The sequence below is a fragment of the Nitrosomonas marina genome (assembly GCF_900110145.1).
Taxonomy (GTDB): Bacteria; Pseudomonadota; Gammaproteobacteria; order Burkholderiales; family Nitrosomonadaceae; genus Nitrosomonas; species Nitrosomonas marina.
Genome location: NZ_FOCP01000004.1, coordinates 1 through 201062, shown reverse-complemented (window position 1 = coordinate 201062; position 201062 = coordinate 1). Strand labels below are relative to the sequence as shown.

Here is a 201062-nt window from a genome sequence, read left to right as displayed (position 1 = left end):
TTCCTCTTTTTATTGGTTGATCTGCCGAGATCTATACCAACAGGTTACACCGCTTTCTCTTCCCTTGTCATACACCAGAAATAATCATAGCTCCCACTTGATTCCGGCACGTCAATGTCTGTTTATCCTTTTACACAAACAACCTGTTTTAAGGTGTGCACAATTTCAACCAGGTCAGATTGCGCCGCCATCACTTTGTCGATGTCTTTGTATGCAGCCGGTGTTTCATCAATTACACTTTTGTCCTTGCGGCATTCAACGCCCTCAGTCGCAGTCAGATGTTCTTCCATCGTTACGCGGCGCTTGGCTTCTTCACGCGACATCACCCGGCCGGCGCCGTGACTGCAGCTGCAAAAACTTTCGGCATTACCAAGACCACGCACGATAAACGACTTTGCTCCCATGCTGCCGGGAATGATTCCCATCTCGCCCAGTCTGGCAGAAACCGCGCCCTTGCGCGTTACCCATACATCGCTTCCGAAATGGTGCTCGCGGTTGATATAGTTATGGTGGCAATTAACCGCTTCCTGTTCCGCAGAGAAGGGTTTATCTATGATTTTTTGTAAAGCAGTCAGTGTACGGTTCATCATCACATGGCGGTTTATCCGGGCGAAACTCTGCGCCCAGGAAACTGCAGCGATATAATCGTCAAAATGCTCGCTCCCTTCGGGAATATAGGCCAGATCTTTGTCCGGTAAATGAACAAACCACCGTTCCATGTCTTTTTTAGCTTTGGCAATAAACTCGGAACCGATACGATTGCCGACACCGCGCGATCCGCTATGTAGCATCACCCAGACACTATCTGATTCATCCAGGCATAATTCGATAAAATGATTTCCGGTCCCGAGCGTCCCCAGGTGCTGTATGTTATTGGTGTTCTTCAACACAGGGTGCTTCGCGCACAAATGGTCAAAATCGTCGCTCAACGGCAACCAGGCCTGCATAACATCGTCAGGCAGATTGCCCCAGCTGCCTTTGTCCCGTCCACGCTTTATATTCGCTGATCGTCCGTGTGGCACATTTTTTTCTATTTCATGGCGCAGATGTGTCAATGAATCCGGCAAGTCGTTTGCATCGAGATTTGTTTTGACAGCCATCATTCCGCAGCCCAGATCCACTCCGACAGCTGCAGGAATAATTGCACCTATTGACGGGATGACGCTGCCTATGGTCGCGCCTTTACCCAAATGCACGTCAGGCATAATCGCGATATGTTTATGGATGAAAGGCATGCTTGCGAGATTTCGCACCTGCTCGCGGGCGTTATCGTCAAATGTTACGCCACGTGTCCAAGATTTGACCACTGCGCGATTTTGTTCGGCAATGACTTCGTATGTTGTATTCATTCTGTCTCCTTCTACACTTTGAACCGAGTAGCAGTTTCCATTCCCTGTGACTGATTGCCGGACTATCTGTTCCAGTTAATCAGGGACACCCTGTTGCTGTTTTTATGTGCAATTACTGTGCCAGAATGAAGACAACAATTTGTTTTGACGAATAAAATATAGATATCCCAAAATTAAAATGATTGCTACCGTAATAATTTTATAAAATTAACCATTATTTTAGTTTAGATTGGCGATGATTATTTTGAATAATGTAGTAATCGGTAATTTAGGATCGCAAGCTTTCGCCGGGTATGCAAGTCAATTTATTTGCTGTTGATGATGATCATGTATGCTTGGCGAATCATGTATATTACTTTGCCACAATCTGAACAAGACTGGAGTGCCTATTACGACTTGCGATGGCGCGTGTTGCGGGCACCTTGGCGGCAGCCAAAAGGTAGCGAACGTGATGAGCTGGAGCAAATTGCATATCATGTGATGGTCAAAACTGCAACCGATAGAACCATTGGAGTAGGGCGTATTCATCCTGCTTCGGTGGAAAAATGGCAGATACGGTATATGGCAGTTGAAAAAAACTTTCGCGACCAAGGTATTGGTAAAATGCTTCTTTTGGAACTGGAACGCCATGCCAGAACACAAAGAGCCACGCGAATAGTGTTGAACGCCAGGAATTCAGCCACGGCATTTTACTTGAAGCATGATTTTAAAATTTTCGGTGAGGCACCAACGTTGTATGGTGTAATCAAACACCAGTGTATGCAAAAAATTTTGCCGGCTTAATCGTCAAATTGTTTGGATTGAAAGGGTACAATCATAGTGTCTTGCGTTTAGTTTTGCTGTTTCTGCTTGCGTTGCGCTTCCCACAATAGCAAAGTCCTGCATATTGGTAGTCATGATTTTAAAGGCGTGTCTATTCTTTCCGAGTGGTTTTGCAAGCCCGATTGATTTGTCATAGTTCATAACCCTGCAATCGGGTCTCTTGAGAAATTCTCTTTTCGCTGCTATTGGACAATAAATGAAACTACAAAGGCGGGAATCGAACCCGAGTTAATTCTCAATAAATCAGTCATTTAATATTTGCCTATGTCATTTTAGTGTCAATTTGATATATTCTATAATCACTTTTTGTGAATTTGAATCCAAAAAAACTACGTACACACACATAGTAACAATTTTTGAGATATTCTTTAAAATTTTTTATCAACGAAAATGCAATTAAAGTTATTCTGTATAGATAATGAGTTTTTATAGATGGCAATAATTAATTTGTTTTCGAAAAGACAAAAAGAGCTGCGAGGTGAAATTCCAGATGTTTATACATATGAAGACTTGCCGCGGGGTCTTCGTGTACAAATTTGTCATATATGGGAAGATACATTAGGAAATCATTCTGAATTTCGCAATAATAATAAGGTTAGATCAGCATATCAGCTTATAGTAGATTCTCTTTGTCGTGAATATGGTTTATTTCAACTACCTGCTGCTAATAAATATGCAGATGGGATGTATCAGAACGAACTTATAGATTCTTTTCTACAAGAAAGTGACATAGAAAAACAGTTGGATATTGTTGAGCTTAGCTTTAATGTTATAAATACATATACAAGAAACTATGAATATTTATATCGACCAAATTTTTTAGAAATAGCAAATAATGCAATTGAGGAGCTAAACTGTAGATTTAAAGAGCATGGGATTGGATTTCAATTTATTGAAAATGAAATTGTTAGGGTGGATTCAGAATTAATCCATGTTGAAGCCGTTAAACCTGCATTGAGGTTACTAAATGATAAAAAATACAATGGCCCACAACAAGAATTTCTCAGTGCTTATGAACATTACCGTCACGGTAGACACAAAGAAGCTCTTAATGATTGTTTAAAGTCATTTGAAAGCACCATGAGAGCTATCTGTGATAAGCAGAATTGGTCCTATTCACCGAACGCAACAGCTAAAGACTTAATACAGGTTTGTTTTACAAACAATTTGATTCCCAAATTTTGGCAGCAGCAATTCGCCTCATTGCGTAGCACGTTAGAAAGTGGGATCCCTACAGGAAGAAATAAATTAAGCGGTCATGGCCAAGGAACAACGCCAACAGTGGTGCCAGATTATCTTGTTGCATACATGCTTCATATGACTGCATCAACCCTACTATTTTTGATTTTAGCAGAGAAAAAAATTAAATAAAGTTATTGTATTCGGTAACTTTAAAACAAAATAGGCTCGAGACCGTCAGTGTTAACGGTTTGCCGCGCTTCCTATAGATCATAATGATCTTGCATTAATAGCCAGCTTTCAGGTGATCGTCCTAGTACTTTGGAGAGCCTGATAGCCATTTCTGGAGAAATATCTGAAACACCGTTGATCATACGATTAAAAGTGCTAACGGCTACACCCAGGCGTTTGGCGATTTGATTACCAGAAATATCATCGAACGGATCAATATAAGTTCTTTTAATCAGCACACCTGGGTGTGGTGGGTTATATTGTTGAATAGTCATTAGTGATAATCCTCATAATTGACAACATATGCATCACCGTCTTTGAAATGGAAAACGATACGCCAGTTTTTGCTTACATCAATAGCCCAGTGTCCTTTCAGTTTGCCTTTTAGCTCGTACACTAAGCTGTTTATGCCGGGTGCGTTTCAACAGGTTGCTTTATCAGAGATTCAGCAGGAATACCCAACTCCTGATGCAATTTCCTGATCATTGGAAGCGTCAGTGACCGTTTACGGTTTAATACTTCATAAACGCGGTTGCTTTTTCCGATCATCGGTTCAAGGTCTTTGACGGTTAGACCTTTCTGTTCCATTTCAAATTTTATGGCTTCAACAGGATCAGGTAATTCAAGCAAAAAGTGTTTGCGTTCATAGGCTTCGATCAGCGTTACCAGGATATCCAGTTTTTCACCTTCGGGCGTATTCGGTTCGGCTGACATCAATGATTCCACTTCTTGAAGTGCTGCGCGGTAGTCGGCGTCAGTTTTGATCGGTTTTATTTCCACGATTAGTACCTGTATTAAATAGTTTGTGCGTCAATCTGGTCATACTGGGCATGTGTGCCTATAAAACGGATATACACGACACCATAAGCATAGTTTATCCATACGATAATCCGGTATTTATTGCCTGCTATGTTAAAAACGGCTCTGCCATCTTTGAGAATGCTGGCATTTCTGAAATCTGCTTTAACTTCTGCGGGTGATTTCCAGTCAGCCTTTAATACATGCCTGTACCATGCTAGCGTGGGTTGAATTGCATCGGTGAAAGATGGGTCATTCTCCCAGAATGCTTTCAAGGTCGACAATGCAATGACTCTCATCTATGAAATGATAGTCCCATTATGGGACTTTGGCAACTATTGCAACTATTTTGGTTGAGGAATCCACCGCCCGTAAACTTTAATAATCATGCTCCAATCCTTATGTCCCATTTGCTGAGCAACGAACATAGGGTTTTCACCTCTTGAAAGCAGCATGGAAGCGAAAGTGTGGCGGGTCTGGTACGGATTACGGTATTTGATGCCTGCTCTTTTTAATGCGGGTGTCCAGATGATTTTGCGGATGGCCTGATCGTCTTTCCATGGCTGGTTTGTGCGCGAGTCATGAAAAACAATATCGTTTTGTTCGCCAGTCAATACCTGCTGGTTGAGCAGGGCGTCTCTGGCCTGCGGTTGCAGGGTAACGTCCCGTTTTCCTGATTTGGTTTTGGTACATTTCAAATGGCCGCGAACTTTAGCTGTTCGGACGAAAACACAATTCTTGTTAAAATCAACATCCTGCCAGCGCAGGGCGATCAGTTCGGAAGTTCTGAGGCCGGAATAAAAGGCAAACTGAATCAGGTTTTTTTCCTGTCCTTTGAGTTGCCGCAGGATTCTGGAAATTTCATCGGTATTGAACGGCTCCGGCTCTCTTGTGCTGACTGGGAGGTTTTTTACCCGTTCAAGCGGGTTTTTATCGATAATCTCGTCATGGTAGAGTTCATCGAATACCCGACGAAGCGGAATCAGTATATTGCTTTTTCTTTTGTTGGAAAGGTCCACATCCGCGAGAAAGGTTTTGACCTTGATTGCGGTCAGTTCTGAAATTGCCAGTTCGCCAAAGACTGGAATGAGGTGATGATAAATGGCGCTGGAATAATCGCGGATCGTACTAGGCTGGCATCTGGATTGGTTACGCTGTAACCAGTTTTTCAGGGCCTCTCCGATGGTGTATTGGTCTGGCCGGGTTTTTCGGAATTCTTTTGCTTTTTTGCTGTTGGGAAAGTGTTTGCAATAGTCGAAAGTTCCGGTGCTGATTTCGTATAAAATCATTTGCCGCTTGAGAACCAGTTCCTTTTGTGCGGCTTTGGTCGGCGGCATAGGGATAGTTTCGCGACATCGTACACCCTGATAGGTGAAAGCGATTTGGGCGCTATTGCCACGAATGGTTATGCCCCGGTGCCCTCGATCCATGCGTAAGCAGCTTTTGTGTTGATGAAGATGCGACCGTTTGGCGCTTTATACCAATGAATTTTATATTTCCATTGTCCTTTCTTCATATATTGTCGAATGGCGTTTTCAGTTAAACCGGTCAGTTCTGCAAATTTTTTTACAGTTACTTTGATATGTTCGGAGTGAGTCATTTCTTTTCCTCCTGACCAATTTTGTCTACCGCCTGATTAACTTCGTCTTTGTTGGCAATCATGCCTTTTTCGGGGACTTTGCGTTTACCCATCACAACGGCCCAGAAGCTGCCGAGTTTTTCGGTTATTGCGTAACCGATGCTTTTTTTCTTACCCATTTCAGTGATTTCAGGGCATACGTTCTTGAACTCAATGCCGAGGGCCTTTTCATAGCGTCGGTAAGTGGCCGGGTTGTGAAGCAACTTCAAAACGCGCCAGCCGAAATACTGGCCCAGAATCAATGCACCCAAAGCACTTTCCAAAGTGGTGCCAATACCTCTGAACTCGCGCATTTGCTGTAATATGATTTGTTCGGATTCTTCATCCAGAACCAATAATTTTTTAGGATTGTCTGTCATAGTAAATAGTAACTTTGGTAATTAGTAGTAACTATGATGATATACTATTTACTCTGATAGTCAAATATTTTTAATTCTCGTATAAAAGTACCTCGTTATTAAATTCTTCTTTGGTGAATTGTCTTAGCTCATCATGAAACTTGATAACGATCTCAATCTGGTCATTCATGGTCAGAACGCCGCATATATGGCCGATCTGGGTAATATCCGGTTTTGTATCGGCTGTTGCGTTTTTCTTCAGAATGGCGAGCCGGTAGATTAAGGACACGGCTTCCTCAAGGATGAATTCATTCATGATGTTATTTGCCTTTAAATTTTCAGTGAATAATTTTGTGTTCATGGTGTGATTTCTCATGATGAATTGTGACTGGTACAGTTATTGATACAGGTCCAAGGGAAACAGCTGCGGCATGACATGACGCGCGCGCGGCTGGCGCCTCGCTTCGTGATGTCATGTCCTCGCTGTCGCCAGTTAAGACCCTCCAAAAATGTTTTCTTGCATCGATACGCTTTCCATTTAATACAACGCCAACAGCCCGTTTACTTGCTATGTCTTCATAGCGGTTGTGCTGGACAGATATAATTTCCCCGGTGTTAGGATTGAGTATTCGGCTATGGTCGTAATAGGGCTTCACTGGTTGCTGCCGTACCGGAAAATCCGGGCCGCCCATTGCCAGCATGAACGCGGCCCAATCGCTGGCGGTTGCTAATTTGCGTATAGGTTCCAGTTCCTTGTTATCGGTATGGCCCAGTTTTCGTAATTGACGCCATACCGTAACACTGGGGCCGCCGATTTGCTGAAACTGGCGTATTCCCCAGATATTCGCCCATGCGGTGATCCGTTCAGCAGCTTTCTGTGCATCATTGCCGTATAAATCCTTATCAAGCGCATGGCCGTCTATATTTTTGGCAATGTATTTAGCAATATACCCAACGGCTGAGCCTTTCTCTGGATCAATGGCTTCGGCTTTGAACCGGTGTTTTAAAGCGCCGGGTTCGTCGCCGTTGTCCAGCAGGGCATAGTACTGCATGACTTCGCGAACGGTTTTACAGTGTTTCTTCGGCATGAAAAACAGGAAATGCCAATGCGGTGTGCCGTCATGGTGCGGTTCGACGACACGGAAACCATAAGGCCGTATATTGCGCCGGTGCAGTTCAGCGCGAATCAACGACCATAGATGTGTTAGATATTCCTGTGCTTGCAGGGTAGTCGTGCCGTCATAGCGCGGATTGGGTGCGCCACTGTGCAGGCTGGCGTGCATGCGTGATGGTGTTGTCAGTGTATAGAATTCACCCACATGGCGCAGATGATCAGCGACCATTTCAAAACCTTTGGCGCGAACCATCAATTCAGCGCGGCGGTTCGCAGGATTGGATACCGAACGGTCAGACAATTCCTGTAAAGAGAACTGTTCGCCAACTTCGTTACAAATGAAGGTTGACTCCAGGTATTCGCGGTTTTTCTCTTTTTGTTTGCGTTTGATGTTAACGGCATAATCGCTGACATAAGCTGAACGGTAACGCGTGACCAGTTCAATATTGCGGGATATGGTTTCAATCGTTCGCAAACGCAAAACCTGAATCCTGCGGTGCCACCAGATCGGGCAACACATGCGATTCAATGCAGGTTCTAGATTTTCTGTTTTACTTTCTGGTGGGGTGATTCGGTAGTGCTGAACAATTCGGGTACAGGCTTGGTAGGCATCTTCGCTGGCTTTGTGGCGTTGCCGTACATTCCTGCATTTTTTGGCAAGCCGTTTGGCGGCTTCAAAAAGTTCGTTACCTTCAGCGCAAAGATTCAGATCGTTGATACACAGGCTGTCATGAATGCTTAATAGTTCATGATTGGCTTGTTCATAATCATGCTGTTCGGCAATTCTGGCATAACGCAACGCCAGATCGCCTGCGATAGGGGACAGGGCAGTGAATACATGCCGTCTGAATTGTTTGCAGCTCGGTGTGCCAAAGCTGGAAGTCAGTTCATCAGCCTTAACGACTTGTGGCAAATTTGTGTCAAATTTGTGCCACAATCGAGGCCAATGAGAACCAACCGAGACTGATTGGTGATTTTCCGGAAGGCAACTAAGCCCCTGTTTGTTAAGGGTCTTAGTTGGTCTGGAGTGGTCTGGATTAGACCGCTGTTTGGTGGAGACGGCGGGAATCGAACCCGCGTCCGCAAGCCCTCTACAGGCAGTTCTACATACTTAGCCATGTTTTTTGATTTAACCTGACATCCACCAACTGGCAGGCTGATGGCAGGCGAGTTACCTATTATTTAACACCTTGCAAAGTAACCCTGCAATGCGCGATCCTCGTTAGTGACTCTGCTGTCTGTTGCCAGACCCGGCGTTGAGGCCCACCGGTGCAGAGGCTAGCCTAATTAAGCGGCTAAAGCGTAATTTTCGTCGTTTGCGACTATTGTTTTCAGATGGATTTACGAGGTTATCTGATCCTCGGTATGCCCTACACTGCTTTGCAACCCACGTCGAAGCCAGATCGTCCCCGAATTCTTTGTGGTACTGATAAGATAAGAATGGTTGTTAAAAGTTCCTTTTCCCGAAAGCTATTGGCAGTATTCTATCACTGGTGCTCGATATAGGCGAGCAAGTCCTGGGGTTTGTTTATGATATGGTGTGCGCCCCAGGATTCGGGCGGCAGACCGTCTCCAAGATAACCGTAGCGCGCAATGACCGGCACCATTCCAGCGGCAAGGCTGGCCGTGACATCGCGAAGATCATCACCGAGATATATACAGTCAGCCGGTAATACACTGATTTTGTTGCAGGCAACCAGTAGCGGTTCAGGGTGTGGTTTGGCATGGGGCGTTTCGTCGCCACAGACGACACAGGCAACACGTTGTTGTATCCCCAGTTCCATAATGAGTGGGTGAGTGAAACGCGCGGGTTTGTTGGTGACGATTCCCCAGGGTAATCCGAGTATGTCCAACTGGTCCAGTAAAGTATCTATGCCAGGAAAAAGGCATGTGTCGTGACACAGGCGCTGCGAATAGAATTCAAGTAATTCGCTGCGCATTTCTGAATATACGTGATCATCCGGACCGATATTAAAGCCGAGTTTGAGCAAGCCGCGCGCACCTGCAGACGCGTACGTTCGAATGCTCTTGATTGGTAACGGATCTAGTCCTCTGTGCGTGCGCTGACGGTTGAGCGCGTGACCGAGATCCGGTGCGGTATCGGCAAGCGTGCCGTCAAAATCGAAGAAAACTGCTTTGATTTGCACTGGTTGAAATTGCTGAAAATCAGGACCGGCAGGCCATGATATAGTTTACGTCTGTGTCTGCTTCAAGTGCATAAACTTTTGTAAACGGGTTATAGGTCATGCCGATCAGTCTTTCCTCAGCAAGTCCTGCATTTCGGGCCATTCGCGCCAGTTCAGAAGGTTTGATAAAGCTGGCGTATTCATGCGTGCCACGAGGCAGCAGTTGAAGAATGTATTCCGCCCCAATAATGGCGAATAAATAGGATTTGGGATTACGGTTAAGGGTGGAGAAAAACACCCAGCCACCGGGTTTTGCCAGTTTTGCACAGGAGCGCACGATGCTCATGGGGTCGGGCACGTGTTCCAGCATTTCCATGCAGGTCACGATATCGAAGTGGTGAGGCTGTTCCTTGGCGAGTGATTCCGTTGTTATTTTGCGGTACTCAACCTGATGACCGCTTTCCAGCAAGTGAAGGCGGGCGACTTTCAGGGCTTTTTCACTCAGGTCGATTCCTGTAACAGTTGCACCGCGTGATGCCATGCCCTCGGATAAAATGCCGCCTCCGCAGCCAACATCCAGTACCGTTTTTCCCTCCAGTCCCGCAAGTTCCTCAATATAATTCATGCGCAATGGATTGATGTCATGCAATGGTTTGAATTCGCTGTTAGGATCCCACCAGCGGTGTGCCAACTGGCTGAATTTTTCAAGCTCTAAAGGGTCTGCATTGATACCGTCGTTTTCCATTTCGATTCCTCGGCCGTAATTTGACAGTTATTACCTGTGATAGATGCGTCAAAACGCATTGTCGTAGCGTGCCAGGCTTATATGGATGATTTGATGCATTCTTCCCAATATAAGGCCCGGCGACGTAGATCAGCTTCGTCAAGTGTCGTCAATTGTTTATTCTCAAGCAGTATTTTACCATTTACCCAGACATGACTCACCTGTTCCCGTCCGGCCGCATAGACAAGATGTGAAACGGGGTCGTAGCACGGTGACAGGTGCAAGTCCGAAAAGTCAATTGCAGTTATATCGGCTGCCTTGCCTGATGCAAGGCTGCCGGTAATAGCATCAATTCCAAGTGCGCGGGCGCCGTTGATCGTGGCCATTTCAAGCGCATGGTAGGCAGGCAGGGTGTCAGCGCGTTTGCTAGTGGCTTTGGCGAGTAGCGCGGCCAATCGGATTTCTTCAAATAAATCCAGCCTGTTGTTACTGGCGGCACCATCAGTGCCCAGTGTGACATTGACAGCCTGGTCAAAGAGTAGTGGGGTGGGCGCAAAACCGTTCGCGAGCTTGAGGTTGGATGACGGACAATGTACAACGTGGCACCCGTGCTGTTGTAGCAGCTGAATTTCAGTTTCATTCAGATGCACCATATGCACAGCAATCAAATTGGGCCCCAGCATGCCAAGCTGATGCAGGCGTTCTATCGGCCGCATGCCGTGTGATTTTATGCTGATATCGATTTCGTCTGTGGTTTCATGAAGATGAATATGAATGGGTACTTCAAGCTGTTCGGCGTATGTCAGGATTTGTGTAAGCGTTTGATCGCTGACGGTATATGGTGCGTGCGGTGCAAAACAAAATGACAGCAGCGGATTGGGTTGTAGTTTGTCGCGAAGCGCCATACCTTTAGCCAGATAATCATCAGCGTCGTTTGCATATGGCGTTGGAAAATCAATGGCGATCATACCGATCGAGGCGCGCATTCCGGTATCTAAAGCGCCTTGCGCGATAGCTTCAGGAAAAAAATACATGTCGTTGAAACAGGTGATGCCACCTCTGAGCATCTCGGCACAGGCATGACGAGTGCCGTCGAACACAAAGGTGTCATCGACATGACGACTCTCGGTCGGCCAGATAAATTTGTTTAGCCAGGTCATTAACGGCAAATCATCCGCCAGGCCGCGCATCAGAATCATTGCTGCATGAGTATGTGTATTGATGAGTCCCGGGATTAACGCATGATTTTTCAAATCAACATTTTCTTTAGCGTTATATTTGGCTTGCGCGACATGAGCAGGGAGAATGTCGACTATGTTACCTTGATGGATGGCGATTGCGTGGTTGTCAAGAACAGACTGTCGTGCATCGACCGGTATAACCCAGCGGGCTCCAATCAGTGTGTCAATTTCGTTAGTATCAGACATTAAATCGGTTATAAAAAAGCCCTGTATTTTATGCAGGGCTTTTTTATTCCAGTTATTGGTGTGCCTTGTTCAGGCCATGTGTTTATCGTGTGCCGGCAACTTCGACTTCAACACGACGATCCGGTCTCAGACATTCTTTGAGTGCAGCGCCTGCCTTGCCATCGCAGGTGGTACCGGTAACAGGCTGCGTTTCACCCTTGCCGTCGGTAAAGACGCGGTTTTCAGGTATGCCTTTCGACACCAGATAGGATTTAACAGACTCTGCACGGCGTACTGACAGTTTCTGGTTGTAGTCCGGGTTGCCGATTCTGTCAGCATGTCCAACTGCAACAATTACGTCATAATTAATACCTTCGAGACCGTGGACAAATTCATCCAGTGCGACTTTTCCGTTTGGCTTCAGGACGGCACTGTCAAAATCGAATAGTGCGTCAGCTGAAAAAGTCAGTTTCTCAGGTGGTGCCACCGGCGCAGGAGCAGGTTCTGGTTCCGGTGCCGCTTCAGCAACCTTTTCATAACCATCGCAACCTTCCACAACAGCCAAGGATTCATCCCAGTATCCTGTGCGCCAGCAGTGGTTGCCCAGGTCAGATGAACTGCGCCAGACTACGCCATTTTCATCTTCTACCGCATAACCTACGGCTTTTTCGGTTTCGCTTTCATATCGATCAATCGGATCTGCCTGCGCTGCGACCGTGCCGGTGAAGAACGCTGGCAATAAAACCATTCCGATCAGTTTTTTCTTGGCTGACAATTTATTCATGCTGTTATCCCTTTTAAGTGAAAACTTCAGATTTAATTATTTGTTACTGGTGCCCCCAATAACAAAAGGCCGTCCCACCATTGTTTTCGTTTCACGTATGATGTGCTGACGGGATTATGAATTTATATACAGATACTTGTCAAATACGGGTGTCTCTTTTGCGCAACAATAAAGTTAGTGCATTGAAATTTAATAAGATTGTTTAATTGATATAGTGCACGTGCAAAGCGGTTCCCATGCTGGCTCCGTGCTATTGTGTCGTAATAATCATACAGTACTATGTTTAGTCGCAGGTATATTTGCAATAAAGCTGAAAATCTAGACACAGCCAGCGGTTGTGGGGCAGTTGTGATCGCTTGAGTAAGTATTCGGTGTTTTAACAATGGTCGTCTACAGGTTTGTTATGCGTTTATCGATTAAATCATGAATTTTTACTATAGAATTAGATTAGGAGGCAGAGGAAACGTGTCGTAACATTCAGCGTATCAATTTCAACGAAAACCAATTATTCAATCATTCAATTGCAAACCGTTTTGTTTGATTGCCTTTTACTGTTTTACTTTGGGAGAGTATGCCAATGGCAGAAGAACGCGAGTGCCTGACGCTTTCGGCGCAACATATTCAGCGGTTCTACGGTACGCGGGCAGTCGTTCGGGATTTAACGTTACAGCTTAGAAAAGGTGAGGTGCTGGGATTGCTAGGGCCAAATGGAGCCGGCAAAACGACGACGTTGCGGATGATTACAGGTAATCTTGCTCCAAGCGGTGGAAGTATTGAAGTTTGTGGCGTTGATTTGCTGGATGAGCCTCAAAAAGCCAAGGCGCATATCGGGTATTTGCCTGAGATGCCTCCATTGTATTTTGATATGACGGTGAATGAATATCTGCGCTTTGCCGCGCGTCTTCACCGTATAGAAAAACAGTGCATTGCGCAGGCGGTTGAAGAGGCTAAAAAACGTTGTGGTTTGACTGACCGGAGTAGATATCTGATAGGTAATTTGTCAAAAGGATTGCAGCAACGAGTGGGTATCGCGCAGGCGATTATCCACGAGCCGGACATCATTATTCTTGACGAGCCGACGGTTGGGCTCGATCCTAATCAAATGCGAGAAATGCGCACATTAATCCGGGATCTTGGTGAATCGCGCAGCGTGATTCTTTCAACGCATATTTTGTCTGAAGTTGAAAGTGTTTGCGACCGGGTGCAGATCATGCATGAAGGACGCATGGTTCTGAATGAAATGTTGGCAGATTTCAAGCAGAAAGGCGCTGATCTGGAAGCGGAATTTACCCGTTTGACGCAAAATACGCTAACAACAACTCACTGAATTCATAACGGTATGATTTTTACTATAGCGCGTAAAGAGTTGTACATGATGTTTTGTTCGCCGTTGGCCTGGCTGTTGCTGACATCTGTGCAATTACTGTTTGCCTGGTTCTTTTTGGGGCGTCTGGATGCTTTTTTGCAACTACAGCCCCAGTTAATGCAAATTGCCAATCCACCGGGTTTTACTGAGATAATCGTCACGCCTGTTTTTGCGTTATCTGCCGTTGTACTGCTATTGATGGTACCTTTATTGACGATGCGGCAGTTCGCAGAAGAACGAAAAAATAATACACTCACATTGCTGCTTTCAGCACCTGTGTCAATCACTGAAATCGTTTTAGGAAAGTTTCTAGGGCTTACTGTTTTTTTTCTGGGTGTTGTCAGCTTGATCGTATCGATGTTTCTTACGCTGCTTGCAGGCGGAACATTGGATTGGGGTCTGCTAATCAGTGGAGCATTGGGGCTGTTTTTGTTAATTTGCTGTTTTGTCGCGCTGGGGCTCTATATTTCCAGCCTGACCATACAACCAGTGGTTGCCGCTATCGGCATGCTGGCTGTAATGCTGGGTTTCTGGATGGTAGATCTCGTTATCAGCGATCATGAAGGCTGGATCTACTATTTTTCGATTTTCAAGCAATTCGAACTGTTTAATAATGGGTTGGTGGATACCTACAGTCTGGTATATTGTACATTGTTTACCGTGTTTTTCCTGGTGCTGACCATTCGACGCATGGATGGTGAGCGATTGCATGGATAATGGGATACCTGATCACAAGCAAGTAACCGAAAACGACGGCCACGATAGCCATTTTGATTTGCAACATTGATGCGCACAAATAAATCCTTACGTTTTCAATTAAAAATACAGCACGGCGTTTTTGTGTTTTTGCTGCTGCTGTTGTTTATTTTGCTGGGTTTTCTGGCAACGGAGATACGCTCGCAGTGGGATGTCAGTCAGAATGGCCGTAATACATTGAGCCAGACCAGCATTGGAATTCTTGAAAAAATGACTGCGCCTGTGCATATAACTGCATACGTTACAGAGCAGCATGTGGAATTTGGCGATGTGCGGGAAATTATTCATAACTTTATACAGCTATATCAGCGTATCAAACCTGATATTTCATTGACGTTTATAGACCCGGCCGAACATCCGGATTTAGCCAGAGAGGCCGGTGTGCAAGTCAATGGAGAGTTGGTCATTGAATATCAGAACAAGCAGGCGCGTTTGACAACAATCAATGAGCAGGTATTCACGCAGACGCTTCTGAGACTGTCACGCCCGCAGGAAAAGCTCATTCTGGCGCTAACTGGTCATGGGGAACGTGGTCTGGACGGCATGGCCAACTATGACTTGGGTGAGTTTGGGCGGCAACTGCAAGTGAATGGGTTTGTCAGCGAGACGCTGAATCTTACGGTGACACCTGATATTCCGATTGATACCGATATGTTGCTGATTGCTTCGCCACAGACTGAATTGCTGCCTGGTGAGGTAGACAAGCTGCTCGAATATATTGATAACGGCGGAAATTTATTGTGGCTGATTGATCGCGAATCATTGCGGGGACTAATGCCATTGGCCGAAAAACTGCATTTGATTTTGACGCCGGGCGTGGTTATCGACCCGCAGGCTGAGCAGCTAAAGGCGCCCGTTACGTTTGCGCTGGGAACCGGTTATGGAAAACATGCGATCACACATGGATTTAATTACATAACAGTTTTTCCTTTCGCGCGACAGATCAATTTTGTTGAGAACGAAAAATGGCGCGTTGTTCCACTTGTCGATGTAGCCCATAATGGCTGGGTAAAACATGGTTCTGATGATGACTATACGTTCAACCCGCAGGAAGACGCGGCTGGTCCGGTAACGATCGCGGTTGCGCTGTCGCGTTTTGCCAATGACCGGGAGCAACGGGTGATCGTCGTGGGCAGTGGTCATTTTCTGGCCAACATGTATCTGGGTAACGGAAATAATCTGGATTTTGGGATTAATCTTTTCAACTGGCTGTCGGGCGATGAAGAAATGATCACCATTCAACCGCGCGCGACGCTGGATAGTCATCTGATATTGACCGATTTCGAACTGACTGTGATTGTTGTTTTCTTTTTGCTTGTCCTCCCTTTTGTATTTTTGCTATGCGGCGTCATCATCTGGTGGCGCAGGAAAAAAATGACGTAACAGTCAACAAATACTATGACGTATCATTCACAGATTAACCTGATTATGCTGGCGACCATTGTGGGACTGGCATTTTTTCTTTATTTGACACCGCAATTTCAGTCCGAAAATGATGAAACGTTCCAGGTTTCCATACGTACATCTGAATCCGTGCAATCAATTCGTATTGTGCGGCAAGAACAGGAAATCGAACTTAAGCGAATGGTGGATGGCTGGCATATGGTGGCACCGGTTTTTGCCCGGGCAGATGTCACAGCTATAGAGAAGCTTTTGAATGTGTTGACTGCAAACAGTCGGCAACGCTTTCCATTAAAAGACGTTGAGCGCTTCAACCTGGATCAACCTGTAATCGAATTGTATATAGATGACGATTACTTTGCTTTTGGTGGGTTTGCACCAGTTACGAATGAGCAGTATCTGGCTATCAATGACGATGTGTATCTGGTGTCTCCGCGGTACGCTATATGGATACCCCTGAATCCGTTGGAATTGATTAATTCAACGCTGATGTCAGATGATGAACTGCCGGTCAGGTTTGAATTGAATGGTATGTCGGTTAACTATCAAAACGGTACCTGGCAGATTGATCCCGCAGAAGCAATCGATCAGAATGATGAAACACTCGAACGCTGGGTTCAACTATGGCACGATAGCCGGGCTATCGAATTGATGGTTAAGCCGCATGATTCTGATGACAAGGTGGTTGCAAAAATTGATTTTAAGGATGGACGAAACGTTGTCATCACAGCAGTCGATTATGATGCCGGAGTGGTATTTTACCGCGCAAACGAACAGATTGGTTATTTGTTTCCAGATTCAGTAAGCCGGCAATTGCTAAATCCTGCTGGTATCGGGCAGGAGTAATCCGGAAGAAAATGCAGAACCTGTAACAGGCAATTTATTATGCCAGAATTACCCGAAGTTGAGGTTACGCGTATGGGTATAGCGCCATATCTGGAGGGACGGCGTATTTCACAAGTCATTATCCGGCAGCCAAAGCTGCGCTGGCCGATTCCCAAAGAATTGCCGTATCAACTGCAAGGCCGGGAAGTGGTTACAGTAAAAAGACGAGCGAAATATCTTTTGCTTAATTTTGACATGGGCACTTTGATTATTCATCTGGGTATGTCTGGCAGTTTAAGGATGCTGCAAGCCGATAATCAAACGCTAGAAGAAGTAACAGAAGCTTCGGCGAAATTAGAAAGAATGGAATACGGATATTCTCCAGGCAAACATGATCATTTTGATTTGATTCTGGTAGGCGGCAGCGTACTGCGGTTCAAAGATCCGCGTCGATTTGGTGCTATTTTGTGGCAACCAGACTGTGTTGATCAACATCCATTATTAAGTCATCTGGGGCCTGAGCCGCTCGGCGACCATTTCAGCGCAGTATATCTATACCAGTTATCGCGAGGTCGTAAAACAACTATTAAAGCATTATTAATGAATAATCAGGTGGTTGTTGGCGTGGGAAACATCTATGCCAATGAAGCGCTATTTCATGCGAAGATAAATCCGCGAACGGCTGCTGGCAGAATAGGACTTTCACGATACGAGAAACTTGTGCAAAATGTGAAATCCGTATTGCATAAAGCGATAGAGGCTGGCGGCAGCAGTTTGCGCGATTTTGTCAATAGTGATGGAACTCCGGGTTACTTTCAGCAGCAGTATTGGGTATATGGTCGTACGGGAATGCCCTGCAGACACTGTGGCGAGCAGATAAAGCAGATTAAGCAGGTGCAACGATCCAGTTTTTACTGCCCGGTTTGTCAAAAGTCGTAGAACGTATTCTACCGCTGTTTTAAAAAGATCAAGCGTACAACTCTTTTTAACTTTTACGAAAACGGATAATGAAAATAACATTTATTGGTGGCGGTAATATGGCGTCCGCCTTGATTAGCGGACTGTTGAAACAGGATTTTTCCACTGAACAGATCGATGTGATTGAGATTAATGAAGAAGTCCGTGCCAGAATACAAGCTACGTTTGGCATTGCAGCTGTAGCAGATATGATCGATGGTCTTGCATCAGATACGCAAAACAGTGACTCTCATGTAATTGTGCTTGCGGTTAAACCGCAGCAGTTGCAGGAGTTGGCTCAACGAATGAAAGGATTGCTGGATCGGCAATTGGTGATATCAATAGCGGCGGGTATTCGCAGTTCGGATTTAATAAGATGGCTGGGTGGTTATCAGCGGGTTGTGCGCGCCATGCCCAATACACCTTCTCTCGTCGGAGCCGGTGTAACCGGACTGTATGCTGCGTCAGAAGTCAATGATCAGGATAAACGCACTGCCGAGTCTATCATGCATTCAGTTGGTACGACGTTATGGGTGGATGACGAGGACATGTTGCATACCATCACGGCGATTTCCGGTAGCGGGCCGGCATATGTGTTTTATTTTATTGAATCCATGCAGACAGCAGGGATAAAATTAGGATTAAGTAAGGAAGAGGCACGAAAGCTTTCATTGTTGACATTTCAGGGAGCTATCAAACTTGCAAACGCAGGAGATGATGATGTGGCTGCATTGCGGGCACGGGTTACATCGAAAGGTGGAACCACGGAACAGGCAATAGCAACAATGGATGCAGACGATCTAAAAAACAGAATTATTGCTGCAGTTTTTGCTGCCAATACACGTTCACGCGAGATGAGTGATGAATTCGGTAAACAATAGCTTGATATCAGATAAATAATGAGAGCAGTGTGTATGCAACCGCAAATAACAATTAAAGGGAACGAATGATGACTAACCAGATTATAATTTTCCTGATAGATACGATTTTAGGTCTTTTCTCCCTGGCGTTATTGCTTCGTTTTTATTTTCAGTTGTTACGGGTTCCATATTACAACAATATTGTGCAGTTTTTGATAGCGGTAACAGATTTTATTGTACGGCCTGCTCGTCGTATGATACCCGGCTGGAAAGGACTGGACTTGTCTACACTGGTTCTGGCGTGGTTGTTAGAGTGCATTATTATCTCAACCGTGTATTTGTATCAGGGATTTGAATTCGGCTCAAATATGATTTCTGCGGGAACCGTGATGGGTTTGCTGGGAATGGTCGAAATTATCAAGATGACGCTCTATATTGTGCTGTTCATGATAATAGCCCAGGCGATTATTTCATGGGTCAACCCCTATAGTCCGATTGCGCCTTTGCTTAATACATTCACGCAACCATTTTTATCTGTCTTTCGACGTCGTATTCCCCCAATTGCCAATGTGGACCTTTCGCCATTATTTGTGCTGATTGTTATCCAATTGTTACTGATGGTGGTGGCCGGCGTTCACATGGAAATCAGGTCAATACTTGATTAAAACACTGTCAGTTCATCATGGCCAGATTAATAGTGTGATTAATAACTTGTATGACCTGGTATCAGTATGAAAGCAAGCAATACTGTACTTTAACTTTGTATATACAGCCTGGAGCGAAACGGACTGAGGTTTCTGGGTTGCACGGTGATGCGTTAAAAATAAAGATAGCGGCTGCACCGACTGAAGGCAAAGCAAATGCTGCGCTGGTGAAATATCTTGCAAAATGTTTCGGTGTACCGCGAAATCAGGTCGTGCTAAAGCATGGGGCAACATCCAGACGAAAGGTTGTGCTAGTTTTGCGGCCCAGATATTCTCCTGATACGGCGCTTCAGGTTCAGCAACAGTAAGCGTTTGTTTATAATTTGGTGCGGTAATTGAACGAGTAGGAGGGCACGGAGCAGGCAACAAAGAGTGCAGTTTGGGTTACTAATGACGCTCCCAATGGTGTTCGTGTCTTATCAGTCTTTATTTGAGGACTTTAAAGAACAGCAATCGCATTGTGTGATGATTGGGATATTGTGTGAACGCTGGGGTCAGGTGAAAGTCTAAATCCTAAATCTTTTGTTGCTTACTCTTACTGTTAACTGAACCTGTGGTAGAGATGTTTTTTTTCACACCTGCTCACAGCTTTGTTTCTGAGTATGTGAAGGACTTTTTTGCTTGCCGATGCTGCTGATAAGATGCCGTAGTCAATTTGATGTCACGATTGATATTATTTAACAAGCCATATGGGGTAGTTAGTCAGTTTACCGCGGTTTCTGGCCACTGTTCGCTAAAGGATTTCATATCCCTGTCGGGTTTTTATGCAGCTGGTCGTTTGGACGCTGACAGTGAAGGTTTGTTGTTATTAACTGATGATGGGAGTCTGCAAAACCGGATCAGCCACCCGAAATACAAGTTGCCCAAAACATATTGGGCTCAGGTGGAAGGTATTCCAAACAAAAGCGCTTTAAAGCAACTGCGTCGTGGGGTGATGATTAAGGATTATAAAACGCAACCGGCTACGGCTGAGCTGATGAGTGTGCCTGAAAATCTGTGGCCAAGAACACCGTCAGTACGTTTTCGCAAACATATTCCTACGGCCTGGATAAAACTCGTCATACACGAAGGAAAAAACCGTCAGGTACGGCGAATGACCGCTGCAGTTGGGCACCCGACATTGAGATTGATTCGGTTTGCGATCGGTGATTATTCGTTGAATGATCTGGCAACCGGCAGTTGGCGTTTATGCCATATTTAATAATTGTCAGTGCTTTATGATTCTGTTTTGCAGATCGAATTGTTAGTGACTTGGTTAAATTATAGGTTCGCTTTTACCATGGATTGGATTTAGAATACGTTAAATTCATGTGACAAATTTTGACAGTCGCTGTCATTAAAGTGTTAAGATGTGGAGTGCTAAATATCAATCTGTCAATCAGTTTGACAGAAGAAATGTGGTTTTTAATTAAAATTAAATACGCTTACAGGTATTGAAGATTAAGAAAGAATACTTGTTGACAACTGGATTTGTATAATTTGAATTGCCATGCTTGTGCTGTAATTCATGTTTCAGAAAAAACCAGCAGGTGTCTGGACAAGTAAGTTTTTTCATTATAATAATTCTATTATCAACTTGTTTACAGGATTCAGGTTTTAAGAAGGACGGTCTTTTATGATTTCAGATTTTCTCAATTTAATTTCAGGTGTTGTAGATATGCCTTGGTGGGGATATGTTGTGGTTACACTTGTTGTAACGCATATTACAATTGCCAGTATTACTATTTATTTACATCGCCATTCAGCCCATAGGGCGCTGGATATTCATCCTATCCCCAGCCATTTTTTTCGTTTCTGGCTCTGGTTGACTACTGGTATGGTGACAAAAGAATGGACAGCGATTCATCGTAAACACCATGCCAAATGCGAGACTTCGGATGATCCGCACAGTCCAATGATATACGGTATCAAAAAAGTTCTGACTGAAGGTGCAGAACTATATCGGATTGAATCGAAAAATAAAGAAACATTGGAACGCTACGGTTATGGTACGCCGGATGACTGGGTTGAACGGAATATTTACAGTAAACACAGCGCAAAAGGTATTGTATTGATGTTGATTATCAATGTGATACTGTTTGGTCCGATTGGGTTAACCATCTGGGCTATTCAAATGATGTGGACGCCGGTTTTTGCTGCTGGTGTAATTAATGGTATAGGACACTACTGGGGGTATCGTAATTTTCAGGCGGAAGATGCCAGTCGCAATATTGTGCCATGGGGTATTCTGATCGGTGGTGAAGAGCTGCATAACAATCACCATGCGTATGCAACGTCTGCCCGGTTGTCAAATAAGTGGTATGAGTTTGATATTGGATGGCTGTATATACGGCTACTGGAAATGATGGGGCTGGCGAAAGTTAAAAAAGTTGCGCCCAAGTTAAGATTTAACAGAGAGAAAACACAATGTGATCTGGATACACTGCAGGCAGTAATTTCTCATCGCTATGAAGTTCTGGCCAAATATTCAAAATCACTGAAGGTTGCCTTTGCAGAAGAGATTGTTCATCTGAAAGAGTCAATTTCGCATTACGATATTGATAAATCAACACTAAAACGCTGGCTCCTGGCTGATGCAAAAACACTACAGGCGCATGAACGCGAAACTCTCAGTCAAGTTCTTAGTAAAACCAAAACTCTCGATACAATTTACAATATGAGAGAAGAATTGATCGAGATTTGGCAACGCTCTACAGCATCCAAAGATGAACTGGTCAAACAGTTGGAAGACTGGTGTAAGCGTGCCGAAGAAAGCGGTATAGAAGTATTAAGATCTTTTTCTCAACGTTTGCGTTGTTACGCCTAAAGTAATCCAATAACGCTATTTATTGATTGTTTAAATTACAAAAGTAATGGACAAAGATTCAAGAAGAACGATCTGTAATTTTGTGAATTAAACTGGAAAAAGTATAATCACCGAAAACAAAAAAACCCGTATCAGACGGGTTTTTTTGTATCTATAGTTTGTGCGCGATAATAATGATTAATACGTATTTTAAGTGGATCAATTTTTATATTTTTCATCTGAAACAATCTTAAGAATCATTGAATAATCAATAGCTGTCAAGCAAATCAATCCGTTCAAATTCCCGTTTTTTATTTTTTATTGAGAATTTAATCAATGCTGCATACTAACCAGCGATCTGTGCGGTTGCCCATTGCGGCTTTAATATTTGGTGCTTTTATATGGGGTCTGGTCTGGTACCCAATTCGCGAATTGGAACAAGCCGGGATAAACGGCGTGGTTGTAACAACATTTACTTACCTGATCGCCCTGGTCCTGGGTGTGGTTCTGTTTTATAAAAATATTCGAAATGCCAATATTTTCAATGAAAATGCTCATTTATTGTTTTGGATATGTTTTTTTGCTGGATGGGCGAATGTCGCATATATTCTCGCCATTATTCATGGAGAAATTGTCCGCGTACTTCTATTATTTTATTTAGCGCCATTATGGACAGCTGTTTTTGCCAGAATACTGCTGAACGAACAACTGAGTACGCAAGGGTTCGCTGTTATGGCGCTTTCAGTTGTCGGGGCAATAGTCATGCTTTGGCAGCCGGAAACACTTGTTCCTTTACCTGATTCTTACGGTGACTGGATGGGGTTACTCGGCGGCATGATGTATGCATTGGTTAATGTGCTCATTCGTAAGGATCAGTCGCATTCAATCCAGATTAAATCAATTGCTATCTGGCTTGGTGCGACTGTAATAGGGTTTGGCTGCAGTTTTATTTTAGCGCTGCCGCCCGTTATTTCAGAAATTAATTTGCAAAGCTGGATGGTTTTGCTGTCAGTTGGCATTTTGATGTTTGTCTTAAGTATTGTAGTTCAGTATGGGCTGACATACGTGCCGGCAAATCGGGCAATTATCGTTTTGATGTTTGAACTGGTTGTAGCTGCAATAGCATCCTATGTGCTTGCGGGTGAAACGCTAACATGGAAGGAAATTGTGGGAGGTAGCATGATAGTCTCTAGCGGTCTGTTTTCTGCAAAACTGAACCCGGCTTCTTCACAAGGTGTTGCAAAACCATATCGTTAACGGGCTATTCAGATTGTATTCAGGCACGTAGTTTTACAATTATTCTTACAACCCAAGTGAGGCTCGGAAAGTATTCAGTAAACAGGGGATCGTGACTCACAACAATATATTAAGTGTGGCTTGTAGGCAAACTGTTGTAATATCGGGTCGGACCGGCCGGTGATCGGCCTGGCAGTTGCACCGGTGCTGCGTTTAATCATCAATAAAACTCGTACCTTTTTTATTTTTCCTGTGATACTAAAAGTACCTGATACCAACAATGCCAAGCTACTGTAGCAGTCTCTGTTAAGTTTCTAAATGATTTGCCGATAAATGGGTAAATGAACATGCGCTTTGTCGATTTTGATTCATGGATAAACGTAAATTGTTTGAACCTGAGTTTAATTGGAGTACAGAATGCCAGATAAAAATTTAAAATTCTTGGTTGTAGATGATTTTTCAACAATGCGTAGAATTGTACGTAATCTGTTGAAGGAACTTGGTTTTATTAATGTAGATGAAGCGGAAGATGGCGCTGTTGCATTGCGTAAACTTCAAGATGGTAATTACGATTTTGTAGTATCTGATTGGAATATGCCCAATATGGATGGACTTACAATGCTGCAGACTGTGCGCGCTGATGAGAGGTTGAGCAAAATTCCTGTACTCATGGTAACTGCGGAAGCAAAAAAAGAAAACATTATTGCTGCAGCTCAGGCTGGCGCTAGCGGCTATATTGTGAAACCTTTCACAGCCGCAGTACTTGATGAAAAACTAAACAAAATTTTTCAGAATATGGAAAACAAGGTATCTGCCTGAGGAGATACTGATATCAAGTTTACAAATATACCAAAGAGTCCAGACATGAATACGAATACATATATTCGGGAGGAAACAGGCATGCTATCCTCTAATAACATGCACGAAATATCTGAATCTGCGCAAATGGGCACGCCTGCTGAAACGGATTCAGCAACTATAGAAGATAATCTACAGTCATGTTCTGGTGATAACAATTCCAGTAATAAACATTCGAATTGTGCACCATCAGCTCAAACAACTGAATCGATAATACCGCCGGAGATAGAAAACAATACAGGTGCATCTGAACATGTTGTTCCGGAAACGATATTGATGCAAGCAGTCGATGAAATGTCACATCCAGTCAATACAAGTCCTCTTCAACAAATTGTCGATTCTAAATCTTCCGGCGTGTCAGCGAAACCAAATGAAGAGGATAGGAATATACTTGACCAGGTTGGCTGCCTGACACGTAATCTGCATAATAGTTTGCGTGAACTTGGTTATGATAAACGTATAGAGTCACTTGTATCAGAGGTACCTGAAGCTCAGGATAAACTGGCGTATGTGGCCACTAAAACAGAACAGGCGGCAGAACGGGTTCTGAATGCAACCGAGACTACCATGCCTATTCAAGAGAAACTCTCATTGGAAGCGATCCAGCTTTCTGAAAAGTGGAAGCTCGCGTTCGAAGAGCAACGATTACAGCCAAATACAGAAAAATTCAAACAGTTATTGATCGAAACACTCAGTTTTATTGACAGAGTACCCGAACAGACTGATGCAACAAATGCACAGTTAATGGAGATCATGATGGCCCAGGATTTTCAAGATTTGACGGGCCAGGTGATAAAAAAAATCACGCATACGGTACAACGACTGGAACATGATCTTGTTCAACTTCTGTTGGCAAATGTGCCACCTGCAAATAAGCAGAAAATAACCAATGACGGACTACTGAATGGTCCTGTGACAAACCCTGAGAAATCATCTGAAGCAGTGACTAATCAGGATCAAGTTGATGACTTATTGGCAAGCCTGGGATTTTAGTTATTTTAAAATTCGTGAGTATGACTGGTTGTCAAACTGGTTATACTCATGACTGCTACATAATAATTACATCATATTGTTCCTGAGAATAAGTTTCTTCCACTTGAAGACTGATAGGTTTAGCAATAAAATCAACAAGTTGTGCAAGGCTTTGGGACTCTTCATCAAGGAATAAATCTATAACCTGCTGGGATGCGAGTATGCGGAATTCATTGGCATCAAATTGCCGCGATTCCCGCAATAGTTCCCGCAGAATCTCGTAACAAACCGTTTGTGCAGTTCTAATTTCTCCGCGTCCACTACAGGTTGGGCATGGCTCGCAGAGAATATGAGATAGGCTTTCACGCATGCGTTTGCGTGTCATTTCGACGAGACCAAGTGGGCTGAAATCGTTAACAGTCATGCGTGTCCGATCTTTTGAAAGCGCTTTCTTGAATTCAGTCAAGACTGCTCTTTTATGCTCTTCTGAATCCATGTCGATGAAATCGATAACAATAATGCCGCCAATATTGCGTAAACGCAGTTGCCTGGCAATCACTTGGGCGGCTTCCAGATTGGTTTTAAAAATTGTGTCATCAAAGTTGCGTACTCCAATAAACCCACCTGTGTTGACATCCATGGTGGTTAACGCTTCAGTTTGATCTATGATGAGATACCCTCCGGATTTCAGATTGACACGTTTTGCTAAAGATTTTTGAATTTCGTCATCGACACCATAAAGATCAAACAAGGGACGCTCGCCGGTATATAACGAAATTCGATCGGCTATGTTTGGCATATAGCAACGAGCAAATGCAATCAGGCGCTGGTAATTTTCTCGTGAATCGATCTGTATGCATGATGTATTCTCATTAACAAAATCGCGCAGAACTCTATGGCTCAAATCCAAATCTTGGTAGAGTAGTACAGGAGAAGAAGCGGTTATGGCGGTTTCTTGAATGTTGCTCCAGAGTTTATGCAGATAGTCGATATCTGCTCTGAGATCATTTTCATCTGCAGTTTCAGCCATTGTGCGTATTATATAGCCACCGGACTCTTCCTGCGGCAGCACCTGCATTAATTTTTTACGTAAAAACTCACGATCGACATCATCCTCAATACGTTGCGATACGCCGATATGGGTTTCCTGAGGTAAATAAACAAGCATACGCCCTGCCAGACTGATTTGTGTGGACAGGCGTGCACCTTTCATGCCTATTGCGTCTTTAATAACCTGAACCAGGATATAGTTTCCTTCGAATAATAATTTTTCGATGGGCTGAGTCAATCGACCGTTGTGGCTGGGTTCCCAAATGTCGGCAACATGCAGGAAAGCCGCACGCTCAAGTCCAATATCGATAAAAGCGGACTGCATACCCGGTAAAACACGGCTAACACGTCCGTGATAAATATTTCCGACAATGCCGCAATTGCTGGTGCGTTCAATATGTAGCTCCTGGGTAACAGCTTGCTCCAGGATGGCAACACGGGTTTCCTGAGGTGTAATGTTGATTAGAATTTCATTATCCATAGAAAGAGACAGGCAAATCAAACAACAATAATATAATGCTATGAATGGATTAAAACAAAGATCACTATGCTACATAGCTGTAATTATTTGAAAATTTCTATCCCCACCTCTTCCAGCAATTGTGATGTTTCAAACAGCGGTAGTCCTTTGACGCCACTGTAACTTCCATTGATATCAGCAATAAAAACTGCAGCTAACCCCTGAATTGCATAGGCCCCGGCTTTGTCATATACATTGTCATAATCAATACAGTAGCGGATTTCCTGTGGCGTGATATCACGAAAACGGACAGTTGTAGTCGACAGCTTTATTTGTGTTTTATTTTTAAAGACAATGCCAATAGCAGTCAGTACCTGATGAGACCGGCCCGAAAGAGCGGTTAGCATTTCTTCAGCATGCGCCTGATTCTTTGGTTTTCCAAGAATACAACCATCCAATGAAACTACGGTATCTGCCACCAATACAGGTAGTAATGGTAATTGCCTCTGAGTCAGTCGCAACCAGCTTGCTTCTGCTTTTGTGCTGGTAATGCGATAGACGTAATCATTCGGTGATTCATCTTTTAATGGTGTCTCGTCGATGTCACTGGGGCGGCTTAAAGTCTCTCGCATAAGTAAAATTTTAAATTTAACACCAATCTGCTTAAGCAGTTCTCGTCTGCGCAAACTGCGTGATGCGAGATAAATCTTATTTTCCGGGAACGCCATAATGATAAATATTTCAAAATATAAATTTTAACAACCAATTCTTAAAGTCGTGATTATATGCGATGATAGGGATGGTTCTTAATCAGTGAAACAGCGCGATAAAGTTGCTCAATGAGCATCACGCGAACAAGGCCATGCGGAAAAGTTAGTTTGGACAGAGCCAGGGAGTGCTGAGCGTTTGATTTAATCTCGTCATGTAATCCATCTGCGCCACCAATAACAAATGCATAATCACTGCCTTCAAACATCCATCGCTTTATAGTATTGGCAAGCTGAACGGTCGTCCATTGCTCGCCATGTTCGTCAAGTGCTATGATGCGACATCCTGCAGGTATTGCCGCTTCAATACGCTGCCATTCAGCCTGTAGTACCTGCTCTTTATGCTTGCCGCTGGTTCGTTTTTCAGGCTTTATTTCGAACAAGTGTACTTTTATTTCCTGGCAAAGACGTTTAGCATATTCTGAAAAAGCGGAGTTTATCCAATCAGGCATTTTGTTACCTACGGCAAAGATATAGAGCTTCATGTATAACAATCAAAAAAGTTTTCGGCAGACCGTCTTTGGGCCACACAGGTATCCTGTATCATAAATGGATTATAGAGCTAAAACGGCTTCAATGGATAACATCCTGGTTCCACTTGGGTGCGGAAATTTGATTTTCCAGGAAGTCAAAAAATAAGAATACTATATGTTGGAGTCAGGTGAGGATAAGATAACCGTTTTAAAATATGTAAATTTATTGTTGTTGGCGGCTCTTTTCAATGATCGCTGAAGTCAGTTTGTATAAATTCAAATTTTTTTCCGTATCGACGATTATTTGAAATGGTAGTTCATCTTCGTGTACGGGTTCAGCTGTGCGCAGTTGCTGCTCAAGAACAAAAATATCGGCATCTGAGACACCTTTTGGTCTTGCTTGTATGCGTTGGCGTAGCGTATCGGGAGATGCAATCAACGATAGCATGACGAAAGGTATATTTCGGTTTTGAGCCAGTTTCAAAAAGCTACGCCGTTTATTGTATTTGAGAAAAGCTGCATCGACAATCACAGAAAAGCCGGATGCGAGTGCATCATCGGCCAACTTGTAAAGTTGAGTATAAGTCTCGTCGCTGGCTTTTTGCGAATAAATATGTGTAAATTTCTCAGTTCGGTTATGTGTGAGACCGGTATTCGAATCGCTGTTTATCGTGCCTGTAGTATCGAGAAGACCAAACATTCGTTTTCGCTCTACATCTGAGCGTATGCGAATTGCGCCGATATGCTCGAGCACTATTTCTGATAGCGTGCTTTTCCCTGAAGCAGATAGGCCGTGTACAATGATCAGAACCGGATTGTTGGGGCTGGTGTATGACTGTGCAAGCGTCAGATAGGCATGGCAATCTTTTACAGCTTTGTGTCTTTTCTCAAGTGCGGTGTCTGTTTCTTCAGCACTGATTGCATTCACCATCGCGCGGATGACTGCGCGGTAGACCAGATAGAAGCGAAATACCTGTAGACCGGAGTAGTCACCGCAACACTCCATATAGGTATTCAGGAAGTGATAAGCCAGTTGCGGATGTTGTCTGTCCTGCAAATCCATGACTAGAAATGCAATATCGGAGAGTGTGTCTATCCAGCGTAAATTAGGATCAAATTCAAGACAATCGAAAGCGAGTGGTTTGCCATTTAACCAAAGCAGGTTGCGTAAATGCAGATCGCCGTGGCATTCCCGAATAAAACCGTCATGTTTTCTATTTTCAAACAGGTGTTTATGAGTCGAAAAAAAGGACTCGGCCCAATTTTCCAATTCTGCCAGGTGTCTACTGTGTTGCTGTACTTGGGTGCATAAGCGGATTTTTTCAAATGTCCGTGCAACAGGCTGATAAACATGTTCAGGGTTGCCAAAACAGGTATCTGCACTGGCCGTTTCGGTATTTTGGTGGAATTCCGCCAGCAGGTGCGCGAATGCATCAATATGCTTATTACCAAGTTTACCATCAGCGAGCATGACATCGAGTTGAGCTTCTTGAGGAAACTGAGCCATCTTAACTGCATATTCAATGGTTTCTCCAGGCCCCTGTAAAACTGGGTGCGTAACGCTGCCCGATATGGCAACAATGTCGAGATAAACGGAGGCGGCAAGCCGCTTATTCAGGCGCAGTTCTTCAAGGCAAAACTGCCTGCGTTGCGACAAGGAGGAAAAATCGAGAAACCCAAGGTTGTAGGGTTTTTTTATCTTATAGGCATAAGTGCCAGTCAAGATAACCCAGGAAATATGCGTTTCAATGAGTTTAATGGATTCTACGGGATGATCGTATATTTCAGCCCGCATCATTGAATGAATAAGTGTGTTGGAAGGGTTGCTGTTTGTATGCATAAGCGGCTCACACGCTGGAAACGATCCATTATAATTGGGTCGGTAAGAAACAACGCGTTTATTAGTCTATCGAGCGGATGACAAATCGTCACAGCTGATTCGCAGCTCTCTAATGTAAACTTTACCATTGACGTTCTCAAATAACAAAAAGGAAATTTTATGGAACACAGCCTGATTCTGATAACAACAATTGCGGCCGGCTTTGGCCTTGCTTTGATGCTTGGTTTTATTGCAGAGAAGTTGAGAGTTCCCGCACTTGTTGGTTATTTGCTGGCCGGAATTGCCATTGGTCCTTATACGCCCGGCTTTGTTGCAGACACGCAGATTGCGTCTGAGTTGGCTGAAATCGGTGTAATGTTATTGATGTTTGGTGTCGGTCTGCATTTTTCCCTAGGTGATTTACTTGCAGTTAAACGCATAGCAGTGCCTGGGGCAATTGTTCAAATGACAGTCGCAACCGTGCTTGGCATGATGCTGGCCGCATCGTGGGGCTGGGATATGCCAGCAGGCCTGGTGCTTGGTTTATCGCTGTCATGTGCCAGTACGGTTGTATTGCTCAAGGCCCTTGAGGCGCGCGGTTTGCTGGAAACCATGAACGGCCGTATTGCAGTTGGCTGGCTGATTGTCGAGGATCTGGTTACGGTTTTAATACTGGTGTTGTTACCTTCATTTGCGCATTTGCTGGGGGATTCTGGAGAATCTTCTGCCGATACCACAGTGTCATTATGGCAGACTGTGGCCTATACACTGTTGCAGGTATCTGTTTTTATCGCACTGATGTTGATTGTCGGTCGCCGACTGCTGCCCTGGTTGTTGTGGCATGTTGCCGAAACAGGATCACGTGAATTGTTTACACTGGCTGTTGTTGCTTTTGCCATCAGTATTGCCTATGGTGCAGCGGAATTATTCGGCGTATCGTTTGCTTTGGGCGCGTTTTTTGCCGGAATGGTGATGCGTGAATCAAAATTCAGTCAACGTGCTGCTGAAGAGTCGCTTCCATTACGAGATGCATTTGCTGTGCTCTTTTTTGTTTCGGTCGGAATGTTGTTCGATCCGTTCGTGCTGATAAAAGAACCTTTGCATGTGCTGGGTGTTGCGGCCATTATAATTGTTGGAAAATCCATTGCCGCATTGTCTTTGGTGCTGGTATTCCGTTATCCGTTGAATACGGCGCTGGTGGTTGCGGCTAGCCTGGGGCAGATTGGTGAATTTTCATTTATTCTGGCTGGTCTTGGCTTGTCTCTTAACCTGTTACCTGCTGAAGGAATGAGTCTGGTGCTTGCCGGTGCCTTGATTTCGATTGCCTTTAATCCGATCGCTTTCGCGGTCATTACGCCTGTCAGCGGGTTGATTACTCGTTATTCAGAATTCGCACGCCGCCTGGCTACTCGCGACGATCCGTATGCCGAACTGCCTATGAGTACTGAGCGCAAATATCTTGAAAAACAAGTTGTTATTGTCGGTTATGGGCAAGTTGGCAAGCGTATTGCCCGTGTTTTGAGTCAGCGGGATATACCATATATTGTGGTCGATCAAATACGTGAACGTGTACAGGATTTACGCAATCAGGAGCTGGCGGCCGTTTCCGGTGATGCATCGGAACCATCAGTGCTGATCCAGGCGCACATAGCAGAAGCTTCGATGCTTGTTGTTGCAGTGCCTGATCCGATCAATGTGCGTCAAATGGTGAAAACTGCGCGTACGCTAAATCCGGACATCGAGGTCGTAATACGAACCAATAATGAAGATGAATCAGAACTGTTGCGCAGTGATAATCTCGGTACAGTCTTTTATGGCAAAGAGGAGCTTGCGAAAAATATGACACAGCATGTGTTGAAACGCTTTGACCGTGAAATTACGGAAAAATAAGCCGGTTTTTTCGGAACTGTCTGATAAGTGCGTTTGCTGTGAATACGTGTTATTACACGATACAACAGTGAAGCTGTGATAGAGCGGATAAAATTTATCGCTGTAGGTTTTCTATCAGACGGGTAAGTGCCTTGCCCCGGTGGCTGATTGTGTTTTTGACATCTGAGCGCAGTTCAGCTGCCGTTTTCTTCAACTCCGGGATGTAAAAGTAAGGATCATAGCCAAATCCGCCATCGCCGCGTGGAGTCAAGATAATGTTGCCGTGCCACAATCCTTCTGAAATGATGGGTTGTGGGTCGTCAGCGTGTCGCAACAGCACGATAACACAATAATAATAAGCGCTGCGGTCAGGTGTCTGACTGAGTGTGTCGACCAGCTTCTGGTTGTTTCGCTGATCCGATTTCGGTTCACCAGCGAAACGTGCCGACAGAACGCCAGGTGCGCCATTTAAGGCGTTAACACAGATGCCGGAATCGTCGGCCAACGCAGGTAAACCGGTATGGCGGCTGGCGTGCCTGGCTTTGATGAGTGCATTTTCAATAAACGTGGGATGCGGCTCATCAATTTCTGCAATTTCAAATGCTGATTGCGGCAACAGCTCTAAACCGAATGGATCAAGCAGTGCGCTGAATTCGCGCAATTTACCCGGGTTGCCGCTGGCTATCACCAGTTTTTTTATATCATTTATCAAATCAGTGTGCCCCTAAAGCGGATTTCTGTATTGATATCAGTTCCTGAATGCCGGTTTCTGCCAGATCAAGCATTTGATCGAGTTCGTTACGCGTGAAAGCTGTTCCTTCAGCTGTGCCCTGTATTTCCACAATGCCGGAGCTTCCTGTCATGATCACATTCATGTCAGTATCACACGCTGAGTCTTCCTGATAATCCAGATCGAGTACTGCCGCACCCTGGTAAATACCCACTGAAACTGCCGCAACATGATCCAGAATCGGAGATGTTTCGATAAGCTGCTGGTACAACAGACGTTCTACAGCATCGTGCAAAGCGACGAATGCACCGGTAATACTGGCTGTCCGTGTGCCGCCGTCAGCCTGAATTACGTCGCAGTCGATCTGGATGGTTCGTTCTCCAAGCATATTCAGATCAATGATTGCGCGCAATGAGCGACCGATCAGTCGCTGAATTTCCATAGTGCGCCCAGATTGTTTTCCGCGCGCGGCTTCACGTTGAATGCGCTCATGAGTCGAGCAAGGAAGCATGCCATATTCTGCTGTCAGCCACCCCTGATTTTTGTCCTTGAGAAAAGGAGGCACCTTTTCACTGACACTGGCGTTGCAGATGACTTTTGTATGCCCGTATTCAATCAGCACGGAGCCGTCGGCGTGTTTGATATAGTTCCGGTTAATTTTAACAGGGCGAATCTGTGCGTTGGTGCGGTTATGGCTGCGGGTTATCATGTGAATGGTTGATAATCAAAAACGGTAGGTAGGTTTGAGCGTCGCGCCCTTAGAGACAGTCAGAACTTCATGTCCATCCTCGGTTACCAGTACGGTATGTTCCCATTGAGCAGACAAACTGCCATCTTTAGTGGTCACTGTCCAACCATCGGGCAAGTAACGGATTGCAGCCTTTCCTGTGTTAATCATCGGCTCTATGGTAAACGTCATGCCCGGTTTGAGTTCAAGTCCTGTTCCTGCTTTTCCGTAGTGCAGTACCTGCGGATCTTCGTGAAATTTTTTGCCGATACCATGACCACAAAACTCTCTAACGACGCTATAACCAACCCCTTCGGCGAGTTTTTGAATAGCATGGCCTATATCTCCAAGATGGCTGCCTGGTTTGACCATGTCTATTCCGCGCCACATGGCTTCCAAGGTTACTTCACAAAGCCGTCTGGCCTGAATGGACGGTTCCCCAACATAAAACATACGGCTGGTATCGCCATGATAACCCTGGCTGATGACGGTGACATCAATGTTGACGATATCACCGTTTTTGAGCTTTTTCTGGCCTGGAATGCCGTGGCAAATCTGATTGTTGACCGAGGTGCAGATGGATTTGGGGTAGGGTTTATGGCCCTTTGGGGCATAATTTAAAGGTGCAGGTATGGTCTTTTGCACGTCAACCATATAATGGTGACATAACGAATCCAGTTCTTCAGTTGTTATGCCGGGTTTTACGAATGGTGAGATGTAGTCCAGAACCTCGGAGGCCAGCTTGCCTGCAACACGCATTTTTTCGATTTCTTGTGGTGTTTTTATGGTTACTTGCATAAGTGATTCAATGATATTTCAAGCAAAACGAGTTTAATTTGATTTGTGAAATATTATAAGCGTTCACAGGTGGTCTGTGTCAGCTTGCTGTCCGGAAATTGCTCAATCAACGACTGTAATGCAATATTCTTGCTGGTATCTGCTTCAAAAATTGAAATTTTTTTTTGTTTGATTAGATACTTACTGATAATTGTGCCCGTTATTTCCTGAAGGTTGAGTTTTTTTTGCAGCTTTTGTGCCGATAACTCGTCAGCAAACTCACCAAAGGAAATCGAATTAAACCAGGTGCCCTGTTCCAGTATGCGAAAGCTGCTGATACCAGAATTTCGAAATTTGTTAATTTCTCTATCAGCAGCCTGCTGATCTTCAAACGGAACAGTGTGAACTCGATACTGTGTCAGTGGTGCGGCTGAGGTTACTCGGTAGGGTGTGTTCAGATCTAGCGCCTGCAGGGCTGTCTCAGCGGATTCTATTTCTGTAAGCGAAAAATTTCCCCACACAATGCAGCTTACCTCAGCTGGCAATAAAATGATTTTTTCTGAATTTACAACATGAGTATCGGAATTATTATCCCTTGTCTGCATTACCGGTTGGGAGACTTGCAATGCTAACAGCAGAATATTTGCAGCCAGAAGCAGGAAAAAAATTATTTTCATTCAGTGACTCAATAGAGGCGGACACTTTCAATGAATCTTGTTGTGAACAATGCTATGCCTTGATAAAATAACATGTTATTCCAGGAATTAAGAGTTATCCTTAAAAATAACAGAATTTTAATGGCATAAAAATACGGAATACATGAAATTATGAAAATTTTGAAAAATAGCTTTGTCGTGGCAAGCACTCTGGTTATCGCATTATCGTCACCGGCTTTTGCTGCAGGTGATGTTGCCAGAGGCCAGGAGATCGCGGCGGGTGTCTGTGCAGGATGCCATAATCCAGATGGTAATAGCATTATACCGATCAACCCCAGTCTGGCTGGTCAGCACGCCGAGTATATTACTAAACAGTTAATGGATTTTAAAGCCGAAGAAGGTGAAAAACCCAATCGAAACAGCCCTGTGATGGCATCTATGGTTGCGCCACTTTCACAGCAGGATATGGAAGATGTTGCTGCCTATTATGCTGCCCAGACACCAGAGCCGGCCGGAAACATCAGCAGTGATGAAGATCTCCTCGAAATGGGAAAAATTATGTATCACGGCGGTAATATAGAAAATGGCGTGCCTGCCTGTGCAAGCTGCCACGGACCAACCGGTACGGGAATTCCACCGCATTACCCCGCGTTAGCAGCCCAACATGCCGAATATACATACACACAGCTGGATCTGTTTAACAAGGCCGAGCGTGGAAACGATAACGGTGTTATGCAAAAGGTGCTCACACGAATGAGTGGGGCGGAAAAACGTGCAGTTGCCGAGTATATCCAAAGTATGGATGTGCAGTAATCCTGTTTGTTATATTCCCTGGTTGCGCGTCAGTCGGCTGACGGTTTTGCAGCCCTGGTGGTGAAAGCGGCAAAAAGTGTGTGGTACAGGATATAGATGTTGTGCAGTTGTAGTTTGTCGTGATTTTAATTATTTCAAGCCAATAAAGCGTCAGGCGTATCAGTATCATCAAAAGGTTGATAGCAGGCGCCTGCCGCTTTTTTTGTGTTCTGCCAGTTTTACCAGGCTGCAAAAATATTCTCTGCAGCGCTTAATGTTTCGTTAATTTCCTTGCTGCCATGCGTGGTAGAGACAAAACCGGCTTCAAAAGCTGAAGGTGCAAAATATATCCCTTTATCCAGCATTGCATGAAAAAACCGGTTAAAGGCGTTTTTATCACAGGCCATCACTTCAGCAAAGCTGGCCGGAATATTTTTGCTGAAATAAAGCCCAAACATGCCGCCGATTGATTGCGCGCAAAAATCAATTCCGTGTTTTTGCGCGCAGGTGGTCAAACCGTCTGTTAACTGGCGCGTTGTATCAGAAAGATTGTCATAAAATCCTGGTTTCTGAATCAGTTTCAGCGTTGTCAATCCAGCTGCGACGGCAACAGGATTGCCTGATAATGTACCCGCCTGATACACAGCACCGACAGGTGCCAGACATTGCATGATATCCTGACGACCACCAAAAGCCGCCATTGGCATGCCGCCACCAATCACTTTGCCAAGTGTTGTTAGATCGGGTTGAATTTGATAGACACCCTGTGCACACTCAAGACCGACACGAAATCCCGTCATGACTTCATCAAAAATCAACACGCTGCCATGTTGAGTACATAATGTACGAAGGGTTTCAAGGAATCCAGGTTTGGGCGTGATCAGATTCATATTGCCAGCAACCGGCTCAACAATAACCGCCGCGATCTCTTTACCGATTTGTTTAAACGTTTCTTCTACACCGGCGACATCGTTAAAATCCAGTACAATTGTGTGGCCTGCGATTTCCTGCGGTACACCCGCTGAACTTGGATTGCCGAACGTTAATGCGCCAGAACCGGCTTTAACCAGCAGAGAATCATCGTGCCCATGATAGCAACCCTCAAATTTAATGATTTTGTTGCGACCGGTAAAGCCACGTGCCAGGCGGATGGCACTCATACCTGCTTCAGTGCCTGAACTGACCAGCCTTACCTGCTCGATAGATGGGACCAGTTTACAGATCAATTCAGCAATTTCCAGTTCCGCCTCGGTTGGTGCTCCAAAGGTGAGGCCATTTTCTGATGTCTTCTGGACGGCTTTGACGACATCCGGATGTGCATGACCTAAAATCAATGGTCCCCAGGATCCGACATAATCAATGTAAGACTTGCCGTCGACATCCCATACGTGCGCTCCTTGTCCCCGTTGAAAGAAAACGGGATTGCCGCCAACAGATTTGAACGCGCGTACTGGTGAATTGACACCGCCGGGAATAATTTTTTGTGATAGTTCAAATAATTGTTGATTTCGTGAAGTCATTGAATTGCTCTCAAGAAAAATAAAAAATAAAAAAATTAAACTGAATGAAATCAGCTAAACAACTTTGAAATCGTAGCAGCTGATTCTCGTCCGTCCCCCGTCTGATATATCGCCTGGCATACAGCTAGTGCATCAGCACCGTTTGCGATTAAAGACCGCGCATTGTGCGAGTTAATGCCGCCAATACAGATCACCGGTATATCGAGAACACTTTTGGCGTGCCGCACAATATCAATTGATGCATCAACTGTATCATGTTTGGTGGACGTGGGAAAAAATGCGCCAAAAGCGACATAATCGGCGCTTTTAGCAACTGCTTGTACAGCAAGTTCTATGCGGTTATAACAGGAAGCGCCGATGATTTTATCCAACCCCAGCTGCTTTCGAGCCAAGGCAATGTCCATATCCTTCGTGCCAAGATGAACGCCATCGGCATCAACCTGTAACGCGAGCTCCACATTATCGTTGATTAGTAGGGGAACATCATATTTTCGACAAAGCTGCAGAAGCGTCTCTGCCTGATGCAAGCACAGTGTTTTGTCGGCAGATTTGTTCCGGAATTGTATTAGTCTGGCACCGCCCTCAAGTATTTGACGGGTTTTTTCGAGCAGAATGTCGGTGTCTGCCAAGTCGGGTGTTATTCCGTACAGTCCGGATATTTTATTGTTCTTCAATGTTTTGCTGAGTACAGGTAGTTTGTTCTTTAATGCTATTCCGGAAATGGCGATCGGGAATGTATTGTCCAAGTCCAGGTTGGAAACCAGCGCTTAATGCCCCCCATGTATACGATTGCGCTGCAATAACACTGTCGATTATCGTTTGCCCGGAAGCAATAGACGCGGCAATAGCAGATGCGAGCGTACATCCAGAGCCATGGTAGCTGTGAGGTAACCGTTTCCAGTTATCAGTGCGTATGAGCCTGCCGCGTGTGTATAGCGAATTGGTAACCTGGGCAGTGTGTTCATGTGTGCCAGTAATCAGGACAAAGTCACATCCTGTATCAAGAAGCCTGGAAGCGCACGCATCAAGTGAGTGACTGTGTGATGAAGCAGTGTCGACTTCGTCTGCAAAAGCCAGTCGCCTTGCTTCCAGGCTATTGGGTGTCAGTAGCGTGACCCGTGGTAACAGTAATTTGCGAATTGATTTAATCATGATTTCAGTGGTTAATTCGTCACCACGACCGGAAGCCAGCACTGGATCCATGACGACAGGTATGTCGGGATAATCCAACAAAATTTCAGCAATGACGTTTATGATCGCGTCGCTTCCAAGCAGGCCGAGTTTGAATGCGTGCACAGGTATGTCATTCAGAATGGTTCTGGTTTGACGCTCTACCCAGTCCGGTTCAAGTGGGAGCAGATCATGAACACCCGAGGTGTCCTGAACAGTTAGCGCTGTGATAACTGAAAGCGGATGGCATCCCATGCTCGCAATAGTCATTATGTCTGCCTGGCTGCCAGCACCGCAGCTTGAGTCGCTGGAAGCAAACGAAAGTACATTTGGGGGTGGCTGTGACATGCATTAATACCGTAAAATACCATTTTAACCCAAATGAGAATGACGATCTATTATGTCTACTGAGGAAAATCAAAACTATAATCGGTACATGTGTCTAATCTGCGGCTATATTTATGATGAAGAAAAGGGAGCGCCGGAAGAAGGCATACCTCCGGGTACACGCTGGGAAGATGTTCCAATCAATTGGACATGTCCTGAATGCGGTGCACGTAAGGAAGATTTTGAAATGGTGAAAATGTAATGCGAATTCTGCATACGATGCTGCGAGTCGGTGACCTTGAGAAATCACTGGAATTTTATACCCAAGTGTTGGGTATGCGCTTGCTGCGGCGCAAGGATTATCCGGATGGTCGATTCACATTGGCATTTGTCGGTTACCAGGATGAAGCCGATGGAACTGTTTTGGAATTGACGCATAACTGGGATACTGATCGGTATGAGCTTGGTGAAGGTTTCGGTCATATAGCGATAGAGGTCGACGATGCCTACGCTGCCTGTGAAGAAACCCGAAAGCGGGGTGGTAAAGTAACGCGGGAGGCAGGGCCGATGAAGCATGGCACTACTGTGATTGCGTTTGTAGAAGATCCAGACGGTTATAAAATCGAATTCATTCAGAAAAAAAACCAGTAGTAGCTCACCGGTTGGCATGCAATAAAAAAATGGCGGGTATTTTTTGGAAATCCGGTTGCTTCAGCTTCCACTGTTTGATTGATCGAGTAATGACACGCTCTTCCACGGAAGTCAACTGCATTGCGAGGCACAAATCTGTATCATCACGGCAGGTCTTTACGAGCAAATCAAAGAGATTTTGATTCCGGTACGGAGTTTCAATAAAAATCTGTGTTTGATCCTGTTTGCCGGATTGTTTTTCCAACACAGTGATTGCCTGTATGCGTGCATTTCTATCAATTGGCAGATAACCGTGAAAACAGAACCGCTGTCCATTGAGCCCTGACGCCATTAATGCCAGCAGTATTGATGAAGGACCGGTGAGAGGGATGATTTTGATTTGTTTGTGGTGCGCGAGACGAACCAGGTTGCTACCCGGATCGGCGATAGCCGGACAGCCGGCTTCAGATAACAAACCCATGTCATGACCAGCCAGTAAAGGCTGCATCAGGGTCTCGAGTTCATTTGTGCGGGTGTGTACGTTGAGAACTCCCATGTGAATGTCCTGCAGCGGGTATTTGCATTCAATCTGCTTCAAAAATCGTCGAGCTGTTTTTGGCTGCTCGACGATAAAATATCGAAGTTGTTGAATGGATTGTTTTACCGCGGCAGGTATTATCCAGTCCAGATTGCAGTCGCTTAAAGGTGTTGGAATCAGATACAGTTTTCCTGTCATATCAGTTAGTTTGAATGTTGACCGATTTGCCGGACAAACCGATGTATTGTTTTAGGACGGAGTGTAGAAAGACCTGCAGAGAAAGTAAAGTGCAGAAACTGCATCAGATTCTGCGCTTTTGATATCAGTACATTATCCCAATCTTGTATCGGCTGGCGTTAATTTTAAATGTATGGTTGCTATGCGGCGTTATAATACGCCACTTATTTTTCTGACTTTTTAAGATTATTATATTTTGCTATGAAAATTTCTGCTTTTGAGGTTCGTGTCGGCAATCTGATCGAATACCAGAATAAACTCTGGAGGGTTAATAAAAAGAATCATGTCAAACCGGGTAAAGGCGGAGCCTTCGTTCAACTGGAAATGAAAGCTGTTGTTGACGGTACCAAACTCAATGAACGGTTTCGTTCAGAGGACAAGGTAGAAAAGGCACATGTTGAGCCGCGTCAGATGCAGTTTCTTTATGCTGAGGGCGATTCTTATGTTTTTATGGATAATGAATCATATGAACAGCTGACCTTGCCGACAGATGAACTTGCAGAGCAGGCGCCGTATTTGCTACCCAATACAGACGTTTTGATCAATTTTCATAATGAAAATCCGATTGGGCTCGAACTGCCAACGAGTGTAATATTAGAAGTGACTGAAACCGAGGTCATGATGAAGGGACAGACTGCGGCCAGCGGAGGCAAACCAGCCGTTTTGGAAACCGGTCTTAAGGTCTCTGTGCCTCAGTTTGTCAATATTGGCGATAAAATTAAAGTTAATACGGACACAGGCGAGTATATCGAACGAGCGTGAGTGGAATCGTGGATCATGACAAAAACGAATTGATTGGCTGCCACCCGTTCGCCAATACAGTTCAATTAGTATAGAAATGATCTTGTTATTGAATCGAGACCAGTTCTGTATTTTCAATAATTTGTCGTGAATTAAATCTCCCATACGCCTATAACAGTAAACGGAGTTCCGGTGGAAGTCTGTGACGGAGTCCATCAGGGACTGTTGCCTAAACTGTCAATCACATGCCTTCAGGAGTTTATGTACATTGCTACAAATTATTTTGGAGGAGCATTGATTGAAGCGTTTAATTGCGAAATGTCACATACTGATTATTCCAGTATTGTTCTTTGTCATCCACGCTGACAATGTCAAAGGGAAATTATCTGAAGAAAACGCCATTAAAAATCTCAAAATTGAGAGCGTGTCGAATCGAGAACTTAAATTTACTGTGGATTATGCCTATAACGGTAAATCTGGTATAAGCAATGTTTACATCCATGCCATACCGGTTGAAAGGGACGGTGTTTTTGATCCGCGTACAGTTGATTATGTTGAGGTGCCACTTAAGCGTGGTGTGAACAGTGAGACTCTTCGCATTACTAAGCGAGCACATGGCAGAAACTTCACCAGCGAAACTATTAGAGTCTGTATGTCTACACAAAAAGAAGCTATTTTGTGTAAGGACTTTCCATACATTAAAAAATGGTCAGAAGGTAACTTATGTAAAGTAACACTGATCACACCTGATGACAATGGCACATTGAACCAGCAGAGACTTTCAGATGGGAGGGTTGAGACGGCCTGGAGATTTTCATGGTCGGAATGCCCCGGTGCAACTAAGTACCATTTGTATGTTGTTGGTCCAGAAACCATGAATCCGTTAGTAGATATTAATATACTTGAAGCTCCAATGTATCTTGCAAGATCAACTCATTACGGAATAACATCTTTGAAAGGGTGGACATGGAAAGTAAGGGCCTATGTAAATGGTAAGTGGGGAGACTGGAGTGAGTCGCGAGCCTTCAATGTGAGCCCTGTTGGAATCCCCGAGTCAACAAACACATGTGCTATATCGGGTCAGTTAACAGGTAAGTTGCAAGACCATGGTTTTGCAGTTACTCATGTTGGCGTTTTTGTGCCGGGAGAGTCGAAACCGAAATCTGTGGCAGAACTGGACAATCGCAGGCGCTATATCTTTCAGAAATTGCCTGGAAACGTGGAATACAGAATTGCGCCGTTTGGGAGAAGTGCTGCGGGTTGGCGATTTGATCGACAAAAAGCACACGTGTTGTGCCAGGCAGGAGGTTCTCATACGGTAAATATCCATGTGCAGGGAGTGTTGATGGACTAAGGGCAGGGGACTTTTTCTTGCAAGGATTAAAATAACCACCTGGAGGGGCGTCACAGCAAGCGATATCAGTTTAAAGTGGCGATATGCAATGAGTGGATTAAGCTAACCTGATAATACCAATACCACAGTTTGTATTTTTCTCCTCAGAATGTATGATCAGATACATCAACCAGATTCGATGGCTTGCCAACAGATCGGACAATTTTCTTGAAAATCCCTGTGTGATTGTAAATGGCCGCGCAGTATGTGAAAAGAATTTGATTGAGAGTCCTGGACGTGATTTCACTATAATGCCGTAATGAATCTAGGAGGTTCATATGGAATTGGAGAAGTTTGTAGCGATTGTATCGGGGGCGGTAGCAACGATAGCAACGATTGCTGGTGGTGCCTGGGGATATTATCGATTTCGCAAATCGCGAACTTTCGAGCCACGTCTGACTCTTGGCGTAAAAGCCGATCTCATTCACAGCATGTCCGACAATAGCCTGCTTTGTACATTTGATGTGAAGAACGTTGGTGAATCAAAAGTAGACATTGAAAAAGCTTATATAAGATTAGGTATTATACAAAGCAACGGCAAACGTAAGCATCTGACTACACGGAAGGTACTTCTGGCGCATTCCTGGTTGGAGCCTGGAACGACATTGAAAGAGCAAGAACTGATCTCTTGTCCTGTGTTCCACGGAGCTGTAAAAATTGAATTTAGATTGGTGGCCGTGGGTACTGCCTATAAGACAACACATATTCTTCAATTACCAGGGGTCGATGCGTGTTTAAAGCAAGACGGTTCAAGGTCGGCTGTCCAGTTTACGAAAGGAGATATGAACTCATGATGAGTCAGAGTAATATGTATCGGCCGGTAAGTTCTCTTGTTTTCGTACCTTTTTTACGATTGGAGGAGGAGTATCCCGAGGAAACACAGATTTATGAAATCGAGTCAGAAATAGATGACGCACATAGAGTAGATCGTCCAGTTAAAGATCTGGTTCAAAAGCGTCAACAAATTATCGATTCCTGGGTAAGACGTGTTGAAAACGAACTGTCGACTGAATTCAGCGACGAGCGCAAAAAAGAACTTGAGCGGGAGCTTAATCGAGCAAGGCAATACGAAAACGAAATTATCGCTGATCATTGAGGTCAGCAGCGATTGGTAACGTCACTGATTAACTGTTTCAATACCGCGCATTATGTACTGTTGACATCTATACATACGTTCTATGTGCCTGGTTTTATATTGGGCCAACATCAATCAAAAAACTGGCTGTCCGGTCAAAGTTCAAATCTTTAGAAATGGTTTCTCGGAGTCAAATTTGTAAATAATCTGATTTTCCGTTAATGAACCGCTTGCGTATGGTGCATGATTACCGGTCTTGTCGGTGGACTCGCACTTTTTTTGTGCGGCATGCGCAAGATGACCGAAGCATTAAAAACTGGGGCGGTGGCGGTATGAAAAACGTTCTGGCCCGCTTCACCCCGAAACGTTTAAGCGCGGTCACTGCGGCGCTCTTGTCACTGCTGTCATTCGGTCTTTTTCGGTTACCACTGTAATGGTGGTCAGTTTTGTCAGTGCCGGCGTGATGACCTTCAGTCAATCCATCGGCTTTATTCTTGGCGCAAATATCGGCACAACGATAACCGCGCAAATCATTGACTTCAAGATTACCAAATACGCGCTCGCCATGATTGCTGCCGGTTTTCTAATAGAGACACTGCCAAACGAAGGAAAACGCGATATTACGGAACCATGCTGATGGGGCTTGGGTTGCTGTTTTTTGACATGGTGCTTATGAGCAACGCAGCATTGCCGTTGCGCACCTATCAGCCATTTATTGAGGTGATGCAGGAAATGCGCATCATGTGCTGAAAACCAAGAAAAAACTGAATCGGAATGCCGAGGCGCTTCTACTGCGGCTGGGGCGCGACTTTGCTGTGGGGAAACAGACAGATCTTGGAACTTATAGACTCACCATGGATCATGTTGAGAACCTGAAACGCATTCATGCCTTTGTCAGGCGTGTGGCCCGTCTGGTTCTGAAAACGCTGGAGGCAGAAAATTCAGTCAATCTAAAATAAGATGGATACACCGGAACAATAGTGGCTGCATGTTAATCAGTGTTCAATTTTGACGGATTGTCCTGATAGATCGCTGTAAAATGAAGATAAGGATATTTTGTTAATGCAGAACGCGCGGCACTGTTAACATAAATTCGGGAATAGGAACGTCAAAATGAACGCCATCTTCGGCGGCCATCTGGTAACTGCCCTTCATCGAACCGACTGCGGCGGAGATGACAGTGCCGCTGGTATATTCAAACGTGTCTCCGGGTTTGAGTAATGGTTGTTCACCAACGACCCCCAGACCGCGAACCTCATGTACAGTCCCGTCACCGTTAGTAATGATCCAGTGCCGGCTGATCAACTGTGAGGCAACCGTGCCCTTATTGGCAATGGTGATGGTATAGGCAAATACATGTTGATCGGATTCTTCGTCTGATTGATCCGGTAAATATGCGGTTCGGACACTGACGTTGATTTCATATTTTTTTTCTTCTGACATAAAGCTAAAATTCCACACTATTTTCTTAATTGTATCACGTACAAATTTTGGTGAATCCGTAAATCATTTTGTTTCTCATTAACGCGATAAGATCATTTGCGGTTAAAATAGCGTATTTGATTTTTGAGAGGCAGTTGTATGTATCGTATAGCACCCAGTATTTTATCAGCAAACTTTGCCAAACTCGGTCAGGAGATTACAGACGTGATCGACTCTGGCGCCGATATAATTCATTTTGATGTCATGGATAATCATTACGTACCGAATCTGACCATTGGTCCACTGGTCTGCGAGGCAATCAGACCTTTGACTGATGCAATGATTGATGTGCATCTCATGGTTGAGCCTGTGGATCGGATCGTTCCTGACTTTGCCAAGGCCGGTGCCAATATTATTTCGTTTCATCCCGAGGCATCTTCACATATCGACCGCACCATCGGCCTGATCAAGGATCAGGGTTGTCTGGCCGGACTGGTGTTCAATCCGGCTACTCCGTTGCATTATCTTGATCATGTGCTGGATAAACTCGATCTGGTGCTGATTATGTCGGTTAATCCGGGATTCGGCGGTCAGAAATTCATTCCAGAGGCGCTTAATAAGCTCAAAGCCGTGCGTAAACGGATTGATGAAAGCGGTAAATCAGTCATGCTGGAAATCGACGGCGGCGTTAAAAGCGATAATATTGCAGAAATTGCCCGTGCGGGTGCCGATACGTTTGTGGCAGGTTCAGCGATCTTTAATGCGGGTAAAGACAGTGATCCGCATCGCTATGACACTATTGTGTCTGAGCTACGCGCAGAACTGGGCAAGGTATGACTTGCATGCAGAATATCAACAAACCGGACGTATTCGCTATTTTCTGCTATTGATATGAATAAAGAACTTTTTTCGTATGCTAAAAGTACGGTTGATAGATTGCATTTTCCATTGCCCGTCAAAGTCGTAATGATTGATCTGGATGGTACCCTGCTCGATACAGCTGAAGATCTGGCGCTGGCGGCCAATCTGATGTTACGAGAATTGGGCAGGCCAGAGCACTCGGTTGCAACGATCAAATCCTATATCGGGAAAGGTATACAGAGACTGGTTAAGCGTGCATTGACAGGTGATTTGAATGCCGAGCCGGAGCCGCAGTTGCTTGAAGTTGCGTTGCCGATTTACAAGAAGCATTATGCTGAAAACGTACATGTACATACCAAACCTTTTCCGGGTGTAAAAGAAGGCGTTGAGTTGCTGCACAAGGCAGGATTTCGCCTGGCATGTATAACCAACAAGTCGGAAAGTTTCACGCTGCCATTGTTGCGTGCGACCGGATTCCACGATTATTTTGAAATCATTCTGTCTGGCGACAGTCTGCCGAAAAGAAAACCGGATCCAATGCCATTAACGCACATTTGTAAGTATTTTAATGTGCAACCACATGAAGCGGTTCTGATGGGCGACTCCCTGAATGATGCAACCGCCGCCCGCGCAGCGGGCTGCCATGTTTTCTGCGTTCCCTACGGGTATAACGAAGGACGCGATGTACGTGAGCTGGACTGTGATGCAATAGTGCCTTCACTGGTAGAAGCGTCACAGCTCATTGTCAAAACTCCGTCGCAGTCATGATACATTTGCACATTCTGCGTCTGACAGTTGCATCAATACTTTCCCGTATTTTATTTGCAATAATGCATGTTTTACCTACAGAGCTGTTAAATGACTGAGAGCGAATTTAATCGACTCGCACGTCAGGGCTATAACCGTATTCCTGTGATACTGGATACCTTTGCCGATTTGGACACTCCGCTTTCCGTGTACCTTAAATTGGCAAACAGGCCTTATTCCTACTTGCTCGAATCAGTGCATGGCGGAGAGCGTTTCGGTCGTTATTCATTTGTAGGTTTGCCTGCAAGCACACGTATTGAGGCGCGTGGCAATCATATCAGAGTGGTGAGCGGGGAGCATGTCGAGGAGAAGGAGACCGACGATACACTCGCGTTTATAAATCAGTATATTGCACGGTTCAAAGCCGCACCGTATGAAGGTCTGCCGCGGTTCAGCGGTGGTCTGGCGGGTTATTTTGCATATGATACGGTCCGCTACATTGAGCATAAGCTGGCCGGACACGCGCTGCCGGACACCCTTGATACGCCGGATGTACTGTTGCTATTGTCGGAAGAGCTGGCTGTACTTGATAATCTTGCCGGTAAACTTTATCTGATCACTTATGTCGATCCGTGTACCGATAGTGCTTATCATACGGGTAAAAAGCGTCTTGAAGAGCTGTTAACATTGTTGCGGCAACCGGTAGAAATTCCTGCCGAACGTGCTATCAGTAAAGGTGAAACGGTTTCCGAATTCAAGGAGAGTGATTTTCTGTCAGCCGTGGAACGGGCAAAACGGTATATATATGACGGTGACATCATGCAGGTTGTGTTGTCGCAACGTACCAGTAAACCGTACCAGGCATCTCCGCTTGCGTTGTATCGCGCTTTACGCAGCCTTAATCCCTCGCCTTATATGTTTTACTATCATTTCGATGATTTTCATGTCGTTGGGGCTTCGCCAGAAATTCTGGTACGACTTGAAGACGATCTTGTGACAGTGCGACCCATTGCAGGCACACGTCCGCGTGGAAAAACGCCGCAGGAAGATACGGAACTGGCAGCTGATCTGCTGTCCGATCCCAAGGAGCGCGCCGAGCATGTCATGCTAATGGATCTGGGGCGTAATGATATTGGACGAGTGGCGCAAACCGGCAGCGTCAAAGTTACCGAGAATATGCAGATTGAAAATTATTCTCATGTCATGCACATTGTATCCAATGTGGAAGGCAAGCTGAAACCCGGACTCAACGCTATGGATGTATTGCGCGCAACATTCCCGGCCGGAACTGTCAGTGGCGCGCCGAAAGTTCGCGCAATGGAGATTATTGACGAACTTGAAATCTCCAAGCGCGGAGTTTATGCCGGTGCAGTTGGTTATCTGGGTTTTAACGGCGATATGGATCTGGCAATCGCAATACGCACCGGTGTGATCAAGGACGGTAAATTACATGTTCAGGCCGGTGCTGGAATTGTCGCCGACTCGGTACCGAAAAATGAATGGGTTGAAACTCAGAATAAGGCCAAAGCGATATTGCGTGCAGCCGAAATTGCTGAAGAAGGACTGGATTATAAATTTGAATGAACGCGTAATATAAAATATACAGCCGGTCAGTCCGGAAAATGAAATTCCGGACCGACCATTTTTTTTGGAATTTATTATATTTAATAGGGACGATCGTAGGGATCTGCCTGCGGTGGTGGCGGTGGCGTTTGTTGTGGCGCCGGTTCATAAACGAATACTTCAACGCGACGGTTCATGGCCCTGCCGGCCGGCGTATCATTCGATGCGATCGGTTCATATTCACCACGCCCGTCGATTTGGATACGATGGTAAGGCACGCCACGTTGAACCAGATAATCCCGGGTGCTTGCTGCGCGATTGACCGATAGTGGATTGTTAATAGCATCCGATCCGGAACTGTCTGTATGTCCGATAATTGTCACCTGGGCAGTAGAATTCTGCATCAGACTGGCTGCGAAACTGTCAAGTATCGGTTTCATATTCGGTTTGATTTGCGCCCGCCCGGTATCAAAGGTGATATCACTCGGAATATCCAGCTTGAGTCGATTGTCAGCTGTCTGCGATACTTGAACGCCGGTACCTTGAGTGACTGCCTGCATTTGTCTTTTTTGCTCCTCCATACGTTTCGACCATAAATATCCGCCAGCGGCACCTGCGGCCGCGCCGGCTGCGGCACCAATTGCAGCGCCCTTGCCATCACCGGCCAGTCCGCCAATCAATGCGCCTGCAGCAGCACCTGCCAGCGATCCCTGGGCTGTGCCGCGCTGTGTATCAGACATGCCTGCACAACCGCCGAGAATCAGGGCTGCCGCAATTGTAATCAATAGATAACGTTGCATTATTTTTCCTCCAGAAAGGATTGCTTGAATCTAACAGAATATCCGCGCATAGTATCGAAGTTATGCGCAGCTCTCATTTACGCTGCTACTTTTTTTCGCTTATATTATAGGCTTGGCACGTTACGAAAGGAATAATGATTGTGGAGAAGAATGTGATCGCATGTGAACTGCATGACTACGTCGAGGTGGCATGTATGTATGGGTACCAGCTTAAGCTGACTTTAAAGGATGGGCAGTTATTGGAAGGCAAAGCGGTTGATATTGTCCAATCCGCTGATCAACGTGAAATGCTGGTGATCGACAGTGGAGAACAACAGCACATTGATCTTATGGCATTATCCAAGATGCAGGTATTAACGCCCAATGCAAAATTTGTTGAAGTTGTGTTTTGATGAAGCTGTTTTGAAACAAATCGTCTAATTTAATTGTATGCAACGCTTTTTTCTGTTTGCGTTGGTATCTATTGCAGTACTGGCATGTGTGGTAAGCATACTGATAATGTCGATATTTTTTGTGCCGAATAATTTCAAGCCGCTATTTGAACAATGGGCTAGGATTGGCAGTCAGCGAACATTAACAATTGGTGGTGACGTACGAGTGGATTTTAATAATTCGCAAGTTATCATTCAAGTCAACGATGTGACACTCAGTGAATTTCAGCAGGATACGCCGTTTGTTACCATAGAGGAGGCGCAGTTGTCACTGGCGCCCGGGCAACTGTGGAATCAGCGGATCATTGTCGACAATGTCGCAATTAAAGGTTTGCGGGCTCAACTGATACGCGATCGAAATGGTCGTCTTAATATCGAAGATCTGTTAAGGCAGTCTGAAAACCCTTTGCCATTTGTTCTCGAAATTGTAAGGACCGAAATGACGGGAAGCGATTTTGTTCTCCGGGACGAGGTTACACATCATCAAATTGAATTCAATCATATGAATTTGACAACAAGCCAAGTCACCGCGGCCTTTGTAGAAACACTTGCCTTAACAGTTCCACTGATTGAGGTCGGTCAGGTTGTATTCAAGAACAATGGCGCTTCTATGGAAAACAAATTAGACAGGGCCCTGGCAATGCAGCTGGATGTGAAACAGCTTGAATTCAATGAGGCTGGAGTAGGTAACGGGTCAGCCGTTTTTTTCCTGCGGGACATTGCAACTGACAGTTATATGAATGTTCAATTATCAATACTCGAGACCGATCAATCTGCGCAGACAAACGGACTGCTGGGGAATGTCCGCATGGATGCTGAAATGGCAATGCAGTATGGCTTGCAGACTGTGCACCTATTTCTGGGTACGGTATTTACTGTTGGTAAGAGCGGCAAACAGTGGGTATTTACCGATATCGAATCAGAATTTTCAGATTTCCATCCAGAACTGATACGCAATCCGGTTCATGGTCAATTTGGCGGCAACCTGAAACTTGATATGTCGGCAGAACACGTGCAAACTGAATTGCAAGGCATGCTGGCTGGCAGCAGGTTTATCGTAACCTCGTCGATACAGGATTTTACCAATCCCGTGGCAACATTTGATATTGAACTTGATGCACTGGATCTGGATGCGCTGGTTGCCATGGATAAGCTTAAATCGCCGCAAAATAATACCGATTCGAACGATCTGCCAGATTTTTCGTTCCTGAATGACTTGAAGCTGAACGGTGAAATCACGATTGGATTGCTAACGGCTGGTGGCGCCCGATTCTCTGGCCTGCGGTTTGTCATGACGCCCGATGAGCAAAGCCTGCTAAATTCGATCACGTTCGGGCATTGAATGAGTAAAAAAATACATTATATTGCCGACCAGTTGATACCATGGCAAAAAACAAGCGGTCGTCATGACCTGCCTTGGCAGCAAAGATACGACGCGTATGCCGTATGGTTATCTGAAGTTATGCTGCAACAGACACAGGTAGGTACCGTTATTCCATATTTTCAACGTTTTATTAGCAAATTTCCTGATATTGAAAGTCTGGCACAGGCTTCGATTGATGATGTTCTTGCTTGCTGGAGCGGATTAGGATACTACTCTCGTGCGAGAAACCTGCATCGAACCGCGCGTATGATTATGCAAGACTTTCATGGCGTATTTCCGCAATCCCGTGAAGCATTGCAACAACTACCCGGTATTGGTCGTTCCACCGCGGCTGCTATCGCTGTGTTTGCTTTTGGACAACGAGATGCGATCCTTGATGGAAATGTAAAACGGATTTTTGCGCGCTTTTTTGGTATCGATCGTTATTCGGGGCAATCCAAAACGTTGACAATAATGTGGCGGCTGGCTGAAGAATCGCTGCCACAGCATGGCAGTCCTGAAGAACTGAAGGTTTATACGCAGGCACTTATGGATCTGGGAGCTACAGTCTGCGTTCGCAACAGACCGCTCTGTAGCCAGTGTCCACTACGAACACGATGTGTCGCCTATATACAGGACCGCGTTGCGCAATTGCCGGTATCAAGACCCAGGAGCCAGATGCCAGAAAAAGAGACCGTTTTTATGATTTACCGGCACGAAAATAAGCTGTTGCTGGAAAAAAGACCTGACAACGGGATCTGGGGAGGGTTATGGTGCTTCCCTGAAGATGAGCCAAATCAGAATAAACTGAAACTAAAGAAGAAATCGAGCTCATTAGCGTTGCCGCAATTACGGCATTCCTTTACTCATTTCAAATTATTGATACGACCATCTCTTCAGGATGTGATCGCAAATAATGAAGTTTCAGCCGCATTTGTCTGGAAAAGTCCGGAGGATGCGTTGATGCTGGCGATTCCGGTACCCGTTAAAAAACTTATTCAGCAGCATTTTATTTCATGATTATCATTTCACAATTTCCGCAATCGCTATCAATGACGTGTTTATTGATAGCTCAAACTATCAGACGCATGCCATGAAAGACTGGAAAGCCTGGCGAAAACGCGAGCGTGAACGCATCATAGCAGAACGCTTGGCCATCGCATCGGCACATAATCAGCGGTGGAGTACAGCGATTTCCAGCTTGTTGCAACAAGGATTTCCAAATTTGCGCAAAAAAAAAATAGGCCTGTACTGGCCATTTCGCGGTGAATACGATCCACGTCCTGCAGCGCATGATTTTATGGCGGCGGGCGCGGTACTCGCTCTGCCGGAGGTCGTGGGGAAAAATAAACCAATGCATTTTCGGGAGTGGTGGCCGGATGCACCTATGTGCCTGGGCGCCTACGATATCCCTGTGCCACATGAAACGCGGTGTATCCAGCCGGATGTTCTGATTGTTCCAATGGTCGGATTTGATCAAAAGGGCTATCGATTAGGGTACGGTAGCGGCTACTATGACCGCACGCTGGCAACGTTCTCAGTGTGTCCGATGACCATTGGTGTCGCATTTGAAATGCAGCGACTGGAGAACGTTCATCCTCAGCTCCACGATATTGCAATGCATTATGTAATCACTGAAATGGGTATTTTTCAGGCGGGGCGAGAACTGCTGCAGCAGATTCCGGCCGAGTTGTGTGCGAAGAACAATGCCGTCGTCTGAAAATTAAAAAAAGAATATTATCTGTGTACTATCAGGCGTCCAAACAGCGCCTGGAGCGCTGATAGTATATTGTGTCTGTAGTATTGAGATTACATACTGAAGATAACCATATCTGCTGTAATATCGTTGATATTGACGCCGACGAGGTCAATCCATGCAGCATCTGAACCAAAATGAACGGTCACACCATCATCCCTTTGATCAATATCACTGATGAGCCCAACCAGCGTTCCGATATTATCAATTCCGGTTTTCTCCGCATCGAAAAATAACAGATCTTCGCCTGGAACAAAATCATTGACGCGATAAAATCCCAGATCATAAAAACCGAAAATGTCATTACCTGGCTCACCGCCGATGACACTTCCATCCAGATTGCGAGGGTCTCCCTGTAATTGGTCGCGGTTCAGTTGTGGATTATCCCCCGCGCCACCCGCAAGCAGAATATCATCACCGAGGCCGCCAAATAGTTTGTCGGTACCACCTTGGCCATCCAGAGTGTCGTTGCCGGAATCACCATCGATTATATCGTTGCCGTCACCGCCAAGTAATTCATCATTACCGTCGTTTCCCTCAAGTTCGTCGTTTCCAGGGCCGGCCTGAATGAAATTATCCAGTTCATCACCAATATAAAGAAAATCATCATCACCAAATCCGCCGGAGCCGAAACCTTCGAATTCAAAACCGTCAATAATCTCAATTAAACCCGAAGAACCGATATTCGGGCGATTAATAATATCCACTGCCATACGTGCCTCCTTTCCTCCAATAGAATAAATATTGTTTACAATTATGTGATTGCGGATCAATCTATCGCTGCTGAATTGTAAATCTTTTATAATAAAACAAATAATAATAGGATTGATTCTCAATATTATCAAATTAAAACTATATTTCAAGCATATCAATCAGAGTAATGAAAAAAATTACATTGAATAAAATGGACAGTGAGGCCCTGCTGCAGTCAAAACAAAACATTGAAGCGGGTCGCCTTGAAGAAGCGGGTGACTTGCTAAATGTGTTGAAAAAGAAACTGCCTTTGCATGCAGATGTGGCACGGCTGTGGTGTGCTTGGGCATTGCGTACAGACCGTGCGCAGGAAGTTCCGGTATATGCCAGGCAACTTTTTCTAGCAGCCGGAAACGAAGCAGAGAAAGCACATTGGGCGCACTTGTTAGGTACATCTTATTTCTATACCCTGGATCTGCAGCGATCGCTGGAATATTTTGGCAAGGCCCTGGATCAACTGTCAGAGTTGACGCGTTCAGGGAAAGTGCCGGCACCGAAGAAAAAAAAGAAACCACGGGTTGCTGGTGAAAGTATTTTCGCCTCGGGGCATGCCGAGCAGTTGTTATGGTCGACCTGCGCCATGCTTTCCGGGGAAGGGATTCCTGCATTCCCATATGCCGGAACTTTGCTGGGGCTGGAGCGAGAAGGCAAGCTGCTCGATTTCGACAAGGATATCGATATAGCGGTTTGGTTGCCATTGTTTGAACAATGTTGTGCAGTGCTGGAAAAACATGGCTGGTCAGCAGTGCCACTGCGTATCGGGTACCAGAATTATCGCGACTTTATACATCAGGAATCCGGCATCACCCTGGATGTTTGCGGTCTGGAGAAATGTAATAATCAACAGATTGTCGGCGGTTTTATGTTGCCAAACTATTCAGAAGATTATCAGAGGGTTACGGTTTTTCCGAATTTTGATCTGACACAACGTACTACACCTTTAGGAAAAATCTGGTATCCCGAGCAGCCGGAGAAAATATTAACATCGTTTTACGGAGACTGGCGTACACCGAATCCGTTCTGGGATACGGTGATTTCATCTCTCAATCTAAAGAAATTTACGTCACTGGTACGTTGTTATGGCTATCATCGTCTGGTCAAAAGCTGGTTGTCGGGTGATTTGATCAAGGCATGGAGTTATGCATACCAGATTGCCATCAAAGATCCGGACGATGTACAGGTACTGCGTGCAAGGCAATGGCTCGAACGTATTATAACGCGAACCGGGCAGGTATTACCGCATTGGCCTCAGAACAGGCCGCAGCAAAGAGTTTATACGCGTATGGTGGCTGATCTGTTTCATGTAGGTCATATTAATTTTTTACGGGCCGCAAAATCGCTGGGTACACATTTGACAGTATGCGTCGTTTCGGATCAACGTGTTCTGGAGAACAAAGGTAAATTACCGGTGATGACGCAGACGGAGCGGGCGGCTGCTGTTGCCGCCTGCAGACATGTAGATACCGTAATCACAGAAAGCCCCGTAAATGCGACAATCGAATTTATGCAGCAACATGGTTTCGATATGTATACGTTTGCCTGCGCCGATGAGCGGGAGCGTTCAGATAAATATCGCCAATGCAGTATGCTGCCGAAAACCATGATTAGGGAACTTGACTATACACCAGGTATTTCATCGACAGAAATTGTGCGTCGCATTCTAAAAAATGTGGAAGATAAGCAATGACCGTATAAATTAGCGCAGTTTAGTAAAAACACCTTTAAATACTGCATACTGATTTTGTCTGGCCTTCAATACGTAATATAATGAGCAGTTATCTTTATTCCGATGACGGGAAATTGTTGCATATCAAAACCGGGTGGTAACTCGGTAGAATTGCTAGCAAGCATCTGGTCAACCGATGATAAATTTTGTGAACATGCGATCAATAACAAAATCCAGCAAATTAGCCAATGTCTGCTATGACATTCGTGGTCCTGTACTAGAACGTGCCCGACGGATGGAAGAGGACGGCCATCATATTATCAAGCTTAACATTGGCAATCCGGCCACGTTTGGCTTTGAAGTGCCCGAAGAAATTCTACAGGATGTAATTCATAATCTATCGGCAGCTTCCGGGTATTGCGATTCCAAGGGTTTATTTGCGGCGCGCAAAGCGATCATGCATTATTCTCAGGAGAAAAAAATACCCAACGTCCAGATGGACGACATTTTTATTGGCAACGGCGTTTCAGAGTTGGTGGTGCTGGCAATGCAGGCGCTGTTGAATAATGGCGACGAAGTTCTGATTCCAATGCCGGACTATCCATTGTGGACGGCAGCAGTCGTGCTGTCCGGAGGTGTCGCAAGACATTACGTCTGCGATGAAGAAGCCGGCTGGCTGCCGGATCTGGATGATATTCGATCTAAAATCAATGATCGTACACGCGCCCTTGTCCTCATAAACCCCAATAATCCGACGGGTGCGCTTTATCCCAAGGCGCTCTTGCTCGAACTGATAGAAATTGCGCGTCAGCATCAACTGATCATTTACTCAGACGAGATATACGACAAGATCCTTTATGATGACGCAACGCATACTTCTATAGCATCTCTGGCTGATGACATTCTGTTTATTACTTTTAATGGTCTGTCCAAGAATTACCGTGCAGCCGGATTTCGTTCCGGCTGGGCGATTGTCTCGGGAGAAAAAAATCACGCCGAGGATTATATTGCCGGCCTGAATATGTTGGCGTCCATGCGGTTGTGTGCGAATGTGCCGTCACAGTTCGGCATACAAACAGCACTTGGCGGTTATCAAAGTATTTATGATCTGACACTGCCAACCGGTCGCCTTAAACGTCAGCGCGACGTCGCCTGGGAATTGCTTGCCGATATTCCGGGAGTCAGTTGCTATAAACCTCAAGCAGCAATGTACCTGTTTCCAAAACTGGACCCCAAAATTTATCCGGTTATGGATGATCAGCAATTGATACTCGACTTATTATTAGAGGAAAAAGTATTGGTTGTGCAGGGCAGTGGATTCAACTGGATGAATCCTGATCATTTTCGCGTGGTTTTCCTGCCAAATATAGATGATTTGAAAGAAGCCGTCAGTCGTATTGCCCATTTTCTGCACCGCTATCGTAAGCGGCATGCAACCTGATGCAAATCATGCATTTTTACTGAATGTCATGCATGGGACTTAATTTTTAATTCAATAGGATTGTTCTAGAACTGAAATGATGAAACCGATAAGAGTTGGCATACTTGGTGTTGGTACCGTGGGAGGTGGCACGTACACCGTGTTAAAACGTAATCAGGAAGAAATTGCGCGTCGTGCAGGTCGGGGTATCGTCGTGACCATGATTGCAGACAAGGACCTGGACCGCGCCCGTGGCATTGCCGAAGGAGGTGTAACGGTCACTGATAATGCGCAGGATGTTGTAAACAATCCAGAAATTGATATCATCGTCGAATTGATCGGGGGAACAACCATAGCCAAAGACCTGATACTGGCGGCTATTGCGCAAGGTAAACATGTGGTGACCGCTAATAAAGCGCTACTGGCCAATCATGGTACTGAAATTTTTGCTGCAGCACGTGAAAAAAGCGTCATGGTTGCGTTTGAGGCTGCTGTAGCTGGTGGCATTCCAATTATCAAGGCGTTACGTGAAAGCCTGACAGCCAACCGGATTGAATGGATAGCAGGAATTATCAATGGAACTGCAAATTTCATTTTGTCCGAGATGCGCGCAAATTCACTGCCGTTCACGCCGGTGCTGGAGCAGGCGCAAAAGCTGGGTTATGCTGAGGCTGATCCGACCTATGATATTGAAGGTATTGATGCTGCGCATAAAATTACCATTATGTCTGCAATTGCCTTTGGTATTCCAGTACAGTTTGATAAAGTTTATATAGAAGGGATAACCAAACTGACACAGGAAGACATCAGCTATGCCGAGGAACTGGGTTACCGCATTAAATTACTGGGCATCACACGGCGCGTTGAGCAGGGTATTGAGTTACGCGTTCATCCGGCGCTGGTGCCCGCAAGCCGTTTGATCGCCAATGTGGAAGGCGTCATGAATGCCGTTGTCGTCAAGGGGGATGCCGTTGGGACAACATTGTATTACGGTGCGGGCGCTGGTGCTGAACCGACAGCCAGTTCAGTGATTGCGGACCTGATTGATGTCACACGTATGCAGACAGCCGATCCGATGCACCGTGTGCCGACACTTTCGTTTCAACCGGATTTGCTGTCAGACACGCCTGTGTTGCCAATGGATGCAGTTGAATCAGCTTGCTATCTGAGATTACAGGTCATCGATAAACCCGGTGTTCTGGCCGAAATCACCCGTTTACTGGCGGAATGCGATATATCCATCAGCGCTTTTATTCAGAAGGAAAGTGTTGATGAAGGAAAACTGGTAAACGTTATTATGCTGACCCACAAAACCACAGAAAAGAATACCAATTCAGCGATTCAGTCAATAGAAGCCTTGCCGGTGGTGACGGGAAAAGTGACGCGTATTCGTATTGAAGAATTAAACAACTGATTAAATATATAACCAATCTGCGATTGCTGACGTATCATAATTGCAGTGTTTTAACTTTTTGAATTAATTCAAGATGCGCTATATTTCAACACGTGGTGGTATGCCGCCCAAATCTTTTTCAGAAATTTTACTCAGCGGTCTGTCACCAGATGGCGGACTTGCGATTCCGGAAGCCTACCCAAAAATAGGCGCTGATGAGTTGGAAAGCTGGCGTGGCATGACCTATCAATCGCTGGCCTTTGAGATTCTGTCACGCTTTGCCGATGATATTCCTGCAGATGATCTGCAGGCGATAATCGCTCGTACCTATACGGCGGAGATCTTTGGTAATGACGATATTACACCACTCAAGACGCTGGAACCCGGTTTTCATATCCTTGCGCTGTCAAATGGACCCACTTTGGCATTCAAGGATATCGCCATGCAATTGCTTGGTAATTTGTTTGAATATACGCTTGGTAAAAGCGGCGAAACGCTTAATATTCTGGGTGCGACATCGGGCGATACCGGTTCAAGTGCAGAATACGCAATGCGTGGAAAACAGGGAATTCGTGTTTTTATGTTATCGCCGCATGGAAAAATGAGCCGTTTTCAGACTGCCCAGATGTTTTCTTTGCAGGAAAAAAATATTTTCAACATCGCCATTCGTGGTGTTTTTGATGACTGCCAGGATATAGTCAAGGCGGTGAGCAACGATCATGCATTTAAACAGGCCCAACGCATTGGTACGGTGAATTCGATTAACTGGGCGCGTGTCGTGGCGCAGATTGTGTATTATTTCAAGGGTTATTTTGCAGCGACGCAATCTAATGAGGAAGAAGTGTCGTTTGCAGTTCCCTCTGGAAACTTCGGTAATATTTGTGCGGGCCATGTCGCGCGCATGATGGGGTTGCCAATCCGTCAGCTGATTCTGGCGACAAATGAGAATGATGTGCTGGATGAATTTTTTAAAACAGGTATTTACCGACCACGTACAACACGTGAGACAAAACATACCAGCAGTCCGTCAATGGACATTTCCAAGGCCTCCAATTTCGAACGTTTTGTTTATGATCTGACCGACAGGGACGCAGAAAAGGTTACCGAGCTATGGTCTGCTGTTGACAAGGGGCAGGCTTTTGATTTGTCTAATTCGTCAATGTTTAAAAAAATCAAAGATTTCGGTTTTGTTTCCGGAAACAGTAACCATGCGGCCCGTATCGCTACGATACGAGAGATCTACGATAAATATCAAGTGCTTGTAGATACGCATACCGCGGATGGATTAAGGGTCGGTCAGGCATTGCGCGAGCAGGAAGTGCCGCTTATTTGTATGGAAACTGCGCAGCCAGCCAAATTTTCTGAAAGTATACAAGAAGCCATCGAACAGGAACCACCGCGGCCTGCGGGTTATGAAAACCTGGAAAACTTGCCGCAGCGATATGCAATCAAAGACGTAGACGTGGAAGTTATAAAAGCTTATATCGCTGAACATTCAAAAGATTAAATATCGAATGTAAGCATATGTGCGATCAGGATTTGAATATGCGCTAGACCTGTTGAAATTGCAATAAAGTAATTGATTGAGTGGCCCCGGCGGAATGCTGCAGGGTCAAGCGATATAACGTAACAACGTCACTTTGACGGATGGTTTCAATTTTGTTTGATTTTTCTTGATTGATGCTACCTGAGTAGAGCAAGCATCATCTCGGGGCTCGAGTTTGCCTGTGCGAGGATAGCTGTGGCTGCCTGCTGCATGATTCGTGTTTTTGTCATCGTAGCAGTTTCTATCGCAAAATCAGCGTCCTGAATGCGGGACCGACTTGCTGTCATAGATTCCGAACTGGTCTGGTTATTGGTAATAGTTGATTCCAGGCGATTGAGCTGTGCTCCTATTCTGGCTCTTTCTTTATTGATATGGTCCAATGCAAGATCCATTTTAAAGGTTGCAAAGCCGGCATTATTGATAAGATCAATATCGCTGATACTCATTGCCGCAGTATTGACTGCACCAAATGATACATCAAGTGTTTCATTTTTATTGGCACCTACCTGTAAGGTTTTTTCATTACCTGGTACATTGAGTGCAATATTTTCCCATACTTCATTGAATCCGCTTAATGGATTCGTTCCACCTCTGGAACTGCTGTTTTGTATGACGCTCTCCGCTGTCCTGACGGCGCCGCCATCCACATTAGCACCACCAATTGCGCCGGTATCTTCATCACTCAGATTTAAACCGGCAATATAAGCGGCTCCATTGGCTACGAAATCCGCATTAAATGCATCAGCACTGGCCCATAATCCGCCAGAAGCGGCATTGATGGCGTCGTTAAGCGTTGCGTTTTGATTTTGATTGAGATGGATCATGACATCTTTTATGCCTGAACCCCCATTTGCTTTGATCTGCTGATGCATATAACCGACAGCTGCATAGGCAGCTGAATACTCATCTGAACTGCCACCCCATGCGCCGCCAGCAGAACCAAAATTACCCGCCAGGGCCATGACACCACCAATCCCGATGCTATTTATTGAGGATTGCAGTCTTTCGTCAGCCCCATGAATAAATTCGGCGGTACCCTCAAGAAACCATTCTTGATCTACCGCCGGGTCGAACATTGAGGCGATGTTCATACTGCGGTACATAACCGCATGGACCATTTCATGCGCTATGATCCTGTCATTGTAGATTGGTGCGGTGCCTCCATTCGGTAAATTGGGCGGCGTAAAGTCGCTCATATCAATTTGCAGTTTGACGTCGGTTGCTTTTCCGGTAAAACTGCCGGGTATCATGCCCACAACCTGAGCAGCTACACCACCGGCTCCGTCCGTGAACGTAGTCAATTCGATATCAATGTCAGCGCCATCGGCTGTGATTCCGTAGTATTGCTGAATTAAACTTTCAGCCTGCTCCAGCCAGCCGTTTTGCAAACCGTACATAACGGCGAGCTGGCTGGAATCACCCAGAACGCTGCCTCCCGTGTGATCAAATACTTTTTCGCTGTTAAATGCAGTTGTTGATGAAACTCTTTCTATTTCCTGAATCAACTGGTTGGCTTCTTCCTGCAGTGCTTTTTTGTCGCTGAGGCTGTTGGTAGCGTTTGCTGCCTGAATAGAAAGTTCACGAACACGTTGTATTGAGTCTGATATTGAAGCCAGTGCGCCATCTGCAGTCTGCAACATGGAAACGCCATCGTTGGCGTTTCGTGTCGCCTGATTTAAGCCGCGTATCTGAGAAGTCATTCGCTCAGATATCGCCAGACCGGCAGCATCGTCGCGAGCACTATTAATACGCAATCCCGATGACAGCCGTTCCAGCGCACGATTCAGGTGCGTTTCTGTCGCAGATAAATGGCGCGTACTATTTAATGCACCAATATTTGTGTGGATTGATAGGCTCATTAATTGAGAGAAATTAACTTAATAGTGATTGTGGTTGTATCAACGGAAAACTGGAAGATTTATTTAGCCACAAATGATATCCGCAGTGTGTACTTGAGGATTGATCGGGTTTCGAGAATCTATAGTTGTGAATGAGATGATTTAAAAGATATAAATCATGAGCCTGAGGGCTTCAAAAATTGAATGTTTTCATTACGCAAATGCAGAGTTTATTCAATATCCAGCGGCTGTTGACTGCTATTTAGATACATTCTTCTTTTACCACAGAAGTATAAATTGCAGAATCGGATCTGTAATAGCGATTGGTAAGAACGCTATTGGATTACCGACAGCAAAAAATTGCAGTTGAATATCGAACCTTCTCAGCTTGAATCACTTTCTGGAAAAAATGAAAAATCAGTCAGTTAAATATTGTTTATATCAGGGTGGTTATCGTTAAAAAATTGATATACAGTTTTACTCAAAGTAAAATCCATCAATTGGGTTCGGTGAGATCTTCATTATTGTATGTGAATTGAGCGCACATTTTGATTTGCCTGGACCCGTTTTGTTTATGTAATTATTGGTTAGCTTTACTGATGGCTCCCTGCTAACCATCCTTTTGAACGACTCTTTATCGATATCATAACGGCCAGCCCTAATTTGTCAGGAAATTGTATGGACAGACACATTAAGATTTTAATCGTGGAAGATGAGCAAATTGTTGCACTCGACTTGAAAAGACGTTTGACTAAACTGGGATACGATGTAATAGGTACTGCGGCAAGTGGGGACAAGGCTTTTGCCTTGATCAGTCAGGAATTACCGAGTGTGGTTCTCATGGACATACATATTCAGGGAGAAATGGATGGCGTTGAAGTAGCTGCTAAACTGCAGGAAAAACACAGTATTCCGGTTATTTATCTGACAGCTTATTCCGAAGAAAAAACGCTGAGCAGAGCGAGAGCCACCATGCCTTATGGATATTTGTTAAAACCGTTTTCCGACCGTGAATTGCATGTCATGATTCAAGTCAGCATGGAGCGCTTTGAGAATGATACAAAAATTGCCAAGAGCGAAGAACATTTTCGACTAGCGCTTGAAGCAGCCCGCTTGGGAACGTGGGAAGCAACAGAAGAAAAAAATGAAATTTTTATGAGTAAAAGCCAGAATGGCAATCTTGAACCAATATCTGACTGGAAAAATTTCGATCTGTCAATCGATAAACGTGACAAGCATAAAGTGTCTGACTTTATTCAGAAACTGCGTCTTAATAAAGGTGCTGCTGAAGAAATAGAGTTCCGAGTAAATTCAGATTCAGGCAAGGATTATTGGTATAAATTATACGGAAAATCTTTTATCAATACCAATCCGTATAAAAATCAGGTTATCGGAGTTCTTCAGGAGACGACCGAAATCCGACATGTACAAAACCGCCTGGCACAGGCTGCGACTGTTTTCGAGTGCGCAACGGAAGGAATTATCTTATTGAAAAACAGAAAGTTCCATTGCGCCAATAAGGCTTTTTATGCAATAACCGAGTTCGAGGAAAACGATATTCTCGATAAAGAGTTGATTTTCCTTACAGAAAGCTTTCTGGGTCAAAGCGCTTACAATCGTTTATGGCGATCAGTTGAAGAAAGCGGCCACTGGCAGGGTGAAATAAAGACATATAAAAAAAATAAAGAAGTAATGTATGTCTGGATAAATATCGGCCGGATACCTGTTAAAAATGGTGATGTTGACCAGTCGGTTGTAATGATATCGGATATTACGACCGTGCGGAAAACACAGGAGCAGTTAACCCGAATTGCTTTCTATGACTGCCTGACCAGTTTGCCTAATCGCTTGCTGGTGATGGACCGGTTGAAATTCGCACTTGAAAAAGCAAAGCGGGAATCGTTGATACTTGGAGTCCTGTTTATTGATCTCGATAATTTCAAGCGTATCAACGATACACTCGGACACAAGGCCGGCGATAGTATGTTGCGTCTTATCTCTCAAAAAATACAGTCAGAGTTGCGAAAAAGCGACACGCTTGGTCGGTTGGGCGGCGATGAATTCATTGTGATTGTATCAGATGTTGATTCTAAAGACGCACTGACCAGGATCGCGGAAAAAATTCTGAATTGTCTATCTGCGCCGGTGATTGTCGAAGGTATGGAAATCATACCGTCTTGCAGCATCGGTATCAGCGTGTATCCGGAACATTCCGATCACCACGACGCACTTGTGCAAATGGCCGATACTGCAATGTACCAGGCCAAAAGCAGTGGCCGGAATATGTATGCATACTACCACCCTTGTCTTACCCAAAGGGCAAGTCATTTTTTGATGCGAGAGCGTGAGTTGTATCAGGCTCTTGAGAGAAATGAATTTATTCTTCATTATCAGCCACAATTTTCTTCATCTGGCCGAAAAGTTACAAGTGTTGAGGCATTAATTCGCTGGCAGCATCCTGATAAGGGATTGCTGTTTCCGGCAGAGATTATTCCCGTAGCGGAATCAAGCAAGTTGATGGTAGAAATTGGAAACTGGGTATTGGCCGAAGCATGCCGCCAGCTCAATGTATGGCGGTCGGAAGGACTTTCTGATCTGGGTATTGCTGTCAATATGTCGATACGCCAGTTCTCAGACACAAGGTTAACAAAATTAATCGATCATTTGCTGCATCAATATGAGCTTCCGGCGCACTTACTGGAGTTAGAGATAACAGAATCCTGCCTGCAAGATGATTTGGTTGATAATGCGCATTTGAAGGAACTCGAAAATTCGGGTGTATCAATTTCGATTGACGATTTTGGTACCGGCTATTCTTGCATGAGTTCACTGAAAAATTTGCCAATTCATAAACTGAAAATTGATCGCAGCTTTATAAAGGATATCCCGCATGACAAGAATGACTGCGCCATAGCTGCGGCGATCCTGGCACTCGGCAAGGAACTGAATCTAAAAGTCGTTGCAGAAGGTATCGAGTTCCCGGAACAAGTAGATTATCTGGATACGCACGGATGCGACGAATTCCAGGGATTCCTGTTCAGCAAGCCGGTTCTCCCGGGCAGAATTACCGAATTGATCAAAAATCAAGCGAATTATCATTAAAGGCGACTGCAATAAGTTTCAGGCGTGCAGTTTTATTTTTGAGAGTGAGCGAATGAAAGGAGAGAATATGTCAGCGGTGACTCGATTCAGCGAAGTCAATAATACTTCAGAAATGATGCGTCTGGCAGTGGAGGCTTCTCCAAACGGTATGGTAATGACGAATCAAGAGGGTCATATCATCATGGTAAATTCGGCAACAGAAAAGCTGTTTGGTTATTCGAGAGAGGAATTGATCGGACATCCGATCGAAAAGTTGATACCCCAGCGCTTTCGCCAACACCATCCCGAATATCGCGAAGTCTATATTGAAGAATTGAAATCGCGCCCAATGGGTCATGGATCTGATCTTTTTGGTTTGCGTAAAGATGGAAAGGAATTTCCTGTTGAAGTGGGGTTAAATCCGGTTAAAACTGAACAGGGTATTCTGGTGCTGGCCGCAATTGTCGATCTGACCGATCGAAAACAGGCTGAAGAAATGATACATCTGGCTGTGGAAGCTTCTCCCAATGGCATGATCATGACCAATCAGACCGGCACTATCGTTATGGTGAATTCCGCAACTGAATCGTTATTTGGCTATAGCCGTGATGAACTGATCGGCCAACCGATAGAAATCCTGATACCGGAACCACACCGTTCGATTCATCCGGAATTAAGAACAAAATTCATGGAGCAGCCGACTACGCGTGCGATGGGCCATGGAAGAGATCTCTTTGGCTTGCATAAAAATGGCAGGGAGTTTCCGGTCGAAGTAGGGTTGAATCCAATCAAGGCGCTGCAGGGAGCTATGGTGCTGGCGTCGGTAATTGATATTACAGAGAGAAAGAATCAGGAACAGCAATTAAAAGCCGCATTGAAAGAAAAGGACTTGTTGCTGGCAGAAATTCACCATAGAGTGAAAAACAACCTGCAGATAATCGACAGTTTGCTCGGCATGCAGTCAGATATGATTTTTGATAATTCGGTGATATCCGTGTTGCGAGAAAGTCAGAACAGGGTAAAATCCATGGCCCTCATTCATCAGATACTGTATGAGTCTTCGGATTTTTCTCGAGTGGATTTTGCCGGTGTCATCGTTTCACTCATGAATACGCTGTCATATTCGTATGCTTTGGATACCACTAAATTTCAGGTGAATGTTAATACCGATCATGTATATCTATCGATTGACGTCAGCATACCACTCGGACTGATCGTCAACGAGCTTTGTTCTAATGCCATGAAATATGCTTTTCCAGGACGTGAATCCGGACACATTGATGTAAGCCTGAAGTATCTGGATTCATGCAGATTGCAGTTACGAGTTGCGGATGATGGCGTTGGCATACCGGAAGAATTCGATATTGATCAAGCTTCGACACTCGGTTTGCAATTGGTACAGTTATTAAGTGAGCAAATTTCAGCGGAATTAAGCATTCAGCGAAAAAATCCGACGAGTTTTTCTCTGATTCTTCCTTATTCGACTGAAACAAGTTGATCGGAATTTTCGCAGCGAACGAGATGGACCAGCGTTATGACGCATGACGTTGAAAACGAAGCTAATCAACAATGTCGCTCAATATGCTGCTCCTCGTGCTTCATTACAATTTTATCCGATGAGTCAGAATACGATCTGTATATATCGGTTTGAGTTGAATTTTATCGACTGACTGGGTACTGTGGTCTTCTTTTTACATTATACTGATTCAGTTTGTATCGATATCTGAGGGTGATACCTTGAAAACTTTTAGGTGTGCTTGCGGGAATATTCTGTATTTTGAGAACAGCCAATGTCTGGCATGTGGCCGGATGGTTGGGTATTTGCCTGATCAACGGACATTAAGCACCTTGGAACCTTTAGATAAAGATACCTGGCTGGCCATATCAAATCATCAGCCTTATCGCCAGTGTGAAAACAGCATTGATTACAATGTTTGCAACTGGATGGTCCCGGAACGAGATTCACATATGCTGTGTGACTCCTGCCGCCTGAATCAACTCATCCCGAATCTCACCGAGGCGAAGAATGTGATGATGTGGTACCGTGTAGAGCAGGCAAAGCGCAGGTTGCTTTACACTTTATACAATTTGAATCTCCCTGTAATCGACCGTCAACAGGATCCGGATGGTGGGCTCTGCTTTGAATTTTTGCAGGATATGAACGGGCATGGGGAATTTAATAATGTAGTAACCACCAGCCAAAGCATTGTCACCGGTCATCATTCGGGAAAAATAACCATCAATCTGCGCGAGGCGGATCACAGTGCGCGTATCGAAATGCGTGATAAGATGAACGAGCGTTACCGTACGCTGCTCGGTCATTTTCGGCATGAATCGGGTCATTATTACTGGGGATATCTGATTGAGGGCACGGATAAAATCACTGATTTTCGCAACTTGTTTGGTGACGAACGAAAAAATTATCAACAGGCGTTGGTCGATTATTATCAGCATGGGGCGCCGCCGTCATGGCAGCAGAGCTGGATCAGCGCTTATGCCAGTGCACATCCCTGGGAAGACTGGGCCGAGACCTGGGCGCACTACCTGCATATGATGGATACTGTTGAAACTGCACATGATTACGGCTTCAGAATTCAAGGCAGCAATATTTCGCAACCCGGTGCAGGTGCTCATATGAACGATGATCATTTTGAAGCCGCTGTCTTTGATACGTTGTTAGATGACTGGTGCCGGTTGTCCGTTGCTTTGAACGCGCTAAATCGCAGCATGGGATTGGATGATGCTTATCCTTTTGTAATCACTGATGTGACGCTGGCCAAGCTGCGGTTTATACATAACATTGTAATGAATGCCAGTCTGCGCTCATTACCGGCGACTACTCCCAGTCAAAGCGTGGTAACCGGCTGAAAGCATCGCGTAAACCGTTATTCCATTGTTTCTGGAGAGATTTGTACATCGGAGAATTCAGCGTCAGTTTCATACGGACTGGCTCGTGAAGTTCGTTGATTGTATGGATCGCCAGTTCCAGAGGCGGCCCAACGGAAATATTGCTGCGTATCGTTGATTCCAGTGAAACCAGTGCACACCTCGCAGCATCTTCAAGGGACGTGGTCGGTGTGATAATCCGGTCCAGAATGGGTTTTCCATATTTGTTTTCACCGATCTGTAAAAAGGGTGTTTCCGGTGAGGCACTGATGTAATTCCCTTGTGGGTAGATCAAATAAATTTCCGGTGCCAGTCCGGCAATTTGTCCGCCGAGAATGAAACTGGCCTCTGCGCTGCTGTTACCGCTTTTTTCCAGCGCTTCGGCATGCTCCCGTTGTTCCGCCTGGCTGAGCTGTCCCACATAGTGTGCGACTTCATACAGGTATTTTCCTTTGCGCAGATTCATGCCGGAACCCTGTGCAGCGAGTCCGGTTTTGATGTTGTTAACAACTGCCTGGGATGTGGCAAGATTCCCGGCGGTCAGTAATACACAGATGCGTTCGCCGGGCCAAACAAAGGAATGCATTTTGCTGTATGTCGTTACATAATCAACACCGGCATTGGTTCTTGAGTCGGAAGCAAAAATAAGACCTTTATTAACGCTGATCGCCAGACAATAAGTCATAAGATAATGAGTCGTAAGCTAAATGCGGATCAAAGGCTCGGTTGTCAAAGTATCAATACCGCATGTTAAAATTGAAAATATTATAGTGATTTATGGTGATTTTTAAAATCGCGCATGTGAAAGAAGTGCTGGTTTTTTTCGATATCCACGAAATAAATAATTCTTATGGCAATTCGTTGGGGAAGTTATAAAGTAAGAAATCTGTATGACGAACTGCTTCGTGCAACCGGTCGTCCGCGCTCAGCTGCTCAGGCGTTGTGTAGTTATCTGCGTACGCTCAAAGATAGCGAAATTGAAGAGTATAAAGTCGCGGCTGAGTCTGCCATTCATGTAATGGGCATCACATTTACTGTTTATAATGAAGAGGAAGGGTCTATTGATCGCGCCTGGCCATTTGACATGATTCCGCGCATTATAGATAAGCGTGAGTGGTTGCAGGTTGAAGCCGGTCTTGAGCAACGTGTCCAGGCGCTCAATCTGTTCATCGACGATTTGTATCACCAGCAGCGTATCATTAAGGATGGCGTGTTCCCCGCTGAGTTACTTCAGGACTCTAAAAATTTCAGACCCGAGTGTGTCGGTGTTCAGGCACCGCTTGGTATCTGGGCACATATTTGCGGGTCTGATCTGGTGCGGGACAAGGATGGCACTTTTTATGTGCTCGAGGATAATTTGCGCGTGCCTTCGGGCGTTTCCTATATGCTCGAGAACCGACTGGTGATGAAGCGGTTGTTTCCGGAAATGTTCGAACAGAATAATATTCTGCCGGTTGATGATTATCCATCGCAGCTCTATGACACGCTGGCCGCCTTATCACCACGACCGGGCGATCAGCCGGAGATTGTTGTATTGACGCCGGGTATCTTTAATTCAGCTTATTTCGAACATGCTTACCTGGCGCAACAGATGGGAGCTGAACTGGTCGAAGGTAGTGATCTGACAGTGGAAAATGATATTGTATACATGCGCACAATTGAAGGGCTGACGCGCGTAGATGTCATTTATCGTCGTATTGATGATTTGTTCCTCGATCCGGAAGTGTTCAATCCGGACTCCTTGCTCGGCGTGCCTGGGCTGATGCGTGCCTGGAAATGCGGTAAGGTCGCGCTGGCCAACGCGCCTGGCGCCGGTGTTGCCGATGATAAGGTTGTCTATGCGTTTGTACCCGAGATTATTAAATATTACCTTGACCAGGATGCGATATTGCCCAATGTGCCAACCTATAAATGCATCAATAAACTTGAGCGGCAACACGTCATCGAGAATATTCATACAATGGTTGTGAAACCCGCGAACGAATCCGGCGGTTACGGCATGCTGATCGGGCCACAGGCCAGTAAAAGCGAGCGCGAGAAATTCGTCCGCCTGATCCGTCGGGATCCCCGAAATTATGTTGCACAACCGATGTTGACATTGTCCACTGCGCCCACGCTTGTCGACCATCATGTGGAGCCGCGCCACCTGGATTTACGTCCATTTATTTTGAGTGGTGAAAGAATTAACGTGACCAACGGCGGTCTGACACGCGTCGCTTTACGTAAAGGATCGACGGTGGTGAATTCTTCGCAGGGAGGTGGCAGCAAAGATACATGGGTTGTAGACATGGAGGCGATATGACGATGCTATCGAGCGTTGCCAACCGAATATACTGGATGGCACGCTACCTGGAACGGGCTGAGAACACGGCCAGACTGATTAACGTCAATACGCACCTGCTGCTTGATCTGCCAAAACGCGTGCGGCTGGGCTGGGAACCGATCGTGGATATCTCAAGTCGTCGCGATTACTTTTACAATCTGTATGATGAGGCGGATGAACGCAGTGTGATCCGTTTTATGGTGTCTGATACCCGTAATCCCGATTCGATTCTCAGCGCGTTGAACATGGCACGCGAGAATACACGGACAATCCGCGATATTATTCCGCGTGAAGCCTGGGAACAGGTCAATACCCTGCATTTGAATTCCAAGGTTAACGCTCGAAGCGTTGTCACACAACGACATCGATACGATTATTTGCGTTCGGTTATTCTGGGTGTGCAGACTGTCAGCGGTATGCTGGCCGGAACCATGACGCATGACGAGGGGTATGATTTTCTGCGTATGGGGCGCAATCTTGAACGCGCCGATATGACAACACGTATTATTGATGTGCGTTCCGCCACGCTGCTGCCGGATATGTCAGAAGATTTGACACCGTTCGAAAATCTGCAATGGTTGAGTGTGCTCAAGTCGTTGACAGCATACCAGATGTATCGACGCAACGTGCATCAACGTATTCGCAGAACTGATGTATTAAAGTTCCTGTTGCTGCAGGAAAATTTTCCGCGATCATTTAACCACGCGTTATGCCAGGTTGGAAACTGTTTGAGTAACCTGCCGCGCAAGGAAAAAGTATTAAAGATCCTTGTTCAGTTACAAAAAAAACTGTTGCAGGCCAGGATTCAGGAATTCGATCAGGAAAAACTGCATGCATTTATCGACGAGCTCCAGCTTGGCGTCATCAAAATCAACGATAGCATCAGTAAAAATTATTTTTAGCAGAATCTAACCGCATACTGTTAAAAATAGTGTGATAGTGCTTCCATGTCCTGCTAACTAAATTATCCATACCATGTATGTATGAGCCTGTATCGTATTGCATGCAGCTTCAGCCGGAACCGGTGATAGAAAAAAACACAAAACCTGAGTGAATCCGGGTCTTTGTATCGTCGTTTCCAGTTACAGGTCAGAATCGATCAAAGTGTGGTCGGGAATATTAGAACAACTTCACTCAATAGGGAAACATACGCAATGATAGAACTGGAGAATCCACCGGGCGAAACTGCAAAAATCTCATTGGATCAGATATTCGCATTGCTGCAAGAGCAGGAATATGAACAATTACGTACTTTGCTGGAAGTAATACATCCCGGGCAACTGGCTGACATACTTGAAGCCATGCCACCAAAAAAACGGGTGCAGCTATGGATGCTGGTACCTGAATCGCAAGAAGCTGAAACACTGTCATTTCTGCATGATGAGGTCAGAAACAGTTTGATCATCACCATGAAACCCGACGAGCTGGTTGCGGCTGTAGAGCAGATGGATGCAAACGATCTGGCGTATATTTTCGAAGAATTTCCGGAGCATGTTCGTCAGTCCATAGAAGAAAAACTACCCGATGAAATTCTTGAAAGGCTTGAAACCAATCTTTCATTCGAGGAGGGTACGGCAGGGCGTTTGATGAGTCAGGATGTCATTACTGTCAGAAATGATGTCACCCTTGAAGTCGTACTGCGTTATCTGCAATTACACGAAGAGCTGCCCGATTATACGGACGGATTGATGGTAATAGACCGATCTGGATTTTACCAGGGAAAACTGTTGCTCAACAAAGTGCTGACACATAACAGGGAAATACTCGTTAAAGATGTGATGGAAAAGCAGCAGGCAATTCTCGCAACCGATGATGAACATGCGGTAACACTTTTTTTTGAACAATTTCACCTGGTTTCAGCAGCGGTTGTGGACCAGAACAATCGGCTGATTGGCCGCATCACGATGGATGACGCCATGGAAATTCTGCGTGCCGAAACAGACCGTGCGCTTTTGGGGCGTGATGGTTTGGATGAAGAAGAAGATTTGTTTGCGCCGGTTATCAGCAGCACCAAGCGTCGAACTGTCTGGCTTGGTATCAATCTGATCACGGCTTTTCTGGCAGCGTGGGTGATTGGAATATACACCGATACACTGGACAAGATTGTTGCGCTGGCTGTACTGATGCCGGTCGTGGCCAGTATGGGTGGAATCGCCGGCAGTCAGACACTGACATTGACCATAAGAGGGCTTGCGCTCGATCAGATTACCAGTGGCAATAGATTCTGGCTGGCTCGAAAGGAGATACTCATTGGCATTCTGAACGGATTATTATGGGCAGTAGTAATAGCGGTAATGGCCTGGTTGTGGTTTCAGAATATCGGAATCAGTATGGTGATTGCAGCAGCCATCATTATCAATCTGGTTGCTGCTGCAGCGTCCGGAATTGCCATTCCACTGATTCTGCAGCGTATGCATATTGATCCGGCGCTCTCCGGAGCGGTTATTTTAACGACTGTTACAGACGTGGTTGGTTTTATGAGTTTTCTGGGTCTGGCCACTTATTATCTTCTGTGAACGGGTCTGAAAACTGATGTTAAGTTGATTACCGGTGTTCGATTAAATTTTTTTAATCCAACGACGAAAATCAGTAGAATGTGCCCATCTTGAAATCTTGAGCAGCACGCGGTTGTTCCAAAACACCGCATCAATTCCAAGAGCCTGGATGATAGGTTTTCAACGCGACGAGGTAGAAATGCACGAAGAAACACACATGCACGGTTTAAAAGCCAAGGGACTGCAAAAAGGGTCAGTGTCCAGATGGGCAGCGGTAACCATTGGTCTTGCAGCGACTGCACCGGCTTATTCACTGGCTGGTGCGTTGGGCTATGGCGCTGCCGGCAGTGGTTACCAACTGCCAGTCGTATTTGTTTTGTCTGTGATTCCAATGTTCTTTGTTGCATTGTCGTATAAATATCTTACGGCCGCTGCGCCCGATGCCGGTACCATTTTTACCTGGGGAACAAAGGCAATCGGACCCAAAGTCGGATGGTTTGGCGGATGGGCGTTATTACTGGGCAGTATACTGGCGGGCGTTGCTGCCACTCAGATCACCGTCATCTCAGTCGCTGTTATTTTTAACATGAGTGATACGCCTGTCTGGTTTCACCTGGGTGTGGCTTTAGTTTTTATTTTCAGCACGACCTACTTAACAGCGTTGGGCGCCCGTGAATCGTCGCGAACCACCATGATTTTAACTTTTGCGCAATATGGCATCCTGATTTTACTGGCAGTTATATTGTTTACACGTGTTCAGCAGGGTGAGGCCCTGGAAAGTGCAGAACCGTTCTCATGGGAATGGTTTAACCCGTTTGCAATTCCATCATTCGATGTATTTCTCAAGGGTTTTATGATTGCATTATTTATTTTCTGGGGGTTCGATGCGTCGCTGGCCATGTCAGAGGAAACTGACGGCAGTCCCGAGCAAGCAGGGCGCAGTGGTGTCATTGCAATGAGTATTACAATTTTTACGTATGTTGTCTTTTCGATTGCAGCGCTATCTTATGCCGGAATTGATACAAATGATGAATCCAGCCTGACGCATGCCAACAATATTGATTCCAGCATTACGACACTGGCTACAAATATTATCGGGCCGAATGGTGCTCTGGTTGCTGCGGTAATTATCTGTGTATCCGCATTCTCGGCAACGATGTCTACTATCATGCCTTCAGCGAGGATTGCGCTGGCCATGGCGACGTATCGGGCGATTCCATCGCATTTTGCATCAGTCAATGAAGTGACACATACGCCAAAATTTGCAACCTGGACGATCGGTTTGATGACGTTGATTATTTACACAACGTTGAGTCTGATCAGTGAATCGATAGTAGAAGACACGATTCTCAGTGTCAGTATAGCCGTGTGTACTTTTTATATTGTGGCAGCATCTTCCTGTGCACTTTATTTTTTCCGAACGGCTTTCAACCACTGGCATACGGCGTTACTGCAAGTCATTTTGCCTGCAATTGCTGCCGTAATTCTGTTTGCCGTGGCAGTGCTTCAGGCATGGAACATGATGGACCCCGGTTACGGTTCCAGTGGCTCGATTGCTGGTGTGGGAGCCGTATTTATTATTGGTGTGGTTACGCTGCTGTTTGGTGTGGTCATAATGCTGCTGTGGAATCTGTATGAGCCCAGGTTTTTCCGTGGTGAGACATTACCACTTGAAAGGGCCCATATGGTTCTGGATAGCGAAGATAAGCGTATTGCCGGTCGTGTAATCGCTAAAAACAGGTATTGATTTAAGTAGTCAAAACTGTGAAAGTTTTGCTGATAATTTTCAGCACATCGATGCAGTCAGCAACTGGAACTGGATTAAATTCCTGTCAATTTTTTTCAGTCTGAAATGTTGGCACACATTGCTTTTTTTGCAGGAAAAAAAGATCCAAAAATGGCCAGTAGCCATTTATTCAGATCACGTGCGCAAGCAGCCATCAGCGCACCTGTCGATTGCATATAATGAATGGAAAATGCATCATCAAACCCATATGCTTGGGTATCTCTAAGGCAAGTCGTAACAATAGATCGGCTGGATCACGCTGTAGCAACAAGTCTGTGTCAAACAGATTCGGTTGGTGGGCAAAACTGCCCGGTGTAAGCATCCATAAATCACCCTTTCGACCAGAAAGCATGTAATTATTTTAATATTATCGGTCGATTCAAACAGAAAAAATACAGCTATTTATATGTAATATCAATTATTTGGGTATATTTTCAGGACTGACTGTTTATATAAAATTACTGCAGCAAAAATATCATCTATATTCCGTACCTTATTTTCAATCGTCGAATTATCAAATTTCAACATTCCAGGATTAGCTTCCACATAAAAACCAACTTTTTCAGTTTTCCCAGCCTCTCCAAAATAATCGTTGAACTCGTCAAATACGAATTGAAGGGATAAAACCGCATGCTACAATAATTTTTCCGCTCCACTGTCAGATCCTGTTCAGCAAAGCCAAGTACTGTAAACAGTAAAGTAGTTTCTCACTGTTGCAATTCCTTGTTTCAATACTTCATTATTATTAAATTGTTCGAATTTTTTATCTTTTTAACAATACGTGTTAATACGTATATGCACTGTTTTAAGATAATGATATCTTTCAAATATTGGTAAATTTGATTTTGACGCCTTACGGTTCATACCTATGTAAGGTGCAATACGCACATACCTGCTGCTAACAAAATATTCAAAGTTTTTCACTTCAGCTAATCAGAATATTTTTGAAGAGAGGTTAAAATGACGGTCGATGCAGATTGTAAAAAAATTCAGTTATCCTTTACAGAACGCCGGGCAATAGTAGAAAAAAAAGCGACTTGCCCATTCATAGGAGCTGTAGTAGCGACAGGTGATCTTCCCGTTCGCAATAGCATAACCGAACCGCTTGCAAGTGTTGATGATGTTACACATCTTGGTAATTCAGGCGGTGGTGATTTGGGTGAGGTTCTAAAAATTTTCGCAAAAGGGAACCACGCACGTATGTTCGATGATTCTGGAAAACCGAGTGCGCTTTTACCCGTTGGACTTTTTAGTTTGGATTTTCCAGGTTCACAAGGCTCACATCCAGGACATAGTGGTATTTTGCAAGGCAACCCTGCAAAAAGGGGTTCAGGAAGATTCAGTCAAAGCGACTTTGATCGATTGGTTAATTATGTAACGGACGGCTTTATCAAACAATCCGACGTGGCTGCATTTATTGCTGAAAACTTAGCCAGAGACCCTGATTCGAAAGTCAATAGTAAAGAAGCCGCAAAATTAGTGCTTCAAGATATAAGTGATGTGCACTCACAAGGATGGGACCTTGTAAAAGAGAAATTAAAAAGTTTTTTTACAAATGAGCCCAGCACCGAACAGTCTGATCAAAAAAGAGAATTCGCTGAAACGCTGACAAAAGTTGCAGGAGAAAATAACCTGGTGGGGGCTGCTGGAGAATTTGGACTACTGTTTGCATTTTTTGCTAATAAACCTGATGCAAAGACTATAGACTCGGAACCAACACTGACCGTTGCGGATTTGACTTTGATGTTCAAAGAAAAAAAACTCCCCAAGGGTTGGGATACCTGGGAAAAAACAAAAATTGACTGGATTAAAAACACTGCCCAACTTTTGATCTCAGCTGCTAGAGCATTCGACGATATCAAAAATGGTAATTCCTAATTGAGTTTTGCAAGAGAATCTAATGCAAAAAAATAATCAAAAATTTTTTTTCCCAATAGATGCGGAGGAACCGCTATGTTGTTCGTTACCAACCGAGAGCCACAAGGGTCTATACGTACAAAAGTAAATCGCACGTTCAAGTTTGACTTGAAGATAAACGCGCCATCCAATTCGATATATTGTTGCGAGAGAATTGGTAAGGATAGCTACATTGAGTTGGGTTCTAAAGAATGGCTAGCCAGGCTTAGGGACAGCGATGCAAAGCAAATATTGTTTTTTATTCATGGTTTTTCGAATCTACCTGAACCACATATATTTCCACGAACACAAAAACTTCAAAAATTCTTTGACGTCAAAGAAGAAAATCTGGTTAAGGTGGTCCCTGTAGTATGGCCTTGCGATGATGACCCAGGAATCGTAAAGGACTATTGGGACGATCAGAAATCTGCAGATATGAGCGCATTTTCATTTGCCCGTGCGTTACAGTTTTTTATGAAATGGAGGGATGAAGAACCAGAGGATAACCCTTGCCTCAAACGCATAAATATACTTGCTCATTCGATGGGGAACAGAGTATTTAGAGAGACTCTTTCAGCATGGAATAAATATGACCTGGCAAACGGTGTGCCGCTTCTATTTAGAAATACTATTTTAATGGCTGCTGATATTGTTAATGAATCCCTGGAAGAGGGACAGGATGGTCGTTTAATAAGCCAGTCATCAAGAAACGTATCTGTGTATTATGCAACCGACGACCTTGCGTTAAGATCAAGCAAGATATCGAATTCGAAAAACAAAGTGGCCTCAAGAAGGCTCGGTCATACCGGTCCAGAGAACATGCAAAAAACACAATCCAATGTTTATGAAATTGACTGTGATAATTTTAATAATAGATATGATAAGCCTAAAGGCCATTCATATTTCCTGGGCGATGAAAAGGGGAATATAGGCGTTGTATTTGATCACATCTTCAATTCAATAAAGACTGGCAGAGTGAAAGTTGATGACGAGCAAAACCGTCGACACATATTGTAGGCCATAATACGGTTCTATCACAGCAAGTGTTTTTTATCCAGCTCGCTCATAGAAGTGGATCCGGTTACCTGAACACTGGAATGGGTATGTATCCGGATTCACTTCTGTTACAGTCAACTATAATAAGTTAAATATAATACATTCATCAAACTTTTTAAAAGTTATCAAGGATGTAATTGGAACACCTATGAAATTTCTTGTTTTTCTTGGTACGGTACGAGATAGCACGCCGCCCAATCCTCCACGACTTGGCCTAAGAGTAGCAAAGGCTTGTGTGTCGAATTACAAAGAAGAGCCTTCTGCAGAGCTGATTGATCCATTGGATTTTGATATTGAACCAATATTCAAACCCTATTTTTCCTACTCTCGAACAAAGGCACCGTCCTGCCTGCAATCTTTGGCAGAAAAAATTAAAGCTGCTGACGGATATGTCATGGTGAGCCCTGAGTACAATCATTTCATGAGTCCGGCTTTATCCCATTTACTCAATCATTTCGGAAGCTCTATTTTTTCTTACAAGCCCAGCGCGATTGTTACCTATTCAGCTGGGCAATGGGGTGGGGCAAGAGCTGCGGTTGGAATGCGTACTTTTCTATCGGAGCTTGGTTGTTTACCGGTTTCGGCTATGATTCATATTCCCAAAGCACATGAAGTACTAGCTGATGACGGTTCCTTTCTTGAAAATGTGGATTCTGAAGAATGGGCTAACTATTTTGGCAGAACGTTCATGCAACTCAAGTGGTGGGCATCAGCAGCCAGAAACCATAGGCACGAAATCGATCCCCATACACTAATAAAATCATTCAAAAGAGACCCATCACAAAGAAATACTCCTTCGAATCTCTAGATTAAAAACTTTAGCAACAGAGATATGCACACGGATACATCCCATGGAACTGTATGATCAGTAATGAGTGCAAGGGCTTTGGGATAAACTGCCGACTGTTAATCCGCAGGTCCCAGGTTCGAGCCCTGGTCGGGGAGCCATGCTGAACGGTGACAGATTACTAATTTCTCGTTGCAAACATTGGGGTCGTTTACACGTTCAACGAGACAGAAATACGTCAATTATGGGTAAAATAAAATAAAATAAAATAAAACAAAACAAAACAAAACAAAACAGTACTGCGCGTAATTACTGGATCACTTGCCAGAGCAATAATGCAATCAACAGAATGACGACATAGATGAGGAGGCGGTTTTGTCGCTTTTCTTCTGTAATCAACTTTTGTAATTTTTCTTCAAGACCCTGATTCCGGTTTTCGGCCAGCAAATGATGAAGCAGGCGCGGAAACTGCGGAAAAATGACTGCCCAGTTAGGTGCTTCTTTTTGTATGCGGCCAGACAGGCCGCGCAATCCGATCTGTTCTGACATCCAGTTTTCAAGGAAAGGCTTGGCCGTTTTCCATAAATCGAGATTGGGATCCAGATCGCGGCCTAATCCTTCAATGTTGAGCAGTGTTTTTTGTAATAAAACCAGCTGCGGTTGTATTTCTACGTTGAACTGACGTGAAGTCTGAAACAGCTGGAACAATACACGCCCGAAAGAGATTTCTTTGAGTGGCTTATCAAATATTGGTTCGCATACGGCGCGAATGGCTGTTTCAAATTCATCAACGCGGGTCTCTTTGGGTGCCCAGCCGGCCTCTACATGCGCCTGCGCAACCCGGGCATAGTCACGTCTGAAAAAAGCCAGGAAGTTTTGTGCCAGATAATTTTTGTCTTCATCGCTGAGTGTTCCCATAATGCCAAAATCAACAGCAATATACCGACCGTCGTCGCCGACAAATATGTTACCGGGATGCATATCTGCATGGAAATAACCGTCACGGAATACCTGTGTAAAGAAAATCTCGACACCCATTCGCGCCAGATATGGAATATCAATATGATTTGCGATTAATTCATCGACATGACTGATCGGCACGCCGGATACGCGTTCCATAACCATAACGTTGTTGCGGCAGTAGTCCCAGTAAACCTCTGGAACCAGTAACAAAGGCGAATTCAGAAAATTACGGCGTAGTTGACTGCAGTTCGAAGCCTCGCGCATTAAGTCAAGTTCATCGTCAAGATGTCGGGCAAACTCTGATACTACTTGCCTGAGTTTCAGGCGCCGTCCGTCAGGCCACAGTTTCTCAACCAGCCATGCCCCTGTATCCATCAAATCAATATCATGAGTGATAATAGGAGCAATCCCAGGCCGCAGTATCTTGACTGCTACTTCGGTACCATCGTGCAATACCGCTAAATGCACTTGTGCAACTGAAGCGCTGGCAATAGGGTCTTTATGAAATTTCAGAAAAACCTCATCGACTTTATTTTCGTAGGTTTTATCAAGTATGCTCAGTGCGATATCCGAAGAAAAGGGCGGGACCCGGTCTTGCAGCTTTGCCAGTTCATCGGCAATATCATGCGGTATGAGATCGCGTCGGGTTGACAGCATTTGACCGAATTTGACAAAAATTGGGCCTAGTGCCTCAAGCGCTAAACGCAATCGTTCACCGCGCGGCTTGTCCAGTTTGCGCCAGAAAGTCAACCATCTGATCGGTTTGTTTAAAAAACGCAACGGACCGTGAGTTGTGAAAAATTCATCCAGCCCATAACGAAATGCTACAGATTGTATTTTAAGGAGACGAAATATGCGCATTAAAATGTGTGTGAAATATAACCTATCCGGACACTGGTTATCTTTAGCATAACCGGATTGAACGGTTTTCTGGAGGTTAAGTGGCTTTCATAACATGGCCTAAATAATCATCATTAGACTTGGTCCGCGTTTGCTGCTTGAATAATTCGATTGATTCTGGCTTTCAAACGATCAGTGTCCTGTTGTAATAATTTTATTTGTTCTGAAGTTTTTCTGGCAGCGCCGGATTTTACTAATAACGGTTGTTCCTCCTGCCAATACTCGCCCATTGCTTCTGTCAGATTTCTGGTCAAATTAATATGCCATTGAAAAATGTCATTGCCGGCCTGCACGACCCGGTGTGCGGGAATGTCTCCTATGATTTTGCCGAGGTTCTGCTCAATGCCTGGTCTGATATGTTTGCCGATAGCGATCAATTCATTTTCGAAACCAGAATCACCCGAAATATCAATATTGTCGTAAACCGATTCGTCGCGTGCAATCAATCCTGGCAATAGGGCAGGCATGATCAAAAGCGTGACATCGGCTTCAGGTTGATCATGGCTCTGTAATAACTCACCGTTCTCCTGAATAATCAGTCTTAAATCAAGTATCGGTGGTAATCGAAAATGGATTGTTTTCCCTTTAAATGGTTGTAACCGTTTAAGCGGCCAGTCTTCCCGGCGCAAAATATGATTAAACTGATCTACTGTGAATACTGTTAACATAATCAATATTCAGGTGGTTTTCGATCGATAAAAGAGTACATCCCATCGGGATCCGTAGGTTTTTTAGCAGACTGGATATTATAGAACCTGAACCGGTAATGGCAATTCATTATGCAGACCGTAAATGAATAGTAATTCAATCCTGTGATTCAGCGTTTGTCATCCCGATATTGTATCGCTAATTTGAAGGTTGGATTGAAAAATTCGTCCCGAAAGCAGCCTCAATGAATTTAATAACGACCCAATCGATAAAGGTATACATGAAAAAGTGTGAAACCTGTTCAATTTCCAGATTGGGCCGTCGAAGAAGCTGTCGCAGTATTATCGAATAAAATGAATTTATTCGATACCACGAAACCTGAGTGGGGCTGAATGGTTTATCCGGGTAAGCAACACCGACACGGATTGTATATAAGCTATATAAGCATTTCTATGCTGAGTTTACAAAAAATTTTCAGGGCCTGTAATTAACAGGCAATTACTTGTATATCGGGTTCGATTGTTCTCAGCATATGTTCAATGCCTCTCAAAGTACCGGTAATAGAGCTTGGGCAGGTCCCGCAGGCGCCTTGGTAGTGAATTCTGAGTATGTTGCCTTCCAACCCCAGTATATGCAAATCACCACCATCATGCTGGAGATAAGGGCGCACCTCCTCATCAAGCATTATATTGATTCTCTCAAGGCGTTTTTGATCTTCGGGGCTAAGCTGATCGAGCAGATCGTTAGCAGATGCAACCGCTTCTTCAGTTTGTTTACTTGCAGCGGGTGCTGCACGTATCGGATCGGCAATTTCTCGTGCCAGGTCCTGCCAGTTGGCTTCACCATCCTGTGTAACTGTTATCCAGTGATCAATATAAAATACGTTTGTTACATGGTCGATTTCAAACAGCGAAGAGGCCAATGGATCATCTTTGGCGGCATCTGCGTTGTCAAATGAACGCGCAACGCCCCAGGTCAACGGTTCCTTGAGAATAAATTTTAGTGCGTTTTTATTAGGCGTACCTTCGATATCAGCTATTTTCGGCATAATTTCTTATTGTACTGTTGAACTTTAATTCGCGACGATTCGTAATATGGAACGATGTTTCATTCCGATTAACGTGGTTGGTAGGCTATACGCTATCGGACGCATTTTCTGAAATGTTTTGGACCGGATCATTTGCCGCCTCTGTTGAAACATCGGTCAAATCATTCAATGCAGCATGCAAAGTGTGCCAAGGCAGGATTGCACATTTGACCCGTGTTGGCAGATCCCGTATTCCGGAAAAAACAGTAAGGCGTCCGAGGTGATGCGGACCTTCTAAATCAAGCTCACCCAAAGTCATTTCGCGAAATTCCTGAATAAGGGTTTCTGCGTCAGAACGGGTTTTGCCTTTGACCGCTGTCGTCATCATAGAAGCCGAGGCCTTGCAGATGGCGCAGGACTCACCATGAAATGCAATCTGTTTGATGTGATCTTCCTCAAGCTGTAGTGTAATGTCGAGGTGGTCACCGCATAGAGGGTTATGGCCGACTGCTTTGTGGTTGGCATGGTCTAGCGTTCCGTAATTGCGGGGTTTGCGGTTATGATCGAGAATAACTTCCTGGTAAAGTGATTTTGTACTCATTATAGAAAAATCTTTTGCACGTTCTGAATGCCTTCAATCAAGGCATCCACTTCAGATATGTCGTTGTAGAAAGCAAACGATGCGCGCGATGTTGCGGGAACGTTATACCGTTGCATAACAGGTTGTGCGCAGTGATGTCCAGTACGCACGGCAATGCCATCCTGACTCAGGATGGTGCCGATATCATGCGGATGAACGCCATCAAGTACAAAAGATATGACAGCTGTTTTTTCTGCGGCAGTCCCGAGAATTCTTGCGCCCTTGATTGCATCAATGCGTTCCGTTGCATAATGCAGCAATTTTGTCTCGTGTGCGGCGATCTGGTCCATGCCGATAGAACACAGATAATCAATTGCCGCACCAAAACCGATAGCTGCAGCGATTGGCGGTGTGCCGGCCTCAAACTTGTGAGGGATATCGGCATAGGTTGTCTTTTCGAAAGTGACCGAAGCTATCATGTCGCCGCCGCCTTTGAAGGGTTGCATGGCTTCAAGTAACGACGCCTTGCCGTAGAGCATCCCAACACCGGTTGGGCCGCACAGCTTGTGTGCAGAGAAAGCATAAAAATCACAGTCAAGCGCTTGTACATCTATCGGGATATGTGGAGCGGCCTGAGCACCGTCAATTAATACGGGAACATTATGTTGGTGTGCATAATCGATCATCTGTTTAACCGGGTTGATCGTCCCGAGCGCATTGGAAACATGGATAAGGCCGACAAATTTGGTGCGTTCATTAAACAGGTTTTCATACGCATCGATGTCGAGCTCGCCGGCGTCATTGATGGGTACGACACGAATTACGGCGCCTTTTTCCTTGGCAAGCATTTGCCAGGGTACGATATTGGAATGGTGTTCAAGTGTCGTTAGAATGATCTCATCACCAGCCTGGATAAACCGGCGGCCATAGCCGTGCATCACCAGATTGATCGAATCCGTGGTGCCACTGGTAAAGATAATTTCTCGTTGTTCACGAGCATTCAAAAATTGCTGTATCTTGTGACGGGCTTTCTCATATTCATCTGTAGCCACTTCTGAAAGATAGTGCACAGCACGATTGATATTGGCGTGTTGGGCGGTCTGGTAGTGCACCAGACGATCGATAACCTGCTGCGGCATTTGACTGGAGGCGGCATTGTCAAGATACACCAGCGGGTTGCCTCCAACATCAATGCTCAGAATTGGGAAATCCGCACGGATTCTATTCACGTCGAATTCTGCGCTTGTATCCAGCGCTGCTAATACATTATTTTGGGCCATAATCTAACAGCTTTGAGTTTGGTTAAGTACAATCTGCTCGAGTGTGTGCTTAAGCGAAGCTACAGGAACACTGTCCAGAATTTCAGCGCCGAATGCATATGTGAGGAGATTGCGGGCTGTTAATTCTGATAGGCCGCGGCTTTTCAAATAAAAAATTTCTTCTTTATCCAATTGACCCACGGTTGCACCATGTGCACATTTGACGTCGTCGGCAAAAATCTCGAGTTGGGGTTTTGTATCAATTTGGGCTTTATCGCTAAGCAACAGGTTGCGGCTTGACTGGGAAGAATTCGTTTTCTGGGCATGGGGCCGAACAATGATTTTTCCATTAAAAACCGCGTGTGCATTACCGTCAGCGATACATTTATGTTTCTGATGGCTGGTGCAGTTTGGTTTCAAATGATCAATGCAGGTATGCGTATCAGCCAGTTGTTGATCTGTAATTAACGCTAAACCGTCAATAATGGATTCGGCAGTTTCTGCTTCTAGCCGGACATCCAGATTGTAGCGTGAAATTTTTGCACCCAAGGAAACGCTAACTGCCTGATAGCGACTGGCATGGTCAAGAGATACAGCACAGTTTGCCAGATGAAAAGCGTTCTGGTTTTCACGTTGTAAACGAACATGTTGGATCTGCGCATTGGCAGCAAGTTTGAATTCAGCAACAGAATTAGTGATATATGCATCTTCGGCGTTCTTCTGAAGAGCGACATAATCTTCAATTACAGTTGTTTTGCTGTTGGCCTCTCCGACAATCAGGCAACGCGGATAATGAGTCGTTTCCACCTGCGTGGAGATGAACAATAAATGGACAGGCAGGTCGACAACGTTGTTTTGTGGCACGACAATGACTGCACCATCATGTAAAAACGCAGTGTTCAATGCTGCGAACAGATTTTTCTGGTGCTGAACATGCTGGCCCAAATGCGGCATGATGGTACTGGCATGTTGCGTTGCTAACGCTGCCAGGTTGCCGATAAGCATTTGGCTTTCAGATGCAATACTGGAAAGTTCCGGTGCAAAAAAACCGTCGACGAATACCAGGCGATTGACTGCTTCCTTGATCAAATAGGGCTGAATGTCTGATAAGGCTGGTATTCGTCCAGGCTGTGCCGGTTTGAAAGGCAGTTTGGCTAATGAAGAAATATCAGTAAAACGCCATTCCTCATCCTTTGTTGTGGGCCATTTAAGCTGTCCAGCATTTTCAATTGCCTGTGCACGTAATTGTTTTAACCATGATTGTGGGTTCTCAGGCGATGTGCCCGCGTTCACGCTGTCATCAGTTTTTGCATCCAGCGACTTGAACAGGCATGAAAGATAATCCACATTTGCCGGTTCACTCATGCTGATACTCCTACATTGTTGTGACGGTCATCATGAAGCCAGTCATAACCGTGTTTTTCCAATTCCAGCGCCAGTTCTTTTCCACCTGTTTTAACGATGCGACCTGCTTCCATGACATGGACGTAGTCCGGCACAATATGATCCAGCAAACGTTGGTAATGGGTAATCAGGATCATGGCATTCTGCGAATTACTGAGATGATTGACGCCTTTTGCAACTATTTTAAGCGCGTCAATATCCAGGCCGGAGTCGGTTTCGTCAAGAATTCCGAGTGTTGGTTCAAGCAGCGCCATTTGCAAAATTTCATTGCGTTTCTTTTCGCCACCCGAGAATCCTTCGTTGACACTGCGATCAAGAAAGTCAGGATTCATTTCCAGCAGTTTCATTTTTTCACGAACAAAATCGTCGAATTCTAGCGGGTCAAGCTCGTCATTGCCCCGTTTTGACTGAATGGTATTGTAAGCGAGGCGCAGAAACTGACTGTTGGCTACACCGGGGATTTCAATAGGGTATTGAAACGCCAGAAATATACCTGCCTGTGCACGTTCTTCCGGGGACAGAGCCAGTAAATCCTGTTGCTCGAATTGAATATTGCCCTGTGTAGCCGTATAGTCCGGATGTCCAGCTAATACCTTGGCAAAGGTGCTCTTGCCTGAACCATTCAATCCCATGATGGCATGTATCTCACCGGGTTTAACTGTCAGATTTATTCCTTTGAGGATTTCTGTCGATTGCGTGTTTGCATGCAAATTCTGTACATCAAGAATTGTTTTGTTGTTCTGATTCTTCATCCTACACTGCCCTCAAGTTTGAAACTCAGCAATTTCGTAGCTTCTACAGCAAATTCCATAGGAAGCTGTTGAAACACTTCTTTACAAAAACCATTTACGATCATTGAAACGGCTTCTTCTGAATCGATACCGCGCTGCGCAAAATAAAACAGTTGATCCTCGCCAATTTTCGATGTAGATGCTTCATGCTCAACTTTTGCACTGCTGTTCTGTACCTGTATGTAAGGGAAAGTATGTGCGCCGCACTGATCTCCCACCAGCATGGAGTCGCATTGTGAAAAATTACGCGCATTCGAGGCATTGGGTGTGATACGCACAAGTCCACGATAGCTGCTGTTTGATTTGCCAGCTGAAATGCCTTTGCTGATGATGGTGCTGCGAGTATTTTTCCCAAGATGTATCATTTTGGTGCCGGTATCAGCCTGCTGGAGATTATTGGTGAGTGCGACAGAATAAAATTCACCGATTGAGTTATCACCACGTAAAATACACGAAGGATATTTCCAAGTAATTGCTGATCCGGTTTCAACCTGTGTCCATGAGATTCTTGAATTGACGCCTTTGGCAAGTCCCCGTTTTGTGACAAAATTGTAAATGCCGCCAACGCCGTTTTCATCGCCGGCATACCAGTTTTGTACGGTTGAATATTTGATGTCCGCGTTATCAAGGGCAACCAGTTCAACAACTGCGGCATGCAATTGATTGGTATCAAATTGCGGTGCGGTACAGCCCTCCAGATAGGATACGGAAGCACCTTCCTCGGCAATCACTAGGGTGCGTTCAAACTGACCGGACCCTTCGGTATTAATACGGAAATACGTAGACAGATCCATCGGACACTTAACACCTTTGGGTATATAACAGAAAGATCCATCTGTGAATACCGCAGAATTCAGTGCTGCAAAAAAATTATCGCCGACAGGCACAACTGTACCGAGATATTGCCTGATCAGATCCGGGTGCTTTTGAACTGCTTCTGAAATTGAGCAGAAAATAATACCGACCTCGGCAAGTTTTTCTTTGTAGGTAGTGGCAACAGAAACACTGTCAAAAACAACATCAACCGCTACGCCGGCAAGCGCTGCTCTTTCATGCATTGGCACACCCAGTTTTTCAAAAGTGCGCAACAACTCGGGATCAACTTCATCCATGCTGGACAGCTTTTCCTTCGGTTTCGGTGCCGCATAGTAGCTGATTGCCTGAAAGTCAATTTTTGAATAATGAACGTTCTGCCAGTCAGGTTCTGACATGGTAAGCCATTTCTGATAGGCTTTCAGACGGAAATCCAAAAGCCATTCAGGCTCATTCTTTTTTGCTGAAATTAATCGTATCGTTTCTTCTGTGAGTCCTTTTGGTGCAATTTCCGACTCGATATTCGTGACGAAGCCATGTTTGTATGGTTGGTTAACCAAATTTTGTAATACAGCACTCATAGAGTTTATTCCTTTGTCAATTTGTCTATTAGCTTAGGCTATCTAGAATGTAATTTGCTGTAGTAACAGAATATTATTTTTTATATTAGAATTTATTGATTTTATTATGTGAATTATCTTTCTTCGACCGGTTCATTTAAACTGAAACTTTCGCCACAGCCACATGTGTTGTCGATATTGGGATTACTGAGCTTGTAAAAGCTGTTTAGGCCCTCTTGAACAAAATCAATTTTTGAACCGTTAAGGAAAGGCAAATCATTGGTATTGACAACAATGTTTGTGTCTTCAGATATAAATAATCGATCATCCTCTTTAATTTCATCGGCAAGATCGTACGTATAGGAATATCCGGAGCAACCCGATTTCTGTATACCGATACGCAAGGCAATACCGTGACCATGTTTGGCAATTTGTTGCTTGATGTGCTTAGCAGCATTTTCAGTTAAAGTAAGAGACATAATATATTTAGATTTTCCTTTTATCTATCATTAAACATTGCATCGTGCAGCCCAGAAAATACGTTTAGATCATTTGACAGCTGTGTTGATTGCTTCAAAGTCTGGCCGAGGCTCAAACCTGATTTGTTTATGACATAATTTAACTCTAACCGTTCTGAAATATCCACCAATCCTTTTATCTGGCCGCGGGCAATTGCTGAAAATGCCGTTGAGCTTGTTATACTGAATTGCGCCCGTTCAAGCAGCTGTTGACCTGCGCATATCAAACAGGGGAACAATTTCCCGATCTTTCCTGATGATCGACGAGTTCTTTCAGCGTAACAGCGCCCAGATAATCAAATATCAGATCGTTGAGTTTTGCCCATAAGTCATGGGTCATGCATTTACTGTCGTTATGGCAGTTTTCTTTGCCGCCGCATTGAGTGGCATCAATTGGCTCATCGACAGCCAGGATGATATCGGCAACAGAAACTTGTTCCAGTTCTTTAGCAAGACAGTAGCCGCCACCAGGGCCGCGAACACTGTCAACAAGTTCGGACTGGCGAAGCTTGGCAAATAACTGTTCGAGATAGGACAGTGAAATTTTCTGGCGCTGACTGATGTCAGCCAGCGTTACCGGATTGCTGCTTTGTTGCATAGCAAGATCTAAAAGTGCCGTTACTGCAAATCTGCCTTTTGTAGTCAATCTCATATCTAAACACTCCTTGGTGATTTGTAATTAACAATAAAAAAGCACTACTTCAAATAAGGAATACTTGATTATTTTAGTCAACTATACAATTCCTGATTGAATTAGTCAACTATAATTTTGAACAAGGGTCTGGAGTGTGAAGACAGCGTATCGGAGTTGTTGCCAGAATCCGGTTCAAGTCAAATATGAGGCGAGCAAAACACAAGAAATGAAACGTCAACATATTGTTTTGTATAGAAAGAATAAATTATGGGCTAATTTTTTTCGCCCCAGCGGGGCATCAGCCGATGTTCTATTCTCAGGTGGTCCAGTATGCGTGCTACGATAAAATCGATTACGTCCTGGGTTGTTTGGGGGTGATGATAAAAACCAGGGTTGGCCGGTAAAATGACTGCTCCAGAGTTTGAAAGCTTGAGCATGTTTTCTAGATGCAATGCAGAGAATGGCGTTTCCCGGGGTACCAGTATCAATTGCCGTTTTTCCTTTAACATGACATCAGCCGCTCGTTCAATCAGATTCTGACTCAAGCCTGAAGCAATAGCAGCTAGAGTTCCCATGGTACATGGGCAGATGACCATTGCATCGGCTGGATTGGTGCCGGAGGCAACAGGTGAGAACCAGGCTTCGCGACCAAATATTTCTAATTGGCCTGATGCGGGGCTAAGTAGCTGTTTGAAAAAGGTCTCAGCTTCTCGGGGTTGGGAGGGGAGCGTCATATTCATCTCCTGTTGGGCAACAATTTGCGCAACTTTGGAGTAGAGCAGGTAAACATGTTGCCCACTTTGCAGCAGCAATTCCAGCAAACGAATGCCATAGGCCATACCAGAAGCGCCGGTCAGTGCAAGTGTAACGGTGCGGGGCGTGGACATTTTATGGTTTTCCGGTCAGGTGTATCAACTCGAATTCGCTGTTCTGATTGTTATACTGATAGGTTGCTGGTTATCGGCAACGACAGAAGTTTTCCGCTATTGCTTATTCTGATTTTCAGGTGAATTGGCCATTTTCTGTTCGTGGCGTTCGATAAAATCCTTAGTGCTGTCTATGCCGCGTAATTGCAGAACATAATTGCGTACTGCCGCTTCGACAAGTACAGCAAGATTGCGGCCTGCTGCCACTGGTATTATGACCTTTGGAATATCCACATTCATGATTGTTTCGTTCAGATTACTAATCGGTAATCTTTCCAGCTGGTATGTTTCAGAACCGGTTGTGTTTTGTAAATGTACAATCAGTTTCATGTTCTTGTGGCGGCGAACAGCAGTTTCACCGAAAATGGTGCGAATATTCAACATGCCAAGGCCGCGAACTTCCAAATAGTCACGGAGAATTTCCGGGCATCTTCCTTCCAGTGTCTCCGGCGCGATTCTGCGTAGCTCAACTACATCATCGGCGACAAGTCCGTGTCCTCTGCTGATAAGCTCAAGCGCCAGCTCGCTTTTGCCGACACCGCTTTCACCGGTGATCAATACACCCATGCCGAGAACATCCAGGAGAACGCCGTGTAGACAGCACGAAGGCGCAAGAACACGGCCAAGGTAAGAACGCAGTAACCAGATGACTTCCACACTGGGAAAGGGTGACCTAAGTAACGGGATATGGACTGCATCAGCCATCTGGCACATCGAATCCGGTGCATTTGCACCGTCGGCGACGATTATGCAGGCGAGACGGCTTTGTTTCAGCAAATCAAGTTTTTTGTGAAGGTTTTGGACATCCAGTTTATTGATGTAGTCGACTTCGTTGCGACTGAGAACCTGTATCCAATTCGGGTGGATAAAATTCAAATGACCAATCAAACCCTGGTTGGATTGTGCGATCCAGTCATCACTGAGTATCTTATTCTTGGCAGCCATTCCAGCTACCCAGATCAGTTTCAACTTCTCTTGTTTGTTTTCGTAAAGATCAGATATGCTAATTTGAGACATGAGGCGTCCAATCTGCAATCAGTTGATGAATTTCAGCAGCATCCTTGCTGTGTAGAATTTTTTCACGAAATTTTTTGTCGCTGAACATTTGGGCCAGTTCGCTCAAAATCTGAAGATGGGTGTCGGTTGCTTTTTCAGGTACCAAAAGTATACAGGCGATACTGACGGGTTGCCCGTCAGGCGCATCAAAGGGAATGGCTTCTTTCATTGTGACTAAAGCTGCCACAGCTTCACGCAGCCCTTTTATGCGTCCATGTGGAATTGCTACACCTTGCCCAAGACCGGTAGAACCAAGTTTTTCCCGCGCGAACAAGCTGTCAAAAACCTGGCTTCGGGCAATCTGGATCGTATTTTCAAATAATAAGCCCGCCTGCTCAAATACACGCTTTTTGCTTGCCACATCCAGATCGATAATAACATTCGATTCGGGTAATAATTGTGAAATTAGATTCATGGATTTCCAGTGTTAGATGAAATCTTAAGTCGCAAGGGTTAGCGACCGCATCAATCAAACTCTTGATCTTTCAATGTTTGGTGATTTCTTTTTTCAAGGTTCTTTTCTTTGTGTTTGAGGACCTGGCGGTCGAGTTTGTCTACCAGGCTGTCGATAGATGCATACATATCAGTGCTGTCAGCTTCAACAAATATATCCTTGCCGCGGATATGCAAATTCGCTTCGGCTTTTTGTTTATGTTTTTCAACAGACAGAATAACGCTGACATCGATGACATGATCGAAATGACGAGTAACTTTGCTGATTTTGGTATTGACATAATCGCGCAGAGCTGGAGTTATTTCAACATGATTGCCTGTTAGTTTCAAATTCATAGTTTTTCCTTTTAATGATTAAAATGTCTTGCGTAGATTTGCGGGAAGGATCTGCATGGATTCCCTGTATTTGGCTATTGTTCTGCGAGCAACTACAATACCTTGTTCTTCAAGGATACCTGCTATCTTATTGTCACTCAGGGGTTTTTTCGGGTTTTCCTTTTGTATGAGCTGTTTGATTAATGCCCGTATGGCTGTGGCCGAACAGGAACCGCCCGTGTCTGTGGTGACATGACTGCCAAAAAAATATTTAAGTTCAAAAATACCGCGAGGTGTATGCATGAATTTCTGAGTCGTAACACGCGAAACGGTCGATTCATGAAGCTCCAGAGACTCTGCAATTTCACGGAGGATTAGCGGCCTCATAGCAATCTCACCATGCTCAAAAAATTGTTGCTGTCTTTCAACGATTGCATTTGATACTTTGAGTATGGTACTGGAACGCTGTTCCAGATTCTTAATCAGCCACTTTGCTTCATTTAACTGATTTGACAGGATTTTTGAAGACTCGTCGTGCTTTTGTCTAAGAATATTCGCGTAATAATGATTAATGTTTAATTTCGGAAGGGCGTTGATATTCTGATTGGCAATCCAAACGCCATTAACTTTGCTAACAATAATGTCGGGTATGATATAGCGCGTATCTGTCGAATTAAAATCCGAGCCTGGCCTTGGATTCAAATTAACGATCAGTTTCTGGATTGCACGTAAACTCTGGTCGTCGCATTTTAATAATTTTTTTATTAATGCATAATCATGAGAGGCCAGCATGTCCAGGTGCTGCGTTACTACGCGGATAGCCTGTTTTTTGTGTGCAGTATTCTCAGGCAGGCTTTCCAGTTGTAATAAGAGGCATTCCTGTAAATTTCTCGCACCAACACCTGGGGGATCCAGATGTTGAAGACAGGTGAGTGCCTGATTCAAGTCTTCAATTTCAATACCTAGTTCGTCGGGCAGAATGGATAATAATTCATCGAGATCCTGTGTCAAATAACCGTCATCATTCAAACTGTCCACCAACAGGCCGGCAATTTTTTTTTCTCGATCCGGCACCTGGCTGAGCGATAATTGCTGTGTCAGGTAATTTCTGAGAGTAGTCGGTTCGGCAGCCAGCTGGGGTATTTCATAATCTTCATTCTGGGTAAAATTCGATGTTGAACTGCTTTCAAGCCATTCAGTATCCTGCTCGGTTTGTGTCGTATTTTTTTCGTCGAGATCATGATCAGGGTGAGTATCATTTTCAGCTTTCTGGGTTTCAAATGGCTTGGTGTCCCAGTTTTCATTTAATTCTAATAATGGATTCTCTTGAATGATGCGCTCAAGCTCCTGATTTAATTCGAGCGTGGATAACTGCAGTAATCGAATTGATTGCTGTAATTGAGGGGTGAGATTTAACTGTTGCGATAGTTTTAGCTGGAGCGTGGGCTTCATAATTCCAAGATACAGATAGGCGTTTATCAAACTATAAATATTGTATGAGGCTTGTCACAACTGAAAATGCTCACCTAAATAAACCTTCCTGACATGCTCATTATAAATGATTTCATCTGGCGCACCTTGTGCCAACACTTTTCCATCATTGATGATATAGGCACGGTCACAAATACCCAGTGTCTCGCGAACGTTGTGATCGGTGATCAAAACTCCGATATCACGTTCCTTCAGAAAATTAATGACTTTTTGGATATCCATGACAGCAATGGGGTCGACGCCCGCGAATGGTTCGTCCAGTAAGATAAATCTTGGTCGAGAAGCCAGTGCGCGTGCTATCTCTACACGTCTTCGTTCACCACCAGATAGACTCATCGCAGTATTGTTGCGAATATGACTAATGTGCAAGTCATGTAATAATTCATCAAGTTGTTGCTGTAACTGGTCGTCATTCAGGCGGTGTAATTCCAGGATGGCTAAAATGTTTTCTTCAACTGTCAGTCGTCTGAATATTGAGGCTTCCTGAGGCAGGTAACTCAATCCCAGGCGTGCCCTTTCATGCACTGGAAGCTGAGTTAAACCGCGGTCATCAAGAAAAATGTCACCGTGATCGTGCGGAACAAGCCCCACAATCATGTAAAAGCAGGTTGTTTTTCCTGCGCCGTTGGGGCCTAACAGGCCAATGACTTCTCCACTATTCAAGGAGAAAGAGACATCATGAACGACTGTACGTGATTTGTAGCGTTTCTTTAAATTTTGGGCTCTTAATATACTCATGGGCGCCTATTACACAGTATTTAAACGCTTATTCTGAACTGGATTCGGCGGATTTGTTTTTGGGCTGAATGATGATGCGTACACGGTTATCGGTGTCTGTTTGCTCCCCGCGCTCGTGGCTGCCGATGACCTGAAAAAATTCGCTATTCATGTTGTATGAAATATAATCGCCATTCACTTCGTCTTCTCCACGCCTGAGGCGCGCCTGTTTAAATAATTCAATTTTGTCTATTTTGTTATCATATTCGACACGTTTGCTCCAACCTTCAACATATTCGTCAACACCATCCCGTTTCTGGCGGAAACTGACCAGATTGCCCGTTGCTGTTGCATGGCGAAATCCATTGATATCTTCTTTGATGACTACTTTGTCGGCGCTGATGCGTAATGTGCCCTGTGTCAGAATAACATTGCCGGTGAAAATACTCACACGTGTGGAATCTTTGCGATTAATGTCTTCAACTGTTGCACGGTCGGCTTCGAGATAAATTGGTTTGTCACGATCAGAACGTTCGGCAAAGACGCTGAAAGAAATGATAAAAAATAGCAGAAAAACAAAGGAATGATTCTTCATGAATGCTCGCGTCATCGGTCGACCGCGCGTACGCGGGACAAAAGTTCGATTTTGTTGGTATTGTTATTAAATTCCAGGCCTGTTCCATGAACGGTCGTGTTAAGCCGTGTGATTACGACTTGCTGGTCTGTTTGAACAAGCTCTCTACCCGGAATAAGATGAAGTGTTGTTGTTTCCATGATTATTTTTTTATCGTCATCATCATTTCCGCGTATAACGTTAACGTTGCCTGCTAAGTAAATATCCTCACCATTGTTATGAATTTCGGCTTGATTGGCAGACACTCGAAATGGAGGCGTGTCCGGTTTGAGGTGCATGAAATGAATATCACTGAGTTTTGTAAAATCATGATTTATAAAGTGTAACATTTTTTGTGCATGAAATACGTGCTGGATTGATTGCGCGTGTTCCATGCGCAATCCGGATATGTTTTCAACGATGTAGTCTGGTTGCTGGTATGGCTCGTCATCAGCGCCCGGTGAGAGTGGCTCAGTAATATTGTCAAGCCATAACGCCAGTGCTGCCAGACCAATTAATGCGATAAAAGAAAAATTGAAGTTTGAACGCCGAAACATGAATTTAAACTCGAATGACAATTGGTGTCATAAATCTCATAGAAGATTCACATAGTTAAATGCAAATTCAGATGTGCTAATTTGTGCGGGTGAGTATTCGCTGAGTTACCATGCTTAATTGATAGTAAATTATATCAGAACTATCCGTAGTAATAGCATGTCATTATGTTTAGAAGCGCTAACACATACTGTTTTATGTTGCACAGACAAGACGTCTGTAATGGTCTGTGCTGTTGTGTGTCTTGATTTTGTATTTGTCTCGTGCAAGTATCATGCTATGGTTCCAAGATGAATCGGTCTGGTTTGTTATTTAAGGACTATTATACCGGCGCGGGAATTTCGTTTATCTGTATATTAATGCAGTTATTTTTTATTAATTAATTAGAAAAAAAGAATAAATTTGTATGCGGGCAGAAGCGATAGAATTTGAAAATTTCGATCACATGCAGGATGAGGCATGTGCGCAGCGTATAGAAACTGCAAAAAAGACTTTGGGCAAACAGGTCGTTTTGCTGGCACATCATTACCAGCGGGCGGATGTATATCGTCATGCTGATTTGACTGGCGATTCGTTGAAATTGGCCTACCAGGCTGCTCAAACGGATGCAGATTACCTGGTTTTTTGTGGCGTACATTTCATGGCAGAAGTGGCGGATATCCTGTCGAGTGATGAGCAGACCGTGATTTTGCCGGATATGGCTGCAGGCTGTTCGATGGCCGACATGGCAAGCTTGACAAAGGTAGAGCGTGCGTGGCGGGAGCTTGCAGAAGTTTTGTCACCCGATGAGACGGTAACGCCGGTCACATACATTAACTCTGCCGCTGACCTGAAAGCCTTTTGCGGAGAGCATGGCGGTATCGTCTGTACCTCCAGCAATGCAGGTAAGATTCTTGAGTGGTCTTTTCAGCAGCGTGAAAAAGTTTTGTTTTTTCCTGATCAGCACTTAGGGCGCTGGAGCGGCTATCAGCTTGGCATACCGCTGGATGAAATGGCCGTATGGGATTTTGATGAGCCAATGGGCGGTCTGACACCTGAGCAGATCAAGCGAGCCAAGATTTTATTATGGAAAGGGCACTGTTCAGTGCATCAAATGTTCCAGCCACAGCATATTCTCCGTTTTCGTAACCAACATCCGGACGGTATTGTCATATCCCATCCCGAATGCAGTTTTGAAGTGTGCAGCGCATCTGATTACGTCGGGTCAACTGAATACATTATCAAAACGATTGCAGCGGCGGAAGAGGGTACGCGCTGGCTGGTGGGTACAGAGCTGAATCTGGTTAGCAGAATTGCTGAAGAATTTAAATCCCAAAATAAAATCGTACAATTTATGTCACCTCTGGTTTGCATGTGTTCGACAATGGCGCGTATCGATCCACAACATTTGACATGGGCATTGGAGAACCTGGCCAATGGAACTGTTGTAAACCGTATACAGGTACCACAAGCCGAAGCCGTGCTTGCGAAACTGGCGCTGGAACGGATGCTTGCCATCTCATGATCATGAAATACAGTTTCATGGTATTTTTGCCACTTATACATATTGGCCGTATGTATATCAACATTTTCGGTTATCGCGGTGGTTGATTCTGTATCGCCAGTATTGTCATCAATTGAGGCGCGTGTGCTGGGCGTATTGGTTGAGAAGCAGCATACCGTACCAGACAGCTATCCGCTTTCAATAAATGCGCTGATTTCAGGTTGTAATCAAAAGTCCAACCGGTTTCCGGTGATGCATGTTTCCCAAACGGATGTTCTCGAAGCAATTGAAAAACTGGAACAAATGTCTCTGGTTACAGAATCAAGTGGTGGGCGTGTAACACGCTATGCGCATCATTTCGAGGAGGTGTTTAATATACCGATACAATCTGTTGCGTTGATTGCCATGCTCATATTGAGGGGGCCACAAACTGCTGGGGAACTTCGCATCCATTGTGAACGGCTGCACAAATTTGCTGATATCTCGTCGGTCGAAGCTTTTCTTGAAGAGATGGCTGTGCGTACGGGTGAAAGTCTGGTAGTGAAGCTGCCGCGAAAACCGGGTGCCCGGGAAAATCGCTGGTTTCATTTACTTTCAGAAGATTCAGACAGTGAGGATTCTATCGATACATTTTCTCTGCCTGACAGACATGACGCTGTGTCGTTTGACGATTTTTATGCGCTTAAGTCCGATTTTATCAAACTCGAAGCCGAGGTGGCGGTTTTGCGCAAAGCCGTTGATCAGTTGAAGGCTCAAATCCTGTTACAGGAAAAACACATGGAAGAATAAAACTGAACTGTATTAACAGCTTCAGAATAACGTCCGATAAAACAAAAAAACCCGTACTAAACGGGTTTTTTATATTTCAAATACTTTAAGAAACTTATACTTATTTTAATTTGGTTTCTTTGTATTTAACATGTTTGCGTGCGACCGGATCAAATTTCATAATTTCCAGCTTTTCAGGATTTGCACGTTTATTTTTTGTTGTTGTATAAAAATGCCCAGTGCCCGCCGAAGACTCAAGCTTGATTTTATCACGCATTGGTAGTTTCCTTTTTATTCATAGCTTCAGATTAAATGTTTTTACCGAGCGAGCGCATTTCGGCAACAACTACGTCAATTCCTTTCTTATCGATTGTTCGTAATGCTGCATTTGATAATCGCATGCTGATCCAGCGTTTTTCACTTTCCAGCCAAAATTTACGTCTTTGTAAATTTGGCAAGAAACGCCTTTTAGTCTTGTTGTTTGCGTGAGACACATTGTTCCCGGTCAGCGGTTTCTTTCCAGTAACTTCGCATACTCGTGCCATATCTGTACACCCCAAAATTGCAAAACGTAGATTATATCTCTTTTTTTATTTTTTCATCAAATATATAACAACTCAACAGAATCGCCTGCTGTTGATTTGAAACAGCTTCTTGCTTGATCGTCTGAAAAATATTGTTACTGTGTTGGTTTGTTTGGTTTCGATGATGCTTACAACAGATGATGTTCTGCGAATGACAGCACTTCATTTTTACCGACGATAAAGTGATCGAGCACCTTGACATCAATTAGATCAAGCGCTTTTTTTAGTGTAAGTGTCAGCAGTTTGTCGGCCTGGCTTGGTTCGGCGCTGCCGGAGGGGTGATTGTGGGCGAAAATAATAGCAGCCGCATTGTGATATAAGGCACGTTTAACGACTTCACGTGGATAAACGCTGGCCTGTGTGAGCGTTCCAGTGAATAGTTCATCTGTTGCAATCATATGGTGTTTTGCATCCAGAAAAATAGCCATAAAAATTTCGTGTTGTTTATTCGCGAGACTCAGATTCAGGAAATCCCGGACGAGTTGGGGTGTGTTCATCACATGGCCGAATTCGAGTTGTTCGCTTAGTGTACGGCGTGACATTTCAAGAATTGCCTGCAGTTGTGCATATTTTGCTGTTCCAACACCATGAAAATCACAAAGGGTTGTTTTATCCGCAGAAAAAAGATTGCTGAGACTGCCAAAATGGTTTAATAGATTTCTGGCAAGTTCAACGGCACTTTTGCCTGTAGTGCCTGTGCGCAGAAAAATGGCAAGTAATTCCGTGTCAGACAGATTCCTGGCACCAAATCTCAGTAGTTTCTCGCGCGGGCGTTCATAGACAGGCCAGTCTGTAATTGTCATAGATATCAAATGTTCGGTGAATTTTTATTTGATACGGCATCGGAATGAATACAATTGAGTTAAAATTCAACTGGTCCGCGATTATGCTTCATGTGGTTATAAAAAGGTTTTGAATGTGATTTTCGGTTTTGCATGGTCAACACATACACAGAATTATCCCTGACAGGCAAACGCCTGTTGCTTGGAGTGACAGGGGGAGTGGCGGCCTACAAAGCTGCTGAACTTGCGCGCCTGTTAACGCAGGCCGGATGCCTGGTGCAGCCCGTGATGACTGAATCAGCGTGCCGGTTTGTCGGCCCTGTTACTTTCCAGTCATTGACCGGCCAATCTGTATTTACCGATTTGTGGGAAGCAGACAAATCAAACTCAATGGCGCATATTGATCTGTCGAGAAATGCTGATTTAATCGTGATCGCGCCGGCAAGCGCTGACTTTATTGCAAAATTGGCATGTGGTATGGCTAATGATTTGCTGTCGACGCTTTGTCTGGCGCGCGATTGTCGATTACTGATCGCGCCAGCGATGAATCGAAAAATGTGGGAGAATCCGGCCACGCAACGGAATATCACACGCCTGCAGGAAGATGGTGTCGTCATAGCAGGCCCCGATACCGGGGAACAGGCGTGTGGAGAAATTGGGGTGGGACGTATGCTGGCAGTCGATACGTTGCTGGCTGTTGTGCAGCAAAACCTGTGTGACGGTGTGATGCGGGGCATAGACGTGCTGATAACTGCGGGACCGACATATGAGGCGATTGATGCTGTGCGCGGTATTACCAATATCAGCTCTGGTAAAATGGGATATGCGCTTGCGCAGGCTGCGCTGAATGCCGGCGCGACAGTGACGCTGGTTACCGGTCCAAGCTGTCAGCCCGTACCCGTGGTAAACAGACTGATCAGAGTGATGAGTGCGCGAGAGATGCTGAGCGCTGTAGAGGAAGTCATTGACAGAAAAAAACCCGATATTTTTATTAGCGTTGCGGCTGTGGCTGATTACCATGCAATAAATGCTGAACCGGGGAAAATCAAGAAAACAGACCAGAAGCTGGTTCTTGAACTGGCGCCGAATCCGGATATTTTGTCAAAAGTCGCGCATTTGGCGAAAGCGCCTTTTTGCGTTGGTTTTGCCGCGGAAACAGATCATCTCGAAAAAAATGCATTACGCAAGCGCCGCCAGAAAAAATTGCCTTTGCTGGTTGCCAATTGGGTCCAGGAGGCCATGGGTTCTGATCAGACTGCACTGATTTTATACGATGATGCAGGTAAGCATATCCTTGAAAAAGCGTCAAAACAGATACAGGCAGAGCGGTTGATTGGACACATTGCACAGTTATATGCTCGACAACTACACGATAATAGTCCGGACACGACATGACACAAATTGACATGAAAATTCTTGATGAACGCCTGTACGAATGTATTCCGTCGTATGCCACGCCGGGTTCAGCAGGTCTTGATTTACGGGCATGTATTGATCAGCGTGAAATAATAGACGCAGGTCAGGCAATTTTGGTTCCAACCGGGATCGCCATTCATATTGCCGATTCAAGTCTTGCGGCCATGATATTGCCTCGCTCCGGACTTGGTCACAAACATGGGATCGTACTAGGGAATCTGGTCGGTCTCATTGATTCGGACTATCAGGGGCAGATATTTGTATCCTGCTGGAATCGTGGCCAAACATCATTCGAGTTGAACCCGATGGATCGCATTGCACAACTGGTTGTTTTTCCCGTCGTCCAGGTCGGTTTCAATGTTGTTAAAGAGTTCGACACCAGCCAGCGTGGAGAAAATGGTTTTGGCAGTACCGGGAAATACTGACTATGCGATTCATGTCACTTGTCTGTAGTGGTTGTCTGTTTCTGCTGACATTCAGTCAGACGGTTGCCTCCACCAATCTGCAGTATGTCTCGCTGCAGATAGCAGGTCACACATTGTCAGCGGAAGTTGCCGATACGCATGCTTCCCGTGCGCGAGGGCTGATGTTTCGTGAATCTCTGGATGCTAATACCGGTATGTTATTTGTATTTCCAAAAAATGCATATCTGAGTATGTGGATGAAGAACACAGTGATACCGTTAAGCGTAGCCTTCATCGATGATGAAGGAATTATCATCAATATTGCTGACATGCAGCCCAATACGCATACTGCACACTATTCAACCAACTTAGCGAAATATGCTCTTGAGATGAATATCGGCTGGTTTTCTCGCAGAAAAATAGATACGGGCGATCGGGTGATCGGGCTCGAGCTGATTTCGGCAACAAACTGAAGTGCATTGCAACTTATGTGTCAGAATTGAAACTAACGCATACGTGGAAGCATCCCCTTCAAACCACGCATCATTTTTGACATGCCGCCTTTGTTCATCATTTTCATCATTTTCTTTGCCTGATCGAATTGTGATAACAAACGGTTGACCTCCTGAACGGACACACCCGAGCCTGCTGCGATACGTCTTTTACGCGAAGCCTTGAGAATTTCAGGCTTTACGCGTTCCTGCGGCGTCATTGAGTTGATAATGGCTTCTGTTCGGCCGATTACTTTGTCATCCACATTGACGTTCTGCGCAGCCTGACTTAATTGAGCAGGCAGCTTGTCGAGCATGGCGCTCATACCACCCATTTTTTTCATTTGTTGAAACTGAGACTTGAAGTCATTTAAATCAAATCCTTTGCCTGACTTGACTTTTTTTAACAGTTTTTTTGCTTCGCGCTCATCGGTGCTGCGTTGTGCTTCTTCAATTAATCCCAGAACATCACCCATGCCGAGAATGCGCGAGGCCATGCGGTCAGGGTAAAAAGCCTCTATACCGGTCAGTTTCTCCGCTATGCCGGTAAACTTAATGGGCTTTCCGGTTACATGTTTGACCGATAATGCGGCACCGCCGCGTGCATCACCGTCCAGTTTGGTCAAGACGACACCTGTCAACGGCAACGCTTCTGAGAAAGCTTTTGCCGTATTGACAGCATCCTGTCCCTGCATTGCATCGACGACAAACAGCGTTTCAATTGGATTCAGCAATCGTTCAAGTTCACTGATCTCATGCATCATTGCTTCATCGATACCTAATCGACCTGCCGTATCAACAATCATTACGTCATGGTGATGTTTGCGTGCAAAATCCAGTGCCGCAGTTCCGATTTCGCCTGGTTTTTGACCATTCTGAACAGGAAAAAAATCTGCACCTGTTTGATTGGCCAGTAACTCCAGCTGGTGGATGGCGGCGGGACGGTAGATGTCGCAGGAAACCAAAAGAACCTTTTTCTTTTTATGCTCCATGAGCCATTTTGCGAGCTTGCCGCTGCTGGTTGTTTTGCCGGCCCCTTGCAGGCCTGCCATTAATATGACGGCTGGCGGAGTCGTCGAAAGATTCAGATCCGCCTTGTCACCACCCATGATCGTGATAAGTTCCTGCTGGACAACGCCTACCAATGCCTGGCCTGGCGTCAAGCTGCTCATGACTTCGTGTCCGACCGCTTTTTCCTTAACACGCGCGATGAATTCTTTTACGACGGGTAAGGCAACATCCGCTTCGAGCAATGCCAGCCGGACTTCCCGTAGCGCCTTCTGGATATTGTTTTCTGTGAGCCTCGCTTCGCCTTTCAGTGTTTTAATAACATCAGAAAGTCGGCCTGTTAGATTTTCAAACATACAAAAACCTCAGTGAATAAATAGATATAGGAAATGCTGTTGTGTAAAATTCATGTATTGTGCAGGCTTGCACTATGAATTTCTCAGAGTGCCATGTAGACTAAATAACTGTTTGTGTATTTAAATTAATTAACGATCGCACCAATGATTGACATTTTAACTTATCTTGCAGCTTTTTTGCTTTATTGTCTGTCTGGCTGGCTGATCTGGCGCAATTTATATGGGCGTTCCACATCGCCCGCAAAGCATGACGAGGAAAGCGCGCCTGCGACTTTCAGTTACATCCATTATGTTATGCTTTTGCCGTTGATGCTTCACGCACTGTTGCTTTACAGGACGATATTCGCTGGTACAGGACTGAATCTAGGCGTAAGCAGTGCTGTTTCATTAATAGTCTGGCTGACTGCTTTTATATACTGGTTTTCTGGGTTTTTCAGCCGGTATCAGGGAATGCGCACTTTGCTTGCGCCGATAGCGGCCGCCGCGGCTATTGCTGTTGTCCTGCCGCTTGTTTTCCCTTCGTTGAAGCCATTACAGAATACCGAATTACCTGCATTTAAGGCACACCTGGTTGTGGCTATGTCTGCGTACAGCCTGCTGACAATTGCGGCATTGCACGCTGTTCTGATGACAGTCGTTGAATATCAGCTACATCATCCGGCGCAACATCCATTGTTTACCAATTTGCCGCCATTGCTGGCAATGGAAAAGCTGTTGTTTGCTGTAATCTGGATCGGGTTTATATTACTGACACTGACGTTGCTAAGCGGTGTTGTTTTTTCAAAAGAAGTTTTTGGTCAGCCTCTGACATTTACACATAAGACATTATTTGGTTTTATTTCCTGGGGTACGTTTGCGGCCTTGCTGATTGGCCGACAGTTTTATGGTTGGCGCGGCAGGATAGCCATACGCTGGACATTGGTCGGTTTTGTCATGCTGTTATTGGCTTATATTGGCAGTAAATTCGTCCTGGAAATTGTATTGAATCGTTAAAAGAGGTGGTTTGCATCGAATTCGCCTGATGCCTGGCCCGCATGGACTGCGCGTTGATATTGAAAATCTTTAAACCCGGTGAATTACTGAACTCTGATAAATACAGAGAAAATAGAAAAATTCAAGCAAATATAAATTGTACCGATTCTAATTTGCAAGAACTTCATGTTGAAATCATTTATATCCGCAAATATGCTAATTCAATTGCAAATGTCAGATCGGGTTCAATCCGCGTTTTCAGCCCTCTTTTTATCGGGTATTTTTTTATCTGGATGCGCCATGATAAATGAACCTGCCAAGATCGAGTTTTCGCATTATGAGGAACAGATGCCTGTTAGGGTCCATCAGCAGGAACTCGAGAGTATGAAAATAAAAATTGAATACTTGGAAAAGCAGTTGGCTGATAAAGACGCGCAAATCAAACGCATTTCAACACGCGAACTTGATCAAGCGCAGGTGGTAAAAGCTTCGAGTAAAGAAATAGCGCGGACCCAGGTCAGGCTGTACAGGCTGGCAACAAAACCGAGCACTGCGTCGCTGATTTCGGAAGCCGAGGTTGCCATGGAGTATCTCAAGATGCAGTTGACTGCGCAGGCTGATATTGAACTCCTCAGGGAAGCAGAGTTGTTGCTGGATGCTGCAGCTGTGAAATTTGCAGAAGGTGATTACGCAAATGCAACATATTATGCTTCGCAAGCGCTTGAATTTATAAACATGGTTTCTGATAAGGAAAGGGAGCTTCCTAACCGGCCAACGGTAAGATTTAATACGCCAATAATCATGCAAACTACAATCGATGCGAATCTGCGACGTGAGCCGGGTAGAAATACATTTGTTGTCAGTGTGCTGAATGCGGGTACAGTTTTGACAGCGAATGCCTATCAGGGGAATTGGCTAATGGTACAAACAGATGCAAATTTACAAGGCTGGGTGTTCAATTCATTAATTAGTGTAGTCGCTAACGAATCACATTAGACGAAATTTTTTTCAATCTCAAGATCAAGCAAACTAACAGGGTGAAGACCGTCTACGATATCAAGACAGAAACAGGTTGAACCGCGTATGCCTGATTTCTGCCCGCATGTTTGGCTTTGTATAGCGCATGATCAGCGCGGGAAATGATGGTTGTGGGAGATTTGTCATCCGGTTCGGACTGGATTATACCAATACTAAGTGTTACCTTGATGTTGGTGTCTGTCGATTTGCACTTTATTTCTGAAGTTCTTGAGCGTATGCGTTCGGCAGTAATACTGGCTTCTCGAACGTTGGTTTCAGTCAAAATGATGATAAATTCATCTCCTCCGTATCGGGCGGCGAAATCGATATTGCGTATGGATTGTGATAAATTTCTGGCAACTGCGGCCAGAATTTCGTCGCCGGCAACATGACCCAGTTTGTCATTAAGCTCCTTAAAAAAATCGACGTCAATCATGAGTACAGAAAAAGGCCGTTTATTTCGCTGATATCTGTGCAGTTGTTCCTTGATAATCAGGGTAAGCTTGTTACGATTATATAACCCGGTTAATCCATCTGTAATCGATAATTTTTCCAGTAACTGGTTTTTTTCATGCATGGCCTTGTTGGCGGCTAATATTCTGGACTGACTATGACGTAATTTTTCCGTCATCAGATTAAACATGTGCGCCAGTTTTCCAACCTCGTCTTTTTGAGTTACATCCGTTATTGGAATGTCCAAATTACCTTTCACAATTTGTCCGGTTGCGTCAATGAGCCGGTGTAATGGTATTACAATTGAGTGACCCAGATAGATTGCAATTACCGCTACTATAAAAATGGATATTCCAACCAGAATAATGAACAGGTTGCGCTGCTCCAGCCATGCTGCATAAACATCACGGTGATTCTTTTCGGCAATGACTGTAATTGGCAGCGTTTTTGCTGAATAGGCGAGCGCGATAACATGTTCCTTAAGAAAATTCTGGAAGGTCATGAATTCGCCCGGATGCTTGTACAGATAGTCAAAAACGGAAGGTGCAATAACCGTCGGATGTGTGATATCGCTGTTGCTGGCAAGCAGTATATGACCATCCGAATCAACCAGAAGTATTTCTCCACGCGGTGATTTGATTGTGCTTTTCAATACAGATTTGACATTATTCAAGTCATACGTGATTGCCAGCTGACCCAGAATATAATCATCGTAAGAAACAACAGGTAAAATAATACTTACCGTAACGGTCTCAAAATAATCATGTAGTTGTGGTGGAGAAATGACGGGTTTGTGCGTTATTTTTTTCTCTAGCCAGTCGCTCTGAAATGGCTCTTTTGGAACATATCGGGATGAACTGCTGGCAACAACATGCCTGTTTGTATCGAGTACTGTAAGCTCCAGTATTGTATCTAGCTTATTTTGTACAGAAACAAGATACTGTGTCAGGATTTCCGGCGAGTTTTTCAGTTGATTGCTCTGCTGATTGGCAGCACTGGATAACGAATCAATGATGATTTTAGCCGAGGTCAGTGAATTGGCTTCGTGAACATTTAGATTGATCCAGGCATCGACCTCCCGGCTCGCATGACTGGCTAAAATCCGCAGTTCCCGTTTGACATTATCGTTGATGAGTTCTTCGTTCTGGCGAAATGAAAGGAGCCCCAGCACAAGCGAGGGCACCAGTGTCGATAATAAAGCGAAAAAAAAGATTTTGCTTTTGATGCTTTTCAATAGATTTCTCTGTTATGTGAAAACTTTTTTAAACATAATAACTTTAAATCTTAAGTTTGAATTTTCAATCCAGAAAAAAGCGGAAATAAATCGCTCTGTTCTTTCGTTAATTATTTCTATTCACACAGCACCCAGTTCGACCACCTGTTTGTCAGGATAATGACTCATTTGATACCCTTGCCAAAGCCGGTTTGCAATAAATGTCGCGATCATGTTGGCGTGCTGTTCTAAACCGGTATTGCCCAATTCCTTTGTCGTTTGCTTGAACAGCGCGAGCCAGCGTTCAAACAGGTTGGCAGATAGCTCGGGCAAAGCGATATGCTTTGGCATTGGTGCGCCACGAAAACGACTTGTCCCGCGTAATTGAGCGGACCAGAAATTGGTCATCTGGACAAAATGAGCATCCCAGTCGATAACATGCTCTTCAAATATTGGCCCAAGTAGTGGGTCTTTTCGTGCCTTGGCATAGAATTCGTGAACAAGTCTTGAAATTTCATCCTCTGTATACAAATCAGGGTTGGGCGTAGGAAAAGGTGATTGTCTCATACTTGAAATCCTATATTAGTTAATAAGATATAAAATTAAACTCAATATTGTTACAACTGCATATAGCCTGTAAAAAACAACAGGCTACTTAAGGATAAGCTTTCAGCGCTCTAAAAACTTCCTGGGGTATCGTGCATTATTTTGACAGTTAGATTGATTATACTGTGTTCGCATAATTTCCGCATGTTCGCATCCTTCATTGTAAAGGGCTTGGATGGACATGCAGTATCGAGTGTAAAATACATGTTTAGTTCAATATCAAGCAGATCGGGTCGCCCAGCATGATGGACTGATCAGGACCATGCAGACCCTCGACTGTACAAGCTCCAGGTATCCTTGGTTGTTCGCAGGGGTTGTGTATGAAAACGCTTGATGAGTTACGGTTTCCAACAGAATAGGCGGCTTCTTAATAATATACATCCATATAATAAAACTCTGACGGAATAAGTGTATTTCCTTCTTCAGGGCGATCATCAAATCGATCAATACAGAGGTAGGCATCATGAAAAATTTATTTGGAAAAGCACTGCTGGATGATCCGGCCTGTACCAAATCAACCGCATTTACGCGCGAAGAACGTAAACAGTATGGCTTACGTGGATTGTTACCCTATGACGTGGCGAGTATCGGCAAACAAAAGGAGCGTGCGCTTGAAAACATGCGACGTAAAAACAGCGCTATTGAAAAATATATTTTTTTAAGTGCTTTGCTGGATCGTAATCAGCGTCTGTTCTATCGTCTCATGATTGACCATATGGAAGAAATCATGCCGCTGGTCTATACGCCAACAGTCGGTGAAGCCTGTAAGGAATTCGCACATATATTCAGGCGGCCTCAAGGGCTTTATGTCACGCCGGAAGACCGTGGTGAAATAGAATCGGTTCTTGGTAACTGGCCGGAACGAGATGTGCAGATCATTGTAGTAACTGATGGAGAGCGTGTGCTGGGTTTGGGTGATCTGGGTGCAAACGGAATGGGAATATCTATAGGGAAAATATCACTGTATGTCGCCTGTGCGGGCATTTATCCGGCGCGTTGCATGCCCGTGATGCTTGATGTAGGGACAAACAACCAAACTTTACGTGAAGATCCGTTATATCTGGGCTATCCATATGCCCGACTGCAAGGTGATGCGTATTTATCCATGGTCGATGAATTTGTCAATGCAGTGCAAAAACGATTTCCAAAAGCCTTGATTCAGTTTGAGGATTTTTCGACACCCAATGCATTTGAATTTCTGGAGCGATATGGTGACAAGGTTTGTTGCTTTAATGACGACATACAGGGCACAGCTGCGGTTACGCTGGCGGGTGTTTACACTTCATGCCGAATCACAAAAAAGAAATTTTCCGATTTGACAATTATGTTTCTTGGAACGGGATCCGCTGCAGGCGGGACAGCAGAGTTAATGGTGGCTGCATTTGGTGCAGCAGGTCTTGGTTTGCAACAGGCTCGTGAGAGGTTATGGTTTGTGGACCGGAAAGGGTTGGTGGTATCCACCAACGAAACTGTCAAGCCACGTATCAAGCCATTTGCACACAACCATTCTCCCTGTGATTTCGTCGGTGCGATCGCAGATATCAAGCCTGATGTGCTCATTGGTGCCACAGGTGTGCCCAATACATTTACAGAATCAGTTGTGCGACAAATGGCCGCAGTCAATGACAGACCGGTAATAATTGCGTTGTCGAATCCAACATCACATACGGAATGTACGGCGGAAGAAGCTTACAGGTGGAGCGACGGGCGTGTTGTTTTTGCCAGTGGCAGTCCGTTCGAACCGGTTCAGTTCCGGGATAAACGTTTCGAGCCGGGGCAGGGTAATAACGCCTACATTTTTCCAGGAATCGGTCTGGGTATTACGGCCTGCTCGGCGCATCGTATTACACAAACAATGTTTTTGGCTGCAGCGAAAACTTTATCAGAACGCGTGACCGACGATGAAATCGCTAAGGGCGCGGTGTATCCATCGCTCAATCGTGTGCGCGAGGTATCCCGTTCAATAGCGGTATCAGTTTGTCAGGCGGCGGCGCATGACAGACTGGCGCAAGGAGAGGTACCTGAAAACGTGGATGAGCATGTTCAGTCTCTCATGTACGATCCCTTGTATTAGTCATACATTAATCATACGAATTTACCGATTAAACAGATTGATGACACCGTCCAGCCCGACATGGTTAAGCGAAAAGGTTGCCTGTTGCTGTACCACAGGTTTGGCGTGGTAGGCGATGCTGATCCCGGCAGCAGCAAGCATGTCCAGATCATTGGCACCATCACCGATGGCAATGACCTGGTTACGGGAAATTCCTAATTTGTCGCAGACATTACTTAACGCTTCAGCCTTGCCCTCCCGTCCAAGTATCTTCCCCAGTACTTTGCCGGTGAGTCTGTTTTCCTGAACCTCAAAAGTGTTTGCGGTTGCAAAATCCAGTTGGAGCTTTTCCTTGATACGATCTGTAAAAAAGGTGAACCCGCCTGAAATGACCATCGTTTTCAGGCCGGCAGTTTTTGCTTTCTTAAGCATGATCTCGGCGCCCGGACTCAGCCGCATACGTTCTTCATAAACCTTTTGCAAGGCGTCTATATGTACACCGCGAAGCAACGCGGTACGCTGCGTCAGGCTCTCCTCGAAGCTGATTTCTCCGCGCATGGTTTTGAGGGTGATTTCTGCGACCTGCTGTTTGGTGTGATGGATGTCTGCTATCTCATCGATAGACTCAATTGCAAGCAGCGTTGAGTCCATATCCATCGCAATTAATTTGAAATCTGTTAGATTTAAATCGTGCCCGACTACCGCATAGTCAAGTTTAGCCTCTTCGCAATAGTCGCTGATACCGTCCTGTTGCTGAATATTTTTCAATCTGAATGCCTGGCCGGAAACTTTTTCAATTTCATCAGCGCCTGCCAGTTTTGCAAGCGCTCTCAAGTCATAATTTCCAACGTCAAGACCTTGAATAATAAGATGCATAAAGTAATGGTTGTTGTTTTGATTGATATGATTACGTGTTTTGCCATTCAACGATTTGGTTGCGTCCTTCACTTTTTGCCGTGTACAGTGCGGAATCAGCAGCTTTTATAAGATCTGCCGGTTGTTTGAACAGGCTGATGTCCTGCAAGTAGGATGCAACACCAATTGAAGCCGTTATGTTAATCGTTGAACTATTTTCAGAATGATACGAAATGGCTGCAATTGCTTCTTTCAGGCGGTGTGTAACTTGTCGCGAAACGGCCAGTGTCGTGCCGGGCAATATCAGCGCAAACTCCTCTCCACCGTAACGGCAAAGTGTATCATCCTGGCGTATCTGCCCCAGGATTGTTCTTGTAACGGTCACCAGTATGCCGTCGCCAGCAATATGCCCATAAGTATCGTTTATTCTTTTAAAATGATCAAGGTCAATCATGACGATAGTGAGTGGCAACTGATGTTGAAGGGATAATTCAAATTCCCGTTTGAGCGATTCGTCAAAGAATCCTCTGTTATATGCTCCCGTCAAACCATCCCGGTACGATTTTTCCTTCAGTTCCTTGACTTTAGACAGAGAATGAACAGTCAGCAGTTCCTTGGCCGCGGTGAGAATCTCTGATACCTCGGAAGGCTGATGAATGGTTACATCAAACAGATCCTCAACTGCGTGCAGACCCTCCTTCATGATGTCGATTACGTCTATCAGGATTGTCTCATCAATGTCCAGCCATAAACGGGCTGCCTGTGACAGTTGCGCGAGTTTTTCAGGTGCATGCGGATTTAGAATATAATCTGCCAGATACCGCGATGTTGCGGCACATGCCTGCAATGTGGGTTCGAGTGCTTTGGGTTCGGGCTGACCATGGCTGGACAAACAGACCATTGCTATGTAATCAGGAATATGACATTGCTTGAGCAGCGTATAACCCAGTTCGTCATGTCCGGCCCCGAATATTTCACGTTCTCTCATCAACAGTGTGTCGTGGTCATTTGTCGATGAGAAGACGGGCGCATATTCTTCCGGCATAACGGTACAAAAAACAAGAATACCGATTTCCTGCAGTAATCCGACCAAAAACAAATCATCCAGGTAGGATTTTTTTAATTTTTCTCCTAATGCCCGGCAAGCCAGGGCTGTTGCAATTGAACGGCGCCAGAACAGGTGACTGTCAAGTACAGGAAGATTGTCGGATTTTTTTACCAGCGAATCCGTCAGAGAAAAAGACAGTGAGACAACAATGATCGTGTGTGTGCCCAGTAGGCTGACCGCTTGCCGAATATTGGTGGCAGACCGGCGGGATTTGTATAACGGTGAATTGGCTATTTTGAGAATTTTTGCTGAAAGTGCCGCGTCATAGGCGATATATTCGCACAATGTGTTGAGATCAGTGTCGGGGTCGTTCGCCAGTTCTATAATTTTTAAAGCAATAGCCGGGAGACTGGGGAGTGTAGTACAGAAGCGTATGCGTTTGGCTAAATCAGCATTCACAGAGTAATCTCTTTTGGTTCAGATTCTTGCTTTAAACGGAGCTGTTTGAATATGTTTCACTATATGACAGTAAAAAGCCTGGTAGTTCGAACTTACTGCTTGGATATTGCATTATTCATCCTTACACTGGCAAACGCCATGTTATATTAACTGATAAGCGGAGAATTTGATATAAAGCAAGCATAATTATTGTTAAAAAACGTCTTAGCATTTATGTTTAACAACTGTAAAGATATAAAGGAGTAGGATGTGGAATTTGGAATCAAAGTAGCAACTACAGATAAACAGCGAGGTGCCTGCGTAGTAGTGGGTATTTTTGAATCAAAAAAAATGACAGAAGCTGCAAAAGAGCTGGATCGCTCATCAAATGGTTATATCAAGGAAATTATTGATCAGGGTGATTTGGAAGGAAAAGCGAATACTGCGCTGTTGCTGCATAAAATTCCTAACCTGCAATGCAAACGCGTGCTTCTTGTCGGTCTGGGCAAGGAAGACGGGTTTAATGGCAGTGCTTTTATAGCCGCTGTTCAGACAACATTCCGTACGCTACAGAATACCGGGACTACAGACTGTGCACTTTTTTTATCGGATTTGCCGGTTCAGAAGCGGGACTCTGCCTGGAAGGTAATGCAGATTGCAAAGCTTGCAGTTGAAAGCAATTACCGTTTCGATCAGCTCAAAAGCAAGCCGGAGACAACTAAAAGAACATTGCGGAAAATCACCATTTGTATTGGAGACCGTGCTGATCTTGCTGCTGGTGAAGAAGCGCTTAACCAGGGAGCTGCAATAGCGCACGGTATGAGCCTGACCAAAGACCTGGGAAATCTGGCTCCCAATATCTGTACGCCCACCTATCTTGCAGAACAGGCAAAAGAACTGGCCAAGGCATACAAACTCAAGGTAACCATCCTCGACAAGAAAGATATGGAAAAGCAGGGTATGGGCGCCCTGCTGGCGGTGGCACGCGGCAGTCACCAGCCGGCAAAGCTGATCGTGCTGGAATACCAGGGGAAGGGCAAGAAAGAAAAACCAATCGTGCTTGTAGGTAAAGGCGTGACGTTTGATACCGGCGGCATTTCATTGAAACCGGCTCCTGAAATGGATGAAATGAAATACGATATGAGTGGTGCAGCCAGTGTACTTGGCACACTTAAGGCTGTTGCCGAAATTAATTTGCCGGTTAATGTCGTCGGGATCATACCGGCAACAGAAAATATGCCGGGCGGTAGTGCAACCAAACCCGGTGATGTGGTGACCAGCATGTCCGGACAGACGATTGAGGTTTTGAATACTGATGCGGAGGGACGTCTGATTCTTTGTGACGCATTAACGTATGCGGAACGCTACAATCCGAAGGCTGTGATTGATATTGCGACACTAACAGGTGCTTGTGTCATTGCACTGGGTCATGTGGCGACAGGTTTGTTAAGTAATAATGATGCATTGGCGCAGGCGTTGACCAAGGCTGGCGAGCAGGCTGCTGATCAGGTCTGGCAACTGCCCTTATGGGAAGATTATCAGGAATTATTAAAAAGTAACTTTGCGGACATGGCTAATATTGGAGGCAGGGCAGCCGGGACAGTAACCGCTGCATGCTTTTTATCCAGATTCACCCAAAAATACCACTGGGCGCATTTGGATATCGCGGGTACGGCCTGGAAATCCGGTAAGGAAAAAGGCTCTACTGGTAGACCGGTGCCATTGCTGACCAATTATTTGATTGCGCAGGCTGGGACCACAAGCTAGCGGATTTGTAGAAACAGAATCAGGTGCGGCATGACTGACATCTATTTTTATTCTGGTGCTGAGGATAAATTGCTGGTGGCCTGTAGGCTATGCGCCAAGGCATTAAGTCAGAATGCGCGAATAGTCGTTTTTACCTCGAATCAAAGCATGCTGGAGAAACTCGACAAGATGCTCTGGACATTTCAGCCAACGAGCTTTCTTCCCCATTGTTTTATACATGACGAAACGGCGCTGGTCAGATCAACTCCCATTGTTTTGAGTAACTGCGTGACCCAGGAAAACGGCAGCAGCATATTGTTGAATCTGCACGATCAATGTCCGCCTGATTTTTCGAAATTCGAACGTGTAGTTGAAATCGCGAGCCTGTCGCCCGACGACAGGTCCTCGGCGCGTAAACGTTATCGATTTTACCAGCAGGCTGGATGTGCATTGCATCATCATCAGCTTCAGCCTAACTAGGTTATTTACAGCATATAAACACTATGAACGATACAGTCGAAACAGAAGTGGATGCGGATAATGACAGAATCCTGAAGAAATTTGATTTTCTGATTGACAAATATCACCACAGTGCCAGAACGGTGGTTACTCCTGAGAACATCGAAGACATTGACAAAGTTCCTGTTCTTACCGAATGTGTGGCTTTGCGATCCAAACACATGCAGCCCCAGTTTGATGAATTGTCTCCTTTACGCCTGTTGCTGGACGCAGCGCTAATCGACGCCAGAATAGAGCTTAATCAGGCTGACAGGCAAGCTCTGGTGCACGCTCTGGAGAATCGTATTATCGTTCAGGAGAAGGCGTTGCTGGAGCAGCAAGACTGATGACAGCGTTCAAGCTGTTCTGCATAGATGCGTGCAGCTTGTTGTAAATATCAATTACCTGCCCGGACTTAGCATCGTACTTGAATATCCAGTATGCAAATGCGCAATTCAACGACTCTTACATTATAATAAAAAGATTTTATTTCCTTTCAAAATATACTAACCATCTACAAATTTCATGGAGCTTGAGAAAAGTTTTGATCCCAGACTGATAGAGAATCAATGGTATTCAGTGTGGGAGTCCGCCGGGTATTTCAAACCAGATCATGCAGACAATACAGCTGCCTACTGTATTATGCTGCCGCCGCCGAATGTAACCGGCACGTTGCATATGGGTCATGCTTTTCAGCATACCTTGATGGATGCGCTGACGCGCTATCACCGTATGAAAGGCGATAATACCCTCTGGCAACCGGGAACCGATCATGCCGGAATCGCAACACAAATTGTCGTTGAACGGCAACTTGATCAGCAAAATATCGACCGGCGCGATCTCGGCCGGGAAGCCTTTTTAGCGCGTGTGTGGCAATGGAAAGAAGAATCGGGTTCAACAATTACCCGCCAGATGCGGCGTTTGGGTACATCGTGTGACTGGACGCGCGAACGGTTTACCATGGATGCTGAGCTTTCTCGCGCCGTGACTGAAGTGTTTGTCCGTCTTTATCGTGAAGGGCTGATATATCGTGGCAAGCGGCTGGTGAACTGGGACCCTGTTTTACAGACTGCGGTGTCCGATCTAGAGGTGATTTCGACAGAAGAGAACGGTTTTCTATGGCATGTCCGTTATCCTCTCGAACAGCCCGACGGCAGTCTTTCTGCCGATGAAGCGGTGATTGTTGCGACCACTCGACCGGAAACCATGCTTGGTGATGTTGCGGTTGCTGTGCATCCGGAAGATACACGCTATCAGCATCTGATCGGAAGACATGTGCGCCTGCCCTTGTGCGAACGCAGCATTCCGGTCATTGCAGACAGCTATGTTGATCCGGAATTCGGCACAGGCTGCGTCAAAATTACGCCGGCACATGATTTCAATGACTATCAGATGGGGCAGCGGCATCAACTGGTGCCGATCAGCATATTTACACTGGACGGCAGAATCAGTGAGCTGGCGCCGACCCAATATCAGGGCATGGATCGTTTCGAAGCAAGAAAGAAAATTGTATCCGATCTTGAAAGCCATGGTTATCTGATTGAAACAAAACCGCACAAGTTGATGGCGCCTCGCGGTGACCGGACCAATACAATCATCGAACCCATGCTGACAGATCAGTGGTATGTGTCCATGGAAGGAATGGCCAAGCAAGGTTTGGAGGTCGTTGCGAATGGCGATGTCAGATTTACGCCCGACAACTGGGCACATGTTTATAACCAATGGCTGGAGAATATTCAGGACTGGTGTATTTCACGTCAACTCTGGTGGGGGCATCGCATACCTGCCTGGTATGATGAAGACGGCAATATTACAGTCGCCCATAACCTTGAAGAGGCGCAACAGCTCTCAGGTAAAACCGAACTCAGGCAGGATGATGACGTACTGGATACCTGGTTTTCCTCAGCATTATGGCCTTTTTCGACATTGGGCTGGCCGGAGGATACCCGGGAGTTAAATACGTTTTTGCCGACTTCGGTGCTGATTACCGGGTTTGATATTATTTTTTTCTGGGTCGCGCGAATGGTAATGATGTCACTGCACTTTACCGGTAAAGTACCATTCAGGGAGGTATATATCACCGGACTGATCCGCGATGCTGAAGGCCAGAAAATGAGCAAGTCCAAAGGCAATGTATTGGATCCTCTGGACCTGATCGACGGCATTTCACTGGACGATCTCATTGCCAAACGAACAGCGGGATTGATGAATCCAAAAACCGCACCGACAATCGAGAAAAATACCCGTAAGCATTTTCCCAAGGGAATTCCGGCTTTCGGCACTGATGCCTTGCGATTTACCTTTGCCAGCCTGGCTTCGCATGGACGGGATATTAAATTCGATTTGCAGCGCTGCGAGGGCTATCGTAATTTCTGTAATAAGCTGTGGAATGCCACTCGCTATGTATTGATGAATTGCGAGGGCAGGGATACCGGTCTGGATACGCAGCAGGCATATATATATTCGGATGCGGACCGATGGATTGTCAGTCGTTTGCAGCAGGCCGAGAGGGCAATTGAGAAATATTTCGCCAGTTATCGTTTCGACCTGGCTGCAAAAGAAATTTATGAACTGGTGTGGGATGAATATTGCGACTGGTACGTTGAACTGGCAAAAGTACGTTTGAACAGTTCCGATGAATCCGAACAACGGGCAACACGCCGAACGCTTGTTCGTGTACTCGAGGCAATGCTGCGTCTGGCGCACCCGATCATTCCGTTTATTACCGAAGAGCTTTGGCAGAAAGTAGCGCCGCTTGCTGGAAAAAATGGTGCCAGTATCATGTGTCAGCCGTACCCGGTCGCCGATCTGAAAAAAATTGACCAGAAATCGATAGCAACAATACGGTTGCTCAAGGAAATGATCAACGCCTGTCGCACACTGCGTGGCGAAATGAATATATCTCCGGCACAGAAAGTGCCGCTGCAGGCTGTGGGCGATCTGGCGGTGTTGACTGACAACAGGGACTATCTGATGGCTTTGGCCAAATTGTCCGAAGTAGAAATTCTGGATCAACTGCCTGATGCTGATGCACCGGTTTCCATCGTGGGTGATTTCAGGCTGATGTTGAAAATCGAGGTCGATGTTATTGCCGAACGTGAACGGCTGAATAAGGAAATAACTCGTATTGCGGCAGAAATATCCAAAGCGGAAACAAAACTGGCTAATCCTAATTTTGTAGAACGCGCGCCGGCTACTGTGGTGGCGCAGGAAAAAGACCGTCTGGCCGGATTTAATGCACGGCTGGAAAGTTTGAACGAACAGCTGCAAAAATTGCGTTAATCAGCATTGAAATATCCGCATCGCCATTATGATCGGCAGTTGCCGCTGCCACATTGGCGATGCGGATAATTGATTGGTGTTCCAGCTAAATCGTATATTCGATTCCAGTAGTTGATAACCCGACCAGATCGATGTTTGCCGCGTTTAAATCGGTTTCCGCAGCCAGCACACCCAGTTCCCCGGTTGTCATACCGCTATTGAGCGCATCAATAAAGGGCTGTGCCTGTTCCGTTGTCGGCGGTGATCCAACGACGTTGGTCCAAAGCCGTGTAACAATTGCCTGCGAGGTGTCAAGACCGGCTGCCTGGATCGCCAGTTCTGCCAGTTCCTCATAAGTCATCCCGTCATCGGCCGATTCCAGGCCGATACCGACAATGCCGGAATTGCGGACATGGGCTGCGCCGAACACCGCGCCTATCAATCTTGCCACCTGGCCAGCGCTGCTGTCCAGATCAAACGCAATTCCAATATCGGAGAACTGTAAACGTTCGATACTGGTAAGTGTGTCCTGGCCATCATCGTTGACTGTGTCTGAAATTTCAATATTGCCGCCACTGCGTGTGAATATATAGTTAGCGCTTGGATAGGAGAAGACCGCCGTGTCTGAACCACCTTGACCGTTAATAATGTCATTACCCTGTTTTCCTTCAAAGACATTAACGCCGTCATCACCGTCAAAAAGGTCATTACCGGTTGAACCGACCAGTGTGGCGGCACCTGCAATAAATTGCTCAATGCTACTGAATGTACCACCAACCGATTGAGTCTCGGTAACGAAGTCAATTGCCAGATCTGTGTCAGAACCGTTCTCTGCCTCAGCTGAGTTGAGAACGACATTCAGCGCAAGGTCCTCGGTTGAATTCGAGAATGTCGCATCCGCCTCCAGGACATCCTGCGGCGTGAATTCAATTCCGTTTGAAGTGCGTGGTGCAGTCCCCGAATCGCTTTTCCAGACAGGTTTGTCGAATTCAAGTTCGGCTTCGTATGTGCCCGAAGACGTATCGATCCGAATGGTTCCTTTCAGTGTGCCGAAATCGAGCGTATCGATACCATCGCCACCATCAATCGTCATATCACCCAGACCTATGACAAAGCGGTCGTCGCCCATGCCGCCGTTGGCTGTGTCATTACCGTCCAGTACCAATACATCATTGCCTCCACGTCCTTCGAGCAGATCATCGCCTGCACCGCCTGCCAGCATATTATCGGAGTTATCGCCGCGGAGGGTATCATCGCCGTCGCCACCAATGATATTTTCAATATTGACCAATGTATTATTCTCCTGGCCGCCGGAAAATAATCTGAATACCGCGTTGCCCGAATCCAGATCGGCTTCCAGGTGGCCGAAGCTGCTGCTTTCGACCTCGCCTTTCTGCGGGCCTGGTGCCGCAAATGCCCATGATGCTGTATCGACCCCGCTGCCACCGTCTATGACATCGCTGCCGGCGCCACCATGCAACAGATCATCGTCATCGCCACCAAACAGATTATCGTTTCCTGGGCCACCGTACAGCGAATCCTGCCCGCCGCGACCGCGTAGGGTATCGTTGCCCCCGCCGCCGATGAATCGTTCTCCGATGTTGCTGCCCTGCAGTAAATCGGGGTATTCATTGGCGCCGATGAGCTCTTCGACATTATTGACGGTACCGGAGAATCGTTCTCTGTCGTCAAATGTTCGAATTGTTCCAGACTGCAGATCGACATCGAGCCCGGCAAAAATACTGCGCTGGTTAGCGGACAGGACATCCCGACCCGCGCCGCCATCGATACTGACATCGCCACTCCGCAAAATGAAAATATCATCGCCTTCATCACCCGAGGCCTGCACGATTTGACTTAGGCCGGCGTCGATTTCGATCGTGTCGTCGCCGTCTCCGCCAGAAGCAAGCCCGGCTTCCTTGATTACAATTTCATCATCGCCGGACTCGCCGTACAGTTCAAACGATGGGTTGTTGCTTCCCCCGTTGTTACCCAATACGTAATCATTGCCGTCACCTGCATGAATGGTAATTAGGCCGCGATCTCTGATATCAAAGTAATCGTCCAGATCGCCACCGTAGTAAACGTCAAAATTCTCTACGTTGCCTGATGCGATTACTGAAGGACCGCTTTCATTTTGCAGACTGCCGCCCGGCGTGGCAAGTTCATTGCCCTCGAGTGCATTGAATACGCGCAGCGAGGAGCCGAGAGAACCGTCAATACGAACCAGCCAGCGAACATCCGGAATTTCTGTCAGGTACAGCGTATCGAAACCGCCACCACCGTCATATCTGGCGCCGCCTGTGCCTGCATAGACGGTATCGTCGCCTTCACCACCGCCGACGTAGCGTCCTGCCTGCTCGCCGTATAACGTATCATTGCCCCCTCCACCGTGTATTTCAGTGTAACTGCCAGAGCCACCGTACAGTGTGTCATTAAAGTCAGAGCCTGAAAATTGCTCGATATTGACTGCGGTGTCTGTAACGATAACGGTGTTGCCGTCCGCGGATAGTCGTTCGATTTTACCTGTTTCAGCGAATATGCGTACCGGGCCCGAGGCTTCCTGAGATCGGGCTTTTAAGCGGATGCCATCATTAATATATTCCCGCTGCAGGACGTCGCGAATGTCGGATGCGTACGTCAAGGCATCAAAATCGCCTTCGCCGCCGTCATAGAAATTGGAACTTCCTGGCGTAGTCAGGTCCCCCGCAACCAGAGTATCGTTTCCTTCACCACCGAACAACGCGTCACTTCCAGGGCCACCGATCAGGATATCCTGACCGCCGCCGCCATCGAGATAATCGTTTCCGGCACGGCCGTCGAGCACATCCCGGTCGCTCGAGGCGACCAGACGGTTGGCTGCCGCATCTCCAAATTGAAAGGACTGGCGATGGTCTTCAACTACAATATTTTCTATGGAAGAAAGAGTAGAAGTATTATTACTGCCCGCAAAGATTGTGCCGCGCTCGATATCGGCGTCGATGGTAGAGTTGCCGGATTCATTGTTAATCGGGAATCGCCAGGTATCGCTTCCGGAACCGCCGGAGAACGTGTCCTCACCGCCAGTGAATACAAGCAGATCATCGCCGGCGCCGCCATTCAGAAAATCCCCGCTGGCAGGACTGCCGGCCAGCATGTCATTGCCGCCGAATGCATTAATGGTGATGGCCGTAGAACCACCAAACAGAATATCCCGGTTGTCAGTGCCATCCAGTACGTTTTGTCCTGTTATTGCCCTGAATACGCTGTTCAGAAGGATGTCAGGCGTCAGAGCGATATCGGCAAATACATACAATTCGATGTTTTGAGTTTCATCTGTGCCGTCGATAAGGTTCGGGTTGACAGGATACAGATGATTGAAGGTTATCGATTCGCCATCTTCGGACTGGGAATAGTTGTATTCCAGGAAGCTGCCACGAAAAACAGCGATATCGGTGCCGGTACCGCCAGCCAGGAAATCGTTGCCTGCAGCGCCGACCAGAATATCGGTACCCGCTTCCCCAACGAGCGTGTCGTCACCCTCGCCACCATACAGCAGATTATGGTCGCCGGTGCCTGTCAGCGGGTCATTCAGAGGTGTGCCGATGCCGATCGGGCCGGTCTGTGCGTCGCCTACGGGTTCAGCGACTTTCTGGTTCAGTTCGTCCAGCCAGTTCGAGACACCGAGATAGTCGTCCAGTTGACCCAGCGGATCGATTTCCAAAAATGCAGTGTCAAAATCTTCCAGTATATTGTCGAAAATACCGGGATCAGGCAGCAGTTTATTGATTTTTTCGGAAACCGAGTTGATGACACGATTGATGCCAAGGGTTTCCATAATGTAATCGATAATCGGCTCGATCGTTACCTTGAAAATAAATCCGACTGCATCGAGTATGCCCTCGACCGGTTTGAGCACTTTTGAAACCGCGTTGAGCGGGCCGCGTAAGAAACTCAGTGAAGATGAGATGCCGTCAAATGCAATCCGTACGCTGAGCACCGGCAGGAACGTTGCGCTGGGCACTGCATTATCCAGAATCTGCGTTTTTTCCTTGACTTCGGCAAAAAGCGTATTAATGGCTGCTACGGCATCATTCGGAGGTGCTACCAAAGTGTCGGCGCCTGCTGCGGCAGGCGCAGCGGGGTCGCCGTCCGGATCGAATTCGTCAATTTTGTCCAGTGCATCAATCAGCTGGTCAACAGCAGTGATATTTTTGAGCAGTAGATTTTGCGTGCCGACAAGCTTCAGATCATAGTTTTCCAGTTTTTCCTGGGCCGCGTCGAGTTTATCTTCCAGCTTGCTGTCGTCAATTTTTTTGGCCAGTTGTTTGGCCTTGTCCCGCACTTTGTTGGTGACGTTCTGTACGCTGTCGAGTACTTTACCAGCTACTTTGGCCAGAAATTTCAAAGGACCGGCCTTGTCCATCAGTTTCAGATTGAGTTTCAGTTTGGATATGGTGTCGCTGAATTCATCAGCCTTTTGCTCGACGGCATCCACGGCATCTATGGCCATTTCAACCCTGTCGATTTTTTCGTCAATATTATCAATTAAGCCGCGTATATCGCGGACATTCGTATTGGCCTGTGTTAAGTTGCTGCTGTATGAGCGCAGCTCCGGACCTGCAGACATGTCTTTATCTCCGTATGTTAATACGGCGCACCCATTAGACTGAACCGGTTGTGGTGATGTTGAATGGACGTGCTAACGCGCTGTATTTTATTGTTATTTATATTGTTATCAATATGTGGTGCATGGAATGTGGTGATGTAACCGCATTGACGACCACTTTCTTATCGTTATCTTTACAATGAAAGCAAAATATATGCCAGAAATATAATAGAATGAATTATAGTTAATTTTATGTGACTGATATACGTTCAGGCAATGCAGTGTAAAATAATTTTACACTTTCGGGCCGCTCGGAAGCTGTTCAATACGCGATGCTGTCATTGTTCTGCCGGTCAGGGTGACACGAGTGTAGATTTTATGAACAGCGGGGTGAAGTGTATTTCTTTGTTATCTTCCGGTAGATTTTTTCCATGACCGCATTATTGTGCGCCTGCACGATAACCTGTGATCTGAACAGTGCGTACAGTTCAATGACACTGACAAGCACCATGATCAGAATACCGATCAGGGCAAGCGGTGTAAACAGCATAAATATCCCGGTGACAAATATACTGATATTCAACAGTCCGCGAATCCATTTGCCCAGATAGAAATGGTGCAGGCCGGCGATAAAGATATAGTTCAGCGTTGCATAGGTGTCGGGATCCTTCAGTTGTTTTTCCGTTTGCTGGTGAAAGGCAAGGCGTTTGTCGTCAGGCAGGTCGCGGACGCATTTGCGCAGACGTTCTTCTTCGTCAAGGACGTCCTGTTCGGATAGTTTAACTGTCATGATTGAACAGTTTCAGCGGCCGAGCGTAATGATCACGGCCTCGCGTTTCCAGAATAGCATGAAGCGTTTTTGTTCTACGAGTTGAAATACCAGCTGCCAGCCATCCGTGGCTTCTTTATTGAGAACCGATTCCAGTTTTTTGAGCGGTAAACCCGAGGCGCCCAAAATGATCGTACCCAGTCCACCTTCGGCAATATGCAGTATTTTATATTCCGAGAAAGCCATACAATGATCTTCCTTTTTCAGTTATTCATGCGATAGCGCTGAGAACAGCGCAGTAGAATGCAACAATCCAGAAATCAGGCAGTGTAATTATAGAACCGGAAAACATGGTCTGGCGAACTACTCGCGGACGTTACAACAATCGAATCAATCCGGCTGCTTCGCTGCCCAATAATCAGCGATTGTAATATATTCTTCAACGGTCAGGTTTTCCGCACGCAGAACGGGATCAATCTCCATGTGTCTAAAATCTTCAACGGTAAGATAGCCGGACAACGTGTTGCGCAGCGTTTTGCGCCGCTGTGAAAACGCGGCTGCGACAATACGGAAAAGTGCCGCTTCAATGGGCAAGGCCAGTGCCGGTTGTCCGGTCGGGCGCATGCGAACGATTGCCGATTCGACTTTGGGCGCCGGTCGAAAGGACGCGGCTGAGATGGTCAGCAGGTAATCCATTTCAAACCGGTATTGCAGCATGACCGACAAACGGCCATAGTCTGCAGTGGAAGGCAATGCAACCATGCGTCTGACTACTTCCTTTTGCAGCATAAAGTGCATGTCTTGAATCGATTCTGAAAATCGGGCAAGGTGAAACAGCAGCGGTGTCGAGATGTTATAGGGAAGGTTGCCAACGATGCGCAGCTTCCTGCCCAACGAGAAAAAATCAAACTTCAGCGCATCGGCAGAATGAATCGTCAGTTTATCCTGAGGGTGATCGTGCCTGAGTCTCTCGACAATATCCCGGTCCAGTTCTATGACAGTCAGGTGCTTCAGCGTTTGCAACAGCGGAATAGTCAATGCACCGAGTCCGGGGCCTATTTCGACCATGCGGTCATTTGGCTGCGGCCCAATGCATTCGATAATTTCCGAGATAACCTGGGGATTGACCAGAAAATTCTGACCAAAACGTTTGCGCGCCCTGTGAGCCGTATGCGCCATCTGTTTCATGGCGTTTGTACGGCTTGTTTGCCTGTCGCTGCTTTTGTGTTATTCGACAGTTCAATCGCCAGTTCAATAGCGGCAAGCAGACTGCCGGGATTGGCTTTGCCAGTTCCGGCAAGGTCCAGTGCAGTGCCGTGATCTACCGACGTGCGTATAATTGGCAATCCCAGCGTTACATTCACACCTGTACCGAAACTTGCATGCTTGAGTACGGGCAGTCCCTGATCATGATACATGGTAAAAATACAGTCGTAATTGGCCAGCTGAACCGGGTTAAACAGCGTGTCTGCAGGCAATGGTCCGTCAAGCAGTAACCCTTCCTGGCGCAATGTGTCCAGCGCCGGAATAATTGTGTCAATCTCTTCCGTGCCCAGATAACCTGATTCACCTGCGTGCGGATTCAGGCCTGCGACGGCGATGCGCGGACGGGAAATATTGAATCGATTGACCAAATCAAGCTGAATGATTCGCAGCTGGACCTCCAGGCTTTGCCGCGTGATTGCCGCCGGTACGTCTTTAAGCGGCAGATGGGTTGTCGCCAGCGTGATACGCATACCGCCGCCGACGAGCATCATGACGGTTCGGCTGCGCGTTAATTCCGCCAGGAATTCGGTATGCCCGGTAAATGCAATTCCTGCATCATTAATCACCCCTTTGTGAACGGGTGCGGTGACCATGGCGGTGTACAGTCCGTCGCAACAACCGGAAACGGCATGCTGCAGCGTATCCAGAACATAAGCTGCATTCGCGGGATACAATACGCCAGTCTGGACGGATTGTTGAAGCGGCCGGTGGAAAACCTGCAGGCAACCTTTACGATGCGGTGCGGGCGGGGCAGCGGTGATATCAGTAAGTTCGACAGCTATGCCGAGTTGCTGCGCGCGCGCTGCCAGTAAATCATGGTCGGCGATGATCACCAGTTTGCAGGATAACGGGTGCTGCGCCATTTGCAGGCAGATATCCGGTCCGATGCCGGCCGGCTCACCAGCTGTCAGTGCAATGGACGGTAGCGGTTCAGCAGTCATCAGATATCATCTGCACGGTATTCGACATAGGCCTGATCGCGAAGCTGGCGAAGCATTTCCTGGACGACGACTTCTGCTTTACGGGACCGGATCGCCTGCCGTGCATTTTCGCGCTGATGCTCGTCGCTGACATCCTTTTCGCGACGCTCGATGACCTGAATCAAATGCCAGCCAAACTGGGTTTTTACAGGGTCGCTGATTTGTCCGGGTAGCAGTTGATTCATCGCTTTTTCAAATGGCGGCACAGTATTGCCCGGAGACAACCAGCCAAGATCACCGCCCGATGAAGCGCTGCCGTCTTCGGAATGCAGTTTGGCCATTTCAGCAAAATTGGCACCCTGTTCGATACGCGATTTCAACTGCAGGATTTCTTCTCTGGCATCGCTGTCCGAGGTTAATTCATTGACTTTGATCAGAATATGACGGGCATGGATCTGGTCGATCACAACGGCACTATTTTCCTGCTCGCGCCGGTCGATGAGTTTGAAAATGTGAAATCCGTTCGGGCTCTGCACGACGGGTGTGATTTCACCGGAGTCGAGCGGCGAGAGCAGTTGCGCAAATGTCGGTCCCATTTGTGTGATGGGCCGCCAGTCAAGCATGCCGCCGTTCATGGCATCCGGTGCATCGGAAAATTCGGCAGCGACGTGTGCAAAATCAGCGCCTTCCTGAATTTTTTTCAGCGCCTGCTCAGCGCGCAGACTGCGATCGTGGATTTGCGCGGGGTCCATGTGTTCGGTAACGGAAATCAGAATATGCGCTAGCAGGAATTCTTCATTGCCGGCAGCCGAAGCTTCCTGCGTGCGCAGGAAATTGTCGATTTCGCCATCGGTGACATTGACCTGGCTGTTAATCTGCCGTTCTCTCAAACGGGCAAGAATAATTTCGTCTCGGATTTCCTTGCGGAATTTATTGAAACTGATGCCGTCCTGTTCAAGTACCGAGTAAAATTCCTGTAGCGACAGTTTGTTTTCATCGGCAATGCGGCGGATGGTTTCGTCAAGTTCGCTATCACTGACGGACATGCCGATTTCCCTGGCATGCTGCAGTTGTATCGATTTAATCACCAGCGTTTCCAGTACCTGACTCTGCATTGAACTCAGTTCCGGCGGTTCAATGCCTTGCTGCTTAAGATTTCGGGTTGCGGTGACAACCGCGTTGTCAAGCTCCCGTTGCGTGATGACATCTTCGTTCACAATTGCCGCGATACGGTCAAGCAGGTTGCTATCGGCTGCGAGACTGCTGGATGAATCGTCTGATTCGGATTCAGGGTCGACAGATGTCTCGTCGTCACCGATAAGCGGCATATCAATCGATAAATTATCAGTAGACAGGCTGATATCATCGGTTTCGGCTGCCGTTAGCAACGGCGACAAAATCATTAAACCAATAATAAGTGTAGACAATATTTTTTTTGGCATAAGCATCTATGAATCACACTGGGTTCAAAATTAATACTGACGGGTTTTCTCAATAAATACTTGCATAACCCGGAATGCTTTGTTCCAGTACACGTAACGGATTGGAACCGATATTCATCAATCCGTTCAATTCAAGCTGTACGAACACTGCCGTCGTGCTTCGGCTTGTTGTCGTTGTCAATTTTTGGACCACGACACGGAATTTATAGCAGCAGGAGATATATTCAAATCCGGCCAGACCGGCAAGCAGCCGGTCGTCGCGCAACGAATAGTTCACGCGGGCGACAGTATGCCAGTTGGAAAAGAACGGCCATTGAATCGAGGTGTCCACCTGCTTGATCGCGGTATTGAGCTGATTGTCCGGTATATCGAGACGCTCCTGTACATCACGCGTATACCGGTAGCCCAGGTTAATGACCTTGCCCAGTTCAGGCCGGTAACTGATACCAGCGCGTATTTTTTCCGTACGCAGCGACTTCTGGTCAAGCTGAATATTGACGTCCGTGCTGATTTCGCGGGTAATGCGACCGGCCAGCGCCGCAATAAAATCGGCCCTGCGGCTGGTGACCTGCGATGAATCAAGAATAACGCGGCGGTCGATGAAACGGAACTGCTGACCGACCGCGGCTCTGAGCCGTTCGATTCCGGTCGATGGTTCCAGCAGTCGGGAGGTCAGTGCCAGCGTGATCTGATTGGCATCGTTGATACGGTCATGACCGCTGAAACGGTTTTCCGTGAGCATTTGCGCAAAACTGAAGTCCGATTCCGCTGAATCGAAATTGGGCAGAAAGCTTTGGTCCTTGAAAGGGGCGTAAACATAAAACGCACGCGGTTCCAGCGTCTGAATATAGTTATTGCCGCCGATGGATACATTGCGGTCGAATATCACGCCGCTGTCGAGACTGACGATCGGTATTACCCGGTCGGTATTGCTGCCGACCGTGCCGACATTTTCGGACAATGCGTATTGAGTGTAGTGCAATCCGAATTTGGGTGTGATGAAACCGTAGGAATTACGAAACGGGACACTGACTGTAGGGTAAAGCGTCAACCGTCTGCCTTCAGTACGGTCCGCGCTTGAATGCGCGAAATTGGTCCAGGTTGCGTTCAAACCGAAATCCATGCCGGCAACATTACGTTTGATGGCGTTCATCGTCAGTTGCGGCAAACGCTTGTAGGGCGAGATGATCAGCAGGTTGGAATTCTGCGGCAGAAACGGGTCCTGCAATGTCTGGAAGCGTTGCGCTATTGCGGAAAAACTGACCGTGCCGTCAAGCCCCAGATCGCCATGGTAAAACAGACCGGCCTGTTGCAGCAGGTTTGTACGGCTGGTTTGCGACAGATTATTGGACAAATCGCGCAAAAAACGGTCGTCCGATACCCGGTTATAGTCCAGCTGGCCGCGCCAGCCGTGTCCCAGGTATTGTCCATGCTGAAAGGAGATTCCGTAACGTGTTTTGTGTGTGTCGAAATCGTCGGGCAGTACGTCGGCCTGAACGCGGCCATGCACGCCATGGCCGATGTAACGCGCTTCATTACTGAGCATGAATCCGCGTTCCGACATGACGCGCGGTGCGATGGTCGCGTCCATGTTCGGAGCGATGTTGAAGTAATATGGTATTGCCAGATCGGCGCCACTGCGTTTTGTATGGCCGACAACCGGCGCCAGAAAACCGCTTTTGCGCTGGCCGGTGTATGAAAAATCCAGCCAGGGGGTATACAGGATGGGCACACCTTTGAAAACAACACTGACGTTGCGTGCTACTCCGACTTCTTTTTCGCTGTCGATCTTCAGATCGCTTGCCCGAATATACCAGTCTTCGTCGTCGACGGGGCAGGTGGTGTATTCGCCTTTTTTCAGGCGATACTGGTTTTTGCCTTCAAAAAAAAGCCGCTCCCCTGTGCCGCGCCCGTCGCCTTCTTTCATGGTATAGCGGGGTTCGGTTAGAAAGCCGACCTGGGTGTCGAGATTCAGTTTGAGATAGTCGCCTTCGATAAAATCATTTTTCCTGTCCAGATGTAGATTACCGGTGACTTCGGCATCCTTGGACTGCGGAAAATACTTCATACGGTCGGCTGTCAGCGTCATGTCCGCATGGCACAGCGTGGCATTCCCGATTGCTTCCATTTCCTGCTCATAAATGCCTTCCACGCGGTCGGCCTTGATCGTCACGGTGTCCGGTCCGGTTTTGGCGGCTGTGTCATTGCCTGCTGGAACTGTTGCCGATGATGCGGGTTTCTGACGGGGTTTGACGATGGTGTCTTCTGCCAGCAAAGCCGAGGACAGGCAGCAACTGAAGACCAGGTAAAGGATTGAACGGATAGCGTGTTTTTTTTCTTTTTTCATGCTTGTGTTTTCAACACCGGCTGCTGCGCGTCTGCCTATATCAGGTATATCAGATCAACACGCTTTTGAACGATTGACAGTATCATAGCGATTCCAGGTGAATTCCAGCCTGTCGTGCCATACAGTGAATCATGCGAATCTGAGCCTTTTCTTTTAATTGTCTCAGCGTTGCGTACAGTTTCTCCTGCGTCCTGCCAAAGCCTCGCTGTCCCTTTATTGCCGTTTGGTTTATGGTGATTCCGGTTGATGAAGGCATCAAAGCCCAACGCCTGTTAATTCAAACACGCAATTATATGATAAAGCCGGTGAATAACACAGATATGCAGTGAAATTAACGATGAATCAGGGTGCGGTCATGTTTTTTGCCTATATGAAAACTGTGATTGTTGCGAATGTAGAATGATTGGGCATGGGTTTATAAGCATCAATGCTGAATTATAATCGCGCGTATGCTTTATCGTAGATATCGTATTTCATTCAATTGTCATCATACCGGTTTATTATCGATGGATTTGTGTGTACGCTATTGCCCAGGGGCAGGGTAGACAGTTACCGTGTGAATGTTAAACAGTACATTTTGACAGGATACGTTGAAAACCAGTTGAGGTTGCCATGTTAAATCCCAGAGAAGTCAAAACCATTGAGGACGCGCGGCAGATTGTTAATGAACGCAATCTGTCGCATGTCAAAATCGGCATCTTCGATATCGACGGTGTGATGCGCGGTAAATATCTCAGTGCGGACAAGTTTCTCGCGTCGCTGGAAGACGGGCTTGCGTTCTGCGACGTGGTGCTGGGCTGGGACTCAAAGGACCAGCTCTACGACAACACTGCCTATACGGGCTGGCACACCGGTTACCCCGATGCGCCGGTGCGTATTGTCGTTGACAGCTGCCGAGAGATTCCGTTTGAAGAAAACACGTTGTTGTTTATCTGTGAATTTGCAGGGGAGGCAGCGTCGATCTGCCCGCGCAATCTGCTTAAACGCGTCATTCAGCGTGCAAGCGACATGGGGTTTGATGCGTTTGCCGCGTTTGAATATGAATTTTTCATGTTCAGGGAAACATCCGAGAGCGTACGCGAAAAAAATTTCAGAAATCTGCAACCGTTGACGCAGGGGTGGTTTGGGTATTCGGTGTTGCGCAGTTCGGTCTATGCCGGCTTTATGGAACAGGTTCTGTATATGGCAGAGACGATGGACTTTCCGATTGAAGGACTGCACGATGAAACCGGCCCGGGTGTGCTCGAGGCGGCATTGGCGGTGGACAGTGCCGGCGATGCGGCGGACAAGGCGGCGCTGTTTAAGACATTCATGAAAGTGCTGGCACAGCGAAATGATCTGATGGCAACCTTCATGGCCAAATGGTCGCCGGACTGTCCCGGCCAGAGCGGCCATATCCACTTGTCGCTACGACATCGCAAAGACGGTTGTTCGGCGTTTTATGACGCGAACCAGGCGCATCATATGAGCGCAACCCAGCGTCAATTTCTCGCCGGTCAGCAGCGCCTGATGCCCGAGTTTCTGGCCATGATCGCACCAACGGTGAACAGTTATACACGGTTGGTTCCGGGCGCCTGGGCGCCGACCGGTGCGACCTGTGGTGTGGAAAACCGTACTACGGCCCTGCGGGTGATTCCCGGCAGCGACAAGTCGCAGCGTATCGAATATCGTATCGGCGCGGCTGACGGCAATCCGTATATAGCGCTGGCCGCGGCGCTGGCTTCCGGTCTGTACGGCGTCATGCACCAGTGGGAGCACGATCCGTTTGTCAAAGGCGATGCGTATCAGCATCCGTTACCGTCGCATCTGGCGCTGCCTGCGACTTTATGGGACGCAGCGCAGCGGCTCAGGCAGTCCACCGCCGCGCGCGAGCTGTTTGGCGATGCGTTTGTCGACCACTTTGCGGCGACGCGCGAATGGGAAGAGCGCCAGTTCCGCAAACATATTACCGAGTGGGAGCTGGAGCGGTATTTCGAAATCATCTGAGACTATGACAAAGACACAACAAACGATCAGTCCCATCGACGGTTCCGTATATGTCGAGCGCAGACTGGCAAGTAACGAACAGGTCCATGCAGCACTGGCAAAGGCGAAACATGCGCAAACAGGCTGGCATGATACGCCGCTGGAACAACGCAAGGCGATATGCAGCCGTGCTGTCGAAGCAGTTGTCGCCAATAAAGCGGCGATTGCCGAGGAGCTGTGCTGGCAGATGGGAAGACCGATCCGTTATGCCGCTAACGAAGTTGCCAGTTTTGCAGAACGGTCACGCTATATGATCTCCATTGCGGATGGCGCGCTCGCACCAGTACAGACCAGCGACAAACCCGGTTTCATCCGCTACATCAGCCGCGGGCCCGTGGGTACTGTACTGGTAATCGCACCGTGGAACTACCCGCTGCACACGCCCATTAATTCGATTATTCCGGCATTGCTGGCGGGAAATGCGGTCATACTCAAGCATTCCGCGCAAACACCGCTATGCGCCGAGCGGATTTTTGAGGCGTTTCAGCAGGCCGGTATTCCGGAAGGAGTTTTTCAGTATTTACATATGTCGCATGCGGCTGCAGAAGATGTCATTCAGTCGGGGCAGGTTGATTTCATCGCTTTTACCGGTTCGGTATCGGTCGGCGCGCGGATTGAACAACTGGCTGCAGGGCGTTTCATCGGCGTCGGACTGGAGCTGGGCGGCAAGGACCCGAGTTATATCCGCGCAGATGCAGACCTGGATGATGCCGTAGAGAATACCGTCGACGGCGCTTTTTTCAATTCCGGCCAGTCCTGCTGCGGGATCGAGCGTATTTATGTACATGCATCTGTGTATGAGTCTTATGTCGGGAAATTCGTGAATCTGGTACAACAATACCGGCTGGGCCGTCCCGACGACCCTGAAACCACGCTGGGACCGCTCGTCAGTGCCCGGGCGGCTGCACTCGTGCGCGACCAGGTCAACGAGGCCGTTGCGCAGGGTGCCGTGGCGCACATCAATTCACTGGATTTTCCGCTGGACAGAATTGATACGCCGTATATGGCGCCACAGGTGCTTACAGAAGTGAATCACAGCATGCGTGTGATGACCGAGGAGACTTTCGGACCGGTCGTCGGAATAATGAAAGTGGATTCCGATGCGCAGGCGGTAAAGCTGATGAACGATAGTCCTTACGGGCTGACTGCATCGGTTTTTACACGGGATATCGAAGCGGCCGAGGCACTGGGGCGACAGATCGAGACCGGCACCTTTTTTGCCAATCGCTGCGATTATCTCGACCCTGAGCTTGCCTGGACCGGCGTTAAAAATACCGGGCGCGGCTGTACGCTGTCGAAACTGGGTTTTAACGCGTTTACCCGCCCCAAATCTTTTCATATCAAAATCATACCGTAAGAGGCGCATCATGCCTGATTTTCATGCCAACTGGAATTACCCCACAGCAATCAGTCTGGGCAGCGGCCGTATTGGTGTGTTACCCGAAGCCTGTAAGCAGCAGGGCATGGTCGCGCCGCTGCTGGTTACCGATCCGGGTCTGGCGGCGTTACCGTTTGTTCAGGGAATTGTCGACCGCTGCCATACAGCCGGTGTATGCTGCGCAATATTCAGCGGCATTCGTGGAAATCCGACAGGCCAGAATGTCACCGATGGTGTGGCTGCTTATCATGCAGGCGGTCACGACGGGGTTATTGCGCTGGGTGGCGGTTCGGCGCTCGATGCCGGCAAAGCGGTCGCATTGATGACCGGACAGCAGCGTCCGTTGTGGGATTTTGAAGATTGTGGCGATAACTGGCAGCGCGTGGACGAAGCGGGCATGGCGCCCGTGATTGCCGTACCCACCACCGCCGGGACCGGTTCCGAAGTGGGGCGCGCGTCCGTGATCACCGATACCGAACAGCAACGCAAACGCATCATTTTTCACCCAAGAATGCTGCCCATTCAGGTGATTCTCGATCCGGAGCTGACTGTGTCGCTGCCCGCCAGCATAACTGCCGCAACCGGCATGGACGCGTTGTCGCATAATCTGGAAGCGTATTGTGCGCCATTTTACCATCCGATGGCGGACGGCATTGCCATGGAAGGCATGCGTATGGTAAAGCAATACCTGCCGACCGCTTTTGCGAACGGACAGGACCTGGAAGCACGCACGCACATGCTGTCCGCGTCAATGATGGGCGCGACCGCTTTTCAAAAAGGACTGGGCGGCATGCACGCCATCGCGCATTCATTGGGCGCCTTATACGATGCGCACCACGGGCTGCTCAACGCCATTCTGATGCCGTACATTCTAAAAGCGAATGAGGCGGCAATCGAAAACCGGATCGTACGCTTAGCCCGTTTTTTAGCGCTCGATACGAATTCTTTTAACGGTTTTATGGAGTGGGTGCTGGCATTACGCGACCAGTTGGGCATACCGCACAACCTGTCCATGATTGGCATCGATACGTCACAGGCTGAACGGATTGGAGAAATGGCTGTTGCCGATCCATCTGCAGGCGGTAATCCGGTCGACCTTAGTGCTGAACATTACAGCGCTATTTTTGTCGATGCCGTCAATGGCAGGCTTTAGTGTTGGTTGTTAATTTGAATACAATACGCTATCGAGTATGAAAGTAGGTATTTTGCAGTGTGACCATGTGCGCGAGGAGTTGCAACCGAGATTCGGCGATTATCCGCAGATGATTGCCAATCTGTTTGACGGTGTAGCGCCGGACTGCAGGTTCCGGGTGTTTCGCGTGCAGGCGTTCGAGTATCCCGACAGTCTGGATGAATGCGATGCCTATATCACTACCGGCAGTCGTCACGGCGTCAACGACGGTCATCCGTGGATTCTGCGTCTGGAAGATTTTGTTCGTCAGCTGCACCAGGCGAAAAAGCGGTATGTGGGTATCTGCTTCGGTCACCAGCTAATGATCAAGGCGCTTGGCGGTGAAGTCAGAAAGTCCGACAAAGGCTGGGGAATCGGTGTAACGGTCAATCAGTTGCTGCACACCAGACCCTGGATGCAGCCGGCGCAACCGGCGCTGAATCTGATAGCCAGTCATCAGGACCAGGTCGTCTCGCTGCCGCCGACTGTCGATATCGACGTGCTCGCCGGCAGTTCGTTCTGCCCCTATTACATGCTGGCCTGTGGCGATCATTTTTTCAGCGTTCAGGGGCACCCGGAGTTTATCAAGGCGTACTCCAATGCACTGATGGAAATCCGCCGCGCCATCATTCCGGCAGAGCGCATCGAGCAGGGGATTGCATCGCTGCAGAAAACGCTTGATGATCAGTTGTTCGCGCGCTGGGCGGTCAACTTTTTCAATGCGCCCAGTCGCTGATGCCTGTAACTTTATACAAATACTGCTTGTTCGACCGGCCGGCTTTGCCGGTCGGGTTAATCCATGAATAACACTGGAGGTGTTGTATGCAGAATCCTGTTGGTTGGTTTGAAATTTATGTGGACGATATGGCAAAAGCAAAATCCTTTTATGAAGCGGTGTTTGAATGCGAACTGGAGCAGCTGAGTAGTCCGGACGTCGAGTTATGGTGTTTTTCCGGCGATCAGAATGCATACGGCGCCATGGGCGCGCTGGTCAAAATGGAGGGCTGTACGGCGGGAGGTAACAGCACGATCGTGTACTTTGCCTGCGACGACTGCGCAATCCAGCAGGCCCGCTCAGCCGAACACGGCGGCAAGGTGCTTAAGGAAAAATTTTCAATCGGCGAATACGGTTTTATTGCCCTGGTGGCAGACACCGAAGGCAACATGATCGGTCTGCACTCGATGAAGTGATGCGGGTATACTGGTGTACATCAACCTGTCAAAAAAGTGAATGGAATGCAGTTGCCAAAATTATTCCATCGATATTACAAATAGTTATGTTGTGATGAAGTTTGTAAATGCTTTGTTGTGCCGTCATCAGCTGACCAGTTGCTGATAGATTAACGGCAGCACCTGGGACAGGCGGTCGGGCCGGTTTACGATGGTGTATCCGCCCTTGCCGAACAGATAGGGAAAGTAATCCTGCGCTTTGCGGTCGACGGTGATGCCGAATACGGACAGTCCCGACTGACGCACCTCGAGAATGGCGTGCCGGGTATCTTCAATACCATACCGGCCCTCATAATAGTCCAGATCGTTGGGCTTGCCGTCACTGAGCAGCAGCATCAGGCGATTGCGTTCGGGGCGACTGTTTAGTAATTGTTGTGTGTGCCGCAGAGCGGCACCCATGCGAGTGTAATAACCGGGACGCAATGAGGCGATGCGGCGCAGCGTTTTGTCGTTGTAGGCTTCGTTGAAATCCTTGACGGCGGCAATGCGCACGAAATCTCTTTTGCGCGAGGTGAAGGTATAGATGGCAAATGTGTCTCGGCAGGCCGACAGTCCGGTTGCCAGTGTAACCAGCGCCTCTTTTTCAACATCGAGAATGCGCCTGCCGCCGATCCAGCTATCGGTGGATAGGGAGACATCCACCAGGATGGCGACAGCAAGATCGCGGGCCTGCCGCTGCGATTTCATGTAGATCTGGTCCGAGCAGTTGCCGTTGGCAAGCAGATCGCTTTGCGAGCGCACCAGCGCGTCCATGTCCAGTTCGACGCCATCCAGCTGGTTGCGTAAAATCTCGCGTCTGGGACGGATCGCTTCAAATTGACGACGAACTTTGCGAAAGCGCCGTCTTGTCTGGAGATCCGGCGTCCACGTTTCTCCTTTTTCTTCGGCCTGCTGAAAAATGATCCGGCATTGGCTGGCATGATAGCTGGCGCGTCGGTAGTCCCATTCCGGGTAGGTTAATTCATCAATCAATAACAATGGGTTAACATCGCCAGGCGCCAGATCGAGATCGAATTTCAGTCTGGTTGCGGCTGGGCGCTGATGCGTGCTGAGCGCGATTTCTTCCATGTCTTTGGCGGCGTTTTGCGCGCTATCCGCATCGTCGTCCTGGACGGCGCGATTGATATTGAGCATTTCGGACCAGCTGAAGAGTTTCTCAAACCGGTTTAACAGCAGCGGATCATCACGCTCGCTTTGTTCGAACCGCTCCCTGCGGCCTTTTTTTCTCTGATTGTCATGCATGTCCTGACTGCCGCCGTCCTGGTCGGCATGATCCTTTTCTGTAGCAGGTGACAGGACGGATGAACGGATTTTTCCCCAGAGCGGGACTGGCAGAAATGGCTGGTAGTGTTTTGCTGCTTGCCAGTGGCTGAAATCGGGTGTGGACTGTTGGACTGTCTGTAACATCGCATGCGCTAACGGATCGTTACACGGCTTCCCCAACAGCGTTCGAACCACATTCTCGACAGCCTGTTCCTGCCCGGGCAGCGGGCGCCGTGGCCGCTGTGCGATTAATGCGTCGCAAAGATGCTGATAATCGCTGGCAAGAACGGGAAACCGTTCGCTGATTTGAGCACAGGTACGGTAAGCGTGGTGCAGATAAGCGAGATCGGCCTGCAACGGATCATGCGGTTCAGTAAAGGCCGGTTGTCTGGATACGGCGAAATAGCCAGCCAGCCAGAAATAAAGACGCCGGTTCAGCTCGCGGGTAGGAAAGTATGCTACCGTTTCAGGCAGTAAAATTCTTTCCGAATCGCCTTCGATGAGCGACATGGATTCTTTCTCGATACCCAGGCGCTGTGTCAGTTTAAGACGGTGTCCTGACGATTGCCGGGCGGCAACAGCAAATGTAATGCCGGGTGCGCCACCCAGTCCACGGAAATAAACACTGAGCGGTGTGCGGATCGAATCGAGCGAGACGGCGGCGTCCGCATAGTCCGGGTAGCTGCCGGCCTTGCCGACAAGCCGATGCCAGCAGCGGCCGACCAGTTCCTCCAGTTCAAGAAAATCCCAGTGACTCACGTGCGCTAGCCGTATGTCGCGCGTACCAGTTCAAGCAACCCCTGTTTGACATCCTGATCATCACAAAGCGGTTCGATCAGCGCGGTTTCGGCTGCCTGGCAGGGGGGCAGTCCGTTTTTTATCAGTATCGCGCAATAGACCAGCAAACGCGTTGACACGACTTCTTCCAGATCTATTTCCTTTAGTTCGCGTAGTTGTCTGGCGAGATTGACCAAAGGAACACACTGTTCATCGGGGAGACCGCTTTCGCAGGCGATAATACCGGTTTCGATTTCCGGCGGTGGAAAATCAAAGCTCAGGGAAATGAAGCGCTGGCGCGTGCTTGGCTTTAATGATTTGAGAATATTCTGGTATCCCGGGTTGTAGGATATGACCAGCATGAACGTGTCGGGCGCGTGCAGTATCTCTCCGGTTCTTTCCAGCGGCAGTATGCGCCTGTCGTCTGTTAGAGGATGCAGGACCACGGTGACGTCCTTGCGTGCCTCGACCACTTCATCGAGATAACAGATGCTCCCTTCGCGCACGGCGCGAGTAAGCGGGCCGTCCATCCACGCCGTCTCGCCTCCTTTGAGCAGATAGCGCCCGGTCAGGTCCGCCGCTGTCAGGTCATCGTGGCAGGAAACGGTATGCAGATTACGGCCCAGCCGGGCGGCCATGTGGGCGATAAAACGGGTTTTACCACAGCCGGTGGGACCCTTGACCAGTAATGGTAGCCGTTGCCGGTATGCCATTTCAAACACCGTACATTCATGACCGACCGGCTTGTAAAACGGCAAGGCATTCTGTGTTGACAGACTGTGTATATCCTGCGGTTGCGTTCGGTTCATACGCAGTTGTTACGACCGGCGTGCAACTGCAGCCTGCTCCCGGACAGATCCGAATGCAGAATAGATATACAGCATTGCGCCAATCAGGAAAAACAGGCCCGATCCTAGACGGAACCAGTAAAACAGTTCGATCTGCGACTGGATTTCCATAAAGCCCATTGCCAGAACGCGCTGCAGATGTGTCTGCAATACGCCTGCAAAGGCCAGCGTGAATGTCATGATCGTCATTGAACCGGTCATCAGCCAGAAACTCCACATATTCATAACCTGATTATAAGGCTGCAGTTTTCGCAAAGCGGGCAGGGCATAGGTGAAAAACGCGAGATTCAGCATGACATAAGCGCCATAAAAGGCAAGATGGCCATGGGCCGCGGTGAGCTGGGTGCCGTGTGTGTAAAAATTAATCGACGGAAAACTGTGCAGAAGACCGAGCACGCCAGCGCCAAAAAAAGCCATCACCGGGCAGCCAAGGCTCCACAGCATGGCCGCCTTGTTGGGATGTTCACGTCCGCTTTGATATACCAGATAAAAAGCCCATAGAACCATGGCGAAGAAGGGGACCACCTCAAGAATCGAGAACAGCGCACCGATCCAGTGCCAGTACTGGGGCGTGCCGATCCAGTAGTAGTGGTGGCCTGTTCCCAGCAGCCCGCTGAACAGGGAGAAGCCAACGATGACATACAGCCATTTTTCGATGATTTCGCGATCGACGCCGGTCAGTTTGATTAACAGAAATGCCAGCATGGCGGCCATGATCAATTCCCATACACCTTCAACCCAGACATGTACGACCCACCACCAGTAAAGTTTGTCGAGCGCTAGATTGTCCGGGTTGTAGAATGCAAACAGGAAGAACAGCAGCGCGCCCCACAGTCCCAGCAGCAGAACAATGGAAACCACCGTCTTGCGCCCCTTCAGCACGGTCAGGGTTATATTATAGATAAATACGATAAAGGCTATGGCCATCAGAATTTTGACCCATAATGGCTGTTCCAGAAACTCACGACCCTCGTGTATGCCGAAAAGATACGAAACGACCGCCGCCAGCGCGGCGAACACAAACAGACCAAGCTGCAGCCAGGCCAGTTTGGGACTGTGAATGTCACGTTCGCATTCTTCAGGAATCAGAAAGTAGCTGGCACCAAAATAGCCTAACAGCAGCCATACCAGCAGCGCATTGGTATGAATCATCCGAATGATATGAAACGGGACGGTTTCAGATAAAAAATTGGGAAAAACGTATACGGTGCCGGCCAGCACGCCTGCAAGTACCTGAACGAGAAACAATGCAAGTGCGGCAATAAAATAGGGGTAGGCAAGCGCCTGAGTATGATATTTCATGTATGCATCTCCTCAGTGAAATCAGCGGTGAGCGGTTGTGGTGTGGAGTACCCTTTGGCCATCAGCCGGCATCATTGGGCGGCCATCCCAACGTGTCGATACGACTTGTCCATTCGAGAAAATCTATCAGGTCATCCAGTTCCTGTTCAGTCAGATTAAACTGGGGCATTTGACGTCGTCCCGGCACACCGGTCGGTTGCGCGCGCATCCACGCCTTTAAGCCCATGCGTGCGCCTTCAGCGCTTTCACGACCGCCATAGCGCACCCATACGTTCCCTAATTCCGGTGCAAAATAGGCGCCTTCACCCAGCAGTGTGTGGCAGTTAATACAGGAGTGACGCTCCCATACATGCTTGCCGCGTGCTACTGACTCGGTGAGCGTGGATTCATCCGTTGAAACATTCTGAATATAGTAATGACTGTGCAGCGTGAGAATCGTGAAAAGCACCAGAAAAAAAATTGTGCCGCCGTAGAAAATATTGCGTGCCGCCGATTTGGTCAAATACTCTGCCATACTTCCCCCTTTTGTTTACAAATGGTTAGCAAACGTACAACAGAAGATGTCTTCAATTGCCATAATAATCAGGTGGATATATGGTATTCTTGAAGATATATATGGATTCTAGCGCATCTTGCCCTGTTTGAGAAGGGTGCTGGTGATTCGCACCGGAGAAACAGCGTTGACAAGTAATATCGGGCCAATGAACAGAATTGTCGCATACACAGGTTTATTTTAAATTGTCTGTACAGTATGGGTTATGAACAATCCATGGTTGCTTGAAATAAGATTAATCAGTCAACAGGAACATTTTGCGCAACAACAGAAACTCATGAATGTGCTGATCATAGAAGACAACCAGGACATTGCCGCCAGTATTTATGATTATCTGGAGTCGCTCGGGTATACAGTCGACGCGGCAGGTGATGGCGTAACAGGACTGCACCTGGCAATCACAAAAAACTACGATGTTATTATTCTGGATCTGGGTTTGCCTGGAATAGACGGGATCGAGCTGTGCCAGCGGCTTCGTCAGGACGCGCATCGAACAGTACCTGTAATCATGCTTACTGCAAGAGATACACTGGACAATAAACTGGAAGGTTTTCAATCGGGTACGGATGATTATCTGATAAAACCGTTTGCCCTGAAAGAGCTGGCAGCACGGGTAAAGGTTCTTTCGGAACGCGCCAGGCACGCGACGGTTTCCAAGTTGCAGGTTGGGGATTTGTGCCTGGATCTGGAAACACACGAAGTGTCACGGGCCGGCAAGTATATATCGCTGAATCCAACGTTGTTCCGGTTACTTGCGTTTCTGATGCAGAACCCGCATCGGGTGATTAAACGGGAAGAATTGGAGCACGCTGTCTGGCACGAAAATCCACCGGACAGTGATGCTTTGCGCACACATTTGTCGAATTTGCGCCAGATGATCGACAAACCGTTTGGTTACTCGCTCATACACACAGTGCGCGGTTTTGGTTACAGGCTAACGGACCGGTATGCAGAAGACTAAGCGACTCAGGCATCGCATCATGTTTGCTTTTTTATTTTTTGGCGCGACCATAACGCTGATGTTCGGTGTGAGTCTGGTGATTGCCCTGAAATCTGTCGAAACGAATGTGCTCGACGATATATTGTATTCCGAATATTTCGGCTTTCGACAGCAAACTGATAGCAGCGAACATGTATCCGATTCATTTCGCTCGCACTCAACAATTATGATTCATACAGTGTCACGGGATGATCATCTGTCTGGTATGCCGGCGCATGTGCGCGGTCTACCGCCAGGTATACATGACGTCACCTACAACAACAGAGATTACCGGGTTTTGATCGCGCATGCTGATAACCTGCGCTATATCGTGCAATTCGACGATACCAGTATCCATCAACGCGAGCGGGATTTTATTCGACTGGTATGGTTGTGTGCTTTGATCACATTGATCATTGCGTTTGTGATAGGGCTGGGAGTCGCCAATCATGTGTTCCAGCCTATCAAGAAGCTTGCTTATCAGGTGATGGCGTTCAAAAATCAACCCGGCGAGTCTTTGGATATGACTGAGTTTGGAGATGACGAAGTCGGTGTGCTGGCGCGCAAGCTGCAGCATTATCATGAACAATTGCAGCAATTGCTGGTTCGGGAGAAAGAGTTTGCGAGCAACGTCAGTCACGAATTGAGAACACCCATTACCAGTATCAGCATGGCGGCAGAAGTACTGGCCAGTAAAACAGGATTGTCGGCACCGGAAAATGCCAGAATTCAACGGATCCAGCGCGCTGTCGGCGAAATTTCAGAATTGATCGATACGTTTCTGATACTTGCACAAATCAATGATGACTCGACAAAATCGCACATCAGCTGTGACATGGCCCCGATAGTTGACAAGGTAATTGAACAACAACGCGTTTGGCTGGGAAATAAACCGGTAGATGTCATCGTGAAAGCGAAGGAAGCATTGAATGTGGTGGCGCATCCGGGGATTCTTAGCGTGCTGGTGGCCAATCTGGTACGGAACGCATTTCGTTATACCGATCAGGGTATGATAGAAGTGGTATTGACAAAAAAACAGCTTACAGTCAGCGATACCGGTGTTGGCATCGACTTGCCTACGCAAGCGCAAATTTTCAAGGGACGGGTAATAAGCAATACAGGAAAGACTGACAGAATCGGATTAGGGCTGGCGATTGTACAGCGTATCTGTGAACGTTATAATTGGCGCGTTTCCTTTCAAAGCAAGAAAAACCAGGGTTCTCAGTTCACGGTCACTTTCTCAGATTGAGAAGCCGTCCAGTCTCCTTTGAGACTGGTGGAGTGGATTATATACGGAGCACAAATCGCGTCTGGTTTTTTTATGTAGACTGGGGACGCACCAGAAGTATGGATGCGCTGACTTTGGCAACAAGCTGTTCTGCGACAGAACCCACAAAAAAGCGTTCCAGTCCGCGACGATTGGCTGTACCGACGACCAGTAAATCCGCTTCCCAGTCGGCTGCAGCATCGGCAATAGCTTCGGCAATGCCATTCAAACCATATTCAATATTAGCTTGTACCAGACGGGTTTCTATTTTCTGTGCGCCAGCTGATGATTTGGCTTTTTCAAGGATGTCTGTACCGGTTTGTTTGTCCGCTTCCGTATCTCCCTGGACTGCATGGGCAATACAAAGTATAGCATCATACGTATTGGCAATATTTTCTGCTTCTGTCAGCGCCTGACTGGCCGTTTCACTGCCGTCGACTGCTACCATAACTTTTTTGTACATATCTGAACTCCTAAACGCGAAATGAAATCACCGAAATCTAAGCTATCAAAAATTTACGTGCAAAACAATAACCGGTAATGGATAATGGAGGAAAAAAAAGACTATGTCAGCAGTTTGCAGTTGAATCGGAATTGGGGATTGTTAACCGATGGGCTGATCAGGCAATTTTAACTGAGTATCTGCGTATTCTTATAATTTTGGTACGCTTTCTCACAGTGCATTGTACTGGTCAGTTCCACCGGTCAGGAGTAAACAACAGCTACATATGACATAGTCTGGAAAGAGTGCAGCAACTTCTATTGCAGGTTGCTGCTGTCATTCTTCAGGTTATCAAAATAACGTTTGACAACCGCTCTGCCTGGCATCTTGTCATGCTTGGTATAGACCATGAAATGAACGCCGCCATGGACAGCCATAGCGATCAGCAGACCTTCGAAAATACCCACCAGATATACCAGCCCTGCGGTAATAAACGAAAGCATTAACGCGTATGGACCATAATGCGTGACATGGGCCAGCCCGGCTACCATTTTGTACCCGGTAAACATCATGATCGCTGCAAGCGCGAATTTAGGTAGAAAATCCAGGTACTGCGTATTGAATGTAAAAAAGCACACCACAAAACCAATAACCAGCACAGAAAATTTCGTCATGGCGCCAGCCAGTTTATTGGTTGTGCTTTTTGCCAAACCGTCCAGATTGGTCATGCCATGAAAAAAGCTGGAACCCATATTCGCGATCCATATAGCAAGCAGGCTGTTGTTACTATTGGTTTTGCGATTGAGCGGATCAATTTTTTCGATTGCAGCATTGCTCATTACCTGTTCGATGACGTCAACGATGGCCAGCATCGCGCAAAATAAAAACATCATGATCAACAGCGTTATCGTGACGTCCGATTCAGGCAGTGGCAGCTTGATATGCAGATCGATATCTTCTACGAATATCATCGGTACATTGACAAACTGGGCCAGCAACACGCCGCCGATAATCAATACAAAGTAAGGAATTGCCGGTTGGGTATCCTTGAATTTTGAGAAGAGATACAGGAACAGACCCAATCCAACAGCTGAAATCATGACCATCTGAATTCGCGCACCATTCCAGAATTCCGCTGCAACAGCTTCTTCGGGTATTTCGTAGGTGAATTCAGAAAACTTCAACAGGATTTTCAAACCCACGCCGGCCAGTAAGCCTTCAACCAGGTAAACGGGTACGGCAATAAGCAGATATCGCTGCCAGTTGAATTTCCAGATAATGGCCTGCATGAAGGCCGTCAGGAAAATACAGAATGCCATGTTTTCCCAGCCAAAAGTTGCAACACCCAACGCCAGTACGGGTGCCAGGCCGGCTGCGATTCCGGGAGCGCCGATAAAATTCCCTGGTTTGAACCATGCATTGATCCAGCCAACAAGGCAGGCAAAGGCGACGGTCGCCAGGCCAACCTTGATCGGATAATCGGACATGATGGCAATACCGATAGACAGTGGTATTGCCATGGCGCCGGTAATCAGACCGGCGGCGGTATCGCGCAGAAAATATTGTGCTTGAAAAGCAGCTGAACCTTTTGATGTTACAGGTGCAGCCTCAGGTACTTGTTGGCCACTCGCAGATGGCCTGCTTTCAGTTTGCGTATTCATTTTTGACTCTTTCTCCAGTTTGGTAAAGATTGAAAATTGCTTTATTCAAGCAATCAACTTTTAACCAACTATTAACATAGATAACGTTAAGGCAATGCAAACTGAATGTTAACGTTTTGTTAAACCTGTTAATTATCAATCGATTATATTTGCATAAAATTCGATATTTATGAGCTTGTGGAGCCAGTCGCGAGCTCGAATTACAGTCGGAAAAATCACGGTGACACGGGATGTTTTTCGTGTCTTTAACCGCAATTCATTCTACCGGATATCGGGTTGCAATGCCGTTTTATCAGTCCGGTATCTTGAACATTCACCCCCCCAGTACTGATGGTTCGGCACGCGCAATATGCATCAGATTTGTTTTTACGGGTATGTTAGTGCCTTGGCCGGCATATAACTCCTGAAAATAAATTCATAAGCTGTTCAGGCTGTTTATTGCTGAATCAGCAAGGGCAGGAGAGCGTGTATTGATGAGAGATTTCGGTTACAGACCAGCGGTACGGCAATTTTTGTTGCGATACCACTGGTTGCGGCTAAGTGCACAGGTTTGCGCGGTTCATCTTCCGCAATTTAGCAGTTACGAAAGGCATGCGTTTTCAGTGCATTAAACGTTTTCTTCCTTTGTTTTTCTTTTTCCCAGCGCGATCATTCTGATAAATAACGGCGCACAGACTAGACCGAATAGCAAGCCAATGAGTGACATCCCTGAAAGCGGAACGTTATCGTTGTAAAAATCGGTAACCTGTTTTGTAAAGGAATCTTTCTTTTTGCCATTATCCTCGTCCGAGACTTGAGGCAAATCTTCCGCTTCGTACTTGTCGTTGATGATATAAGGTGTCAGCCCGGGAATACTTGGTATATCCTCTCCGCCTTTTCCGACGACGAGTTGCGCTTTCATGCCTTTTTCCATGTGCTGTGCGATGTCGCAATGCACCAGGTAGGTTTCATCCGCTGCGGGCACAATCATGGTGCCAGAGACTTTTCTTGGCCCTGTATTTTCTAGGTGAAACATACCAAGCGGGTATAGATACCGGGGCAACCCGTGCATCATGAACTGATGGCGGATATTGTCTTCGTTGACAAAATGCCAGGTGATCTTGGAGCAGGGTTCGACGTGCCATTCCTGCTGGTCGAAAGCGAATGCGGTTCCCGGGAATTTCTTGGCATATTTGGTTCCTGCACGCACGGTAATTTCGATTTCTTCCGAAATGCTGGTACAACTGCTGGGCAATTTGTCAAAATTCTGCCCCATAATATGGGTGCCTTCATGGTCCATGATATGGCCGTCATGATGGTGGTGATGGTCGCCGTGATGTCCCCCATGTCCGTCACCTTCGCCATGAAGCTCCGAATGGTCGCCGGGAGCATCCATCATATGATCATCCCCATGCGTCATGCCGCTATGGTCTCCCATGTGATCGTGCCCGCCGTGATCATGTGCACTGTGATCCATGTCATGACCACTGTGATCCTGGGCGCTATGGTCATGAGCGCTATGGTCCATTTCATCATGGTCGCTGTGATCGTGTTCGTGAGCGCTATGGTCCATTTCATCATGATCGCTGTGATCGTGTTCATGAGCACTATGGTCCATTTCTTGATCGCTGTGACCACTGTGATCATTCTGTTGCTCATGTTCATGCTGACTGTGATCGGTTTCATCCTGCTGTGCATACGCGTGAGAAGAGAACGCAATCATACAGGCTAGTATGGTAAGAAACTGCTTATTCATTGGTTTTACTCCCTTTAGAGCCTTTTAGCTTCGATACGATAGCTGCTGCGGCTCCTTTGATGTGTTGCTTTCTGGCTAAGGCTGTATAAATCAACAGTCCAATAATGAATCCAATTATCAGGTTTGTGACGGTCTCCTGTGTGTCGGCATCAATACCTGAACGTACGCCGGGTGCGCCCAGGCTGCCTGCTTCATCTAGATCCTGCCAGATAGGAAGTCTCCTCTCGTAATATTCCTTGGTAAAGAAAACTGATAAATCGATCCCGTGTGCGACTTTGGGCAATCCGGTGTCGTCAAGATAGGATTTGTATGCAATCATACTCATGCTGCCGCCTTCGCTCATGCCGTCGGTTGTAATGCCTTTTTCACGATGATCGTGAAAAAGCCATGCACCGGCACCGTAACTGTGCAGTCCGTCGTTCGTTGTGTTCAGTAGCAGATCAAGGCGCTGGGCGGGTGCCATGTCAAAAACATCGCGTGTTATCCGGGCTGCCGGATTCTGCTCGATGCCATCATAGTGGGTGATGGTTGCTTTGTGCCCATGCGTATGTACCGCCATGAATTCGCCGCCGCTATTGAGCATGCGCAGCTTGATTTTCTGATCGGGTTCGACAACGATCATTGATTCACGCAAGGTATACGGAAAAGACAGCCCGTTCAGTGTGTAGTAGTCCTCGCTAGAGTCGGTCAGATCATAGCGTCTGTTCATTTCGCGCGCTATCAGCCGGGGATCGTTATATTTTTGAATAATGCTGGTCAATTCCTTATCCATGGCATGGTAATGCAAGTCATATTCTATATCGTATTGCTCTTTCACAGCCACGGATGGATGTCTTACATGGCCTCCGCCGACATTCAGCGTTTGCAGCCAGTTATTCGGTCGATTCTCCTCTACGATAATCATGCCGGCCAGTCCCATGGCCAGGTGCGTATGGGTTTGAACATGACAATGGTAGAACATTGTGCCGGCCTGGCGCGGCTGAAATTCATAAACTCGCCTTTCGCCGGGCATCAGATTGATTTCGCTGGTTTGCGTTACACCGTCATTGCCCTGTTTGCCGCTGCCGTATTCATGGTGGGAGAACGGGTGGTCCACGCCATGCAGATGAATAGTATGTGGGAAATAGTGCGTATTCTCCAAAACAATTTGAACGATATCGCCAACTTCGACGCGTATCACCGGAGAGGGCAGCCGCAGCAACGAATTGGCTCTGATGCTTTCAAAATTTTCCGTTGACATACCGCTGGTCTTGGGAGCGAACACCCAGGCGCCCGGCTGAATGCCCGGTGCAATATCGAATGTTGGGATGACGCCTTCAAAATCAGGCGTGCGCCCGTTCAACTCAATTACTTCGAGTTTGATAATAATACGGTCCGGGTCTCCGTCGCCATCGATGTCATCGGTTTTAATGATCGTGTCGGGTGATAAACCGGTTTCCATTAATGTGGCCATGGAAATATTGTTGGTTCCCTTGACAGCCGCCGCAATCAGATGTGGATTGTCCGGACTGCAAATTTCAGAGGCCTCGATTTTGACGCCCTCTATGACCTGTGCCTTGCGCCAGGACGGTGAAATTTTCGGGTCGCACATGGGTTCTGCATTCAATGCTGCAGGGTTGACTTTTATGGTTTCAGGCAACTTCAGTGAAGCCAGCACATTCATCGGTAAAACGATGCAGCAGGCTGCCAGAACGGCCATCAAATTACGGATTGGCATTTTTTTAAGCACCTTTTCTTTTGAATTGATTTTATCTAACAAGCGTATTACGTTTATTGAAACTTTCAATCTGCCTCGTCCCGAATTTAACGCGGCACAATTTTTGTTGATAGTTGTCGCGATGTTTTACCGGGACTTACCGATTGATTAAAATTTCCCCATACTTCCTTATAATTAATTTTAGATACCTTATTCGTCAAAAGGTTTTTTAAGAATTATTTTGAATTGTGATTTATGTTTAATTTGTTTTATTCAGTTTGCTGCAGAAATTTGATATTGTGTGCATCCGTGCATGCAAGAGAAGCGTCCCTGCCGATGCAAATTTTTTAATTATACAGTACCAGTACCCATTCGGCCATGTAAGCTTTTCTTGGAATGCCATTTGCCACTGATAGACTCTTGTCGCTAATTCGGCGTGCCAATTCAGAATCAGCTTTTAAGATGTATTGATCAAACAAGAATTGAACAATAAAATATTGATAATGAGAATTGTTTTTGTTTCTTTAATTGTGGCGACTGTATCGCTGTTATTTTCTGCCTGCAGTAGTGATACCGCCGATCCTGAATCATCCTCTGAGCCCCTGGCAGTCGGGGTGTTGCATATGCAGCCAGTCAATATGCGTTTGAGTGCAGAAACAATCGCCCAGACGGAAGGTGCAAAAGAGATTGAAATTCGCCCCAGAGTCGGCGGTATTGTACTTAAACGCCACTACCATGAAGGAGCTGCGGTTAGAGCTAATGAGCCGTTGTACTTGATCGATCCGGATCCGTTCCGAAAAAACCTGGCCGAGGTACAAGCGGAATTTCTTGAACAGAGTATTCGAGCCATGAAAGCCAAAACCGAAAAGGAGCGGCAGGAAAAGCTGGTTGCCGAAAATTTTGTCAGTGAGCGGTCGTACGATAATGCGGTAGCCGACCTGATGATTACCGAAGCCGCACTGCACGCGCTGAAGGCACGTGTGCAGCAGGCTGAGCTGGATTTGTCATATACTACGGTCAAAGCGCCTATTGACGGTATTACAGGGCGCTCCCTGATTTCCGAGGGGGCGCTGGTGGCTGCAAACAGCAGTGTGCTGACAACGATGACGCAGATATCACCGATATGGGTGCGATTCAGTTTTTCCGATAATGAGCTTGCCCGCTTTAACGGCCGACTTAGCGAAGATAATGTTGAGGAAGTGATTTTAATCTTGCCTGATGGTACCGAATATCCCATTAGCGGTGCTATCAATTTTGCCGCGAGTGAAATCGATCCGTTGATTGGGACGCAGCAGCTCAGGGCAACATTTGAAAACCCGGACCGTCGGCTATTGCCAGGCCAGTTTGTCCGTGTTCGCGTCATTTCGGGAAAAACAGACGACGTATTTCTGTTGCCCCAAATGGCGGTTATGACATCCGATCTGGGGCGGTACGTTTACGTGATCGGCAATGACAATGTCGTCGCTGCGCGCCAGATAACCGTTGGCGAATGGATTGGCAAAGACTGGATCATTTTGGATGGTTTGTATGCAGGTGATCAGGTTGTCGTCAACAATCTGATACGGCTGAGTCCGGGGATGGTTGTCAGCCCCGAGCGGCTCGACGCCTCAAAGGTGTTGTCTTCCGGGCGCTATTGAAAGCAGCTACCTGGTATGTACGCATAAACGATCTTAAGACAAAATGACCAAGTTTTTTATAACACGTCCCATTTTTGCGTCTGTGCTGTCGATAATTATCGTACTTGCCGGTATCGCAGCAGCATTTCAATTGCCCATCGCACAATATCCTCAGATTACACCGCCCGTTGTTCAGGTAACAGCGAGATTTCCCGGTGCCAGCGCAGAGACGCTGATAAAAACAGTTGCCGCACCGATAGAGGAACAGCTGAGTGGTGTCGATGACTTGCTGTATTTCAATTCGAGCGCTGATTCGAGTGGTCAGTTGACCATCACTGTAACGTTTGAGATCGGGACAGATATTGATCTTGCGACTTTCAACATCAGCAACCGGGTCAATATCGCGTTGCCACGCCTGCCCGATGAAGTCAGGCGGTCAGGTATCACTATTCAGAAGCGCGCCAATGATTTACTGCTCGTATTTGCAGTTACCTCGACTGACGAAGCCCATACACCGCTGTTTTTGAGTAACTATATCACCAATCATTTTCTTGATGAGCTCAAACGTACAGCTGGCGTCGGCGAAGCGCGAATTTTTGGATCGCAGGACTACTCTATGCGCATCTGGTTGCAACCGGACAAAATGGCGCAACTGGGGATCACCACCAGCGATATTGCAGCAGCGATTCGTACCCAAAACGCGCAATATGCAGCGGGTAAAATCGGCCAGGAGCCAGCTCTTGCAGATCAGCAGCTGGTTTATACTGTGACCGCTAAAGGCAGACTTTTAGAAACGGAGGAATTCGGCAATATTATTCTGCGTGCAGACGGGCAGCGTGGTATTTTGTTCCTTAAGGATGTTGCGCGCATCGAACTGGGTGCGCAGGAGTACAACATTCAAAATCTGTTAAATGGCAAGCCGGGCGTCGGTATCGGTATTTTTTTACAAACCGGCTCAAATGCGCTGGATACGGCTGCCGCGATCAAGGCCAAAATGGCAGCGCTACAGCCGACGTTCCCGGAAGGCATGCACTATGTTTTGCCGTATGACACCAGCGAATTCGTCAAGGCGTCGATATGGGAAGTTGTCAAAACACTGCTGGAAGCGATGGTGCTGGTTGTGCTGGTTGTCTACATCTTTTTGCAAAGCTGGCGTGCGACGATCATTCCGATCATAGCCGTACCGATTTCTCTTATCGGGACGTTTGCTGGATTATGGCTGTTGGGTTATTCAATTAACACCATGACGCTGTTTGCCATGGTGCTGTCTATCGGTATTGTCGTGGATGATGCGATCGTGGTCCTGGAGAATATTGAGCGGCTGATTTCCGAGGAAAAACTCGCGCCGATAAATGCTGCCATCAAGGCCATGCAGCAGGTGTCCAGCGCCGTGGTTGCAATGACGCTGGTTCTGGTGGCGGTTTTTGTTCCGGTCGCGTTTCTGGGCGGCATGGCTGGCGAGTTATACCGTCAGTTTGCCGTAACGGTTGCGGTGGCGGGTGTGATTTCCGGAGTTGTAGCGTTGACACTGACCCCAACCCTGTGCGCCATGCTGCTACATGCCACTCAACGGCGTGCGGTTTTTTTTGATTGGTTCAACCGCACGTTCAATCGGCTGCGCAATTTTTACGTCAGCATGGTCGATGCAGCAATACGACATGTTCTGGTCAGCGTATTGATATTTGCCGCGTTTATCGGTGGCGTGAGTTTACTGTTGAAAATCATACCGGGCAGCCTTGTCCCATCTGAGGATCAGGGTTATGTGATTACTGCGGTTATTCTTCCTGACAGTGCGTCGTTGTCACGCACGATTGCGACCAGTGATGCAATTCGTACCGAAATTGCGAAAAACCCGGATGTTGCTTTTCAATTCGCCGTAAATGGTCTGGATTTTATCGGTGGCGGCAACAAGACCAATGTGGCGACGGTTTTTACACGAATGACAGACTGGTCGGATCGGGAAACGACTGCCGATGATCTGGTGAATCAGTTATTTGCCGTGGGCGCGCAGCAAACCGACGGCCTGGCCGTGGCATTCAATCCGCCTGCAATCCGTGGACTCGGTAGCACCGGGGGCTTTGAGCTTTACGTGCAAAGCCGTACAAACACTGATCCGCAGCAGCTTGCCAGGGTTGTGGATGACTTTATGCAGGCATTGAAACAGGAACCCAAACTGGCAACTGCCAATACTTTCTATCGATCCAAGGTGCCGCAGTTTTTTGTGTCGGTCGACGAAGCCAAGGCGGTTTCACAGGGCGTACCCATAGCACACATTTACGAGACGCTGCAAAGCACGATGGGGTCGCTTTATGTGAACGATTTTAATCGTGCCGGCCGAACCTACCGTGTGCAGTTACAGGCCGAAGCTGCCTATCGCATGAAACCCGAAGATATCGGTAAGGTGTATGTGCGTTCAAACTCGGGTCTTATGATACCGTTGTCTGCACTGGTGCAGGTCAAACATATCGTTGGGGCCGAACAACTGGAGCGCTTTAACGGTTTGCTGTCAGCCAAGGTTATAGGCAGCGGTGTGCCAGGCTTAAGTTCGGGGGATGCAATTACATTAGTCGAACAGGTGGCAGAACGGGTTTTGCCTGACGGCTACCAGGTCGCATGGACCGGTAAGGATTTTCAGGAAAAAAGAACAGGAGAGGCTGCTGTGTTTGCGTTCAGTCTGGCGATAATCATGGTGTTCTTGATTCTGGCGGCTCAGTTTGAAACCTGGGCGCTGCCGCTGGCAGTGATCATGGCGGTGCCTTTTGCCATGGCGGGTGCGCTGATAGCCGTGCTGTTACGGGATATGCCGAATGATATTTATTTTCAAATCGGCATGGTAACGTTAATCGGATTGGCGGCGAAAAATGCGATATTATTAGTTGAATTCGCCAACCAGAAAATGAAAGCGGGCATGGACGCCAAGCGTGCGGCGATAGAGTCCGCTCATCTGCGTTTCCGACCCATTGTGATGACCTCAATGGCGTTTATTCTGGGTGTGGTGCCATTGGTCATTGCGACCGGCGCGGGTTCGGCCGCACGTCAATCCATGGGCACAGGCGTTTTTGGAGGCATGATTCTGGCAGCGTTTGTCGCTACTGTGTTTGTGCCATTGTTTTTTTCGTGGTTTGTTTCAAAGCATGAACCGCCACGATCAAACATGCGCTGGAAAAAGTATGAATCGGATAATGCAAATGGTTTGCGCTATAACACCCTTCGGACGTCAACTGGATATGGAAAAACTGAATAGGCTGACGTTGAATTTTTCGTTTAACTCCAATGTTTGAGTTGCCGACAGTTTTCCGTGGCGGGCTTGATATAATCAGGCTATGAATACACGTAATAAAGCTGCTGGTTCGGACAGAAAGCTCGTGCAGTCTCTGAACAACCGTAATATCATTCTGGTTGGTATGATGGGGGCTGGAAAAACGACCATAGGAAAAGCGCTGGCCAGCTATACAGGCAAGCAGTTTTTCGATTGCGATCATGAAATTCAAAAATGCACCGGCGTAAAGATTCCGGTCATATTCGAAATCGAAGGAGAAGAGGGCTTTCGCAGACGGGAATCGCAGGCATTGAAAAAACTAGTCTGCAAAAACAATGTTGTTTTGGCAACCGGCGGTGGCGCTGTACTCAGCCAGGAAAACCGGGATGTGCTGAAACAAAGCGGAATCGTGGTGTATTTAAGAGCATCGATTAATGATTTATATCGCCGGACGCGGCATGATAAAAACCGGCCATTACTGCAGACAAGCAATCTGCGCGATAAACTGACTCAACTGTATCAGCAACGGGACAGGTTCTATCAACAAACGGCTCATATTATCATTGACACAGCAAGGCAGAATATCCGTTTTCTGGTCAAGGAACTGGTCAAGCGGCTGGCAGCTTTCCAATTAACTCAATCCATTTCATATACAGATCAATCTATGCGAACCATAACGGTCGAATTCTCCTCATCTTCAGAGACACGGAATTATCCAATCCACATCGGTAACGGTATTCTGGGTCAGTCGGAGCTTGTTGCGTCCTGTCTCAAACAGAAGCGTGTGGCCATTGTCAGCAATACCACAGTCGCGCCCTTGTATCTGGATAGTCTCTCTGCTGCGCTTGAGCAAAAAGGCGTACAGTCGATTCCCATCATTTTGCCCGATGGTGAGGCCTACAAGAACTGGGAAACGTTGAATCAAATCTTCGATGCCCTGTTAAAGAATCATTGTGAACGTACTACAACCATCCTGGCACTTGGCGGCGGAGTGATTGGCGACCTGACCGGGTTTGCCGCAGCTACCTACCTGCGCGGTGTGCCGTTTATCCAGATACCGACCACATTGCTGGCGCAGGTCGATTCCTCTGTTGGCGGCAAAACCGGGATTAATCATGCGCTGGGAAAAAACATGATCGGCGCATTTTATCAGCCGCGCATGGTACTTGCCGACAGCGCTACGCTGGATACGTTGCCGGACAGGGAATTGCGGGCGGGCATTGCGGAGATCATAAAATATGGCTTGATTCGCGATCCTGCATTTTTTGAATGGCTTGAAAAAAACATGCAGCGGTTGCTTTCACGCGATCCAGCAATTCTGAATGAGGCAATTCAACGCAGTTGCGAAAACAAGGCTGAAATTGTCGCAGCAGACGAAAAGGAGAGCGGGGTGCGCGCTCTGCTGAATCTCGGCCACACATTCGGTCATGCGATCGAGAATGGCATGGGTTATGGTGTCTGGCTGCATGGTGAGGCCGTTGCGGCTGGAACCGTGCTGGCTGCAGATCTGTCACGGCGCATGAAATTAATCAACGAAGCTGATGTGGCGCGTATTCATGCTATTTTTCAGCAGGCTGGTTTGCCGGTTAAAGCTCCCAGGCTCAAACCGGAAAGATATCTTGAGTTGATGGCGCTGGATAAAAAGGTATCCGCCGGAAAAACCCGTTTTATTCTGCTCAACCGTATTGGCGAAGCCGTGATGCGCGCGGATATTCCACCCGAGCTGATTATTGATACACTGAATACCTGTATGACGCATGAGTGAACTTGCACCGTATGCTGTATCCGAAAAAAACTCCCGTGGCCGAACGTTTGGCGAATCACCACCTGTGGGTCGTGGTGAGTTCCAGCGCGACCGCGACCGAATAATTCATTCAAAAGCTTTTCGGCGACTCGAATATAAAACCCAGGTATTTGTCAACCATGAAGGAGACCTGTTTCGCACGCGCTTGACGCACAGCCTGGAAGTGGCTCAAATTGGACGTTCGATCGCGCGCAATTTGTATCTGAACGAAGACTTGGTGGAAGCGATCACGCTTGCGCATGATCTTGGGCATACTCCGTTCGGTCACGCCGGACAGGACGCATTGAACGTGTGTATGAAGGAATATGGTGGTTTTGAACATAATTTGCAGTCATTGCGGGTGGTCGATATTCTGGAAGAGCGTTACGCCGCGTTTGACGGGTTGAATCTGTGTTTTGAGACCCGTGCGGGCATCCTGAAACGTGCGTCAAAAAATAATGCCCGCAAGCTGGGCGCTGTGGGAGAGCGTTTTATTCAGAATACAAGGCCGTCACTAGAAGCGCAGCTGGCTAACTTTGCCGACGAAATTGCTTATAACAATCACGATGTTGATGACGGGCTGCGTTCAGGACTGATTTCACTTGAGCAGCTAATGGAGGTCAGTATTTTTTCCCGGCATCTGAATGAAGTCAGGAAAACCTATCCCGGGCTCACAGAACGACGGTTGGTTTATGAGACCGTGCGCAGCATGATTAACACTCTGGCTATCGATTTAACGACACAAAGCAGACAGAATATAGCCAGGGCGCAATTGCACGGTCTGGATGATGTGTATCTGGCGCCGCCGCTGATCGGTTTCAGCGATCCCGTCAAAAAAGAGCAGCAACAGCTGAAAAAATTCCTGTATGACAACCTGTACCTGCATTATCGTGTAATGCGGATGAGCAATAAAGCGTCGCATACGATCAGGCGGCTGTTTGAAGCGTTCAGTTCCAATGTACGCCTGCTTCCCGTCAAATATCAACACAAATTCGAGCAGGAAGGCCATCAGGCCATCGCTGATTATATCGCGGGCATGACCGACCGCTACGCCATTCGCGAGTATCAGCGGTTGTTTGCGATCACACAGGATTAATAATTGGTATAAAAATTTGAAGTCCTGTGCGCTTAAATCGGGTAGAGAACCGGCAACCTATTCGCTAAAATATGTTCCAAAACTGAAAAAGACAATGTTGTTTTTATGACATGTGACTACCAATTGAGTCGTTTTTGAGGTAAATACAATGCGAGATACATCACTTCATACCATAAAACATGGATGGACTGTAGTGATAGCCTGTCTGGTTTTTTTCGTTTATACAACAACTGCACATGCCGCAGAGCGGGTGATTCACGAAATAGATTTTACCGGAAAGGGTGAAGGCAGTGCGCTTGCCTGGCTTGAACAACAGGGGTTCGAATTCGAACTGGACGCCAAAGCGCTGGCACCACGATTTGAAAACGATGCTCTGGTCATCAGCACGCAGACGGAGACGGCGGGTTTATTTGGCCTGAGATTTGCAGAGCAGGATTTTATTCACAACGTTAAACGTGTGGAAATTGTGTGGGGAGTCAATCAATATCCCGAGGGTGCAGACTGGAATAATGGTGTCAACGGCGTGCCGATTGCGGTCATGTTGTCGTTTGGTACGAAGAAGCTGTCAAGTGGATTACCATTGGGTCTCAAGTCCGCGCCTTACTTTCTGAGTCCGTTTATCGGCAAGGAAGAAGAGCCAGGTAAAATGTACATCGGTAAACTCTGGCGCGAAGGTGGCCGCTATTTTTGTGTGGCTTCGGGTGATCAGTCGGGCAAAACCATTACCACGGATTTTGAAGTAGACGAGCGATTTAAAACGGTCTTTAACCAGAAGAAAACACCGCCTATTACCGCGTTCGCTTTCCAGAAGAATACCAGTAAAACACAGGGTGCATCGGAAGCGTTTATCAAGAAAATCACATTCCTGTCTGAATGACTGTCAATGGGCGGGACCTTGATAAGCATAAATTTGTTCAATATTTAACTGTGAATCATCGGTGAAGAAGATCAGCTTTTATGTGACCGGCAATGTCCAGAATGTCATGTTCAGGCAGACGTTTATTCGCGGCGCACAACAGCGCAAACTCGAAGGTGGCGCCTCAAACGATGCTGCAGATACGAACCGTGTGCATTGCTCGCTTGTGGGCGATGCAGCTGCGATCGATGAAATGATCGGGAAACTGCAGGCTGGTAAACCCATCAACTCGTGGCAGGCCCGCGTTGAATCGCTGCATGTCTGCGACCATTTTATCGAGTTATTCGAACATCAGGTGACCACCGATAATGTCAGCCGGTTTAACTGGTCGCCCAATGTCGAATTTTATCTGTGATGCTTACGGCAGCACGACCAGCGAATCAAACCAGGCGTTACCGCTGAGCAGCGCCGGAATTGCACAGTCCGAGTGCCCTCCGAAAAACAGCGTTTCCAGGCTGACATCAGCGCTCACGGCGATAAAGTAATCCATGGCGACCAGAGCGTTGGCGTAGGGCACATGTTCATCATCCTGGCAATGATACAGGCGCATTGGTGAAACCGGCGTCCAGCGATACACGTCGTTGTGCGCCAGCGCTACTCTGAGCGGGTGGTTACCGCCGTTCTCCAGCGCGGCAAGCAGAACGGGCGAAAACAGTTCTTGTGCCGTTGCTGGCAGCGCGTCATCGATCATGTCGCCGTCGTTTGAGCCGTCAAACAGGCCGGGCACTGCAGAGGCAATGTTTTCATTGAAAAGATTTTCAAGGTCATCTTCAAATCCGTAAATCTGGTTGTAAGCGAGCAGCACGTAAGGAAAATACATCGGCTTGGGCAAGGGACCGCCCGACAATGCCTGCTGGAGCATGGTGCCGGACAAATCGTAGGCACCCGCCATTGGTGCTGAAGCGGTGATGATAAGCTCGTCGGCATGGTGGGTTTCGATTTCGCGCTGTGCTGCCATGGTGGCATAGCCGCCTTCGGAATAACCAGCCAGAAACAGTTGCCCGTTCAACGGAAAACCGCTATCTGCCGCCAGGGAGCGCACGGCGCGGATCAGGTCGATCGTCGACCAGGCCAGTGTTTTGGCGTGCATGAACGGGTGCAGGCCGGTATTGTCGCCAAATCCCAGATAGTCCGGCACCAAGACTGCATAACCACGTGCGGCCATCAGATACAGCGCCAGGTCGGCGCCTGTTTCCTCAGGGTTGATGCTTGGCGCCTGGTCGCTGCGGGTAATGGTGCCATGCTGGAAGCTCAGCAGCGGCGCACCCGCCGGTATACCCACCGGCATGCCGACAACGCCGGACGCAGAAACAAGATTGCCAAATGCATCCTGTGTCTGGTATCCGATCCGGTATACGGTAACATCATAGCGCAATTCTAGTCCGGCGAAGGCGGCTATCGGGTATTCCAGCGCAATCTGTTCGACTGTTCTGGTCTCCATCAGTGTCGCCGAAAGCAGAGCCCCTCTGCCTGCCGTGGCGGATACGGGCGTGGCATTCGTAACCCGGAATACATCGCCACCGTCATGATTCAGCGTTGCGCGGTATAGTTCGCCACGAAACCCGACCAGCGGAATTGCTATGGTCAGGTCGTCGTCGACAATTGCAAGCACGGATTCAAACGTACTGACGTCGCGCGCTGTCGTACTGTTCAGTCGGAATGCCTGTGCATTTTCGGTCGCTGGATTCATTTGTACGGAATAGGTCAGTCCGTGATAGTGCGTCCAGGGCAGATAGAGTTCCAGTTTGTCGGAGAGCAATGCGACGGCATGCAGTGGTGTGCAAGTGGTAACTACCATTAATGCGGTTAAAAAACGTAACAGATTTCTTAACCGAAGCTGGTGATGTGTGCAAATGTCATGGTTCATAATGGTTTGTCTTTTCTTTCCATACACAGGTTTGTTTTGATAATTTTTTGAATTTTTTAGTTTTTGTGAAAAAAAATATAAATCTCACGTTAACACAAAAAATGCCAATCAATTTGTTCTTTTGAAACCGCTTTGCACGGCGCCTGTGTGTACTGGTTTTGCATCCGGCGCAATGCAGGAGGCGGTTTATTGGTGAGACTGAAACAACAGCGTTAACGGGTGTTAAAATATTACGCTAGTTATAACAGTTTTATTGAATATCAATGAAATCAAGCAATCAAATGTTTGTGGAGGCTATGATGTTTGTTCAATTGAAAATGCGTTTGCTGGTTCCGGTCGCTGGATTGGTTTTTCTGCTGGCCGGTCAGCCAGTGGTGGCTGACGCGCCCGATTCCAAAAAGGCCGGGCCGATTTTGCTATTGCTTGGCAAGGAACAGGATCTGACAGGTTGCAATCCGCTTGGCAAAGTCACAGGTGCATCAGAGGCCGAGGACAGCGATATGACCTATCCGGAACGTCTGATTATCGCCCGCGACAGGCTGCGTGCAGAAACAGCAAAGCTGGGCGGTAATACAGTGCATATACTACAGGCCTATAATACTGCGCGTTATGCAATCCCTGGAGTCGAACAAAGGATTATGTTTACGGGAAACGCGTATGTGTGTGAATAATTCGACTGAGATATTGTTGCAGGAAAATACCGACAGCGATTTTGTTTATCGCCCACATTAAATATTGAAAAGACAGCAGAATGCGCGTTCGTAATTATCCGGCAATGAGTTTGTGATGTATACAATGAGGGCAGAATGGACGAAGCATCGATTAACGTATATTGCCTGGCCTGCCAGATCCGGTATCTGGCAAGACAAGTACAATGATGCGATAGAAACTTATATGGCACTGGTCAGAGAGATAGCGTGTTTTGAACCGGTGCGCCTGCTGGTGCCACCGGCGGATTATAAATCAATTGTTAATCGGCTGGATGTGCAGGAACCGAATGTTACCGTTATTCCGGTACAGATTGACGACGGCTGGGTACGGGACAGCGGGCCGATCTATGTCAGCGATGATAACGACAATGCACAGAAAATCCTGAAATGGAAGTTCAATGCGTGGGGCGAGAAGTACACCCCTTATCATAACGACGCCCGACTTCCTGACTATATTTCACAGCTGGATAACATGGGTCTGATTGAAGCGCCGCTATATCTCGAGGGAGGCGCTTTTAGCGTTGACGGCGAAGGAACATTGCTGACAACCGAAAGCGTCGTGCTAAATACTAATCGCAACCCGGGTTTGGATAAGGTTGAAGCAGAATCGTATTTTCAGGATTTGCTTGGCGTGACAAAAGTGATCTGGCTGCCGTGGGGTCTTTGCGACGATGAAACGGATGGTCATAGTGATAATGTCGCAGCGTTCATTCAGCCGGGCATGATCGCAGCTTTATGCAGTGATGACGTTACCGACCGGAATTACGAGATTTTGAAAGAAAATCTGGCTATTCTGAATCGGGAGACGGATGCGCGGGGGCGCAGCCTGCAAGTGGTGCCAATTAATCAGCCATCACCGATGTACGCTGGTGAAAGACGGCTTGCAGCTTCATACATCAATTTTTATTTTGTCAACGATGCGCTGTTGTTTCCGGTTTTTGGACAAAAAAACGATATCGCCGCCGTCGATGCTATCAAACGGGCTCTTCCAGACAGAAAAATTGTTCCGTTTGACGCAAGCAATCTGGTTGTCGGAGGAGGAGGTATCCATTGTGTCACTCAACAGTGGCCGTTCTGACGGGTAGTTGGAATACTGTTGATAGAGCCACAGCCCCGTTCGTGGCACGGGCATAAACCGGTTTTTCGAGTATAGGCTAAATGGATCGGGCCAGGTAGATGAGTCTCCGGCTTACATGGCGAGTACGAAAATTTGCGTTATACTGGCTGGCATTATTCATATTTCCAATCTTCTATCAGAATCCGTGTTATGAAAATTCATGAATATCAGGCCAAGGAAATTCTGCGGCAATATGGAGTGGCAACGCCACGCGGTATTGCCTGTTTCAACGTCGATGAGGCTGTAAACGCCGCGCAGCAACTCGGTGGCGATACCTGGGTTGTAAAGGCGCAGATATATGCCGGTGGGCGAGGCAAGGGCGGTGGCGTCAAGATCGCACAATCGATTGAGGAAGTCCGAGAATTGGCCGGTAACATGTTTGGCATGCAGCTGGTAACGCATCAGACCGGTCCGGATGGGCAGACTGTTCACCGGTTGTTTATCGAGGAAGGCGTGAGTATCGTCACTGAATATTATGTCGGTATGGTAGTCGACCGTGACAGCCAGCGTGTATGCATGATGACGAGCGCTGAAGGCGGTATGGATATTGAACAGGTGGCGGCGGAAACGCCGGAAAAAATCCACAAGCTGATGATTGATCCAATTGCCGGGATATCGGACGATGAGGCGTTGGACATGGCGGCAAAAACCGGTATTCCTGATGCGAGTCGTGGTGCAGCTGCAACGTTGCTGAAAGGACTGTATAAGGCATTTGACGACAAGGACGCATCGCTTGCCGAGATTAATCCGCTGGTGTTGACGGCAGACAACCACATACTCGCACTCGATGCAAAAATGAACTTTGACGATAATGCGCTGTTTCGTCATCCAGAAATCGCCTCTTTGCGTGATCTCGATGAAGAGGAACCGCTCGAAATCGAGGCTTCTGAACACGATTTGTCGTATATTCCGCTCGACGGTAATATCGGTTGCCTGGTTAACGGCGCCGGACTTGCGATGGCAACGATGGATATCATAAAACTTTATGGCGGTAATCCGGCCAATTTTCTGGATGTTGGTGGCGGTGCAACAGCGGAGAAAGTGACCGAGGCATTCAAGTTGATGTTAAAAAACCCAAAGCTTGAAGCGATTCTAGTCAATATTTTCGGTGGCATTATGCGTTGTGACGTGATCGCGGAAGGTGTGGTGCAGGCGGCGCGTGAGGTTCGGTTGACAGTACCGCTGGTAGTCCGTCTGGAAGGGACTAATGTGAAGCTTGGCAAACAGATACTTGCAGATTCAGGTCTTTCCGTTATTGCTGCCGGGAATATGGCCGATGCAGCGCAGAAAGTTGTCAGGGCGGCTGAAAACGCCTGATTTGTCATGTATTCGATTAATCTAGTGAAGGAGCTGTGATTCATGTCCATCCTTATCAATCAGAACAGCCGTGTAATGACTCAGGGAATAACCGGTAAAACAGGTCAGTTCCATACCCGAATGTGCCGTGAATACGCGAATGGTCAGTCATGCTTTGTGGCAGGTGTCAATCCGCGCAAGCCGGGCGAAAACTTCGAGGGCATACCGGTTTACGGTACAGTCAGGGAAGCCAGGGAAGCCACGGGCGCTACTGTCTCGGTGATATATGTGCCACCGCCGTATGCCGCTGCAGCGATTGATGAAGCGGTCGAAGCGGAACTTGATCTGGTAATCTGTATCACCGAAGGTATCCCGGTACGTGACATGATCCGTACGCGCTATAAAATGCGAGGCAAAAAAACCCGTCTGATCGGTCCGAATTGTCCCGGTATCATCACACCTGATGAAATCAAGATTGGCATTATGCCCGGGTATATTCATAAAAAAGGGCGTATCGGTGTGGTATCGCGATCGGGCACACTGACCTATGAAGCGGTTGCCCAGCTGATGGAGCAGGGGCTCGGACAATCAACCTGTATCGGCATCGGTGGTGATCCGGTCAATGGATTGAAACATCTCGATGTGATGCGGTTATTCAATGATGACGATGAAACCGATGCAGTGCTTATGGTCGGTGAAATAGGTGGTACTGATGAAGAAGAAAGCGCGCGCTGGATCAAGGACAATATGCGCAAACCTGTCGTTGGGTTTATTGCCGGTGTTACGGCACCGCCGGGAAAGCGGATGGGGCATGCCGGCGCGATCATTTCGGGAGGCAAGGGCACGGCGCAGGAAAAGCTTGCGGTTATGGAAGAATGTGGAATACAGGTAACGCGCAATCCCGCTGAGATGGGAAAATTGCTGAAGTCTGCGCTGGGTTGATTGCGGTGAGTACTTTATCCATGTGATTTTGTCGGGTTCGGTAAGCAGTACCTTAAAAAGGAAAGCATCTCTCGTGCCGTGCTGTATCTTCCGGCATGACAGCGTAGTAACGTTGTACCTGACAATAACACATGGATAGAGTTCTAGATTCATTTTTATCTGTTTCGCGTACGGGGATAGTAGATGCAAACAAAGATCCATTTTAAATATTGTGTTGCTGCGTATGTTTTTTTAACGGTGTCAGGCTGCGCTCTGCTGGAACCGGTCTTGCAAACCCCGAAACCACCCAAACCGGCCGCCAAACCGTCTATAGAACGTCCGGCAGGTCCATTGCCGCCAAGTACCCGGCCAACCTATAATCTGATGGGTTATCCACCCGGTTCTCAAGAGGGTTATATAGACGGTTGCGAAAGCGCCAAAGGCTCCAAGTGGGGCTTTAAAGACCGTGAGCGGTATGAAAGCGATGGTCAATACCGGACCGGCTGGGATGACGGCTATGCTATATGCGGTAAAAAGAAATAATTGTCAAAACGTATTGACGGATTGAAGCTGTTTCTATGAAATACATGCAATTGGGCATATTGACGGGAGTCTTGTTGTTGATCTGTATGCCGTTATCGCTGGCCGCCGAACAGCAAGCTGATCCCGCAGCGATAGAACAACTTCCTGTAACAATCCAGCAAAAACTGGGCAAAGCCGGTATCCCGCTATCAGCTGTCGGCATTTATGTGCATAAAATTGGAGCGCCGCACCCCGTTCTTGCATTGAATGCTGATGCCGTCATGAATCCGGCGTCTGTTATGAAACTGATCACGACTTATGCCGGGCTCGAAATTCTTGGGCCCGCATATGCCTGGCAAACTGTTTTGTCTGCGCACGGTGAAATATCCGATGGCACCCTGCATGGCGATCTAATTATCAAGGGATATGGCGATCCAAAGCTGGACCTGGAGCATTTCTGGCTGTTGATTCACCGTCTGCGCCAGACCGGGTTGGCACAGATTACTGGCAATCTGGTTCTGGATCATAGCTATTACGATATTCCACAAAGTGATCCCGGTGCGTTTGACGGTGAGCCATACCGAACATATAACATTCTGCCTGAAGCACTGCTGGTCAATTATCGTTCCACGGCGCTTCATCTCATGCCGGATATCGAAAAGAAAGGAGTCAGAGTGGTTGCTGATCCGATACCCGATTCGTTGCACGTTGTGAACAATTTGAAGCTCACCGACAAAGCGTGTGGGGGCGGCTGGCGCAATTATCTTGACGTTGAAATTCAGCATGGTGAAACAGTCAACAATTCACTGCAAATAATACTAAATGGCAGTTTTTCTGCGCGCTGTGGCAGGCAATCTATCATGCTGGGCCTGCATGACAGCGCAACATACACACGGGATTTGTTCAAGCGTTTCTGGTCGCAGCAGGGCGGCGTTTTTGATGGCGAAGTCATTATGGCAGAAGCGCCTGCAGATTTGTTGCATATCAAGACCTATTATTCACCGCCTCTGGCTGAGGTGATACGCGGCATTAACAAATTCAGTAACAATATTGCTGCACGCCAGTTATTTTTGACACTTGGAACGGCCGGTTCGACAAATCGCACACGCTCCCCGGCTACACTCGACAAATCCGAGCACGCCCTGAAACAGTGGCTGGCATCCAAACAGCTGTTTTTCCCCGAACTGGTTATCGAAAACGGTTCTGGGTTATCGCGAATTGAACGGATTAGCGCAAGGCACATGGGAGAATTGCTGTTAACCGCTTTTAACAGTCCGGTGATGCCTGAATTTATTGCATCTTTACCGATTGCAGCGGTTGACGGTACCATGAGAGGCCGACTTGCCGGTACGGTGGTCAGTGGTCTTGCGCATATGAAAACCGGGACACTGAATAACGTCCGGGCGCTGGCCGGTTATATGCTCGATCAATCCGGACAGCGTATCGTTGTCGTCGTTTTTGTTAATCACCCGCAAGCTGTAAATTCTCGCGATGCAATGGATGCACTGCTGCAGTGGGTTTTTGACCGATAGCGTGTGTCAAGATACCGTCAAATAAGGAAATTAAATGATTAACCTGGCAATACAGCTGCTGGCGGGACAACTCAATCAGCATTTGAAACGAACCTATGCAGTTAATGAAGATGTGGCGATTGTTTCCAATCTGTTAGAAATGGATGGCAGCGTTGCGCCAAATATACATAACAAACTTGTAATCTTTTTAACTAATATTGAAAAAGATGCTGTGTCGGCCTCACTGGGGGGAAACCAGGGCTTTGGCGAAAGGGCCCTGCAACGCAACACCGCACTGCATTTCAATCTGTATGTCATGATGACTGCAAACTTCACCGGCAACAATTACGCCGAGGCCTTAAAGTTTTTATCCAGTACGATCAGTTTTTTTCAGCGAAACCCGATGTTTAGCCATCATACGGTGCCAGAGATGGACAAACGAATCGAGAAACTGGTCTTGGATATAGAAAATTTGTCAGTACAGGATCAGAGCAATTTATGGAGCACTTTAGGCGGGAAATATATGCCTTCGATATTGTACCGCGTGCGCATGGTTACATTCGATTCGGAAGACATCATCGGCCGCCAGCCAGTTGTGACTGTTCCGGAATCTTCGGTCCCGCCTATGGGTAATAATTGACAGCTGGCAACATTTGCATTTACAGTGTGGCCAAAAGAATCTCAGAGGGTGAGCCAAAGTTACAATGGAGCGTGAATCAAACCGATGAATGCCTACCAGTTGCTTTTTAATGTTTCTGTAGAGCATATGTATTTCACCGATCATGTCTGCAAGTCACTTAATTTTGTTCCAACGGTGAAAACGGTCCACCTTCTCAACCGCCCCGGGTTTCTGTTAAAAACAGTTGCCAATCGTCTTTCTGTTTTTTTTGAAACAGACAAAATCGATCGCCTGCATTTGTACGCTGAAGACGAATTGTCATTTACCTTCAAGGTATTTTCGAGAGATCCAAGTTTTTTTTGGTATACAGCACCCGCCAGGCCATCCTCGAACGCGTTATTGTTTTTTGACAATCAGCAGTCCGCTATAAAAACGGATGGAAAACAACTGTTACATCGTGAACGCTTTGTGTCCGAGCGTGATTATCAAGATTCAGGTTCGGACCGGATAAGACAATGCCTTGAATCGCGAGACTATCATGTGCCCCCCTGCTTCATCGTTCAGTTCACCATGCTCACCGAAAGTTTATTACTAACACCGGGTCAGGGCTCCGAGGCCGTGCGTAATTTTGTTATTTCGTTTACAAGCAGCAAGACACTCTGGAAATATTATCTGATGGGGGACTTGTCCCGACGCAGTCTGTATATTCGGGATCTGGACAGTAAGTTAATGTTTGAAGAAATCGGAAAAATCATATTGCCCGGCAATCACCCGGCCAGAATGCTTCAATCAACACGAGCAATACAGATGCACGAACTGCCGCAACAGCGATTGCAACTCAGAGAGTCGCAGAATCGAGGGGACAAGATACTGATTAATAGATTGCCGAACGCTTCAGTCAATCATTTGCATGGCGACACGGTGAACGGAAAAATGCATCATATTTCAGAAATTTACGTACATTAAATAACATGGTAATGACCGGATTCTCGGCTGCATGCTGTTTTTTGAAATCAGTCCAGGTTAATCAATGTAAGACGTAGACAAAGGCGCAGTTATTCAAACTAGAGGAGCAAATCATGGGGCAGTACAAGACACCAGGTGTTTACATTGTTGAAAAGAATGCGTTTCCTAATTCCGTAGTGGAAGTTGCGACTGCGGTGCCTGCATTTATCGGGTATACGGAGCGTGCTGACAACCAGGGAAAATCGTTGTTAAACAAAGCATGGCGTATTTCTTCAATGTCGGAGTTCATCAGTTATTTCGGCGGTGCACCCAAATCGCAGTTTGAAATTCAGGAAGAAAAACCCGAGGATGAAACATCGGCAGAGGCGGATTTTTCCAGTAATGAAAAGGAATATTACCTGGTGCATCAGAAACAAAGGTTTTTGCTGTACTACAGCATGATACTTTTCTTTCAGAATGGCGGTGGGGCATGCTATATCATTTCAGTTGGCAAGTATGGGGAAGGTGCCATCGATAAGGCCAAGCTTGAGGGCGGTGTCAAGGTACTGCTAAAAGAGCAGGAACCTACCATGGTGGTCATTCCAGACGCCATGTCAATCGACAAGGAAGATGATTGTATAGCATTGCAGCAGGCGGTTCTTAAACACTGCGGTTACGCGATGAAGAATCGATTCGGAATACTCGATGTCTATAATGGTTACAGGGACCAACAGGATCCTGACGGCAACTGCATCGATAATTTTCGTAATAAGCTCGGGACCAGTTTTCTGGATTTTGCCGCGGCTTACTATCCCTGGTTGAATACATCAATTGTCCAGCCTGGCGAATTAAGTTTTACTAATATTGCCAATCCGGATGCGCTAAAAGAACTCCTGGATGCTGAAGTCGACAACAGTCAGTTGATCGACGCAAAAAAAACCGAAATCAAGGCGGAAATCAAAAAAATATCAACTGCAGACGATCCAGAATTACACAAGACCCTGAATGTTGTTAGTCCGATTTACGGAACAATCCTGCAGGCCGTCAGAAGCCGTTTGAATTTGCTGCCTCCTGCTGCTGCCATGGCGGGTATTTATTCAATGGTAGACAATTCCCGCGGCGTCTGGAAGGCACCGGCGAATGTCAGTATAAACAGCGTGGTTTCACCATCGGTGGAGATTACTCATGACGAACAGGAAGATTTGAACGTTACCACGGCTGGTAAATCGATCAATGCCATACGCTCGTTTATCGGTGAAGGAACACTGGTTTGGGGAGCGCGGACACTGGATGGCAATAGCCTGGATTGGCGGTATATCAACGTGCGCAGGACCATGATCATGCTGGAAGAATCGATCAAACTGGCCACCAAGGCTTATGTATTCGAACCAAATGTTTCCAATACCTGGGTAACGATCAAGAGCATGATTAACAATTTTTTAATCAGTATCTGGAAACGCGGTGGATTGGCCGGCGCAACACCCGATGACGCATTCGGTGTTTATGTTGGTCTTGGAGAAACCATGACGCCGCAGGATATTCTCGATGGTATGCTGCGTGTTACAGTGCTGGTTGCTTTGAGCCGCCCGGCTGAGTTTATTGAGATTACGTTCCAGCAGCAAATGCAGAAATCATGAGATGTGTATTCACAAAAATTGATTAAATAGCAACGTACATTATTTTTATATTTTAAAGACAGAGGTGAACTATGGCAGATGATGGATCAAGTCAGTCAACATCAGTTTGGCCCATGCCAAAATTTTATTTTCAGGTTAAATGGGATTCGCAGGTCATGTCATTTCAGGAAGTAAGCGGTCTTGATATTCAATCCGAGGAGATCAAATACCGGCATGGCGACAGCCCTGAATTTTCAGTCATTAAGATGCCCGGTATGAAAAAAGTTGGCAATATCACCATGAAGAAGGGTGTATTCAAGGGTGATAATAAATTCTGGGACTGGTTTACACAGATTAAAATGAATACCATCAAACGGCTACCGGTAACCATCAGTTTGCTGGATGAGGGTGGCAATGCCACAATGGTGTGGACACTGACGAATGCTTGGCCTACCAAAATCACTGGTACTGATTTGAAATCGGAAGGTAACGAAGTGGCGATTGAAACCATTGAGATTGTTCATGAAGGACTGACAATTGCCAATGGCTGATCAATCGACAGCGCGCTTACCTGTTTTACGCATGGCAAGGCGGATGAACTGAAAAATGCAGGATGCATCTTCGAATACAATTTATCCGCCTTCTGCGTTTTATTTCAAGGTTATGTTCGGTGGCACGCATGAGAACGCAGATACTTCTTTTCAGGAAGTGTCCGGTATAACTACGGAAATTGATTTGGAAACAGTAGTAGAAGGTGGTGAAAACCGCTTTGCCTATAAATTGCCGAAAGGAATCAAACATCCCAATCTGGAATTAAAGCGTGGCATTGCGCCAAAAGATTCACCACTGGTGAAATGGTGTATCGCTGTTTTGGAGGGTGATTTCGTGTCGGCAATTGAAACGCAGGTTATCCGTGTATTTTTAATGAACGAGGACAAGACACCGATACGCGGCTGGCTTTTTGATTCAGCTTTTCCCGTGAAATGGGAAATTGAAAACTTTGGTTCGACCAAAAACGAGGTGGCTATCGAAAAGATAGTATTGAACTATAATTTTTTAAAACGAATTGTCTGATGTGAGCCATAAAGATGCCAATAGAAATCAAACAATTACTTATTAAATCGAATATCGTGCAACGTACTGTAGACACATCGCAGGATTTTGACGAGGAACGCAATGCATTAAAGGAAGAATTGATGGTTGAATGCCGTCATTTGATTCAGGATATCATGCGCGAAAGAGAGGAGCGCTAAATGGCGAATCAGAAAAAAGCGCTGTTGACGATATCGCGTTGTACAGTCAGTTCAGACGGCAGGATCAGTGTTGACAGCTCCAAAAAAAAGTTTGAAGCAATGATTAATCCGTCCGGCTATGAACATGTTTTAAGTCTGAGATACGCAAAGAACAAAGTACTGGGCCAGCCAGGAACTGAAACGAAATATGATGTCAGTCATCCGGAAAAAATTGTTCTAAGGGAATTGATACTTGACGGTACCGGTGTTATCAGGTCATCGGATAATCAGCCTGTTTCGGTTAAAAACCAGATAGAGCTGTTACGTAATGTGATCTATACCTATGACGGCAGCAAACACGAAGCGCCGATTGTTCAGTTGAAATGGGGCAGTTTTCTGTTTTATGGTCGGGTAGAATCTTTGAAGTTTGATTATACGCTTTTCAAACCCAATGGCGTTCCGCTGCGCGCCAAGGTGACATTGACGTTTATCGAGTACCAAAGCAGTGAAGAAATTGCCAAGGAAGCTGATAATCAGTCACCGGATCTGACGCACCAGGTAGAAGTCAAGGCAGGTGATACGCTGCCACTGCTCTGTTATCGGATTTATCAGAACAGTGCTTATTACCCGGAAGTCGCGCGTGTCAATAATCTGACTCATTTTCGAGACCTAAAGCCGGGAACGCTGTTACGGTTTCCGCCACTTAATTAAAATCCGCCATGGCCGACTCTCCATTGAAAGATAGTACGGGTATAGTTTCTCTCTCGCTGACCAGCAACGGGAAAGCGGTTGCAGATACAATCCAGATTGTTTCGGTAGAAATTGAGTATTGCGTTAATAAAATCCCATCGGCCAGAATTGTTATTCTCGATGGAGACATGCCGAATAATGAATTTCCGGTCAGTAGCCAGGACGTATTCAAACCAGGTGCTGTCGTTGAGCTGGCCTGTGGTTATGACAACAAGGAGACCAGGATCTTCAAAGGTATTGTCATCAGGCACAGTATCAAGATCGATGGCAATAACTATTCTCGACTGATCGTATACTGTAAGGATCAGGCCGTAGCGATGACAGTTGGTCGAAAGAATGCTAACTATGTCAATGCCAAAGATAGCGATATCATGACACAGATGATTAATGGTCATCAAGATGTGTCGGCAGATGTTTCTGCAACCAGCACACAGTTCAAGGAGGTAGTGCAGTTTTACTGTACTGACTGGGATTTTTTACTGACGCGGGCGGAAGTAAACGGCTGTCTGGTGGCAGTCGATGCTGGCACCATCAGTGTCAAAGCGCCACAGGTGACAGGGGAAGCCCAATTGACACTGACTTATGGAATCGATTTGATGGCATTTGATGCCGACCTCGATGCTTTTGCGCAATACGGTACGGTTAAGGCAACCGCATGGGATCCTGCTACGCAGGCAGTTACGGAAGCACAGTCCGGCCCGGTCAGCCTGAACAGCCAGGGAAATATCGACAGCGCAGAACTGGCCAAAATTGTCGGACCGGAGTATTTCCGTTTACAGACCGATACACCGCTTGACAATACTGCGCTTTCAGATTGGGCCAATGGTCAGCAGATCAAATCCGGGCTTGCCAGAATTCAGGGTAGCGCCTCATTTCAGGGCAGTGCCAAAGCAAAAATTGGCACACTGATCGAAATCAAGGGCATAAATGACCGGTTTAATGGTAATGTGCTTGTGACACAGGTCAGGCACAGGATTGTCAGTGGAAACTGGGTCAGCGAAATACAGTTTGGTCTTTCTGAAAAATGGTTCACCGAGCAATATTCTGTCGAGGCGCCATTGGCCGCAGGGCTTGTGCCGGGTGTTCGTGGTTTGCAGGTAGGTGTTGTGAAAAAGCTGGATACCGACCCGGAAGGTCAATACAGAATACAGGTATCGATACCCGTAATGCAGGCTGAGAATGAAGGTGTGTGGGCACGATTGGCCGGTTACTACAGCTCCACAGGTTTTGGCGCTTTCTTCATACCTGAGATTGGCGATGAAGTCATACTTGGTTATCTGAACAATGACCCGGCGTATCCGGTTATTTTAGGCAGTATGTATAGCAGCAATCGAAAACCGCCCTATGAGGTAACGGCGGAAAACAATATTAAGGCAGTTGTTACACGCAGCAAGCTAAAAATCGAATTTGATGAAGAAAAGAAAATAATTACGCTGATTACACCGAATAATAACCAGATAGTGATCAGTGATGAGCAGAAATCAATACTGCTACAGGACCAGAACAGTAACAAAGTGGAGTTGAATACCGGCGGTATCACTCTCGACAGTCCCAAAGACATAAAAATCAGTGCGAAAGGCAAGGTAACTATTGATGCCGTCAACAATGTCGAAGTGACTGCACAGGCAGATATTAACAACACAGGGCTTAACATTAACCATCAGGCCAATGTCGGTCTTGTTGCTAAAGGCAATGCAACGGCAGAATTGTCGGCAAGTGGTCAAACAACGGTTAAGGGGGCCATGGTGATGATTAACTGAAACAAAATAATAAGGTCAACTGAAATGCCACCGGCTGCAAGAATTACAGATATGCATACCTGTCCGATGCAAACACCGGGTGTGCCGCCCATTCCACATGTGGGCGGACCGATCAGCGGCCCTTGTGTTGCAACTGTATTGATTGGCAATTTGCCGGCGGCGGTGACGGGCGATATGTGTGTTTGCGTTGGTCCGCCGGACAGTATAGTCAAAGGGTCAGCAACCGTAATGATCAGCGGCAGGCCCGCTGCCAGGATGGGGGACACGACAGCCCATGGAGGCAGTATCGTAACAGGCCTTCCAACTGTAATGATCGGCGGTTAGCTTGCCGGCTTAACGCGATACAACACCATTGTTCAGGTTTGTTAGTGCCTGAACAACGTAATGTAGCGAGAACAAACATGGCGACAGACAAATCCTTTCTAGGTACAGGATGGGCTTTTCCTCCGCAGTTCAATATCAATGGTAGCGTCAAACGGGTGTCTGCAGAAGAGGACATTCGTGAAAGCCTGTATATTTTATTATCAACGCATCCAGGCGAACGCATCATGCAGCCCACTTACGGTTGCGGGTTAAAAGCACATGTGTTTGAGGAAATCGACGAGACGGAAATTACCGTGATAACCGACCTTGTCAGAAGAGCGATTTTATTTTTTGAACCACGCGTCATTGTTGAGCATATAGACGTGGATAGTGAAAATGAGAACGATCGCGCGAATGGTCTGATTCAGATTTATATAACCTATATCGTTCGATCCACCAATAACCGGCACAATATCGTGTATCCGTTCTATTTTACCGAAGGTACCAATGTACGTATCTAGGTACAAGGCTACAGGCATTATTGACCAAATGGCAATCGACCAATATGCCGACAGGCTGTATCTTGTGCTTAGCGGCCTGTCCTGGCCCGGTTTTATCAATCTGAAGACACATGGTTCATTGTATCAATGAAATATCGTTCTGATCTGGTGGCCGACATTCGTCTGCGTATCCGGGACGGAACAAGTCAATCCTGTCGCCTGTTGCAGGCGCTGGATCAGGATTATTTCCAGCTATTTGATTTGCGTTTTCATGCGTTGCTGGCTATGGCTGTCGATTACGCCGAAATGATGAAATTTTATCATTTGAATAATGAACCGGACGATAACTGGAAAACTTTTTTCACAGCCGATGAGACTGTGATTATTGCGATGATTCTGTCAACCGATACGAACAGGCTGGGGTCAATGTACAGACCGAGTCAGTTTCCAGCTAAAATGATGCAGAATCATGTGATAAATTCTCTTTATACGGCATTGCCTGCAGCATATCGGTATCAGTTTATAATGGCCCATTACGCCACTGGATTGCTGGATCGTTGGCTGATCTCACTCAAATCGGCGCAAAGCCGTATAGGTCATGAACTGTATCAACTGGTTGAAGGAATAGTCGCCGGGCTCAAAACTGACTTGCAATTATTGATACGGCATATTGCTTATTCATTGCCCGAAGAACCACTTGATCAATACTTCTCCAGTGATTTGATCAACCTGGTGAATAATTCAGATGCCGATCAATATAGTTCGGACTCGAACTATATGATTGATGAGTCGTCAGTACCAGTCCGGCTGCGTTCAGGTTTCTTTTCAATAGTGAAAGCCATAGAAATGGTTCAGGATAGAGCGGCCGCTTTGCTGTCAGTTTCGCTGCACAGCCAGCGTCACGATCCGGGTGCAGGTCTGCTGATAACATTTTTGCAGTTATTTCAAAGGCTGCAAAAAAAAATCAACCGGTTTACATCGAACTTTATCGATTTTTATTATGAGCAGATCCTTGGCGCACAGACGCATCCGTTTGTGCCAGACCTCACCTACGTCGTCGCCCGTTTGAATAATCCCAGACATACAGTATTTATTCCCAAAAATACTGTTTTTCTCGCTGGTCTCGACCAGGATAAACGGCAAATACAGTATGCCAGCAATCATGATGTCCGCATTCACGGTGCCCGGGTCAGCGCTATTCATACTTTGTTTTTCGAGCGCGACTTACTCAGTTCACCGGAGAACGTTCTGCAGGAAGTCGTTGTTTTACCCCATAAGCGCAAACAAAAAACCAGACAATTGGCAACGGCATGCTGGCTGAATGCAATTCCTGCAAGCTGTGAAGAGACTGCCATATCGTTCGGCGACAAACTTGCTTATCCTATACTGGGCGCATCCAAAATAACCGAAACAGAAACTTTTTCTGCAACACATGCGCGTATCGGTTGTGCACTTGCAAGTAAAATACTGTTGCTCAAGGAAGGAAAAAGAACGGTTTGCATCACGTTCAATTTTACCGAACCGGATGCTGGAATGGAACAAAACACACTCAGGCACTGGATCGGCAATATTGCAAAGACCTTGAAATCATCAGGTATCCAAGAGGCCGATACTGATTACAGCGACGCAGAAATACAGGATATTTTTTTTAAAGTATTTGGAAATCTCTTTGTTGTTGCCGTATCCGGTGAGGAAGGCTGGTTACCGGTTGATGAGTATATTCCGGTCTATGCAGGCGTTGACAGCACAATGAATGAAAACAGTCTGCGGATTATCTTCACGCTGACAGCGGATATGCCGGCCGTGTCGCCTTATTCTTCAGTGGTGCATGGCGAGAATTATGACACGGAGCTGCCTGTGATCAGGTTGCTGCTCAATCCGCGAGGTTATCTGTATCCATACAGTATCCTTAATAAGCTGTCGGTAGACTGGATCGATATTGATGTATCTGTCAGTGGTCACCGTACCCTGACATTGCATAACCAGCTTGGTCAGCTGTCAGCACAGGCATCTTTCAATCCCTTTGGTCCGCTGCCAGAGGTTGGTTCTTACTGGCTGGTTGGTTGCGCCGAGGCTTCTATCAAGCAGTTGACACATTTCAACATCGAATTCAAATGGGGAGGGCTACCCGCTGGTATCGGCGGGTTTGAGTCATACTACCAAGGCTATGACGGACCGGACAAGCACACTGATTTCCTTGTAGGCATGACTGTCTTGACTGATGGTCAATGGCTTCCGGGCAACAGGGTACCTGTTATTACCGATACCCTTTTCAGGGCTCAGGAAGCGCGTCAGGCATCAAATGCGCTTGATGATTCCAGACAGATTGTCTGTGATTCGTTGATACCTTACTGGAGCCCGATGGATTACCGTCAGGTGTTAACCCAGTTCAGTTATACACCTTCCAGTAAAAAGGGATTTTTTAAATTTACGCTGGTTTCACCTGCCGATGCTTTCGGTCATAAGAAATACCCGCAGCTGCTGGCACGTGTATTGACACACAACACCCGGCAGCGCGTTCCCAAACTGCTTAAAAAAGAGCCCAATGCACCTTATACGCCTGTGATTACATCCATACTGGTCAATTATAAGGCGACAACGCGGCTGACCATTGGCAATCCGGATGACGGTGCTTTGCCGGTGCACCAGGATAAGCTGATTCATCTGCATCCACTGGGCTGGGAGGATTCAGACGCTATACCGATGCGATTTGTCTCACTGTTACCGCAGTATGTCTATTCCGGTAACCTGCTAATCGGATTGGACGCATTTGAGCAGGGCGGCCTGCTGACACTTTATTTTCATTTGCGTGAAAACTCGTTACCATCAGGAAACAATTCAATCGAACAGCTGCAATGGTACGCTCTGTCCTCAAATCAATGGCTCCCGTTAACGGTCCGGGATGTTGTGTCGGATACGACTTTCGGATTTATGACCTCCGGTATCGTTACCTTAAATGTACCTGCAGAGATCAATACGAACAATACTGTTCTGCCAGCTGGTGTGTGCTGGCTACGCGTTTCAGCGGATCACGATATGGAAAAATTCTGCAGCCTGTATTCGATACATGCGCAGGCAATCCAGGTAAACCGGCAGGTTGATTCCGCTGTTTTCCGGGAAATGATGACGTTCAGCCCGCTGCCTGTCGACAGCATTCAACAGACCAAACAGTCTATTCCAGGACTTGAACGTGTCTGGCAACTGCAATCTTCAGTTAACGGACGCTCGGCAGAAAGTAAAACTGATATGCGAACGCGCCTGAGTGAACGGTTGCGTCACAAGAACCGTGCGTTGCTGCCAAAAGATTATGAACAACTGATACTGGCGAATTTTCCACAGATTTTCAAAGTGAAATGTTTTGCTAATTTGATGCCTGAATACGATTCCCGATATCGCCAAATCCGACCCTGTCTGAAAGCGGGACACCTGACGATTGTAGCGCTCCCTTTTCCGGTCAAACAGGTGCATTATGGCAGGCAGTTATGGCTGAGCGGTCACCGGGTTAATGAAATGAAACGGTTTATTCAGCAGTATGTGCCGCCATTTGCCAGCATTCATTATGTCAATCCTGTATACGAAACCATACAGGTTCGGTGTACGGTCAAATTCAGAGACGGTCACGCAAGTGGTCTGCATCTTGCAAAATTGAATGAAGCAATTTCTGATTATATATCTCCATGGCATGATACAGTCGGATATACCAAGCATTTTGGGTGGTGTATCGGCAAGAATGATATGCAATCTTATATACAGCAGCTTGAATACATTGACCGGGTTACGAATTTTTCCATGTTACGGATTACACCTGATGGCGATGCATTATTTGATTTGTTCGATAGTGCGGCAAAGCCTGCGCCGCAGGATACGTCTGGAGGTATTGTGCCGAAATATCCCTGGAGTATTGCCGAGCCGATGCGACAGCATTATATCGAGGTCGATGACAGCTTTGCGACTATAGAACCGGAGGTTACCGGTATTGGTGAACTGGAAATCGGCAGTACATTCATAGTTCTGAACAGAAATGGCAAAACAAAACAGAAAAACACTTGAAGCCAAATTCAAGAACGGCAGCATGCCTTCAGAGACTGCGTTTGCCGACTTGATTGATTCGACACTTAATTTAATTGATGACGGTTTTGATAAAACAGTCAAAGACGGGTTGAGAATTTTTCAGCTTGGAGACGGAAAATTAATGAGTTTCTATCAGAAAATGGAGACGCTCAGCCCGTTATGGTTTGTGGGACTTGATAAAGCAACATCCAATCTCAGAATTGGCAATCAGTTCAATCCGAATGTGCTGACGTTGCACAGCATTGGAGAAACGGAAGAAAACTCCGAGGCGGTGCGCGTAGGCGTCGGCATTAATACAGAGCGTCCTCGATATGAGCTGGATGTGGCCGGTACAGTTGCTGCCCATGGCAGAGTAGGGAAAAAGGACGAATTTGCAGTGCCTGCTGACAGTGAATGGTACGATATCAGCGGTGTGTTGACAGGCTGTCAGGCATTTGAGGTTGTTGCGGGCGTCGGTGGTCGTGATGCAGATGGAAAATACGCCCTGATGCACGCATTTGCGCTGTGTACGTACCATGCCAGAAATCATATCAGTTATCATCAGGCGCATTACGGCGCCAAATGCAATCAACTGGAGCTGCGTTGGGAGCCTGTTTCTACTGAGAGTGACAACTTTGAATTCGTTTTGCAATTGCGTACAGGTATTTCCTACGGCAACGGTATTTGGGTCAGATATCATTTAACCCGGCTTTGGGAAGATACAGCAATGTTCGAAAGTGAAGTGAAACCCGAAACAATGCCTGTATCGACTTCGAGAAAGAAACCATAAAATGAAGAGCAGGATGTCAGACCGGATTGTGTCGGTAAAAATTACTATGGAAGAGGGTAATCTGATACTGACGGCATTGGCAGAATGTCCGTTCAAAACGGTATTCGAATTAATCGGTAAGCTGAATCAGCAGGCGCATCATCAATTCGCTGAGGCTACGGATAAAACAGCGCAAAAACCGTTTATGTTCACCGAGCAGGAGTTGCTCTTGACAATCAAAGCGCTTGGAAAGCTGCCTTACGAACACGTTCACCAACTGCTGGACAAACTGAATACGGAAATGGAACACCAGCATCGGACACACAACGACAAAGCGGGCTCTGTTTCACATAGCTATGCAGACCGCTGAGCAGATTAATCGTAATCAAAGCGACCCGGATGCGCTTGATTTTGAAACGTTCAGAAAAGACGCGCTTACAATTATTCAGAATTTATGTGGCGACAACTGGACCGATTATAATCTTCACGATCCAGGCGTAACTATTCTGGAACAGCTGTGTTATGCGCTGACCGATTTATCCTACCGTTCTGAATTTCCTGTCTCGGACTATCTGACAGGTCGTGACGGTTCGATTGATTATGCACGGCAGTCACTTTTTCCACCGTATGAGATTTTTCCCAGTTCAGCTGTAACCGAAAATGATTTTGAAAAAGTCTTGTATGACGCGGTACCCGAAATCGACCGCATCTGGTTCAAACCTGCACAATACGAACAAGATCCGATATCCGGATTGGCAGGGCTTTATACTGTATATGTGAAAATTGATCCTGCAATATTGCAGGTCAGTAGCGAAGGTGTTGTTCAACAATCATTAAAGAAGCTTGAACCGATCGTAGAACAGATTACTAGGCTGAAGGTTAGCGTAATGCACTGGCACAGTCTGAATAAACAGATCGGTACAGGCCTGCAGACAAGGTTAAACCTGTTGAAGCGGTGGCGTAAGCGGCTGAGCCGTACCGGTGATACATTCCATCACGGTCAGAGTGAGTCAATCAAGGGCTATCTTGTTCAATCCAGTGAATTATTGTTGCGACTGGAAACGCAACTGACAAGTTGCCTGGTTATTCATGAGGAACTCGGTTTAGTTCACGGACTCTTGTACAGACAGGTCTTCAGTCTGGAAGGCATCAAACAGCTTGATTCGCAATTGTCTGAGCTTCAAAAATATTTCGAAGCACCGTTGCCGCGCCTGGAATATGAGCAGATATATGCAATACTGGATATGCCGCTCAATAAACCGGACGATTTGATTTCCGTAATGCAAAACGTGTTGCCACGACTGACTGTTACGCTTGCTGAAACAGAACGTATCCTGTGCGATGTGACGAATTGCCTTAAAAAAGTGCAGAACGACATCAAGGGTTTTTTTGAAGCGGGTGTGATGAAAAAAATACATGCAGTGTATTGCGCGCAACGCAGCCTTTGTGAGGACATACATAAAATCCGGATGGTCGAAACAAAACCTTTTTTTTTAACGGGAGAAATCGAAGTCCGCCCACAGCAGCATCCGGCTAAAATTTATGCTGAAATTTTTTTCAGATGTTCGCGTTACATTTCATCGAGTATACAGATCGAACATTACGGTGATGTGTTAGCCAGAAATGAACATTATGAAACAATTTTTTCCGGGCCATTGACACAGCATGGTTATATCCGTGATGCGTCAATGACAATACCACGCAATATCATCACAGTAGTTGATTTGATGACATGTATTCGTGAAATTAGCGGTGTTGTGCAAATCCGCAATCTTGGCCTGTCAGATGAAGCCGGGAACCAGTTAACAGATCTGAATGACCAGTTGTCGCAACATGTTTTTCCGGTTCTGTATTATTCCCACGCAAACGTCAACAATCAGATCATGTATCTTGCGCTGCCGTACGATGAGACCGCCGGTCAATTAGCGTCGGCGAGCACATTCAAGACGGCCGTTCACTGGAAAGATACTGTTTTTTTTGATGAGTTTCAGCGAGAACTGAAAAAACTGGTCTTTGAATACCAGGCATTCAGGCGCAACGCTCAATCTGTTAAACAATTTATTCCACAGCCAAATGGCCGGTCAAGGCCACTTAACCACTATTATTCGATACAGCATCAGTTTCCGGCCATTTACGGAATTAACAAAGAAGGCGTGCCACGTTCGCAACCGGCGGACGTTCGTGCAAAAGCCAAGCAACTGAAAGCCTATTTGTTTCCGTTCGAACAGCTCATGGCAAATTACCTGGAGGGTCTGCAGCAGATCCCGGTTTTGTTTTCCCCCGACCAGCGTGTCCCGAAGACTTATTTTTCTCAGTTTCTTGACAATAGCAAAGTGCCTGATATCGAACCGCTTTACACCGGGAAAACAGCCACCGGCGGTGTATCTCTACCGATGATCATAAATGATATTCAAAGTCAATATGATGACCCCGTCGAACGCAAAAACCGCATACTTGATATTCTGCTGGCACTTTATGGCGAAGTCTATGAACACCAGCAGTTGCTTCGTTTCAATTATTACCGTCAGGAAGATTCATCCAGCTGGATTCTTGAATTGAAAATAAGCTATCTGAAATCGATTGACCGTATCAGTAAGGACAGATGCGTCGGATTTGATTATTCACATTCCGGCTCAAGGGATTACACAGCCGATATGTTGGAAAATTCACCCGCTTTGCATTTAAAAATTGGCTTGTTGTTAGGGCTGCAGCTTGCCAAGAGTCCAGTATGGATATCCGATATTCTGGTTGATAGAAAGAGTCGCCTGGTAGCCGATCAAATTATGGCTGACAAAATCAAATCGGTAAGCGATACCGGACAAAGCGAGGCCGTTCCCGATAAGACAAGCGATTATCCTGAAGAATTACCCGATCCGGCACTGCCGTCACAGTTGCCCATTTTCAGTTATTCAATTTTCAAAGAAGGCATACAACTGGAAAATTACCGGTTGCTTCGCCTGGAGCAGGGCAGGACGGCTGTGTGTTTCAAATCCGGTCACGATGCCCGGCTTTGGATATTGACCAAGGAACCTTCTTTTGAAGAAGCTGTGATTTATGTTCACCGGTTTTGCAACATCATGCGGGTACTGAATCGGCAGTGCGAAAATTTTCATATCATCGAGCATATACTGCTGCGCCCGCGTAAAAACCAGTCATTGACCCGACCGGGTGTCGATGCCACTTTCTTTAATTGTCGTGTCAGCATTGTTTTACCATCCTGGACAGCGTGTTTTTCTGATACCGCATTCAGGTATTTTGCCGAGGAAATCATACAAAAAAATTTGCCTGCACATGTCTTTGCAGATTTTTACTGGTTAAATTTTCTGAACATACGGAGTTTCGAGGAACGCTACAGAATCTGGCTGCAATGTCTCCAGCAGTATAGTCGTGACCAGGATGACAAAATTCTGCCCAGGCTTGACCAGGCATCGGATTCGTTGATTGCTTTTCTACTGAAATACAAACAGGAAAAAGATGGCGACTATTGGTTATGACAGTGCTTCAGTACATGTTATTGAACAGGTTATTTTCGATTTTTCGTTTGCTGCCGATACCGTAGAGCCCGAACATGAATCGCAATTGAGCGACTGGATCGTACGTACATTACTGCCGGCCATGGAAGTCGTGTTGAACGAGCATGATGAGGCAGACAAGGTGCTGCGAATTAATCAGGTGACTCTTGACCTCGGGGCGATTTCCGAAGCCAATTTTCCAGACCAGATTGTACAAATACTTCAGGAACAATTCGGTCTGCAGCTGAAACAGGCCAGGGAATCCAGTTATCACCACTTAGTGACGCTACCTTTATTGCACATACCCACCACATCAGTATCAGGTAAAACAGATAATGTAATCCCTGTCAGTTTGATCCAGTCTGGCTTTGAGGAATTGAAACAATTTATGCTGACCGGAAGTCTTCCCTGGTATATCGATACGAACGATGTACATTGGCATGAAAAACTCATGGAACGCGTGCTGAAGGAAGCTGTGTCAACAAGCGCGTTGCGAGAGATGCTGATGCAAATGCCACAGCAAGATCGCACATTGTTTGTATGGCGAATGGTTCAGCAGTTTTCTCCGGCAGTGCTCAGGTCTGTGTTGTATCAAATGGACCCGCAACATCACAGGTTGCAGCTCGGTCTGATTGAATCAATCCAAACGATGCTGTCTAAATCAGCATTGCCCGCTGAGCGATACAACAAAGTAATGACGGCACTGTGGGCGTGGATCATTGATGATGTTACAAGTCAGTCGCCTCTGCCTGGATCAACGCGTTTCTCGCGGTTGATTCGGCAATATCTGAAAATGATCGTTGTACCAATGTTACATGAAGAAGCAGGCCTCCTGCTAGACAGACTGATCGAGACCGCACGTGTTCATGACGATTCTGAACAGCTGTCGGTGATTCTGTCGCAAGCTGCAGATCACGGTTTCCAGGAGGACTGTCCGTCTGCAATACAACGTGCGACAATTGAACATTTGACTGAATCCGAACAGATCAAAGCAACACATACAGGCAATGGTCAGGATGAAATATACGGATCCGGCAACGAAAAAGATACATCAGTCGCCGGAAGCCTGTCACTGTCTAGGTGGTTATATCGCCGTATTTTCACAGCGATGCAGCATGCCGGCATAAGTGCACCGTTTAGTGATTCGGCAAATGAACAACCGCTGGATATATCGGGCCTGCAACAACGATTGCGAACCATTTTGCAGGATACCAGGGCTCGTGATCAGATAATAGCCAGACTGCCTCAGACAGTTTTGATGGATATCTTATTTGCGCAGTCTCCGCAAATTGCATTTATCGTCGGGCAGTTTGTTCTCAAAGCCGAACGGTTTTATCGATATGCCCAGAATCAAAGGCACAGTATCTCTGTTTCGTTTGACGACTGGATAAACTGCTTTTGGAAGAGTGTACTGCGTTTTGTGACCACGGTGTCTTTGGCAGGCACTTCAACAGATACGCTGGCTGCAGCCGGTATTGCGCGCGCACTGACGCAGTGTTTGTACGACGAGCCAGACAATACAACAATCCTGCAAACCTGGTATCAAGCGCTGGAACTGACCCATTCCAGCGAAGACAGATATTCTTTACGTATTCTGCAGATTATCGTTGCTGATGCCATGGCGTATTCGGCATTTGAGAAACATTTCTTGCCAGACGGCCAGGCGGTACATCATTTGCACGGTAAACAGCAGTCGAGACAGGCTCAAATTTCAACGAGCGCTTACAATCATGTGTCAACATCAGCAGACCTGGGCTCCGTAGATTCTAATTGGGCAGGCGATGCAAGTGATCCCGTTACCAGTGGAATTGTTTCAGCCCTGAAGTCCGCAGCAATCGTCGAAAAAGAACCGTCTGTTGCGCAATTCCGTTTCGCGGATGTGCTGGCAAACCGGGAATGGTTGCTGACACTGCTTTCCGATCAGTTGGCCCGTGCCCGAATAGTTGCTGAGCTGCCTGAGCCCGCTCTGATTGATATGGTTTACAGAATATCGCCGTACGCCGCACAAATCCTGGCACAGACACTGACATATGCGAATACGCTTTACCAATCGACCGTTAATCCTCGGGATGCTGATATTTCAGCCTGGAGACAACGATTGTTCGACAATGTTCTGGATTTTATACAGCGTACACAGAACTTTGATTTCCCGGACAGCGATTTTGATGCTGTAGACTTCTGCCTGGCAATGACACAGGGAATGTCGCAAGATAGTAACGGCGCAGCGATATTGACGTTCTGGCAATACGGATTGCGCCGTCAACGCGAACAGCAAGGTGAATGTATTGTAGAAATGGACCCTGATAACAGCCTGATTGATATTCTGTTCGCCGCATCGACTGAGCGGCCGGCAATCAAGGTAATTGCGGAAATACGCCAGATAGCGGTGCTTCTTAAAGATGATTATACGCAACAACTGCGGCGACTTAGGACATTGTTTGAGTACGGCCGTTTGCATACGGGAACAGTACCTGAAGTCGATCTTAAATCTATGATACACGGAATACTGAATCTGTATCCGGGATCTGACCGTGCAGACCGTATTGCACTCGCCGAAGCTATCGACAGCCATGCGCGACATATCGATAATAGTGCCGGTTATTATTTTCAGGTGCTGAAAAAGCTTGTGTATGACGAAGATATCGATCTGGAAGCTCTGGTTTCTTCAGCTGCAGAGAAAGAACCGGAAATTCAGCCCGAGATTCCAAAACTGTTTACTGAAAATGAATTATTTATACAAAAGCCGTGTGAAGAGATCCTGTTGAGCCGTCTGCTGATAACGCTGCGACAAGCCGGAATTAACAGGCTGGATTTAAATCGGTTTGAGGCAAACCAGATCGCATTCGCCAGACAGCAGCTAGTCGATTTATTGCTCGAACAGGATGAGCGGCAAAAGCTGATTGCCCGTTTACCCGAATCTACGCTTCTGGACATAAGCTATGTATTGTCACCCCAGGCTGCTTTCATCCTTGCGCAACTGATTCGTCACGCTGATACGCTACTGCTGTATGATGAAAATGTGCAATACAGGCCGGACGCAGCGTGGTTGAATCAGCTATGGAATCACGCGTTACGTTATTTGGCAGACACGTCGTTACATAGAAATTTTAAGACGAATCTTTTTTTTCGGGCGCTGGCGCTAGGTCAGTCGGAAGGCCAAGATGCAGTAACGATATTGTGTTCCTGGAGTGAGACGTTAAATAAACTGCAGGATGAGCGGTATGCGTATGCAACAAATGTGTTTTATAACTTTGTGCAGGATGCGATATTTTCGCTTCGATCGCCAGAACAGTGTAACTTCCCGACAGATGAACAGATTGATCTGATTCAGCAATTGCAGACGACTGATCCCCATACTTTGAAGCGAGACTTGAGGTTGGCCCTGGAAGACGGTCGGCTCGTGATTGCCGCATTGACGGAGACCAGGGCCAGAGCGTTGGTACAGGAATTGCTGGAATGCAGTTCTGAGTTGAAGGATGAAGACCGCCGACTGTTCATTAAAGCAATCGAGTCGCATTTGCCAGAATCTGGAAACAGCGCTGTATATTTTCAGCTCATACTTCAAAAACTGTTATTTGACGATACGGTCGATCTGGAAGCCGTTGTCACACAGTCCGAAACCACAAATAGTGTCATATCTGTCGAGACGGTAGCTACAACTGCGAAAGAACATGTCATCGAACCAATCAATAAACGGATTCGTTCGGCACTTCAACAGGCGGGCATCGCTGGAACGGAACAGTATGCCGGGCAATTCATAGGTTTAAGTAAAAGCGATGCAACACTGGCACTGCGCGAACAGCTACTGGCATTGGTGCACAATGCAGTGTCGCGTCAAAAACTAATTGAAAAGCTACCTGAATCTATCCTGATCGATGTCGCATATACCGTCTCGCCGCAATCAGTCTTCATTCTGGCTGACTGGTTATCGCATGCGGAATTTTTCCGACAATATACGAAAAATATTAAACAGCCAGGGCCTGATGTATGGAGGCAGCAAATATGGGATAGCGGGCTGAAGGCGTTATCTGAAATTTCGCATGCCGGTAAATCTGATGAAACGGTTGAAGAAACGACGGTCACTTTTGAGTTTGTATATGCCTTGTTACAGGATCTGGCTGGCGACGGAGATGCGCTAGGACTGGCACGAATATGGAATCAGGCGCTGTTAATCGAACAGCAGGGATATGAGCAGAAAGATACAGTAAGGAAAATACAGCACACTAGCGTACTGCAGCATTTATTACAGGGTGTTTTGATTCAGTACGGCAGCGTTTCGGGTAATCAAGTCAAGAAACCCGAAAATTCCCCCCTTTTATCACCAAACCTCGCTCAGGATGTTCAATTCAAGCGACCTGCTGTGTTCGATTCGAATAGCGGTAAATTAAAAGATGAGTGCGGCGATGAATACTTTATTCAGAATGCCGGACTTGTGCTGGCGGCACCGTATCTGCCGCATCTTTTTGGAAGACTGGGATGGCTTGACAATGATGGGCTAATTAATGCGCCTGCAATAGAACGCGCCGTACATCTGTTGCAGTTCATAGTCAATGAGGCATCGCAGTTTCCTGAATATCAACTGATTCTGAACAAGATTTTATGTGGTCTTCCTGTGGTCATGCCTGTCAGCCGTAACATTCAGTTGAACACACAGGAACGGGAAACAGCAGAAAGTCTGCTGAACGGTATCATCCAGAACTGGAAGGTACTGGGAAAAACTTCGATGAGCGGTCTACGCGAAACTTTTCTGCAGCGAAGAGGGCGGTTGCTGCTGCAGGAGGATATGTGGTCCCTGACGATTGAGCCCGGGCCTTTTGATATGCTGCTTGATCAATTACCATGGAGTTTTTCGGTTATTAAGTACAAATGGATGACACGGGCGATTCAGGTTGCCTGGCGATAAGCATGGAAGCGTCTTTGTCAATGTCGAATAAATTAAACGCTGAATCGTTAGAAAGGGAGGTCAAATGGTTCAAGGCCATAGTTAAAGCACGCTTCGATCTTTATTTCGGTCGTGAAACCGACATCGATGAAATATACGCGATCAGCGCCCCTGACTTGTTGTCAGATCAGTCCGAGTTTGCGCAAATTATCCGGGAAACCGGTATGGGCTTCGAGGAACGACTGATTGTGATTCTGGCATTGCTGCCGCATCTGCAGCCGCAGGCGCTGGATTTTTTTATGATGAATAATCAGGATCTTGCGCGCGGTTTTACAGAATTTGGAGGATGGCGTGGCAAGTTTCACAGTGGTTTTCTCCCAACGTGTGAAACCGCAGTTTTTTTACTGGCTGGTGAGGATCTGTCAAGACGGTTTGATGTCTTGCAACTGTTTCAGGCCGATCACAGTTTGTCAAAAAATGGAATTATCAAAGTTGCCCAGGTGGCGAATGGGGAGCCTTTTTTAAGTGCATCGCTAACAATCACGGCAGAATACCTTGGGCGCATGACAACCGGAAAAAATCAGAAGCCCGATTATACAATGCATTTTCCGGCGAAATTGATTACCACCTCATTGACCTGGCAGGATCTGGTTTTAAGTGCAGAAGTGATGGATGAAATCGAAAATATTAACGCCTGGCTGCAGCATTCAGCAAAGATATTGCAGCAGTGGGACCTTGGGAAAAATATCAGACCAGGTTATCGCGTATTGTTTTACGGTCCGCCGGGAACCGGGAAAACGTTGACTGCAACACTTATCGGTAAAGCGGCGGATATCGATGTGTACCGGATCGATCTGTCAATGGTCGTCTCCAAATATATCGGTGAGACAGAGAAAAATCTGGCGAATGTATTTGACCAGGCAGGTAACAAGCGCTGGATTCTGTTTTTTGATGAGGCAGATGCGCTGTTTGGAAAGCGGACGCAAACCAGTAGCGCGAACGACCGTTATGCCAATCAGGAAATCGCTTATCTGTTACAGCGTATAGAAGATTATCCGGGCATTGTGATTCTGGCAACCAATCAAAAAACGAATATGGACGAAGCCTTTGCGCGCCGTTTCCAGACTTCTGTTCATTTTGCGTTGCCTGATGCAGAACAGCGCCTGCGATTGTGGCAGGGTATGTTTACAGGGAACAGCCGCTTATTGGAAAATGTTAATTTAAATGAACTGGCGGATAAATACGTACTTTCCGGGGGAGGTATCACCAATGCGGTACGGTACGCCGCAATTCAGGCGGTACGAATGAACCGGGAAACAATTTTCCATGATGATCTGGTAAACGGCGTCAGAAAAGAACTGTTAAAAGAAGGAAGGACGCAATGAGATTGCAATTCTTCAGAATCTTGCTCCTCTGGTTACTGTTGATAACCGGCAGCAGCGTCACGCTTTATGCTTATGATGTACCCTATGTGCTGGATCGCGATCAGCACTTCGACCGGCTGCTGGATCGATCCAGATTCAACCAGCTCGAGCATTCCGCCATTTATAGCATTCAACAGAACCTCGCTGTTATTTATCAACAGGACCTGAACTGGAAAAGAGATGTCCAGTTAAGTAACCAGCCGCTGACAGACGGTCTCCTGGGTCCGGTGACTTTGTTCTGGCTGCAACGGTTTACCCACGATTTTAAAATCGAACCGATCGGTGATTACGCCGATGAACTGATTGTCCGGATTGAAAGCATTGCTGAATTTGCCAACTTGTTTCCACAAGAAACGGCGATTCTTCTGAGTGCTGAATTCGCCGACTGGAACGACAGGCTGCCCGGTTATCAAAGAGATCTGGATTATTACATCAGGCGACAGGGCTCTCACCAGGCATTGCTGGACCTTGTGTATCGCTATCGATCATTAAGTGAGCCATTTTCTATCGGGGTCAATCCCGATTACTCTGCATCGCCCATGTACTATTATCAGTTAACAGCCGATGATTTCGTGCTGTTGCAGAGCAAGGAACAGATAATGGCTGCGCTGCTTAAGCTGGAAAACAAACAGTACGAGAATTACGCATTACTCGAAACGGCTGTCTCTAACGTCCTGGCAGCCTATCCGGATCTGTTTCAGCGATTGTCCCCATTGGTAAAACGTTACTACCGTAACAGAACGCCGGTGATTACACAGGATTTTATAAAATTTCTTGACCAGGCAATGATCGGCGATCCTTTCATGGCTTCCCTGAATCCTGTTCTTGCTGAATTGCTTGAAAATGAATTTGCCGGTACAGTTTATCCACGTCCGGAACTTTTTGACAAAGCGGCGCAGGCTAAAATTTTTGCGGGCATTGGAGTTTGTCAGGAAGCACTCTTGCATAACCAGTACACGCTGGGCATCAAAATCAGCGATGAAGCGTTTTTGGCGCTGGAAACCGATCTGCTCAACAATCAGATGTACCATGGAATGCCCGAGATTCGCAAACATCTGAAATTAATAAATGCGTTACGTGAGCGATCCGGAACATGCAACGAAACAGAGAAGCGCGATGTCGATGCATTTATCAGCAGTCTTTATGAGCATGTTGTGCGTCCGGCAGTTGCGTTGCTATATAAAAAAAGACCGGTTTTTGATGCTTCCGCTATACTGGATTGGGACGGCGATGGCTGTGGATGTGTGCTGGATGAACTGTCTGGTACGGTTTACGGTCTTTATCCTTACTGGCTGGCAAGTGATACCCGGCAAATAGTCAATTTCAGTGTTTTGTCACGGGTGGCTTATCATGGATTGTCTTTTGATGCCGGCGGGGCGATTAACCATGTCAATGATGATAATAATACATTCGACCTGAAACAGTTTCTTGATAAAAATTCATTTATCCAGACGGCCCGCCGACACAACAGTAAAGTGGACTGGGTTATATACAAAGATCAGTCATACTGGGCAAAAGAATGGCAGTCACTCGATTCAAACCAGAAGGCGAATATCTTTGCCACACTTGCTGATGACATTTATCAATTACTCACGCAACCGTTGAATGATCTATATGCCAGACTGACATTTGGCGCAGTTCACCTGGCAACGCAAGGCGATGGCGTCACGCTCGATTTCAGAGGATTCCCGAACGATGCAGTGTCGATCGACCTGTTTAACAGTTTTTATGATACGTTGACAAAACGGCTACAGGCAACGGGTGATAATTATTTTGTCAACATTATGGTGTCGCAGTCCGAGCTGGGAGATGGGTTTTATCAGTATTTTAATCTGCTTGAACGTATTTCGGGTATTCAAGCTAATGATGCTGCCAGCTCGTATCAGCAGGTTGATATCCGCGACGATCTTAATGCCAAAATTCTGGTGCTACTTGAAGAACCGACGACAAAGGCCAAGAAAGGACTGAGGCTAGATATTGAAAATAGCGGGTTGTATGGTATTTTACGCGGCCTGTTTTTGCGCAATATCATTCCGGTTATCGAATTTGACGGCCGAAACTGGGAACAGCTGGAAGATGATATTGTTTATTTCAAGGACAATTTTGGCGGCGTGGGTTTCTGGCCGTTACCGCTGAATGAACCGGTGCTGAAAACGGAAATGTCCGGACGGTGCGAGGAGATAAAGGGCATCAGCAGTTGCCTGGTCAGACATTTTCAACACCCCGACCGCAACGGTCAGCCGGACACCGCACTTGACCGGTTTGTCTGCGAAAATCGGAGCTTTTTCTGGGTTGCCCTGATTGTGTTGGGCGTGTTGTCGTTGATTTTGCTGATCAGTTATTTGAATTCGTGCCGTTTTCACGGAAAGCACAAAAAGATTTTTATTATCAGCCTGTTTGTGACGATTATTCCGACTTTGGCTATTGCGTTATTGCTGTTGCTGTTCGACCCCAATCTCGAAACGATTGCAGAAGGCAACATTCCGCTGATCACGGTGATATTGCTTGGCGTTTTGCTCAGTATTATTGTATATAGAAGGCAGCAATCAGCCGCCAGGAAACCCTCCAGACCGATACGTAGAGTAGCTGCATAATTTGAAATCAAGGGTTGAATGGATATCAACAGGACGCTCCACATGATTACTAGCAGGTCTGGTTATATTACGATCAAATGTTCATGTAAGGTTTTACCATAAGAGCCAGACTTAAAAGCGTACGGCTGATTAGCGTCGGGAACAGCATAATGTTGTGGTCCTGCGAACTCGACACACGGTGGCAGCTCTGTACATGCTGGCATAAAGCTTATTTCTGGCTGTGATGTAATACGCTTCGTAGCGATGCCAAACGTTGTTCACGCAATAGCGCTACGCTTTCCCAGGTAATGACTTTAGCCTTTTGAATACGGTGTTTTCTCGACCAGATGACGGTACCGGTTACAGACAGTATTGCTACGATTAAACCTGCCATACAGATCAAAATTTGTATCGGCAAGCCGAAAACGCGCGCGGTGTGCAACCAGGTTATCCAGCGATGAACGACATCGCCGATGGAATCGGTAACAGGTGTGGTTAGCGTGACTAACTTGCCAGTACCAGCATTCAGCACCACAATTGTTGCGCCATTTTTTCCGTAGTCATGATCGGTTTTAACCCTGTAGTGATACACACCGTGCACCCGATCAAGAAACAGCGACAGCTCGCGCTCTACTACAAATCCGTATTCTTCAGATGCCCGCTGGATATACTCGTGTCCGAATTGATGTGCAGCTCGCCAATCGAGCCCGGGTGTCTTAAGCGGCTTATCCAGTCTGGGTAATGCATCCAGGTCACGCATATTCAACACAGAGCTCATTACTGGTTGATATACTTCTTTCAGATTGAACGCCACCCCCGACCAAGCCAGCGCCAGTAGTACAGGCCACAACCACAAGCCACAGGCACGGTGCAGATCGTAGTTAAACCGGCTTGGTTTGATGTGCCACGCGGGTTTCCAGCGTTGCCAGTACTGTTTGTACGGTAAGGACTGCTTCATTCGTTGCTGCGGAACAGTCAAATAGAATCCAACGAAGCTATCCAGAAACCAGAGCAGCGCAATCACACCCAGAATGGTCATGCCAAACATCGCGAGATGCTCGGGCAGTGCCAGCGCATAATGCAGCCGATACAGAAATGAGAGAATATTTTCTTTTGCGAGTGATACTTCACCCCAGGTGCGCGCCCCTGTTTGTTCTCCCGTATACGGATTGAAATAGATTTCATTATAGGGAAGATCGTAAGGCAAGCCACTGTGCGGATTGATTCGCGGCAGCAGAAATAACCGATAAGCCTGCCCCGGTTCAAACGTCAGATCGAACCAGTCAACTTGCGCATGCGGCGTCTGATTTTCCGCACGCTCGTGCAGTGCAAACGGATCAAATGGCAAAACCGATGACGATTGGGGAACCGGTACCGTCAGCATCGATGGATTCAGCCAACGGTCCAGTTCATGGTAAAACGCCAGAACGCTGCCGGTGAGTCCCACAATCAGCAGAAACGGCGCCAGCAGCAGACCGGTATAGCGGTGAACAATGGTAAGTAATCGACGCATAGGCACTACAACATGAAATTGAAACAGTAGTTATCTTCTAAAATAGTATTTAACTCGTCACATTGCATAATTAATCGAGCCGACAAACATGCGTGGGATGCCGACATTAATAGAATTCCGGTCACCCAGCGTGCCGCCAAAAAGCGTGCTGTCCGCCAGATTGTACGCATTGAGCTGCACGCTCAAGCGTGATTTCATCAGCTTGGAACGGTAGCGCACCATGGCGTCGACACGCGCCTGCGATGGCAGAATGAAGGTATTCGCCGGATCGCCCGGACGCTTGTCCTGTACGAAAACACCGGCGCCGAAACTGAGGCCGTGCAGCGGTTCAACCGGCACATCGTAACGCGCCCATATACTTCCCGAGTGTTTGGGTACGTTCCACAGCCGGTTGCCCTTGTTATCGCCCTCCAGTACTTCGGCGTCGGTATACGCATAGGTCAGAATCAGGCTCAGTCCATCGGTGACCTGCCCCGAAACGTCTACTTCCACACCCTGACTGCGCGCTTCGCCGACCGCAACTGAAAAGGGTTGTCCGGGAACGCTCACCGCGAGGTTTTGCCGGGTCAGATGATAATACGCCACGTTGGAATTCAGCCGGCCGCCAAACAGCGTAGTCTTGAATCCGCCCTCGAACTGCTCGCCGATTTGCGGTTTGAGTACGTTACCGTCAATACCGAAGGCCCTATTGGCGGAACCCAGCGATTGCACGTAGTTACCGTAAAACGACAGCCATTCCCATGGCTGATACACAATCCCCGCGCGCGGGCTGAAGCGTGCGTTATTGACTTTCCGCGCCGCCGCTTCGGCATCGGCCAGCGATTGATCCTCACCGAAAGCCAAACCTACTGCATTGGTAGCCCAGTCATATCGCCCGCCGCCCATCAGATGCAGCTTGTCAAACAACGTAATTTGATCCTGAAAAAACACGCCGTTCCACTCGTTCGTCTGATCGATGAAAAAATTTCTGGGTAATGACCCCAGATTCTCACGGCTGTACTGCGGACGGAATATATTGATCGGGCTGGCATCGGCCGAAATTGATTGAACCCCGCCAAATGACCCGTAGTATTCCCATCCCGCCAGCACGTTATGCTCGATGCCGTAGGTATTGAAACGCCCCGTGACGTCAACCGTACCCTGATAGGCAATGGTGGACGCATCGCCTCTATAGTATCCCCGTTGCAATACGCCCGTCATTTCATCGAGATCGAACCCAGTGGTTTGCGGATCTCTAACATCCCGGTGAAAATAACTGAAGCGCGCCCGCGCCCGCCAGTCGTCGTTAAACGCATGCGTTAATGTCGCGGCGGTATTGTAAATGTTTTCATGCGTCTTATCCGCCGGCTCACCCAGGAAGCGCGATCGCGGCACCCTGGCCGGGCGGTTTCCGAGCGCGACAATACCATAATCTTCACGCGTCTCCAGATCCTTATACGTAAAATCCACATCAAACTGGGTGCTCGGTGCATTTTCCAGGTGACCGACGGTGCGACGAAAATCCGGTCGCTGAAGCCGAAATCGCGGAATGAATTCTGGTTGAGGTATTCGAAATTCAGGCGGTACAGCAGCGTGCCGCTGTCGTTGATCGCACCGGTGGCGTCAGCCAGTGTCTGGAACTGGCCGTACGACCCGAACTGCTGATTTAACGCGTAATAGCGTTCCGCCTGCGGCCGCTTGGTAACCAGATTGACCATGCCGCCCGGTTCGATCCGGCCGTATAAATTTGTCGTGGCGCCTTTCAATACTTCCACCCGCGCGATGTTCGCCAATGAAAAACTTGTAGCGAGCGGAAACCTGAATCCGTCGCGGAAACTGGCGAAACCCATTTCAAAACCCCGGATCATGAATGACTGGCTCATCCCCCCGAAAGTAAACCCGGGAGAAACGCCGCTGACATTTTTGACTGCATCTTCGATCTGAATGGCTTGTTGATCCTCTAATACTGCTTGCGGAACGACTTGAACGGAAGCCGGCGTGATCATCAGCGGCAAATCGACTCTGGTCGCGGTTGACGCATTGGTGCGCGTATAACTCGGGTTGCCCGACGCGTCCGGGTCCGGGTCCATGAAGCCGGTGACTCTCGCCTCAGGCAGTTTGACGGGGTCGCTGTTACTGCTGGTATCCGATGTCGCGATTAGCGTGTATTGCCCCGGTGCGCTTTCAATGGCAGAAAGCCCGCTGCCCTTGAGCAGCTGCATGATCGCTTGCTCCGCTGTATATCGTCCATTGATCTGTGGCGCCTGCTTGTTGGCTACCAGGCTTGCATCCGTGCCGATCAAAATGCCTGCCTGTTCGGCCAATTGCGTGATCGCCTGGTCGAGCGGTTGCGTATCGATATAAATATCTACGCTTTGTTGTGTTGCTTGCGCACTTGCATGCGTTGCTGCCAAGATCCAAAGAGGCAGTATGCAGCCGATTAACATACTGATATTGCGAAAGCCCATTATCGTTTTTATCAACATTTTTGTTCCTGTTGTTGTGTTATAGATCTTTTATTACCTATGACACGCGAGCCGGAAAATCGGGTAGTCCCGAAAGCAAATTAAATTAATCAAAAAAAGACGCCTGTCACGCAAAAGAACATTGCGGAACAGGCGTATATGGCAGGAGGTTGAGAGAGGTCAGGTAGGATCTGGTTATGATATGTGCATACGAATATTTTTTACTGGTTTAGTTTGAAGTTTCAATCCGGACAATCCAATCACCGTATCGGGTTATGCTGACCGGCAATGCATTTTTCAGAATATTCAGCGCTTCTTCAGGGGCGTCTGCCGGTAAAACACCAGTGAAATGGAGCTGTGCAGCCTGTTCGTTCACGCCCAGGTAGCCGCTTCGATAGCGTGTCAGATCGTGAACGACTTTACCGAGCGGTGTGTTCTGGTAAATCAGTCGCGCCTGCGCCCAGCTTGCAGCAAATGATGGTGCTGCTACGGGTTGTTGCAGTTCCTCGCTGCCGAAGCGGATGCTTTGACCGGCCTGAAGGGTAACGAATCGATGCGGCCTGGAACGATTTGCAACAGTTACTTGCGACTCGAGCACAGTAACTGTACTGCCTGTGCCGGTTCGGTTCACGATAAAGCGTGTTCCCAATGCCTGCGCCGATCCGTCGCGGGTTTCAACTATAAATGGCGGTCGTTTGATTGAAGATTCGGGTGCTACATATGCGAGTATGCGGCCACGGTGTAAGAAGATACGCCGCTGGTGTGAATCGTACGCAATGTCTGCCGCGCTGTTACTATCCAGTGTGACACGGCTGCCATCGTTCAGTGTGATGTGCCGGATTTCACCGGTACCGGTACGTTCATCTGCCAGCCATACGGAAAACGGCAGACCATACAGGCATCCAAGCAGCAAAGCAATGCCCAGCAACGACTTGATAGTCGAATTGTTACGGTGTTTTTTGGGGGTAATACTGTGCCAAAGCGTCTCGACCTGTGCGTATGCTTCCCCATGGCGTGAGTCCTGCGCCAGCCAGGCCTTGAAATCCGCCTGCTGTTGAGGACTGACATGTTTGCCTGACATGCAAACAGCCCATTCGGCAGCCTGTTCGCTCAACGAGGGTACATTCGAACCGGCTGTCTGATCTGTCTGTGTTGTTTCAGTCATGCAGTTCAGCCTTGAATTGATGTAACCGCTGATGGCAGTATGCCAGTGCCTTGACGAGATACTGCTTGACACGATTCTCGGAAACATTCATGGCAAGTGCAATTTCTGCGTAAGTCATCCCGTCAACACGTGACAACATAAAAGCTTTTCTGGATCGACCGTCAAGCTCTTCAACAAGCATAAGCAGCACACGTTCAAGCAATTGTCGGACGGCTGAGTCATGCGCTACGTCCTGGCTTGATAATCCGGAGATCAGCATTGCCATGCTGTACAGCGTTTCTTCTTCAACACGACGCCTGCGATTCAAATTGATCATCAGCCGATTGGCGGTGACCAGCAGATAAGCACGCGGTTCTTTTAAAACGGGCAATTTCGGCTGCAATAATAAGCGAATAAACGTATCGTGCGACAGATCGGCGGCATGATGCGGGCATGCCATTTTCTTTTTGAGCCAGGCCGTTAGCCAGCCATGGTGTGCGCGGTACAGTGCGTCGATAAATGCAGGACTGTTATTTGCAGTGGATGACATAAGGCATGGAAAAATGCTATGACCCGTTAGGGCCGTTATGATAATTACATGCCGGTCATTATCGCTAACATGTGTGCGTCTGTGAATGTGACAAATTGTCGCGGTCAGTGCCGAGTTTGATTCTGATATTAAAATAACGAAAAGTGTCGTCAGGATTTGCCCGGGCGAAGGAAAGCACGGGGGTGTCGTAAAAAAAATTGCTGAATATCGGCAAGCACCGCATAACAGGTGGGTACCAGTATGAGCGTTGCAATCATGCCGAAGCTGAGTCCTGCTGCAAGCGACAATGTGACCGGTACCAGGAAGCGTGATTGCTCGCTGGTTTCAAACAGCATTGGCGCGAACCCGGCAATGCTGGTCAGGGCCACCAACAGAATCGGCCGGAAGCGGGAGACGCACGCGTCGACGATCAGGTCGGCCAGGTTTAAGAATTCGCTCCGTTTTCTTTGTATGAAATGTAACAGAACGACGCTGTCATTGACGACAACACCGCTAGCTGCCACCATGCCGATCAGCGACTGAAAAGAAAAATTCAGTCCTGCGGCCCAATGGATCAGTATCGCGCCCAGCCATGCAACCGGAACTGCCAGCAGGAAAAGCAGCGGCTGTGTATAGGAATTGAATGCTACAGCCAGCAGAGCATACATAATTGCCAGCGCTATGAATGTGTTGCGTTTCAGATCATCCATGATTTCATCCGCTTCTTCAGCTGCTTCACCACGGGAAACCTGGATTCCCGGATATTGACGCTCAAGCGCAGGAAAGAACTGTGACGTCAGGTCCTGATCGATTTTGTCAGCACTGATTGGCGGTGAATCTATCAATTGTACGTGAAGGGCTACCACGCCCATACGGTCGGCTCGTTTCAGCGCACCGAAACCTGGCGCAAAATCAATTTCGGCCACTGTGCCAAGCGGTGCCTGCCCACCGTTTGGCAGCAGTACGGGCATTGTCAGTAGATCTTCTATCGCTTCGCGTTCCAGACGCGGATGTCGCACCTGGATTTTAACTTCAAAGCGCCCGCGCATGAAACGCTGAGCTTCTTCACCCTGGTAAGCGTGCCGCACCTGCTCGGCAAGATCTTTGAGGCGCAGCCCAAGCCGCTCGCCTTCGGGTTTTAGCCTGAACCTGAGTTCGGATTTTCCAGGTTTGCGCGAATCGGTGATATCGGCAATGCCCGGGTAATGCATCAGGTGAGTTTTTACCGTGTCGGCAGCAGCGTTCAGTATATCCGGATCCTGCGCCAGCAGTTCAATTTCCAGGTCGACCAGCTCCTTCTCGGTCGGTGTATGGAAATCGGGTTGGAAGTCCCCAAAATCGCCGATATGCTTATACCAGCTCGTGACGATTTCGCGTACATGAAAGCGTTTGCGGGCTGCAGATTGACACCGATATAACCGCCCTTGACGACGGCGTACCCGATGATCAGCGCTGCGATAAAAGCAGCCAGCGACGTGTAGCGCCAGTCTATCAGGCGATGCAGCAACGGCCGATAAACCCGGTTGATAAAAATATCCAGTTTTAGCTGGACAGCGATGCGAATTCGGGTTAATAAATTATTTGTCGGAGGTTTATGAAGCGTTGTCAAATGGGCAGGCAGGATCAGCAGGGATTCAAACAGTGAAAATGCCAGCGTGAGAATCATGACAGTTGCGACGGGTTTCATAAACCGGGTGGCCCAGCTTGGCTCAACAAAATAACCGGGCAGGAATGCGATCAACGCGATGCATACGCCAACGGCAACGGGAACGGCAACTTCTTGCACACCCTGTATGGCCCTCGGCAGTCCGGGATTGCCTTGTGTCTGAACAGCATGGATACGTTCGCTGACGATGATGGCATCGTCCACGAGTACACCCACCGCCAGTACAAAGCCAAACAAAGTCAGCATGTTCAGGTTGACGCCGGTCATCGGCAGCAGCCAGAATGCGCCGAAAAAGGCGACAGTAACACCCATTGCCGTCCAAAATGCGATATGTGTGCGCAGAAAAAGCATGAGTACCAGCATGACCAACCCAAAGCCGGTGATGCCCACGGTCATCAGCCGCTCCAGCAGTTCATTGAAAGACCGGGCGTTATCGCGTCTGGTGTCCGATTCTGAACAGATATGTCTCGGGCGTTTTGATGGATGTCTGGTTGCCGGTTACCAGCAACCGAATATACGCTTCCTGGGCCAGTTCCGTAGCTGTTTCGTGACAACCGGTCAGACGTGCAATACTGGAGATGAGTTGTGACCGGTATTTTGCGTACAGTTCTATGAGTATGGATGAGTCGATGTGAAAACATGACAAGAAAAACCATGCGGCTTTGGCAGCGCGCATACCAAATTGCGCCAGATTATCCCGGTAAATTATAAAAAATAAAATGTGGCAAATTGTCGTAGCAGCGCAGTAATGCAGTGACAAAAGTGAGCTACTGTCTGCGTTATAGTTTTCGTTATGCTATGCTGATCAATTAAGAATTTTCAAAAGGAGGTGTCATGAAGAAAATAACTATGTTGATCATCATTGTGTTTATTTTGGCCGCATCCGCTGCTGTAGCGGACGATTCACAAGGTCATTTCAAAGGCAAGTCGTCCGAGACGCTTGAGCAGGCGCTGGTCAATTTTTCCGAATATAACCAGAAACTCTCTGAAGTTTTGAAGCAGGAGACACTGAGTGCGCCTGATATGCAGCAGATTCATGAATTGACATACACACTTGAAAACGCACTTGAAAGAATCAATACCTCAATGCTGGAGCTGGCTGAAACGCTTGAAGCAGTGCATGTCGGTTCAGAAACTGGCGACACTGAAGCTACCCGGTCAGAAGGATTGCGCTATCTTGAGACGGCACGCCAAATCGTTAAGTGAGCCTGATCGGCCACAGCAGATTCAGGGTGGCTGGTTACGGTCAAGGTGTATTTTGAGACAGGCATGAAGGGAAGCAAGTGGCGCCGCCAATTTATTCAGTTAATATTCTATCCGAATTGATCCGAGGAAAACGCGCGGCGTGCCTACTGTAATACGCATGCGGTTAAAGCCACCGCTGCTTGGGAAATATTCTTTATCAAACAGATTATTGACATTGAATTGCGCCGTTAACCGCGCTTTTCCCAGTTTTATCGCATAACTGGTCATCAGGTTAAATACTGCATAACCGGGCATCTGAAAATCATTATCCAGATTGCCTTCGCGCTTGCCTCTTAACGTGACCCCGCCACCGATTTTCAGGCCGCGCAAGGATTCATTCTGAAAAGCGTAGGTCGACCAGATATTTCCGGCGTGTTTGGGAACGTTGGGGAAGCGATTGCCCAGTGTTGCGTCATTAGCTCGAGTAATGTCCGAATCAATATAGGCATAGTTGGCTATGACATTCCAACCCGGCAGCAATTCGCCGTTAATGTCCAGTTCAACGCCTTCATTTCGCGCTTCACCGGTCAATACAGAGAAACCTTGTGCGGCCAGTTGCGGATCCGGGTGGCCAACAGCCATATTTTGCTTGGTCAACTGAAACCAGGCTGCAGTCGCACTCAGGCGTCCATCAAAAAATTCTGTTTTAATCCCGGCTTCCCACTGTTGTGCAGTTTCCGCTCTGAGTGATTGACCATTTATACCAGTGGCAAATAAATTGGGAGCGCCAAAATTTTCAACATAATTGCCGTAAAAAGAGACAAACGGTACCGGCTGCCATAGCACACCGACACGCGGCGATATCCTGTCTTGCTTGCTGTCTAGAAATGTCGTTACACCGCCAAATGTATTGTCGGCCTCGATCCGTGCATTATCGTAGCGAAAACCTGCCAGTATATGAACGTTATAGGGTAATTTAATCTGGTCTTGAAAATACAGACCAAACCAGTCTTCACGTGTCGCAAAAAGAAAATCATCGAGTGGATCGCGAGCTGCTGTTCCCCCATGTATTGGATTTAAAATATCAATGGATGGGAAATTAAAATTATCGATCAAGAGACCGCTGTTTTTAAAATTATAATAATCACCCCCCATCAGCACCGTATGCCGAATGCCAAATGTTTCAAAATTCCCGGTAATGTCTACATTGGTTGTATAAGTTTCGACATCATTGTTTCTGAATCCGGCGAAAAACCGGTCCAGTATTCGATTGTCAGTACGTAATCCTGACGGTATGACAGCATTGTCCTCTTCGTCTGTGCGTTGCAAATAAAAACGGTGTTTAATTTCCCAGTTGTCATTCAATGCATGCGACCAATGGAAACCCGCTGTAATTTCGTCATAACTGCCTTTGCTAAAGGATTCCCCCAGGTTCCGGTTGACTGGTAAATTGGCCGGCCGGTTGCCGATTGCAGGAAAACCGTAATCCGGTGTGAATTTTCCTGTTTTATATTCCATTTCAGCGGTTATCTGCGTACGGTTTGATATTCGCCATTGAATCACTGGCGCGACAAAAAAATGATGATTGTTGACAAACTGGCGGAATGAGCCTTTGTCTTCGTACGCAAAATTCAGGCGATACAAGAGCGAATCATCCTGATTCAAGCCACCGGTGGCATCCAGGGTAGTACGGTACAGGTTGTACGAACCGAATTGCTGTTGCAGCGAATAATATGAGTTGGCTTGTGGCGCTTTCGGTACCAGATTGATCATGCCGCCCGGTTCAATCCTGCCGAATAAAATGGACGCGGGGCCTTTCAGGACTTCAATCCTTTCCAGGTTGGCGATTTCTCTATTGCCAGTTTGTGTCAGCGCTGATTGAAACCGCACGCCGTTTCGATAGTAATCAAAGGTATCAAACCCCCGGATATTAAACGTTTCGACGCCGTTAAACCCGAGACCAGGGAAAACACCGCTGATATTGTTCAACGATTGCTCTAACGTAATGGCCTGTTGGTCGTTGAGTACCGATTTGGGCACCACTTGAATGCCCATCGGGGTTTCCATGATCGGTGTATTCGTTTTGGTGGCGGTTGTCGCACTGGGTACGTTATAGCGTTTACTGTAGGGCGAGTCCGGGGCAATCATACCCGTCACCTTGACTTCCGGCATTAGATGTGGTTTTTCTGTCGGCGCTGCTTTGATAACATAAGTGTTTGCGCTGCTTGCCTCATACGTATAGGGCGTATCTGCAAGCAGGCGGTCCAACGCCGTTTCAGGGTTCATAGAACCTTTTACGGATCGGCTTTGCAGGTTTTTCATATTTTCGGCATCAAACAGCAGTTGTATCCCTGTCTGACTGGACAGGCTGTACAGGGCATCCTGCAGCGTCTGCGCCGGGATATTTAATGTTGTACTTTGTGCAAGTACTGGCCCGGCTAGCAGAAAATAAAACACGAGCGCCCTTGATACATTGTTCATTCTTTTTCTCCGTTATTCTGTTTATAGTAGAGCCGGTCAGGCCGGTATATTGAGTAAAACGAAAAACGGATCAATCACCTGACATTCAGATGATGAAAAAATCAAACGACGGGCAGGGGGTATTCGTAGCATAAGGAAACTGTGTCGCCCTTAAAATAGTCTTGACTAAGTAGACCGATAACGCAGGGCGTTTGCACACTGAAACTATCACGATTTTAAAAACGAAGTGATTGTATGTTCAGAACCATTAGTGCGATTGATCAGGGTGACGTCCGAAGAACGATTGAAGTACGCATAAAAGCATGGTGCAGTAGGCTGATGATGGATTAAAAGCAGCGATAGCGATTTGAATAGGAATATTGCTGATGATTGGACTGATATCCTGCTACTTGCTTATCGGTATTTGCCAGGTGTCCCGGTCGCTGGTGCGGAATCATTGTTGCTGCAGGAACCGGAATGGGCTGCGCTCATATTGTGACGTTGCGAGGGACGGAACACGCTGGTCTGGATTTACGACGAGTATGTCTGAATTAACCGCATGTCAGAACAATTGAGAAGGGGTCCAAGAGCCTGATGGCGGAGTGTGAATTTAAAATCGATTCGGCGAGTCAATTGGCATTTGTGCACGACATTGACTGTTTGGTCGCATCAACGCGAATCGACTCGTTGATGCAGTGGTTTTGTTTGACCGGTAACGGTGTCTGTTTTAGCAATACGTAATGAGTTATGGCATTCCGGCTTTAAGCTGTTTTTTAGCGTAAAGTACTGTCATATCATCCAGTTCGCTGGAATTTAATCCATATAATGTTTTTAATGCGACGATCAGCCCGTCGCGATCTGTTGTATTGAACTCACCGCTGACCTTATGGCCATGTAGCTGCGGTTCGCCGAGTCTGACGGGACGGGTATGATAGCGGTTAATCTGGCGTATAGCTTCGTTCAGTGGCGTGTCCCGGAATATCAGCCTGTTTTTGCGCCAGGCGGTTGCGGTTTCTGCGTCCGTGTGGGAGATATCCGATAGGCCTTGCCCAGAGTAAGACAGCTGCTTTCCGCTATGGACGATCGCCTTGGCATTGTCCTGATCCTCCAGAGTAATCTCTACAGCGCCTTCCAGCACGGCAACGGTCGTTTCGCCATTCTCCGTGAGGACATTAAATTCTGTACCGATATCCCGTATTACACCGCCTCCTGCGTTAACCGCAAAAGCGCGAAGGCGTTCGCTGCCTGTGTTGAACAATACTTCGCCGTGTTCAATGGTAACCGTGCGCGTGAATCCGAATAATGCCAATCGTAGTTTCGTATTTGTATTGATGTCGATGGTAGTACCGTCAGCCAGAACAATACGTTTGTGCTCCCCAACGGCGGTAACGATTATCTCTTCTATCTGGGTGACCCACTGAAAAATACCGCATATCAATACCAGAACCAGTATTCCAGCAACTGTGGCGCGAAATTTTTTTCGGGGTTTCGGTTCCAGGTAGTCAAGGTTGTGCCAAAGCCGGGCGTACTGCTGATATTCCGCACGATGCGCCTCGCTTTGTGACAGCCATGCCTCAAGGGCTTGCTGTTCGCTGTCGCTGCGGTTACTTTGCTGCATACGCAGAAACCAGGCTGCCGCTTCTTCGGTCAGTGAGTCATCTTTCGGCGTATGCTGTGACTGGCCGACAAATTTTGGCTTGGACATTACAGCAATTATGCCAATACTCTTCGTAGCCGGACAAGCGCACGGATCAGCAGTTTTTCGACGGCATTACGGGTGATGCCCAATTGACTGGCTATATCTGCATGGGACAAGCCATCAAATTTGTGCAACACAAACGCGCGATGGCATTGTGGTGGTAATTCCTCGATAACATTGCACAGTTGTTCAAGGATCTGGCGTGCGAAGACAATTCGGGCGGGGTCGGATGCGTCGCTGACTGGGATTTCGTGTACGGACAGTTCGTTGATGGTTGTATGGACAGGTTGCCTGATTTGCATACGGTGATAATCGACAGCCAGGTTGCCGGCAATCTGATAAAGTAATGCGCGAATATTGTGTAAGGTATCAGTGTGTTGATAATACATTATCCGGAGAAAAGATTCCTGTGCCAGTTCTGCAGCAATTTCACGGCAACCTACGCGTCTTACCAGAAAGGCACGCAACTCAAAAATATGTTTCAGGTATATCTGGGTGAGAAAAACGCTGGAACTCATACAACGGGTTGAGAAAGCTTTGAAGTGTACTATCGGTGATGTCGTCAGCATTATGCTTGAGTACCCGGTAAATGGAAATGCGACATAATGTCGCACCAGTCGACACGTGGTGAAAATTTCTCGGCTTTGTCCGACTCCAGCTTTTCTGCAGGAAATCCTCTGAGCTGGTTGGTCGTCGCATGGTCGTACCGGAAACCGGCCAGTAAATGCAGTTGCTTACGAAAGGAAATTTGGTCCTGCACGAAAACGCCATACCAGTCTTGCCTGGCGCCCCATTCGAAATCATGTGGCAACTCTTTGAACTGATCGGTAATTGTCCCATAAACCGGATTGAAAATATTTATTGGGCTGGCGTGGGGTGGCGTATCAAGAAAAACATCATTTTCCAGATATTTATACCAATAATAATCCGTACCTACGAGCACATTATGTCTGATACCCCAGGCCGAAAACTTACCATTGAAATCCAGTGTTCCGAAATGACTTTCCTGTTTGAATGGTGCAAAAAATGACCAGCGGTCGATGCCACCCGTTGATTCATTAAGATGGCGCGACCATGATACGGGCGGCACCTACAAAATCGCGAAAATTGCCCTGGTTGAGGTATTCGAAATTGAGCCTGTAACTGAGTGAACCGTCGCTGGTCACAGCACCGGTTGCATCCATAAGCGTGCGGAATGTGCTGTATGATCCGAATTGCTATGAAAGAGCATAGTAACGCTCCGCCTGGGGACGTTTGGTCACTAGATAATCAAACCGCCAGGCTCGATATTGCCTACAGGATTGCTGCCGGCCCTTGAGAACCTCGACTCGGGAATCCTTCCCGGTAACCGAAACCAAACTGAGGAACGACACCACTAACGTTTTTAAACAGCATCGGCAAGATCAAAATCCTGTTGATCTTTGAGAACTTGCTGCGGTATTACCTGAACTGAAACCGGATTCTCCATGATCGGCGTGTCGGTGGCGGCATTATTTCGTTGATAACGTGTATCATTAGGAGAATCCGAATTACCCAGTCCGGTTACAGTAATTTCGGGAAATTAACCGCTTCCTGTTTGTTCAGTTTTAGCGCAGGAGTGTCAACCAGTACATAACCAGCAGCGTTTTTTTCAAATGTAAATCCTCTGTTCTTCAACAGTGTCGCCAAACCGGTTTCTGTACTGTGATTGCCCTCAAGGCCGCCTGTGTTCAGGTGTTTTATTTGATCTGCATCCATTGAAATGGTGATACCGGCCTGCTGTGTAAACCGGTTTAATGACTGTTCCAGTGGACCGGGCGGAATGCTGTAATGCACTGTTTCAGTCGACTGATCCTGGCCATGCAAAGCGGAAGGCATGATAAGCGCGCCGATTGTTATTGAAGTTGCAGTTACAATAACCGTAAAGACAGCGCGTTGAAATAAACCCGGAATTGTAACGCTTTGTTACTCGATTGTTTTCTACGAGGCATTGTGAGTTCCTGTTATTCATTCTTGTCAATCTGGATATGTTGTTTATTTAGATGAAAAAAATGAAATTACGGAACTCATGCCGACAACAGACCAGAAGGGCTCAACCGATTCGGGTTTTATTCAGTGTGTTGAAACGCCTTTTATTTGGCCTTTGGCTCAACGACGACCAACCAGGGTGTAATGGTGTGGGTTTGTATCGGGAAGCTTTTAGTCAACAGATGCAACGCCTTATCGGTGTCGTCAACCGGCAGCACAGCGCTGACCGTCATCTTTTCGAGTTTCTGGCGGTTATAGCGAATAAAACCGGAGCGGTACCGCGAAAGCTGGTCGAGCACATCCGGTAACGGAATATTGCTAACGACAAGATGTCGGAATTTCCAGGCATCTGAAATCCCGCGAATGTCGATTGTTTCAATGTCGCCGATCCATCCGTTGGAAAATGTTACCTGTTGGCCCGCGTTAAGTGTCTGCGTTATGGTAGTAGCACCGCTTTGGGTGAAGTCTGATTCAGCCAGATGAACAGCTGCCTCGGATTCAAGCATGGTCAGCGTGGTCGTATTGTCACTGAGTTCGACGATAAAACGTGTACCCAGGGCTACAATCGTGCCATTTCGGGTTTCGACCCAGACTGTGTGAAAACTCAAAATCTGTGTTTTTGTAGCTGAACTTGCAATCATAGCGGCGTATAAAAATAATCTAAGCGGTTAGAACCAGCCGT

186 protein-coding genes, 1 other RNA gene and 2 pseudogenes are annotated in these 201062 nt (G+C 46.7%); 99 read left to right on the top strand and 90 right to left on the bottom strand.

The features are described from left to right. Nucleotides 1–122: 122 nt before the first annotated feature. Nucleotides 123–1349 carry an RtcB family protein gene (locus BMX44_RS04600; RefSeq protein ID WP_090628629.1) on the bottom strand — a complete coding sequence of 409 codons (1227 nt, stop codon included), beginning with the start codon at nt 1347–1349 and terminating at the stop codon, nt 123–125. Nucleotides 1350–1694: 345 nt separating this feature from the next. Here BMX44_RS04600 and BMX44_RS04595 point away from each other — a divergent pair, with 345 nt between their 5' ends. Both BMX44_RS04595 and BMX44_RS04590 read left to right on the top strand, forming a co-directional pair. After that, entirely contained in the window at nt 1695–2132 is a 438-nt protein-coding gene (locus BMX44_RS04595; RefSeq protein ID WP_177167669.1) for a GNAT family N-acetyltransferase, read from the top strand. A 471-nt stretch (nt 2133–2603) separates the two neighbouring features. Next, nucleotides 2604–3542, top strand: a complete 939-nt coding sequence (locus BMX44_RS04590; protein WP_090628623.1) for an STM4504/CBY_0614 family protein — start codon at nt 2604–2606, stop codon at nt 3540–3542. Between the two features lie 71 nt (nt 3543–3613). On the opposite strand, the gene BMX44_RS04585 is transcribed toward BMX44_RS04590, so the two are convergent. From BMX44_RS04585 to BMX44_RS04520, 14 genes are all read right to left on the bottom strand, one after another. After that, nucleotides 3614–3856, bottom strand: coding sequence for a HigA family addiction module antitoxin (locus BMX44_RS04585; protein ID WP_177167668.1), 243 nt, complete (start codon nt 3854–3856; stop codon nt 3614–3616). Further along, entirely contained in the window at nt 3856–3978 is a 123-nt protein-coding gene (locus BMX44_RS17525) for a type II toxin-antitoxin system RelE/ParE family toxin (protein ID WP_218143920.1), read from the bottom strand. Before BMX44_RS17525 ends, BMX44_RS04585 begins: the two co-directional genes overlap by 1 nt. Nucleotides 3979–3986: 8 nt before the next feature. Then, nucleotides 3987–4361 (bottom strand): helix-turn-helix domain-containing protein, encoded by a 375-nt coding sequence (locus BMX44_RS04575; RefSeq protein WP_090628617.1) that lies wholly within the window; start codon nt 4359–4361, stop codon nt 3987–3989. A gap of 14 nt (nt 4362–4375) precedes the next feature. Continuing rightward, nucleotides 4376–4663: a type II toxin-antitoxin system HigB family toxin gene (locus tag BMX44_RS04570; RefSeq protein ID WP_245738832.1), complete on the bottom strand. Its 288-nt coding sequence runs from the start codon at nt 4661–4663 to the stop codon at nt 4376–4378. Between the two features lie 60 nt (nt 4664–4723). Next, entirely contained in the window at nt 4724–5809 is a 1086-nt protein-coding gene (locus BMX44_RS04565) for a tyrosine-type recombinase/integrase (RefSeq protein ID WP_090628610.1), read from the bottom strand. Continuing rightward, complete coding sequence (locus BMX44_RS04560) at nt 5785–5979, bottom strand: MerR family transcriptional regulator (RefSeq protein ID WP_090628608.1); 195 nt, start codon at nt 5977–5979, stop codon at nt 5785–5787. Before BMX44_RS04560 ends, BMX44_RS04565 begins: the two co-directional genes overlap by 25 nt. After that, nucleotides 5976–6377, bottom strand: coding sequence for a hypothetical protein (locus tag BMX44_RS04555; RefSeq protein ID WP_090628604.1), 402 nt, complete (start codon nt 6375–6377; stop codon nt 5976–5978). Before BMX44_RS04555 ends, BMX44_RS04560 begins: the two co-directional genes overlap by 4 nt. Before the next feature lie 70 nt (nt 6378–6447). Then, nucleotides 6448–6672, bottom strand: coding sequence for a hypothetical protein (locus BMX44_RS04550; RefSeq protein ID WP_245738831.1), 225 nt, complete (start codon nt 6670–6672; stop codon nt 6448–6450). Nucleotides 6673–6694: 22 nt separating this feature from the next. Then, nucleotides 6695–8383 carry a replication endonuclease gene (locus BMX44_RS04545; protein ID WP_245738830.1) on the bottom strand — a complete coding sequence of 563 codons (1689 nt, stop codon included), beginning with the start codon at nt 8381–8383 and terminating at the stop codon, nt 6695–6697. Nucleotides 8384–8520: 137 nt separating this feature from the next. Further along, nucleotides 8521–8881, bottom strand: a transfer-messenger RNA (tmRNA) gene (ssrA, locus tag BMX44_RS04540). Nucleotides 8882–8957: 76 nt separating this feature from the next. Continuing rightward, nucleotides 8958–9617 carry an HAD family hydrolase gene (locus tag BMX44_RS04535; RefSeq protein ID WP_090628596.1) on the bottom strand — a complete coding sequence of 220 codons (660 nt, stop codon included), beginning with the start codon at nt 9615–9617 and terminating at the stop codon, nt 8958–8960. Nucleotides 9618–9636: 19 nt separating this feature from the next. Continuing rightward, on the bottom strand, nt 9637–10341 hold the full coding sequence (ubiG, locus tag BMX44_RS04530) for a bifunctional 2-polyprenyl-6-hydroxyphenol methylase/3-demethylubiquinol 3-O-methyltransferase UbiG (RefSeq protein WP_090628593.1): 705 nt from the start codon (nt 10339–10341) through the stop codon (nt 9637–9639). A gap of 77 nt (nt 10342–10418) precedes the next feature. After that, entirely contained in the window at nt 10419–11747 is a 1329-nt protein-coding gene (locus BMX44_RS04525; protein WP_090628590.1) for a TRZ/ATZ family hydrolase, read from the bottom strand. 82 nt (nt 11748–11829) lie between these two features. Beyond that, on the bottom strand, nt 11830–12510 hold the full coding sequence (locus BMX44_RS04520; RefSeq protein ID WP_090628588.1) for an OmpA family protein: 681 nt from the start codon (nt 12508–12510) through the stop codon (nt 11830–11832). Between the two features lie 577 nt (nt 12511–13087). On the opposite strand from BMX44_RS04520, the gene BMX44_RS04515 reads away from it, so the two are divergent. From BMX44_RS04515 to BMX44_RS04455, 13 genes are all read left to right on the top strand, one after another. After that, nucleotides 13088–13837: an ABC transporter ATP-binding protein gene (locus BMX44_RS04515; protein ID WP_090628585.1), complete on the top strand. Its 750-nt coding sequence runs from the start codon at nt 13088–13090 to the stop codon at nt 13835–13837. Between the two features lie 12 nt (nt 13838–13849). Beyond that, nucleotides 13850–14593 carry an ABC transporter permease gene (locus BMX44_RS04510; RefSeq protein ID WP_090628583.1) on the top strand — a complete coding sequence of 248 codons (744 nt, stop codon included), beginning with the start codon at nt 13850–13852 and terminating at the stop codon, nt 14591–14593. 69 nt (nt 14594–14662) lie between these two features. Further along, entirely contained in the window at nt 14663–16015 is a 1353-nt protein-coding gene (locus BMX44_RS04505; RefSeq protein ID WP_090628580.1) for a GldG family protein, read from the top strand. 15 nt (nt 16016–16030) lie between these two features. Further along, nucleotides 16031–16879: a DUF4340 domain-containing protein gene (locus tag BMX44_RS04500; protein WP_090628577.1), complete on the top strand. Its 849-nt coding sequence runs from the start codon at nt 16031–16033 to the stop codon at nt 16877–16879. Nucleotides 16880–16918: 39 nt separating this feature from the next. Beyond that, nucleotides 16919–17797, top strand: coding sequence for a bifunctional DNA-formamidopyrimidine glycosylase/DNA-(apurinic or apyrimidinic site) lyase (gene mutM / locus BMX44_RS04495; protein WP_090628574.1), 879 nt, complete (start codon nt 16919–16921; stop codon nt 17795–17797). Between the two features lie 68 nt (nt 17798–17865). Further along, on the top strand, nt 17866–18696 hold the full coding sequence (gene proC, locus BMX44_RS04490; RefSeq protein ID WP_177167667.1) for a pyrroline-5-carboxylate reductase: 831 nt from the start codon (nt 17866–17868) through the stop codon (nt 18694–18696). Nucleotides 18697–18764: 68 nt separating this feature from the next. Beyond that, entirely contained in the window at nt 18765–19340 is a 576-nt protein-coding gene (locus BMX44_RS04485; protein ID WP_090628568.1) for a YggT family protein, read from the top strand. A 50-nt stretch (nt 19341–19390) separates the two neighbouring features. Beyond that, nucleotides 19391–19687 (top strand): DUF167 domain-containing protein, encoded by a 297-nt coding sequence (locus BMX44_RS04480; RefSeq protein ID WP_090628565.1) that lies wholly within the window; start codon nt 19391–19393, stop codon nt 19685–19687. A 350-nt stretch (nt 19688–20037) separates the two neighbouring features. Then, nucleotides 20038–20580 (top strand): pseudouridine synthase, encoded by a 543-nt coding sequence (locus BMX44_RS04475; protein ID WP_090628562.1) that lies wholly within the window; start codon nt 20038–20040, stop codon nt 20578–20580. A gap of 414 nt (nt 20581–20994) precedes the next feature. Then, on the top strand, nt 20995–22185 hold the full coding sequence (locus BMX44_RS04470; protein ID WP_090628560.1) for a DesA family fatty acid desaturase: 1191 nt from the start codon (nt 20995–20997) through the stop codon (nt 22183–22185). A 315-nt stretch (nt 22186–22500) separates the two neighbouring features. Continuing rightward, nucleotides 22501–23421, top strand: coding sequence for a DMT family transporter (locus BMX44_RS04465; protein ID WP_090628557.1), 921 nt, complete (start codon nt 22501–22503; stop codon nt 23419–23421). Between the two features lie 396 nt (nt 23422–23817). Beyond that, complete coding sequence (cheY, locus tag BMX44_RS04460; protein ID WP_090628552.1) at nt 23818–24219, top strand: chemotaxis response regulator CheY; 402 nt, start codon at nt 23818–23820, stop codon at nt 24217–24219. Nucleotides 24220–24264: 45 nt separating this feature from the next. Next, nucleotides 24265–25251 carry a protein phosphatase CheZ gene (locus BMX44_RS04455; RefSeq protein ID WP_245738829.1) on the top strand — a complete coding sequence of 329 codons (987 nt, stop codon included), beginning with the start codon at nt 24265–24267 and terminating at the stop codon, nt 25249–25251. A gap of 55 nt (nt 25252–25306) precedes the next feature. Here the strand turns inward: BMX44_RS04455 and rng are convergent, their stop codons facing one another. The 4 genes from rng to BMX44_RS04435 form a co-directional block, all read right to left on the bottom strand. Then, complete coding sequence (gene rng, locus BMX44_RS04450; RefSeq protein ID WP_090628550.1) at nt 25307–26761, bottom strand: ribonuclease G; 1455 nt, start codon at nt 26759–26761, stop codon at nt 25307–25309. Between the two features lie 83 nt (nt 26762–26844). Further along, nucleotides 26845–27468 carry a Maf family protein gene (locus BMX44_RS04445; RefSeq protein ID WP_090628547.1) on the bottom strand — a complete coding sequence of 208 codons (624 nt, stop codon included), beginning with the start codon at nt 27466–27468 and terminating at the stop codon, nt 26845–26847. Between the two features lie 53 nt (nt 27469–27521). Further along, the gene (rlmH, locus tag BMX44_RS04440; protein WP_090628544.1) at nt 27522–27992 is read right to left on the bottom strand and encodes a 23S rRNA (pseudouridine(1915)-N(3))-methyltransferase RlmH; all 471 of its coding nucleotides are present in this window, start codon (nt 27990–27992) and stop codon (nt 27522–27524) included. Between the two features lie 211 nt (nt 27993–28203). Further along, nucleotides 28204–29820: a bifunctional aminoglycoside phosphotransferase/ATP-binding protein gene (locus tag BMX44_RS04435; RefSeq protein ID WP_090628541.1), complete on the bottom strand. Its 1617-nt coding sequence runs from the start codon at nt 29818–29820 to the stop codon at nt 28204–28206. Between the two features lie 159 nt (nt 29821–29979). Between BMX44_RS04435 and BMX44_RS04430 the strand changes: the two genes are divergently transcribed. Next, on the top strand, nt 29980–31689 hold the full coding sequence (locus tag BMX44_RS04430) for a cation:proton antiporter domain-containing protein (RefSeq protein WP_090628539.1): 1710 nt from the start codon (nt 29980–29982) through the stop codon (nt 31687–31689). 94 nt (nt 31690–31783) lie between these two features. On the opposite strand, the gene rdgB is transcribed toward BMX44_RS04430, so the two are convergent. The 4 genes from rdgB to BMX44_RS04410 are packed head-to-tail and all read right to left on the bottom strand — an operon-like array spanning nt 31784 to nt 34579. Then, complete coding sequence (rdgB, locus tag BMX44_RS04425) at nt 31784–32380, bottom strand: RdgB/HAM1 family non-canonical purine NTP pyrophosphatase (protein WP_425433708.1); 597 nt, start codon at nt 32378–32380, stop codon at nt 31784–31786. Nucleotide 32381: 1 nt separating this feature from the next. After that, nucleotides 32382–33107, bottom strand: coding sequence for a ribonuclease PH (gene rph / locus BMX44_RS04420; protein ID WP_090628536.1), 726 nt, complete (start codon nt 33105–33107; stop codon nt 32382–32384). A 15-nt stretch (nt 33108–33122) separates the two neighbouring features. Continuing rightward, entirely contained in the window at nt 33123–33923 is an 801-nt protein-coding gene (map, locus tag BMX44_RS04415; RefSeq protein WP_090628534.1) for a type I methionyl aminopeptidase, read from the bottom strand. 53 nt (nt 33924–33976) lie between these two features. Beyond that, nucleotides 33977–34579, bottom strand: a complete 603-nt coding sequence (locus tag BMX44_RS04410; RefSeq protein WP_090628531.1) for an SPOR domain-containing protein — start codon at nt 34577–34579, stop codon at nt 33977–33979. A 150-nt stretch (nt 34580–34729) separates the two neighbouring features. Here BMX44_RS04410 and BMX44_RS04405 point away from each other — a divergent pair, with 150 nt between their 5' ends. Beyond that, a complete protein-coding gene (locus tag BMX44_RS04405; protein WP_090628528.1) occupies nt 34730–35371 on the top strand; it encodes a c-type cytochrome in 642 nt (213 codons plus the stop codon). Nucleotides 35372–35589: 218 nt separating this feature from the next. On the opposite strand, the gene hemL is transcribed toward BMX44_RS04405, so the two are convergent. From hemL to thiD, 3 genes are read right to left on the bottom strand one after another with little or no spacing between them, the layout of a single operon-like run. Beyond that, nucleotides 35590–36870 (bottom strand): glutamate-1-semialdehyde 2,1-aminomutase, encoded by a 1281-nt coding sequence (gene hemL / locus BMX44_RS04400; protein ID WP_090628524.1) that lies wholly within the window; start codon nt 36868–36870, stop codon nt 35590–35592. Nucleotides 36871–36920: 50 nt separating this feature from the next. Then, the gene (thiE, locus tag BMX44_RS04395) at nt 36921–37544 is read right to left on the bottom strand and encodes a thiamine phosphate synthase (RefSeq protein ID WP_090628521.1); all 624 of its coding nucleotides are present in this window, start codon (nt 37542–37544) and stop codon (nt 36921–36923) included. Continuing rightward, the gene (thiD, locus tag BMX44_RS04390) at nt 37531–38388 is read right to left on the bottom strand and encodes a bifunctional hydroxymethylpyrimidine kinase/phosphomethylpyrimidine kinase (RefSeq protein WP_090628518.1); all 858 of its coding nucleotides are present in this window, start codon (nt 38386–38388) and stop codon (nt 37531–37533) included. Before thiD ends, thiE begins: the two co-directional genes overlap by 14 nt. A gap of 52 nt (nt 38389–38440) precedes the next feature. Here thiD and BMX44_RS04385 point away from each other — a divergent pair, with 52 nt between their 5' ends. Continuing rightward, complete coding sequence (locus tag BMX44_RS04385) at nt 38441–38629, top strand: rubredoxin (RefSeq protein WP_090628516.1); 189 nt, start codon at nt 38441–38443, stop codon at nt 38627–38629. Continuing rightward, the gene (gene gloA, locus BMX44_RS04380; RefSeq protein ID WP_090628513.1) at nt 38629–39018 is read left to right on the top strand and encodes a lactoylglutathione lyase; all 390 of its coding nucleotides are present in this window, start codon (nt 38629–38631) and stop codon (nt 39016–39018) included. The genes BMX44_RS04385 and gloA overlap by 1 nt, the downstream gene beginning before the upstream one ends. A gap of 4 nt (nt 39019–39022) precedes the next feature. Here gloA and BMX44_RS04375 read toward each other — a convergent pair whose 3' ends face one another. Further along, nucleotides 39023–39733: an SAM-dependent methyltransferase gene (locus BMX44_RS04375; RefSeq protein ID WP_090628511.1), complete on the bottom strand. Its 711-nt coding sequence runs from the start codon at nt 39731–39733 to the stop codon at nt 39023–39025. Between the two features lie 240 nt (nt 39734–39973). Between BMX44_RS04375 and efp the strand changes: the two genes are divergently transcribed. The 7 genes from efp to BMX44_RS04345 all read left to right on the top strand — a co-directional run bounded on the left by efp (nt 39974) and on the right by BMX44_RS04345 (nt 43940). After that, nucleotides 39974–40534 carry an elongation factor P gene (gene efp / locus BMX44_RS04370; RefSeq protein ID WP_090628509.1) on the top strand — a complete coding sequence of 187 codons (561 nt, stop codon included), beginning with the start codon at nt 39974–39976 and terminating at the stop codon, nt 40532–40534. Nucleotides 40535–40811: 277 nt separating this feature from the next. Beyond that, a complete protein-coding gene (locus tag BMX44_RS04365) occupies nt 40812–41867 on the top strand; it encodes a hypothetical protein (RefSeq protein WP_090628506.1) in 1056 nt (351 codons plus the stop codon). 317 nt (nt 41868–42184) lie between these two features. Next, entirely contained in the window at nt 42185–42700 is a 516-nt protein-coding gene (locus BMX44_RS04360) for a hypothetical protein (protein WP_090628503.1), read from the top strand. Then, the gene (locus BMX44_RS04355; protein ID WP_143056882.1) at nt 42700–43002 is read left to right on the top strand and encodes a hypothetical protein; all 303 of its coding nucleotides are present in this window, start codon (nt 42700–42702) and stop codon (nt 43000–43002) included. Before BMX44_RS04360 ends, BMX44_RS04355 begins: the two co-directional genes overlap by 1 nt. Before the next feature lie 200 nt (nt 43003–43202). Continuing rightward, nucleotides 43203–43415: a hypothetical protein gene (locus BMX44_RS17195; RefSeq protein WP_245738828.1), complete on the top strand. Its 213-nt coding sequence runs from the start codon at nt 43203–43205 to the stop codon at nt 43413–43415. Further along, the gene (locus tag BMX44_RS17190) at nt 43415–43618 is read left to right on the top strand and encodes a Na/Pi symporter (RefSeq protein WP_245738827.1); all 204 of its coding nucleotides are present in this window, start codon (nt 43415–43417) and stop codon (nt 43616–43618) included. The genes BMX44_RS17195 and BMX44_RS17190 overlap by 1 nt, the downstream gene beginning before the upstream one ends. A 106-nt stretch (nt 43619–43724) precedes the next feature. Further along, nucleotides 43725–43940 (top strand): hypothetical protein, encoded by a 216-nt coding sequence (locus BMX44_RS04345; protein ID WP_090628495.1) that lies wholly within the window; start codon nt 43725–43727, stop codon nt 43938–43940. 100 nt (nt 43941–44040) lie between these two features. On the opposite strand, the gene apaG is transcribed toward BMX44_RS04345, so the two are convergent. Beyond that, nucleotides 44041–44424 (bottom strand): Co2+/Mg2+ efflux protein ApaG, encoded by a 384-nt coding sequence (gene apaG / locus BMX44_RS04340; RefSeq protein WP_090628492.1) that lies wholly within the window; start codon nt 44422–44424, stop codon nt 44041–44043. A gap of 138 nt (nt 44425–44562) precedes the next feature. Between apaG and rpe the strand changes: the two genes are divergently transcribed. From rpe to trpE, 3 genes are all read left to right on the top strand, one after another. Continuing rightward, nucleotides 44563–45240 (top strand): ribulose-phosphate 3-epimerase, encoded by a 678-nt coding sequence (gene rpe / locus BMX44_RS04335; RefSeq protein WP_090628489.1) that lies wholly within the window; start codon nt 44563–44565, stop codon nt 45238–45240. 54 nt (nt 45241–45294) lie between these two features. Further along, nucleotides 45295–46032 (top strand): phosphoglycolate phosphatase, encoded by a 738-nt coding sequence (locus BMX44_RS04330; RefSeq protein WP_090628486.1) that lies wholly within the window; start codon nt 45295–45297, stop codon nt 46030–46032. Between the two features lie 90 nt (nt 46033–46122). Next, complete coding sequence (trpE, locus tag BMX44_RS04325; protein ID WP_090628483.1) at nt 46123–47595, top strand: anthranilate synthase component I; 1473 nt, start codon at nt 46123–46125, stop codon at nt 47593–47595. An 80-nt stretch (nt 47596–47675) separates the two neighbouring features. Here trpE and BMX44_RS04320 read toward each other — a convergent pair whose 3' ends face one another. After that, complete coding sequence (locus BMX44_RS04320) at nt 47676–48374, bottom strand: YiaD family glycine zipper/OmpA-like lipoprotein (protein WP_090628480.1); 699 nt, start codon at nt 48372–48374, stop codon at nt 47676–47678. 134 nt (nt 48375–48508) lie between these two features. On the opposite strand from BMX44_RS04320, the gene BMX44_RS04315 reads away from it, so the two are divergent. Genes BMX44_RS04315 through BMX44_RS04300 form a run of 4 tightly spaced genes read left to right on the top strand, consistent with a single transcriptional unit; the run spans nt 48509 to nt 51888 of the window. After that, a complete protein-coding gene (locus tag BMX44_RS04315; protein WP_245738826.1) occupies nt 48509–48766 on the top strand; it encodes a Rho-binding antiterminator in 258 nt (85 codons plus the stop codon). Between the two features lie 37 nt (nt 48767–48803). Continuing rightward, nucleotides 48804–50147 (top strand): AsmA family protein, encoded by a 1344-nt coding sequence (locus tag BMX44_RS04310; protein WP_090628478.1) that lies wholly within the window; start codon nt 48804–48806, stop codon nt 50145–50147. Next, nucleotides 50148–51188: an A/G-specific adenine glycosylase gene (gene mutY / locus BMX44_RS04305; protein ID WP_090628477.1), complete on the top strand. Its 1041-nt coding sequence runs from the start codon at nt 50148–50150 to the stop codon at nt 51186–51188. Between the two features lie 37 nt (nt 51189–51225). After that, nucleotides 51226–51888 (top strand): 5-formyltetrahydrofolate cyclo-ligase, encoded by a 663-nt coding sequence (locus BMX44_RS04300; protein ID WP_245738824.1) that lies wholly within the window; start codon nt 51226–51228, stop codon nt 51886–51888. A gap of 89 nt (nt 51889–51977) precedes the next feature. On the opposite strand, the gene BMX44_RS04295 is transcribed toward BMX44_RS04300, so the two are convergent. Then, complete coding sequence (locus tag BMX44_RS04295; protein ID WP_090628471.1) at nt 51978–52637, bottom strand: calcium-binding protein; 660 nt, start codon at nt 52635–52637, stop codon at nt 51978–51980. Nucleotides 52638–52804: 167 nt separating this feature from the next. On the opposite strand from BMX44_RS04295, the gene BMX44_RS04290 reads away from it, so the two are divergent. The 4 genes from BMX44_RS04290 to thrC all read left to right on the top strand — a co-directional run bounded on the left by BMX44_RS04290 (nt 52805) and on the right by thrC (nt 58663). Continuing rightward, nucleotides 52805–54364, top strand: coding sequence for an FAD synthase family protein (locus BMX44_RS04290; RefSeq protein WP_090628469.1), 1560 nt, complete (start codon nt 52805–52807; stop codon nt 54362–54364). A 193-nt stretch (nt 54365–54557) separates the two neighbouring features. Beyond that, nucleotides 54558–55784 carry a pyridoxal phosphate-dependent aminotransferase gene (locus BMX44_RS04285; RefSeq protein ID WP_090628664.1) on the top strand — a complete coding sequence of 409 codons (1227 nt, stop codon included), beginning with the start codon at nt 54558–54560 and terminating at the stop codon, nt 55782–55784. Between the two features lie 79 nt (nt 55785–55863). Continuing rightward, complete coding sequence (locus BMX44_RS04280; protein WP_090628661.1) at nt 55864–57177, top strand: homoserine dehydrogenase; 1314 nt, start codon at nt 55864–55866, stop codon at nt 57175–57177. Nucleotides 57178–57250: 73 nt separating this feature from the next. Continuing rightward, nucleotides 57251–58663: a threonine synthase gene (thrC, locus tag BMX44_RS04275; RefSeq protein WP_090628465.1), complete on the top strand. Its 1413-nt coding sequence runs from the start codon at nt 57251–57253 to the stop codon at nt 58661–58663. Nucleotides 58664–58839: 176 nt separating this feature from the next. Here the strand turns inward: thrC and BMX44_RS04270 are convergent, their stop codons facing one another. After that, nucleotides 58840–60561 carry a flagellinolysin gene (locus BMX44_RS04270; protein WP_090628462.1) on the bottom strand — a complete coding sequence of 574 codons (1722 nt, stop codon included), beginning with the start codon at nt 60559–60561 and terminating at the stop codon, nt 58840–58842. A gap of 657 nt (nt 60562–61218) precedes the next feature. Here BMX44_RS04270 and BMX44_RS04265 point away from each other — a divergent pair. From BMX44_RS04265 to BMX44_RS04255, 3 genes are all read left to right on the top strand, one after another. Continuing rightward, nucleotides 61219–63642, top strand: a complete 2424-nt coding sequence (locus tag BMX44_RS04265) for an EAL domain-containing protein (RefSeq protein WP_090628459.1) — start codon at nt 61219–61221, stop codon at nt 63640–63642. Between the two features lie 67 nt (nt 63643–63709). After that, entirely contained in the window at nt 63710–65119 is a 1410-nt protein-coding gene (locus BMX44_RS04260; RefSeq protein ID WP_090628456.1) for a PAS domain S-box protein, read from the top strand. A gap of 239 nt (nt 65120–65358) precedes the next feature. Then, the gene (locus BMX44_RS04255; protein WP_090628453.1) at nt 65359–66489 is read left to right on the top strand and encodes a zinc-binding metallopeptidase family protein; all 1131 of its coding nucleotides are present in this window, start codon (nt 65359–65361) and stop codon (nt 66487–66489) included. Here the strand turns inward: BMX44_RS04255 and BMX44_RS04250 are convergent. Continuing rightward, the gene (locus BMX44_RS04250) at nt 66458–67192 is read right to left on the bottom strand and encodes a proteasome-type protease (RefSeq protein ID WP_090628450.1); all 735 of its coding nucleotides are present in this window, start codon (nt 67190–67192) and stop codon (nt 66458–66460) included. The genes BMX44_RS04255 and BMX44_RS04250 overlap by 32 nt on opposite strands. Nucleotides 67193–67357: 165 nt before the next feature. Between BMX44_RS04250 and BMX44_RS04245 the strand changes: the two genes are divergently transcribed. From BMX44_RS04245 to BMX44_RS04215, 7 genes are all read left to right on the top strand, one after another. Further along, a complete protein-coding gene (locus tag BMX44_RS04245; RefSeq protein ID WP_090628447.1) occupies nt 67358–68809 on the top strand; it encodes a circularly permuted type 2 ATP-grasp protein in 1452 nt (483 codons plus the stop codon). 2 nt (nt 68810–68811) lie between these two features. Further along, nucleotides 68812–69732: an alpha-E domain-containing protein gene (locus BMX44_RS04240; protein ID WP_090628658.1), complete on the top strand. Its 921-nt coding sequence runs from the start codon at nt 68812–68814 to the stop codon at nt 69730–69732. Nucleotides 69733–69984: 252 nt separating this feature from the next. Then, nucleotides 69985–71346: a magnesium transporter gene (mgtE, locus tag BMX44_RS04235; protein WP_090628444.1), complete on the top strand. Its 1362-nt coding sequence runs from the start codon at nt 69985–69987 to the stop codon at nt 71344–71346. Nucleotides 71347–71494: 148 nt separating this feature from the next. Continuing rightward, nucleotides 71495–73072, top strand: coding sequence for an APC family permease (locus tag BMX44_RS04230; RefSeq protein WP_245738823.1), 1578 nt, complete (start codon nt 71495–71497; stop codon nt 73070–73072). 999 nt (nt 73073–74071) lie between these two features. Then, nucleotides 74072–74989, top strand: a complete 918-nt coding sequence (locus tag BMX44_RS04225) for a hypothetical protein (protein WP_090628441.1) — start codon at nt 74072–74074, stop codon at nt 74987–74989. A gap of 216 nt (nt 74990–75205) precedes the next feature. Continuing rightward, nucleotides 75206–76024: an alpha/beta hydrolase gene (locus BMX44_RS04220; protein ID WP_218143918.1), complete on the top strand. Its 819-nt coding sequence runs from the start codon at nt 75206–75208 to the stop codon at nt 76022–76024. A 187-nt stretch (nt 76025–76211) separates the two neighbouring features. Further along, nucleotides 76212–76871 (top strand): NADPH-dependent FMN reductase, encoded by a 660-nt coding sequence (locus BMX44_RS04215; protein ID WP_090628436.1) that lies wholly within the window; start codon nt 76212–76214, stop codon nt 76869–76871. Between the two features lie 288 nt (nt 76872–77159). Here the strand turns inward: BMX44_RS04215 and ubiB are convergent, their stop codons facing one another. The 18 genes from ubiB to lptC form a co-directional block, all read right to left on the bottom strand. After that, complete coding sequence (ubiB, locus tag BMX44_RS04210; protein WP_090628434.1) at nt 77160–78674, bottom strand: ubiquinone biosynthesis regulatory protein kinase UbiB; 1515 nt, start codon at nt 78672–78674, stop codon at nt 77160–77162. 113 nt (nt 78675–78787) lie between these two features. Continuing rightward, nucleotides 78788–79381: a ubiquinone biosynthesis accessory factor UbiJ gene (locus BMX44_RS04205; protein ID WP_090628431.1), complete on the bottom strand. Its 594-nt coding sequence runs from the start codon at nt 79379–79381 to the stop codon at nt 78788–78790. A gap of 467 nt (nt 79382–79848) precedes the next feature. Next, the gene (locus BMX44_RS04200; protein ID WP_090628429.1) at nt 79849–80409 is read right to left on the bottom strand and encodes a NifU family protein; all 561 of its coding nucleotides are present in this window, start codon (nt 80407–80409) and stop codon (nt 79849–79851) included. A gap of 85 nt (nt 80410–80494) precedes the next feature. Continuing rightward, nucleotides 80495–80989 carry a Fe-S cluster assembly sulfur transfer protein SufU gene (gene sufU / locus BMX44_RS04195; protein WP_090628427.1) on the bottom strand — a complete coding sequence of 165 codons (495 nt, stop codon included), beginning with the start codon at nt 80987–80989 and terminating at the stop codon, nt 80495–80497. Further along, the gene (locus tag BMX44_RS04190; protein WP_090628424.1) at nt 80989–82248 is read right to left on the bottom strand and encodes a cysteine desulfurase; all 1260 of its coding nucleotides are present in this window, start codon (nt 82246–82248) and stop codon (nt 80989–80991) included. Before BMX44_RS04190 ends, sufU begins: the two co-directional genes overlap by 1 nt. A gap of 3 nt (nt 82249–82251) precedes the next feature. Then, nucleotides 82252–83592 carry a Fe-S cluster assembly protein SufD gene (gene sufD / locus BMX44_RS04185; RefSeq protein ID WP_090628422.1) on the bottom strand — a complete coding sequence of 447 codons (1341 nt, stop codon included), beginning with the start codon at nt 83590–83592 and terminating at the stop codon, nt 82252–82254. Next, nucleotides 83589–84383 carry a Fe-S cluster assembly ATPase SufC gene (sufC, locus tag BMX44_RS04180; RefSeq protein WP_090628420.1) on the bottom strand — a complete coding sequence of 265 codons (795 nt, stop codon included), beginning with the start codon at nt 84381–84383 and terminating at the stop codon, nt 83589–83591. The genes sufD and sufC overlap by 4 nt, the downstream gene beginning before the upstream one ends. Further along, nucleotides 84380–85816 carry a Fe-S cluster assembly protein SufB gene (gene sufB, locus BMX44_RS04175; protein WP_090628417.1) on the bottom strand — a complete coding sequence of 479 codons (1437 nt, stop codon included), beginning with the start codon at nt 85814–85816 and terminating at the stop codon, nt 84380–84382. The genes sufC and sufB overlap by 4 nt, the downstream gene beginning before the upstream one ends. Nucleotides 85817–85929: 113 nt before the next feature. Continuing rightward, entirely contained in the window at nt 85930–86274 is a 345-nt protein-coding gene (locus BMX44_RS04170; protein WP_090628414.1) for a HesB/IscA family protein, read from the bottom strand. Between the two features lie 262 nt (nt 86275–86536). Further along, nucleotides 86537–86965 carry a Fe-S cluster assembly transcriptional regulator IscR gene (gene iscR / locus BMX44_RS04160; protein ID WP_090628409.1) on the bottom strand — a complete coding sequence of 143 codons (429 nt, stop codon included), beginning with the start codon at nt 86963–86965 and terminating at the stop codon, nt 86537–86539. Between the two features lie 254 nt (nt 86966–87219). Beyond that, nucleotides 87220–87834 (bottom strand): flavin prenyltransferase UbiX, encoded by a 615-nt coding sequence (locus tag BMX44_RS04155; RefSeq protein WP_090628406.1) that lies wholly within the window; start codon nt 87832–87834, stop codon nt 87220–87222. 96 nt (nt 87835–87930) lie between these two features. Beyond that, nucleotides 87931–88890, bottom strand: a complete 960-nt coding sequence (gene hprK / locus BMX44_RS04150) for an HPr(Ser) kinase/phosphatase (protein ID WP_090628404.1) — start codon at nt 88888–88890, stop codon at nt 87931–87933. Continuing rightward, nucleotides 88877–89344 carry a PTS sugar transporter subunit IIA gene (locus BMX44_RS04145; RefSeq protein WP_090628402.1) on the bottom strand — a complete coding sequence of 156 codons (468 nt, stop codon included), beginning with the start codon at nt 89342–89344 and terminating at the stop codon, nt 88877–88879. The genes hprK and BMX44_RS04145 overlap by 14 nt, the downstream gene beginning before the upstream one ends. Before the next feature lie 50 nt (nt 89345–89394). Beyond that, nucleotides 89395–89718, bottom strand: a complete 324-nt coding sequence (gene hpf / locus BMX44_RS04140; RefSeq protein WP_090628400.1) for a ribosome hibernation-promoting factor, HPF/YfiA family — start codon at nt 89716–89718, stop codon at nt 89395–89397. An 18-nt stretch (nt 89719–89736) separates the two neighbouring features. Further along, entirely contained in the window at nt 89737–91149 is a 1413-nt protein-coding gene (locus tag BMX44_RS04135) for an RNA polymerase factor sigma-54 (protein ID WP_090628397.1), read from the bottom strand. Between the two features lie 54 nt (nt 91150–91203). Beyond that, on the bottom strand, nt 91204–91926 hold the full coding sequence (gene lptB, locus BMX44_RS04130) for an LPS export ABC transporter ATP-binding protein (RefSeq protein ID WP_090628395.1): 723 nt from the start codon (nt 91924–91926) through the stop codon (nt 91204–91206). Between the two features lie 28 nt (nt 91927–91954). Further along, nucleotides 91955–92500 carry a lipopolysaccharide transport periplasmic protein LptA gene (gene lptA / locus BMX44_RS04125; RefSeq protein ID WP_090628653.1) on the bottom strand — a complete coding sequence of 182 codons (546 nt, stop codon included), beginning with the start codon at nt 92498–92500 and terminating at the stop codon, nt 91955–91957. An 11-nt stretch (nt 92501–92511) separates the two neighbouring features. Then, nucleotides 92512–93075, bottom strand: a complete 564-nt coding sequence (gene lptC / locus BMX44_RS04120) for an LPS export ABC transporter periplasmic protein LptC (protein WP_090628393.1) — start codon at nt 93073–93075, stop codon at nt 92512–92514. A 404-nt stretch (nt 93076–93479) separates the two neighbouring features. Here lptC and nadA point away from each other — a divergent pair, with 404 nt between their 5' ends. Next, nucleotides 93480–94577: a quinolinate synthase NadA gene (nadA, locus tag BMX44_RS04115; RefSeq protein ID WP_090628391.1), complete on the top strand. Its 1098-nt coding sequence runs from the start codon at nt 93480–93482 to the stop codon at nt 94575–94577. 78 nt (nt 94578–94655) lie between these two features. Next, nucleotides 94656–95345 carry a YceH family protein gene (locus BMX44_RS04110; protein ID WP_090628388.1) on the top strand — a complete coding sequence of 230 codons (690 nt, stop codon included), beginning with the start codon at nt 94656–94658 and terminating at the stop codon, nt 95343–95345. A gap of 100 nt (nt 95346–95445) precedes the next feature. Here the strand turns inward: BMX44_RS04110 and rpmG are convergent, their stop codons facing one another. The 3 genes from rpmG to radC all read right to left on the bottom strand — a co-directional run bounded on the left by rpmG (nt 95446) and on the right by radC (nt 96711). Further along, a complete protein-coding gene (gene rpmG / locus BMX44_RS04105) occupies nt 95446–95601 on the bottom strand; it encodes a 50S ribosomal protein L33 (protein ID WP_090628385.1) in 156 nt (51 codons plus the stop codon). 31 nt (nt 95602–95632) lie between these two features. Beyond that, nucleotides 95633–95869 carry a 50S ribosomal protein L28 gene (rpmB, locus tag BMX44_RS04100; RefSeq protein ID WP_090628383.1) on the bottom strand — a complete coding sequence of 79 codons (237 nt, stop codon included), beginning with the start codon at nt 95867–95869 and terminating at the stop codon, nt 95633–95635. Between the two features lie 167 nt (nt 95870–96036). Beyond that, nucleotides 96037–96711 carry a RadC family protein gene (gene radC / locus BMX44_RS04095; protein WP_090628380.1) on the bottom strand — a complete coding sequence of 225 codons (675 nt, stop codon included), beginning with the start codon at nt 96709–96711 and terminating at the stop codon, nt 96037–96039. A 132-nt stretch (nt 96712–96843) separates the two neighbouring features. Here radC and coaBC point away from each other — a divergent pair, with 132 nt between their 5' ends. Genes coaBC through BMX44_RS04080 form a run of 3 tightly spaced genes read left to right on the top strand, consistent with a single transcriptional unit; the run spans nt 96844 to nt 98983 of the window. Then, on the top strand, nt 96844–98085 hold the full coding sequence (coaBC, locus tag BMX44_RS04090) for a bifunctional phosphopantothenoylcysteine decarboxylase/phosphopantothenate--cysteine ligase CoaBC (RefSeq protein ID WP_090628378.1): 1242 nt from the start codon (nt 96844–96846) through the stop codon (nt 98083–98085). Further along, nucleotides 98082–98531, top strand: a complete 450-nt coding sequence (gene dut / locus BMX44_RS04085) for a dUTP diphosphatase (protein WP_090628376.1) — start codon at nt 98082–98084, stop codon at nt 98529–98531. Before coaBC ends, dut begins: the two co-directional genes overlap by 4 nt. A 2-nt stretch (nt 98532–98533) precedes the next feature. Further along, nucleotides 98534–98983 (top strand): DUF192 domain-containing protein, encoded by a 450-nt coding sequence (locus tag BMX44_RS04080; RefSeq protein WP_245738822.1) that lies wholly within the window; start codon nt 98534–98536, stop codon nt 98981–98983. A gap of 32 nt (nt 98984–99015) precedes the next feature. Here BMX44_RS04080 and ffh read toward each other — a convergent pair whose 3' ends face one another. Continuing rightward, nucleotides 99016–100365, bottom strand: coding sequence for a signal recognition particle protein (ffh, locus tag BMX44_RS04075; RefSeq protein ID WP_090628373.1), 1350 nt, complete (start codon nt 100363–100365; stop codon nt 99016–99018). Between the two features lie 144 nt (nt 100366–100509). Between ffh and BMX44_RS04070 the strand changes: the two genes are divergently transcribed. Both BMX44_RS04070 and BMX44_RS04060 read left to right on the top strand, forming a co-directional pair. After that, nucleotides 100510–101358 (top strand): cytochrome C assembly family protein, encoded by an 849-nt coding sequence (locus BMX44_RS04070; RefSeq protein WP_090628370.1) that lies wholly within the window; start codon nt 100510–100512, stop codon nt 101356–101358. Nucleotides 101359–101637: 279 nt separating this feature from the next. Next, on the top strand, nt 101638–102333 hold the full coding sequence (locus BMX44_RS04060) for an SH3 domain-containing protein (RefSeq protein WP_090628366.1): 696 nt from the start codon (nt 101638–101640) through the stop codon (nt 102331–102333). A gap of 52 nt (nt 102334–102385) precedes the next feature. Here BMX44_RS04060 and BMX44_RS04055 read toward each other — a convergent pair whose 3' ends face one another. Further along, entirely contained in the window at nt 102386–104041 is a 1656-nt protein-coding gene (locus BMX44_RS04055) for a sensor domain-containing diguanylate cyclase (protein ID WP_090628363.1), read from the bottom strand. 120 nt (nt 104042–104161) lie between these two features. Then, a complete protein-coding gene (locus BMX44_RS04050; protein ID WP_090628360.1) occupies nt 104162–104587 on the bottom strand; it encodes a group III truncated hemoglobin in 426 nt (141 codons plus the stop codon). 502 nt (nt 104588–105089) lie between these two features. Between BMX44_RS04050 and BMX44_RS04040 the strand changes: the two genes are divergently transcribed. Further along, complete coding sequence (locus BMX44_RS04040) at nt 105090–106700, top strand: NAD-dependent malic enzyme (protein ID WP_090628353.1); 1611 nt, start codon at nt 105090–105092, stop codon at nt 106698–106700. Between the two features lie 21 nt (nt 106701–106721). On the opposite strand, the gene serB is transcribed toward BMX44_RS04040, so the two are convergent. Both serB and BMX44_RS04030 read right to left on the bottom strand, forming a co-directional pair. Beyond that, nucleotides 106722–107555, bottom strand: a complete 834-nt coding sequence (gene serB, locus BMX44_RS04035) for a phosphoserine phosphatase SerB (RefSeq protein ID WP_090628646.1) — start codon at nt 107553–107555, stop codon at nt 106722–106724. A gap of 31 nt (nt 107556–107586) precedes the next feature. Further along, on the bottom strand, nt 107587–109041 hold the full coding sequence (locus tag BMX44_RS04030; protein ID WP_090628352.1) for a sensor domain-containing diguanylate cyclase: 1455 nt from the start codon (nt 109039–109041) through the stop codon (nt 107587–107589). 249 nt (nt 109042–109290) lie between these two features. Between BMX44_RS04030 and BMX44_RS04025 the strand changes: the two genes are divergently transcribed. The 4 genes from BMX44_RS04025 to BMX44_RS04010 all read left to right on the top strand — a co-directional run bounded on the left by BMX44_RS04025 (nt 109291) and on the right by BMX44_RS04010 (nt 114546). Beyond that, on the top strand, nt 109291–110787 hold the full coding sequence (locus BMX44_RS04025) for a leucyl aminopeptidase (RefSeq protein WP_090628349.1): 1497 nt from the start codon (nt 109291–109293) through the stop codon (nt 110785–110787). 30 nt (nt 110788–110817) lie between these two features. Next, a complete protein-coding gene (locus BMX44_RS04020) occupies nt 110818–111246 on the top strand; it encodes a DNA polymerase III subunit chi (RefSeq protein WP_090628346.1) in 429 nt (142 codons plus the stop codon). A 23-nt stretch (nt 111247–111269) separates the two neighbouring features. After that, on the top strand, nt 111270–111611 hold the full coding sequence (locus BMX44_RS04015; protein ID WP_090628343.1) for a hypothetical protein: 342 nt from the start codon (nt 111270–111272) through the stop codon (nt 111609–111611). Nucleotides 111612–111789: 178 nt separating this feature from the next. Continuing rightward, a complete protein-coding gene (locus BMX44_RS04010; RefSeq protein ID WP_090628341.1) occupies nt 111790–114546 on the top strand; it encodes a valine--tRNA ligase in 2757 nt (918 codons plus the stop codon). Between the two features lie 85 nt (nt 114547–114631). Here the strand turns inward: BMX44_RS04010 and BMX44_RS04005 are convergent, their stop codons facing one another. From BMX44_RS04005 to BMX44_RS16745, 8 genes are all read right to left on the bottom strand, one after another. Next, a complete protein-coding gene (locus BMX44_RS04005; protein WP_090628338.1) occupies nt 114632–119134 on the bottom strand; it encodes a calcium-binding protein in 4503 nt (1500 codons plus the stop codon). 355 nt (nt 119135–119489) lie between these two features. Then, entirely contained in the window at nt 119490–119903 is a 414-nt protein-coding gene (locus tag BMX44_RS04000) for a TM2 domain-containing protein (RefSeq protein WP_090628335.1), read from the bottom strand. 12 nt (nt 119904–119915) lie between these two features. Then, nucleotides 119916–120128 (bottom strand): DUF4177 domain-containing protein, encoded by a 213-nt coding sequence (locus tag BMX44_RS03995; protein ID WP_090628331.1) that lies wholly within the window; start codon nt 120126–120128, stop codon nt 119916–119918. A 144-nt stretch (nt 120129–120272) separates the two neighbouring features. Next, nucleotides 120273–121070, bottom strand: coding sequence for a 16S rRNA (adenine(1518)-N(6)/adenine(1519)-N(6))-dimethyltransferase RsmA (gene rsmA / locus BMX44_RS03990; protein ID WP_245738821.1), 798 nt, complete (start codon nt 121068–121070; stop codon nt 120273–120275). Then, the gene (gene pdxA / locus BMX44_RS03985; RefSeq protein ID WP_090628328.1) at nt 121067–122089 is read right to left on the bottom strand and encodes a 4-hydroxythreonine-4-phosphate dehydrogenase PdxA; all 1023 of its coding nucleotides are present in this window, start codon (nt 122087–122089) and stop codon (nt 121067–121069) included. The genes rsmA and pdxA overlap by 4 nt, the downstream gene beginning before the upstream one ends. Further along, complete coding sequence (locus BMX44_RS03980; RefSeq protein WP_245738820.1) at nt 122089–123510, bottom strand: peptidylprolyl isomerase; 1422 nt, start codon at nt 123508–123510, stop codon at nt 122089–122091. Before BMX44_RS03980 ends, pdxA begins: the two co-directional genes overlap by 1 nt. A 49-nt stretch (nt 123511–123559) precedes the next feature. Next, nucleotides 123560–125857, bottom strand: a complete 2298-nt coding sequence (locus BMX44_RS03975) for an LPS-assembly protein LptD (protein ID WP_090628324.1) — start codon at nt 125855–125857, stop codon at nt 123560–123562. An 82-nt stretch (nt 125858–125939) separates the two neighbouring features. After that, nucleotides 125940–126113: a hypothetical protein gene (locus BMX44_RS16745; protein WP_177167666.1), complete on the bottom strand. Its 174-nt coding sequence runs from the start codon at nt 126111–126113 to the stop codon at nt 125940–125942. Between the two features lie 356 nt (nt 126114–126469). Between BMX44_RS16745 and BMX44_RS03965 the strand changes: the two genes are divergently transcribed. From BMX44_RS03965 to BMX44_RS03945, 5 genes are all read left to right on the top strand, one after another. Then, nucleotides 126470–127843 (top strand): glutamine synthetase family protein, encoded by a 1374-nt coding sequence (locus tag BMX44_RS03965; RefSeq protein WP_090628319.1) that lies wholly within the window; start codon nt 126470–126472, stop codon nt 127841–127843. Between the two features lie 4 nt (nt 127844–127847). Continuing rightward, nucleotides 127848–129239 carry an aldehyde dehydrogenase family protein gene (locus BMX44_RS03960; RefSeq protein ID WP_090628316.1) on the top strand — a complete coding sequence of 464 codons (1392 nt, stop codon included), beginning with the start codon at nt 127848–127850 and terminating at the stop codon, nt 129237–129239. A gap of 10 nt (nt 129240–129249) precedes the next feature. After that, a complete protein-coding gene (locus BMX44_RS03955; RefSeq protein ID WP_090628314.1) occupies nt 129250–130413 on the top strand; it encodes an iron-containing alcohol dehydrogenase in 1164 nt (387 codons plus the stop codon). A gap of 37 nt (nt 130414–130450) precedes the next feature. Further along, nucleotides 130451–131167: a glutamine amidotransferase-related protein gene (locus BMX44_RS03950; RefSeq protein ID WP_090628311.1), complete on the top strand. Its 717-nt coding sequence runs from the start codon at nt 130451–130453 to the stop codon at nt 131165–131167. An 86-nt stretch (nt 131168–131253) separates the two neighbouring features. Continuing rightward, nucleotides 131254–131622: a VOC family protein gene (locus BMX44_RS03945; RefSeq protein ID WP_090628310.1), complete on the top strand. Its 369-nt coding sequence runs from the start codon at nt 131254–131256 to the stop codon at nt 131620–131622. Nucleotides 131623–131748: 126 nt separating this feature from the next. On the opposite strand, the gene BMX44_RS03940 is transcribed toward BMX44_RS03945, so the two are convergent. From BMX44_RS03940 to BMX44_RS03925, 4 genes are all read right to left on the bottom strand, one after another. After that, nucleotides 131749–133683 (bottom strand): nitric oxide reductase activation protein NorD, encoded by a 1935-nt coding sequence (locus BMX44_RS03940; protein ID WP_090628309.1) that lies wholly within the window; start codon nt 133681–133683, stop codon nt 131749–131751. A gap of 5 nt (nt 133684–133688) precedes the next feature. Further along, entirely contained in the window at nt 133689–134510 is an 822-nt protein-coding gene (locus BMX44_RS03935) for a CbbQ/NirQ/NorQ/GpvN family protein (protein ID WP_090628308.1), read from the bottom strand. Nucleotides 134511–134519: 9 nt separating this feature from the next. Beyond that, complete coding sequence (locus BMX44_RS03930) at nt 134520–135851, bottom strand: cbb3-type cytochrome c oxidase subunit I (protein WP_090628307.1); 1332 nt, start codon at nt 135849–135851, stop codon at nt 134520–134522. 61 nt (nt 135852–135912) lie between these two features. Next, entirely contained in the window at nt 135913–136365 is a 453-nt protein-coding gene (locus BMX44_RS03925; protein ID WP_090628306.1) for a c-type cytochrome, read from the bottom strand. Nucleotides 136366–136609: 244 nt separating this feature from the next. Here BMX44_RS03925 and BMX44_RS03920 point away from each other — a divergent pair, with 244 nt between their 5' ends. Both BMX44_RS03920 and BMX44_RS03915 read left to right on the top strand, forming a co-directional pair. Continuing rightward, nucleotides 136610–137365: a response regulator transcription factor gene (locus BMX44_RS03920; protein WP_281246240.1), complete on the top strand. Its 756-nt coding sequence runs from the start codon at nt 136610–136612 to the stop codon at nt 137363–137365. Beyond that, nucleotides 137352–138632, top strand: coding sequence for a sensor histidine kinase (locus BMX44_RS03915; protein ID WP_090628304.1), 1281 nt, complete (start codon nt 137352–137354; stop codon nt 138630–138632). Before BMX44_RS03920 ends, BMX44_RS03915 begins: the two co-directional genes overlap by 14 nt. 70 nt (nt 138633–138702) lie before the next feature. Here BMX44_RS03915 and BMX44_RS03910 read toward each other — a convergent pair whose 3' ends face one another. From BMX44_RS03910 to BMX44_RS03895, 4 genes are all read right to left on the bottom strand, one after another. After that, nucleotides 138703–139113 carry a universal stress protein gene (locus BMX44_RS03910; protein ID WP_090628303.1) on the bottom strand — a complete coding sequence of 137 codons (411 nt, stop codon included), beginning with the start codon at nt 139111–139113 and terminating at the stop codon, nt 138703–138705. A 296-nt stretch (nt 139114–139409) separates the two neighbouring features. Beyond that, nucleotides 139410–140753 (bottom strand): SulP family inorganic anion transporter, encoded by a 1344-nt coding sequence (locus BMX44_RS03905; protein ID WP_090628301.1) that lies wholly within the window; start codon nt 140751–140753, stop codon nt 139410–139412. A 607-nt stretch (nt 140754–141360) separates the two neighbouring features. Next, complete coding sequence (locus BMX44_RS03900; RefSeq protein ID WP_090628299.1) at nt 141361–142488, bottom strand: cupredoxin domain-containing protein; 1128 nt, start codon at nt 142486–142488, stop codon at nt 141361–141363. Continuing rightward, nucleotides 142481–144205 carry a multicopper oxidase domain-containing protein gene (locus tag BMX44_RS03895; protein ID WP_090628297.1) on the bottom strand — a complete coding sequence of 575 codons (1725 nt, stop codon included), beginning with the start codon at nt 144203–144205 and terminating at the stop codon, nt 142481–142483. The genes BMX44_RS03900 and BMX44_RS03895 overlap by 8 nt, the downstream gene beginning before the upstream one ends. Nucleotides 144206–144687: 482 nt before the next feature. Between BMX44_RS03895 and BMX44_RS03885 the strand changes: the two genes are divergently transcribed. The 7 genes and pseudogenes from BMX44_RS03885 to BMX44_RS03860 all read left to right on the top strand — a co-directional run bounded on the left by BMX44_RS03885 (nt 144688) and on the right by BMX44_RS03860 (nt 153209). After that, nucleotides 144688–145821 carry an efflux RND transporter periplasmic adaptor subunit gene (locus tag BMX44_RS03885; RefSeq protein ID WP_090628292.1) on the top strand — a complete coding sequence of 378 codons (1134 nt, stop codon included), beginning with the start codon at nt 144688–144690 and terminating at the stop codon, nt 145819–145821. 43 nt (nt 145822–145864) lie between these two features. Further along, the gene (locus tag BMX44_RS03880) at nt 145865–149044 is read left to right on the top strand and encodes an efflux RND transporter permease subunit (protein WP_090628290.1); all 3180 of its coding nucleotides are present in this window, start codon (nt 145865–145867) and stop codon (nt 149042–149044) included. A gap of 79 nt (nt 149045–149123) precedes the next feature. Next, nucleotides 149124–149618, top strand: a pseudogene (locus BMX44_RS17400) (shikimate kinase); the annotation flags it as partial. Between the two features lie 105 nt (nt 149619–149723). Continuing rightward, complete coding sequence (gene aroB, locus BMX44_RS03875) at nt 149724–150824, top strand: 3-dehydroquinate synthase (protein WP_281246241.1); 1101 nt, start codon at nt 149724–149726, stop codon at nt 150822–150824. Then, nucleotides 150817–151938: a deoxyguanosinetriphosphate triphosphohydrolase gene (locus BMX44_RS03870; protein WP_090628287.1), complete on the top strand. Its 1122-nt coding sequence runs from the start codon at nt 150817–150819 to the stop codon at nt 151936–151938. Before aroB ends, BMX44_RS03870 begins: the two co-directional genes overlap by 8 nt. A gap of 148 nt (nt 151939–152086) precedes the next feature. After that, entirely contained in the window at nt 152087–152815 is a 729-nt protein-coding gene (locus tag BMX44_RS03865) for a hypothetical protein (RefSeq protein ID WP_090628286.1), read from the top strand. A 61-nt stretch (nt 152816–152876) separates the two neighbouring features. After that, entirely contained in the window at nt 152877–153209 is a 333-nt protein-coding gene (locus tag BMX44_RS03860) for an acylphosphatase (RefSeq protein WP_090628285.1), read from the top strand. Nucleotides 153210–153212: 3 nt separating this feature from the next. On the opposite strand, the gene BMX44_RS03855 is transcribed toward BMX44_RS03860, so the two are convergent. Continuing rightward, a complete protein-coding gene (locus BMX44_RS03855; RefSeq protein WP_090628284.1) occupies nt 153213–154721 on the bottom strand; it encodes an alpha/beta hydrolase family protein in 1509 nt (502 codons plus the stop codon). Between the two features lie 263 nt (nt 154722–154984). On the opposite strand from BMX44_RS03855, the gene BMX44_RS03850 reads away from it, so the two are divergent. From BMX44_RS03850 to BMX44_RS03745, 24 genes are all read left to right on the top strand, one after another. Further along, nucleotides 154985–155392 (top strand): DUF4156 domain-containing protein, encoded by a 408-nt coding sequence (locus BMX44_RS03850; RefSeq protein ID WP_245738819.1) that lies wholly within the window; start codon nt 154985–154987, stop codon nt 155390–155392. A gap of 115 nt (nt 155393–155507) precedes the next feature. Continuing rightward, nucleotides 155508–156509, top strand: coding sequence for an agmatine deiminase family protein (locus tag BMX44_RS03845; RefSeq protein WP_090628282.1), 1002 nt, complete (start codon nt 155508–155510; stop codon nt 156507–156509). Nucleotides 156510–156698: 189 nt separating this feature from the next. Continuing rightward, the gene (sucC, locus tag BMX44_RS03840) at nt 156699–157865 is read left to right on the top strand and encodes an ADP-forming succinate--CoA ligase subunit beta (protein WP_090628281.1); all 1167 of its coding nucleotides are present in this window, start codon (nt 156699–156701) and stop codon (nt 157863–157865) included. A 42-nt stretch (nt 157866–157907) separates the two neighbouring features. Further along, nucleotides 157908–158786, top strand: a complete 879-nt coding sequence (gene sucD / locus BMX44_RS03835; protein WP_090628279.1) for a succinate--CoA ligase subunit alpha — start codon at nt 157908–157910, stop codon at nt 158784–158786. Nucleotides 158787–158969: 183 nt separating this feature from the next. Further along, complete coding sequence (locus BMX44_RS03830) at nt 158970–159308, top strand: hypothetical protein (protein ID WP_090628278.1); 339 nt, start codon at nt 158970–158972, stop codon at nt 159306–159308. 35 nt (nt 159309–159343) lie between these two features. Beyond that, nucleotides 159344–160819: a D-alanyl-D-alanine carboxypeptidase/D-alanyl-D-alanine endopeptidase gene (gene dacB / locus BMX44_RS03825; protein WP_090628277.1), complete on the top strand. Its 1476-nt coding sequence runs from the start codon at nt 159344–159346 to the stop codon at nt 160817–160819. Nucleotides 160820–160853: 34 nt separating this feature from the next. Then, on the top strand, nt 160854–161438 hold the full coding sequence (locus tag BMX44_RS03820; protein ID WP_090628274.1) for a Pvc16 family protein: 585 nt from the start codon (nt 160854–160856) through the stop codon (nt 161436–161438). Nucleotides 161439–161522: 84 nt separating this feature from the next. Then, nucleotides 161523–162383 carry a hypothetical protein gene (locus BMX44_RS03815; protein ID WP_090628271.1) on the top strand — a complete coding sequence of 287 codons (861 nt, stop codon included), beginning with the start codon at nt 161523–161525 and terminating at the stop codon, nt 162381–162383. Nucleotides 162384–162496: 113 nt separating this feature from the next. Beyond that, a complete protein-coding gene (locus BMX44_RS03810; RefSeq protein WP_090628267.1) occupies nt 162497–163999 on the top strand; it encodes a phage tail sheath family protein in 1503 nt (500 codons plus the stop codon). A 113-nt stretch (nt 164000–164112) separates the two neighbouring features. Next, nucleotides 164113–164529 (top strand): phage tail protein, encoded by a 417-nt coding sequence (locus BMX44_RS03805; protein WP_218143917.1) that lies wholly within the window; start codon nt 164113–164115, stop codon nt 164527–164529. 55 nt (nt 164530–164584) lie between these two features. Continuing rightward, complete coding sequence (locus BMX44_RS03800) at nt 164585–165052, top strand: phage tail protein (RefSeq protein WP_090628261.1); 468 nt, start codon at nt 164585–164587, stop codon at nt 165050–165052. 14 nt (nt 165053–165066) lie between these two features. Beyond that, nucleotides 165067–165231, top strand: a complete 165-nt coding sequence (locus tag BMX44_RS16740; protein WP_177167665.1) for a DUF5908 family protein — start codon at nt 165067–165069, stop codon at nt 165229–165231. Next, entirely contained in the window at nt 165232–165921 is a 690-nt protein-coding gene (locus tag BMX44_RS03795) for a CIS tube protein (protein ID WP_090628258.1), read from the top strand. Nucleotides 165922–165929: 8 nt separating this feature from the next. Next, a complete protein-coding gene (gene vgrG / locus BMX44_RS03790; protein WP_090628255.1) occupies nt 165930–167720 on the top strand; it encodes a type VI secretion system tip protein VgrG in 1791 nt (596 codons plus the stop codon). Nucleotides 167721–167744: 24 nt separating this feature from the next. Next, complete coding sequence (locus tag BMX44_RS03785) at nt 167745–168044, top strand: PAAR domain-containing protein (protein WP_090628253.1); 300 nt, start codon at nt 167745–167747, stop codon at nt 168042–168044. Between the two features lie 77 nt (nt 168045–168121). After that, nucleotides 168122–168544, top strand: coding sequence for a GPW/gp25 family protein (locus BMX44_RS03780; protein WP_090628250.1), 423 nt, complete (start codon nt 168122–168124; stop codon nt 168542–168544). Continuing rightward, entirely contained in the window at nt 168531–168674 is a 144-nt protein-coding gene (locus BMX44_RS16735; RefSeq protein WP_177167664.1) for a hypothetical protein, read from the top strand. The genes BMX44_RS03780 and BMX44_RS16735 overlap by 14 nt, the downstream gene beginning before the upstream one ends. Next, nucleotides 168671–172573: a baseplate J/gp47 family protein gene (locus BMX44_RS03775; RefSeq protein ID WP_090628248.1), complete on the top strand. Its 3903-nt coding sequence runs from the start codon at nt 168671–168673 to the stop codon at nt 172571–172573. The genes BMX44_RS16735 and BMX44_RS03775 overlap by 4 nt, the downstream gene beginning before the upstream one ends. Beyond that, nucleotides 172545–173363: a hypothetical protein gene (locus BMX44_RS03770; protein ID WP_090628246.1), complete on the top strand. Its 819-nt coding sequence runs from the start codon at nt 172545–172547 to the stop codon at nt 173361–173363. Before BMX44_RS03775 ends, BMX44_RS03770 begins: the two co-directional genes overlap by 29 nt. 1 nt (nt 173364) lies before the next feature. After that, nucleotides 173365–173712 carry a hypothetical protein gene (locus BMX44_RS03765; RefSeq protein WP_177167663.1) on the top strand — a complete coding sequence of 116 codons (348 nt, stop codon included), beginning with the start codon at nt 173365–173367 and terminating at the stop codon, nt 173710–173712. Next, nucleotides 173699–176836 carry a hypothetical protein gene (locus tag BMX44_RS03760; protein ID WP_090628241.1) on the top strand — a complete coding sequence of 1046 codons (3138 nt, stop codon included), beginning with the start codon at nt 173699–173701 and terminating at the stop codon, nt 176834–176836. Before BMX44_RS03765 ends, BMX44_RS03760 begins: the two co-directional genes overlap by 14 nt. Beyond that, nucleotides 176817–181757 (top strand): contractile injection system tape measure protein, encoded by a 4941-nt coding sequence (locus BMX44_RS03755; protein WP_090628239.1) that lies wholly within the window; start codon nt 176817–176819, stop codon nt 181755–181757. The genes BMX44_RS03760 and BMX44_RS03755 overlap by 20 nt, the downstream gene beginning before the upstream one ends. Next, on the top strand, nt 181721–183121 hold the full coding sequence (locus BMX44_RS03750) for an ATP-binding protein (protein WP_218143916.1): 1401 nt from the start codon (nt 181721–181723) through the stop codon (nt 183119–183121). Before BMX44_RS03755 ends, BMX44_RS03750 begins: the two co-directional genes overlap by 37 nt. Further along, nucleotides 183118–185754: a hypothetical protein gene (locus BMX44_RS03745; protein ID WP_090628234.1), complete on the top strand. Its 2637-nt coding sequence runs from the start codon at nt 183118–183120 to the stop codon at nt 185752–185754. The genes BMX44_RS03750 and BMX44_RS03745 overlap by 4 nt, the downstream gene beginning before the upstream one ends. Nucleotides 185755–185962: 208 nt before the next feature. On the opposite strand, the gene BMX44_RS03740 is transcribed toward BMX44_RS03745, so the two are convergent. From BMX44_RS03740 to BMX44_RS03705, 8 genes and pseudogenes are all read right to left on the bottom strand, one after another. After that, nucleotides 185963–187246 (bottom strand): PepSY-associated TM helix domain-containing protein, encoded by a 1284-nt coding sequence (locus BMX44_RS03740; RefSeq protein WP_090628231.1) that lies wholly within the window; start codon nt 187244–187246, stop codon nt 185963–185965. 57 nt (nt 187247–187303) lie between these two features. Beyond that, on the bottom strand, nt 187304–188695 hold the full coding sequence (locus tag BMX44_RS03735; RefSeq protein ID WP_090628228.1) for a TonB-dependent siderophore receptor: 1392 nt from the start codon (nt 188693–188695) through the stop codon (nt 187304–187306). Between the two features lie 308 nt (nt 188696–189003). Then, nucleotides 189004–189672: pseudogene (locus tag BMX44_RS17460) on the bottom strand (STN domain-containing protein); the annotation flags it as partial. 247 nt (nt 189673–189919) lie between these two features. Then, a complete protein-coding gene (locus BMX44_RS03725) occupies nt 189920–190855 on the bottom strand; it encodes a FecR family protein (protein WP_177167661.1) in 936 nt (311 codons plus the stop codon). Then, the gene (locus BMX44_RS03720) at nt 190848–191384 is read right to left on the bottom strand and encodes a sigma-70 family RNA polymerase sigma factor (protein ID WP_090628219.1); all 537 of its coding nucleotides are present in this window, start codon (nt 191382–191384) and stop codon (nt 190848–190850) included. Before BMX44_RS03720 ends, BMX44_RS03725 begins: the two co-directional genes overlap by 8 nt. A gap of 149 nt (nt 191385–191533) precedes the next feature. After that, entirely contained in the window at nt 191534–192610 is a 1077-nt protein-coding gene (locus BMX44_RS03715) for an efflux RND transporter permease subunit (protein ID WP_245738833.1), read from the bottom strand. Continuing rightward, entirely contained in the window at nt 192607–193425 is an 819-nt protein-coding gene (locus BMX44_RS03710) for an efflux RND transporter permease subunit (RefSeq protein WP_090628214.1), read from the bottom strand. Before BMX44_RS03710 ends, BMX44_RS03715 begins: the two co-directional genes overlap by 4 nt. A gap of 34 nt (nt 193426–193459) precedes the next feature. Beyond that, nucleotides 193460–193705, bottom strand: a complete 246-nt coding sequence (locus BMX44_RS03705) for a sigma factor (RefSeq protein WP_090628632.1) — start codon at nt 193703–193705, stop codon at nt 193460–193462. Nucleotides 193706–193863: 158 nt separating this feature from the next. Between BMX44_RS03705 and BMX44_RS03700 the strand changes: the two genes are divergently transcribed. After that, a complete protein-coding gene (locus BMX44_RS03700; RefSeq protein ID WP_090628212.1) occupies nt 193864–194235 on the top strand; it encodes a DUF6746 family protein in 372 nt (123 codons plus the stop codon). A gap of 99 nt (nt 194236–194334) precedes the next feature. Here the strand turns inward: BMX44_RS03700 and BMX44_RS03695 are convergent, their stop codons facing one another. Continuing rightward, nucleotides 194335–196695, bottom strand: coding sequence for a TonB-dependent siderophore receptor (locus tag BMX44_RS03695; protein WP_090628210.1), 2361 nt, complete (start codon nt 196693–196695; stop codon nt 194335–194337). Nucleotides 196696–197041: 346 nt separating this feature from the next. Between BMX44_RS03695 and BMX44_RS17395 the strand changes: the two genes are divergently transcribed. After that, complete coding sequence (locus BMX44_RS17395; RefSeq protein WP_281246239.1) at nt 197042–197173, top strand: hypothetical protein; 132 nt, start codon at nt 197042–197044, stop codon at nt 197171–197173. Between the two features lie 246 nt (nt 197174–197419). Here the strand turns inward: BMX44_RS17395 and BMX44_RS03690 are convergent, their stop codons facing one another. From BMX44_RS03690 to BMX44_RS03670, 6 genes are all read right to left on the bottom strand, one after another. Further along, nucleotides 197420–198379 (bottom strand): FecR family protein, encoded by a 960-nt coding sequence (locus BMX44_RS03690; RefSeq protein WP_090628207.1) that lies wholly within the window; start codon nt 198377–198379, stop codon nt 197420–197422. An 8-nt stretch (nt 198380–198387) separates the two neighbouring features. After that, nucleotides 198388–198891 (bottom strand): RNA polymerase sigma factor, encoded by a 504-nt coding sequence (locus BMX44_RS03685; protein WP_090628204.1) that lies wholly within the window; start codon nt 198889–198891, stop codon nt 198388–198390. Between the two features lie 50 nt (nt 198892–198941). Beyond that, nucleotides 198942–199463, bottom strand: coding sequence for a TonB-dependent receptor domain-containing protein (locus BMX44_RS03680; protein ID WP_090628202.1), 522 nt, complete (start codon nt 199461–199463; stop codon nt 198942–198944). Beyond that, a complete protein-coding gene (locus BMX44_RS17390) occupies nt 199432–199557 on the bottom strand; it encodes a hypothetical protein (RefSeq protein WP_281246238.1) in 126 nt (41 codons plus the stop codon). The genes BMX44_RS03680 and BMX44_RS17390 overlap by 32 nt, the downstream gene beginning before the upstream one ends. Before the next feature lie 358 nt (nt 199558–199915). Next, nucleotides 199916–200230 carry a hypothetical protein gene (locus BMX44_RS03675; protein ID WP_090628200.1) on the bottom strand — a complete coding sequence of 105 codons (315 nt, stop codon included), beginning with the start codon at nt 200228–200230 and terminating at the stop codon, nt 199916–199918. Between the two features lie 254 nt (nt 200231–200484). Then, on the bottom strand, nt 200485–201021 hold the full coding sequence (locus BMX44_RS03670; RefSeq protein ID WP_090628197.1) for a FecR family protein: 537 nt from the start codon (nt 201019–201021) through the stop codon (nt 200485–200487). Nucleotides 201022–201062: the final 41 nt, after the last annotated feature.

Bases quoted from the DNA above. Each gene is read 5' to 3' on its own strand.
- BMX44_RS04600 (WP_090628629.1), bottom strand. From the start codon at position 1,349: ATGAATACAACATACGAAGTCATTGCCGAACAAAATCGCGCAGTGGTC.
- BMX44_RS04595 (WP_177167669.1), top strand. From the start codon at position 1,695: ATGTATATTACTTTGCCACAATCTGAACAAGACTGGAGTGCCTATTAC.
- BMX44_RS04590 (WP_090628623.1), top strand. From the start codon at position 2,604: ATGGCAATAATTAATTTGTTTTCGAAAAGACAAAAAGAGCTGCGAGGT.
- BMX44_RS04585 (WP_177167668.1), bottom strand. From the start codon at position 3,856: ATGACTATTCAACAATATAACCCACCACACCCAGGTGTGCTGATTAAA.
- BMX44_RS04565 (WP_090628610.1), bottom strand. From the start codon at position 5,809: ATGGATCGAGGGCACCGGGGCATAACCATTCGTGGCAATAGCGCCCAA.
- BMX44_RS04560 (WP_090628608.1), bottom strand. From the start codon at position 5,979: ATGACTCACTCCGAACATATCAAAGTAACTGTAAAAAAATTTGCAGAA.
- BMX44_RS04555 (WP_090628604.1), bottom strand. From the start codon at position 6,377: ATGACAGACAATCCTAAAAAATTATTGGTTCTGGATGAAGAATCCGAA.
- BMX44_RS04550 (WP_245738831.1), bottom strand. From the start codon at position 6,672: ATGAATGAATTCATCCTTGAGGAAGCCGTGTCCTTAATCTACCGGCTC.
- ubiG (WP_090628593.1), bottom strand. From the start codon at position 10,341: ATGGAAAACGACGGTATCAATGCAGACCCTTTAGAGCTTGAAAAATTC.
- BMX44_RS04525 (WP_090628590.1), bottom strand. From the start codon at position 11,747: ATGTCTGATACTAACGAAATTGACACACTGATTGGAGCCCGCTGGGTT.
- BMX44_RS04520 (WP_090628588.1), bottom strand. From the start codon at position 12,510: ATGAATAAATTGTCAGCCAAGAAAAAACTGATCGGAATGGTTTTATTG.
- BMX44_RS04515 (WP_090628585.1), top strand. From the start codon at position 13,088: ATGGCAGAAGAACGCGAGTGCCTGACGCTTTCGGCGCAACATATTCAG.
- BMX44_RS04510 (WP_090628583.1), top strand. From the start codon at position 13,850: ATGATTTTTACTATAGCGCGTAAAGAGTTGTACATGATGTTTTGTTCG.
- BMX44_RS04505 (WP_090628580.1), top strand. From the start codon at position 14,663: ATGCGCACAAATAAATCCTTACGTTTTCAATTAAAAATACAGCACGGC.
- BMX44_RS04500 (WP_090628577.1), top strand. From the start codon at position 16,031: ATGACGTATCATTCACAGATTAACCTGATTATGCTGGCGACCATTGTG.
- mutM (WP_090628574.1), top strand. From the start codon at position 16,919: ATGCCAGAATTACCCGAAGTTGAGGTTACGCGTATGGGTATAGCGCCA.
- proC (WP_177167667.1), top strand. From the start codon at position 17,866: ATGAAAATAACATTTATTGGTGGCGGTAATATGGCGTCCGCCTTGATT.
- BMX44_RS04485 (WP_090628568.1), top strand. From the start codon at position 18,765: ATGACTAACCAGATTATAATTTTCCTGATAGATACGATTTTAGGTCTT.
- BMX44_RS04480 (WP_090628565.1), top strand. From the start codon at position 19,391: ATGACCTGGTATCAGTATGAAAGCAAGCAATACTGTACTTTAACTTTG.
- BMX44_RS04475 (WP_090628562.1), top strand. From the start codon at position 20,038: ATGTCACGATTGATATTATTTAACAAGCCATATGGGGTAGTTAGTCAG.
- BMX44_RS04470 (WP_090628560.1), top strand. From the start codon at position 20,995: ATGATTTCAGATTTTCTCAATTTAATTTCAGGTGTTGTAGATATGCCT.
- BMX44_RS04465 (WP_090628557.1), top strand. From the start codon at position 22,501: ATGCTGCATACTAACCAGCGATCTGTGCGGTTGCCCATTGCGGCTTTA.
- cheY (WP_090628552.1), top strand. From the start codon at position 23,818: ATGCCAGATAAAAATTTAAAATTCTTGGTTGTAGATGATTTTTCAACA.
- BMX44_RS04455 (WP_245738829.1), top strand. From the start codon at position 24,265: ATGAATACGAATACATATATTCGGGAGGAAACAGGCATGCTATCCTCT.
- rng (WP_090628550.1), bottom strand. From the start codon at position 26,761: ATGGATAATGAAATTCTAATCAACATTACACCTCAGGAAACCCGTGTT.
- BMX44_RS04445 (WP_090628547.1), bottom strand. From the start codon at position 27,468: ATGGCGTTCCCGGAAAATAAGATTTATCTCGCATCACGCAGTTTGCGC.
- rlmH (WP_090628544.1), bottom strand. From the start codon at position 27,992: ATGAAGCTCTATATCTTTGCCGTAGGTAACAAAATGCCTGATTGGATA.
- BMX44_RS04435 (WP_090628541.1), bottom strand. From the start codon at position 29,820: ATGCATACAAACAGCAACCCTTCCAACACACTTATTCATTCAATGATG.
- BMX44_RS04430 (WP_090628539.1), top strand. From the start codon at position 29,980: ATGGAACACAGCCTGATTCTGATAACAACAATTGCGGCCGGCTTTGGC.
- rph (WP_090628536.1), bottom strand. From the start codon at position 33,107: ATGATAACCCGCAGCCATAACCGCACCAACGCACAGATTCGCCCTGTT.
- map (WP_090628534.1), bottom strand. From the start codon at position 33,923: ATGCAAGTAACCATAAAAACACCACAAGAAATCGAAAAAATGCGTGTT.
- BMX44_RS04410 (WP_090628531.1), bottom strand. From the start codon at position 34,579: ATGAAAATAATTTTTTTCCTGCTTCTGGCTGCAAATATTCTGCTGTTA.
- BMX44_RS04405 (WP_090628528.1), top strand. From the start codon at position 34,730: ATGAAAATTTTGAAAAATAGCTTTGTCGTGGCAAGCACTCTGGTTATC.
- hemL (WP_090628524.1), bottom strand. From the start codon at position 36,870: ATGACTTCACGAAATCAACAATTATTTGAACTATCACAAAAAATTATT.
- thiD (WP_090628518.1), bottom strand. From the start codon at position 38,388: ATGTCACAGCCACCCCCAAATGTACTTTCGTTTGCTTCCAGCGACTCA.
- BMX44_RS04385 (WP_090628516.1), top strand. From the start codon at position 38,441: ATGTCTACTGAGGAAAATCAAAACTATAATCGGTACATGTGTCTAATC.
- gloA (WP_090628513.1), top strand. From the start codon at position 38,629: ATGCGAATTCTGCATACGATGCTGCGAGTCGGTGACCTTGAGAAATCA.
- BMX44_RS04375 (WP_090628511.1), bottom strand. From the start codon at position 39,733: ATGACAGGAAAACTGTATCTGATTCCAACACCTTTAAGCGACTGCAAT.
- efp (WP_090628509.1), top strand. From the start codon at position 39,974: ATGAAAATTTCTGCTTTTGAGGTTCGTGTCGGCAATCTGATCGAATAC.
- BMX44_RS04360 (WP_090628503.1), top strand. From the start codon at position 42,185: ATGGAATTGGAGAAGTTTGTAGCGATTGTATCGGGGGCGGTAGCAACG.
- BMX44_RS04355 (WP_143056882.1), top strand. From the start codon at position 42,700: ATGAGTCAGAGTAATATGTATCGGCCGGTAAGTTCTCTTGTTTTCGTA.
- BMX44_RS17195 (WP_245738828.1), top strand. From the start codon at position 43,203: ATGAACCGCTTGCGTATGGTGCATGATTACCGGTCTTGTCGGTGGACT.
- BMX44_RS17190 (WP_245738827.1), top strand. From the start codon at position 43,415: ATGGTGGTCAGTTTTGTCAGTGCCGGCGTGATGACCTTCAGTCAATCC.
- apaG (WP_090628492.1), bottom strand. From the start codon at position 44,424: ATGTCAGAAGAAAAAAAATATGAAATCAACGTCAGTGTCCGAACCGCA.
- rpe (WP_090628489.1), top strand. From the start codon at position 44,563: ATGTATCGTATAGCACCCAGTATTTTATCAGCAAACTTTGCCAAACTC.
- BMX44_RS04330 (WP_090628486.1), top strand. From the start codon at position 45,295: ATGAATAAAGAACTTTTTTCGTATGCTAAAAGTACGGTTGATAGATTG.
- trpE (WP_090628483.1), top strand. From the start codon at position 46,123: ATGACTGAGAGCGAATTTAATCGACTCGCACGTCAGGGCTATAACCGT.
- BMX44_RS04320 (WP_090628480.1), bottom strand. From the start codon at position 48,374: ATGCAACGTTATCTATTGATTACAATTGCGGCAGCCCTGATTCTCGGC.
- BMX44_RS04315 (WP_245738826.1), top strand. From the start codon at position 48,509: ATGATTGTGGAGAAGAATGTGATCGCATGTGAACTGCATGACTACGTC.
- BMX44_RS04310 (WP_090628478.1), top strand. From the start codon at position 48,804: ATGCAACGCTTTTTTCTGTTTGCGTTGGTATCTATTGCAGTACTGGCA.
- mutY (WP_090628477.1), top strand. From the start codon at position 50,148: ATGAGTAAAAAAATACATTATATTGCCGACCAGTTGATACCATGGCAA.
- BMX44_RS04295 (WP_090628471.1), bottom strand. From the start codon at position 52,637: ATGGCAGTGGATATTATTAATCGCCCGAATATCGGTTCTTCGGGTTTA.
- BMX44_RS04290 (WP_090628469.1), top strand. From the start codon at position 52,805: ATGAAAAAAATTACATTGAATAAAATGGACAGTGAGGCCCTGCTGCAG.
- BMX44_RS04285 (WP_090628664.1), top strand. From the start codon at position 54,558: ATGCGATCAATAACAAAATCCAGCAAATTAGCCAATGTCTGCTATGAC.
- BMX44_RS04280 (WP_090628661.1), top strand. From the start codon at position 55,864: ATGAAACCGATAAGAGTTGGCATACTTGGTGTTGGTACCGTGGGAGGT.
- thrC (WP_090628465.1), top strand. From the start codon at position 57,251: ATGCGCTATATTTCAACACGTGGTGGTATGCCGCCCAAATCTTTTTCA.
- BMX44_RS04270 (WP_090628462.1), bottom strand. From the start codon at position 60,561: ATGAGCCTATCAATCCACACAAATATTGGTGCATTAAATAGTACGCGC.
- BMX44_RS04265 (WP_090628459.1), top strand. From the start codon at position 61,219: ATGGACAGACACATTAAGATTTTAATCGTGGAAGATGAGCAAATTGTT.
- BMX44_RS04260 (WP_090628456.1), top strand. From the start codon at position 63,710: ATGTCAGCGGTGACTCGATTCAGCGAAGTCAATAATACTTCAGAAATG.
- BMX44_RS04250 (WP_090628450.1), bottom strand. From the start codon at position 67,192: ATGACTTATTGTCTGGCGATCAGCGTTAATAAAGGTCTTATTTTTGCT.
- BMX44_RS04245 (WP_090628447.1), top strand. From the start codon at position 67,358: ATGGCAATTCGTTGGGGAAGTTATAAAGTAAGAAATCTGTATGACGAA.
- BMX44_RS04240 (WP_090628658.1), top strand. From the start codon at position 68,812: ATGCTATCGAGCGTTGCCAACCGAATATACTGGATGGCACGCTACCTG.
- mgtE (WP_090628444.1), top strand. From the start codon at position 69,985: ATGATAGAACTGGAGAATCCACCGGGCGAAACTGCAAAAATCTCATTG.
- BMX44_RS04230 (WP_245738823.1), top strand. From the start codon at position 71,495: ATGATAGGTTTTCAACGCGACGAGGTAGAAATGCACGAAGAAACACAC.
- BMX44_RS04225 (WP_090628441.1), top strand. From the start codon at position 74,072: ATGACGGTCGATGCAGATTGTAAAAAAATTCAGTTATCCTTTACAGAA.
- BMX44_RS04215 (WP_090628436.1), top strand. From the start codon at position 76,212: ATGAAATTTCTTGTTTTTCTTGGTACGGTACGAGATAGCACGCCGCCC.
- ubiB (WP_090628434.1), bottom strand. From the start codon at position 78,674: ATGCGCATATTTCGTCTCCTTAAAATACAATCTGTAGCATTTCGTTAT.
- BMX44_RS04205 (WP_090628431.1), bottom strand. From the start codon at position 79,381: ATGTTAACAGTATTCACAGTAGATCAGTTTAATCATATTTTGCGCCGG.
- BMX44_RS04200 (WP_090628429.1), bottom strand. From the start codon at position 80,409: ATGCCGAAAATAGCTGATATCGAAGGTACGCCTAATAAAAACGCACTA.
- sufU (WP_090628427.1), bottom strand. From the start codon at position 80,989: ATGAGTACAAAATCACTTTACCAGGAAGTTATTCTCGATCATAACCGC.
- BMX44_RS04190 (WP_090628424.1), bottom strand. From the start codon at position 82,248: ATGGCCCAAAATAATGTATTAGCAGCGCTGGATACAAGCGCAGAATTC.
- sufD (WP_090628422.1), bottom strand. From the start codon at position 83,592: ATGAGTGAACCGGCAAATGTGGATTATCTTTCATGCCTGTTCAAGTCG.
- sufC (WP_090628420.1), bottom strand. From the start codon at position 84,383: ATGAAGAATCAGAACAACAAAACAATTCTTGATGTACAGAATTTGCAT.
- sufB (WP_090628417.1), bottom strand. From the start codon at position 85,816: ATGAGTGCTGTATTACAAAATTTGGTTAACCAACCATACAAACATGGC.
- BMX44_RS04170 (WP_090628414.1), bottom strand. From the start codon at position 86,274: ATGTCTCTTACTTTAACTGAAAATGCTGCTAAGCACATCAAGCAACAA.
- iscR (WP_090628409.1), bottom strand. From the start codon at position 86,965: ATGAGATTGACTACAAAAGGCAGATTTGCAGTAACGGCACTTTTAGAT.
- BMX44_RS04155 (WP_090628406.1), bottom strand. From the start codon at position 87,834: ATGTCCACGCCCCGCACCGTTACACTTGCACTGACCGGCGCTTCTGGT.
- hprK (WP_090628404.1), bottom strand. From the start codon at position 88,890: ATGTCTCAAATTAGCATATCTGATCTTTACGAAAACAAACAAGAGAAG.
- BMX44_RS04145 (WP_090628402.1), bottom strand. From the start codon at position 89,344: ATGAATCTAATTTCACAATTATTACCCGAATCGAATGTTATTATCGAT.
- hpf (WP_090628400.1), bottom strand. From the start codon at position 89,718: ATGAATTTGAAACTAACAGGCAATCATGTTGAAATAACTCCAGCTCTG.
- BMX44_RS04135 (WP_090628397.1), bottom strand. From the start codon at position 91,149: ATGAAGCCCACGCTCCAGCTAAAACTATCGCAACAGTTAAATCTCACC.
- lptB (WP_090628395.1), bottom strand. From the start codon at position 91,926: ATGAGTATATTAAGAGCCCAAAATTTAAAGAAACGCTACAAATCACGT.
- lptA (WP_090628653.1), bottom strand. From the start codon at position 92,500: ATGAAGAATCATTCCTTTGTTTTTCTGCTATTTTTTATCATTTCTTTC.
- lptC (WP_090628393.1), bottom strand. From the start codon at position 93,075: ATGTTTCGGCGTTCAAACTTCAATTTTTCTTTTATCGCATTAATTGGT.
- nadA (WP_090628391.1), top strand. From the start codon at position 93,480: ATGCGGGCAGAAGCGATAGAATTTGAAAATTTCGATCACATGCAGGAT.
- rpmG (WP_090628385.1), bottom strand. From the start codon at position 95,601: ATGCGTGATAAAATCAAGCTTGAGTCTTCGGCGGGCACTGGGCATTTT.
- rpmB (WP_090628383.1), bottom strand. From the start codon at position 95,869: ATGGCACGAGTATGCGAAGTTACTGGAAAGAAACCGCTGACCGGGAAC.
- radC (WP_090628380.1), bottom strand. From the start codon at position 96,711: ATGACAATTACAGACTGGCCTGTCTATGAACGCCCGCGCGAGAAACTA.
- coaBC (WP_090628378.1), top strand. From the start codon at position 96,844: ATGGTCAACACATACACAGAATTATCCCTGACAGGCAAACGCCTGTTG.
- dut (WP_090628376.1), top strand. From the start codon at position 98,082: ATGACACAAATTGACATGAAAATTCTTGATGAACGCCTGTACGAATGT.
- BMX44_RS04080 (WP_245738822.1), top strand. From the start codon at position 98,534: ATGCGATTCATGTCACTTGTCTGTAGTGGTTGTCTGTTTCTGCTGACA.
- ffh (WP_090628373.1), bottom strand. From the start codon at position 100,365: ATGTTTGAAAATCTAACAGGCCGACTTTCTGATGTTATTAAAACACTG.
- BMX44_RS04070 (WP_090628370.1), top strand. From the start codon at position 100,510: ATGATTGACATTTTAACTTATCTTGCAGCTTTTTTGCTTTATTGTCTG.
- BMX44_RS04060 (WP_090628366.1), top strand. From the start codon at position 101,638: ATGATAAATGAACCTGCCAAGATCGAGTTTTCGCATTATGAGGAACAG.
- BMX44_RS04050 (WP_090628360.1), bottom strand. From the start codon at position 104,587: ATGAGACAATCACCTTTTCCTACGCCCAACCCTGATTTGTATACAGAG.
- BMX44_RS04040 (WP_090628353.1), top strand. From the start codon at position 105,090: ATGAAAAATTTATTTGGAAAAGCACTGCTGGATGATCCGGCCTGTACC.
- serB (WP_090628646.1), bottom strand. From the start codon at position 107,555: ATGCATCTTATTATTCAAGGTCTTGACGTTGGAAATTATGACTTGAGA.
- BMX44_RS04020 (WP_090628346.1), top strand. From the start codon at position 110,818: ATGACTGACATCTATTTTTATTCTGGTGCTGAGGATAAATTGCTGGTG.
- BMX44_RS04015 (WP_090628343.1), top strand. From the start codon at position 111,270: ATGAACGATACAGTCGAAACAGAAGTGGATGCGGATAATGACAGAATC.
- BMX44_RS04010 (WP_090628341.1), top strand. From the start codon at position 111,790: ATGGAGCTTGAGAAAAGTTTTGATCCCAGACTGATAGAGAATCAATGG.
- BMX44_RS04005 (WP_090628338.1), bottom strand. From the start codon at position 119,134: ATGTCTGCAGGTCCGGAGCTGCGCTCATACAGCAGCAACTTAACACAG.
- BMX44_RS04000 (WP_090628335.1), bottom strand. From the start codon at position 119,903: ATGACAGTTAAACTATCCGAACAGGACGTCCTTGACGAAGAAGAACGT.
- BMX44_RS03995 (WP_090628331.1), bottom strand. From the start codon at position 120,128: ATGGCTTTCTCGGAATATAAAATACTGCATATTGCCGAAGGTGGACTG.
- rsmA (WP_245738821.1), bottom strand. From the start codon at position 121,070: ATGAAACAGATGGCGCATACGGCTCACAGGGCGCGCAAACGTTTTGGT.
- pdxA (WP_090628328.1), bottom strand. From the start codon at position 122,089: ATGACTGCTGAACCGCTACCGTCCATTGCACTGACAGCTGGTGAGCCG.
- BMX44_RS03980 (WP_245738820.1), bottom strand. From the start codon at position 123,510: ATGCCAAAAAAAATATTGTCTACACTTATTATTGGTTTAATGATTTTG.
- BMX44_RS03975 (WP_090628324.1), bottom strand. From the start codon at position 125,857: ATGAAAAAAGAAAAAAAACACGCTATCCGTTCAATCCTTTACCTGGTC.
- BMX44_RS16745 (WP_177167666.1), bottom strand. From the start codon at position 126,113: ATGCCTTCATCAACCGGAATCACCATAAACCAAACGGCAATAAAGGGA.
- BMX44_RS03965 (WP_090628319.1), top strand. From the start codon at position 126,470: ATGTTAAATCCCAGAGAAGTCAAAACCATTGAGGACGCGCGGCAGATT.
- BMX44_RS03960 (WP_090628316.1), top strand. From the start codon at position 127,848: ATGACAAAGACACAACAAACGATCAGTCCCATCGACGGTTCCGTATAT.
- BMX44_RS03955 (WP_090628314.1), top strand. From the start codon at position 129,250: ATGCCTGATTTTCATGCCAACTGGAATTACCCCACAGCAATCAGTCTG.
- BMX44_RS03950 (WP_090628311.1), top strand. From the start codon at position 130,451: ATGAAAGTAGGTATTTTGCAGTGTGACCATGTGCGCGAGGAGTTGCAA.
- BMX44_RS03945 (WP_090628310.1), top strand. From the start codon at position 131,254: ATGCAGAATCCTGTTGGTTGGTTTGAAATTTATGTGGACGATATGGCA.
- BMX44_RS03935 (WP_090628308.1), bottom strand. From the start codon at position 134,510: ATGAACCGAACGCAACCGCAGGATATACACAGTCTGTCAACACAGAAT.
- BMX44_RS03930 (WP_090628307.1), bottom strand. From the start codon at position 135,851: ATGAAATATCATACTCAGGCGCTTGCCTACCCCTATTTTATTGCCGCA.
- BMX44_RS03925 (WP_090628306.1), bottom strand. From the start codon at position 136,365: ATGGCAGAGTATTTGACCAAATCGGCGGCACGCAATATTTTCTACGGC.
- BMX44_RS03920 (WP_281246240.1), top strand. From the start codon at position 136,610: ATGAACAATCCATGGTTGCTTGAAATAAGATTAATCAGTCAACAGGAA.
- BMX44_RS03915 (WP_090628304.1), top strand. From the start codon at position 137,352: ATGCAGAAGACTAAGCGACTCAGGCATCGCATCATGTTTGCTTTTTTA.
- BMX44_RS03910 (WP_090628303.1), bottom strand. From the start codon at position 139,113: ATGTACAAAAAAGTTATGGTAGCAGTCGACGGCAGTGAAACGGCCAGT.
- BMX44_RS03905 (WP_090628301.1), bottom strand. From the start codon at position 140,753: ATGAATACGCAAACTGAAAGCAGGCCATCTGCGAGTGGCCAACAAGTA.
- BMX44_RS03900 (WP_090628299.1), bottom strand. From the start codon at position 142,488: ATGAATAAGCAGTTTCTTACCATACTAGCCTGTATGATTGCGTTCTCT.
- BMX44_RS03895 (WP_090628297.1), bottom strand. From the start codon at position 144,205: ATGCCAATCCGTAATTTGATGGCCGTTCTGGCAGCCTGCTGCATCGTT.
- BMX44_RS03885 (WP_090628292.1), top strand. From the start codon at position 144,688: ATGAGAATTGTTTTTGTTTCTTTAATTGTGGCGACTGTATCGCTGTTA.
- BMX44_RS03880 (WP_090628290.1), top strand. From the start codon at position 145,865: ATGACCAAGTTTTTTATAACACGTCCCATTTTTGCGTCTGTGCTGTCG.
- aroB (WP_281246241.1), top strand. From the start codon at position 149,724: ATGCGAACCATAACGGTCGAATTCTCCTCATCTTCAGAGACACGGAAT.
- BMX44_RS03870 (WP_090628287.1), top strand. From the start codon at position 150,817: ATGAGTGAACTTGCACCGTATGCTGTATCCGAAAAAAACTCCCGTGGC.
- BMX44_RS03865 (WP_090628286.1), top strand. From the start codon at position 152,087: ATGCGAGATACATCACTTCATACCATAAAACATGGATGGACTGTAGTG.
- BMX44_RS03855 (WP_090628284.1), bottom strand. From the start codon at position 154,721: ATGAACCATGACATTTGCACACATCACCAGCTTCGGTTAAGAAATCTG.
- BMX44_RS03850 (WP_245738819.1), top strand. From the start codon at position 154,985: ATGAAATCAAGCAATCAAATGTTTGTGGAGGCTATGATGTTTGTTCAA.
- BMX44_RS03845 (WP_090628282.1), top strand. From the start codon at position 155,508: ATGTATACAATGAGGGCAGAATGGACGAAGCATCGATTAACGTATATT.
- sucC (WP_090628281.1), top strand. From the start codon at position 156,699: ATGAAAATTCATGAATATCAGGCCAAGGAAATTCTGCGGCAATATGGA.
- sucD (WP_090628279.1), top strand. From the start codon at position 157,908: ATGTCCATCCTTATCAATCAGAACAGCCGTGTAATGACTCAGGGAATA.
- BMX44_RS03830 (WP_090628278.1), top strand. From the start codon at position 158,970: ATGCAAACAAAGATCCATTTTAAATATTGTGTTGCTGCGTATGTTTTT.
- dacB (WP_090628277.1), top strand. From the start codon at position 159,344: ATGAAATACATGCAATTGGGCATATTGACGGGAGTCTTGTTGTTGATC.
- BMX44_RS03820 (WP_090628274.1), top strand. From the start codon at position 160,854: ATGATTAACCTGGCAATACAGCTGCTGGCGGGACAACTCAATCAGCAT.
- BMX44_RS03815 (WP_090628271.1), top strand. From the start codon at position 161,523: ATGAATGCCTACCAGTTGCTTTTTAATGTTTCTGTAGAGCATATGTAT.
- BMX44_RS03810 (WP_090628267.1), top strand. From the start codon at position 162,497: ATGGGGCAGTACAAGACACCAGGTGTTTACATTGTTGAAAAGAATGCG.
- BMX44_RS03805 (WP_218143917.1), top strand. From the start codon at position 164,113: ATGCCAAAATTTTATTTTCAGGTTAAATGGGATTCGCAGGTCATGTCA.
- BMX44_RS03800 (WP_090628261.1), top strand. From the start codon at position 164,585: ATGCAGGATGCATCTTCGAATACAATTTATCCGCCTTCTGCGTTTTAT.
- BMX44_RS16740 (WP_177167665.1), top strand. From the start codon at position 165,067: ATGCCAATAGAAATCAAACAATTACTTATTAAATCGAATATCGTGCAA.
- BMX44_RS03795 (WP_090628258.1), top strand. From the start codon at position 165,232: ATGGCGAATCAGAAAAAAGCGCTGTTGACGATATCGCGTTGTACAGTC.
- vgrG (WP_090628255.1), top strand. From the start codon at position 165,930: ATGGCCGACTCTCCATTGAAAGATAGTACGGGTATAGTTTCTCTCTCG.
- BMX44_RS03785 (WP_090628253.1), top strand. From the start codon at position 167,745: ATGCCACCGGCTGCAAGAATTACAGATATGCATACCTGTCCGATGCAA.
- BMX44_RS03780 (WP_090628250.1), top strand. From the start codon at position 168,122: ATGGCGACAGACAAATCCTTTCTAGGTACAGGATGGGCTTTTCCTCCG.
- BMX44_RS16735 (WP_177167664.1), top strand. From the start codon at position 168,531: ATGTACGTATCTAGGTACAAGGCTACAGGCATTATTGACCAAATGGCA.
- BMX44_RS03775 (WP_090628248.1), top strand. From the start codon at position 168,671: ATGAAATATCGTTCTGATCTGGTGGCCGACATTCGTCTGCGTATCCGG.
- BMX44_RS03770 (WP_090628246.1), top strand. From the start codon at position 172,545: ATGGCAAAACAAAACAGAAAAACACTTGAAGCCAAATTCAAGAACGGC.
- BMX44_RS03765 (WP_177167663.1), top strand. From the start codon at position 173,365: ATGAAGAGCAGGATGTCAGACCGGATTGTGTCGGTAAAAATTACTATG.
- BMX44_RS03760 (WP_090628241.1), top strand. From the start codon at position 173,699: ATGCAGACCGCTGAGCAGATTAATCGTAATCAAAGCGACCCGGATGCG.
- BMX44_RS03755 (WP_090628239.1), top strand. From the start codon at position 176,817: ATGGCGACTATTGGTTATGACAGTGCTTCAGTACATGTTATTGAACAG.
- BMX44_RS03750 (WP_218143916.1), top strand. From the start codon at position 181,721: ATGGATGACACGGGCGATTCAGGTTGCCTGGCGATAAGCATGGAAGCG.
- BMX44_RS03745 (WP_090628234.1), top strand. From the start codon at position 183,118: ATGAGATTGCAATTCTTCAGAATCTTGCTCCTCTGGTTACTGTTGATA.
- BMX44_RS03740 (WP_090628231.1), bottom strand. From the start codon at position 187,246: ATGCGTCGATTACTTACCATTGTTCACCGCTATACCGGTCTGCTGCTG.
- BMX44_RS03725 (WP_177167661.1), bottom strand. From the start codon at position 190,855: ATGACTGAAACAACACAGACAGATCAGACAGCCGGTTCGAATGTACCC.
- BMX44_RS03720 (WP_090628219.1), bottom strand. From the start codon at position 191,384: ATGTCATCCACTGCAAATAACAGTCCTGCATTTATCGACGCACTGTAC.
- BMX44_RS03710 (WP_090628214.1), bottom strand. From the start codon at position 193,425: ATGACCGTGGGCATCACCGGCTTTGGGTTGGTCATGCTGGTACTCATG.
- BMX44_RS03705 (WP_090628632.1), bottom strand. From the start codon at position 193,705: ATGCGCGCTGCCAAAGCCGCATGGTTTTTCTTGTCATGTTTTCACATC.
- BMX44_RS03700 (WP_090628212.1), top strand. From the start codon at position 193,864: ATGAAGAAAATAACTATGTTGATCATCATTGTGTTTATTTTGGCCGCA.
- BMX44_RS03695 (WP_090628210.1), bottom strand. From the start codon at position 196,695: ATGAACAATGTATCAAGGGCGCTCGTGTTTTATTTTCTGCTAGCCGGG.
- BMX44_RS03690 (WP_090628207.1), bottom strand. From the start codon at position 198,379: ATGTCCAAGCCAAAATTTGTCGGCCAGTCACAGCATACGCCGAAAGAT.
- BMX44_RS03685 (WP_090628204.1), bottom strand. From the start codon at position 198,891: ATGAGTTCCAGCGTTTTTCTCACCCAGATATACCTGAAACATATTTTT.
- BMX44_RS17390 (WP_281246238.1), bottom strand. From the start codon at position 199,557: ATGGATGCAACCGGTGCTGTGACCAGCGACGGTTCACTCAGTTACAGG.
- BMX44_RS03675 (WP_090628200.1), bottom strand. From the start codon at position 200,230: ATGCCTTCCGCTTTGCATGGCCAGGATCAGTCGACTGAAACAGTGCAT.
- BMX44_RS03670 (WP_090628197.1), bottom strand. From the start codon at position 201,021: ATGATTGCAAGTTCAGCTACAAAAACACAGATTTTGAGTTTTCACACA.